This window comes from Flavobacterium foetidum, assembly GCF_004634245.1.
GTDB lineage: Bacteria > Bacteroidota > Bacteroidia > Flavobacteriales > Flavobacteriaceae > Flavobacterium > Flavobacterium foetidum.
The window spans coordinates 115,343-318,635 of record NZ_SJTF01000005.1 but is presented as its reverse complement, the minus strand read 5'-3'; the positions used below and the strand labels follow the sequence as shown (position 1 = coordinate 318,635).

Annotated in this window: 153 protein-coding genes, 1 tRNA gene, 1 other RNA gene and 1 pseudogene (1 of these 156 only partly in view); 66 read left to right on the top strand and 90 right to left on the bottom strand. The window is 36.2% G+C overall.

Going from position 1 to position 203,293, the window contains the following annotated elements; genetic code table 11:
- Window positions 1-236 precede the first annotated feature (236 nt).
- Window positions 237-1,856 (top strand): ABC-F family ATP-binding cassette domain-containing protein, encoded by a 1,620-nt coding sequence (locus E0W73_RS09215; RefSeq protein WP_135221788.1) that lies wholly within the window; start codon window positions 237-239, stop codon window positions 1,854-1,856.
- A 211-nt stretch (window positions 1,857-2,067) separates the two neighbouring features.
- On the opposite strand, the gene E0W73_RS21400 is transcribed toward E0W73_RS09215, so the two are convergent.
- Together E0W73_RS21400 and E0W73_RS09210 are read right to left on the bottom strand one after the other, a co-directional pair.
- Window positions 2,068-2,238: a hypothetical protein gene (locus E0W73_RS21400; RefSeq protein ID WP_162847683.1), complete on the bottom strand. Its 171-nt coding sequence runs from the start codon at window positions 2,236-2,238 to the stop codon at window positions 2,068-2,070.
- Between the two features lie 484 nt (window positions 2,239-2,722).
- Window positions 2,723-3,301 carry a hypothetical protein gene (locus E0W73_RS09210; protein WP_135221787.1) on the bottom strand — a complete coding sequence of 193 codons (579 nt, stop codon included), beginning with the start codon at window positions 3,299-3,301 and terminating at the stop codon, window positions 2,723-2,725.
- An 11-nt stretch (window positions 3,302-3,312) separates the two neighbouring features.
- On the opposite strand from E0W73_RS09210, the gene pyrR reads away from it, so the two are divergent.
- The 7 genes from pyrR (at window position 3,313) to E0W73_RS09175 (ending at window position 8,648) form a co-directional block, all read left to right on the top strand.
- Window positions 3,313-3,852: a bifunctional pyr operon transcriptional regulator/uracil phosphoribosyltransferase PyrR gene (gene pyrR / locus E0W73_RS09205; protein WP_135221786.1), complete on the top strand. Its 540-nt coding sequence runs from the start codon at window positions 3,313-3,315 to the stop codon at window positions 3,850-3,852.
- 32 nt (window positions 3,853-3,884) lie between these two features.
- On the top strand, window positions 3,885-4,526 hold the full coding sequence (locus tag E0W73_RS09200; protein ID WP_135221785.1) for a DUF6891 domain-containing protein: 642 nt from the start codon (window positions 3,885-3,887) through the stop codon (window positions 4,524-4,526).
- A gap of 77 nt (window positions 4,527-4,603) precedes the next feature.
- A complete protein-coding gene (locus E0W73_RS09195; protein ID WP_073408806.1) occupies window positions 4,604-5,533 on the top strand; it encodes an aspartate carbamoyltransferase catalytic subunit in 930 nt (309 codons plus the stop codon).
- 184 nt (window positions 5,534-5,717) lie between these two features.
- Entirely contained in the window at window positions 5,718-6,050 is a 333-nt protein-coding gene (locus E0W73_RS09190; protein ID WP_135221784.1) for a ribonuclease Z, read from the top strand.
- 104 nt (window positions 6,051-6,154) lie between these two features.
- Complete coding sequence (locus E0W73_RS09185) at window positions 6,155-7,060, top strand: ribonuclease Z (protein ID WP_135221783.1); 906 nt, start codon at window positions 6,155-6,157, stop codon at window positions 7,058-7,060.
- Window positions 7,061-7,319: 259 nt separating this feature from the next.
- The gene (gene pdxH, locus E0W73_RS09180) at window positions 7,320-7,964 is read left to right on the top strand and encodes a pyridoxamine 5'-phosphate oxidase (RefSeq protein ID WP_135221782.1); all 645 of its coding nucleotides are present in this window, start codon (window positions 7,320-7,322) and stop codon (window positions 7,962-7,964) included.
- A gap of 183 nt (window positions 7,965-8,147) precedes the next feature.
- Window positions 8,148-8,648, top strand: a complete 501-nt coding sequence (locus E0W73_RS09175) for a CAP domain-containing protein (protein ID WP_162847682.1) — start codon at window positions 8,148-8,150, stop codon at window positions 8,646-8,648.
- Between the two features lie 345 nt (window positions 8,649-8,993).
- Here the strand turns inward: E0W73_RS09175 and E0W73_RS09170 are convergent, their stop codons facing one another.
- The 3 genes from E0W73_RS09170 to E0W73_RS09160 all read right to left on the bottom strand — a co-directional run bounded on the left by E0W73_RS09170 (window position 8,994) and on the right by E0W73_RS09160 (window position 17,489).
- On the bottom strand, window positions 8,994-10,916 hold the full coding sequence (locus tag E0W73_RS09170; RefSeq protein ID WP_135221781.1) for an OmpA family protein: 1,923 nt from the start codon (window positions 10,914-10,916) through the stop codon (window positions 8,994-8,996).
- 12 nt (window positions 10,917-10,928) lie between these two features.
- Window positions 10,929-11,846: a PorP/SprF family type IX secretion system membrane protein gene (locus E0W73_RS09165; RefSeq protein WP_135221780.1), complete on the bottom strand. Its 918-nt coding sequence runs from the start codon at window positions 11,844-11,846 to the stop codon at window positions 10,929-10,931.
- 72 nt (window positions 11,847-11,918) lie between these two features.
- Window positions 11,919-17,489 (bottom strand): HYR-like domain-containing protein, encoded by a 5,571-nt coding sequence (locus E0W73_RS09160; protein WP_135221779.1) that lies wholly within the window; start codon window positions 17,487-17,489, stop codon window positions 11,919-11,921.
- A 775-nt stretch (window positions 17,490-18,264) separates the two neighbouring features.
- On the opposite strand from E0W73_RS09160, the gene E0W73_RS09155 reads away from it, so the two are divergent.
- The 4 genes from E0W73_RS09155 to E0W73_RS09140 all read left to right on the top strand — a co-directional run bounded on the left by E0W73_RS09155 (window position 18,265) and on the right by E0W73_RS09140 (window position 22,759).
- Entirely contained in the window at window positions 18,265-18,750 is a 486-nt protein-coding gene (locus E0W73_RS09155; protein ID WP_135221778.1) for a SixA phosphatase family protein, read from the top strand.
- Between the two features lie 5 nt (window positions 18,751-18,755).
- Window positions 18,756-20,849, top strand: a complete 2,094-nt coding sequence (ppk1, locus tag E0W73_RS09150; RefSeq protein ID WP_135221777.1) for a polyphosphate kinase 1 — start codon at window positions 18,756-18,758, stop codon at window positions 20,847-20,849.
- Between the two features lie 13 nt (window positions 20,850-20,862).
- Complete coding sequence (locus E0W73_RS09145) at window positions 20,863-21,753, top strand: Ppx/GppA phosphatase family protein (RefSeq protein ID WP_135221776.1); 891 nt, start codon at window positions 20,863-20,865, stop codon at window positions 21,751-21,753.
- 427 nt (window positions 21,754-22,180) lie between these two features.
- The gene (locus tag E0W73_RS09140) at window positions 22,181-22,759 is read left to right on the top strand and encodes an NAD(P)H-dependent oxidoreductase (protein ID WP_135221775.1); all 579 of its coding nucleotides are present in this window, start codon (window positions 22,181-22,183) and stop codon (window positions 22,757-22,759) included.
- Window positions 22,760-22,806: 47 nt separating this feature from the next.
- On the opposite strand, the gene E0W73_RS09135 is transcribed toward E0W73_RS09140, so the two are convergent.
- From E0W73_RS09135 to E0W73_RS09125, 3 genes are all read right to left on the bottom strand, one after another.
- Window positions 22,807-23,349 (bottom strand): DNA polymerase III subunit gamma/tau, encoded by a 543-nt coding sequence (locus tag E0W73_RS09135; RefSeq protein ID WP_244248459.1) that lies wholly within the window; start codon window positions 23,347-23,349, stop codon window positions 22,807-22,809.
- Between the two features lie 170 nt (window positions 23,350-23,519).
- Window positions 23,520-24,605, bottom strand: coding sequence for a DNA polymerase III subunit gamma/tau (dnaX, locus tag E0W73_RS09130; protein ID WP_135221774.1), 1,086 nt, complete (start codon window positions 24,603-24,605; stop codon window positions 23,520-23,522).
- A gap of 60 nt (window positions 24,606-24,665) precedes the next feature.
- The gene (locus E0W73_RS09125) at window positions 24,666-25,322 is read right to left on the bottom strand and encodes a hypothetical protein (RefSeq protein WP_135221773.1); all 657 of its coding nucleotides are present in this window, start codon (window positions 25,320-25,322) and stop codon (window positions 24,666-24,668) included.
- 153 nt (window positions 25,323-25,475) lie between these two features.
- Between E0W73_RS09125 and E0W73_RS09120 the strand changes: the two genes are divergently transcribed.
- Window positions 25,476-25,955 carry a BON domain-containing protein gene (locus E0W73_RS09120; RefSeq protein ID WP_135221772.1) on the top strand — a complete coding sequence of 160 codons (480 nt, stop codon included), beginning with the start codon at window positions 25,476-25,478 and terminating at the stop codon, window positions 25,953-25,955.
- 6 nt (window positions 25,956-25,961) lie between these two features.
- Window positions 25,962-26,336 (top strand): LysM peptidoglycan-binding domain-containing protein, encoded by a 375-nt coding sequence (locus tag E0W73_RS09115; protein WP_135221771.1) that lies wholly within the window; start codon window positions 25,962-25,964, stop codon window positions 26,334-26,336.
- Window positions 26,337-26,550: 214 nt separating this feature from the next.
- Here the strand turns inward: E0W73_RS09115 and E0W73_RS09110 are convergent, their stop codons facing one another.
- Window positions 26,551-26,844: an SH3 domain-containing protein gene (locus E0W73_RS09110; protein WP_135221770.1), complete on the bottom strand. Its 294-nt coding sequence runs from the start codon at window positions 26,842-26,844 to the stop codon at window positions 26,551-26,553.
- Between the two features lie 125 nt (window positions 26,845-26,969).
- Between E0W73_RS09110 and rnpB the strand changes: the two genes are divergently transcribed.
- An RNA gene (gene rnpB / locus E0W73_RS09105) (RNase P RNA component class A) lies at window positions 26,970-27,295 on the top strand.
- A gap of 177 nt (window positions 27,296-27,472) precedes the next feature.
- Window positions 27,473-28,576 carry a cation:dicarboxylate symporter family transporter gene (locus tag E0W73_RS09100; RefSeq protein WP_449404039.1) on the top strand — a complete coding sequence of 368 codons (1,104 nt, stop codon included), beginning with the start codon at window positions 27,473-27,475 and terminating at the stop codon, window positions 28,574-28,576.
- A gap of 125 nt (window positions 28,577-28,701) precedes the next feature.
- On the opposite strand, the gene E0W73_RS09095 is transcribed toward E0W73_RS09100, so the two are convergent.
- A complete protein-coding gene (locus tag E0W73_RS09095) occupies window positions 28,702-28,896 on the bottom strand; it encodes a hypothetical protein (protein WP_008467912.1) in 195 nt (64 codons plus the stop codon).
- Window positions 28,897-29,069: 173 nt separating this feature from the next.
- Between E0W73_RS09095 and E0W73_RS09090 the strand changes: the two genes are divergently transcribed.
- Entirely contained in the window at window positions 29,070-29,714 is a 645-nt protein-coding gene (locus E0W73_RS09090) for a hypothetical protein (RefSeq protein ID WP_135221769.1), read from the top strand.
- Here the strand turns inward: E0W73_RS09090 and E0W73_RS09085 are convergent.
- Window positions 29,707-30,396 carry a response regulator transcription factor gene (locus E0W73_RS09085; protein WP_135221768.1) on the bottom strand — a complete coding sequence of 230 codons (690 nt, stop codon included), beginning with the start codon at window positions 30,394-30,396 and terminating at the stop codon, window positions 29,707-29,709. The genes E0W73_RS09090 and E0W73_RS09085 overlap by 8 nt on opposite strands.
- A 10-nt stretch (window positions 30,397-30,406) precedes the next feature.
- The gene (locus E0W73_RS09080; RefSeq protein WP_135221767.1) at window positions 30,407-31,765 is read right to left on the bottom strand and encodes a sensor histidine kinase; all 1,359 of its coding nucleotides are present in this window, start codon (window positions 31,763-31,765) and stop codon (window positions 30,407-30,409) included.
- Between the two features lie 223 nt (window positions 31,766-31,988).
- Between E0W73_RS09080 and E0W73_RS09075 the strand changes: the two genes are divergently transcribed.
- On the top strand, window positions 31,989-34,097 hold the full coding sequence (locus tag E0W73_RS09075; protein ID WP_135221766.1) for an outer membrane beta-barrel protein: 2,109 nt from the start codon (window positions 31,989-31,991) through the stop codon (window positions 34,095-34,097).
- A 294-nt stretch (window positions 34,098-34,391) separates the two neighbouring features.
- Here the strand turns inward: E0W73_RS09075 and E0W73_RS09070 are convergent, their stop codons facing one another.
- A complete protein-coding gene (locus tag E0W73_RS09070) occupies window positions 34,392-34,997 on the bottom strand; it encodes an RsmD family RNA methyltransferase (protein WP_135221765.1) in 606 nt (201 codons plus the stop codon).
- A complete protein-coding gene (locus tag E0W73_RS09065) occupies window positions 34,994-35,815 on the bottom strand; it encodes a DUF3822 family protein (RefSeq protein ID WP_135221764.1) in 822 nt (273 codons plus the stop codon). Before E0W73_RS09065 ends, E0W73_RS09070 begins: the two co-directional genes overlap by 4 nt.
- A 298-nt stretch (window positions 35,816-36,113) precedes the next feature.
- Here E0W73_RS09065 and E0W73_RS09060 point away from each other — a divergent pair, with 298 nt between their 5' ends.
- From E0W73_RS09060 to kdsB, 4 genes are all read left to right on the top strand, one after another.
- On the top strand, window positions 36,114-37,523 hold the full coding sequence (locus E0W73_RS09060; RefSeq protein WP_135221763.1) for an ATP-dependent DNA helicase: 1,410 nt from the start codon (window positions 36,114-36,116) through the stop codon (window positions 37,521-37,523).
- A gap of 151 nt (window positions 37,524-37,674) precedes the next feature.
- On the top strand, window positions 37,675-38,505 hold the full coding sequence (gene ygiD, locus E0W73_RS09055) for a 4,5-DOPA-extradiol-dioxygenase (protein ID WP_135221762.1): 831 nt from the start codon (window positions 37,675-37,677) through the stop codon (window positions 38,503-38,505).
- 126 nt (window positions 38,506-38,631) lie between these two features.
- Window positions 38,632-39,195: a helix-turn-helix domain-containing protein gene (locus tag E0W73_RS09050; RefSeq protein ID WP_135221761.1), complete on the top strand. Its 564-nt coding sequence runs from the start codon at window positions 38,632-38,634 to the stop codon at window positions 39,193-39,195.
- Window positions 39,196-39,260: 65 nt separating this feature from the next.
- Complete coding sequence (gene kdsB, locus E0W73_RS09045) at window positions 39,261-39,995, top strand: 3-deoxy-manno-octulosonate cytidylyltransferase (RefSeq protein WP_135221760.1); 735 nt, start codon at window positions 39,261-39,263, stop codon at window positions 39,993-39,995.
- Between the two features lie 197 nt (window positions 39,996-40,192).
- Here kdsB and E0W73_RS09040 read toward each other — a convergent pair whose 3' ends face one another.
- From E0W73_RS09040 to E0W73_RS09005, 8 genes are all read right to left on the bottom strand, one after another.
- Entirely contained in the window at window positions 40,193-42,604 is a 2,412-nt protein-coding gene (locus E0W73_RS09040; protein WP_135221759.1) for an alpha-ketoacid dehydrogenase subunit alpha/beta, read from the bottom strand.
- Between the two features lie 189 nt (window positions 42,605-42,793).
- Window positions 42,794-45,541, bottom strand: a complete 2,748-nt coding sequence (locus E0W73_RS09035) for a gluzincin family metallopeptidase (RefSeq protein WP_135221794.1) — start codon at window positions 45,539-45,541, stop codon at window positions 42,794-42,796.
- 267 nt (window positions 45,542-45,808) lie between these two features.
- The gene (locus E0W73_RS09030; RefSeq protein WP_135221758.1) at window positions 45,809-46,537 is read right to left on the bottom strand and encodes an LOG family protein; all 729 of its coding nucleotides are present in this window, start codon (window positions 46,535-46,537) and stop codon (window positions 45,809-45,811) included.
- Between the two features lie 695 nt (window positions 46,538-47,232).
- Window positions 47,233-50,064, bottom strand: a complete 2,832-nt coding sequence (uvrA, locus tag E0W73_RS09025; RefSeq protein ID WP_135221757.1) for an excinuclease ABC subunit UvrA — start codon at window positions 50,062-50,064, stop codon at window positions 47,233-47,235.
- Window positions 50,065-50,164: 100 nt separating this feature from the next.
- A complete protein-coding gene (locus E0W73_RS09020; protein ID WP_135221756.1) occupies window positions 50,165-51,118 on the bottom strand; it encodes a Fic family protein in 954 nt (317 codons plus the stop codon).
- Window positions 51,119-51,181: 63 nt separating this feature from the next.
- The gene (locus E0W73_RS09015; RefSeq protein WP_135221755.1) at window positions 51,182-52,966 is read right to left on the bottom strand and encodes a chloride channel protein; all 1,785 of its coding nucleotides are present in this window, start codon (window positions 52,964-52,966) and stop codon (window positions 51,182-51,184) included.
- A gap of 71 nt (window positions 52,967-53,037) precedes the next feature.
- A complete protein-coding gene (gene ggt, locus E0W73_RS09010) occupies window positions 53,038-54,723 on the bottom strand; it encodes a gamma-glutamyltransferase (protein WP_135221754.1) in 1,686 nt (561 codons plus the stop codon).
- Between the two features lie 35 nt (window positions 54,724-54,758).
- Window positions 54,759-55,343: an acyl carrier protein phosphodiesterase gene (locus E0W73_RS09005; protein ID WP_135221753.1), complete on the bottom strand. Its 585-nt coding sequence runs from the start codon at window positions 55,341-55,343 to the stop codon at window positions 54,759-54,761.
- Between the two features lie 205 nt (window positions 55,344-55,548).
- On the opposite strand from E0W73_RS09005, the gene glmM reads away from it, so the two are divergent.
- Window positions 55,549-56,937: a phosphoglucosamine mutase gene (gene glmM / locus E0W73_RS09000; protein WP_135221752.1), complete on the top strand. Its 1,389-nt coding sequence runs from the start codon at window positions 55,549-55,551 to the stop codon at window positions 56,935-56,937.
- An 83-nt stretch (window positions 56,938-57,020) separates the two neighbouring features.
- Here the strand turns inward: glmM and E0W73_RS08995 are convergent, their stop codons facing one another.
- Window positions 57,021-57,893 carry a lysophospholipid acyltransferase family protein gene (locus E0W73_RS08995; RefSeq protein WP_135221751.1) on the bottom strand — a complete coding sequence of 291 codons (873 nt, stop codon included), beginning with the start codon at window positions 57,891-57,893 and terminating at the stop codon, window positions 57,021-57,023.
- Window positions 57,894-58,005: 112 nt separating this feature from the next.
- Between E0W73_RS08995 and E0W73_RS08990 the strand changes: the two genes are divergently transcribed.
- Together E0W73_RS08990 and E0W73_RS08985 are read left to right on the top strand one after the other, a co-directional pair.
- On the top strand, window positions 58,006-58,644 hold the full coding sequence (locus E0W73_RS08990) for a rhomboid family intramembrane serine protease (protein ID WP_135221750.1): 639 nt from the start codon (window positions 58,006-58,008) through the stop codon (window positions 58,642-58,644).
- A gap of 51 nt (window positions 58,645-58,695) precedes the next feature.
- Window positions 58,696-59,382 (top strand): SIMPL domain-containing protein, encoded by a 687-nt coding sequence (locus tag E0W73_RS08985; protein ID WP_135221749.1) that lies wholly within the window; start codon window positions 58,696-58,698, stop codon window positions 59,380-59,382.
- 85 nt (window positions 59,383-59,467) lie between these two features.
- Here E0W73_RS08985 and E0W73_RS08980 read toward each other — a convergent pair whose 3' ends face one another.
- Window positions 59,468-59,722, bottom strand: a complete 255-nt coding sequence (locus E0W73_RS08980; protein ID WP_135221748.1) for a hypothetical protein — start codon at window positions 59,720-59,722, stop codon at window positions 59,468-59,470.
- Between the two features lie 310 nt (window positions 59,723-60,032).
- Between E0W73_RS08980 and E0W73_RS08975 the strand changes: the two genes are divergently transcribed.
- The 3 genes from E0W73_RS08975 (at window position 60,033) to E0W73_RS08965 (ending at window position 65,814) form a co-directional block, all read left to right on the top strand.
- Window positions 60,033-63,212 (top strand): SusC/RagA family TonB-linked outer membrane protein, encoded by a 3,180-nt coding sequence (locus tag E0W73_RS08975; protein ID WP_135221747.1) that lies wholly within the window; start codon window positions 60,033-60,035, stop codon window positions 63,210-63,212.
- Between the two features lie 12 nt (window positions 63,213-63,224).
- On the top strand, window positions 63,225-64,649 hold the full coding sequence (locus tag E0W73_RS08970) for a SusD/RagB family nutrient-binding outer membrane lipoprotein (RefSeq protein ID WP_135221746.1): 1,425 nt from the start codon (window positions 63,225-63,227) through the stop codon (window positions 64,647-64,649).
- Between the two features lie 181 nt (window positions 64,650-64,830).
- Complete coding sequence (locus E0W73_RS08965) at window positions 64,831-65,814, top strand: YheT family hydrolase (protein ID WP_135221745.1); 984 nt, start codon at window positions 64,831-64,833, stop codon at window positions 65,812-65,814.
- Between the two features lie 75 nt (window positions 65,815-65,889).
- Here E0W73_RS08965 and E0W73_RS08960 read toward each other — a convergent pair whose 3' ends face one another.
- The 7 genes from E0W73_RS08960 to E0W73_RS08930 form a co-directional block, all read right to left on the bottom strand.
- Window positions 65,890-66,570, bottom strand: a complete 681-nt coding sequence (locus E0W73_RS08960; protein WP_135221744.1) for a fibronectin type III domain-containing protein — start codon at window positions 66,568-66,570, stop codon at window positions 65,890-65,892.
- 2 nt (window positions 66,571-66,572) lie between these two features.
- Window positions 66,573-70,772 carry a T9SS type A sorting domain-containing protein gene (locus tag E0W73_RS08955; RefSeq protein ID WP_135221743.1) on the bottom strand — a complete coding sequence of 1,400 codons (4,200 nt, stop codon included), beginning with the start codon at window positions 70,770-70,772 and terminating at the stop codon, window positions 66,573-66,575.
- A 129-nt stretch (window positions 70,773-70,901) separates the two neighbouring features.
- On the bottom strand, window positions 70,902-73,022 hold the full coding sequence (locus E0W73_RS08950; protein ID WP_135221742.1) for a cation:proton antiporter: 2,121 nt from the start codon (window positions 73,020-73,022) through the stop codon (window positions 70,902-70,904).
- Window positions 73,023-73,025: 3 nt separating this feature from the next.
- The gene (locus E0W73_RS08945; RefSeq protein ID WP_135221741.1) at window positions 73,026-73,601 is read right to left on the bottom strand and encodes a hypothetical protein; all 576 of its coding nucleotides are present in this window, start codon (window positions 73,599-73,601) and stop codon (window positions 73,026-73,028) included.
- Between the two features lie 219 nt (window positions 73,602-73,820).
- On the bottom strand, window positions 73,821-74,042 hold the full coding sequence (locus E0W73_RS08940; protein WP_135221740.1) for a hypothetical protein: 222 nt from the start codon (window positions 74,040-74,042) through the stop codon (window positions 73,821-73,823).
- A complete protein-coding gene (locus tag E0W73_RS08935) occupies window positions 74,029-74,235 on the bottom strand; it encodes a DUF2188 domain-containing protein (RefSeq protein WP_135221739.1) in 207 nt (68 codons plus the stop codon). Before E0W73_RS08935 ends, E0W73_RS08940 begins: the two co-directional genes overlap by 14 nt.
- Before the next feature lie 31 nt (window positions 74,236-74,266).
- Window positions 74,267-75,271, bottom strand: a complete 1,005-nt coding sequence (locus E0W73_RS08930; RefSeq protein WP_135221738.1) for an SDR family oxidoreductase — start codon at window positions 75,269-75,271, stop codon at window positions 74,267-74,269.
- Window positions 75,272-75,504: 233 nt separating this feature from the next.
- On the opposite strand from E0W73_RS08930, the gene E0W73_RS08925 reads away from it, so the two are divergent.
- The gene (locus E0W73_RS08925) at window positions 75,505-76,539 is read left to right on the top strand and encodes an SDR family NAD(P)-dependent oxidoreductase (RefSeq protein ID WP_135221737.1); all 1,035 of its coding nucleotides are present in this window, start codon (window positions 75,505-75,507) and stop codon (window positions 76,537-76,539) included.
- A 6-nt stretch (window positions 76,540-76,545) separates the two neighbouring features.
- Here the strand turns inward: E0W73_RS08925 and E0W73_RS08920 are convergent, their stop codons facing one another.
- The 4 genes from E0W73_RS08920 to E0W73_RS08905 all read right to left on the bottom strand — a co-directional run bounded on the left by E0W73_RS08920 (window position 76,546) and on the right by E0W73_RS08905 (window position 80,187).
- The gene (locus tag E0W73_RS08920) at window positions 76,546-77,496 is read right to left on the bottom strand and encodes a hypothetical protein (RefSeq protein ID WP_135221736.1); all 951 of its coding nucleotides are present in this window, start codon (window positions 77,494-77,496) and stop codon (window positions 76,546-76,548) included.
- A gap of 108 nt (window positions 77,497-77,604) precedes the next feature.
- Window positions 77,605-77,832 carry a hypothetical protein gene (locus E0W73_RS08915; protein ID WP_135221735.1) on the bottom strand — a complete coding sequence of 76 codons (228 nt, stop codon included), beginning with the start codon at window positions 77,830-77,832 and terminating at the stop codon, window positions 77,605-77,607.
- Window positions 77,833-77,889: 57 nt separating this feature from the next.
- A complete protein-coding gene (locus tag E0W73_RS08910) occupies window positions 77,890-78,351 on the bottom strand; it encodes a hypothetical protein (RefSeq protein ID WP_135221734.1) in 462 nt (153 codons plus the stop codon).
- 126 nt (window positions 78,352-78,477) lie between these two features.
- Window positions 78,478-80,187 (bottom strand): tetratricopeptide repeat protein, encoded by a 1,710-nt coding sequence (locus E0W73_RS08905; RefSeq protein ID WP_135221733.1) that lies wholly within the window; start codon window positions 80,185-80,187, stop codon window positions 78,478-78,480.
- Between the two features lie 673 nt (window positions 80,188-80,860).
- Between E0W73_RS08905 and E0W73_RS08900 the strand changes: the two genes are divergently transcribed.
- From E0W73_RS08900 to E0W73_RS08880, 5 genes are all read left to right on the top strand, one after another.
- Complete coding sequence (locus E0W73_RS08900) at window positions 80,861-81,721, top strand: phage tail protein (RefSeq protein WP_162847681.1); 861 nt, start codon at window positions 80,861-80,863, stop codon at window positions 81,719-81,721.
- Window positions 81,722-81,731: 10 nt separating this feature from the next.
- The gene (locus tag E0W73_RS08895) at window positions 81,732-90,290 is read left to right on the top strand and encodes a LamG-like jellyroll fold domain-containing protein (protein WP_135221731.1); all 8,559 of its coding nucleotides are present in this window, start codon (window positions 81,732-81,734) and stop codon (window positions 90,288-90,290) included.
- A 66-nt stretch (window positions 90,291-90,356) separates the two neighbouring features.
- On the top strand, window positions 90,357-91,265 hold the full coding sequence (locus tag E0W73_RS08890; protein WP_135221730.1) for a hypothetical protein: 909 nt from the start codon (window positions 90,357-90,359) through the stop codon (window positions 91,263-91,265).
- Window positions 91,265-91,645 (top strand): hypothetical protein, encoded by a 381-nt coding sequence (locus tag E0W73_RS08885; protein ID WP_135221729.1) that lies wholly within the window; start codon window positions 91,265-91,267, stop codon window positions 91,643-91,645. Before E0W73_RS08890 ends, E0W73_RS08885 begins: the two co-directional genes overlap by 1 nt.
- A gap of 536 nt (window positions 91,646-92,181) precedes the next feature.
- A complete protein-coding gene (locus tag E0W73_RS08880; protein WP_135221728.1) occupies window positions 92,182-92,421 on the top strand; it encodes a hypothetical protein in 240 nt (79 codons plus the stop codon).
- Window positions 92,422-92,581: 160 nt separating this feature from the next.
- Here E0W73_RS08880 and E0W73_RS08875 read toward each other — a convergent pair whose 3' ends face one another.
- The 6 genes from E0W73_RS08875 to E0W73_RS08850 form a co-directional block, all read right to left on the bottom strand.
- Window positions 92,582-93,202, bottom strand: coding sequence for a low molecular weight phosphatase family protein (locus E0W73_RS08875; protein WP_135221727.1), 621 nt, complete (start codon window positions 93,200-93,202; stop codon window positions 92,582-92,584).
- Window positions 93,203-93,222: 20 nt separating this feature from the next.
- A complete protein-coding gene (locus tag E0W73_RS08870; protein WP_135221726.1) occupies window positions 93,223-93,696 on the bottom strand; it encodes a DUF6428 family protein in 474 nt (157 codons plus the stop codon).
- Window positions 93,697-94,103: 407 nt separating this feature from the next.
- Window positions 94,104-94,436 (bottom strand): ArsR/SmtB family transcription factor, encoded by a 333-nt coding sequence (locus E0W73_RS08865; protein ID WP_135221725.1) that lies wholly within the window; start codon window positions 94,434-94,436, stop codon window positions 94,104-94,106.
- Between the two features lie 217 nt (window positions 94,437-94,653).
- Window positions 94,654-95,445 carry a glucose 1-dehydrogenase gene (locus E0W73_RS08860; RefSeq protein ID WP_135221724.1) on the bottom strand — a complete coding sequence of 264 codons (792 nt, stop codon included), beginning with the start codon at window positions 95,443-95,445 and terminating at the stop codon, window positions 94,654-94,656.
- Window positions 95,446-95,499: 54 nt separating this feature from the next.
- The gene (locus tag E0W73_RS08855) at window positions 95,500-96,078 is read right to left on the bottom strand and encodes a TetR/AcrR family transcriptional regulator (protein WP_135221723.1); all 579 of its coding nucleotides are present in this window, start codon (window positions 96,076-96,078) and stop codon (window positions 95,500-95,502) included.
- Window positions 96,079-96,251: 173 nt separating this feature from the next.
- Entirely contained in the window at window positions 96,252-98,879 is a 2,628-nt protein-coding gene (locus E0W73_RS08850; protein ID WP_135221722.1) for a glycoside hydrolase family 3 C-terminal domain-containing protein, read from the bottom strand.
- 273 nt (window positions 98,880-99,152) lie between these two features.
- Between E0W73_RS08850 and E0W73_RS08845 the strand changes: the two genes are divergently transcribed.
- The 13 genes from E0W73_RS08845 to E0W73_RS08785 all read left to right on the top strand — a co-directional run bounded on the left by E0W73_RS08845 (window position 99,153) and on the right by E0W73_RS08785 (window position 127,490).
- Window positions 99,153-100,184 carry a LacI family DNA-binding transcriptional regulator gene (locus E0W73_RS08845; RefSeq protein ID WP_135221721.1) on the top strand — a complete coding sequence of 344 codons (1,032 nt, stop codon included), beginning with the start codon at window positions 99,153-99,155 and terminating at the stop codon, window positions 100,182-100,184.
- A 735-nt stretch (window positions 100,185-100,919) separates the two neighbouring features.
- Window positions 100,920-104,009, top strand: coding sequence for a SusC/RagA family TonB-linked outer membrane protein (locus tag E0W73_RS08840; RefSeq protein WP_135221720.1), 3,090 nt, complete (start codon window positions 100,920-100,922; stop codon window positions 104,007-104,009).
- A 10-nt stretch (window positions 104,010-104,019) separates the two neighbouring features.
- Window positions 104,020-105,960 carry a RagB/SusD family nutrient uptake outer membrane protein gene (locus E0W73_RS08835; protein ID WP_135221719.1) on the top strand — a complete coding sequence of 647 codons (1,941 nt, stop codon included), beginning with the start codon at window positions 104,020-104,022 and terminating at the stop codon, window positions 105,958-105,960.
- Window positions 105,961-106,095: 135 nt separating this feature from the next.
- Window positions 106,096-107,826: a glycoside hydrolase family 43 protein gene (locus E0W73_RS08830; protein WP_135221718.1), complete on the top strand. Its 1,731-nt coding sequence runs from the start codon at window positions 106,096-106,098 to the stop codon at window positions 107,824-107,826.
- Window positions 107,827-107,913: 87 nt separating this feature from the next.
- Window positions 107,914-109,149, top strand: a complete 1,236-nt coding sequence (locus E0W73_RS08825) for an SGNH/GDSL hydrolase family protein (protein ID WP_135221717.1) — start codon at window positions 107,914-107,916, stop codon at window positions 109,147-109,149.
- Between the two features lie 39 nt (window positions 109,150-109,188).
- Window positions 109,189-111,906: an alpha/beta hydrolase-fold protein gene (locus E0W73_RS08820; RefSeq protein WP_135221716.1), complete on the top strand. Its 2,718-nt coding sequence runs from the start codon at window positions 109,189-109,191 to the stop codon at window positions 111,904-111,906.
- A 72-nt stretch (window positions 111,907-111,978) separates the two neighbouring features.
- A complete protein-coding gene (locus E0W73_RS08815; protein WP_135221715.1) occupies window positions 111,979-114,507 on the top strand; it encodes a glycosyl hydrolase 115 family protein in 2,529 nt (842 codons plus the stop codon).
- A 135-nt stretch (window positions 114,508-114,642) separates the two neighbouring features.
- A complete protein-coding gene (locus E0W73_RS08810) occupies window positions 114,643-116,220 on the top strand; it encodes a glycoside hydrolase family 43 protein (RefSeq protein ID WP_135221714.1) in 1,578 nt (525 codons plus the stop codon).
- 40 nt (window positions 116,221-116,260) lie between these two features.
- Entirely contained in the window at window positions 116,261-118,855 is a 2,595-nt protein-coding gene (xyl3A, locus tag E0W73_RS08805; RefSeq protein ID WP_135221713.1) for a xylan 1,4-beta-xylosidase, read from the top strand.
- Window positions 118,788-120,821: a glycoside hydrolase family 97 protein gene (locus E0W73_RS08800; RefSeq protein WP_244248458.1), complete on the top strand. Its 2,034-nt coding sequence runs from the start codon at window positions 118,788-118,790 to the stop codon at window positions 120,819-120,821. The genes xyl3A and E0W73_RS08800 overlap by 68 nt, the downstream gene beginning before the upstream one ends.
- Before the next feature lie 883 nt (window positions 120,822-121,704).
- On the top strand, window positions 121,705-124,860 hold the full coding sequence (locus E0W73_RS08795; RefSeq protein ID WP_135221711.1) for a SusC/RagA family TonB-linked outer membrane protein: 3,156 nt from the start codon (window positions 121,705-121,707) through the stop codon (window positions 124,858-124,860).
- A gap of 32 nt (window positions 124,861-124,892) precedes the next feature.
- Window positions 124,893-126,299 (top strand): RagB/SusD family nutrient uptake outer membrane protein, encoded by a 1,407-nt coding sequence (locus tag E0W73_RS08790; protein ID WP_135221710.1) that lies wholly within the window; start codon window positions 124,893-124,895, stop codon window positions 126,297-126,299.
- 267 nt (window positions 126,300-126,566) lie between these two features.
- The gene (locus E0W73_RS08785) at window positions 126,567-127,490 is read left to right on the top strand and encodes a hypothetical protein (protein ID WP_135221709.1); all 924 of its coding nucleotides are present in this window, start codon (window positions 126,567-126,569) and stop codon (window positions 127,488-127,490) included.
- A gap of 273 nt (window positions 127,491-127,763) precedes the next feature.
- Here the strand turns inward: E0W73_RS08785 and E0W73_RS08780 are convergent, their stop codons facing one another.
- The 16 genes and pseudogenes from E0W73_RS08780 to E0W73_RS08705 all read right to left on the bottom strand — a co-directional run bounded on the left by E0W73_RS08780 (window position 127,764) and on the right by E0W73_RS08705 (window position 143,708).
- Window positions 127,764-129,269, bottom strand: a complete 1,506-nt coding sequence (locus E0W73_RS08780; protein WP_135221708.1) for an FGGY family carbohydrate kinase — start codon at window positions 129,267-129,269, stop codon at window positions 127,764-127,766.
- Window positions 129,270-129,330: 61 nt separating this feature from the next.
- On the bottom strand, window positions 129,331-130,620 hold the full coding sequence (locus tag E0W73_RS08775) for a nucleoside hydrolase-like domain-containing protein (RefSeq protein WP_135221707.1): 1,290 nt from the start codon (window positions 130,618-130,620) through the stop codon (window positions 129,331-129,333).
- A 50-nt stretch (window positions 130,621-130,670) separates the two neighbouring features.
- Window positions 130,671-131,642: an ABC transporter permease gene (locus E0W73_RS08770; RefSeq protein WP_135221706.1), complete on the bottom strand. Its 972-nt coding sequence runs from the start codon at window positions 131,640-131,642 to the stop codon at window positions 130,671-130,673.
- Window positions 131,643-131,656: 14 nt separating this feature from the next.
- Window positions 131,657-133,147, bottom strand: a complete 1,491-nt coding sequence (locus tag E0W73_RS08765) for a sugar ABC transporter ATP-binding protein (protein ID WP_135221705.1) — start codon at window positions 133,145-133,147, stop codon at window positions 131,657-131,659.
- Window position 133,148: 1 nt separating this feature from the next.
- A complete protein-coding gene (locus E0W73_RS08760) occupies window positions 133,149-133,763 on the bottom strand; it encodes a DUF2291 domain-containing protein (protein ID WP_135221704.1) in 615 nt (204 codons plus the stop codon).
- A 1-nt stretch (window position 133,764) separates the two neighbouring features.
- Window positions 133,765-134,685 (bottom strand): D-ribose ABC transporter substrate-binding protein, encoded by a 921-nt coding sequence (locus E0W73_RS08755; protein ID WP_135221703.1) that lies wholly within the window; start codon window positions 134,683-134,685, stop codon window positions 133,765-133,767.
- Window positions 134,682-135,638 (bottom strand): transketolase family protein, encoded by a 957-nt coding sequence (locus E0W73_RS08750; RefSeq protein ID WP_135221702.1) that lies wholly within the window; start codon window positions 135,636-135,638, stop codon window positions 134,682-134,684. Before E0W73_RS08750 ends, E0W73_RS08755 begins: the two co-directional genes overlap by 4 nt.
- On the bottom strand, window positions 135,638-136,477 hold the full coding sequence (locus E0W73_RS08745; protein ID WP_135221701.1) for a transketolase: 840 nt from the start codon (window positions 136,475-136,477) through the stop codon (window positions 135,638-135,640). Before E0W73_RS08745 ends, E0W73_RS08750 begins: the two co-directional genes overlap by 1 nt.
- A gap of 10 nt (window positions 136,478-136,487) precedes the next feature.
- Window positions 136,488-137,891: an L-fucose/L-arabinose isomerase family protein gene (locus E0W73_RS08740; protein ID WP_135221700.1), complete on the bottom strand. Its 1,404-nt coding sequence runs from the start codon at window positions 137,889-137,891 to the stop codon at window positions 136,488-136,490.
- A gap of 20 nt (window positions 137,892-137,911) precedes the next feature.
- On the bottom strand, window positions 137,912-138,673 hold the full coding sequence (locus E0W73_RS08735; RefSeq protein WP_135221699.1) for a DeoR/GlpR family DNA-binding transcription regulator: 762 nt from the start codon (window positions 138,671-138,673) through the stop codon (window positions 137,912-137,914).
- A 407-nt stretch (window positions 138,674-139,080) separates the two neighbouring features.
- Window positions 139,081-140,337: an MFS transporter gene (locus E0W73_RS08730; RefSeq protein WP_135221698.1), complete on the bottom strand. Its 1,257-nt coding sequence runs from the start codon at window positions 140,335-140,337 to the stop codon at window positions 139,081-139,083.
- A gap of 207 nt (window positions 140,338-140,544) precedes the next feature.
- Window positions 140,545-140,625 (bottom strand) — tRNA-Tyr (locus E0W73_RS08725).
- 579 nt (window positions 140,626-141,204) lie between these two features.
- Window positions 141,205-141,591 (bottom strand): annotated as a pseudogene (locus tag E0W73_RS08720) (peroxiredoxin family protein); the annotation flags it as partial.
- Window positions 141,592-141,609: 18 nt separating this feature from the next.
- Window positions 141,610-142,371 carry a DUF4369 domain-containing protein gene (locus tag E0W73_RS08715; protein ID WP_135221697.1) on the bottom strand — a complete coding sequence of 254 codons (762 nt, stop codon included), beginning with the start codon at window positions 142,369-142,371 and terminating at the stop codon, window positions 141,610-141,612.
- A gap of 260 nt (window positions 142,372-142,631) precedes the next feature.
- On the bottom strand, window positions 142,632-143,072 hold the full coding sequence (locus tag E0W73_RS08710) for a KTSC domain-containing protein (RefSeq protein WP_135221696.1): 441 nt from the start codon (window positions 143,070-143,072) through the stop codon (window positions 142,632-142,634).
- Window positions 143,073-143,462: 390 nt separating this feature from the next.
- The gene (locus E0W73_RS08705) at window positions 143,463-143,708 is read right to left on the bottom strand and encodes a hypothetical protein (protein WP_135221695.1); all 246 of its coding nucleotides are present in this window, start codon (window positions 143,706-143,708) and stop codon (window positions 143,463-143,465) included.
- 85 nt (window positions 143,709-143,793) lie between these two features.
- Here E0W73_RS08705 and E0W73_RS08700 point away from each other — a divergent pair, with 85 nt between their 5' ends.
- The 9 genes from E0W73_RS08700 (at window position 143,794) to E0W73_RS08665 (ending at window position 152,198) form a co-directional block, all read left to right on the top strand.
- Window positions 143,794-144,336, top strand: a complete 543-nt coding sequence (locus tag E0W73_RS08700; RefSeq protein WP_135221694.1) for a hypothetical protein — start codon at window positions 143,794-143,796, stop codon at window positions 144,334-144,336.
- On the top strand, window positions 144,336-144,476 hold the full coding sequence (locus tag E0W73_RS21395; RefSeq protein WP_162847680.1) for a hypothetical protein: 141 nt from the start codon (window positions 144,336-144,338) through the stop codon (window positions 144,474-144,476). Before E0W73_RS08700 ends, E0W73_RS21395 begins: the two co-directional genes overlap by 1 nt.
- Window positions 144,477-144,593: 117 nt before the next feature.
- A complete protein-coding gene (locus E0W73_RS08695; RefSeq protein WP_135221693.1) occupies window positions 144,594-144,830 on the top strand; it encodes a hypothetical protein in 237 nt (78 codons plus the stop codon).
- Window positions 144,799-145,197 carry a YchJ family protein gene (locus tag E0W73_RS08690; RefSeq protein ID WP_244248457.1) on the top strand — a complete coding sequence of 133 codons (399 nt, stop codon included), beginning with the start codon at window positions 144,799-144,801 and terminating at the stop codon, window positions 145,195-145,197. Before E0W73_RS08695 ends, E0W73_RS08690 begins: the two co-directional genes overlap by 32 nt.
- Before the next feature lie 106 nt (window positions 145,198-145,303).
- The gene (locus E0W73_RS08685) at window positions 145,304-146,422 is read left to right on the top strand and encodes a vWA domain-containing protein (protein WP_135221692.1); all 1,119 of its coding nucleotides are present in this window, start codon (window positions 145,304-145,306) and stop codon (window positions 146,420-146,422) included.
- A 135-nt stretch (window positions 146,423-146,557) separates the two neighbouring features.
- On the top strand, window positions 146,558-148,021 hold the full coding sequence (locus E0W73_RS08680) for a magnesium chelatase (RefSeq protein WP_135221691.1): 1,464 nt from the start codon (window positions 146,558-146,560) through the stop codon (window positions 148,019-148,021).
- Between the two features lie 253 nt (window positions 148,022-148,274).
- On the top strand, window positions 148,275-149,129 hold the full coding sequence (locus E0W73_RS08675; protein WP_135221690.1) for a DMT family transporter: 855 nt from the start codon (window positions 148,275-148,277) through the stop codon (window positions 149,127-149,129).
- A gap of 425 nt (window positions 149,130-149,554) precedes the next feature.
- Window positions 149,555-150,841 carry a Glu/Leu/Phe/Val family dehydrogenase gene (locus E0W73_RS08670; RefSeq protein WP_244248456.1) on the top strand — a complete coding sequence of 429 codons (1,287 nt, stop codon included), beginning with the start codon at window positions 149,555-149,557 and terminating at the stop codon, window positions 150,839-150,841.
- Window positions 150,842-150,974: 133 nt separating this feature from the next.
- Window positions 150,975-152,198, top strand: coding sequence for a sterol desaturase family protein (locus E0W73_RS08665; RefSeq protein ID WP_135221689.1), 1,224 nt, complete (start codon window positions 150,975-150,977; stop codon window positions 152,196-152,198).
- 334 nt (window positions 152,199-152,532) lie between these two features.
- Here the strand turns inward: E0W73_RS08665 and E0W73_RS08660 are convergent, their stop codons facing one another.
- A complete protein-coding gene (locus E0W73_RS08660; RefSeq protein ID WP_135221688.1) occupies window positions 152,533-154,131 on the bottom strand; it encodes a DUF6377 domain-containing protein in 1,599 nt (532 codons plus the stop codon).
- Between the two features lie 480 nt (window positions 154,132-154,611).
- On the opposite strand from E0W73_RS08660, the gene E0W73_RS08655 reads away from it, so the two are divergent.
- From E0W73_RS08655 to E0W73_RS08630, 6 genes are all read left to right on the top strand, one after another.
- Complete coding sequence (locus tag E0W73_RS08655) at window positions 154,612-155,133, top strand: DUF5004 domain-containing protein (protein WP_135221687.1); 522 nt, start codon at window positions 154,612-154,614, stop codon at window positions 155,131-155,133.
- A gap of 8 nt (window positions 155,134-155,141) precedes the next feature.
- Entirely contained in the window at window positions 155,142-156,224 is a 1,083-nt protein-coding gene (locus E0W73_RS08650) for a hypothetical protein (RefSeq protein ID WP_135221686.1), read from the top strand.
- Window positions 156,225-156,252: 28 nt separating this feature from the next.
- The gene (locus tag E0W73_RS08645) at window positions 156,253-159,270 is read left to right on the top strand and encodes a SusC/RagA family TonB-linked outer membrane protein (RefSeq protein WP_244248455.1); all 3,018 of its coding nucleotides are present in this window, start codon (window positions 156,253-156,255) and stop codon (window positions 159,268-159,270) included.
- Between the two features lie 27 nt (window positions 159,271-159,297).
- Window positions 159,298-160,803: a RagB/SusD family nutrient uptake outer membrane protein gene (locus E0W73_RS08640; protein WP_135221685.1), complete on the top strand. Its 1,506-nt coding sequence runs from the start codon at window positions 159,298-159,300 to the stop codon at window positions 160,801-160,803.
- 291 nt (window positions 160,804-161,094) lie between these two features.
- Entirely contained in the window at window positions 161,095-162,339 is a 1,245-nt protein-coding gene (locus E0W73_RS08635) for a glycoside hydrolase family 71/99-like protein (RefSeq protein WP_135221684.1), read from the top strand.
- A 25-nt stretch (window positions 162,340-162,364) separates the two neighbouring features.
- Window positions 162,365-164,383 carry a glycoside hydrolase family 97 protein gene (locus E0W73_RS08630; RefSeq protein WP_135221683.1) on the top strand — a complete coding sequence of 673 codons (2,019 nt, stop codon included), beginning with the start codon at window positions 162,365-162,367 and terminating at the stop codon, window positions 164,381-164,383.
- Window positions 164,384-164,638: 255 nt separating this feature from the next.
- Here the strand turns inward: E0W73_RS08630 and E0W73_RS08625 are convergent, their stop codons facing one another.
- Window positions 164,639-165,547, bottom strand: coding sequence for a hypothetical protein (locus tag E0W73_RS08625; RefSeq protein WP_135221682.1), 909 nt, complete (start codon window positions 165,545-165,547; stop codon window positions 164,639-164,641).
- Between the two features lie 659 nt (window positions 165,548-166,206).
- On the opposite strand from E0W73_RS08625, the gene E0W73_RS08620 reads away from it, so the two are divergent.
- Window positions 166,207-167,115 (top strand): hypothetical protein, encoded by a 909-nt coding sequence (locus E0W73_RS08620; protein WP_244248454.1) that lies wholly within the window; start codon window positions 166,207-166,209, stop codon window positions 167,113-167,115.
- A gap of 4 nt (window positions 167,116-167,119) precedes the next feature.
- Here the strand turns inward: E0W73_RS08620 and E0W73_RS08615 are convergent, their stop codons facing one another.
- Together E0W73_RS08615 and E0W73_RS08610 are read right to left on the bottom strand one after the other, a co-directional pair.
- Window positions 167,120-167,554 carry a DUF6526 family protein gene (locus E0W73_RS08615; RefSeq protein WP_135221680.1) on the bottom strand — a complete coding sequence of 145 codons (435 nt, stop codon included), beginning with the start codon at window positions 167,552-167,554 and terminating at the stop codon, window positions 167,120-167,122.
- A 312-nt stretch (window positions 167,555-167,866) separates the two neighbouring features.
- Window positions 167,867-168,352, bottom strand: coding sequence for a DNA-deoxyinosine glycosylase (locus E0W73_RS08610; RefSeq protein WP_135221679.1), 486 nt, complete (start codon window positions 168,350-168,352; stop codon window positions 167,867-167,869).
- A 179-nt stretch (window positions 168,353-168,531) separates the two neighbouring features.
- Here E0W73_RS08610 and E0W73_RS08605 point away from each other — a divergent pair, with 179 nt between their 5' ends.
- Window positions 168,532-169,551, top strand: a complete 1,020-nt coding sequence (locus E0W73_RS08605) for a helix-turn-helix domain-containing protein (RefSeq protein WP_135221678.1) — start codon at window positions 168,532-168,534, stop codon at window positions 169,549-169,551.
- Between the two features lie 236 nt (window positions 169,552-169,787).
- On the opposite strand, the gene E0W73_RS08600 is transcribed toward E0W73_RS08605, so the two are convergent.
- The 21 genes from E0W73_RS08600 to E0W73_RS08500 form a co-directional block, all read right to left on the bottom strand.
- The gene (locus tag E0W73_RS08600) at window positions 169,788-170,987 is read right to left on the bottom strand and encodes an NAD(P)/FAD-dependent oxidoreductase (protein ID WP_135221677.1); all 1,200 of its coding nucleotides are present in this window, start codon (window positions 170,985-170,987) and stop codon (window positions 169,788-169,790) included.
- Window positions 170,984-171,493, bottom strand: coding sequence for a low affinity iron permease family protein (locus E0W73_RS08595; protein WP_135221676.1), 510 nt, complete (start codon window positions 171,491-171,493; stop codon window positions 170,984-170,986). Before E0W73_RS08595 ends, E0W73_RS08600 begins: the two co-directional genes overlap by 4 nt.
- Window positions 171,494-171,499: 6 nt before the next feature.
- On the bottom strand, window positions 171,500-174,316 hold the full coding sequence (locus tag E0W73_RS08590; protein WP_135221675.1) for an AsmA family protein: 2,817 nt from the start codon (window positions 174,314-174,316) through the stop codon (window positions 171,500-171,502).
- Window positions 174,317-174,425: 109 nt separating this feature from the next.
- Window positions 174,426-175,277, bottom strand: coding sequence for an MlaD family protein (locus E0W73_RS08585; protein ID WP_135221674.1), 852 nt, complete (start codon window positions 175,275-175,277; stop codon window positions 174,426-174,428).
- 23 nt (window positions 175,278-175,300) lie between these two features.
- Window positions 175,301-176,080, bottom strand: coding sequence for an ABC transporter ATP-binding protein (locus E0W73_RS08580; protein ID WP_135221673.1), 780 nt, complete (start codon window positions 176,078-176,080; stop codon window positions 175,301-175,303).
- A gap of 3 nt (window positions 176,081-176,083) precedes the next feature.
- Window positions 176,084-176,842 carry an MlaE family ABC transporter permease gene (locus E0W73_RS08575; RefSeq protein ID WP_135221672.1) on the bottom strand — a complete coding sequence of 253 codons (759 nt, stop codon included), beginning with the start codon at window positions 176,840-176,842 and terminating at the stop codon, window positions 176,084-176,086.
- A 269-nt stretch (window positions 176,843-177,111) separates the two neighbouring features.
- Window positions 177,112-179,382 (bottom strand): glycosyltransferase, encoded by a 2,271-nt coding sequence (locus E0W73_RS08570; RefSeq protein WP_135221671.1) that lies wholly within the window; start codon window positions 179,380-179,382, stop codon window positions 177,112-177,114.
- Window positions 179,363-180,421, bottom strand: coding sequence for a glycoside hydrolase family 130 protein (locus E0W73_RS08565; protein ID WP_135221670.1), 1,059 nt, complete (start codon window positions 180,419-180,421; stop codon window positions 179,363-179,365). The genes E0W73_RS08570 and E0W73_RS08565 overlap by 20 nt, the downstream gene beginning before the upstream one ends.
- 180 nt (window positions 180,422-180,601) lie before the next feature.
- A complete protein-coding gene (locus E0W73_RS08560) occupies window positions 180,602-181,069 on the bottom strand; it encodes a DUF1440 domain-containing protein (RefSeq protein ID WP_135221669.1) in 468 nt (155 codons plus the stop codon).
- A gap of 18 nt (window positions 181,070-181,087) precedes the next feature.
- Window positions 181,088-181,459 (bottom strand): VOC family protein, encoded by a 372-nt coding sequence (locus E0W73_RS08555; protein WP_135221668.1) that lies wholly within the window; start codon window positions 181,457-181,459, stop codon window positions 181,088-181,090.
- 83 nt (window positions 181,460-181,542) lie between these two features.
- Entirely contained in the window at window positions 181,543-181,752 is a 210-nt protein-coding gene (locus E0W73_RS08550; RefSeq protein WP_135221667.1) for a hypothetical protein, read from the bottom strand.
- Window positions 181,753-181,764: 12 nt separating this feature from the next.
- Complete coding sequence (locus tag E0W73_RS08545) at window positions 181,765-182,145, bottom strand: DoxX family protein (RefSeq protein ID WP_135221666.1); 381 nt, start codon at window positions 182,143-182,145, stop codon at window positions 181,765-181,767.
- Window positions 182,146-182,621: 476 nt separating this feature from the next.
- Window positions 182,622-183,353 carry a GNAT family N-acetyltransferase gene (locus E0W73_RS08540; protein WP_135221665.1) on the bottom strand — a complete coding sequence of 244 codons (732 nt, stop codon included), beginning with the start codon at window positions 183,351-183,353 and terminating at the stop codon, window positions 182,622-182,624.
- Between the two features lie 71 nt (window positions 183,354-183,424).
- Window positions 183,425-184,030 (bottom strand): Crp/Fnr family transcriptional regulator, encoded by a 606-nt coding sequence (locus E0W73_RS08535; RefSeq protein WP_135221664.1) that lies wholly within the window; start codon window positions 184,028-184,030, stop codon window positions 183,425-183,427.
- Between the two features lie 244 nt (window positions 184,031-184,274).
- A complete protein-coding gene (locus E0W73_RS08530; RefSeq protein ID WP_135221663.1) occupies window positions 184,275-184,739 on the bottom strand; it encodes a hypothetical protein in 465 nt (154 codons plus the stop codon).
- A 256-nt stretch (window positions 184,740-184,995) separates the two neighbouring features.
- Window positions 184,996-186,414 carry a TolC family protein gene (locus tag E0W73_RS08525; protein WP_135221662.1) on the bottom strand — a complete coding sequence of 473 codons (1,419 nt, stop codon included), beginning with the start codon at window positions 186,412-186,414 and terminating at the stop codon, window positions 184,996-184,998.
- Between the two features lie 328 nt (window positions 186,415-186,742).
- Window positions 186,743-189,907 carry an efflux RND transporter permease subunit gene (locus E0W73_RS08520; RefSeq protein WP_135221661.1) on the bottom strand — a complete coding sequence of 1,055 codons (3,165 nt, stop codon included), beginning with the start codon at window positions 189,905-189,907 and terminating at the stop codon, window positions 186,743-186,745.
- Window positions 189,908-189,919: 12 nt separating this feature from the next.
- Window positions 189,920-191,137 (bottom strand): efflux RND transporter periplasmic adaptor subunit, encoded by a 1,218-nt coding sequence (locus E0W73_RS08515; protein WP_135221660.1) that lies wholly within the window; start codon window positions 191,135-191,137, stop codon window positions 189,920-189,922.
- 248 nt (window positions 191,138-191,385) lie between these two features.
- The gene (locus tag E0W73_RS08510) at window positions 191,386-191,979 is read right to left on the bottom strand and encodes a TetR/AcrR family transcriptional regulator (RefSeq protein WP_135221659.1); all 594 of its coding nucleotides are present in this window, start codon (window positions 191,977-191,979) and stop codon (window positions 191,386-191,388) included.
- 311 nt (window positions 191,980-192,290) lie between these two features.
- Window positions 192,291-192,590 (bottom strand): type II toxin-antitoxin system RelE/ParE family toxin, encoded by a 300-nt coding sequence (locus E0W73_RS08505; RefSeq protein WP_135221658.1) that lies wholly within the window; start codon window positions 192,588-192,590, stop codon window positions 192,291-192,293.
- The gene (locus E0W73_RS08500; RefSeq protein ID WP_135221657.1) at window positions 192,580-192,807 is read right to left on the bottom strand and encodes a DUF2683 family protein; all 228 of its coding nucleotides are present in this window, start codon (window positions 192,805-192,807) and stop codon (window positions 192,580-192,582) included. Before E0W73_RS08500 ends, E0W73_RS08505 begins: the two co-directional genes overlap by 11 nt.
- Window positions 192,808-192,937: 130 nt before the next feature.
- On the opposite strand from E0W73_RS08500, the gene E0W73_RS08495 reads away from it, so the two are divergent.
- Complete coding sequence (locus tag E0W73_RS08495; protein WP_135221656.1) at window positions 192,938-193,375, top strand: cupin domain-containing protein; 438 nt, start codon at window positions 192,938-192,940, stop codon at window positions 193,373-193,375.
- 25 nt (window positions 193,376-193,400) lie between these two features.
- On the opposite strand, the gene E0W73_RS08490 is transcribed toward E0W73_RS08495, so the two are convergent.
- On the bottom strand, window positions 193,401-193,904 hold the full coding sequence (locus E0W73_RS08490) for a hypothetical protein (RefSeq protein WP_135221655.1): 504 nt from the start codon (window positions 193,902-193,904) through the stop codon (window positions 193,401-193,403).
- Between the two features lie 95 nt (window positions 193,905-193,999).
- A complete protein-coding gene (locus E0W73_RS08485; RefSeq protein WP_135221654.1) occupies window positions 194,000-194,269 on the bottom strand; it encodes a hypothetical protein in 270 nt (89 codons plus the stop codon).
- Between the two features lie 339 nt (window positions 194,270-194,608).
- On the opposite strand from E0W73_RS08485, the gene E0W73_RS08480 reads away from it, so the two are divergent.
- Complete coding sequence (locus tag E0W73_RS08480) at window positions 194,609-195,157, top strand: type 1 glutamine amidotransferase domain-containing protein (RefSeq protein WP_135221653.1); 549 nt, start codon at window positions 194,609-194,611, stop codon at window positions 195,155-195,157.
- 178 nt (window positions 195,158-195,335) lie between these two features.
- Here the strand turns inward: E0W73_RS08480 and E0W73_RS08475 are convergent, their stop codons facing one another.
- The 6 genes from E0W73_RS08475 to E0W73_RS08450 all read right to left on the bottom strand — a co-directional run.
- Window positions 195,336-196,205 carry a TolB family protein gene (locus E0W73_RS08475; RefSeq protein WP_135221652.1) on the bottom strand — a complete coding sequence of 290 codons (870 nt, stop codon included), beginning with the start codon at window positions 196,203-196,205 and terminating at the stop codon, window positions 195,336-195,338.
- Window positions 196,206-197,105: 900 nt separating this feature from the next.
- A complete protein-coding gene (locus E0W73_RS08470; RefSeq protein WP_135221651.1) occupies window positions 197,106-197,423 on the bottom strand; it encodes a GIY-YIG nuclease family protein in 318 nt (105 codons plus the stop codon).
- Between the two features lie 895 nt (window positions 197,424-198,318).
- A complete protein-coding gene (locus E0W73_RS08465) occupies window positions 198,319-198,588 on the bottom strand; it encodes a hypothetical protein (RefSeq protein ID WP_135221650.1) in 270 nt (89 codons plus the stop codon).
- A 202-nt stretch (window positions 198,589-198,790) separates the two neighbouring features.
- Window positions 198,791-200,530 carry a hypothetical protein gene (locus E0W73_RS08460; protein ID WP_135221649.1) on the bottom strand — a complete coding sequence of 580 codons (1,740 nt, stop codon included), beginning with the start codon at window positions 200,528-200,530 and terminating at the stop codon, window positions 198,791-198,793.
- A gap of 328 nt (window positions 200,531-200,858) precedes the next feature.
- Window positions 200,859-201,944, bottom strand: coding sequence for an efflux RND transporter periplasmic adaptor subunit (locus E0W73_RS08455; RefSeq protein WP_135221648.1), 1,086 nt, complete (start codon window positions 201,942-201,944; stop codon window positions 200,859-200,861).
- A gap of 238 nt (window positions 201,945-202,182) precedes the next feature.
- On the bottom strand, window positions 202,183-203,293 hold the 3' end of the coding sequence (locus tag E0W73_RS08450) for an efflux RND transporter permease subunit (RefSeq protein ID WP_135221647.1). The gene runs 2,180 nt beyond the window's last position; 1,111 of the gene's 3,291 nt are visible here — the last part of the coding sequence; its start codon lies beyond the right edge, outside the window; its stop codon occupies window positions 202,183-202,185.

Here is a 203,293-nt window from a genome sequence, read left to right as displayed (position 1 = left end):
TTTTAAGAGCATTCAAATTCTAAGTTCAGTTTTAAATGAACTTACATTACTTATATGGTTAATTCAAAAGTCTTCCAGATTTTTAAACCATATAAGTGCATATTCAAATTGTAAGTTTAGTTTTAAATGAACTTATATTACTTATATGGTTAAAATAAAAACCTTAGCACCTTAGCATCTTTGCAACTTAGAACCTTTTTCACTACTTTTGCACCAAATTAATTAAAAAGACATTCATGTTAACAGTCAATAATTTATCAGTTCAATTTGGTAAAAGGGTTTTATTTGATGAAGTAAATACAACTTTCACTCATGGAAACATTTACGGAGTTATTGGAGCAAATGGTGCGGGAAAATCTACTTTCTTAAAAGTTATTTCAGGTGACATTGATCCAACTTCTGGTCACATTCATTTAGAGCCAGGCAAGCGTATGTCGGTTTTAAACCAGAACCACAACATGTTTGATGAACATACCGTTTTGGAAACCGTTTTAATGGGAAATAAAGTGTTGTATGCTGTTAAAAAAGAAATGGATGAACTTTATTTAGATTACAATGATGCCAATGCAGACAGAATAGGGGAGCTTCAAGTTCAGTTTGAAGAAATGAACGGATGGAACGCCGATTCTGATGCTGCAGCCATGTTGTCTAACTTAGGAATCACAGAGGCAGATCATTATACTTTAATGAGCGACATGGAAGGAAAAATGAAAGTACGTGTGCTTTTGGCACAAGCACTTTTTGGAAATCCTGACTTGCTGATTATGGATGAGCCTACCAACGATTTGGATTTCGAGACAATCGCTTGGTTAGAAAATTTCTTGGCAAACTACGAGAACACTGTAATTGTGGTATCTCACGACCGTCACTTTTTAGATGCGGTTTGTACTCATATTTCTGATATTGATTTCGGAAAAATCAATCACTACTCAGGAAACTATACTTTCTGGTACGAGTCTAGCCAATTAGCGGCAAAACAGCGTGCACAGCAAAACAAAAAAGCAGAAGAGAAGAAACAAGAACTTGAAGAATTTATTCGTCGTTTTAGTGCAAACGTAGCGAAATCGAAACAAGCAACTTCTCGTAAAAAAATGATTTCGAAACTGAATATTGCCGAAATCAAACCTTCAAGCCGTCGTTATCCTGCGATTATCTTCGATCAGGATCGTGAAGCAGGAGATCAGATTTTGAATGTTGAAAACCTTTCTGCTTCTGTAGATGGTGAAGTTCTGTTTAAAGATGTTGATTTGAATATGGCAAAAGGCGATAAAATTGTTCTTTTCTCTAAAGATTCACGTGCTACAACTGCTTTCTACGAAATCTTAAACGGTGAACAAAAAGCAGATTCTGGAACTTTTGACTGGGGAATTACTACCAACCAAGCGTATTTACCAGCAGAAAACCACAAATATTTCGAAAACGATTTGACTTTAGTAGACTGGTTACGTCAGTACGCAAAAACTGAAGAAGAGCGTGATGAGGTATTTATTAGAGGTTTTTTAGGAAAAATGATTTTCTCTGGAGAAGAAGCTCTTAAAACGTCAAGAGTTTTATCTGGAGGAGAAAAAGTACGTTGTATGTTGTCTAGAATGATGATGGAGCGTGCAAACGTTTTAATGCTTGATGAGCCAACAAACCACTTAGATTTGGAGTCTATTACAGCTTTCAACAATTCATTGAAAAACTTTAAAGGTTCTGTAATCTTCACAACGCATGACCACGAGTTCGCGCAAACAGTTGGTAACAGAATCGTAGAATTGACACCAAACGGAGTTATCGACCGTTACATGACATTTGACGAATATCTTGATGACGAAAAGATTCAGGAGCAAAGAAAGAAGATGTACAATCTTTAATTTTTAAATTCCGATTTAAAAATTCCAAATTCCAAATTCTAAATTTTGAACTTGGAAGCTTTGATAAAAGATAAATCATAAAGCTGATTTGCGCATTTTTGTCATTTCGACGAAGGAGAAATCTTCGCAAGAAGCTCTACAAAGATTGGACTTTGTTCTAAATCGATAAAAAAAATCCCAATCGTAAATGAATTTGGGATTTTTTTATGTTTTATTTTCTAAAAAACCTTGCGAAAATCCAGATAACAATCGCAATTATAAAAATTACGATAAAGATTCCGAATCCCATTCCGGCTTTAAAAATGTCTCCAATAACTTCACAGCTTGTAAATGAAAACAGTATTACAAATACCATTAACAATCTTAGTATTTTATTTTGCATGATTCTGATATTTTAAATTGATACTTAAAATTACTTCAACAATCACGAAATTGTGTTATAGAATTTTTTGGAAATGTTTTAGGATTTGGAGATAATTAGATTTCGAACAAAGTGCAATATTGTTGAGTTTTATATTTACTCCTGTTTTGCGGAGAGATGCAGATAGAAAAGAGCCATCGGCTCGGCTAAATATTGTAGGGCCGGATTTTAATCCGGTTTATGAAATATGTGATAGAGAAGAAGAGCCGTAGGTTCGGCACATTTTATAGGTAATAATAGGAGTCGTTCCTGCGGAACTACTGGTTTGTGTGGCGCTTATTCAACGGATTGAAATCCGTTGCTACAAAATAATTCATTCCTACGGAATTCTGATGATTGAAAGTTTTTAAAATGAAAAAAAGCGATAAGTTATCAGTAAAAGCCCTAAGCTATCGGCCAAAAATATATTTTTGGTATTTTGATAAACTCTTTCATGAGTTTTTTTTTAATGATATTCTTTTCTTTCCAATAATAGAATTCTATTCGTTTCATCCTCAATTGATTCTAAATAATCGTTTTCATTAAAGCTGACATAATAATGCAAATCCCAAGGAGAGATTTTGTTTGCATTAGAGTCTAAATAGCATTTAATTCTGTTTAGCAAAATTTCTCTATTAGTAATTAAATCATTAAAATTTTCTATACGTACATTTTCTTCTCTATTAACTAATATGTTATGAAGTTTTAGAAGATTATTTTTAAAATTATTTTTACCCAGAACTTCTATGGTGTATTCAAGATCAGATAGTTTAGTATCAATTGATAAATCGAAAATAGGTGTTGCAACTTCGTATGGTTCTCCCCATTCAAATTTTTTCTCTTCTATATAGCAAAATGGAAATGTATTTTTGTTAATGTAAATCATTTTAAATCTCTTGTTAGTTTGAATGTAAGGATTCAAATCTTTTTTATTGTTAAAAATAGTATTTTTAAACAAAAGCCGTGTTTGAGTCAAAAAAAATATTTCCCCTCTCAACACCCCAACAAATAAAATCAGATTCCGTATATTTGCGCGACCAATCATTACAATTAATTATGAGCCAGAAAGTATTACTTAATTCAAAAGAAGTTACTATTATACTTCACCGTTTGGCTTGTCAGTTAATCGAAAAACATCTTGATTTTTCAGATACTATTTTAATCGGTATTCAGCCGAGAGGTGTTTTTTTGGCTGAACGTTTAAAGCAACTTTTAGAAAACGAATATAAAACTCCCGAGATTTCCTTGGGTTATCTGGATATCACTTTCTTTAGAGACGATTTCCGTAGAACCGAAAAACCGCTCGAAGCGAATAAAACTCAAATTAATTTTATCGTCGAAAACAAAAAAGTCATTTTTATAGATGATGTATTGTTTACCGGTCGCAGCATTCGTTCTGCATTAACCGCTGTTCAGTCTTTCGGAAGGCCTTCAGAAATCGAATTATTGGTTTTAATAGACAGACGTTTCAGTCGTCATTTGCCAATTCAGCCCGATTATCGCGGTCGTCAGGTAGATGCTATTAATGGCGAAAAAGTTATTGTAAGCTGGAAAGAAAACGACGGCGAAGATGTTGTTCATTTGGTTACCAATTAATTTATTAATCGTTAAAAATTGAAAAAACAATCATGACAGAGAACGAAGAGTTTATTTATGAATCAATTTTTAATCAGGTAAGAATGGGATTTCTTTCTATTGATGATATCAAAGAAAACATCATGGAAGAAATTGAAGACAACGAATTTGAAGATGAAATCTCAGAAGCTTGGGCTTTTGAAAAAATCGACCAAGAATACCAAAAGTTACTTGAGGAAAGTAAAAAATGGAAAAGCCCGACAGATACTGAAAAGCTAATAAAAGCGTTTGATGATTTATGTGATCAGAACATCATTGCGCTTCACAATGCAGGATATACTACAAGTGACGGCGAATACGAAGTGGTGGAGGTTGAAAGAGAGCTTCAGGAAAACGGAATCGTATCTGATGGTTACTGCTTTTATCACGAACAAGATTTGGCTAGAGCCGTAATTCCAGATAATCCGAGTTTGTATATTGCTTTTCAAAAAGTAGATAATTCAGATGAAGAAACAACTTTAAAAGTCGGAAATAAAGTAGCAGAAGTGCTAAAAAATAACGGACTTGAGGTAAATTGGGACGGATCGGCTAAAAAGAAAATCGAAATTCCGAATTTCAGATGGCAACACCTTTATGATGAAGAGGGAAGAGATTTGCAAGATTACGGCGAAGTTGCAGAAAGAATGATTCGATAGAGTGGCATCTCTTAAAAAGCATTGAATGCGAATATTTCGTCATTCAGAATTTGACCAATAATATTAAAGAAACAAAAATGAAAGAATTAAGCGTAGATCATTTATTAGGAATAAAATATATCAATGAGAATGATATTAACCTGATTTTTGAAACGGCAGATCATTTTAAAGAAGTCATTAACCGACCGATTAAAAAAGTTCCTTCATTGCGAGATATTACCATTGCCAATATTTTCTTCGAAAACAGTACCAGAACCAAACTTTCCTTTGAATTAGCGCAGAAACGTCTTTCTGCTGACGTGATCAGTTTTTCTGCAGCTCAATCATCGGTTAAAAAAGGAGAGACCCTAATTGATACTGTAAATAATATCCTTTCGATGAAAGTAGATATGGTTGTAATGCGCCACTCCAATCCCGGAGCGGCTTATTTTTTATCTAAAAATGTCAAAGCAAGCATCGTAAATGCTGGAGACGGCGCGCACGAACATCCAACTCAGGCTTTATTAGACAGTTATTCAATCAGAGAAAAACTAGGCGATGTTGCTGGAAAAAAAGTAGTTATCGTGGGTGATATTCTGCATTCGAGAGTTGCTTTATCCAACATATATGCCTTGCAGATGCAAGGTGCAGAAGTAAAAGTTTGCGGTCCAAAAACTTTGATTCCGAGATACATCGAATCACTTGGTGTTACGGTTGAACCGAATTTGCGTAAGGCTCTTGAATGGTGTGATGTTGCAAATATGCTTCGAGTGCAAAACGAACGTATGGATGTGAATTTCTTTCCATCAACACGCGAGTACGCACAGCAATACGGAGTAGACAAGCCGCTTTTGGATTCGCTCAACAAAGAAATCGTAATCATGCACCCAGGACCAATCAACAGAGGAGTAGAGATTACTTCTGAGGTTGCCGATTCTGATCATTCGGTAATCTTGAATCAGGTGGAGAATGGTGTTGCGATTAGAATGGCGGTTATTTATTTGCTGGCTTCTAAGATTCAGCAATAATTTAGTTTCAGGTTAAAATCTAACCGCAAAGTTCTCAAGGTTTTTTCTTGTTTACTTTGCGAAAAAACCTTGCGAACTTTGCGGTTCAGCCTACAAAGTTTTCTTAACTTGAAACCTGAAATCTGAAACAACAAAAAAACTTAGTAAATTAGCATCATAAAATATAAGCCCCACAAATTATAAAATGAAAGTAGATCAAAAAGGACATACCGTAACGATAAAAGACACACAAGGAGATTATAACAGCTTTGTGGAAAAAGTAACGCAGCAGTTTAAAACCTTTGAAAAGCACAATATTATAATCGATTTGTCTTCAGATTCTGAATTGACGGAAAACGATTTAAAAGCTTTTTTACCGCTTTCAAAGCTGCATAAAAAAGCAAAAAAGTCGTTTGTAATTGTGGCGACAGATCTTGATTTTAACGCTATTTCAGATAAATTAGTGGTTGTTCCGTCACTTTTGGAAGCGCATGATATTATCGAAATGGAAGAAATTGAAAGAGACTTAGGTTTTTAAATTTCGGATTTTAGACTTTAGATTTTAGATTATAACTAAATCTAAAATGTTTTTATCTATTCAAACTATTGTATCAATCTAAAATCTAAAATCAACAATCTAAAATGAGGATTACCATACTTGGCTGTTATGCCGCAACTCCTAGAACACTTACTAATCCAACTTCACAGGTTTTAGAAATTAGAAACAGATTATTTTTAATTGACTGCGGAGAAGGAACTCAGGTGCAGCTTCGAAAGAATAAAATTAAGTTCTCGAAGATCAACCATATTTTTATTTCACATCTTCATGGGGATCATCTTTACGGATTGATCGGAACGATTTCGACTTTTTCCCTTTTGGGAAGAACAACCGATTTGCATGTTTATGGTCCTAAGGGAATTAAGGAATTGATTCTGCTTCAATTAAAATTGACAGAATCATGGACGACTTATAATTTGTTTTTTCATGAATTGGAATCGAAGGAAAGCGAAGTGATTTTTGAAGATGCGAAAGTCATTGTCAAAACGATTCCATTAAAACATCGTGTGTACACAAATGGATATTTATTTCAAGAAAAACCTGCTGAGCGAAAACTGAATGTAGAGGCGGTTCAACATTATAATATCCATGTGGCCTATTATCAAAAAATAAAAAACGGCGGTAATGTTACTCTGGATGACGGAAGCGTTATCGAAAATGAAAAACTGACTTTTGATCCAGAACCTGCAAAAAGTTATGCGTTTTGTTCTGATACTGTTTATAATGAAGAAGTAATTCCGATTATCGCAAATACAGATGTTTTGTATCATGAGTCTACTTTTTTAGACTCAGAAGCAAGACTGGCAGAAAAAACGCTTCATTCAACTGCAAAAGAAGCAGCGACCATTGCTTTAAAAGCAAATGTCAAACATTTAATTTTAGGGCATTATTCTACACGTTATGATGGTTTGGAGTCATTTAGAAAAGAAGCAGAAGAAGTATTTCCAAATGTGCTTTTGGGAGATGATGGAGTATCGTTTGATTTTTAGAGCTTTTGAGCTTCTGAGCCTCTGAGGTGCTAAGCTTCTAAGCTGCTGAGGTACTAGGTTTCTGAGGTGTTAAGTGACAAAGATGCAGAGGATTTGTTCGACCTTTAAGTCTGAACCTGAAACTTGAAACCTGAAACTTGAAACTTGAAACCTGAAACTTGAAACTTGAAACCTCAAACTTGAAACCTTAAACTTGAAACTTGAAACCTGAAACAAAAAAAATCTAAAATCTAAAATCAACAATCTAAAATAATAAATCATGAGTGATTTAAGCAATTATAGAAAATCTTACGAGAAAAGTGAATTGCTGGAAGCGAATATTCCAGAAGATCCTATTAATCTTTTTAATCGATGGTTTCATGAAGTGGAAGATTTTGGCGGAAGCGGCGAAGTAAATGCCATGACGGTTTCTACTATCGGACTAGATGGTTTTCCGAAATCACGGTTGGTTTTACTGAAGAAATTCTCCGAGGAAGGATTTATCTTTTACACCAATTATAATTCTGAAAAAGGAAAGTCTATAGAAGCAAACCCAAATGTCTGTCTGTCTTTTTTTTGGCAAGAAATGGAACGTCAAGTAATTATAAAGGGAATTGCACAAAAAACTTCAGAAATTCTTTCAGATAATTATTTTGAATCAAGACCAGACGGAAGCAAGCTTGGTGCGATTGTTTCGGATCAAAGTGCAGTAATTCCGTCACGTGCTTTTTTGGAAGAAAAGCTCAAAGAATTGGAAGCTGCATACACAGGAAAACCTATCCTTAGACCTGAAAATTGGGGCGGCTATCTCGTTACGCCGTTACAGGTAGAATTTTGGCAGGGCAGACCAAACAGACTTCATGACAGGATTCGTTATACTAGCCAGTCAGATTTTTCTTGGAAGATAGAAAGGTTGTCTTCTTAAGCGTATTTATACGTAGGATTTTTATATCAAAAATTATAAAAAACATGCATTTCATCGATTATTTTTGCTGTTTAACGGTAAAATAAATATGTTTGACTCAGAAATAAAGAGAAAAAATTATTAAAAATAAATTTAAAGGATTTGCCCCAACATTTACTTTAAACCGCTAAAATGCTGTTGATTATGAAAAAGATAATGCGAGCCATGCTGTTCATTGCGATTCTCTTCGCAATGAACTCATGTTCTGCCGATACTGTCGAAGCGAGCGTAAATGCGCCGGGTAGCGAAACGCTTATTACCAATTATACATACAACGATACAGAACTTGAAACGATGAGGTTGATAAACGAATACCGTAAAAGTATTGGTTTAAAAGCTTTAGAGTCTGTAAGCCATATTTCTAACAAATGTGAAGAGCATAATAAGTATATGATTGCTAATAAGGCTCTTAATCACAATGGTTTTACAGAAAGATCGGCTAATATTCAAGAAGTTCTAGGAGCTAAAAAGGTAGGCGAAAATGTGGCTTACAATTATAAAACCCCAGAAGCTGCAGTAAAAGCGTGGCTCGAAAGTCCGGGACATAAGGCAAATATCGAAGGAGATTATACACACTTCGGATTGGCAGTTACTACCGATAGTGCGGGTAAAAAATATTATACAAACATATTTGCAAAAATATAAACGATTAATTGAACAGGTTGGTTTTTTAGAGGTCGTTGCAATTCTTTGAGTTGCGACGACTTTTTGCATTATAGAAGTTCGCAAAGTTTAGCAAAACTTTGCGAACGATACTTTTTATTTTAACCCGTTGGGTGAATTTTTTTTCAATTCTATTAAATCAGCTTAGATATAAATCTGTTTAAATCTGCTTTAATCTGTTTGAATCTGCGTGAAAAATTTATAAGCAAAAGGATTTCACGCTCGCAATAGCTATCTGAATTAAAGGATTTTAGCCAATCAAATTAGATTTTAATTATGAATGAAGCTATTTTATTCTATTTCGTCCAACGGGTTATTTTACTCGTTTTACAGTTTTGTAATTATAAATTCACTTCTCCTATTTGCTTGGTGTTCCTCTTCAGTACAATTCACTCCGTCTGAACAGCCATTCACGAGTTCCGTTTCGCCATATCCTCTTCCGGTCAAACGGTTTTTATCTACGCCATTTTTTATTAACCATTGTATGGTAGATTTAGCTCGTCTGTCAGATAAGGCTTCGTTGTATTGTTGGCTAGCCCTGCTGTCTGTATGCGAACGTATATCGAGTTTCATTTTCGGATAATCGTTCAGGACAACCAGTATTTTTTCGAGATCAATTGCGGCTTCAGTTCTGATATTCGATTTATCCAAATCAAAATAAATCATTTTAATTCCGAAGCATTTTCCTAAATCGTCTCCGACAGCAACCTTGCAAATCGATCTTTCGAGTGCGATTGGCAAATTTGTTTTTCCGGTTGTTTTCGGAATAGTAATGCTGACTTCTTTCGTTGAATATTCGGGTTTTTCAGCTCTCACATAATAGGTTTTGCCACATTCGACCGAAAAACTGTATTTTCCTTGAAAATCTGCGGTTACCGAATTTTTAATTTCCATGTTTTCATATAAAGTCACTTTAGAATCGGGAAGTGTCTCACCAGTCTGAGCGTCTGTAATAATGCCTTCTAGTTCTTGCAGACACTTTAATCTTCTAGTTTCCAAAAAACTGTAAATATCATCAGAGCCTAAACCGCCGTCTTTGTTGGAACTGAAATATCCTTTTCTGCTAATAGGATCAATGATGTAAGCAAAATCATCCTGGGGAGAATTGATGTCGTTTCCCAGATTTTGAATATCGCTAATAGCGCCATTATTGTCAATCTGCCCCACAAAAACGTCCAACCCTCCAAGTCCAGGATGACCATCTGATGAAAAATAGATTTCATTTTCATTTGTTACATACGGAAACGTTTCTTTACCTTCCGTATTAATTGCCTTTCCCAAATTTTGCGGCGGTCCAAAATTTTCACCGTTTACGCTTACTTTATAAATATCAGATTGCCCGACAGAACCCGGCATATCAGATGCAAAATACATTGTTTTGTCATCGGGGCTAAGTGCCGGATGAGCTGTACTGTAATTGTTGCTGGTAAAAGGAAGAGGAGTAATATGAGTCCATTTTCCGTTTTCTAGTGTTGCTTTGTAGATTTTTACCAGTGTGACTTGGTTGGCATCTTTTCCTTTTTTTCCATCAATAAAATTGTTTCTGGTAAAGTATACTGTTTTGCCGTCTTTGGTAAAAACAGGAGAAGATTCATGAAACCTACTGTTGAGGTCCGATTTAATTTTATTTACCTTAGAAGGCAAACCGTTTTTGTCTAAATCGGAATTGTAGATATTGGTGAAGTATTCTCCGGTCCATTTGTGCTTTCTTTTGCTGAAATTACCTGTATCTCTCGCCGATGCAAAATAGATTTTGTTGTCGTGCAGAAAACTCCCATAGTCTGAGTATTTTGAATTAATGCCGGCATCTTCGATTTTGTATCGTCCTGAATTGGCTTTTATCTGATCGAGATAATTTTGGTCTTTTTTATACAGAATGCCTCTTGAGTCGTTTTTGTTTTTGGCATTAAATTCATCTAAAATTTTATTGGCTTTGTCGATTTGTCCAATTGATTTCAACGATTGTGCGTAACGATAAAAATATTCAGCTTCTGGTGACGGATTCATAGCAAACAATTCTCCATACCATTTTGCGGCACCTTCAAATTCTGAATTGAAATAATAAGAGTCTCCTAGTTTTTTAAACAGGCTTTCCGATTTATAGCCTTTATTAGCAACTCTTTCATAGGTTTTAATGGCGTCTATATAAGCATAACCATCAAATTTTTTATCTCCTGAATTCATCTTTTTCTCCTGTGAGAAACAGAAAAAAAGATTAAAAGTGATTAAAAGAAGTGTAAAATTTTTCATGATACTTAGTTTTTAGAAGAAACGTGGAGTGGTCATTTTTCCATTGTTTTTGAAGAATTCATAACGCAGGAATATTTCATGCGAACCTGAGTTATAATTTTGGAGATTTGTAGTTTCATGATCGTATCCATAACCTATGTAAAGTCCGTCTGTAATTTGAAAACCTGCCATTGCACTCAATGAAGCGCTCCATCTGTAGGCAACTCCTAAAACGATCCGATCGATAAGCATAAAATTGGCTGATATGTCTACCTGAAGAGGCGCGCCTTCTACCATTTTGGCCAATATGGCAGGTTTAAATTTGTAATATTCATATTGGTCCAGATTAAATACATAACCTCCCATTAGGTAATAGTTCATTTTGCTTTTGTAAATCGCAATATCATTATCATTGTATTTGTTGGTTTCAATAAAATTAGGAACAGATAGGCCTATGTAAGCTTTGTCTGAATGATAATAGATTCCGGCTCCGACATTTGGAGAGAATTTGTTGTCGAAATCCTGAAACTGTGGATCATTCTGATTCGCTGGATTCAATTTGTTAATGTCAAGATTGAACAAATTGGCTGTTCCTTTGATACCGAATGACAGTTTAAAGTCTGCAGAAGTTTGAATTGTGTAAGAAATATCGGCAGATATGCTGGTTTCGTTTGTGGGACCAATTTTATCATTCACAATTGAGAGTCCAATGCCGACATTGCTGTTATTGATTGGAGAGTTAACCGATACTGTAGAGGTTTCGGGCGCTCCATCAAGACCTACCCATTGCGTTCTGTATAATCCAAAAATGCTTAAAGCTCCGCGTGATCCTGCATAAGCCGGATTTATATTGATAGTATTGTACATATACTGAGTATATTGTGCATCTTGCTGTGCGTAACCGCAAAAGGTTGCGAACATAATCACGAAAAAAAATAATTTTGTTCTCATAATAGATGTTGTTATTGATTAGTAGGTAATGCATTATAAATTGTGGTGTTTATAATGCATTACTTTTTTACTTTATCTGGACAGATATAAAAAACCATCTTTTTTATTGTTCTGAATCCTATTATTTCCATCTACTGACTGGTAGTTTAGGATATAGAAGTAGGTTCCGGTTGGTAATCCTTCAGATTGTTTAACCGTTGTTCTTCCTCTGGAATTGCCATCAAAGGCGTTGGTGGAATTATTATAATTGGTAGTTTCAAAAACCAATATTCCCCAGCGGTTATAAATTTCTACTGTATTTCCAGGATAACAAGTCAGATCATTAATGCCGTCGATTTCGAATACATCGTTTATTCCATCACCATTTGGAGAAAAAGCATTGTGCACCAAAATGTTTCCGCAAGCCAAGACTTTGCAATCATCATTTATCAGCATGTTTAAAACGATTTTTTTGGTGCAGTTTTCATTGGCTATCTGATATTCGAAAGTGTAATTTCCTAATGTCAGACCAAACGGATTTAAAATGTTTCCTTGTAAAGCATTAGAACCGCTTGTGTCTGTCCAGGTTCCTGTAGTAAGAGTGCCGCTAGGAAGTAGAGTTGAAAGATTAATCAAAGTCGAATCGTCAGTACATGCTTCACTTGTTATGTTGGTAACGCTTTCAACAGTGAAGGTCTGAACCAATACGGTTTTGTTTCCAGCACAATCAGATAAAGTGTAGCTTCTCGTCAGAATGTAAATGTTGCCAGCGCATCCAGTTCCCTCATTGCTGGTATCTGTAATAGAGATAGTAACATTCGGACTGCAATTATCTTTTGCATCTGTAATAGCCTGTGGATTTGGAGCTGGAATTTCAGCTCGGTCTCTTAAGCCCACTACATTTGCTGGTGCAGTTCCTGTTGGAGGAGTAGTGTCTCGAACAGTGACAATCTGAGTGTGAGAAACGATATTGCCGCTACAGTCACTTGTTTTCCAATTGCGGGTCAAAGTATAATTAGAAGCACATCCATTTTCGCTGATTGCTTTTGTTTCGGTAAAAACAACTGGTAAATTTTCATTACAACCGTCAAAGGCAATCATTTCTGCTGGCACTGGCACGGCATCACAGGAAACTGTAATATTTGCTGGAAGAGTACTAGTAAAAACAGGCGCTTTTGTATCTTGAATTGTAATCACTTGAGTGAAAGTACTAGATAAGTTGCCACAATTGTCTTTGGCAATCCATGTATTGGTGTACGTACCTGCATTAGAACAAGATTCGGATACTTTAAATATGCCAGTTGATTTAGTATAAATAATTTCCGAACTGCAAACATCGGTTGCGATTGGCGCTTGATTGAATGCTGTTGTCAAACCAGCAGCATCGCTGCATTCCAATGTCACATTCAGAGCTGTTGGTGCAGTCGTCCAAGTCGGCGCAGTCGTATCCTGAATCGTGATTATCTGAGTGAAGACATCAGAAATATTCCCGCAGTCGTCTTTCGCAGTCCAAGTGTTGGTATAGGTTCCGGAATTTCCGCAACCTGCAGCAGCCACAAACTGTCCGTTTGTTTTGGTGATGTCTGCAACATCAGCATCGCATAAGTCAGAAGCGGTCGGAGTCATCGCCTGAGCACTGGCAAGTCCTGAATCATCGCTGCATTCCAATGTCACATTCAGGGCTGTTGATGCAGTGGTCCAAACCGGAGCTGCCGTATCCTGAATCGTAATTATCTGAGTGAAGACATCAGAAATATTCCCGCAGTCGTCTTTTGCAGTCCAAGTGTTGGTATAGGTTCCCGCATTACCGCAATTTTGAGAAGCCACGAACTGTCCGCTTGTTTTGGTGATGTCTGCAACATCAGCATCGCACAAGTCAGAAGAGGCCGGAAACATCGCCTGAGCGTTCGCAAGTCCGGAAGCATCGCTGCATTCCAATGTCACATTCAGGGCTGTAGGTGCAGTCGTCCAAGTCGGCGCAGCCGTATCCTGAATCGTGATTACCTGAGTGAAGACATCAGAGATGTTGCCGCAGTCGTCTTTCACAGTCCAAGTGTTGGTATAAGTTCCAGAATTTCCGCATCCCTGAGTTGCTACGAACTGTCCGCTTGTTTTGGTGATGTCTGCAACATCAGCATCGCATAAGTCTGAAGCGGCCGGAAACATTGCCTGAGCGTTTGCAAGTCCTGAAGCATCGCTGCATTCCAAAGTCACATCCAAAGCTGTTGGGGCAGTCGTCCAAGTCGGAGCTGCCGTATCCTGAATCGTGATTACCTGAGTGAAGACATCGGAAATATTCCCGCAGTCGTCTTTCGCAGTCCAAGTGTTGGTATAGGTTCCGGAATTTCCGCAACCTGCAGCAGCCACGAACTGTCCGTTTGTTTTGGTGATGTCTGCAACATCAGCATCGCACAAGTCAGAAGCGGTCGGAGTCATCGCCTGAGCATCCGCAAGTCCTGAAGCATCGCTGCATTCCAATGTCACATTCAAGGCTGTTGGTGCAGTCTTCCAAGTCGGCGCAGCCGTATCCTGAATCGTGATTACCTGAGTGAAGACATCAGAGATGTTGCCGCAGTCGTCTTTCACAGTCCAAGTGTTGGTATAAGTTCCGGAATTTCCGCATCCCTGAGTTGCTACGAACTGTCCGCTTGTTTTGGTGATGTCTGCAACATCAGCATCGCACAAGTCAGAAGCGACCGGAATCATCGCTTGCGCATTTGCAAGTCCGGAAGCGTCGCTGCATTCCAGAGTCACATTCAGGGCTGTTGGGGTTGTCGTCCAAGTCGGCGCAGCCGTATCCTGAATCGTTATTACCTGAGTGAAAACATCAGAAATGTTGCCGCAGTCGTCTTTCACAGTCCAAGTGTTGGTATAAGTTCCGGAATTTCCGCATCCCTCAGTTACTACGAACTGTCCGCTTGTTTTTATGATGTCTGCAACATCAGCATCGCATAAGTCGGCAGCAGTCGGAATCATCGCCTGAGCGTTCGCAAGTCCTGAAGCATCGCTGCATTCCAATGTCACATTCAGGGCTGTAGGTGCAGTCGTCCAAGTCGGCGCAGCCGTATCCTGAATGGTGATTACCTGAGTGAAGACATCAGAAATGTTGCCGCAGTCGTCCTTCACGGTCCAAGAGTTGGTATAAGTTCCGGAATTTCCGCATCCCTGAGTTGCTACGAACTGTCCGCTTGTTTTTATGATGTCTGCAACATCGGCATCGCACATGTCAGAAGCGGTCGGAATCATCGCCTGAGCGTTTGCAAGTCCGGAAGCGTCGCTGCATTCCAAAGTCACATTCAGGGCTGTTGGTGCAGTCGTCCAAGTCGGCGCAGCCGTATCCTGAATCGTGATTACCTGAGTGAAAACGTCGGAAGTATTCCCGCAGTTGTCCTTTACAGTCCAAGTGTTGGTGTACGTTCCAGAATTTCCGCATCCCAGAGTTGCCACGAACTGTCCGCTTGTTTTTATGATGTCTGCAACATCGGCATCGCACATGTCAGAAGCGGTCGGAATCATCGCCTGAGCGTTTGCAAGTCCTGAAGCGTCGCTGCATTCCAATGTCACATTCAAGGCTGTAGGTGCAGTCGTCCAAGTCGGCGCTGCCGTATCCTGAATCGTGATTACCTGAGTGAAGACATCGGAAATATTCCCGCAGTCGTCCTTCACGGTCCAAGTGTTGGTATAAGTTCCGGAATTTCCGCAATTTTGAGAAGCAATGAACTGTCCGTTTGTTTTTATGATGTCTGCAACATCAGCATCGCATAAGTCAGAAGCGGTCGGAATCATCGCTTGCGCTGAAGCCAGACCAGCGGCATCGCTGCATTCCAGAGTCACATTCAGGGCTGTTGCTGCAGTCGTCCAAGTCGGAGCAGCCGTATCCTGAATCGTGATTACCTGAGTGAAGACATCAGAGATGTTGCCGCAGTCGTCTTTCACAGTCCAAGTGTTGGTATAAGTTCCAGAATTTCCGCATCCCTCAGTTACTACGAACTGTCCGTTTGTTTTTATGATGTCTGCAACATCAGCATCGCACAAGTCGGCAGCAGTCGGAATCATCGCTTGCGCTGAAGCCAGACCAGCGGCATCGCTGCATTCCAGAGTCACATTCAGGGCTGTTGCTGCAGTCGTCCAAGTCGGCGCAGCCGTATCCTGAATCGTTATTACCTGAGTGAAAACATCAGAAATGTTGCCGCAGTCGTCTTTAGCAGTCCAAGTGTTGGTATAAGTTCCGGAATTTCCGCATCCCTGAGTTGCTACGAACTGTCCGCTTGTTTTGGTGATGTCTGCAACATCGGCATCGCACATGTCAGAAGCGGTCGGAAACGTCGCCTGAGCATTTGCAAGTCCGGAAGCGTTGCTACATTCCAAAGTAACATTCAAAGAATTAGCTGCAGTCGTCCAAGTTGGAGCAGTAACATCTACCACATTTATGGTTTGACTTACAGGAAGTGAAGTGTTGTTGCAAGCATCTTTTGCAGTCCATGTTCTCGTTATCGAGTAGGTACCAGCACAAGATCCAGGAGTATTTTGGTCAACATAAGTCAAAGAAGTCACAGTTCCGCTATTGTCCGTTGCTGTAGCTTGAGCAAAAACTGGAAGAGATGGACAATCAATTGTACTTGTTGCAGGTAGAGGATCAATAATCGGTTTAATGGTATCTCCACCAGATATTACTACCGTCAATTGTTTAGAACAGTTGTTGCTGTCAGTTACGGTAACCGTGTAACTTCCAGGACCAACATTGGTTAGGTCTTTGGTGACTGCACCGTTGCTCCATGAATAAGTGTAGTTGGGAGTTCCACCAGTCACAGTCAATGTTATATTAGAAGTTCCACCATTGCAACTTACAGCCGAATGTGTTTCGCTTAACATTAATTCAGTTGGCTCGACTATGGGCAGAATATAAGTATTCGATATGTTTTGTGAATCGGTAACCGTTAATTTTGCTGTGTTGTTAGATGTGGTGTACGTATAAGTTGGATTGGGTAAAGTAGAATCTGGTGCTCCTCCATCATTTTTAAAATCCCAAGCATATGTATAAGGTGTTTTGCCTCCATTTGTTGTTGAGGTAAAACTCACTGTTGTACTGGTACCCACTTTACAGGCTTTGTAGGTAAACTGAACGGCCAAAGGCTTAGAAATTGTAAAACTATTGGTAAAATCACATTGCGAGTTGGTATAAGAACCGCAGTTGTAATTTGGGCCAGGATTGCTATTGCTGTTTGTTTTCCAAGCAATTATGGTATTGCTTAGGCTTAATTCATCTCCGCAAGTCCAGTTAAATGGCCCATAAATTAACTTTTTGTTGCTGCCAGGAGCAATATCTCCTAAAAGAACATTTAAGAATGTAGTAGTTCCATTTATTTTTAGGTCTGAATTCATTCTTGTATAATGAATAGACGAATTAGAGTTGGAAGTGTAATTAAGATAAATATAGACCTGCTGTACTTGCCCAATTGTACAAGTAGTATTAGTGATTGGAGTTCCGTTGACATTTGATAAACTTAGATATACATCTGTAAGTGTGTAGTTGTTTGACGTACAGCTGTAACCACAGGTTCTTAAATCTATTTGTGAAAACGATAAATGAATATTGAATATTAGAATAAATGTTGTAAATACGTATCTGAAACTAATATTTTTTAAAGAAGTAATGTTTTTCATAATCTCTACTTTTTAAACTTTAATAATTTTATTTTGAGATTCCTGAGTTTATAATCAGCTTGACTGATATAATTTTTTGCACTGATACTTGAATTAAGTATTGTAGTTAATTTTTGGTGCAAGCTTTTAAATTAGCTTGGAGTTTTTCTTTAGGATTTGTTTTTAAGTTACAGTGATAATCCTTTTTAAGATGTGTTTTAGTTGCACATCTGCGTTGCGTACAAAAGAAATTAATCTTACAATTTTCAAGTAGTTAGCAGCTTCCGGATTTGTTGCTATTTGATTGTTGTAATTTATTCCTCTGTTTGTGGTATCTTTAATATTTTAACATAATTAAAGGTATATACTTAATTTTCAGATTGTATTTTTTTATCTGTAACTAACATAAAAACTCGTTCAACGACATTTTTTTAGTAAAATGTTACCTCAATAAAACTTTTTTTTAACTCTTTTAATCCTAAAATTTAACTTCTAAAAAAATCGGATTTTCAAATTTATTTTAAATTAAATTACTGTAAATCATTATTTTATGTCGTGTTATAAATTTGTTTTACACTATCGACTAAATGTCTGATTTAATAGATGAAAAACTTTAACTTAAAAAAAAGGAAGAATTTATTTTCAAAATGTTAATATTTTAAGATTTCTTTATTCTTGTTAAATTTGTGACAATTGTTAACAGAAATAAAAAATCAGCAGGTATTAAAATAACTTTTGTAAATTAGAAACTTAATAAAATGTGAGCTTCGTCTTTGAGGTTCTAAACCTTCTGCTTATGAAAAATTTAATTTTGATACGTCACGCGAAATCAAGCTGGGAAGCACCTTTAAAAGATTTTGACAGACCATTAATGAAAAGAGGGATTCTCGATGCACATACTGTTTCTTTACATATTTCTAAATTTCTCCCAAAAACCTACATAATTTGGAGCAGTTCTGCGGCAAGAGCATCCGAAACCGCTTTAATTTTTGCACAAAACATTTCTTATCCTCTTGAAAGCATAGTTTTCAGAGACGATTTATATACTTTTGATGAGAGGCAACTCGAAAAGGTTATTAAATCGTGTGATAATAGTTTAGAAAGCGTTATTCTTTTCGGGCATAACGAGGCTATTACAAATTTTGTTAATAAATTTGGAGATGTTTTTATCGATAATGTACCAACTTCTGGCTTTGTATCATTGCAATTCGACTCGGACAGTTGGGACTCAATCGATAAAGGCAAAACCAATAAAACTATATTCCCCAAAGACTTAAAATAAATACAGTGTACGAACAGAAATATATCGATAGAGAAAAAAGCTGGTTAGCGTTTAATGCAAGAGTGCTTCAGGAAGCGGCAGATAATACCGTTCCTCTTTTGGACCGACTTCGTTTTGTTGGAATTTTTTCAAACAATTTAGATGAGTTTTTTAGAGTTCGATATGCTGCTATTCGAAGATTAAGTCTTTCTGGAATTTCGGGCGAAAAATATTTAGGTGGTATTTCTGCGCATCAATTAATTAAGGATATTACTGAAATCGTAATTCAGCAACAGTCCGAAAGCCTTCGAATTTTAGGAAATATCGAATCTGAACTGGAATCCGAAAATATCTTCATCATAAACGAAACTCAGATTACGCAAAAACAAGAATTGTTCCTGAAGGATTTTTATATGCAAAAGCTAAGTCCTGAGCTAGTGACAATTATCTTGAACGATTTGGCTGTTTTTCCTGTTCTAAAGGATACGCTTGGTTATTTAGCAGTTCGTTTGGAATTGGCTAATGAAGAGATACGTTACGCTTTAATCGAAATTCCGAAAAACATTAACCGATTTGTCGTTCTTCCGTCAGAAGATGAAAAACAATACGTGATCCTAATTGATGATGTAATACGATATAAATTAAAAAGCATCTTCAATATATTTGATTTTAAGAGCGTTTCGGCACACATGATTAAAATTACCCGCGACGCACAATTGGATATAGATAGCGATTTGAGTAAAAGTATGCTCGAAAAAATTGCTTCATCTGTAAAAGACCGCCGAATTGGAGAGCCCGTTCGTTTTATTTATGACAGTCAAATCGAAGACGATACACTGCATTTTTTCTTGGAGAAAATGAAAATCGTTGAAACGGATAGTATAATTCCAGGTGGAAGGTATCATAATCGACGTGATTACATGAGTTTTCCTAATCTAGGGCGCTACGATTTATTATACAAGCCAAATGAACCGCTGCCGGTTCCAGGCTTAAGTCTGGACGGGAGTATTCTAGAAAAAATCTCCAAAAAAGATTATCTTGTACACGCTCCATATCAGTCATTTTCTTATTTGACAAAATTTTTGCGTGAAGCAGCATTAGACCCAAAAGTAACCAGCATCAAGATTACGCTGTATCGTCTGGCTAAGAATTCGCAGATTATCAGTTCGTTGATCAATGCTGCAAAAAATGGGAAGAGAGTAGTAGTGCAAATCGAGCTTCAGGCGCGTTTTGACGAAGCTTCGAATATTTCGTATGCCGAACAAATGCAAACTGAAGGGATTGAGCTGATTTTTGGGATAAAAGGCCTTAAAGTTCATAGTAAAATTTGTGTCATCGAAAGGCTTGAAGACGGAAAAAATCGTCGTTACGGATTTATATCAACAGGAAACTTCAACGAATCTACGGCTAAGATTTATACAGATGTAACGCTTCTTACTTGTCATCAGGGTATTTTGAAAGATACATCCAAAATATTTGAATTTTTCGATATCAATTATAGAGTTCACCGATACAAGCATTTGATTGTGTCGCCACATTATACAAGAACAAAATTTATAAAATTAATTGATCGTGAAATTCTTCATGCTTTGGCAGGAAGAAAAACACATATCAAGTTAAAAATGAATAGTTTATCAGACTTTAAAATGATTGATAAGCTTTACGAAGCGAGTAATGCGGGAGTAAAAATCCAGCTTCAGGTTAGGGGAATTTGTTCGCTTATTCCCGGAATTCCGGGTATGAGTGAGAATATAGAAGCTATAAGTATTGTAGACAACTATCTGGAACATTCGCGCGTTTATATTTTTGGAAATGCTGGATTAACAGAAGTCTATATCTCGTCTGCTGATTTTATGACCAGAAATCTAGATGGAAGAGTAGAAGTAACATGTCCGATTTATGATTTGGAAATTAAAAAGGAACTGATTGATAATTTTAATATTGCTTGGAAAGGAAATGTTAAAGTCAGATATCATTCTTATAAATTAGATAATAAATACAAGCCTAGAAACCATCATGCACCTTTTAGGGCACAGCTAGAAACCTATAAATATTACGAAAAAAAGATTCAGCTGATCGAAGAAGTTGCTGAGCGCGCAAATTTAAAAACAGTAAAATAAATCATAAGTGAGCATGATTACGATTAAAAAATATGCAGCAATAGATATTGGTTCAAACGCCATGAGGCTTCTGATATCGAATGTTGTAGAACAGCCGGGCAAGGAACCTCAATTCAATAAAAGTTCCCTTGTGCGTGTGCCGATTCGTCTGGGTCAGGACGCTTTTACGGTAGGAGAAATATCAGAAGAAAATATAGATAGAATGGTTGATGCGATGAAAGCATTCAACCTTTTAATGAAAGTTCATAAAGTAGAACGATATATGGCTTTTGCGACTTCGGCAATGCGCGAAGCTTATAATGCAAAAGAAGTTGTTGCTTTAATTAAGAAAAAAGCCGATATAAAAATCGAAATAATCGATGGAAAAAAAGAAGCGGCCATTATTGCTTCTACCGATTTGCACCATTTGCTAAAAACAGACGAAACGTATCTATTTGTAGATGTTGGAGGGGGAAGCACAGAATTTACTTTATTCTCTGACGGAAAAATGATTACTTCCAGGTCTTTTAAGGCTGGAACTGTTCGTTTGCTGAATAATATGGTTCACGATGTGGTTTGGGATGAAATTGAAAAGTGGATAAAAACAAACACCAAAGATTTTGACGAAGTTACATTGATTGGTTCTGGAGGAAATATCAATAAATTGTTTAAAATGTCGGGCAAACAGCAGGAAAAACCGCTTTCGTACATTTATATCAATTCACAGTACGCATTCTTAAATTCATTGACTTACGAACAAAGAATTGCCGAATTAGGACTTAATTCCGACCGTGCCGACGTTATCATTCACGCAACACGCATATATCTGAACGCAATGAAATGGAGCGGCGCGCGCCAAATCTACGTTCCAAAAATCGGACTTTCAGATGGTATCGTAAAGGCAATGTATTACGGTAAGATTTAATTTTTTATCTTTTTAATCGCAAAAATTAACGGCAACAGCAGGCAAAATAATTCACCAATTGCCTAATGTCATTTCACGCAGATTTTAAGGATTTATGCTGGTTTGTGCAGATTTTTTATTCAAAATTTACTAAATTTAGAAATCTGCTTGATTTTATAGTATGACAAAATCTCCAGAATCTGCACAATCTGCGAGAGATAAAAATTCGTGAGAATTTAGACAGATAAGTATAGAGATTTTAAGTTAATTCAAAAAATCTGCCCAATCTGCAGCATCTGCGAGAGCTAAAAATCAACAAAGATTTAGACTGATTTGCGCAATGATTTTAAGTTAATTGAAGAAGCTTCGATAAAAAAAATCAACAATTTTCAGGACATTTGTCCAGTAAAAAAAATCAAAAGAAAGGTATTTTTGGATAAACATGAATATGAAAAAAATACTGATTATAAACGGACACCCAAATCCTCAAAGTTTCAATTTCGGACTTGCTGAAGCTTATAAAAACGGTGCAATTGCTTCTGGAACGCAAGTTGAAACAATCGCAATTGCTGATTTAAATTTTAATCCAAATCTCAAATTTGGTTATCAAAAAAGAACCGAATTGGAGCCAGACTTATTGGAATCGTGGGAAAAAATAAAAAGAGCAGACCATTTAGTTTGGATACATCCTGTTTGGTGGGGAGGATTGCCAGCAATTACAAAAGGATTTATAGATAGATTGTTTTTGCCGGGAATGGCTTTTCAGTACAGAGAAAATTCTGTTTGGTGGGATAAATTACTAAAAGGAAAATCAGCACACATTATCACGACTTTAGATCAACCAGGCTGGTATTATAGATTGTTTTTTGGAAGGCCAAGCGTCAATCAGCTCAAAAAATCAACTTTAGAATTTTGCGGAATAAAACCCGTAAAAGTAAGTTATATCGGAATTGTGAAAAACTCGACCGAAGAGCAAAGAAAAAAATGGCTTGAAAAAGTCCATAATTTTGGACTTAAAAACGAATAGTTTTTCACTGCATACGAAAATCTGCAAGACATAACGATGCTAAAAATCTATTCTTTTAATTCCAATCCAAATGTTGAGCGTAAAAGTTCAATGTTTGGATTTATTTCTAAGAAACGATTATAACGATCTTGATTGTTGTAACTTCTTTTGGTTTCGGCCTTTTCGTTTACGATTACTTCGATCGTAATGTCATGATTATGAAGATGTCCTTTTAAATGTCCTAGAAGACCATTCATCTGGCTTTCAAACTCCAGTTTAGAACCCTCATTTGGCAATTCATACGTAATTCGGGTTCCGTCCAAAACGGGGTCATTTATCAGTAGGATAGATTCCATGATCTTAAACCCTTTTTGCCCCAAACGTTCTGCATATTTATTCCAGTGAAGACGCATATCGGTTTCATTAAATTCCTCGGTCGGTAAAACAGAAGATGGCTTAACATACGATTTGCTGCTTTCAAGCATTTCCTTTTTCTTGCGTATACTTGCAAGCGAAAAAGCGGAAACTTTTGGTGTATTGTCTGAATTTTGAACCGCAGGCTGCTCGTTTTGAATTGCATTCGGTTTAGTTTCGGATGCTGTATTCTCCACACTGTTCTGTTCGGCAGTTACCTTATTTTCTGCAGCTGAAGTCGGGGTTTCTGAATTTGAATTTTCCTGTTCAGAATTTGGATTTCGGACTTCGGTATTCTGATTTTGAGATTTTAAATTTGGAACTTCGGTAATCGAAAAACTTCCATTTTTATAATAAGTCGGCGGAATTATGAATTGCTCAGCTTTTTTTTTTCTCCATCAAAGCTGATAGAGGCCAATTGCATCAAACATAATTCAACCAAAAGTCGCTGATTCTGACTTAGTTTATATTTTAAATCGCAGTCGTTCGCAATGTCGATTCCTTTTAGTAAAAATTCCTGAGAGCATTTTTGAGACTGAACAGCATACATTTGCTGTGCTTGTTCGCCCACCTCTAACAATGCGATTGTAGAAGGCGTTTTGCTTACCAACAAATCTCTAAAGTGAGAAGCGAGACCAGCAATAAAATGATGCCCGTCAAAACCCTTTGCGAGAATATCGTTGTATGCAATCAACAGTTCCGGAATTTTATTTTCCAGAATCAAATCCGTAACAGAAATATAGGTTTCGTAATCTAAAACATTGAGGTTTTCGGTTACAGCCTGACGAGTTAAATTCGTGCCGCAATACGAAACTACACGGTCAAAAATAGACAAAGCATCACGCATGGCTCCGTCTGCTTTCTGAGCAATAATGTGCAACGCATCATCCTCAAAATTGATTCCTTGGCTTTCGGCAACATCTGCCAAATGTTCTTTGGCATCTTTTACCGTAATTCTTTTGAAATCAAAAATCTGACAGCGAGACAAAATCGTTGGTAGTATTTTATGTTTTTCTGTTGTCGCTAAGATAAAAATAGCGTGTTTTGGTGGTTCTTCTAATGTTTTTAGGAAAGCATTAAAAGCAGCCGAAGACAACATATGAACCTCGTCAATAATATATACTTTGTATTGTCCGGTCTGTGGCGGGATTCGAACCTGATCGATAAGGTTACGGATATCATCGACCGAGTTGTTGGAAGCAGCATCTAGCTCAAAAACGTTAAATGCGAAATCTTCGGTAGGATCATCATATCCAGGCTGATTTATCTTTCTTGCCAAAATACGCGCGCAAGTAGTTTTTCCAACTCCACGTGGTCCTGTAAATAAAAGAGCAGAAGCCAAGTGATTGGTTTCTATGGCATTCAGCAAAGTGTTGGTAATGGCTTTCTGCCCCACAACATCCTTAAATGTCTGTGGACGATATTTACGAGCCGATACTACAAATTGTTCCATATTCTTTTAATTCGATAGCAAATATATGACTTTTGTTTCGTTGTTTAAAACCGATTTCAGTTATTTGGAGAATTTCTTTTTCTTTAACAGAACTAAGAGTAAACTTAGAAATAATACGATGTTGACTATCAAAGAAATGATGATGTATTGGCTGTAAGTTTCTAGTTTTGTTTCTGTTTTTTCTTTATCAGAATTTTCTTTTTGCGCTTTTTTATAGATTCTTAACTTCTCTAATTGGTAGATCCAATCCTGTAAATTTCGATTTTCAAGTTTGAGATCCCAAGCATAAAAAGACAATGTTCTTATTTGATCCTCTATCTTTTGAGAGTTTTTGATTTCTGGCGGAGGTGGTATGGAATTGCTCCCATAAAGTTTCAATCCAGCACTTGGAGAACAACCGCTCACTTCGATAGTTTTATCGTCATTAAATTTAGCATAAACAATCCATAGTTCTTTTAGAGATGGAGTAACAGAACAATTACCAGAATACTTTTGGGTAATAAAGCGAGAATTGTAATTTCCTTTAAAGAGTTCTATGATTCTAAATGTATATATTCTTTTAATTGAATCTACTTTTATGACTTCTCCGTAAAATGCAATTTCGTACTTTAATCCTACTTCCGCCATGTTTTCTCTCTCGATTGGCTTGCATTCACAAGAATAAGAGTAATTAAAGATTAAAAGAAATGTGAAAAGTAAAGCGTATCTGAATTTCATAGTATTTATAAAAAAGACTTACAATGATACTCTTTTTTTTCTATTCTTTTTTTAAATCTACTGGAAACCTTGTAAAACCGCATCAGGATCATATAATCTTTTGATACTTAATTGATTTAATTTTAGAATTGTTAATTATTAAAAAATAGTATTATGAAAATGAAATCAATTTTATTGAGCATGGCCCTTGCGATTTCGCTTGTTGCTTGTAGTCCTAAAGATGCAGATATACAGAAAGAAATCAATGAGAAATTAGCCGATACTCCAGAAGTGCAGGTTACTGTACACGATGGAGTTGCCACGATAACAGGAACTTGCGAAGACGAAGCCTTCAAAAAAAATATAGAAAAAAGTGTTAGAAGAACAAAAGGGGTAAAATCGGTTGTAAATACCTGTGAGCTAGCAAGAGCCAATCAAGAGCCAGCTGCTGCAGCAGTGGTTGTCAATCCGGATAATGAATTAGATAAAGCTGTTCACAAAGTTGTAGATGCGTATGATGGTGTTAGTGCGACTGTTGTTGGCGGCGTAGTAACGCTTTCGGGTGAAATTAAAAGGGAAAAACTACAGCCGTTAATGCAGAGCTTACAGGAACTGCGCCCTCAGAAAGTTGATAACAAATTAATTGTAAAATAAGGTGGTATGGGTTTACAGGATAAATATAGAGAAGTAACAGACTTGGCTGCAGAACTAGGGATAACAGATTTGCAGGTTCGTGAAGAAAATAGTGTACTGTATATTGACGGTACAGCAAAAGTGGCTGCTGACAAAGACAAACTTTGGGATTTGTACAATAAGATAGATCCAGATTATAGATCGGCAGATTTGGTTATGAATATCGAGGTTGGAAAAGGAGCAACAAGCGAATATACTGTTGAAGTTGGAGATTCTCTTTCAAAAATAGGAAAAGCTTATGGGGTTTCTTGGCAGGATATTTTTGAAGCCAATAAAGATATTATTTCCAATCCCGATTTGATTCAGCCGGGATGGAAGCTGAAAATACCCAGAACATTATAAGTTATTATTTCAAAGCCCTCTTAAAAGTAGGGCTTTTTTTATACAAAATTTGAAGATGTTATGGGAAGAAATACTTCAATATCGCTAGGAATTTTTAAAATTGTATTGAATTTAGCCTTTCAGAGGGAAGGTTTGAGGGATAAATTTTAGTTTTATCATTTCGACGAAAGCAATTTGTTTTTTCGTCGAAATGATAGAACTGAGGAGTACTAAACTATCTTCCTCTAATGCTTAAATCAAATAAAAATTTTGCGGTTTCCTGATCTGAATCGGCTGAAAAACCAGCGACATAAACCCCTTTTTTGCCATTGACTGACCTAATTCCGTAAACAACTGCCTCATCCGCCGGGTCCGATTCCCCCTCGTATCGATACACATGAACAATTTCAAATTTCTCAGGATTTTTTTTGATCATGTCTGCATTTCGATTGAAATCGCATGTAAATCCTTTTTCATTCAATTGATCTAAAGCCTTTGAAACAGTTGCGTAATGATACATTCTTTTCATGATAACTGAATTTAAAAATTATAGAATCTTAAAGATAACCAATTTAAAATTAAAATGTTAGAATAAATTCACTAAAAACAGAAATTTAAAACCAATATAGTTAAGCGATAAAATTGTACTTTTGCCGAGCAGACCGCCTTATCGTCGTTCCGATTCATCGGAAGGGAGGAAAGTCCGGACACCACAGAGAAGCATAGCGGGTAACGCCCGTCGGTCTCGATAACTTGTTATCGGGATTAGGACAAGTGCAGCAGAAAGTATGTACAGGTAAGGCTGTAGTGAAACCAGGTAAACTCTATGCGGTGAAATACCAAGTATATCGGCATTTAAGGGCTTCTCGTCCGTTGCCGAAGGGTAGGTAGATTGAGTCCCGAAGTAATTCGGGATCTAGATAAATGATAAGGCCCCGATTTATCGGGGACAGAATCCGGCTTATAGGTCTGCATTTTTTATATATTTGTGAAACTATCTTAACCCATTTTCATGAATATTTCCAATTCAAATTCTTCTCCAAAAGCCAATAAAAGCGTTTTTCATGCTATAGTGACCAATCTTACTTTTTGGGTTTTGGTGGCCATTATTGCGGGAGTTTTGCTTGGTCATTTTTCGCCTGCAAACGGTGTTAAAAATGGAATTTCTAGGAAAGAAATTTATTCAACTGATTTCACTTTTTATAGGCCCGATTATTTTCCTGACAATCGTTTTAGGGATTTCTGGAATGGGCAACCTAAAAAAAGTAGGACGAATTGGCGTAAAAGCATTAACCTATTTCGAAATAGTTTCGACCGTTGCTCTAGCAATAGGAGTTGCTGTGGCGTATTTATTTAAACCTGGAAAAATTGATAAATCGAGTCTGACTTTTGGCGATGCGAGCCAATATACAAAAGGAGCTTCAGAACATTTTTCGTGGTTGGAATTTTTCTTATCCAATTTTACGCTTCAGGTTTTGTTGGCAGCGATTGTCTGCGGAATTGCTTTGAACTTTTATAAGAAACGAGAACAGACTATTTTGGTTTTAGAGCGTTTTTCTAAGGTTGTTTTCTTTGGCTTAAAATACGTGATGTATCTAGCGCCAATTGGTGCATTTGGCGGCATGGCATATACAATTGGGAAATTTGGTTTGGCAACATTAATTCCGTTAGGAAAACTGATGTTGTGCGTTTATTTGACAATGGCTCTTTTTGTTTTCTTGATTTTAGGAAGTATCTTGAAATATTATAAAATCAGTATTTTATCTGTTTTAAAATACATCAAAGAAGAACTTTTGCTCGTTCTCGGGACTTCATCTTCTGAGGCTGCTCTGCCCAGTATCATGGTAAAATTGGAAAAAATGGGATGCAGTAAATCGGTTGTGGGATTGGTAATTCCGACCGGATATTCTTTTAATCTCGACGGAACTTCGATTTATCTTTCGATGTCGGTGCTTTTTATAGCCCAGTTGTATGATGTGCATTTGAGTTTTTTTGAAATACTCACCGTTATCGGAATCCTGATGATTACTTCTAAAGGCGCAGCGGGAGTAACCGGAAGCGGTTTTATTGTTTTGGCGTCGACTTTAACAGCCTTACATAAAATTCCGGTTGAAGGTCTAGCATTTTTATTGGGTGTCGACAAATTTATGAGCGAAGCTAGAGCGATAACTAATTTAATAGGAAATACAGTCGCAACCATCATAATATCCAAAACAGAAAGAGATTTTACAGAACTTGATTTAAATAATTCTGAAGAATAAATTTGATTGTATTTTAGTTTTTCCAGCAGATTTAGCAGATGTATTAGATTTCGTATCTGCCAAATCTGCTAAATCTGTGAGAGAAAAAACTTTATATCTTAGTGCCTTTGCAGTAGAAAGAAAAACTAAGATTCGTCTTTTGTAGTTCGAACCAGGCTGATTCCCGACATGAAAAAGACAATTCCTAATATTCCGTATATGATAAGTGATTTGATATCTCTGGTTTCTCCAGATGTGCCGGCAAAAATAACGGCGGTATAGATAAGGCCGACAATTCCGAGGATTGTCAATAAGCCTCCAAAAAAGCGTTTTAGATTCATGACTTTTAGTTTTAAAATTACTCAAATTTATAATCAATTTATTTCTAATGTATTATAGAATTGATTCCTAAAATTATATTTTTTGCACTCCTTTTTTTTAAAATTTTTTTTGCAAGAAATGTTTTGCGTATCGCTAAAACGCTATTTTTGCCACAAACAATTTGATTCTTACATTGCGAAAAATTATTTTACTTTTTGTTTTTCTATTTACTACAGTTAATAGTAACGCTCAAGAACGACGACCGTTTGTAGGATTAGGAGGTTTTTTGCATTTGTATTCTTTTGAAAAAGATTTGCAATCGTCGCCCGCAATGAGCTTTTCTGCAGGTGCAGAATATAAACTTTTCGATTTTTTGCTTCCAGAAGTAGAAGCCAATTATATGTTCGGAAAGTTTAAAAACAATGTTTATTCTAATACAGCAGATAATCCCGATAAAACTTTTTCTACCGTAAACTTTAGTTTTACGCCTAAAATTGCACTAGGCGAACAGAGTGAAAGTGCATACCTGCAGATTATGCCAAAATATACTTTTTCGTTAGTTAATGCGACAGAAAAAATAAATACAACTGGGCAATTGGGTTCTCGCACAACAGAAAGAAGCACATCAATGTCTCAGCATAATTTTGGAATCGGAATCGGAATTGTTCTTAATTTTAACACTTGGTATTCCAATGCGATGGCATTTAATCTATGTTATAATTCGATTCGGGTTTCTCAAGCTTTTGACAAATTAAATCCAAGCAGCGAACCAACTGACAATCTTGGTGTTTACGGAATAGAAATTAAATATTACTTTGGTGTAAAAAGACTTAAGTAGACTTTATTCTAAATTCTAAACCAATATTACGAGTAGTTTCGATACTGATTTTTGGATCAGAATTGAAATATTTTCTAAGTCTGCTGATAAAAACATCCATGCTTCGTCCCGAAAAATAATCGTCTTTTTTCCAGACAGACATAAGAATCTGATCTTTTTTTAATAACTGATTATGATTAAGATACAAATACTCAATAAGAGCAGCTTCTTTTTCTGTAAGCTGTTGTGTATGATTTTTATGATGGAGAGTCAAACGCTCATTGTCAAAAATATACGAACCGATTTCAATGATATTGTTTCCGTTTAAGATTCTCTTTTGTTCAATTCTTTTTAAGATATTCTGAAGTCTCAAAATCAGTTCGTCGGCTTCAAATGGTTTTATGATGTAATCGTCGGCGCCAAGTTTGAGACCGATGATTTTATCTTCTTTTAGTTTTCTTGCGGTGAGAAAAACAAATGGAATTTCGGGATTGATTTTGATTACTTTTTCTGCCAAAGAAAATCCGTCGAGTTTTGGCATCATTACATCAAAAACACAAATATCAAAAGTTTGATCTTTGAATAATTCCAAGGCTTTTTCTCCATTTTCCGCCCAGATTACCTCATACTGATGCAGTTCTAGATATTGTTTTAGTATCGTAGCAAAATCAAAATCGTCTTCGGCTAATAGTAATCTTTTCAAAATCTTCTAATTAAACGTTTAATACAATAGTAAATGCAGCGCCTTTTCCTAAATCGCTTATTACAGCAATAGAACCTTGATGTGCCTTAATAATTTGATTTACATAATACAACCCTAAACCAAGTCCTTTGGTATTGTGAAGATTGCCTTGTTCTACACGATAAAATTTTTCGAAAAGCAAAGCTTGTTTGTTTTTTGCAATTCCGATTCCGTTATCCTCTATGCTTACAGAAAACTGATTCTGATGCAGTCTGGTTTTAATGGTAATTTTATCTGAACCGTATTTCACAGCATTTTCCAATACATTTAAAAGCGCAGTGGTGAGATGAAACTGATCTAATGTCAAAGACGTATTTTGAGTTCCAAAATCTGTCTCAATTGCAATATTGGGATACGCGACCTTAAAATCTTCTATAATCTGCGACAAGAAAGTTGTGGCATTGACTTTTTCTTTGTGCAATTCGATTTGGTTTTCGGCAAGGGAGTTTGCCATAACCTGATCGATTAAACTCTGTAAACGACTGTTTTGGCGCGAAATAGTCTTGACAACAGCATTGAAATTCTCTTCGTTTTCACGAATGTCTTTTCGCTCTAGGATTTTAGTAGAAATCCCTAAAGTCGTCAAAGGTGTTTTGAGTTCGTGCGTAATATTGTTGATGAAATCGGTTTTGACTTCATTTACTTTTTTCTGTTTGATAAGCGCTTTGATTGCAATTACAAAAAGGCTAATTAAAGTCAGTATTGACAATAAGGACAGGATAAGAATAAATGTCATTCGCCTTAAAATAATCATCTCCCAATCGACAACCGAAACGTACATAGAATCTTCTGTCAATAATCTATAATCTTGTCCGGCCAGCTTTGCATTGGTTGTCCCGACATAATTGCGAACTAAAAATGCCTGGTTCAACGAAGAAAGATTGCCGTATAATTTGTTTTGAATAAAGGGTTTTTCAGAAAAAATAGTATCTGACTGCTGTGCGTTTTTATATAAAATGAATTTATTGAGCACAATCGCAAAATCGATTTTCAGGTTTGGGAGTTCGCGTTCAAATTTCAGTTTGATTTTTTGGGTAACGTCATTACGAAATTGATTCTCGACAATACTTTTTCGAATTTGAGATTTGTCCTTGTTTTCTTTTAAATAGGTTTCAGACAATTTTTTATAAAGCGCTTCTTTACGGGAAATAAAAACCGAATCGATATCGCTATAATTATTGGTGATTGAAGCAATTTCGTTTTTGATTTCGGTATGAAACTGTGCCACTTTGTATTCATAAGCCGTTTTTACCAAATAACATTGTACTGTCATCAACACAATTAGTGCGATTACAGAAAACGAGATTAATAAATTGATTCTTTGCTTCATTAATTATAGATGTTTTTTTCTCGCAAATTTAGCAGTCAAAAATTTGCTAAATCTATGCGAGATTCTAAGCCATTTTAATTCATAAAATTCTTGTGTAAATTTTGTACTTCAAAAATAAAGCTTTTCAAACACAAAAATCAGATTAACTCCCGATTAACCTTCAATTAACTTTCAAACAGCCGTTTCTGTTTCATTTTTGCGTACGCTATTAAAACATCTAAAAATGAAGATCTATCTGTTGAAAATTTTAATTATTGTTTACACATTTTTATTTTCCTTAATCGGAAATGCACAAAACGAAACTCCACGAGACAGTATTTCAAACAAACTGCAGGAAGTTGTGATTAAGCAGGACAAAAAAATATTTACTAATACTAACGGAAATATAAAGGTTGATGTTGCGAATTCTGTTTACAGCGCAATCCCGAATCCGTTAGATTTGCTGGCGAAACTGCCTTTAGTACAGATAAGTTCTGATCGCGAAAATATTACACTCGTAGGAAAAGGAAATCCGCTAATTTATATTGACAATCAAAAAGCAGAAATGAACGATTTGAATGCTTTATCAGTTGCAGACATTAAAACAATCGAAATCATTCAGAACCCCTCTTCAAAATATGAAGCGGCTGGTCGTGCAGTTATCTTGATTACAAGAAAATTGAGTAAAAAAGATAGTTTTAGAACCGAGATTTCCGAAGTGGCTTCGTTTAGAAAGAACTACAATAATTTTTTAGGTTTCAATTCGAACTTTAAAAAGAATAAATTAGAATTTAAAACCAATTTCAATTACAATCGCTTGAATCCTTGGGAAAGTCACGGCATTGATTATGAAATTCCACAAGCTTCTATTGTTTCCAATTATAATGTTTTTGCTGCTACCAAAAGGCATAAATATGTTTTCGGAGCGGGATTGTTTTATAAAATAAACGAAGACGATTATTTTTCATTCAATGTAAATGGTAGACTTCAAGACGATACTTTTCCGATTACGACATCTACCTATAATAAAACTAAGGAAGATGAAAACGATGTTTTGACATCAATTGACAATTCCAGTAAAAAGAATTTTGTGAATTCTTTTCTGAATTATTCAAAAAAAATAAAAGCTATAGACACAAAGTTGTTTGCTGGTTTTCAGTATTCTAATCTGAATCAGTATTTGTGGAGTTTGGTTGCAAACAATTTTAACCAAACCGAATTTCAATTAGCACAAAACCGTAATCAGAAATTTAATGTCGATGTTTTTTCAGGCAGAGCCGATTTAGAAAAGAAGTTTAAAAACGAAATGAATTGGGAATATGGAGGGTTGTTTTCGCAGGCGGTTTCTAAATCAGACGCTTCTATTTTTGATTATCATGAAAATCAAAACGGACTGATGCAGTATCATTTTAAAGAAAAAAACACAGCTTTTTACACGCAGCTTTCAGGAAAGATAAAAAAGATTGATTTTTCTGTTGGACTGCGACTAGAAAATACTTCTGTTATCGGCAGATTTCAGTACGATGCAACACCTTCTGTTGATCGAAATTATACCAACCTATTTCCGAAAGCACAGTTTACATTTCCTGTTGACAGTACCAAAAATGTTAGTTTAAATTATGCCAAGTATATTGTACGCCCAAATTACTCTTCTCTAAACAAAATTTCAACTTATATAAATCCTTATTTTGTGTACGGAAACAGCATAAACCTGGGGCCTGCTTTTGTAAACGAAATCTCGAGCACTTTTCAATATCATGACAAAACGGTTAAACTGAGTTGCTATCAGGTTAAAAATCCGATGTATTCTAGTTTTATCTTTGATGCAAAAACCAATATTTTGACTATTTCTGAAGTTAATTTTAATCGAGAAAGCGGAATTAGTCTTGATTTTGAACTTCCTTTCAAATATAAATTCTGGACTACAGCAAACTCATTGGTCTTTTTTGCAGAAAAAGTAGAAGATAAGGCAGCCGTTTTTATGGCTTCGAAACCATACATTTATTATTATTCCAACAACGAATTTGATTTAACCAATGGCTATCGTTTTGTATTAGGCTGGTGGGGAGCAACAAAACAATACAAGGGAATTTACCAACACGGCGCAAATTTTATAATGGATATGTCTTTGGCCAAGACATTTAAAAATTGGAATTGCACTTTGAGCTTTAACGATATTTTTAGAAGTACAATTTATAAGGAAGAATTGGCAATAAACGATGTCAATTCAAAGTCAGAATACTTGGTAGATGCGCGAGAATTTTCGATTGCCGTTCGTTATACGTTTGGAAAAATAAAAGAAAGTGAATTCAAAGAAAAGAAAGTCGATGAAAATGAAAACAGAATCAAATAAGATTTAAACTCTAACCCGTTGGGTTAATTAAAAAATAAAAGCATTTTAACACATAGAGGCATAGTTTTTTGTGCCGAAAAAAGAAAATGGAAGAAACAAGTTTCCACACATACCTAAACTATGTGCATTTAGACTAGTGAAACGCCTTTTTTAAGTTTAGTTAAACTATGTTTCTATGTGTTGAAAATAATTTCACCAACGAGTTTAAACTCTAAAACTTTAAAATCCCAAATTCCATCCCGAGCTTCGGGAAAATTGGAGTTTGGGATTTTAAAATTTGAGAATTAATATAGATTAACCTTCGTCTTCTTCAGAATCTTTCTTTGAAATATCATGCGGTAATTCTTCATCGTCATCGGTAGAGTTCAGTTCAAAGAAACTAAAATACGAACCGCCGTAACTTCTTTGAAAAGAAAAATTACTCATATGTTCAAGTTTGGTGTATTTAGAATGTTCGATAATCATCATCCCGTCGTCTTCTAGCAATTCTCTTTCAAAAACCGTTAAAACGATTTTTTCAAAAGTAGCTTGATCAAGTCCGTACGGAGGATCAGCAAAAATAATATCGTAAGTTGTTTTGCAGTTGTCTAGAAATTTAAAAACGTCGCTTTTAGTTGCCGCAATATCAAAATCAAATTCTGATGAAACCTGTTTGATGAATTTTACGCACCCGAAATCACCATCAACGCAAGTTATTGGCGCGCTGCCGCGAGAAGCAAATTCGTAGCTGATATTGCCGGTTCCAGAAAATAAATCCAAAACCTTTAAGCTGTCAAAGTTAAAATGGTTGTTCAAAACATTAAACAATGCTTCTTTGCTCATATCAGTCGTTGGTCTAACAGGCAAGTTTTTTGGCGGAAAAATGCGGCGCCCTTTGTATTTTCCTGAAATAATTCTCATGATTGAAATAAGATATAATGTTTTTGATTTTGAGCGGTTGTAAAACTGTTTCTTTCCTGCAATGCACTGACATCCATAAACGAAATATGACGGATGTATTTGTAAGCAATCGCATAGAATGGGTCATTTTCTGTAATTGTTCCTAATAATTCAAGCTGGAAACTTTCGGGATTCAGGCTCAATTGTTCTGCTGTAAACAAGATATAATAAATAAAATCTTCAGGATTATGGTATTCAAAAGAATTAAATAACAGCAACTTTTGATTCTGCACGACAATAATTTCAAAATTTCCGGGATTGAAATTAACAACCATTTTTTTATCATCATTATTTCGCGAATTGTCCAGAATTTTTTCGACCAAAATGCTATTGGCATGTTTATAGTCAAAAGATCCCACGTTGTCAATCAGGAAATTATTTATGTTGATATACGGAATATAAACCGAATTCATCTGATAATTTGCAATATAATCAAAGGTAAAAAAGTCGGTCTCGAATACTTTGGTGGTATATTGGAGATAACTTCCTAGATAATTTTCGTCAAATAATGCAGCAGGTACAAAAGTTGAAAGATTATTGCTGTGAATCACCATTACTTCGTCATAAGTGTCTTTTAATTGAGGATGATTTTTAAATGCCTGAGCATACAAATCTTCTATTTTTGTTGTTTTGTTTGAAGTGTCAAACAGAACTTCTCTAAAAGTGGTTATGATATTATTTAAAGTATCAAAACAGCAGAATGTAAATCCTGTCAGTGAAACCTGAATAGAAAGCTTTTTGTAATTTTTTGAAGTAATGTTAGTATTGTGTAATGACATAGTTGATTTACAATTCGTTACCTGTTTTAAATCAAGAAAGAATTTTAGGCGTCACAAACTTACAAATTAAAAAGGAACAATAATAATTGCAATTTCAAAAAACAATTCTGAAGTAAAGTTAGGAAGACGTTACATTACCAATAATTTTTATGAACCATATAAGGAATGTGAGTCAATTTAAGTTGTTTGTTTTTAAATGAACTTATATTACTTATATGGTTTGATTTTATTTTTGCTATTTACATTCTAATTGTTCTTCTCATTAAAAAAAGCGAACTTTGTATTTCAAATTTTCCTTATGAATTCAGCACTTTTTTACGGTATTTTACAAAAAAGATTTCCTTTTCCACCGACTTACAAACAGGATATCTTTTTTCAAAAAATCGCCATTTTTTTAACCGAACCACAAAATGACACTATTTTCGTTTTAAAGGGATATGCGGGAACAGGAAAAACTACCGTTATTTCGACCATTGTAAATAATTTAAGCGAAATCAATAAAAAGTATGTATTGCTGGCGCCAACAGGACGTGCGGCTAAGGTAATTGCCAATTATTCGAACAATCCCGCTTTTACTATTCATAAAAAAATATATTTTCCCAAAAAATCTTCTGGTGGCGGAATAGCTTTTACAAAACAAGCAAACAAACATAAAAACACCATTTTTATTGTCGATGAGGCTTCGATGATTTCAGACAGTACTTTAGACAGCGGTTCCCTTTTAGATGATTTGATTAATTATGTGTATTCTGGGCAAAACTGCAAAATGATTCTTTTGGGAGATACGGCTCAGCTTCCGCCTGTCAACTTAGATGTTAGTCCGGCTTTAGATATTGAAACTTTGGGTTTTCATTACAGCAAAGAAATTGAGCATATCGAACTCGACGAAGTTATGCGTCAGGAAGAAAGTTCAGGGATTTTATACAATGCTACTGAACTGCGTGAATTGCTGAAAGAGAGTTTTTTGACCGAATTCAGATTCAATGTCAAGAAGTTTAAGGATATTGTTCGTTTAACAGACGGTTATGATATTCAGGATGCAATCAATATGGCCTACAGTAATTACAGTATCGAAGATACGGCTTTTATCGTACGTTCAAACAAAAGAGCGAATCAGTACAACGAACAGATTAGAAGCCGAATTTTGTTTAAGGAAAGTGAACTTTCGGTAGGTGATTTTTTGATGGTAGTAAAGAATAATTATTTCTGGCTGAAAGAAACCGATGAGGCCGGATTTATTGCCAACGGAGATATTATTGAAGTCCTAGAGCTTTTCGGAATTAAAGAATTATACGGATTTACATTTGCCAAAGTAAAAATTAGAATGGTCGATTATCCTGATCAAAAACCTTTTGAAACGGTTTTGATTTTGGATACGCTGAAGAGTGAATCGCCTTCTTTGACATATGAAGAATCAAATCGTTTGTACGAAGAAGTGATGAAGGATTATGAAGACGAACCAACGAAATATAAAAGATTTCAAAAGGTAAAAGATAATGAATATTTCAACGGACTTCAGGTTAAATTTTCCTATGCCATAACGTGCCATAAATCGCAGGGAGGCCAGTGGAATACAGTTTTTATCGAACAACCGTATTTGCCAGACGGAATAGATCGAGACTACATCAGATGGCTTTATACCGCAATGACACGAGCCAAAAATAAGTTATATTTGATAGGCTTTAAAGACGATAGTTTCGAAGAGTAAACTTTAGTTACAGATTATAAGGATTTTCACAGATTTATTCATTTTTAAATTGATTAATCAGTTTAAGTCGCAAAATCTCCAAGAGAAATTTAAACGCAGCTAAAAAATCTTTTAATCCTTTTTAATCTGTGGCAAGAAAAACTTTTATAAAATGACAACACTAAACGACTTACATTCGATTTCTTCAACGTTTTCGAATACCGATAAAATGCCGGTTTTGTTTTTAGGACATGGAAGCCCGATGAATGCCATAGAAGAAAATCAGTTTGTGGCTGGCTTTCGTGATTTGGCGAAAACGCTACCGCAGCCAAATGCCATTTTGTGTATTTCGGCGCATTGGTTTACAAACGGAACAAAAGTGACATCAATGCAAATGCCGAGAACAATTCATGATTTTGGAGGTTTTCCGCAAGCGCTTTTTGATGTACAATATCCTGCAAAAGGAAGTCCGGAATTGGCTGTTGAAACGAAAAAGATTTTAGATCCTGTTGCGGTCGAACTAGACGAGCATTGGGGACTGGATCACGGAGCTTGGAGCGTAATCAAACATTTGTATCTAAATGCTGATGTTCCTGTAATTCAGCTCAGTATAGATTATACAAAATCGGGCCAATATCATTTTGAACTCGCTCAGAAACTGCAAGCACTTCGTTACAAAGGAGTTTTGATTATCGGAAGCGGAAATATTGTGCACAATTTGAGATTGGTCGATTTCAGAAATTTTGATAAAGACAATTACGGTTACGACTGGGCAATAGAGGCGCGACAAACGGTAAATGATTATTTGTTGAATGGTGATTTTCAGCCGTTGATTAATTTTGAAAAATTAAGTAAAGCGGTTCAATTGGCAGTGCCAACGCCAGAACATTATCTTCCGTTGTTGTATACTTTGGGCTTAAAAGATAAAACAGACGATTTAACTTTGTTTAATGATAAATTGCTCGCGGGTTCGTTGAGTATGACTTCGGTAAAAATTATGTAATTGTAAATCGTAAAATCAATAAAATCAAAGTATTGACAAGAATGTCGTAAAAATGCCGTAAATAAACCGTTATAAAATCGAACATTTCAAAAGTAGTTTTGCGCAAACAATAAATCAAAATTGATTATGAACGAAATTGGAAAAAAAATTAAAGAAGTAAGAAAGAAAAAAGGCATGTCTCAAGAAGAATTGGCTGAATTCTCTAAAGTGAATTTAAGAACAATTCAAAGAATTGAAAACGACGAAAGCGAACCACGCGGAAAAACTCTAAACCTCATTTGCGAAGTATTGGATCTAAATGCGGAGGATATTTTAGATTATGGAAAACAAGAAGATCAAAATTACTTAGTAATATTTCACCTTTCGGTGCTGGCGTTTTTAGTCATTCCGATTGGAAACATTGTTTTGCCTTTGATATTATGGTTGACAAAAAAAGATAAAATAATCGGCTTAAAAGAAACGGGAGCGAACCTTCTTAATTTTCAAATAATTTGGACATTCTTTGCTTTCATTTCGATAATAATTTATTCTTTATCTAAAATAATGCACTTCGATGAAAATCATATTTCGGTGTATGTTTTTATCGCGTTGTATATTCTGAATATAATTTTAGCGGTGGTCTCTGCAATAAAAACAAAGTACGACAAAACACAGCAATTCTATCCAAAACTCATAAAATTGATATCTTAAAAAATATATTTTAGAAAGCTCTTTCTGAATAGTATATTTGTTAGGATTTAAAATTGAACTATAAAATGAAAATAATAGCGGTTATTCCGGCACGATACGCATCAACAAGATTTCCTGCAAAATTGATGCAGGATCTGGGAGGCAAAACAATAATTTTAAGAACCTACGAAGCAGCGGTCTCGACAAAACTCTTCGATGATGTGTTTGTAGTAACCGATTCTGATTTGATTTTTGATGAAATCGTTTCAAATGGCGGAAAAGCAATTATGAGCATCAAAGAACATGAATCGGGCAGCGACCGAATTGCCGAAGCTGTTGCTGATCTGGATGTTGATATCGTGGTAAATGTGCAAGGAGACGAACCTTTTACAGAAGCTGGACCGCTAGAACAGGTTTTGTCGGTATTTAAAAATGACCCCGAAAAGAAAATTGATTTGGCTTCGCTCATGCGTGAAATCACAAATGAAGATGAAATCAATAATCCGAATAATGTGAAAGTTGTCGTAAATCAGTCGCAATTTGCGTTGTATTTTTCGCGTTCTGTAATTCCGTATCCAAGAGAGAAAAATGTCGGAGTGAGATATTTTCAGCACATCGGTATTTATGCCTTTAGAAAAGAAGCTTTGTTGGATTTTTACAGCCTTCCGATGAAAACTTTGGAAGCTTCTGAAAAGTTAGAGCAATTACGATATCTAGAGTTTGGAAAACGCATCAAAATGGTAGAAACAAACCATGTCGGAATTGGAATCGATACCGTTGAAGATTTAGAGCGAGCTAGAGCGATGTTGAAAGATCTTTAATTAATAATTGTTAATTGTGTAATCAATATTCACAATCTTGTCATTCCAACGAAGTAGAAATCTTCGTAAGTAGCTCGACAAAGATTGCGTAAAGAACTTTGTCAAAGTTTAAAACTTTGACAAAGTTGAAAGGTTAAATAACAAAAAAAGCTCCAAAAATCTTGGAGCTTTTTTACTATCTAAAACATGCTAAAATCTTAATATAAACTAGGGAACTTAGAAGGATTAACCTCATTCATCATACTGTGGACTTTCTCAAAAATATCTTCTGCAGAAGGTTTAGAGAAATAATCGCCGTCTGTTCCGTATGCGGGTCTGTGCGCTTTTGCAGTTAGCGTTTGCGGTTTGCTGTCTAAATATTTATAAGCGTCCTGTTCTTCTAAAATCTGCTGTAAAATGAAAGCAGAAGCACCGCCTGGCACATCTTCATCAATAACCAAAAGACGATTGGTCTTTGCAATACTTTTGACAATATCTTTGTTTACATCAAATGGCAGCAAAGACTGAATGTCGATAACTTCGCAATCAATTCCTAACTCAGAAAGCTCGTTTGCCGCTTGTTGCACTAGTCTTAATGTCGATCCGTAAGAAACCAAAGTAATATTGGTACCTTCTCTTAAAGTTTCGACAACTCCAATCGGCGTTTTGAATTCACCAAAATTAAGAGGTGTTTTTTCTTTTAAGCGATAACCGTTCAGACATTCGATAACCAAAGCAGGTTCGTCGCATTCTAAAAGAGTGTTGTAGAATCCTGCGGCCTGAGTCATGTCTCTCGGAACTAAAACGTGGATGCCGCGAATTGCATTGATGATCATACCCATCGGAGAACCAGAATGCCAGATGCCTTCTAAACGGTGGCCACGAGTTCTGATGATCAACGGAGCCTTTTGTTTTCCAACAGTTCTATATTGTAAAGTAGCTAAATCATCACTCATGATCTGAATAGCGTACAACAAATAATCGAGATACTGAATTTCGGCAATCGGTCTAAGGCCTCTCAATGCCATTCCGATTCCTTGACCAATAATGGTAGCTTCACGAATTCCGACATCGGCAACACGAAGTTCTCCATATTTTTCCTGCATTCCTTCAAGCCCTTGGTTAACATCGCCAATGTTTCCAACATCTTCACCAAAAATCAGGGTTTCTGGATATTTGCTGAATAAAGCGTCAAAGTTGTCGCGAAGAATCATGCGTCCGTCTAAATCCGGTTTTGCGTTCTCTGCATATTTAGGTAGTACTTTTTGTACGGAAAATACATTTTGAGCCGACTCAGAATGCTGATTACTACTGAACTTCTCTTGAGTTTCGTTCAGAAATCTTGTAATCCAATTCGATAAAAGCGTTCTGCTGTTCGGAACTTCTATAAAACGAAGTATTTTTCGAGCATATACTAAAATTTCCTTTTTTAAAGGAGCTTTAATAGCGCTCAGTTCCGAAATTAATTTTTTAATTCTTTCTTTATGGTTAATGCTCGCTTCGGCAATCTGCTCCAGCAATGCTAAAAGATTTTTTTGTTCTTCAATAATCGGATTGATAAATTCGTTCCAAGCTTCTTTTTTGGCTTCAAGAACTTCTTTTTTCAACTGAAAATCAAGTTCTGCCAATTCTTCAGGAGATGCGATATTGATGGCAATCATCCACAATCTCATTTGTCTGATACAGTCAAATTCTCTTTCCCACGCAAGTCTTTCAGCACTTTTGTAACGTTCGTGAGATCCAGATGTAGAATGTCCTTGAGGTTGTGTTAATTCGTTAACATGAATTAAGACCGGTACGTGTTCTTCGCGCGCGATAGCACCAGCTCTTTCGTAGGTTGAAACCAATTCTGCGTAATCCCAACCTTTTACACGCAAAATATCATAACCTTTAGAGTCTTCATCGCGCTGATATCCTTTTAGGATCTCAGAAATATTTTCTTTGGTTGTCTGATGTTTTGCATGAACAGAAATTCCGTACTCATCATCCCAAACACTCATAACCATTGGAACTTGCAAAACTCCCGCTGCATTTATAGTTTCAAAAAACAAACCTTCAGAGGTGCTTGCATTTCCTATAGTTCCCCAAGCCACTTCATCTCCGTTAACAGAAAATTTATCCTTAATAGTGATTCCGTCAACATTTCTATAAATCTTAGAAGCCTGTGCCAATCCCAATAATCTTGGCATCTGACCAGCAGTAGGCGATATGTCTGAGCTTGAGTTCTTTTGTTTTGTTAAATCCTTCCAAGAGCCGTCTTCATTTAAGCTGTGTGTTACAAAATGTCCACCCATCTGTCTGCCCGCAGACATGGGGTCAAATTCTAAATCGGTATGACCATAAAGACCTGCAAAAAATTGTTTGGCGGTAAGTTCTCCTATTGCCATCATAAATGTCTGATCGCGATAGTATCCCGAACGGAAATCCCCATCTTTAAAAGCTTTGGCCATTGCCAGCTGCGGTACTTCTTTTCCGTCGCCAAAAATTCCGAATTTAGCCTTTCCTGTCAATACTTCTTTACGACCTAAAAGACTACATTCACGGCTTATTACAGCTATTCTATAGTCATTCAGAACCTCCGTTCTGAAATCTTCAAAGGTTAATGTAGTATTGCTTTTTTCTGTTATCATAATAATGTAGGGGTCATGTTGAGACTGCGAAATTACTTAAAAACAATCAATAATCATAATTCTTTAAACTAAATATAATTTAATTATTTCTATTTAAAACGAAAAAACTACGTATTTTATTTATGTAGTATTTAATTTTTTTCTTGTTTTTATGATAATTATTTAATGTTTTGATTGATTTTTATTCAATTAAAACCATTTTCGGGTAAAAAGTGTAACTAATGTTTTAGGAGCAAAAGTGATTACAAATCTTATTTTTTCGTTGTATTTGTTTTGTGAAATTTCCCAGCCATTGTTAGAATAAACGGGAAAATATAGCTCAAAATAGTCTGGAACGAGATTTAAGCGAATGCCGCTATCATAAGCAAAATCAGCTTTTAAGTGCTTGCTTTTTAGAAATCCGACGTCGCCATAAACTTCTATCCAATTCCACAATGCATAACTCGCATTCAGTGTTGTCATCCATTGATTGGCATATCTGGGAGCAATTTCCGATTTAAAACCTCCTTCGGCAATTACATACTGCTGGCTGAAAAGACCACTACTTTCTGATCTTCCTAACAGATTATAATCAAATAAATAATCGGTCGGACGATCTAAACCAAAACTGAAATAATCTGAATTGGTTTTATTAGACAAAAAAGTTCCGGCATAAAAGCGCAGGTTTAATTTTCTGTTATTCTCAAACAATCTTCGATATTCTATTTCTCCGGATACTTTGCTAAATTGACTCGAAAACTGTACATCTGTCATCAGATTAAAATGGTCTACCAATTCTGTTTTGGTATTCATGTACCGGACATTGAAAACCGAATAATTTGGTTTTGAATTGTCTGTGATATAGGCGCTTTCTTCGCGATTTACGATTACTTGTCGAAGCAAAAACAGCTGTTTCCTGTTGTCTCTAAAGTTTTCTTCGCGAATGCGAAACTGAACCATCGGATTGAGTCGCAGATACGTGGCGTCTGGCGCATAATGGTAGTAATTCTGACTTATTGAATAACGTACATTATACAAAGTGCTATTTCTGTAATACTGGCTCCAAGAAAATGCAGAAGAACCCGATAATGTTGCCGCTTTAAGCGAATACGCCGGATTAATATCAAAATTAAAAGGTTTATCTAATATGGTTTTATTGTGAAGCCTGATACCGGGAGTAAATCCGTCGTAATAATTATAAGTAAGCGTCGGGATGTACAAAATCTGATTGTAAAAAGGATCTTCTAAATCTTTGGCAAAATTAAATTTTATCGGACGATTGGTAACTACGAGGCTTTTCAGTGATTTCCAATTATTTCTCTGGTTGAACTCAGGAACTTCATTATCGTAATTCAGTACGATTTTGTCGGCATTTTTTCGGTCAAAATGATAAACAGTATCAGATTTTTTAGGTTCAATCCATTCTTTAAAAACAACTTCATTTTTCTTAAGTCCGTAAACAGGAATAGGAGCATAGATTCCGGTTTTGTTTTTAATAGAAAATGAAACAGTTTCTTTAGTTTTAGAAACACCTGAAAATTTATAGTCGATTATATCTCGTGAGTCAATAATGGTTTTAAAAAACCAATCAATGTTCTTTGGGCTGTTTTTGGTTAGTATCTCCTCAAAATCAGATCGGTTTGTTTGCTCATATGTATTGAGAAGAAAAAACTGCTGAACACTTTTAGGCACAATATCATGATTGAGGTAATCATCTAAATAACTTAAGCTTAAGCCAGCGCGATATTTGCTTGCAATTTGTTCGTTAAATTTTATCAAGGTATTTTTCGGGTCTCCCAACGGCTGATCAAGATTTTTTCGCGCCATGAGCATATAATAATAGCTGTATTGTTCGTTGAAGGTCAGTCCTGTAATATTGTAACTTTTGAAAAGTTTCATATTCGAAAGCCTTCCGAGCATTTTTTGGTCTGGATGATGTTCTTCAATATATTGCATCATGGCATAAATCTGGATTCCGTCATAAATCCAATTGTCTTTGCGTGGATCCAGTTTTAGGCTGTTTTTGAGATAAGTGCTCAAATACGTTTTTAGGAATGTGATTTCGAAAATAAAATCGTCTGAAAACGGACTTATAAACGAAGGCAGCTGATTTAAGCCGTAAAACGGATTTCGGTCATAATCTACCTGCGAAACCGTAATTTTTTCATGCGGATATTTCCCGATAAAATTTTCAGCAAAAGAAGCCACGCGGCTGATGATTATTGCTTTTTGAAACTCATCAGTTTTCTTGTTTTTCAGGTCTGTCAGGATTTCTATCAATCCGTTGTTGTAACTTTTAAAGTGAGGCTGTTTTTCAATAAAAAAACTGAAATCGGTTCGGCTTTTTCCTGTAAAGGAATAAACGGTATAATCTGCATTGGTGAGATTCTTAGAAACCGAATTCAGGTCGGTAGTGATAGCATATTGATTCGGGATTTTGATTTCAATATCATAGTCGCTGCTGGCATTGGCAATATCATCTAGATTGAAATTGTTGTTTTTTACAAAAGCATGATTTTCGTAACGCGCCGGACTCAGAAACCAGTTTTTCAGTTTCATGCCATTTGAATCAAAACCGAAATGCGTAAATTTCTCGTTCGGAATTTTTGCGATATAAGTAAGGTGCAGATCGACTTTTTCGTTTGGAAGCAGTTTCTGATTTAAACGCACCACGATAAAATCCGGATTTTTTTCGGTTCTTTCCCATTCAAAGGCAGTTTGGCTTGCATCAGTCAAACTTAAAATGGTTGTATTTCCTCTATCTGTAGCTTTCGCTAAATGAAAACCTCGATAAAACTCATCAGAAAAACGTTTGGCTAGGGGTGTATTCTTATCAGAGAAAGCATTGTTCCAATCATTGAGAACAATACTGCTTAAGGTGTCATTTGAATTGTTGTAAAAGGTTATGTCTTGTCTTATATTGAGTGTTTTAAGTTCGAGATTTACCGACACTTCCATCTTTGACTGATGTTGTGCGCAAAGTTTTACTGAAAACAATAAAACTAGAATTGTGAGTTTGACTTTATAAAATGCTTTCAAGAATGGCTTCGACTTTCGGATTTTTGTAAAAATAGCATAAAAAAAGCTGTTTAAAAAAACAGCTTTCGATTTTTACAATATTTGATGAAATTTGTAACTATACAATTGATACAAGTACATTTGATTTAAGGTACTTCTACAGTAAAATTTACAATTTCTAATATGTCTTATGTGATTCAACAAAAATTAGAAATTCGGACTCAAATCGTATTTCTTGTAGAATTTATCTAAAACATCTACAACTTCATCCTCTGTATCTACAATCTTGAATAAATTCAAATCTTCTGGACTTACGGTATGCATTTTTTCAACCAAAACCGTTTTGACCCATTCAATCAAACCAGACCAGAATTCAACCCCAACCAGAATTATTGGGAATTTTCCAATCTTCTTGGTCTGAATTAAGGTGATTGCTTCAAACATTTCATCTAAAGTTCCAAAACCACCCGGCATTACCACAAAACCTTGAGAATATTTTACGAACATTACTTTTCTCACAAAGAAATAGTCGAAATTCAGGTTTTTATCGTGATCGATGTACGGATTAAAATGCTGTTCAAATGGCAACTCGATATTTAAACCAACCGAAGTTCCGCCGCCTAGATGCGCACCCTTGTTTCCGGCTTCCATAATTCCGGGACCGCCGCCTGTAATTACGCCATAACCTGCTTTGCTGATTTTATAAGCAATTTTTTCGGCCAATTCATAATATTTATCTTCTGGTTTAGTTCTTGCCGATCCAAATATAGAGACGCACGGACCAATTCTTCCCATGGCTTCGTAACCGTTTACAAACTCAGACATAATTTTAAAAATCGCCCAGCTGTCATTGGTTCTAATTTCATTCCACGTTTTTTGTTTCAAACGGTCCTGAATTACTTTATCTTCATCATTATCAAAATCTTCTAATCTCATTTTAGGTATTTTAATTTATTATGTTATTCTGTTTTATTCCTTCATGTCATCTAGTGTAGTCGAAGGAAGGAGCTTATTCCTGCTGTTCCTTCCAATCTTTTGTGCCGAACCCCGGCACAAAAGGATTTTCCCTCCCATCAGGGCTAGGGCAGTTGGTTTTAAATAAACAATTGGTTTAATCGAAACAATTTTCCTTTAAAAGCCTGAATTTTTCAAAAAAAGCGGATACTAAATTAACACTTTTTTCCAGAATTGTTACGGAAAACGAGAATTATAATCTAAATCTAATGTTGAGATAATGATTGATTTTTGGTTTTTATTTCATTATCAATGGATTATGAATTGTCTATGATTTAAAATGTACCGTTCCTACGGAACTCAATTACAAAGATCCTCAAAATCTTCAACGGATTAAAATCCGTTGCTACATTATGAATCGTTCCTTCGGAACTTAATTGAAAGTTTATTAAAAATTGTCAACGAATTAACTCACGGTAGGTATCGGGATTACACCAAGATGTTTAATTCCTAAGGAATTATCATTAAAAAAGCAATTTTGCTAAAAAGAGCCATCGGCTCGATTTATATTGTAGCGACGGATTTCAATCCGTTGGTAATAAATGCGAACCTAAAAGAGATCCATAGGATCGGCCTATGTTGTTGGGATGGAGTTTATCCATCCCAATATGATTCTTTTACTCCAATTCCTTCTTCAAAAACTTAGCCGTATAGCTTTTTTTATTCTCAGCGACTTGTTCAGGAGTTCCTTTAGCAACTAGCTGTCCGCCGCCTTTTCCGCCTTCCGGACCAATATCGATAATATAATCGGCAAGTTTGATAACATCCATGTTATGTTCGATTACCAAAATCGTATTTCCTTTGTCAACCAGTTTATTGATGACTTCCATTAGGACACGAATATCTTCAAAATGTAATCCTGTAGTTGGCTCATCGAGAATATAAAATGTGTTTCCTGTGTCTTTTTTAGACAATTCTCCTGCCAGTTTTATACGCTGTGCCTCACCACCAGAAAGTGTTGTACTTTGTTGACCAAGGGTAATATATCCTAATCCAACATCCTGAATGGTTTTGATTTTTCTGTGAATCTTAGGAATATTTTCAAAAAACGGAACTGCTTCGTCAACCGTCATATCCAAAACATCCGAAATAGATTTTCCTTTATAACGAATTTCCAGAGTTTCTCTATTAAAACGTTTTCCCTGACAGGTTTCGCATTCTACATAAACATCTGGTAAAAAGTTCATTTCGATTGTTCTTACTCCAGAACCTTCGCAGGTTTCGCATCGTCCGCCTTTTACGTTAAAACTGAAACGCCCCGCTTTGTAACCGCGAATCATGCTTTCGGAAGTCATCGTAAAAAGATTTCTGATTTCTGTAAAAACTTCGGTATAAGTGGCTGGATTCGAACGTGGCGTACGGCCAATCGGACTTTGATCGATATCAATAACTTTGTCTATATGTTCTAGACCTTCAATCTTTTTATAAGGTTGCGGTTTTTTTACACCGTTAAAATAATAAGCATTAAGAATAGGGTAGAGCGTTTCGTTTATTAAAGTCGATTTGCCGCTTCCAGAAACTCCTGTAACGCAGATCAGTTGGCCTAGTGGAATCTCAATAGACACATTTTTCAAGTTGTTTCCCGTTGCTCCAGTAAGTTTTAAGAATTTTCCATTTCCTTTTCGACGCTTTTTCGGAATATCAAATTTCATTTTGCCGTTCAGATATTGAGCGGTAATGGTGTTTGAAGCCAAAGTTTCTTTAGGAGTTCCAGTGCTGATTATTTGCCCACCGTATTTTCCGGCTTTCGGACCAATATCAATTACGTAATCAGCGGTTTCAATCATGTCTTTATCGTGTTCTACTACAATAACTGAGTTTCCAATATCACGTAACTGTTCTAAAGACTGAATCAGTTTTTCGTTGTCTCTTTGGTGTAAACCAATACTCGGCTCATCCAAAATGTATAAAACTCCAACTAACTGAGATCCAATTTGTGTTGCTAATCTGATACGTTGTGCCTCTCCACCAGAAAGTGATTTTGAACTTCGGCTTAAAGCCAAATAATTCAAACCAACATTCATTAAGAAATTCAAACGGTCTTTGATTTCTTTGACAACTTCAGAAGCAATCAGAAGCTGTTTGTCGGTCAAATGATTTTCTAAATCCAAAAACCAGGCTGTCAAATCTGAAATATCCATATCACACAATTCGGTGATATTTTTTTCATTCACTCTAAAAAATAAAGCTTCTTTTTTAAGACGAGAACCTTCGCAAACCGGGCATGGAATTTCGTCCATAAAATCTTTTGCCCAACGCTTTATACTTGTTGTGGCACTTTCGTCATATTGATTTTTGATGAAATTAGAAATTCCTTCAAAATCAATTTTATATTCTCTGGTTACGCCAAGATCTTTAGAATTGATGGCAAATTTATCTTTTCCGCCATACAAAATCATCGTCATGGCTTCTTCCGGAATCTTTTCGATTGGATCAGTAATTTTAAATCCGAATTTTTCTCCAATGGTTTCTAATTGTTTGAAAATCCAAGACGATTTGTATTCTCCAAGCGGAGCAAAACCACCGCTTTTAATAGACAATTTCGGATTTGGGATAATTTTCTTAACATTGATTTCATGTACAGTTCCCAATCCGTTGCAATGCGGACAAGCTCCCTTTGGAGAGTTGAAAGAAAACAAATTCGGTTCCGGATTTTGATACGAAATCCCGGTTGAAGGACACATTAAATTTCTACTGAAATAGCGTACTTCATTAGAATCTTGATCTAAAATCATCAAAACATCTTCACCATGATGCATTGCTGTATTGATGCTTTCAGAAAGCCTTTTTTGAGTGTCAGGATTATCTTCGATCACCATTCTGTCAACCACAATTTCAATATCGTGCGTTTTGTAGCGATCCAGTTTCATGCCTGAGACCAAATCCTGAACTTCACCATTTACGCGGACTTTTAAAAAGCCTTGTTTGGTGATTTGCTGAAATAATTCGGCATAATGTCCTTTTCTAGCCTTAATGACTGGAGCCAAAATGTTGATTCGTTTTCCGTTATAATCCTGAATAATCAAATCTTTGATTTGTTCATCAGAATATGAAACCATTTTTTCGCCTGTGTTGTAACTGTAGGCATCGGCGCCACGAGCATATAAAAGCCTGAGGAAATCGTAAATTTCTGTAATGGTTCCCACAGTAGAACGCGGACTTTTGCTGGTTGTTTTTTGTTCAATAGCAATAACTGGTGAAAGTCCGTCAATTTTATCGACATCAGGACGTTCCAGTCCGCCAAGGAATTGCCTTGCATAGGCAGAGAAAGTTTCAACATAACGACGCTGACCTTCAGCATAAATAGTATCAAATGCCAAAGATGATTTTCCAGAGCCTGATAAACCGGTAATGACAACCAGTTTTTCACGCGGAATAGAAATGTCTATATTTTTAAGATTATGAACTCTTGCACCAAGAACTTCAATAGTATTGTCTTTTTCTAACATAATTTTGAGCAAAACGCAAAGTTACCACTTTGATTTGTTCTTTTAGTACTCAATAGCAAAACTTTATGTTACAAATAGTAACAAAAAACGCTAGTTTGAGCTAGCGTTTTCTCTTTCGGGTTGCCATATATTCTTCGATGGCTTCTTTGGTTGTGTACCAGTTTCGGCCTTCTTTATAAGCATCTATTTTTCCTGTTCTGGCAAGTAAACTAACATATTCCTGTCCGTAAGGAGTTTCAGGTTCACTCACAATGTCTGATATTGGCTGATAATCATAAGTACTTCCCGGCATTGCGTTCAGATAAATATTTAAGGTTCTTTCTAATGCCTGACACATCAAGAGTGTTAGCTTTTGATAATTACCATTGTTGGCTTGATTTAGTGCCTCGTAATATTTTTTTCTATCATTCTTAAGAATGATTGCAGGAGGAAAACCACGACGCATCAAGAGCAGATTCATACTCAAACGAACAGTTCGGCCGTTGCCATCAAAAAAAGGATGAATCCATACTAGTTTATGATGGTAAATAGTAGCAAGCTCAATATCATTTAGACCCAATGGATTTGTATTGATAAAGTCGATTAATTCATCAAGATAATCGGAGACTTTATTAGCATTTGGAGGTAAAAAATTAGCTCCTGAAATTCTAACACCGCCATTTCGAATACGTCCTGCAAAATCATCTTCAATAGAACGTAAGACTAAGCCATGAATAGAGAGTATATCAATACTTCTAAGTTTGTAATTTTCATCAACAATCGAATATAAATAATCAATTGCTTTATCATGATTATGTGTCTCAAAATGTTCACGAAGCGATTTTCCCTTAATGGTAATACCTTCTTGAATTACCATTTGGGTTTCACGTAAACTCATTGTATTTCCTTCAATACTATTTGAATTGTATGTCCATTCCAGAGATAAGCTTTCACGAATTTTATTCAAAGCAATATTAGGCAATGGTCTGCTGGTTTGCAGTTCCTGCCTTTTTTGGTACAATCTGTCAAAGGTTGATTGAAATTCTTCTCTGTATGTTAGGTCTATATTCCACATAATCCTACAAAAATACTTCTTAATATCGGATAATAAAAATTTTTAACTTATCCGATAGTAAGGCTATTCAATTGTCATAGAGCGAAGTTTTGTTCGGTAAGCTTCAAGAGCGATAGATTTGGAAATGAATCCGTAGTATTTTTCATTTCGGATCACAGGAAGAAAAGCCGATTTCGTAGTTTCAAATTTTTTCATGACGATTTCCATGCTATCGTAAGACGAAATTGTAGCAGCAGGAATTTTCATTACATCTTTGATCTGCGTGTATTTAACCCTATATGCATTAAAGATAATTTCACGGATATCATTAAAATGCACTACGCCCAACAAATCTTTTTCATTATCTACAACCGCAAAAACAACTTGATTGGAATGAGAAATCAAATCTACCAATTTGCTTAAATTTTCATCAGGATGAACAGTTAAGTAATCGCATTGAATAATGCTGTCAATATCCAGAGTAGATAAAATATTAGAATCTTTGTTGCTCGTAAAAGCGTGTCCTTTTTTGGCTAATCCTTTTACGTCAAGCGAATATTTTTCATAACGTTTAGAAATAGCAAAGCTAATGGATGAAACCATCATAAGCGGAATCATTAATCCGTAACCTCCTGTTATTTCTGCGATTAAGAATATTGCAGTTAATGGTGCGTGAAATAGACCGCTCAGAATTCCGGCCATTCCGACCATTGTAAAGTTGCTGATAGGTAGTTTAGACAGGCCAATAAGAGTTACCAATTTTGAAAAAAAGTACCCTAAGTAAGAACCTAGAAATAAAGAAGGAGCAAAGTTTCCGCCATTTCCACCGCTTCCAATAGTCAATCCAGAAGCAAATACTTTGACCATCATGGTTGCGCCAACAAACAAGAGCAAAACCCAATTATTGTTTCTAAAGTCGGCAAAAAGAGTATTGTCTAGAAGTTTTCCAGGATCAGTTTCAGATAAAGTTTTGATGCTTTCGTAACCTTCACCAAACAAAGTTGGAAATATAAAAATGAGCAACGCCAGCATCGAAGAACCGATTAAAGCTTTTTTGTAGGGACCAATCTGCTGTTTGGCAAAATAATGTTCAACTCTTTGAAAATTACGAGAATAATAAATTGCCACAAGTCCAGTGAGAACGCCTAAAATTACATAAAAAGGAATATTATGGTAATCAAAAGTTTCTTGTTTTTTGAAGCTTAAAAGAATGCTTTCATCCAGAACAATGGCAGAAACCAAAGCTCCGGTTGCTGCAGAAATCATAATTGGCGTAAAGGCCGAAATGCTTACATCTACTAATAAAACCTCAATTGCAAACAAAACTCCGGCGATGGGAGCATTAAAGGCAGCGGCAATTCCGGCAGCGACTCCGCAACCAATCATTAAAGTCCTGTCCTTATAAGACATTTTGTAATTTTGAGCAAAATTAGAACCAAAAGCTGCACCAGTTATTACAATCGGACTTTCTAAACCTGCAGAACCTCCCAAGCCAACCGTAAGAGAGCTTGTTACGATTTGTGCATACATTTGTTTTCGAGGTATGATACTGGCTTTTTTAGCAACAGCATAAAGTATTTGAGAAGTTCCTTTCTGAATTGTTCCGTTTAGGACTTTTTTTACCACAAAAACCGTCAACAGAATTCCGACAATCGGCAGAATACTGTTGATAAAACTCAATTTTAAAATTCCGTTGATATAGGTGGCAAACGAAAAGACGCTGTGTGCGAATGTTTTTAAAACAATAACGGCAAGCGAACAAGATATTCCGATTAAGACACTTGATAAAAAAATGAACTGCTTTGGAGTCATTAAAGATTGTGCCAAAGCAATTATGCTTTCTAGTCGTCGAAAATATTTTTTCAGCATTCTGTTTTAAAATTTTATGGATTTACAAAATTAGCTTATAACTGTAGTATAAAAAAATAAAAGTAGCACTATTAAAACCCAATTGCTGTATCATCGCCTCTAAAATCGGCTCCTCCTTCTAATTTATTGTCTGGTAAGACCAAAATGGCGTCGACCTTTCCGATTATCGGAGTGGTTTTTTCGTTTATGAGATATTTTTTTGCTTTCAGGTTGTTGATGGTTTTAGCTTCAAAGGCATTGGGTTCGAAAGTTATTAAATCGGGCAGCCACTGATGATGAAAACGCGGTGCATTTACAGCTTGCTGCATGCTTAGATTGTATTCGTAAACATTCAAAATAGTCTGCAAAACAGAAGTTATAATGGTAGAACCGCCGGGAGTTCCGACCACCATAAACAATTTTCCGTTTTTTTCTACAATTGTCGGAGTCATGGAGCTCAGCATTCGTTTTTGTGGCGCGATACTGTTGGCTTCATTTCCAACCAGTCCAAACATATTGGGAGAGCCTGGTTTTGCACTGAAATCATCCATTTCGTTGTTTAAAAAGAAACCTAACTCATCACAATAATATTTTGATCCGTAGCCATCGTTTAAAGTTGTCGTGGCCGCAATTGCATTTCCAAACTGATCAACTATTGAATAATGAGTAGTTTCAGTACTTTCATTATACGTTACTTTTCCCTCTTTTATTTCAGAAGAAAGACTTGCTTTTTCAGGATTAAAAGAAGACATTCTTTCCCGTAAATAATCGGTATCAAGTAGTTCTTTTAGCGGAATTTTGACAAAATCAGGGTCTCCTAAATAGTAACTTCTGTCGGCATAGGCTCTTCTTTCGGCTTCTACAATAAGTTGGATGGATTGTTCTGAATTATGTCCCATTTTAGCCAAATCGTAGGGCTCAAGCATTTTTAAAATCTGCGCCAAACAAATACCGCCACTGCTTGGCGGTGACATTGACGTTATTTTTAAATCTTTATAGGTAAATTCTAGAGGTTTTCTCCATTTGGCTTCGTACTTAGCCAAATCTTCCATGGTGATAATGCCGCCTTTTTGTTTAAGATAGTTTACCAATATTTTGGCCGTTTCGCCTTTATAAAACTCATTTCTGCCTTTTTTCTGGATTCTTTTAAGAGTTTTGGCTAAAGCAGGATATTTTATAGTGTCATTTTCTTTGAAATTTCCAGACAGCAGTGAGTTTTCGCCATTTATTTTTAGAATGCTTTCGTGGTAATCTTTTAGGCTTTTTTCTTGTTTTTTGGTTACTCTAACACCTCGTTCAGCCAATGCAATTACTGGTTTTAGTATTTCTTCCATTTTCATGCTGCCGTATTTTTTATGAACGGCAAAAACACCAGCAATAGTTCCCGGAACACCAATTGCCAGAGCTGTTTCGGTGCTTTTTCCCTTAATGACGTTGCCGTCTTTATCCAAAAACATATCTTTTGTGGCGGCTAAAGGCGCTTTTTCTCGATAATCAAGAGAACCGGTTTCACCATTCGCTTTTCGATACACCATAAAACCGCCGCCACCGATATTTCCGGCAAACGGAAAGGCGACAGCCAGCGCTAATTCGGTGCCGACCATTGCGTCAAACGCATTGCCGCCTCTTTTCATGATGTCTGCTCCAATTTTTGAAGCTTCTTCGCGAGCCGAAACAACCATAGCTTTTGTTGTAACGAGACCAGTAGAATTAGTCGTATTTTGTTGCGCATTGGTGCCTAAGTAAAACAGAAATGCTAAAAAAGTTATTTTTTTCATCGCTGGACAATTTTAAAACAATAAGGTTTTGAATACTAAAGAGAAATCAATTTGTTTTGCGCTTGTTTTCTGATTTCTTCAAAAAACAGCGTAAATTCCTGTTCAAACTCCGTATAATATTCTTTTAGTTCTGCAACTGCAAACTGCATTCTTGAAGTATTTTTAGACCTTCGGTCCATTTGGGTTAAAATCTGATGAATGCCTTCAACCGTCCTATAGCTCAAAAGCCAGTTTCTTTCAATCATATAAGGCATTAAGCCTTGCGTTTTTTCGGTTAAAATGTCATAATTCTGATGCAAAGAATTGTAAAATCTAGAAATGAAATCCTCTAGTTTTTCATCAGAGTAAATACTCCAGTTTTTGGCTAAAAAATGGTCGTAGACAATATCGACGATCACGCCAGAATAATGATGGTATTTTTCGTGTAAGCGTTTTGTGCTTTGTCTGAATATGTCGTGCGAATCGGTATAAGTGTCAATAAACCGGTGCAGCAAAATTCCTTTCTGTACATCTTCGGGAAAATGTTCAAATTGTTTTCCTCGAATTCCGTCGGCCATAAAGTTTCCGATTTTAATCAAATCGTTATCGCCAGAAAGGTATATATGGGCTAAGAAATTCATTTTTTTGTAAGTTTCTGAGATACTTAGAGACTAAGTTTCTAAGTTGTTTTAGTAAATGTATAAAAACTTTTTTAAATCATTTTGTTATAAAAAAAGCTTATCTTGGGTAGTTTCTTACAGATTAGTGTTGAAATCTTAGAAACTTAACACCTTAGTAACTCAGTAACTTTTTTATATTTGTAAAAAATAACCCTAACTCACAAAGATGACATTAATAAAATCGATCTCAGGTATCCGTGGAACTATCGGAGGAAAAGTAGGAGATAACCTAACTCCGGTTGATGCTGTGAAATTTGCATCGGCTTACGGAACATTCTTAAAAAACAATATTTCTAAAGATAAATTAACCGTAGTTATTGGTCGTGATGCCAGAATTTCGGGTCCGATGATTCACAATTTAGTCGTAAATACTTTAATTGGTTTAGGAATCAATGTGATTGACCTTGGCCTTTCTACGACGCCAACCGTCGAAGTGGCTGTTCCTTTGGAAAAAGCCGATGGAGGAATCATTCTGACAGCTTCTCATAATCCGAAACAATGGAATGCCTTAAAATTGCTGAATGCTAAAGGCGAATTTTTAAGCGGTGCAGAAGGAGCAAAAATCCTAGAAATTGCTGAAGCAGAAGCTTTCGATTTTTCTGATGTGGATAGCTTGGGCGAAATTATTTCGAATGATGCATACATGGATATTCATATAGACGAAGTTTTAAATTTGCCTTTGGTTGATATTGAGGCTGTAAAAGCTGCCAAATTTAAAGTGGTTGTTGATGGTGTAAATTCATCAGGAGGAATCATCATTCCGAAACTGCTTAAGCAAATGGGAGTGGAAGTAGTAGAATTATACTGTGAACCAAACGGGCATTTCCCTCATAATCCTGAACCTTTAAAAGAGCATTTGACTGATATTTCGGAACTGGTTGTAAAAGAAAAAGCAGATTTCGGAATCGTAGTTGATCCCGATGTTGACCGTCTTGCTTTTATCTCTGATGATGGAGAGATGTTTGGAGAAGAATATACTTTGGTTGCTGTTGCAGATTATGTTTTAAGCAAAACTCCAGGAAATACCGTTTCTAATATGTCTTCTTCGCGAGCTTTACGAGATGTGACCAATTCGCATGGCGGAAATTACGAAGCAAGTGCAGTAGGAGAGGTAAATGTAGTGGAGTTGATGAAGAAAAACAATGCTGTTATCGGTGGAGAAGGAAATGGTGGAATTATCTATCCTGAACTTCATTACGGTCGTGACAGTCTGGTTGGAGTTGCTTTGTTCTTGACACATTTGGCCAATAAAAAGATGACGGTGGCTGCATTGCGAGCTTCTTATCCGGAATATTATATGAGTAAAAACAAAATTGAATTGACACCACTGATTGATGTTGATGCCATTTTGACTCAGATGACAGAAAAGTATAAAAACGAAGATATTTCGACAATTGACGGTGTAAAAATTGATTTGGCTACAGAATGGGTTCACCTCAGAAAATCAAATACAGAACCAATTATCCGTATTTATACCGAAGCTCCTTCGCAAGAAGCTGCAGATAAATTGGCGCTTCGTATTATAGACGAGATTAAAGTAATCGCAGGCATCTAAGATTTTAGAATTTTAAATGATAAAAAAAGCCTCTTTTGAAATTTCAAAAGAGGCTTTTTAGGTTTTGGCATTTTAAAAATACTTTACTGAACTCGATGTTTCCATCTTTTATGTGTCCATAAGTAAAATTCGGGAGCTTCATAAATTTGTTTTTCAACATCTTTTAGATACTTAGCTGTTATTTCAAAATCTGGATAATCTTTCGGATTATCTGCAATCGGGACAAAAGTAGCTTCATAAAAACCTCTTTTTACTTTACGTACTTCTACAGAAATTACGCTTAAATCGTATTTTTTGGCCAGCATTTCAGCACCCGTATGAACAGGAACTTCGATTCCCATAAACTTCATTGTATGAAAAATTCGATCAACTTTTGGCGACTGATCACTTGCTAAACCGTAAAGACATAATTTTCCGTCGCGTTGGTTTTGTGCCATTGTTGGAATTGCTTTTCTGGTCTCAATCATTTCTGTATTGTACTTGGTTCTGATTTTTCTAATAAGTTCATCAAAATAACGATTGGCAAGTCTTTTATAAACAGCAACCCCCTGAAAACCTAGTTTCGGATTTATAGTCAATAGCCATTCATAACTCGCATAATGCGAAGCTACAAGAATAATGCTTTTGCCTTTTTTCGCATAATCCTGCACTAGTTCGATGTTGGTTACATGAAATCTTTTTTCCATTTCTTCTGGAGAAATGCTCATAGTTTTAATCATTTCCAGAAACATATCACACATATGTTTGTAGAATTTTTTTTCTATTTCTTTTCTTTCTGAATCGGTTAAATGGGGTAAGGTAAGAGCCAAATTTTCGCGCACTACTTTTTTACGGTAGCCGATAATCCTGTAAACCAAAAAATAAACAAAATCTGAAAACCAGTAAAATATTCGGAAAGGTAGAATAGAAATAAGCCACAAAAAAGGATAGGCTAGTATATAAACAAGAAACTGCATTTACATTTTTTTTACAAAGATAACAGAAAATAAATGTAAGCTTTAAATTTTAGTAATTCTCTAACCATTCTGTCAGAATGCTTATCTTTACCATTCACATTAAATATAATTTATGAATAGCATTTTAATTGGAATTATAATTGCCAACGTTCTTATTAGTTATAAAGGTTTTAATGACCTGTCTTTTTTCAGGAGATATGAATTTCATATAGGGAGCATACGTTCGGGTGAACAAATCAGAATGCTTTCTTCTGGATTTCTGCATGTAGATATGATGCATTTATTGTTTAATATGCTCACATTGTATTTTTTTGCACCAGTAGTTTTAGGGTATCTAGGAAATTTTTCATTTATCCTTATTTATTTTGGAAGCTTGATTTTTGGAAGTCTGCTTACCATGATTTTTCATAAAAATGATTACAGTTATCGTGCAGTTGGAGCATCGGGTGCAGTAACCGGAGTTTTATACGCCGCTATTTTGCTCCAGCCAGAACAAAACATTTATTTGTACTTCTTTATCGGCATACCGGGTTACATTTTTGCAATTTTATATCTACTGTATTCGATTTACGGAATGAAGGCAAAAAATGACAATATTGGACACACAGCGCACTTTGGCGGTGCCATAGGCGGTTATTTAATCACATTGATCAAACAGCCTTCGCTGATTGCAGACCATACTTTTATTGTTGTATTGCTTTTAGTACCTATTATTATTCTTTTTGGAATGGCAAAAACCGGAAAATTATAATGCTGGCATAACTTTTGAAAAGCCTTTAGTAGTAATTAAAATTTAACAAAAATGAAAAAACTAGTATTATTTTTAACAATCACGTTTATGACTATGTCTTATGGCCAGGAAATCAAACAAATTCCTTTGATCAATGTTAACGGTGAAGGAAAAGTAAAAGTAACACCAGATCAAGTCAGCATTTCAGCTACGGTTGAAACAAAAGGAAATAATGCTAAAGACGTCAAAAAACAAAACGACGAAAAAATGGACGCTGTTTTAAAATTCATCAAAAAAATGAATATACCGACAGCAGATTTTAGAACAAAACAAGTAGCATTAAATCCGCAGTACGATTATGAGAAAAAGAAAACGAGTTATAATGCAGTGCAGTCTGTAGAAATTCTAGTAAAAGATTTATCGAAGTACGACGAATTGATGGAAGGTTTAGTACAACAAGGAATCAACAGAATCGATAATGTTTCTTTCGAATCTTCTAAACTAGCGCAACATCAGTCAGAAGCTCGCAAATTGGCAATGAAAGATGCTAAAGTAAAAGCAGAAGAGTATGTGTCTGTTCTAGGACAAAAAGTGGGTAAGGCTTTTACAATTTCAGACAACTCGCAAGTGTATCATCCAAGACCGATGTATGCCGCCATGAAAACTGAAATGATGGACGCTGGAGCTTCGAACCAGACACTTGCCATCGGTGAAATCGAAATTGTTGCCAATGTAAGCGTAAGTTTTGTTTTAGACTAAAAACTCAAAATAACAACTATTTAAATCCAAATTCCGAATAAGGAATTTGGATTTTTTTTTGCTTCAAACTTTAATTACTCTGCAATTACATGCCTCTAAAAATACTTTCTTTTGCTTTTGTTTCAATTTGGCTTAATAAAAATCTTACACGTCTTGAAACAGATGTGTGTACTATAAGTTTTTGAAATTCAGATATTTGATTGTTATTGTGAATATCAGTTAACATTTTTTTATCAAAAAAAACAATTAAAATTTTCACATTAAAATTTTTAATATACTTTTGTTCTATCAAATTAGTAGAATTTAAAAATAATGCAACAGAAATTTCACCTCTTCCCATACACTTCAAATTTGTATACACAAGCAGCATTAGGCAATTTTTGTCTGATGTGCAGCTGTTGCTAAAATTCTTCACCTCTGATTTATCCCAGTTTTAATAAAATCTTGTGTCAAGGATAATGTTCCTTGCAACGACAATTCAAATAGTAATAATCAAAAAAATATAAAATGAAAAAACGAATGTGCTGCAGATAAAAGCATTTCTGCAAGAACAGAAATGTAGGAGCTTAATAAAATTGAACATCATTGTAAGGAAAGCAAAAACGATAAATGCGTTTGCGGTTCGCCTTATCCATAAACTAAAACAAGTAATGAAAAGAAAATTAAGTATATATATTGGGTTATGTATTTTGTTGATTTCTAATGCAGTAAAAGCACAGGAGACAAAACCATTAATTCAGAGCAAACTGGAAGGTACGGTTGTAGATGCCGTTACAAAAGAGCCTGTAATTGGAGCTTCGGTAAATATTAAAGGCACCACGCACGGTGTTGTAACCGATTTAGACGGAAAGTTTTTTTTCCAGACAGGACAAAAATTTCCGTACACCCTTGTAGTTAGCTATTTAGGATATAAAAAAGCAGAAGTTGTAGTAGATAAAAATGCTGTGGTTATCGATCTTACTCAGGAACAAAATGCTTTATCAGAAGTTGTTGTAACGGCACTTGGAATTTCGAAAGAGAAAAAATCGTTGGGTTACACTACTCAGGCGCTTAAAGGAAATCAGCTGGCAGAAACTAAGGAAACTAACTTCTTAAACAGCCTTAGCGGGAAATTAGCCGGTGTTCGAATTACAAATTCTCAAGGAGACATGGGGTCTTCTCGTATCATCATTCGTGGTGAAACCTCTATCGCTGGAAACAATCAGCCTTTATTTGTGGTTGACGGAGTTCCGGTAGATAACTCACAATTAGGAAGCGTTGGCGGGGCAACCCGTGATTTCAAAAATGCGATTGCCGATTTAAATCCGCAAGATATTGAGACATTAACGGTATTAAAAGGTCCGAATGCGGCAGCACTTTACGGATCTCGTGCGGCACACGGAGTTGTTTTGATTACGACAAAATCTGGAAAAGGACAGAAAGGACTTGGGATAACAATAAATTCAGGTTTAACAATTTCTGAAGTAAACATTTTACCATCTTTCCAAAATTCGTTCGGACAAGGATCAAACGGAAGATTCAGTTATGTCGATGGTAAAGGAGGCGGTATCAATGATGGGGTTGATGAAAGCTGGGGACCAAAACTAGACGGCCGTCTAATTCCGCAATTTTACTCAAATGGTGTTGCGGTTCCTTTTGTGGCGCATCCAAATAATGTAAAAGACTACTTTAATACTGGTGTTACTTATGACAACAGTATTTCTATTGCCAAAGCAAACGAAAAATCAGATTTTCGTTTAGGAGTAAACAACCAAAAACAACTGGGAATTGTGCCTAATAGTGAAGTAAACAAAACAAATTTTTCGCTTAACACTAACTATCAGGTTTCTGAAAACATAAAAGTAGGGGTAAACGCAAACTATATCGTGACTGATGCTCCTGCTTTGCCAGGCGGACCTTCGGGAGGTCGTGCTGCGGGCGTAATGTTGCAGTTTCTTTGGTTCGGACGTCAGGTAGACATCAATGAACTTAAAAACAATAGAAATGTAAACTGGAACAACAGTTATTACAGCAATCCGTACTGGACAGCTTATTACAATACTACAAGTCAGCAACGTAATCGTTTAATCGGAGACATTCATTTGGATGCAAAACTTGCCGAAGGACTTAATTTTAAATTCCGCACAGGGGTTGATTATTACAATGATAGAAGAAAATACACCATTAAATACGGTACAAACGGAACACCATTTGGATCGTATGCTGAAGATGCTTATACTGTAAATGAGAGAAATACAGAAGGGATTTTTCAGTATACTAAAAAACTTAGCGATGATTTTAGTTTAGATGCTCTTGCAGGATTCAACGTTAGAAGCCGAAATGATGCAAACAATTATCAGAAAGCACCTCGTTTGGCTGTGCCAGATTTATACACACTGACCAATTCGAGAGATCCTTTGACTTCATCAAATTCGCTTTCAAGACTAAAAGTGTATAGTGCTTATGCTTCAGCGCAGTTTGGATTTAGAAATTATGCTTTCTTAAACGTGACAGCACGTAATGATTGGTCATCTACATTGCCAAGCAGCAACCGTTCTTATTTTTATCCTTCTGTGAATGGTAGTGTAGTGTTGACAGATGCGTTGAATATCAAAAGCAGCACTTTGGATTTCCTAAAAATACGTGGAGGATGGTCTGAAGTCGGGAATGATGCCGATCCTTACCAATTGTCTACAGTTTACAATTTCCAGACTGCATTTGACGGAAATCCGATTCAGACTTCTTCTAAGAAGAAATTAAATGAGAATCTAAAACCAGAAACAACACGTTCTACTGAGTTTGGTATTGAATCTTCTTTCTGGAAAAACAGACTTCATTTTGATGTAGCATATTATAACACCAATAGTTTTGATCAGATTTTAGAAATTAAAACAAGTACTTCTAGCGGTTATGATTCTCAATTGATCAATGCAGGAAAAATAAATAATAGAGGTTTTGAAGTCCAATTGGATGGAACTCCAGTACAGACCGAAAACTTCAAATGGAATATTGGTGTGAACTACTCTAAGAATATCAGTAAAGTAGAAGTTCTGGATTATGACGGATTGATTAAGAATTATACAATCGGTTCTTCTGGAGGTGTAGAGGTATTGGCATCTGTAGGACAGGCCTATGGAGCACTTTATGGGACAGCTTATGAGCGCGATGCAGACGGAAATATCGTTGTGGGAACTAACGGATTGCCAAAAGCCGATCCAACAAAAAGAGTTCTAGGGCATTATACTCCCGATTTTTTAGCAGGTGTTACCAACACCTTGTCGTACAAAAATTTAGAATTATCGTTTCTTGTTGATGCAAGCGTAGGTGGAGAAATTTTCTCAGGAACCAACAGAACAGGTACTTATACAGGAGTTTTGGCTCAAACAATGCCAGGTCGTGATGCGGCGCACGGAGGATTGAATTACTATTATGTTGGCGATGTAAAAACACAGTTAACAGGAACAACTGCACCAGGAGGCGCTACGGTTTATGATGACGGAATGATTTTTAACGGCGTCTTAGCAGACGGAACTCCTAATACCAAAATAGTGAGCGCACAAGAATATTACAAAGGATCATACAATATCAGCGAGGCTTATATCTACAGTTCGACTTTTGTGAAACTTAGAGAAATAAAGCTTGCCTACAATTTCAATAAAAAATTGGTTAAGAAATTCGGACTAGAAGGAGCGAGTTTAACTGCTGTTGGGCGTAACTTATTGTTTATCTACAAAGATGCACCAAACATTGATCCAGAAACGGCTTTTAACACCGGGAATGCACAAGGATTGGAAAGTTTAGCGCTGCCAACAACGAGAAGCTACAGCCTTAATCTTAATCTTAAATTTTAAAAACTCGAAATCATGCTCAAAAAACTATTATATACGTCACTATTTGCATTGACACTCAGCTCTTGCAGCGACAGCTTGGATGATGTTAACAAAAATCCAAATGCAACAGAAACTCCATTGGCACCTTATCTGTTAACAGGAACACTAAAACAGGGTGCCGATTTATATTGGGGAGACGCAAGCAATTTTAACTCGTCTCTGTTATTTGTTCAACATTGGGCGAAAATTCAGTATACAGAACCAGACCGATACGATGTTTCTAATACTTCTTTTACCTCATTATGGAATACAGGCTATTCGACTCTTATTACAGATTTGAACACAATTCTTAATTTTCCAGAATCACAGGCAAATTCAAATTACAAAGGAATTGCATTGACTTTGCGTTCTTGGACCTTTTTACTGCTGACAGATGCTTATGGCAGCATTCCTTATAAAGAAGCAGGTCAGAAAATAACGCCAGCGTACGATACGCAAAAGGAAGTTTATACAGGATTATTAGAAGATTTGGCACGCGCGCAGTCTCTATTAAATACTGCAAGCGGAAGTGTAACAGGCGATTTGGCTTATAAGGGTGATATTTCTAAATGGAAAAAACTCGTTAATTCACTTCGTTTGCGAATCGCACTAAGAATCTCAGACAGAGAGCCAGTATTGGCTAAACAAGCTGCAATCGATGCGACAAGCGATGCTGCTGGTGTTCTAGCTAGCAATAATGATACATTCAAATTTACGTATATCAGTTCACCACAGCAAAATCCGGCTTCTGCTTGGTTTGAAACTCGTGACGATTTTCGTATTTCAAAAACTTTGGTAGATAAGCTTTATGAGTTTTCAGATCCGCGCTTGCCGGTGTATGCACAATTGCCATCAGATGCAAGTGTGGGTAAATATGTTGGCGGAGGAAACGGATTGTCTAATAGTAATGCTAACAGCCAAGGTTTTGCAAAGACATCAAAACCAGGAACTTATTTTCTAACATCAACATCGCCAGCGGTTATTGTTTCTTATTCAGAAACCTTGTTTAATCTTGCTGAAGCTGCCGCGAGAGGTTATATTTCTGGAGATCCAGAACAGTATTATAAAAATGCGATAACAGCTTCTTTTAATCAATTTGGAATTACCGATGCAACAGTTATTTCTAATTACTTGAATCAAGCAGTTGTAAAATACGATGCGTCTAATTATGCAAAATCTATTGGTACGCAAAAATGGATTGCTTTCTTCGGACAAGGGCTAGATGCTTTTACAGAGTGGAGAAGACTTGATTATCCAGTATTGAAGGCTGGAGCCGATGCCGTTTTAGACGGACAGATTCCGTCACGTTTCTTCTATCCAGGGACAGAACAGTCTTTAAACGGCAATAGCTACCAAGCAGCAGTAGCAGTACAGGGAAGAGACCTCTTGACTACCAAATTATGGTTTGATGTGAAGTAAGCAATATTCGTTAAGACTGTAATATAAGTTATTTTTTTTTTTGTTTGAATGACGCTGGCAACCTTTGCTGGCGTCATTTTTTGTTTAAAATATGCAAAAAAGCAAAAATAAAAATGACAGTATTAAGTTACATATTGATTGATTTCTTAGATTTGTAGTAAGCACCATAAAATTTTTTATTATGCCAATAATTGAACAATCAGAATATAATTTTCCTTCTATTATTCATCGAAACAGGCACATTTCTACAATCTATGCTGCTTTGATAAAGAAATTTGATGTTCCGGAATATACTAGAGAAAAGCATGAGTTAAGTGACGGAGATTTTATCAATATCGATTTTATCATCAACGATTCTAAAAAAGCCGTCATTTTATGTCATGGTTTGGAGGGTGATTCGCGAAGGACTTATAACAACAGTTGTGCGTCTTATTTTGAACAGAAAGGATTTTCGGTTTTTGCTTGGAACAATCGTACCTGTGGGGGCGAGATGAATCGCCTTCCGAGACTTTACCATCATGGCGCAGTAGATGATCTAGATGAGGTGGTTCAATTTGTTTTGCGAAAAGGATTTGAGGATGTTTACCTTATCGGATATTCAATGGGCGGTGTGCAGTTGCTGAATTATTTAGGGTGGACAAAAGTCGATGAACGCATAAAAGCTGCTGTTTCGATTTCGGTTCCTACGCATATCGCTACAAGTGCAGAAGTGCTCAAAAAAGGTTTTAATAGAGTATATCTAAAGAATTTTACAATTGACATTAAAAGAAAACTGAAGCACAAAGCGGCCCAGTTTCCTGATTTTGTAAATCGTGATCAGATCGACAAAATTTCTTCTTTTGATGAAGTCGACCAATATTTTACAGCACCGCTGCATGGTTTTGCAAGCCGAGACGATTACTATCAGCAGGTTTCTCCAGAATTCTCACTAAAAAATATTGCAATACCAGTTCTAATCATTAATTCGCTCGACGATCCTTTTTTAGGCGAGAGATGTTATCCTAGAGCTATTGCCAAGGACAGCGCATATGTTTATCTTGAAACGCCAAAATACGGCGGACATTGTGCTTTCCCGCTCCGAAATTCAACCTATTCCTATGCCGAGAAAAGAGCTTACACTTTTTTTGAGTCGTTTAAATCGGAGACAGTTACGCTTAGTTTATAAATGCTAACGCATAAAAAAAGTAAAAACCATTTTTAAAGAGATTAAAAATGGTTTTTTTTATGATTTACACTTTCTTTAGTTGGTTTTAAATCTCCAAACTTGCCCAACGGTTTCACCGCCATTGTTATCTTTTGCTACAACTCTCCAAAAGTATTCTTTTGCAGGTTCTACCATTACAGAGGTGCTTCTTGATATTGTGTTTGCTCTCAATTTTGTTACCGGCGGATTTACAGTTCCGAAATATACGTCATAGCTTACATAATCAGAAGGGTCGGAATCTTCGGCATTCCATCTTAAAGATACCGACGTAGTATTCTGCAAAGAGTTTAATGCAGGCGCGACTAATTCGGGTAAAAACGGCAAATGATTAATAACCGCTTCTCCTGTTGTGTAGAATTTATAAATTTTTGAGTATTCGCTTGATAGTCCACCTGTATCTGTAGCTTTAATTCTCCAGTAGTAAGCTGTGTTTTTATCCAATTCTATACTTTCAGAATTTAAGGCACTTTCGATAGACTGAACGATTTCTGTAAATTGATTGTCGGTTGCTATTTCAATCAAATAAACAATTTCATCATTATTTTTGTCGGTAGATTTTTTCCATTCAAAAACAACATTATTGTCGTTGCATAGCTTGTTGTCTGCAGGCGATGTTAATTGCGGAATCGATGGTGCTTCATTTTTAACTTCTGAATCAGAATCATCTCCACAAGAAACCAACAGAGCAATGATGGATAGATATATAATTTTTTTCATTTTTATTTTTTTATGATTTTGACATTTTTAACAGAGCCTAGATGAATTTTCGCAACGTAAATACCGCTTGGCTGATTTTCTAGCGTTAACTGAACTGTTCCGTTTTCTAAACTGTATTTTTGGTTTGAAACCGCTCGACCGTCTAAAGCAATTATTTCTATCACCACCTCTTTTTTAGAAGAAGGCAAGTCTATTTCGAAAGCTCCAGATGTTGGATTCGGATAAGCTGCCACAACCAAATCCAAACCATAAATATCTTCTGTGTAACTTCCTTCACAAGCTTTTGCAGTTTTTACTTCCAATAGACTGCCATTTTTTGCTGTGAGCGAAAAGCTCGAATCATCGGTTTGGAATTGTTCGACGCCGTCTACAAAAACCGTATAGGGAGCTGTTCCGTCTGTAATTTCGACATTTACTTTTTTTGATGAAATACTAGACTTTCCGGTGATGGTGATTCCTTTAGGGATAACCAAATTAAAGCTTTGTTCAAAAATTTCTCCAGGAATGGTAATCGTTACGGTGTAATTACCAGGTGTTAATCCTGCAACATTTAATGTATTGTTGGTAAAAGATTTCGTTTGTCCGTTTATGCTTGCCGTGTAGGCCAATGTTTCTAGAGCTTTTATGTTTATTTCACCATTGTTTTGTCCGAGGCACGATTCTCCTTTTGTCTGAACTGTAAAATTATTTGGCGGAAGACTTAATCCGCAACTAGTGTTGTAAGCAGCCGATGCATCTTTTGCAGCAAGCCAGTTAGTGTCTGAATATGCTTTATCATCAACTCTGATGCAACTCAAACTTGGATTGCCTGTAAAATTTATGGCAGCTACTGTAAAGTTCTTATTGTTTCCGTTTTTTAAATTCAGGCTTTCTAATACATTAGAAGAACAATTTAAAGCCGTCAGGGTTTTGTTTTCGCTAACGTTAAGCGATGTCAATTGGTTTGCATTGCAGATTACCTGAATCAAGGCTTTGTTCTTTGTCAAATCTATAGCTTTTACTTTATTGGTACTGAAATCTAAATGCGTTAATGCGGTATTCTTGCTTACATCTAAACTAGTCAGCTGATTAGAAGATGTCTTAAGGTTGGTTAAAGACACATTGTTACTAATATCTAGCTGCGTTAATTGGTTTTCGTTGCAGTTTAGAGAAGTCAGTGCCGTATTCTTGCTAACATCTAATGTTTTTAATTTGTTTTTACCGCATTCTAAAGTTGTTAGTGTTGTAAAACCTTGTATTCCTGACAGATTTGTAATTGAGGTATTAGAAACATCTAAAGTGGTGATTTTTTGAATGCTGGAATTTAGAACAGTCCCGTTTTTGCCATCGGTATCGATACCAAGCGCAATTAGTTTGTCCTCAAACAAAGAATCGTATATTCCAGTTACATCTGAGCATCCTAAATTTGTAAAAAAAGCATTAGCATCCTTAGAACTTCTCCATCTATTATAAGAATAAACAGGGTCATCGACAATAATACAAGAAAGGTCTGGATTATTGGTAAAATTATGAAACGAGAGCAGATTGTTTTTGCCGTTTTTCAAATTCAAACTCGTAAGTTTATTATTGCTGCAGTAAATGCTGTTTAGTTGCGTGGTTTTACTTAGATCCAGACTTGTTATTTGATTGTTCTGACATCTTATTTCTTTTATTTCTGGATTAACCTCCAGTTTAGTCAGAGCGTTGCTGTTGATGTATAATGTTTCTAGTAATGAGTTTTTGCTGGAATCAAAAGAAGTAATTTGATTGTTCGGACAGTAGAGATAATTTAGGTTCTTATTTTGGCTTACATCTAATTTAGTGATTTCATTATCATTACATGTAAGGCTAACCAGAGCCGCAAAATCTTGAATACCGGTTAAGTCCTTGATGGAGCTAGAGTAGATTGTTAAATATTTTACAGCATTAATGTTCGAAGTCAATACTTTTCCATCTTTTACATCATCTAATTCTAGAGAGATTAATTTTGCCTCGAAATTTTCGTCTGGGATAAGTGTATAATTTCTGCAATCTAGACTAAAATCGGCCTTGGCATCTTTGGTTGTTGCCCACTTTTTAGCAGCAGCAATATCAGCAACCATAATACAGGTTAGTGTTGCGTTGTTTGCACAATTTAATGTAGTTAATGCATTATTTTTTGAAAGATCAATAGTAGCCAGTGCATTGTTTGAAACATTTAAAGTTTTTAATGCTGTAAATCCTTCTAAACCTCGAACATCGGTAAGCGAACTATTGGAGATATCTAATGTTGAAATGGTATTAATGCTGGAATTTAAAACAAATCCGTTTTTGCCATCGGTATCGATACCAAGTGCAATAAGTTTGTCCTCAAAAGCATTGTTCGGAATTTGGGTTGTCATCGAGCATTCAGTAGCAGTGAAATAATTATGAGTCTGCTTTTTTTCTGACCAGTTGGCGTTGGCATAGGTCACATCATCGACACTGACACAGCCAAGGAAAGGATTTTCAGAAAAATCTAAGGCGTTTAACTTGCTATTATTACCGTTTTTTAGGTTTAGAGTTGTCAATTTATTGTTCGTAAAAAAAAGTGAACGCAACTTTGTATTTTTACTTAAATCTAAACTTTCGAGTCTATTGCCAGTACCATCAAAGAAGTAAACTTCGATGTTTTTGCTAAGATCTAAATTTTTCAATTTATTACCGTTGCAATTAAGGTAACTTAAATTCGCATTTTTGCTTACGTCAAAACTGCTAAGCTGATTGTAAGCGAGATCCAAAAACGATATATTTGGGTTTTTGCTTATATCGAGTATCGTTAGCTGATTTGATCTACAGCTCAGCGTGTTCAATTTAGTATTATTACTTAAATCCAAGCTCTTAAGTGAATTATTATCGCATCTCAAAACTGTGAGCTCTTTATTTTTGCTTAAATCTAAACTGCTCAATCGATTAAAGCCGCATTCGAGACTTGTTAGTGCTGTGAAGTCTTGAATTCCAGTTAAATCTTGAACGCTGTTGCTAGAAATATAAATAGACTTTATTTTATTTATTTTTGAAGTCAGTACTTTTCCATCTACAACATCGTCAAATTTTTGTTGTACTAATTCGTCTTCAAATTTAGGATCAGGAATTAAGGTATATGCATTACAATCTAAGCTGAAATTGGCTGCGGCATCTTTTTTTACGCTCCAATTAGTCGATGACTGAGCGATATTAGCAACCTGAATACAAGTAAGAGAGGCATTTCCTGTACAGTCTAAAGTAGTAAAAGATTTTGCATTAGAAAGATTGATGCTTTTCAGTGAATTATTGGAACAGTCTAAGGAAACTAGACCAGTAAATCCTTCAAGACCAGTAAGGTCCGCAATTGCACTGTTAGAAACATTTAATGCTGTTATAGAGGTAATACTAGAATTTAATACCACACCGTTTTTACCATCGGTATCGATTCCAAGAGCGATCAGCTTGTCTTCAAATGCAGCATCGGGAATGGGAGTGATAAGCGAACAATCATAAGGTGTAAACAAAGCATATACATCATCCTGATTGCCCCATTTAGATTGTGCATAAGCTACATCGTCAACAATGATGCAAGAAAGATCTCTATTGTAAGCGAAATTTACGGAGGTTAAAAGCGTGTTTTTACCATTTTTGAGATTTAGTTTAGTCAACGGATTATAATCACATCTGATATTCCGTAGAGCAACATTTTTGCTGACGTCAAGATTAGTTAGTTTATTATTCCAGCAACTCAAATATGTCAAAGCCGTATTATTACTGAGGTCTAATGCGGCAAGCGGATTGTTATAAACTGTTATACTAGTTAAGGCCGTATTTTTGCTTAAATCTATTGAGGTAATTTTATTAACGGAAAAACTAAGATCTTTTAAAGCCGTGTTTTTGGTCAAATCCAAAGCCGTCAATTGGTTGTTGTCGCAATTCAGACTGGTCAAAGCTGTATTTTTACTGAAATCTACAGTGGTTAGAATGTTAGAATCACAACGCAGATCAGTCAAAGCAATGAAATCTTGAATTCCAGTTAAATTTTTAATAGAACTGCTTCGAAGATTTAATATTTTAAGCGTATTGATTTTTGAGGTCAATACTCTTCCATCGGCAACATCATCAATTCCCAAACTGATCAGCTTTTCTTCAAATTTGGTATCGGGAATACTGGTATATTGCGCAAAAGCATTCAATCCTAGCGAAAGGAATATGAGTAATAGCAATTTAGTTTTCATAAATGATTGATTTTTAAAGCACCGCAATTTTACAATTTATCGGATTTTTAAAAATCATCATTTATAGTGATTTTTATACGGGAAAATAATTTAGAATTTTATTCTAAAAAGCTGTTTTAATGTTTTAAATCATTTGAAAACACGGCTGATCATTTTTCCGATTTCAACAAAATCATCATGATTGCTGACTGAGCGTTTTTCTATTTCGGTTTCATTTACAGCTGTATAAGGATAAATCAACAAATAATTATTGGAGCTGAAATTAGCGTTAAGCAGTTCCGGAACTTCTCTCATTTGGTCAAAATACGATTTCATTCCTCTGTCGGCCATTACGATAATAAGTCCTTCATTACTGCTGATAGACATTGCGGCTTTTTCTGCTTCTCTCCAATAATTAATAATATTGAAATGCGCTTCGATAGGATCCTTTTTAACAATGCGCTCCAAAATCTTTATTGTATTAGCAGTTGCGTAAAAAAACATTTCGGCGCCCGAATTCTTACTGATATTCCATACTCTAAGCAACGAATGAAAGAAACCCGGTTCTTTTTCGGCATCAGATGGTATCAGGACAGTATAACTTTTTACAGTTGCTATTGGTTGTGCAGCATGATAAATGATGACATTGCTTTTCTTGTTTTGCAGATAACCTTTATGAAGATTGTAAATAAAAGAAGCAGAAAAGCCTTTTTCGTTTTCTAGTCCAATGACAAGGTCTGAGATGTTTTGTTCTTTTATAACATTGCTGATCCCTTTTACCACATCGTTATCATGCCTTATAATCGGAATAATTTTGCTGTCTGCGGCGGCTCCCATTTTGACTGCCGAATCCAATAGCATTTCTGCATTTTTAGAAGAAGACTCGTTTATTTCCTCATTAATAACATTGACCGCCGCAATATCAGATTTACTGGTTTTTGTTTTGATGAGAAGTCCGAGGTTTATCATTTTTTCGACAGTATTTTCGTTGCTGAGTGTCAATAAAATGCGATTATTTTCTTCACTTTCTCCCGATACTGTACTTTCCTTTTCCTTTTCTGCTATCTTTTGGGCAGAAGCCATAGATATAAATGAGGATATCGTACACGAAATGAGAATCAGTAAGATGCTCCCGTTAAGAACATGTTCATTCAATAATCTAACTGGTTCTCCCGCTTCGTTTTCACTCAGAATGATGTTGTACCCGACCATCACAGAGGCAAGAGTTGCCGCTGCCGATGCCGCGCTCATGCCGAATATTATTCGTCCCTCGTCTTTAGTAAATTTAAAGGTCTTTTGTGTCGCTATTGCGGCCAGATATTTACCGCCAATAGAAGCAATCAGCATAATAGAGGCAACACCGAGTGTTTCATAGCTTTTAAAGAATGCCTTAAAGTCAATAAGCATACCAACACTGATCAGGAAGAAAGGTATAAAAATGGCATTACCAACAAACTCGACCCTGTTCATTAGTGAAGAGGTATGAGGAATCAGCTTGTTGAGCGCCAAACCGGCAAAAAAGGCTCCAATAATAGCTTCAACTCCTGCGAGTTCAGCAAGTAGAGAGGCCATGTAAATCATTACCAACACAAAAATATATTGCGAAATCTTGTCCTGCACATTTTTAAAAAACCATCGTCCGATGATTGGAAAAACAAGCAGCACAATCAATACAAAAAGAATCATTGACATAGAAAGTTTTACCCAAAAAGCGGTTCCGACATCTCCTTGCGACATACCAACGACAACAGCCAAAACCACAAGCGAAAGTACATCTGTAATCATGGTTCCACCAACTGTTATATTTACAGCCAGATTACGTGATATTCCGAGCGCACTTATCATAGGGTAGACAATTAGCGTATGGGATGAAAAAAGGCTGGCAAAAAGCACCGAACTCAGCATGCTGAATCCTAAGATATAATAACCTCCGACCAATCCTAAAATAAATGGTACTGCAAAGGTGTATAATGAAAAAGTGATGCTTTTCCATTTATTCTTTTTAAAGTCGCCCATATTAATTTCTAGCCCAGCCAGAAACATGATATAAAGCAGTCCTGTAGTTCCGGTTACTACAATACTGCTGTCTCGTGCTAAAATGTTAAAACCATTTGGCCCCACTGCGGCGCCTGCAATCAAAAGCCCCAAGAGATGCGGTACTTTGATTTTATTGAGAAGCAAAGGTATGCAGAGGATGATGATAAGCTCAAGAAGAAACTTTAATAAAGGATCTTCGAGAGGAAATGAAATATGCTGTATGCTAAGAAACATGATTTATTTTTTTGAAGCAGAAGAAAGTTCGATTGAAAATTTTACGAGACAGCCGTCTCGTCCAGTAAGAGTTTGGGTGCCTTTGATCACTTTGCTGCTGAAGTTGTCCAGAACCGCATTGATTTTAACGTTGCCCGAAGCCATACTGTCTGGCGTAAAGCTTAATTCTGCCTTGTCCGAAATATATTCGGCACGAAGAATTCGTTTCAGTTTGTTGTTGTCCAAAATTTTTACGAGGGGGCCGAGGCTGTCATTTTCAAAAATCCATTTTTCGGTGCGCTGATCGCCAATTACGTAGGTGCTGCAAGAAGATTCTCTGCAAATTAATCTTCCGTTCCAGCTTCCCTTAAGGCTGTCTGGCCAAACTCTAGAGTAAGCGGTATCCGATTTTATAGAGTCTTCTAAAAGCACGCTGTCGCGGAATTTAAGCAGATTTTTGTAATCTTCTTCTTTGGCAGAAAATTCCTTTTCTCGTGAAAGAAGCTGTTGTTCTCGGGCTTCAAGGTCTTTTTCTTTTCTGCCGGTGCAGGAGGCTATCAGTAATATTGTTAATAGTAGTATAGTTCTTGTAATAGACATAGTATTTGGATTTATACTTCAAGTTATTAAAATATCACGAGGCTTCAAAGTATTGAAATCTTTTTAGACACTTTTTTAACATTTCTTTACAGAATAATCTGCATTACGCTTCAGAAACCTACTGTACGATTCATTTAAAATAAAAGCATAAAAAAAGGCCTAATCTTAGATTAGGACCTTTGTAAAGTTTAAATTTCGCTTGAAATCAGCTCAGCAAATTCAGAGTTTATCCAATTTTGATGGATCTGTTGCCTCTTCAATACTTTTTCCTTCTGGATTTTTTGTTTCGTCAGTTGCTTCCTCTTCCGGATAATCGTTCAGGCGACCGGCTTCTCCTTGGCCTCCTCCGGGTTGCATACTGCCAGAACCGCTGTAGGCACTGTTTGCATTTTGATTGGTGTCGTCTTGCTGATTTTCGTTTTTATCTTTATTCGTTTCCATAATTATCAGTTTTATGATTTTGTTCTTTATGATTTTTCAAAAGTTCACGTGCTTGTTTTAGTCCTGTTGCAATTGCGACTCCTTCTTCAGCACCATCAAGAAGCAAGGCATTGGCTATTTCCACAGCTTTTTCCCTTGTTTCTTTGGGCTGGTTTTTATAGGATGGAGGATAATCTCCGTTATACCAAGGCATACTTTGAGTTGTTTAGTTAGTGTTTATAAATTTACGGGTTTCCTTCTCCACCGCTTGAGCCATAGATTTGTCCAGTCGCATAACTTGCATCCTCTGCAGCAAGCTGTACATAGATTGAGGCTAATTCTACAGGCTGGCCGGGTCTTCCCATCGGAGTCTGAGATCCGAAATTTTTGAGTTTTTCCATAGTAGCACCACCGCTTACCTGTAGAGCCGTCCAAACTGGTCCCGGCGCAACGCCATTTACCCTGATGCCTTTGGGGGCAAGTTGCTTAGCAAGAGATTTAATATAATTTGTTGTTGCCGCTTTTGTTTGTGCATAATCGTATAAATCTTCTGTGGGCGCATATGCCTGCACAGAACTTGTTCCTATTATAGAAGAGCCTGGCTTTAAATGAGGAAGCGCTGCTTTTATAATCCAAAATGGAGCATAAATGTTTGTTTTCATGGTCGCATCAAAATCTTCGGTCGAAATATCGAGAATCGATTCGTGGGTCTGTTGTCTAGCCGCATTATTTATCACAATATCAAGACCTCCAAGAGCCTTTACCGCTTGATCAACCAAAGATTTGCAGAAGCTTTCATCTCTTAGATCTCCGGGAATCGCAACGGCTTTTCTTCCTTCGGCCTTTATCAGCTGGATAACTTCTTTTGCATCTTCTTCTTCTGTTGGGTAATAGTTGATGGCTACATCGGCACCTTCTCTGGCATAAGCAATTGCCGCTGCTCTTCCCATACCAGAGTCTCCGCCAGTTATAAGTGCTTTTCGTCCTTTAAGCCTGCCAGAACCTTTGTAGCTTTTTTCTCCATGATCAGGACGCGGGTCCATTTTGCTGACCAAGCCTGGCCAAGGCTGTTTTTGTTCTTTAAAAGGAGGACGCGGATATTTTGTTTTTGGATCTTCTGGATATGAAGCTGTTGAGGTCTCATCGATATTAAAATCGGCTCCTAGTACTGGAGTAAATGCAGTAGTAAGACAGATGGCTCCCATACCGGTAATTGCCGAGCGTCGGGAAATGCTATTTTTATTATCCATAGTAATAATATTTGAAATTTGTTGCTGTATTTCAGTGTATTAATCATCAATAAAAGTAAGGAGCCACATTGATGCAGTTTTATATTATTACGCACAGTATTTATAAGGTATTCATTATCAGAGGATAATAATTAGCTTTTCAAAAATTGAAATTTTGAAATCGAACTTCAAAATGATATAAGCTGAAAAATCAGATTACTCGTATTTTCAGTATCAGATAACACTTTAACCTCATGGGAATAAAATATATTTTAGGGATTTTTAAATCATTTGCCGTTTTATTGTTCTTTTCTATTCTAACGTCAAGCTGTTCAACATGGAAAGTTGGCTCGGCCGGACAAAAGAAAATTTCGTCTAAAACCTACGTAATTATTGGAGCATCAAGCGGTATGGGACGCGGCATTGCAGAACAGCTTGGAAAATATAAGGCCAATGTGGTATTGGCGGCGCGCAGGACCGATTTATTAGAAGAAGTAGCCAACATAATTCGTAAATCTGGCGGTAATGCTGTTGTGGTTACAATGGATATCAGCAAGCAAGAAGATGTGCAGCGAGTTAGAGATGCCGCATTAAGAGAATATTCTAAAATAGATGTATGGATTAATATGGCTGGAGTGACTGCCATGGGACGCTTTTGGGAAATTCCGATGGAAGATCAGATGCGTATAATAGACGTTAATCTAAAAGGTTTTTTCTATGGAAGCAGGACTGCCGTAGAACAATTTATACTGCAAGGAGAAGGAGTGCTGATTAATGTCGGGTCTGTAATGAGCGAAGTTCCTCTAGCATATCAAACCAGTTATGCAGCGACCAAAGCGGGTGTTCGCAGTTTGAGTCTTTCATTGTCTCAGGAATTACGTCTAAACGGCTATGATAAAATAAAAGTGGTTACCATCGAGCCTTGGGCAGTAGATACGCCTATCTGGCGCCATGCCGCAAATTATACCGGTGTCGAGCCAAAAATGGGCATGATGGACGAGCCCGAAAAAGTGGTAAATGCTGTTCTGCGAAAATCTTTACGACCAAAGAAAATTGTGCCAGTGGGAGGAAAAGCGCAGGTTGCTTCTTTTAGCGCTAATGTGTTTCCTCGATTTTCAGAATGGTTTGGAGGCAATATGTCTCATAAATACCAAATTGAAATGGGACCTGAAGCTCCCAATACGCAAGGTTCGCTTTACGAGCCAACTGCAGAGGGCAGAGGTATAGATGATGGGGCAGATGAGAGAATGAAAGAATATAAGAAAAGAAAGAAAAAAGGAAACAAATAATATTGCTTACTCAATTTCTGTCCTTGAAGCAATAAGGCGAAATAAAGGTTCGTATTTTTTAATCTGAAATCCGAGGTCTTCTTCTGGTTCGGCAGGGCCAATACTTCCTTGAAGACAATACAGTTTCTGATCTTGTATAAACATGAACTGCAGCATTCTGATTTTCATATTTTCATTTCGATGTTTTATCGATTCCTCAACTTCGATCATGAATCCTGGCACATCGTCTATACGAAGTGGTTCGGTGCGTATCACATTAGTTTCTGGAGGTAGGAGTGACGAGATTGATTTTTCAGTGAGTTTCATGTCTTGCAGTTCTTTTGGCAAGTCATAGACCAAAATGAGTATTTTTTCTATTCCGTTTCCATAAAAACTGGTAAACTGCTGAATCGTTTCTGGCATCTCGGCTTCTTCGGCAAGCCAGCTTTTGGGTACCGGAATTCTTAAGGAAACTTGTTCTGCTTTGGGATGGTTTTTAGTCGTAAAAAAATCTACGTGACCATCTGTAATTTCTTCATGCGGTGCATCGTCATATTTAAAAGACAAAATTCCTTTAGATACCGATTCATTATTGATATAATTGGATCGCTCTTTTAGCGTCAAAAGCAAATCATGAGCGTATTTTTCTTTCTCAATCGGATTTGAGAATTGTTGCTCTAAGAGTAAATTAATATGATTATGAAGAGCATCTAGCTGCATGTTATTGAGTTCTTCCTGCAAAAACTCCTGAATGTTGTTTTCTGCCTCTCCAAATGCAGATTTTAAGTTTTTTTCTGTAGCAACAACGTTGGGTTTTAGTTGCGGAAATTGCACCGCTACCTTTTCTAGAGCGGCATTTTGCCCTTTTAAGAAAGCATAGGTCTCAATCGCAAATGCAACTTTTGGATCATTAATTTGTTCCTGCGAGAAGCTGAGCGTTGGAAAAATGAAATATAAGATTAGGGCAATTCTTTTCATTTTTAATGATGTAAAAAATTTCTTCAAAATTGTTAATTAAGAAAATTTGTGTTTTACAAGATTTCATCAAATCGTTACACAATTCCCACCTTGTTTTCTACCCGATAATTATTTGATTTTCGAATCTATAAACTCATTAATAATATTTTGGGTAGAGCGTTCTACATCTGCCGCAATCAGATCTGGGGAATTCAGCAGATAGTTGTCTACAAATTCGAAGACTGCTTTTTCGGTTTCGTTAAATCTTTTTACGGTATCCTGTTCGCCTGAAGCATTGTAACGAAACTCCATAAAGGCTCTTAGTTCAGATTCAAATTGAAGTAATAAATCGTTCATTTGGAAGATATTTAAGTTGAATATAATTTTACTAACCGTTGCCCAAAATGGAGTCGATTAATCGATTTTTGAACTTTCTAGTTGTACTTGAAATTTTCCCCAATATGGATTTTCGGCCATCTGCGAAGGTCCGACTACTAAAACATAACTGCCTTTTTGTGTAGCATCTATGTTGAGGTCTTTTCCAAAGGGGCCGTCTGAAGTTTTATCCGGAAAAATAATCTGGTTAAAACGAATATTGGCTTTTTCTTCAGGAGTGATAATCTTTCCAATTAAATGACTGGAATATTCATTTTGAAATTTGATATATATCCTAGTTTGAAGGGAATCAATAAAACCTTCTGTTATGGATTTATTTTTCTGATTTTTAAAATCTAAAAAGAGTGTATCGCCTATCTGCTTGTCTTTCTTGATTTCCGCAGAATGGGGAGTTGAGATTCTATTGTTGCTGCTCTCATTTTTCTTCTGTTGGCAAGAGCACGAAAGAATAAGTATTAAAAGTGTAAAAAAGAATTTCATAGCTGTATGTTTAGTGACACTCAAAATTATGTTACACTACAGCAAATGTGTTACATAATATAAGCAGAATGTTACAGCTTTCGCTAGAATCTCGACGTTTTTCTTGGTCAGATGCTTGCAAATGAATTATTTATCTATAATTTCAAACAATAAATCATATCGCTCTCCTAATTTTTTCTTTAGCCTTTGCTTGTTTTTTTTGATGGCGTCGACTGTAACTCCCAATAAGTTAGACATTTCGTAATTGCTAAGGTCTAGCTTTTGAAGCATTATTATCTTGAGATTCGATTCTTTTAATTCGGGGAAATTTTCGATTAAGGTTGTATAAAAATAGCCGTGCTGTCTTATGAATTCTCGCTTAAACGCATTCCAGTTTTCGTCTGTCATCAAGTGCGAGTTCAGTAGTTCCCGAAGCCTTGTTTTTTCTTCTTCAGATGGTGTCGAAGCAGCATTTTTTATTTCTTCAAGCTTATTTTCTAAAATTGAGATTTGCCTGTTTTTGTTTTTGAGATTTTCAGCATAGTGATTTAGATCAGAGCTAGCATCGTTAAGCTTTTGCTCAAATAACATTCGGTCATTTTGAATTTTTATTCTTTTGTGCTTCAGTTTTTTATTTAAAATATAATAAAGAATAAAGCTGACTGAGATAGTAAAAACAACTATTAGAATATAAATTTTCTCCGTTCTTTCTTGTTCCTCGAGTTTTAGACGAATTTTTTCAGTATCATTTTCATATTTCTTTTTCTGGATAAGCCAATGGGATTTTTGTAGTACAGTATTCCCGTTGGTGTTGAGAAGATATTCTTCAATTTGTTTGAGCTGGCGTCTCAAAAGCAACTCTTTCGTCGGATTTTTGCCATTTAAAACACTAAGTTTTAGTTCAATTACTTCTTTTAATGAACTTCTGTAATAAGATTTTGAACTCGCAATTTGTCCAGCTCTTTCTAAAACTTTTTCAGTTTGAATGGTGTATTTTAACTTTAAAAGAATTTTAGCCAGCAAAATAGATGCGTACATTTCATTCTTCTCAATCTTAAATTTTTGAGAATACAAAATATCTTGTTTTAAAAAGCGTACGGCATCTTTTAAGTTTCCTCTCTTTTCGTAAACCAATGCCTTGTCTCCCAGTATTTTTGCATATCGTACAGTGTCGCCTATTTTTAGCGCGATGGCTTCAGATTGATTAAAATAATGAAGGGCATTTGGTAAATTGTCATTTCTGAAATAACAGTTTCCGATCGCATTTAAAACACCAGCAGATTCAGAAGAGGTTTTTTCCATGTACTGCATCGATTTTTTATAATAACTGATAGCAGAATCGTCTTCGACCGTAGACATAATCCATCCGAAGAACTTAAAAGTTTCGTCGGGTAGAATCATTTCTAATGCATTTATCTGATTGCTTTGGTCCATTGTTTTGAGCACAATCGGAATAAGTCTATCAATCTGGCAATAGAAATATAAGTATTTGCAATAATTGAGTTGAGTCCAGATAATGAGAGCGGTATCGTTTAGTTTTTTGGCTTCTTCAATAGATTTAAGATAATAATACTCACTTTGGCTATTTATTTTGTCAAAGAATGCAGCGTAGCCATTTGCAAGCAATGCAGCGTATAAAATTTGTGATTTCTTGGAGGACGATTTTTCTAAATACGACAAACGTTTTTTGAGTTCGACTGTATCTTTTTTAGCGCCGCTCTCTTTGATGATTAGAGATTCGATATCTTTAATCGTAGCAGTCGAAGCGACGGATACATTTTGAGCACGCAACGGAACAAAAAAAACAATGGCAGATAAAACAAAAAAGAATCTAATTTTTTTTGCGCAAGAAATCATTTGAATTTGGGGCTTTTGAGGCAGCTAAACTAACAAAAAATAATTTTTTTATTTAGAAAAATCAGCTGGCACTTTAAATTATTTTAATTGATAAACATAAAGTTTTTTTAAAGTAGAAGATTTCTCACGCTAAATAAAGCTTGTTCTCATGAATTTCTAACTCGTTGGGTGAAAATTATTTTCAACACATAGAAACATAGTTTAACTAAACTTAAAAAAGGCGTTTCACTAGTCTAAATGCACATAGTTTAGCTATGTGTGGAAACTTGTTTCTTCCATTTTCTTTTTTCGGTACAAAAAACTATGCTTCTATGTGTTAAAATGCTTTTATTTTTTAATTACACCCAACGGATGAATTTCTAAATAAATAGTATTGGCATCAATTTACTTTCGTAGAAAAGATTTCGATGTCTTCGAATTTGAAGAAAATAATGTTGTGGACTGTCTTCAAAACTATAAAATTCGCATTCCTGCGAGGTTTGAATAATAGTCCTTGATAGATTGTTTTTATAAGTGCTTATAAATTAGCGTATTGTGTTTTTTATGCGTTTTAATTTGTCCTTCTTTTGTCCCTGCTTATTATTTAGTTAATCATTTTTTTTAAGATAATTTCGGCGTTTAGTAAGATGCAGAAGATCTTAATTACTCTGAATTATAAATTTAAATGATATCTATGAAAACAAAATTACTCTTAATGTTATGTCTTTTTTTTGCAGCAATTTCCAATTATGCTCAAAGTTCAGCTACCCAATCGGGAATAGCAGTGCAGGGTATTGCTAGGGATGCAAACAATACGGCTTTAACGAATCAGACAATTAATCTTACGTTTACGCTTTATTATTTGGATGCTTCAAGCATTGAGCAGACAATTTATAAAGTAAGCAGAAACTTAACAACAGATGCGTTTGGTGTTTTTTCAGATGTAATAGATCCAACAGCGGTTAATAATAGTTTGTTTGCTAATAATGCAGCTTACCTTAGAATTGAAAAAGGTTCGGAGGTGATTTCTGATGAGAAACTGCGCCACGTACCTTACGCTATTGCTGCTAATAATGGTGTTCCGACAGGTTCAATTATGCCTTTTGTAGGTACTGTTGCTCCAGAAGGCTGGGTACTTTGTAATGGAGCGGCTCTTCCGACAACTGCAAAAGCTTTGATTGCTATGGTTGGCAACAATGCACCAGATTTACGCGGAATGTTTTTGAGAGGTGCGGGACAAAACTCGAATACTGCTAATGCCGCAGAAATAGCACCTAATACTTTAAATGGTACTCAGTTGTCTGCCAATAAGAGCCATACGCATACAGGAACTACAAGCACAAATGGCGAACATACCCATTCAGAGTCAGCTACTTTTATTTATGATCAGGGTAATGCAGATGGAGGTTTTGATGGAGGAGGCCATGCCATAGGCAGAAGAACTGTACAAACTGCTTTAAGCGGTAATCATAGCCATACCTTTACAACTGATGCTACAGGCGCAACAGAATCACGCCCAATAAACTACGGTGTAAACTACATCATCAAATTATAAAACTGTAATTATGAAGAAAATAATTGCAGTTCTCGGAATGTTTGTTCTGGGAGCGGGACTTTATGCTCAAAATAATAATGGAGCTAAAGTGGTGCCCGTTTCGCAGGCAATTCAAAAAAATGGCTTCAACATACAGGTCGGATTACCATTTTTAGGACAAAATAAAACGGTGCCAAGACGTACAAATCCAGCTGATATCCGCTTTCCGTGGAATATCCTTTATTTGTATGAGACATTTGCAGAAGAATCTTTTAGTGTTTCAAAAGGTTTCTACGGAGATAAGGTCTTAATTGCTTGGAATTTAAGAGCCAATGAAAATCTGGTAAAAAGCATCAAAATCTACAGAAGAGTCTATACAGAGGGTGGAAATCTTCCTTACAGCTTAGTAGTTGGTCTTTCGCCTACAGAAACTACTTATGAAGATAAATATGTAGAAGGAGGAGTTTTATACGAATACAAGGTAGAAGCACAAGGAATTGCTGCAACTCCAATTCTTTACCAAACCTATATTACTGGAATAGGATATAGAAATCCAACCGCCGTAGTTACAGGAAACATTAGCTACAAAGGAGGAAATCCTGTTAAGGATGTTGTGGTTACAGCAACTCCAAGTGGCAGCGCTATTGCCAAAGGAAGCGCGCTAAATGTTCCTGCAGCGGGTTTTGTAGATTTAAGCGAGTTAAGTACGACCATTTCAAATGCAGCAACTTTTGAAGCTTGGCTAAAACCAAATGGTGCTTATGCCAGCGATTCAGAAGCGTCGATTCGATTGTTTACCATTTCAAGTTCAAAAAGTACAGATAATCTTGATGTTATTGTAAAATTGAATCCCGTTGCGAAGTCACTAGATGTTGCTATCGGTGGCAATAAATATACATTAAGAAATTATTTCCCTTCGGGTAATTTAAACTCAAGAGGAAATGATTTACTGGTACCTGTTTCGGAATTCAATAAATCATTTGTTCACTTTTCTGTGGTAATCAATGATAACCAGGTGCCGCTTTTATACATTAACGGAAGACAGATTACGCAAGCGTATGTAACTGAAGCCGACAGTAAATTAAAGGGTGTAGATGCGTCTTATACCGCTCCTTATTTCAGCGCAGTAATTCCAACTGGCACCGTAAAACTTTCTGGTGTGACTTGGGATAATGCTAAAGTGGGTGGAGGAAAATCAAGTTATATCGACGAAATCAGAATTTGGAAAGCGGCATTAGAATCATCTGTCATCAGAACAGATTATTCAAGATTTATAAGCGGAAACGATTCTCGACTGGTAACTTACCTTAGAGCCAATGAAAAAGCAGGAAGATTTGCTTATGATTTGTCTCGAAACGGTTTTAACTACAATGAAAATCACGGTAAACTCTGGGATGCTAATACAGCTACAGGGGGTAAAGTATTGTGGGCAACAGAAGCCGATAATTATCCGACTACCTCTCAATTAGGAGTTCTTGGGGTAACTGATGCGAAAGGAAATTATCAAATCAGTGCTATTCAGTATTCGGGTACAGGAGAATCTTATAACATTACTCCAATGTACGGCCAGCACAAGTTTGAGCCTAACCAGCAATTGGTTTATTTAGGTTTGGGTTCAGAAGTGGTTAATAAAATCGATTTTGTCGATCAGTCTTCATTTAGCTTTAAGGGTGTAGTTGCTTACGATACTCGAGGTGTTTTTCCGTCTTATGTATCAGTAGATGGCAAAAAAGCCGACAATAAAAATGATGTCTGGATTGACGGAGGAGCCAATATTCTTGACGAGGGATACAACTACTATGAAATCAACGGTGAAAAATTCCCAAAAGGGAAGTATTGGAAAAATGACAACGGAACTCCAACAGATAAGTCAGATGATTATTTAGATCGTTATGCTTCAATCTATTTAGCGGGTGCAAATGTATATATTGACGGAAATATAGTATTAGATGCCAATAATCTTCCTGTAGTTACAGATGATAACGGTTATTTTGATGTTAGTGTTCCTATTGGAAAACATTACATCACAATCAAAAAAGACGGACACCAGTTTGTGTATAATGGACGTTTTCCTGCCTCTACAACTGAGTTTAAAGAGTTTTTCGAAGATGCTAATGAACCCGTTTATTTTGTAGATAATACTAAAGTTACTGTTGTTGGTAAAGTTGTCGGAGGTTCTGTCGAAGCTGAAAAATCAATTGGTTTTGGAGGTCAAGGCATGGTAACCAAAACGATTGTCGATTCTGGAATTACCAAAAATCTGGAAGTCAGTGCTAAAAACAACATTGGTAAAGCCGATTTTACTTTAGGATATGCACCCGTTGGAGCCAACGTAACCAACTATACCAAATTTAGTTATACGACCAATACAGCTTCTGGAGAATATAGAGTTGCGGTAATGCCTCTAAAATATAATTTGGAAGCAAATGATTTGGTGGTAAGAAGCAATTCGGCTATTTCTTTATTGAAAGCAGGAACCACCGAAACATTCGATTTTTCTGAAATTCCGGTTACTAAAACACCTGAATTTAAGTATAAAGAAAACAATGTAGAGAAAACAGTAACTGGAACACCGTATCATTACGAGAAAAGTTTTACGTACAGATCAACTCCTGTACTGCAGGTTACAGAACAGACCTCTGATAAAACCATTGATGTTGCTGGAACAAAGGTGTCTACAGAAAACTTTGCAAAACCAGTTTATACACAATTTATGGCGTATAAAATTGTCATGAATCGTTTTGAACGTTATACCAATAATGATTCTGGAACTCCAGTAGAAGTAAAGGTTCCTGTAACAGATGGTGAGCTGGTAAAAACAAACAATTTGGCCTTGCCAGATTCTGAAACGATTACAGCAGATGGCAGTACATTGATCTATGCCTTTAAAGGAGGTATTCCTTCAATCACGCCGCCGTTTGAAGTAAAAAGCACATTAAAATACCGCTTAAACGAAGTAGATTATCCGGTTGAGAATTTTAATGATACCGGAATTATTTTAGGTGGAAAAGCAGACGGAAGCCAGACTTTTGTAACTGCAGCACCAGATATTCCTGCAATTATTTTAAGAGATCCACCAGGTTCTAATAGTTTTGCTTCGATTGAAGCAGGAGAAAGTATTTCGTTTACATCTGAAGCTTCTTTTGCACATCAAGAAGGAGTAGAGGAAGAACTTACGATTGCAGGAGGTATGTATTTTGAACTTCAGGGTGGACTGGTTCCTACGCCAAGAGTAACAATAGAACAGCAAAACTCGGCAGTTACAGGTATGTCGCTTTCTAATACTTCTCAAGATGGTAAGTCGGTTACGAGTACTTATACTTTTAGTAAAGCGATTTCAACCAGCGATGCAACAGATTATGTAGGTTCAGATGGAGATTTATATATCGGAAACTCGAAAAACATATTTTACGGTTCGTATGATAATGTTGAGACCTCTAAAACAATCCCTCAAAAGTTTGTAAACGGTCAGTCTATGCCTTTAGATCCAAGCGAATATATCAACTTAGGAACTGCAAGTGCTCCAGTTTACATAAGCAAACAAAAAGCGCTTAGTTTTGTAGATAAACCAACTGAGACTTTCTTTATCTATTCTCAAAAACACATCTTAACGACTTTGATTCCAGAGTATGAATCGTTTATTACGAATATTTTGAATGGACCAGATCCTAATAATGCAGCCAACAAGCAAAAAAGAGAAGAATACGAGGAGAAGATTCGCTTATGGAGAAAAGTTATTTTGGATAACGAAAAAGTGAAATACGCCGCTAAAAATGATCGTGCGGCTTATAAAACTGGTTTAACAGCTGTCGTAACAAACTTTAATAACGAAGTAAAAGGAGCTTATGACGGTATTAGTGATCCTGCAGCAAAAGCAAGATTGAATAATCAGCTTACATCTTCTAATGAAATTAAAAATATGCTTGGATCAGAATTCGAGAAAAACGTTTCATTTGATGCAGGTTTAGGATCGTATTCTCGTAGTGTAGAGACCAGCGTGGTAACTGCGAATACTACTTCATACAATTTGGTTATAGATCAGTCGGTGGCCGCAATAATTGGTTTTGAAGTGAACAAGGTAGGGATGGAAGCAAACACAAAAGCTTTCTTTCAGCAGGATATCAATTCATCATTGTCTAAAGAAAACGCCACAACGACCAACATAAGCTATACTTTTAAAGATAATGATAAAGCCAACTTTTTAAGCGTAGATGTTGTCAACTCTTTTGACGGAAACGGTCCAGTTTTCATTACCCAAGGAGGAAGAACTTCTTGCCCTTACGAAGATGCAGAACAGACTCATTTTTATAACAAAAGCGAGTACAGCGATACTGCGACCGTAATTAATGAACTGCCAGAAAACAAACGTGAAAAGTTAAGTTTTGCTACCCAAAAAGTAGAAGTTCCGGTGCTGACAGTGACAGACAGTGATGTTACGAATGTGGTGGAAACCAAAAATGCGGAGTTTGAATTAAAACTTCAAAATAACAGCGTTTCGGGTTCTGATGCCGATTTCTTATTAGTGGTAGACAATACTACTAATCCGAATAATGCCTTGATCAACATTGAACCAAACGGTACAATCGTTCACGTGCCTTACGGAAGAGAAGTAATTTATAAACTGACATTAGGAAAATCTATTTCAGATATTTATGAATATAAGGATATAAAGGTCAGATTGCAGTCATTATGCGATGGCTCTGATGTGAGCTCAGAAGTATTGATTTCAGCAAGTTTTGTTCCGTCATGTTCAACTGTATCGGTAAATGCTCCGTTGAATAACTGGGTATACAACCGAGAAAAAGCTTTTAATACAGATGGAACAACCAAACCCTTGGCAATAAACTTGAATGGATACAACACCAAGTTTAAAAGCTTCAAGAAAATTGATTTGGAGTATAAACTAGCTACAAGTCCAAATTGGATTCGCCTTCATACCTATTACGGTAGTACTGAATTTTACGATGAAGCGGTTAAAAACAATGAAACAGAGATTTCGTCTATTGGCGCGGCAACTAGCCTAACATACAATTTTGATATAGCTGCTTTAAAATTAGCAGACGGGAAATATCAAATCAGAGCGAGAAGCACTTGCAGCAATGGTACAGAGTTCATTGCAGATGTTGTATCTGGATCAGTCGATTTAAGTGCGCCTCAGTTATTTGGTACACCGCTGCCGACAAACGGTATTTTAAGCGCTGGCGAAGATTTGAAAATAAGTTTTAACGAAAATATTTTCTACAATTCTGCAGTTAGTACAATCGAAATTAAAGGACAAACAAATCAGTTAAAAATCGATCATAACGTAAGTCTGCGTTTTGAAGGAAACAACAATACTGCCGTGATCAACAGTCCTAGAATCAGTTCGGGCAATTTAAGTCTTGAATTCTGGCTTAACAATGAAACCAAAACGTCTAGTGCTTCAATAGTTTCGCAAGACGGCGGTTTGAACATCGGATTGAATAATGGAAATATTTCTTTCACATTAGGCGATATTACGGTTCAGGGAGGATTAAAAAATGATAATCTATTCCACCATTATGCCTTTACATACAACAGCAGTAATGGTGATTACAGAATTTTTGAAGATGATGTCGAAATCGGTTCAAAAAGTGGCAAAGCCAACACGCAGTTTGCCAACAACAACGCCTTAGTAGTTGGAGGCAACACTTTTGTCGGAAACCTACATGATCTTCGTTTATGGAATAAAACATTAAGCAGAGAAGATGCTTATGCTAAAATGTATTCTAAAATGATAGGCAATGAAGCTAATCTGGTTGGCTACTGGCCGATGAACGAAGGTAGAGATGCCTTAGCCAAAGATTTAGCTAGATTTAAGCATGCGACCGTAAATACATCTTGGGATATCAAACCTAAAGGTACTTCATACGATTTTAACAACGGTCAGTATTTGGTTATGGACAATGTGAATTTTGTTCAGGTAACTAAAGAGATGGATGCGACCATGGAGTTTTGGGTCAAAACCGGCACTTCGCAGGAAGCTACTATTTTCTCAAACGGAAAAGGTGACGGTTCAGATGTAATTCAAAGCAACGGATTATCGAATAAATGGTCGGTTGATATGAATAATTCAGGTAATCTTTTATTGAAAAGTGAAGGACAATCTTATGTTTTAACCACAAAAGGACTTTCAGACAACGCTTGGCATCATGTAACGTTATTGTTTAGTAGAGCGGGATCGCTGAGAACTTATGTAGATGCCAAATTAGTATCTTCAAATCAGATGACTTCTATTGGAGGTTTCTCTGGAAATAAAATTTGGCTGGGAGCTAGAGGTTCTCGTGACCTTGCCGGCAAAGAAACTGTCGACCGAGTTTTTACAGGTAAGATTGATGAATTCCGTTTGTGGAATACACTTCGTAATGTGGAGCAGATAACAAGAGACAGTTATAATGAAGTTGATGTAGAAAGCATTGGTTTGTTGTTATACTCTAGGATGAATGTTCCGGATCCGGTTACAGCAAACGGTCCGAGATATTATCATGCAGACGCTAATCAGACTGTGGTGGTAAACAACGCAGTTTTAAGTGGCGGAACCGTGAATTATTCTAATGATACACCGGCAATAAAACCAGAACGTCAGTTGGTCAAATTTGTAACTACGAATGTTATTAAAGATGGCGAAATGATTATTGCGCCAGTTATTACAGATTGGGCATCATTAGAAGGACAGATCCTTGATATTACGGTTCACAGAATGTTTGACAGCGCCAACAATATGCAAGAATCTCCAGTGACTTGGACGGCTTATGTTAACCGTAACGAAGTAAGCTGGTTCGCCGAAGGTTACAACGAAATCGTAGACCTTACTAAGAATAGCAGCGAAACTAAAACTTTCGAAATTACATTGGTGAACAAAGGCGGAAAACAACAGCCTTACAACATAAGCAATGCGCCAAGCTGGTTAACTTTAAGCAGAACATCGGGAACTTTAGATCCAAACAGCAGGACCACGATTAAGGCTACTATCGATGAAAATGTAGCAGTAGGAGAGTATCTGGAGAATTTATACTTGCAGACCGATTTTGGCTACGACCAAAAATTGCAGGTAAAATTAAGAGTTTTAGCTCCAGAACCAGACTGGAATATTGATCCAACTCGTTTTGATTACAGTATGAACATCATCGGAAAAGTAAAAGTAGACGGTGTACTGTCTGCTGATTCTTACGATAAGATCGCTGCTTTTTATAATGACGAAGTACGAGGATCTGCCAAATTGGTTTACAATGAGGCTTATAAGGAATATTTCGCCTTTTTAACGGTTTATAGCAACGCAAATTCAGGAGAAAATCTGAAGTTTAAAATCTGGGATGCCTCTCAGGGCAAAATCTTAGAAGCTTCTGTAGAAACAAATGCATCTATTGTGTTCAGGAATAATGAGGTGTTAGGAACTTTGAGCAAGCCTTATATTTTTGTGAACTCAGGTTTAGTCGAGCAAGAAATTAAACTGAACAAAGGATGGACATGGATTTCTTTAAATACTAATGACGCCAATTTCTCAGATTTGAATGCATTGACTAAGGGATTGAATTTAGAAACTTCAAACCGTATTTTGAGTCATTCTCCTGCATTGCTGGATACGTATTTTAAAGACAAATCAAATCCTGCAAACAGCGGATGGTCTGGTACGATAAGTGTAAACGGCGGACTTTCTTCTGCTAAAATGTACAAAGTAAATGTCACAGAAGAACAGATCTTAAAAATTAAAGGAAAAAATGTAGATGTTGCAACTTGGAGCTTCCCAATAAAAGAAGAGTGGAACTGGCTTGCTTATCCTTTGGCTTCAAACCAAACCACAAATGAAGCTTTGGCTTATTTTGATGCGGCTGATGGCGATGTCATTAAATCTCAAAATTTGTTTGCGATTTATGATCCAATCATCGGATGGAACGGAACTTTAAAGTATTTAGAAGCCGGTAAAGGTTACATGATTAAGTCAAGTAAGCAGCAGACTTTCAAATATCCTGATAATTTGGAGAGAAGCAAAACCGGAAAATCGGCCTCTAATAATAACCAGGATGAAATCGACTCTGAGTTTACAACGTATTCACAAAACATGAATGCAGTAGTTTTACTTCCACAAGGATTTGACGAGTTATTTGTCTACGATTCAAAAGGTGTACTGAAAGGTAAAGCAAGAAATCAAATGATTAACGGAAAAGAATTGAGTTTTATCACCATTTTTGGAGATGAGGCAGAAAATCTTTCATTTGCTTTAGGAGACGGATTCGCTACAAAAACGACTTCAAAATCATTCACTTTTAAAGGAAATGAGGTGCTAGGAACAATTGCTGATCCGGTTATTTTAGAAGAAGTTTCAAAAACCGAAAACAGTATTTATCCAAACCCGTTTGCATCAATTTTAAACATAGAACTGAATGCCACCAAAAAGCAGGAAGTAAACGTTCAGCTTTATTCGGTAAACGGTCAGTTGGTATTCAGCCAAAAAACTATTGTTGAAAGCGGCTACAACGTGATTTCAATTTCTCCAAATATAGCAGAAGGTGTCTATATTGTTGAGGTTGCAGTTGACGGAAAATTGGTAAGAACTAAAGTTATCAAAAACTAAAAATAAATAATTGAGCTCCTAAGACAGCTGTACAAGCTTGTTTTAGGAGTTTCTAATCAATTAAAAATGAGAAATTATATCCATATAACACTATTGCTATTTATAATCAGCAATAGGGTATTTGGCCAATCGCCAGACTGGTCAGTAAATGAAAATAAATTTCAATATACGATGTCATTCGAAGGCTTCCTCAATGTTGATGGAAAAGATTTAATAGATTCTAAAGACAAGGTAGCGGCTTTTGTAAACGGAGAATGCCGCGGAATCGCAAGCCCCATTTATGTGCAGACAGAAAAAAAATACATGGTTTATTTGACTGTTTTTTCTAATACAGACAATGAAGTGGTGAGTTTCAAAATCTATGATTCGGCAAACAATGTTATTAAAAATGTAGAAAAGACAAAAGTATTCGAAAACAACAAGCACTATGGAGATTTGTTCCAATCGTATAGTTTTGCAAGTCCTGCTCTAAAAAGCGAAGCCGAAATTGTAGATTTTAGATTTAAGGATTTGAACATAGCCAAAGTGGTTCAAGGATCGCAAATAACACTTTATGCAGGCAAAGGGACAAATGTTACGACATTAAATGCTTTGTTCGAATTAAGTCCGGGTGCCAAATTGTTTATCGGAACATCAAACAAAGTTTCTGGCTCAAACAGTATCGATTTTACAAGTCCGGTTCAGTTCCAAGTCCTTTCACAAGACCAATCAGTCGTAAAACAATGGACGGTAACCGTAAAATTGGGCAACGCCTTATTTTATAAAAAAGACGCAGTATGTTATGCTGGCGGTGTTATCAAAGTTTTATACGATGAGAACGAAGTAGCCGCAGACCTTACTAAAGACGGAGTTAAGATTCTAACTCAGAACATTCAGAATGGCCAGGCAATTTTTAACAATTTGGAAGCCGGAAAATATAATGTTAGTGTAGGCGGCACTAGTAAAGAAATAGTTATAAATCTAAAACAACAATAATGAAAAGTAAGCCATACTATATTTTGATTTTAGTCCTGTTCATTTTCTTTGGTTGTTCAGAACATGAGGAAACGGAAATTTATCCCCAAAAGATTTCTTTTGTTCATGCTGACGGTTCAAAAATAGCCGAAAACGAATGCATCAATCCGAATTTGAAATACGGGATAAAAGTCGAAACTAATTTTGTCGATGTAAACAGGCCTTTTAGAGTAGATTATTCTGTAAATGGAGTTGTGTACACGATGACTTTTACGATTAATACTTCGCAAGTCAATCCGATTACCTTGATCAACGGCGAAAATGCCGCACAAATAATAGGAACCAATTATACAGCAACCCTCAAATATATAGACCAGGGAGATTTTGAATTGGTAGAATAAACTAAAAACGTTTGCATTTGTTGAGATTGAGTCGTCAGATTATTGGCGGCTCTTTCTGTTTTATGCTTAACTATATAAATCTGTCTAAATCTGCTTTAATCTGTTTTAATCTGCGTGAAAAATTTATAAGCAAAAGGATTTCCACATAGATTTTAGCAAATCAAATTAGATTTTAATCCTTGAATAAAGCTATTTTATTCTATTTCATCAAAAGGATTATACTTAAGAAGATTTTTCACAACGATAAAAGGACCAGATTCTTGTAAATGATTGAATTTCCGTATTCAATAAAAACTTCGTTGCATTTTATAAGATGCAACCTGTTTGAGAAGACAGTATCAGTGAAAAATTATTTGCTGTTAATACATTTGATATCGTTTTAGAGTTAAACCTTAAAAACAGCATTCAATGAAAAAGATTATAGTAAAGTTTTTTTCTGTTTTGAAAGTCTTCGACTGTAAAATAATAAAAACAACTTGCAATTTTGTTGATTTAAAAGAATCTAACTAATATGAAATTATCTAAACTTTAAAAAGATGTCTTTACCGGATAGATTATACAATATGAAATTTGCCGAATATTTTGATTCGATGCGAAAGATGTATTTGCAAGATGACAAATTCAAAGAGATTTGCGACAATTACTGCAGTAATATTGCCGATGTGGAAAAGTATAGAAAGAAAAGAGAAAAGAATTTTTCTAAAGAGCAGCAATGCGAAAACTTATCTAAAGAGCTGGAAGAAGAAATACTTTTTTATTTAGTTCGTAAAAGTTAGTCCATATCAGGAAAATCCCTGTAGGTATTTAGGATACGCCCCAAATGTTATATACTATTTTGAGGCAATTCAACTTACAAGGATTTTTTTGTTTTAAAAGATTTCAATAAAAATGTTTGTTATTCTTGGTAAAAGGCATTTTCTAAATGTTGTTTTCTGGTTAATGTTTGTTTTTTATTTGGGAGAAGACATAAAACATTTCAGTGCCGATCTGCAGGCTTCTTTCTCGATATATTTCTTTCTGTTGTGCTGTGCCGTCAGCAATTTTGGGGTCTTCAAAAGTAATCGGAATTCTTTTCTCTGCGCCAGCAATAAGCGGGCATCCGCTGTCGGCTTGCGAGCAGGTCATTATTGAGGCAAATCTATTTTTTGGGTTGAAATCATTATCATAGGTTTTTGAAAAACCAATTACAGGATGTTCATTTTCGGCATATTTTATGGCATAAACAGGGTTTGTGTTTTGGGATAGAGCTGTAATCATAAATCCTGAATCTTCTAAGGTCTGGACGACCATCGGAAATAGTGCAGTTGCTTCGGTTCCGCCTGAGTAGCAGAAAACATTTTTTAAATCATAGTAAAATGCCGCTGTCTGTGCCCAAACCTGTGATAAATGACTTCTTCTAGAATTGTGGGTGCAGATTAAGTTTAATCTGATTTCCAGTTTACAATCCACTTTAGTCTGAATGTAGTCGATTAAAGGTTGCAGCACATTTTTGCGCTCTAGAGTTATCTTTGTAAAATCAAATGTTTTAACCGTATTCTCGATTTCTTGATATAACATTTTGTGTAATCATTTATTAATCAACAACAACTTCCGCCTGGCGTGCAAGAGTTCGCATTGTCAGATTGAAATTGAGACAATTTTATTTTAGGCTTATCCGACGGAACCCCACATTGGTCTTGCGCTAAACAGGCTGTCTGTTTGTTCAATAAAATAAAATTCTTGCCATTAAAATCTAAAGCATATTTGCCGATAGTAGTGTTCTGATATTCTACTTCAATGTCATGGTTTTCAATTCCGAGCACTTTTTCAGAAAGTTCGATAATTTGAATCAGCTTCTGAGGTTTGAGCCTGTGATCATAATCGTTGGCATTCCACAGCTGAAAATTTACAACCGTTTCTTTTCTGACTGTTCCGCCACAGTCAATAAAGGTTTTGGTTACTAAACCTACTTCTGTTACGTGAAAATATTCTGGTACCAATGCGCCGTCTGGAAGCTCAAAATTTACAGCTTCTACTGTTTTAAGTATTTCCTTAATTTCTGAAAGTTTCATGTTTTTTATTTTTTTTCAATTCTACTAAATCAGCTTAGATGTACATCTGTCTAAATCTGCTGTAATCTGTTTGCATCTGCGTGAAAAATTTGTAAGCAAAAGGATTTCAAGCAGATTAAATTAGATTTTAATTCTTGAATGAAGCTATTTTAACTCGTTGGGTGAAATTATTTTCAACACATAGAAACATAGTTTAACTAAACTTAAAAAAGGCGTTTCACTAGTTTAAATGCACATAGTTTAGCTATGTGTGGAAACTTGTTTCTTCCATTTTCTTTTTTCGGCACAAAAAACTATGCTTCTATGTGTTAAAATGCTTTTTTTTTTAATTACACCCAACAGGTTATTTTATTCTATTTCACCGAACGGGTTTATTTGGTTACTTAACGACATTACGATTTGTTGGATTAACAGCATTCATTTCTTTTTTTCGCAAGATGACTGCTTATATGATCAAAAAAGACTTTGATTTTTTCAAATCCAGCTTCGTTGATACAGTAGCAGATAGAGTTTCCTTCAATGCTTCCTTTGATTAGTCCGGCATTTTTTAGCTCTTTCAAATGTTGTGAAACTGTAGGTTGTGATAAAGGAAGTTCATTTACGATATCTCCACAGATGCAGGCATTTACCTTTAATAAATGCTCCATAATGGCAATTCGTGCAGGATGCCCTAAAGCCTTGGCTAAAACTGCCAGTTCGTTCTGGGTTTCTGAAAAATGATCTGTTTTTGTTGCTCCCATTTATTTATTTTTATATTGCAATATTACGATATAGTTTTCATTAGAAAAATAAAATTAACATTTAGATTTAGCATTAAGTTTTGAACTTAGGATGCAAACATATTCCTAGTCAATGCGAATACTGATAAGGAGTCGTCTTTGCGCCACATGCAAAAACAAAAAAAACGGATAATAGAATGCACTATAAATCCGTTTCTAAGCAAAGTTTTTTTTGGAATTATGAATTACCATATAGGTTAGATTCACCACCGTCAATTGCAATGGTCTGTCCGTTTACATACTGGCATTCGTCACTGAGCAGAAAGGCCACTAGACTGCCGACATCTTCGGGCTTGCCTAATTTTCTTGTAGGGTTTCTTTGCGCATATGTGGTTTCTGCCGCTTTAGGATCTTCCGGATTTACCTGTTTAAAAGCTTCAGCGACCATTGGCGTCAGGATTGCTCCGGGCGCAATTGCATTGGTAAATATGCCGTCTTTCCCATATTCTATTGCAGCATTTTTTGTCATACCCGAAACAGCATGTTTACTTGCCACATAAGGCATTTGGTTAATAACGCCTCTTATTCCGCCCACAGAAGCTACGTTTACGATTTTTCCGCCTCCTTGTTTCTGCATTACTGGTATCACGTATTTCAAACCGTAATATACCCCCATTAGATTAATGTCAATTACTTTTTTAAATATATTGATGTCATAATCAACTATTGAGGCTTGCTTTCCCTCAATACCTGCATTGTTGTAGAATCCATCGATGCGGCCAAATTCGGAAACCGTTTTGTCTACATAATTTTTGACGGCTTGTTCATCTGAAACGTCGGCAACTATGGTTATGATATTTGCATTCGGCACAGCAGACTGAATTTCTGCTTTTGCTTTTTCAAGAGCTTCTTGATTGTAATCAACCAAAGAAAGATTGGCTCCTTTTTGCGCTACGGCTTTACTTGCTGCTAGTCCGAGCCCCATAGCGGCTCCAGTAATTATAATTGTTTTGTCTTTAAAAATGCTCATAATTTATAGTATTAAATATATTAATTGAAAATTTATTCATTTAATCTTAACCTATTAGATGATACCTCTCCAAGCCATATCGAAACAGTCATCAATGAGCTTCTGGCTTAAAGGGAACAGCTTTTGGATAATACCTGTAGAGCAAGAGCGTACTGCGCCGTCAAAAAAGCTGATGAGTATAATTGCATCCACTGTTTTTATGATGCCTTCCTGTTGCCCTTTTTCTATTAAATCATACAGAGGTTTGTTCTGTACTTCGTACTCTGCTAGCTGTTTTGAGAAATTTATCTGTATATAACCCGATTGCACATATTGGTCTATAAAGACCGTTTCATCATAATGCTCCAGCCTGTAATTAAGCATATTGACATAAATCTGCTTAAGAGACTGGCGGATAGGTGCGTTAATGTCAAATCCGCTATACATGGCTTGCGTCATTTTATCCTCCACTGCAGCATAAGCAAGCTGCACAACCTCTTCCTTGTTTTTGAAGTAGATATACAGAGTTCCCGCCGCAATTCCCGCTGTTTTGCAAAGGTCTGAAATGTTAACGCTTGCCAACCCGCGTTTTCCTGTTAGGGTATATACAGACTTTAAAATTTTCTCTCTTTTTTCAGGATCTATAGGTCTCATATAGTAAAGTTAAATGAAAAAATATTCAGTTAAGTGTTTTTACGCAAATTATAACTTTTATTTAAGGATTTTTATTTTGCACTAAAACACAACGTAGCCTCGTATAAACCAGTTTGAAAATCCCTTCAGAAATTATGGCGGTACTATTAACTTTTAATGGTCGCTGAGATTAATTATTTTTCGATTTCTAGAATTTGCGTTAGTATATTATTTTTGACAGGATTTTGTTCATCCGGCTGACAGCCACCAACCGTGATTTGAATTTTCCCCTCATATTGCTGTAGGTTTCCGTTTTCTGTTACATACGAGAGGTCTTCAGGAGAAAGATTAAAGTTGATGATTGTGCTTTCACCGGGTTTCAAGTTGAATCGTTCAAATCCTTTCAGACTTTTTAAAGGTGCTTTTATTGATGGATTTTGATTAACTAAATAGAGTTGAGAAACTTCTTCTCCTTCCATTTTTCCTGAGTTGGTTACTTTTACCGAAATCGTGATTTTTTGTCCCTTTTTAATTTTAGACGGAGCACTAAGAGCGCTGTATTTGAAATCGGTATAACTTAATCCATAACCAAATCCATATAAAGGTGTTCCTCTAAAATAGCGATAGGTTTTATTATCCATTTTGTAATCAATAAAAGAAGATAAATCTGAGTCGTTTTTATAAAAAGTTACAGGAAGCCTTCCTGCTGGATTATAGTCTCCAAAAAGAACGTCGGCCGCTGCCTTTCCTGCTGCTTGTCCGCCATACCAGATGTTCAGTATTGCCGGAATGTTTTCTTTTTCCCGCGGAACGGCTATTGCGCTGCCGGTCATCATTAGAAAAATGACTGGTTTGCCAGATGATTGAAGCGTCTGTAGTAGTTTTGTCTGCACCTCAGGAAGTAGGATAGAAGTACGATCGCCACCTTTAAAGCCAGGAATGTTCACCGGCATTTCTTCTCCTTCAAGCTGTGGAGAAATGCCGCCTGCGAAAATGAAGACGTCCGCATCTTTATGACGCTCGATAAGGTTGTTAAAATCGGTTTTTATGAAATTTCCCGTTTGCAGAGACACTTCGGCTTTTCCTTCACCTTGCCAGTACTCCAGCACTAGTTTATACACTTTGTCTTTCTGGGTTTGCAATTTATAGGTTTTTGCTCCCCATCTATTTTTCTCCCATGCATTTATAACTTCCTTTCCATCAATACTAAATCTGTAACCGTCATCTGCAGCAACTTCAAAAGTGACAGAGCCATTTTCTTCTGCTTTAAAATTGGTCTTGTAGCGTGCCGAGAAATGATTTGCTTTAATGTTTTTGGTAACCATTTCTCCTTCTTGCCAAAAATTATTTATTTCAGATTCTGTTCTCGTAGTTTCAGGTTTGCCGGATAATTTACTGTTGCTAAAGTACTCTGCTTTAAAGCCCAGTTTTCCTTCATAGGAATAACGTTTTTTGAGATTTTTATAAACCAGCAGCGTATCATTTGTAAAGTTGACCGCTTTTTCATAAACTACTTCGGTTGCTGGACTTGTCTTTTCTTTGATTCCTTGTAGCACCGTGGTCAGTTTAGATGGAGTTCCGTTATAATTTCCGAGAATAGAGATTGAATTCTCAGCATTTGGTCCTAGGACTACAATTTTTTTCAGGCTTTTATTTAGAGGAAGAATGTTTTTTTCGTTTTTAAGCAAAACAATAGATTGTCTGGCCATTTTTAGCGCATGCAATTGGTGCTCTGGACTTTCTAGGACAGAGGCAGGAGTTTGGGCGTATTTCACCATGTTTATGGGGTCAAACATTCCCAATCTAAAGCGGATCATAAATAAGCGCTTTACAGAAACATCGATTTGTTTTTCGGTGATTTGTCCATTTTTAACGGCTTGTACAAGTGACTTGTAAGCGTCTGTGCCGCAGTCAATATCTGTTCCATGAAGTACAGCATCGGCTGCAGCAGCTGCAGCGTCAGGATGTGTCTTGTGATTTTTGAAAAAATCATCTATCGCCCAACAGTCAGATGTTACATAACCGTCAAATTTCCATTCTTTCCTCAAGATATCGTTCATTAGAATGTCGCTGGCGCAACATGGCTGGGTTCTAAAGGCGTTGTACGCACACATAACCCCAGCGACATTTGATTCTGTTACAAGTTTTCGGAATGCAGGAAGATAAGTGTCCCAAAGATCATAAGAGGTTACGTCGACATCAAAAGTATGCCTTAATGACTCGGGACCACTGTGTACGGCATAGTGTTTCGCACAGGCTGCTGCTTTTAGATATTTAGGGTCGTCGCCCTGAAGTCCTTTTACGAAAGCATCTCCTAGCACAGCTGTAAGATAAGGATCTTCGCCGTAAGTTTCCTGTCCGCGTCCCCATCTTGGGTCTCTGAAAATATTAATATTAGGAGTCCAGTAGGTTAATCCAAGATAGCGCTCATTTGTTCTATTAAGCTCAATCGCTTTGTTGTATACAGCTCTGCCTTCTAGAGCCGAATAATCGGCCATTTTAAAAAGCGAATTTTTGTCGAAAGTAGCGGCCATTGCAATAGCCTGCGGAAAAACGGTTGTTTTGAATGGCGTTCGTGCCACACCGTGCAGGGTCTCATTCCACCAGTCATAGGCCGGAATTCCTAGCCGCGGTATTGCTGGAGCAGCATTCAACATCTGGGCTACTTTCTCTTCTAATGTAAGTTGACCCACTAAGTTTTCTACTCGTTCTTCAAAAGTCAAATCGGTGTTCTGAAACGGATACTCTGATTTTTTTTGCTGGGCAGAACACCAAAGTGAAACAATGAGCAATAACTGGTGTATTATATTTTTTGTTTTCATAAAAAAGATATTTTAGTAAGTAATGTCAGCAATTTGGATTAATAGAAATTTTAATTACAACCGATTGCGTAAAGTAAGGGAAAATAAAGATAATTTTGAAGCATTACGCTGTAAAAAATGCTTCAGTATTATTTTATTCCTATTTTTTTGTGATAAATATTATCTTTTGCATTATTTATGAGTAAATTTGAGATATAAAATGGAAAAGCAGGTGTTGTTTGTTTATACTATTTCTTTTTTGGGTTGAATATATTTACTGCTAATTATGAAGTAATGGAAGAGCACAGACATGTAACGATTTACGATATCGCCGAAAGGCTTAATTTGGCCACATCTACAATTTCACGAGCTTTAAAAGATCATCATACGATAAGTGATAAGACTATTAAAAAAGTCAAAAAAACTGCCGAAGAAATGGGATTTGTTCCAAATACTTTGGCAGCCGGATTAAGAGGCAACAAAACCAAAACGATAGGGGTTTTGATTCCGACCATCACACAGCCCTTTTTGTCGTCATTAATTAGTGGTATTGAAGTAACTGCGCGGAAATCAGATTACTCGGTTATCATTATGCAGTCGCATGATTCGTATGAGGAAGAAGTTAATATGACTAAATCGCTATACAGCAGCAGAGTAAGCGGTGTGATTTGTTCGCTTGCAATGGAGACAAAAGACACTTCACACTTTCAGCAGTTTTCGAGTAATAATATTCCTTTGGTCTTTGTCGATCGTGTTCCTAAAGGCTATAATACTTTCAGGGTTGTAATTGATAATTATACAGCAGGTTATAAGGCCACAAAACATCTGATTGATCAAGGTTGCAAAAGAATTGCGCATTTGACTGCTGGTGCAGAATTCGGCAATCTTTATAATGAAAGAAAAAGAGGTTATGTCGACGCGCTAGCTGATCATGGTATTCCATTGAAAGAAGAATTAATCGTAAATCTTAAAACAATGACCTACGACGCTGGCGTAAAAGCTTGTGATAAGCTTCTGGGATTAAAAACACCGCCTGACGGACTTTTTGCTCCAGGTGATATTCTTGCCGTAAGTGCCGTGCAAACCGCTAAAAAAAGAGGTGTTAGAGTGCCTCAGGACTTTGCTGTGATTGGTTTTAATAATGACCCTATTTCTGAAATCATTGAGCCAAATATATCTACAATTACGCATCCAGCAGAGAAAATGGGAAAGGCAGCGGCAAATATTATAATTGATACTATTGAATCTCACAAAGAAGAGGAAGCCAAGGAGATAACTTTTCTGAATACAGAAGTGCTTATCAGGGAGTCATCGAAAAAGAAATAATCTTTTGTGCCAAATTAAGAACTGCGATTGCATATCTGTGATAGCAGCTTTTGTATCTAATTTCTAGATTCCCATTTAATGGCATTAAAAATTAAGGATTGATAGCCGTAAAACGTTTGTGAAGTTTTTTGTTTGAAGTTAAACAATGATGAACTTAAAATGACTTTAAAAATGATGCTCAGATTATTTTAGTAATACTATAATTAAAGAGATTTGTTAAAAGAATCAATTTACCAGATAAAGCCTTTCGTTTGTGTGCGAAAGGTTTTTTTATGGCAATCGATTGTTTTAGATTGCTTTTTTTGTTTTATAATGTATACAATATCAGTTATTTGCTTGCTGCAAACGGTTTGTTGTATTGTTTAGAAGTAGTAATTACCTTATTTAAATTGTTTTTGGCACTACTACATATTATGAAAAAAGATCGTTTTGAGTCTTTTTGTGTTTTATTTAAGAATATTGTTTAAACGCAATATTTTTGTCAAATTAAACTATAACGATGTAGTTTATTTTGTGTAATTGCCATTATTTTTGGAGTATTAATAAGATAATAGTTTTTTATAAGGCTATTTTTTTTGTACTTTCTAAAAATATTTTACACAACCGATTGTGTTTGTAATTTATTTTTCTACATTTGTGAAAGATACACTTATAAAAAACACACATTTAAACTTTATAGTGTGTTAAGAAAAACCTAACTAACAAAAACAAATTTTAATAATTAAATCAATTTTTATGAATAATTTTTTTATTACAAGCAAATTGGGGCATCTAAAGAGTCTCGGTTTTTTGATCCTATTGTTTTTGCTCTCAACTCAAATGAAGGCGCAAACAGCAGTTACGGGAACAGTTTCAGATGCAAGTGGTCCGATTCCGGGAGTTAATGTAACTCTAAAGGGAACAAAAACAGGCGTAAGTACTGGTTTTGACGGTAATTATGTCATAAATGCGCCGTCAAATGGTGTGCTTGTTTTTAGTTTTATAGGATTTAAAAGCCAGGAAATCAATGTTAGTGGTCAGACTAAAATTAATGTTCTCTTAGTTGAAGACTCAAATAACTTAAAAGAAGTAGTGGTAATTGGGTACGGTACTCAAATTAAGGAGGCTGTAACAGGTTCGGTTGCTTCATTAGGAGGAAAAGAATTGAATGAAGTGCCTGCTGCAAATATAACACAGGCTTTACAAGGAAGGCTTGCGGGGGTTGAGATGACACAGACTTCGTCTAAGCCTGGTGCGGCCATGCAGATAAGAATAAGAGGAACCAGATCTTTAACAGGTAGTAATGATCCTTTGGTGGTATTGGATGGAGTTCCGTTTGCAGGTTCGATAGGAGATATTAATCCGGCAGATATCAAGTCGGTTGATATTTTGAAAGATGCTTCGGCTACTGCAATCTATGGTTCTCGTGGAGCCAACGGGGTAATTTTGGTAACTACTTTGAAGGGTAAAAAAAATCAAAAAGCTACATTTTCGTATAATGGCTTTAGCGGCGTTAAGCAGGTTTTTTCAAAATATCCAATGATGGATGCTGCTCGATTTGGAGCATTGCGTGATTATACTGGCCTGTATGTGGATGGAGTCGGTGAGTCAAGAAATGTAAATACAGATTGGCAGGATTTATTATATGGCTCAGGTGAAATGATCAGCCATGATGTAGGAGTTTCTGGCGGAAGCGAAAATGGAGCTTACAATGCTGGTTTGGGCTATTACAAAGAAGAGTCGGTTTTGCCAGGACAAAGATTCGAGCGTTTTAGTCTTAGAGCAGGATTAGACCAACAGGTTAGTAAATCGATACGTCTTGGGTTTAATACAAACAGCAACTACAGCATAACCAATGGAGATAATATTGGTACAGGGAATATTTTAGCGACTTCACCACTGGCTAATCCTTATAATGCAGATGGTTCTCTAAAAAGAACAGTTAGTATGGCGGCAGATGATCAATGGGTTTATACTAGACAATCTATCAGAAATCTTGGAGATTCGTATGTTAATTTGAGCAGAGCATTTAGTTCTTATAATAACATTTTTGCCGAGGTTAAGATACCAGGAATCGACGGATTAAAGTACAGACTCAATACAGGTTTGAATTTCCGTACCTCTAATGCAGGATATTACGAAGGACAGGGAGTTTTTGATGTTAATCCGGCAACACTATCAAATGCGGCAATCACCAATGGATGGTCTACTCAGTGGCTTCTAGAAAACTTATTGACTTACGATAAAACTTTTGCACAGAAACATACAGTCAATTTCGTAGGATTGTATTCAAACGAACAATATACGGGACAGAGTTCTAGAGTGACTCGAAATGGAATTACGTCTGATGCCTTCCAATTTTATAATCTAGGACAAAGCGAGGAGGAAGCTGTAATTAACCCTGCGGACCAGGATTACACGCAATGGGGACTTACATCTTACATGGCTAGGCTAATGTATTCATACGACAATCGCTATTTTATCTCGGGCACAATACGTTCCGACGGTTCATCAAGGCTTTCGCCGGGTAATAAATGGGTGACTTATCCTGCGGTTTCAGCTGGATGGACGATTTCGAATGAATCATTCCTAAAAGACAAGACACAGATCAACCTTTTAAAACTGAGAGCAGGTTATGGAGAAACTTCAAATCAAGCGGTATCTCCTTATGCAACTCTTGGAGCTCTAAGCACAAGGCCTTATAATTTTGGAAGTACAAATTCAACAGGGGTTTATGTAACAGAACTGCCGAACCCAAACTTAGGATGGGAGTTTTCTACTACATGGAATTATGGTCTGGATTTCGGATTCTTTAATAACCGCTTATCAGGTACAATTGAGTATTATAAAACAAATACAAAAAATCTATTACAGCGTGTAGGATTACCTGCAACTTCTGGGGTAAGCAGCTATGTGGCTAATGTGGGTGAAACCGAAAACAAAGGTTATGAAATTTCTCTAAACGGAGTTATTCTTGATAACCCTAAAGGAGTGACATGGACAGTAGGAGTTAACTTCTACAAAAATGAGAACAAGTTAGTAGCATTGGCTTCTGGTGCTAGCCGTGATGAAGCAAATAACTGGTTTGTGGGTTATAACATCAATTCGATTTATGATTATCAGAAGGTTGGAATCTGGCAGGAAGGAGATCCTTATATGTCAATTCTAGAACCAGGACCAACAGGAATCAATCAGCAAGGAACAGTAGTGGGTTCGATTAAAGTAAAATATACAGGAGAATATAATCCTGACGGTTCACCTACTCGTGCTATTAATGCAAGTGACCGCCAGATTATAGAGACGGATCCCGATTTTCAAGGAGGTTTTAATACGAATGTAACTTACAAAGGATTTGATTTTACTGCAGTGGGCGCATTTAAAAGTGGTGGAGTACTGATCAGCACGCTTTACGGAGGTGCAAGTTATATGAACTTATTAAATGGCCGTAGAAGTAATGTGGATGTTGATTACTGGACTCCAGATAACAGAGATGCTGAATTCCCTAATCCACGTGGTATTAGAAGTGGAGATAATCCTAAATACATGTCAACAATGGGGTATTTTGATGCATCTTACGTAAAAATTAGAGCATTGACTTTAGGATATACTATCGATCAAGACTTTACAAGAAGGTTAGGAATTGATAAACTGAGACTATATTTTACGGCACAGAATCCATTTGTTTTGTTTTCTCCATATCATGATAAATCTGGAATGGATCCTGAGACCAACTCGCTGGGAGATGAGAATCAGGCAGTGGCATCTTATCAAAGAAGATTCTCTGTTATTGGTACCAATACACCGACAACCAGAAATTATTTATTTGGACTTAATTTAACATTCTAATCATATAGATATGAAACGATATATATTTAAAAATTTGATTATAGGGTCTGCTATTTTACTTTTATCAAGCAGCTGTACAGATATATTAGAGGAAAAACCTCATGATTTTTATGAGCCTGGGTATTTTAAAACTGAGCAAGGAGTTAAGCAAGGATTAACGTCTCATTATGCGCATTTACGATGGATCTACGGTCAGGCTTATTTTTACAATGCCTGTCAGACCGGAACAGACGAAGCTACTTATGCACAAAGTGCCGATGGAAACTTTAAAGACCATGACCTATCTGGTGTCGGCATCATTAATCCTAATTCAAGCCGTTCAGATGTTTTATGGAATAACTCTTATTACGATATCAACACTGCAAGCGGTATTATAGAAAACGGAGCAGCAGTAGGCGTTGCCAGCAGTTTAATTGCAGAGTCTAAATTTTTTAGAGGGTTTGATTACTTTTTGTTAGTGCAGACATTTGGTGGAATTCCGCTAGATTTGGGTGCTGGAGAGTTAAGATTTAACAGTAAGCCTTCGAGATACTCTAAGCGTAACACAGTTCCTGAAGTCTATACAAAAGCAATTTTTCCCGATTTGATTGCGGCTGTTAACGATCTTCCAGATACACCTAGATTGACGGGAACGGCTACTAAAACGGTGGCGAGATTATTCTTAGCGAAAGCTTATCTTACTTATGCATGGTGGCTAGAGAATCCTAACAATATTCCGACCTATCCAGATGCTCCAAGAACAGATCCTGATGGGCATAATGCACAATGGTACTTTCAAAAAGCTTACGATATAGCTGTAGAAGGAATTAATAATCCAGGAGCTTACGGGTTACTTGATTCTTATTATGATGTTAATTTGGGATCAAATGACAGAAATAAGGAAGTAATGCTTTATGCAGATCATACGCAAGAAAGTGAATATTACAATGGTGGTAGCCTTACATTTGGTAGTGGTGGGGCTCCAGATAATTTTGCAGGCTGGATGGTGACTTGGAACTACACTGCTGTTAGAAGTAAAAACGGGACCGCATCAGTTTCATCAGTTCAAAGAGAGGCGAATCAGTTTTTGGGACGTCCATGGACAAGGATGGCTCCGCCTATTGAAGTTTTTACCAACACATTTGCAGATAAAATAAATGATTCTAGATACGACGGAACGTTTACGACATCTTTTAGAGGTAACTGGAACCTTCAAGGGACAGGTCTTACCGGAGTGGCAACCCTAACCAATGCAAATGGTCTTACCATTAGACCGGGAGATGCTGTTTTAACGTTTCTTAATGACGAACCGTTAACTCCGATTACTTACCCTTCAGGACAAGGTGACAGCGGTGTTGGAGCGGGAACCCTGCCAGGAAGAGCCGATTATGTAATTTCTCCAAGAGGTATTAGCAGAATTGTATACCCAGGTTTTTGGAAACTAGGACCTTACAGAACTGATAATGCTGGAGGACTAGGGCAACCTAATGCAGGAAGCACCAGACCGTTTCCTGTAGCAAAATTTTCAGAATTGTACCTAGTTGCGGCAGAAGCAGCGGTCAAAGGGGCTACAGGATCTTTAACTGCAAGATCGCTTGTAAACGTTCTAAGAGCCAGAGCAGGAAAATGGAGATGGGACAATAATGGAAATACAGCCAAAATACAAGACAATAGTGTGGCAATGACAAGTGCAACTCCGGCTATAATCGATATTAATTATATATTGGCAGAGCGTTCTAGAGAATTTTTTGGTGAAGGCTATCGCTGGTATGACTTGGTGAGAACGCAAAAATGGAATGAAATTGCTGGTAAATATTCTATCGGAGGGTCTAACTATGGACAACACACTCCTGAAGTAATAACCAGAACAATTGATGCGCATCATTACCTAAGACCGATTCCGCAAGGACAGATTGATGGAATGGAAATGTCGGCCGCCGAAAAAGCTGCATACCAAAACCCTGGTTACTAATTTAGAACTAGGTTGTTTTTATAGTTTGATTTTATAATCTTATCTAAGTGTTTGGTTCTTAGGTTTGTGTTAGTTAAGCCGAGAGTGATTCTCTCGGCTTTTTAATAATTCTTCTATCAATTTAAATAATAAACAATGATTACAAGAAAGGTATTTTTTTTATGCACAGTTGGATTTTTATATTTTTTTTCAGTGACAGCTCAGGAGAAAAATGCAAAGAAAAAAGTAAGCAAAGAGGCTCCAGTGTTTTCGAATGTTGTCTATCAGGGAGACGATGAAATCTATAAAAAAAATCCCTTAAAAGAAGATGAATTTTATTCCCCTATTCTTCAGGGATGTTATCCTGATCCTGCCATAACAAGAAAGGGCGACGATTATTATATGGTATGCTCCTCATTTGCGATGTTTCCGGGAGTGCCGATTTTTCATTCAAAAGATTTAGTCAACTGGACAGATTTGGGAGGAGTATTAAATAATGTTTCAGAATTTAATCCTCACGATACAGGCATCAGTGCCGGGGTTTATGCGCCAGGAATTACTTATAACCCTCATAATGATACTTTTTATATGATTGTTACCGCATTTACAGGCGGTCTAGGAAATATAATTGTAAAAACAAAAGATCCTAAAAAAGAATGGGGAAGTCCGATCAAACTAGCTTTTAACGGAATAGATCCTTCTATTTTTTTTGATGATGATGGAAAAGGTTATGTAGTACATAATGATGCTCCAGATAATGGAAAAGAATTGTACAATGGACATCGTGTAATTAAAGTATGGGAATACGATTTAGAAAAAGATCAGGTAATTCCAGGTACGGATAAAATTATAGTTGATGGCGGAGTCGATCTTTCGAAGAAGCCAATATGGATAGAAGCTCCTCATTTATATAAAAAGGATAATCATTATTATCTGATGTGCGCCGAAGGTGGTACAGGAGGAAATCACAGTGAGGTGGTTTTTATTAGTGATAATCCAAAAGGACCTTTCAAGCCTGCCTCTAATAATCCGATTCTTACTCAAAGATATTTTCCTCAAAACAGAGCCAATAAAGTAGATTGGACAGGGCATGCCGATTTAGTCCTCGGACCAGACAACAAATACTATGGCGTATTTTTAGGAATTCGTCCAAATGAAAAAGACAGAGTAAATACTGGTCGAGAAACATTTATGCTTCCGGTAGACTGGTCAGGTACTTTTCCGGTTTTTGAGAACGGGTTAGTCCCAATGGGGTCTAAATTAAAAATGCCAAACGGCGTCTTAAACAAAACGGGCAAGGATGGTTTTCTTCCTAATGGTAATTTTACATTTACGGAGAACTTTACCTCACCAAAGTTAGATTACAGATGGATTGGATTGCGAGGACCTCGAGAACATTTTGTTTCTATCGTTAAAAAAGGATTACAGATAGAGCCATTTCCAGTAAATATCAAGGAATTAAAACCAACTTCTACACTATTTTATAGACAGCAACACAATACTTTTTCTTTTGCAACAACTATGGAATACAAACCGAAATCTGAAAAAGATTTGGCAGGAATTGTATGTCTGCAGAATGAGCGTTTTAATTATGTTTTTGGTGTAACTAAGAAAGGAAAAGATGCTTACATTGTACTGGAAAAAACTACAGAAGGCAAATCAGAAATTATCTCAAGCGCAAAAATCGATAGTAAGGGAGTATTGCGTCTGCAAGTCAAAGCTGATGGAGACAATTATCAGTTTAGTTATGCCTTGAGCGGTGGTGATTTTCAAAATCTGGGAAGTCCAGTTTCAGGAGATATTCTTTCAACAAATGTCGCTGGCGGATTTACAGGAGCTTTGGTAGGATTATATGCCACTTCATCGAATAATTCACATCCGAAATAAAAGTTAAAACTCCCATTTATTTTAATTTAAAAAATGATTTATGGGAGTTGTTTTTTTAATTACAGCCACCATCAAATTTTAGTAGAAATGATAAAAAGATATTTAAAAAATATATTGCTTTTACAGCTTTTCACTTTAATAATTGGATGTAAAACCAATCAGCCTTTAGCACATTCTTCTGAAAAGACGAAAGCTGAAAATTGGGTAGGATCGTGGGCTTGCGCACCAATGCTTGTAGAACCAAACAACATGCCACCAGCCCCAGGTTTGGCCGAAAATACACTTCGTCAGATTATAAAAGTTTCGATTGGAGGAGAACGTCTTAGGCTTCGTTTTTCAAATTTATTTAGCGACCAAGCAACTGTTTTAAAAAAGGTCAGTATAGCCAATGTGCTGGAAGCTCCGTCAATCGACAAAGACACTCAGAAAACTCTCAGCTTTAACGGGAATCAAGAGGTGACGTTAAATCCGGGACAGGAAGTGTTTTCAGATCAGCTTAACTTTTCATTAAAACCAGGTCAGTTGCTTGCAATAACTATTTTTTATGGCACAACATCAGAAAAAACGACAGGACATCCTGGGTCAAGAACAACTTCCTACATTTTGCAAGGTGACAATTTAAGCAACGCCATTTTCTCCGATGCAGTAAAAACAGATCATTGGTATTCTATTGTTGGCGTCGATGTTATGGCATCAAAAAACACATCGAATATTGTTTGCCTAGGAAACTCTATTACAGATGGTCGCGGATCAGGAACAAACAAACAGAATCGCTGGACAGATATTCTGGCAGCTAGACTGGCAGCAAATAAAGCAACTCAAAATATTGGAGTTTTAAATTTAGGAATAGGAGGGAATTGCGTGGTAAAAGGAGGGCTGGGGCCAACAGCTCTAGATCGCTTTGACCGTGATGTACTTTCTCAATCGGGTACGAAATGGCTCGTGATATTAGAAGGAATAAATGATATAGGAGGAATTAAACGCGCAGAAGATGCTCCTGTAAAAGCACAGGAAATTATTGATTCCTACAAAATTATGATAGAAAAGGCACACGTCAGAGGAATAAAAGTGTATGGGTGTACAATTCTGCCTTTTCAGAAATCATTTTATGATGCACCTTTTAAACAAGAAGCACGAGATATCGTAAATGCATGGATTCGAAATAACCATTTTGATGCTGTAATAGATTTTGATAAAGAAATGTCCTCGGAAACGGATCCAAAAACTATTTTGTCAAATATGCATGATGGCGATTTTTTGCATCCTAATGAATTAGGATATCAGAGAATGGGAGAAGTAATAGACTTGAATTTATTTAAGTGAAATTCCATTTAGTACAAAAAACAATTTTAACAAGATATCATGAAATCAGTAGTCAGATTTTTCGCAATAGCAATTCTTTTTTTTGCAGGGCAGAATGGGTATTCTCAGGACCCAAATTTTCATGTGTATTTAAGTTTTGGACAGTCCAATATGGAAGGCGCTGCCCCGATAGAAGCTGAAGACAGAATAAATGTCGACCCGCGATTTCAGGTTCTGGAAGCAGTAAACTGTCCAGATTTGAATCGAGAAATGGGAAAATGGTATACCGCAATACCGCCATTATGCCGATGTAAAACAGGATTGACATTAACAGACAATTTTGGAAGAACCATGGTGGCAAATCTTCCTAAGAACATAAAAGTAGGAGTAGTAAATGTAGCTGTCGGAGGATGTAAAATAGAACTTTTTGATAAAGATAACTTTGAGAATTACATGAAAACAGCGCCGGATTGGATGCTGGGTATGATCAAAGAATATAACGGCAGTCCGTATACAAGACTCGTTGAAATGGCAAAGATTGCACAAAAGTCAGGAGTTATAAAAGGTATTCTGTTGCATCAGGGAGAATCTAATACAGGCGATACGCTATGGCCGAAAAAGGTTAAAATAGTATACGATAACTTAATGAAAGATCTTAACCTAGATCCTAAAAAAGTGCCGTTACTTTCGGGAGAAACCGTTCATGAAGAACAAAAAGGAAAATGCGCGAGCATGAATAAAATCATCGCAACGCTGCCTCAGACCATTCCAACCTCTTATATAATTTCATCAAAAGGCTGCGCAGTAGCTCCAGATTTCCTTCACTTTAGTGCGGCAGGATATAGAGATTTAGGAAAGCGTTACGCAGAAAAAATGCTTTCATTATTAGAGTATAAAACAAATAATACAAATGAGCCTTTTATAGTTCAAGCGCCAGTCGGTTTTGACCAGTTAAATCCAGCAATTCCAGCAGGAAAAGTAGAAACGGTAAGTTATGATTCGAAAACAGTCGGGACAGTCAGAAAAGCGACTATTTATACACCACCCGGATTTAGCAAAAACAAAAAATATCCAGTTTTATACCTTTTACACGGAATTGGCGGAGATGAAAAAGAATGGCTTAATGGTGGAAGTCCTCAGATTATATTGGACAATCTGTATGCAGAAGGAAAATTAGAACCAATGATCGTGGTAATGCCAAACGGAAGGGCCATGAAAGATGACAGCGCTACCGGAAATATAATGGCGCCAGACAAAGTGCAGGCATTTGCAGATTTTGAAAAAGATTTATTGAAGGATTTGATTCCTTTTATTGAAAAAAAATATAATGTTTATAAAGATAGAGAGCATCGTGCCATTGCAGGATTATCTATGGGAGGCGGACAGTCTCTGAATTTCGGATTAACAAACTTAGATAAATTTGCCTGGATAGGAGGTTTTTCTTCGGCTCCAAATACCAAGAAAACAGAAGAATTGGTGCCAAATCCTGAAGAAGCCAAAAAGAAACTGAAACTGCTGTGGATTTCTTGCGGAGATAACGATTGGCTACTGGAAAACAGCAAACGAACACACGATTATTTATTTAAAAACAATGTTCCCCACATCTATTATCTGGAACCTGGAGTTCATGATTTCAAAGTATGGAAAAACAGCCTGTACATGTTCTCGCAATTATTGTTCAAACCCGTTGACGAATCAAGATTTCCAAATTATACTGTTATAGGAACCGTGGCTCAAACCAACATACGAAATGCTAAATATCCCCAAATTCTGCCTGATAATAGAGTGATTTTTAAAGTCAACGCTCCTGAGGCATCGAAAGTGCAGATAGATCTTGGACGAAAGTACGATATGCAGAAAGACGGTCAGGGAGTTTGGAATCTTACGACCGATGTGATAAACGGAGGATTTAATTATTACTCCCTTTTGATTGATGGTGTGTCAGTTGCAGATCCTTCAAGTGAGACTTTTTATGGAATGGGGCGTATGGCCAGCGGAATAGAAATTCCGAAAAGAGATGGTGATTTTTATGAATTGAAAAATGTTCCGCACGGCGAGGTTAGAATAATGAAATATTTTTCGAAAGGAACTAATTCATGGCGTGAAATGTATGTATATACACCGCCGGGATATGAGACTTCGACTGAAAAATTCCCAGTTTTATATCTACTGCATGGCGGTGGTGAAGACCAAAGAGGATGGAGCGCGCAGGGAAAAGCAAATTTGATTTTAGATAATTTAATCGCCGAAAACAAAGCGAAAAAAATGATTATTGCGATGCTTGACGGAAATATGGGAAACACTGGTGGCATTGCAGGTTTTGGAGAAGAAACGTTAAAAGCTTTTGAAAACGAATTGAAAAACGGAGCAATGCCTTTTGTCGAAAGTAATTTTAAAGTTGCAACTGACAGTAAAAATAGAGCTTTAGCAGGCTTGTCTATGGGCGGATTGCAGACACTTTATGCAGGAATAAAAAACTCGGCTATGTTTTCGAGTCTGGGTGTTTTTAGTTCAGGCTGGTGGGCAAACAATCCGAAATTATCAGATCCTCAATATGAGTTTATGAAAAATAATGTACAGACTATTAATTCCAATTTAAAAGATTTATGGATTTCTATGGGAGGAAAAGAAGATATCGCCTACGAGAATTGTAAAATCATGATGCAGAAATTGGATCAATTTGGAACTAAATACAAATACAGTGAATATCCGGGAGGTCATACGTGGCCAGTATGGAGGCACGATTTGTTTTTGTACTCGCAATTATTATTCAAATAACAAAAAGCAACATTGAGAGATTTTGATTTAAAATAAGCTGAATCTGGAATGAATTGATAAAAATAACACCTGATGAAAAACTATTTGAAATTTATAAGCACGCTAGTTATGGCTTTTCTATGCACTATAACAAAAGCCTCTCAGCCTTTTATAACAGAAGATAGAAGCGAGAATGTTATGATACTGAAAGAAAAGTCACTGTCACTTTCTTTTTTTGTAAATTCAACTTTGGATGCAGGAATTTTGCGCGCAGTTACCAATCTTCAGTCCGATTTTGAAAAAGTTACGGGACAGCGTCCTACTATTTTAAATCAGAATCCAAACACTTCTTCTCCTCTCATTATTATCGGAATGGTGGGGTCTAATTCGGTTATCGATGATTTGATCAAACAAAAAAAAATAGACGGAAAAGAACTCAAAGGCAAAAATGAGAAGTTTATCATCCAACAGATTAAAAATCCTTTTAAAGGTGTAGATGAAGCGCTTGTAATTGCAGGAAGCGACATACGGGGCACGATTTACGGCGTTTACGAGTTGTCTAGGCAGATTGGTGTTTCTCCGTGGTATTACTGGGCAGATGTACCGGTAAAACACAAAGAAAATATATATTTTGTTAAAGGAATCTATACAGATGGAGAACCAGCGGTAAAATACCGAGGGATTTTTCTTAACGATGAAGCCCCGGCTTTGAGCGGTTGGTCAAAGGCTACTTTTGGTGGTTTTAACAGTCGTTTTTACGACAAAGTTTTTGAATTAGTGCTGCGATTAAAAGGCAATTATATGTGGCCAGCCATGTGGGGAAATGCTTTTTATGATGATGATGCGGCCAGCGGTCCTTTGGCAAATGAAATGGGAATCGTTATGGGAACTTCACACCATGAGCCAATGGCTTTGGCGCAGACAGATTGGCGTCGCTATATTAAAAAAAATAATCTGCCGAATATCTGGGATTACTCCAAAAACAAGACGGTTTTGGACGAATTCTGGAAAACGGGAATTCAGCGAAGCAAAAATTGGGAAAAACTGGTAACTATTGGAATGCGAGGCGATGGTGACGAAGCAATGAGCGAAAGCACGAATATAAGCTTGCTAGAAAATATCGTGAAAGAGCAGCGTCGAATTATTGAGAAAGAAACGGGTCAAAAAGCCAATAAAACTCCTCAAGTCTGGGCTTTGTACAAAGAGGTTCAAGAGTATTACGATCAAGGAATGCGTGTTCCCGATGATGTCATTCTTTTGTTTTGTGATGATAATTGGGGAAATGTCCGCAAACTTCCTGATCTTTCCAAGCCTTTGCATAAAGGTGGTTACGGAATGTATTATCATTTTGATTATGTAGGAGGTCCAAGAAACTCAAAATGGATTAATATTAGTCCGATACAAAGGGTTTGGGAACAAATGAGCCTTAGTTATGAAAACGGTGTAGATAAGGTTTGGATTGTTAATGTGGGAGACTTAAAACCAATGGAATTTCCAATCAGTTTCTTTTTAGACATGGCTTGGAATCCTAAAAATTTCAATTCTCAGAATTTATTTGAATATACAGAAAACTGGTCAACAGCGCAGTTTGGAAAAAAATATGCTAAAGAAATAGCTAGACTCTTAAATACTTATCCAAAATTTAATCGCCGTGTTACTCCAGAAATGCTGGACAGCAAAACCTATTCTTTAGAAAATTATAATGAATTTGAAAATGTCGTAAATGACTATAAAAATTTGGCACTGGATGCTTACAGAGTTTACAATGAACTTCCTAATGAATATAAAGACGCCTATTTTCAGCTGGTTTTATATCCTATAGATGCCTGCTGCAATCTTTATGAAATGTATTTTGCACAAGCAAAAAATAAAAAACTGGCAGCAGAAAAAAACGGTCTTGCGAATTATTATGCAGATGAGGTTAAAGCAAAATTTGAGCGCGATTCTATTCTTCAAAATAAATACAATAATGAAATCGCAAACGGCAAATGGCCTCATATGATGGATCAGATGCGTATTGGTTATAAAGCTTGGCACGATGGCCCAAAAAATATTCTTCCAGAGGTAAAATATCTTTCTGAGAGCGAAATTGTTGTACCGAACGTTTTTGTAGAAAAAGACGGTTATGTATCAATTCATGCAGCTCATTTTTCTAAAATGAATAATTCGAAAAAAACACATTGGGAAATAATTCCGGATTTCGGAAAAACACTGAGTGGCATTACAACATTTCCGCAAAATATTTATCCAACAGCAGAAGAAAATGTCTTTGTAGAGTATGAAATTAATTTTGCTTCAACGGGAGAATTTAAGGTAGAACTTTTATTGGCGCCAACACTGAATTTTAACAGCAACAAAGGCCTTCGCTACGAAATATCTTTCGATGGAGAAAAACGACAGCTTGTAAATTTTAATGGTCATTATAAAGGAGAATTAGGTAAATGGCAGGCAGAACACATGATTCATTCTGTAACAAAGCATAATATTCAGAAATCAGGAAAACATACACTTCGTTTCAGGGTTTTAGATCCAGGGATTGTACTTCAGAAAATATTAATTGATACCGGTGGTTTGAAGCCTTCGTATTTGGGAGCCCCAGAAAGTGATAGAATAGTCGAATAAATTTCAAAAGTCTCTTTTGTTGGATATTAAAATTTTAGCAAAATCAGTCCAAAGTTCAATCAGCTTCAATTGTAGCGAATTAAGGCATAATTAGTTCTCTAAGATAGTATTAGAAATTCCTAAATAGAAAATTTGATGAAAACAAAAGCTATTATATACACTGTTTTTGCGATTGTATTGAGTGTTTTTACAAGTCAGGCGCAGAAAGTTCAGGCTCAGAATCCCATTATTTTCGCAGACGTTCCTGATTTATCTCTAATAAGGGTAAACGATGTTTATTATATGAGCAGCACTACAATGCATATGAATCCGGGTGTGCCGATTATGAAATCTAAAGATTTGGTGAATTGGCATCTGGTTAACTATGCCTATGATATTTTAGAAGATAAGGATGACCGACTCAATTTAGACCATGGCAAAAATGACTACGGTAGAGGTTCGTGGGCGAGCAGTCTGCGTTATCATCATGGCGTGTATTATGTGAGCACTTTTTCAGGAGCAACAGGCAAAACTTATATTTTTTCTACAAAAGATATTGAAAAAGGCCCTTGGAAGCGAATTGTTTTGAACAACTCCTATCATGACCATTCGCTTTTTTTTGATGATGATGGAAAAGTTTATCTGGTTTGGGGAGGCGGAAAACTTCAGATTGTGGAATTAAAAGAAAATCTGTCAGAAGTTAAAGAAGAGACAAAAAGAGTTTTGATAGAAAATGCGAATGCTCCTGCCAAGAGCGACATCATGTTGCCAGCAGAAGGATCACAGCTTTTTAAGATTAACGGAAAATATTATTTGTTTAATATCTGCTGGCCCAAAAATGGTATGCGCACTGTGATCATACACAGAGCAAATACTATTTCTGGTCCATGGGAAGGAAAAATCGGGCTACAGAATTTAGGCGTGGCACAAGGCGGACTTGTAGACACTCCAGACGGCAGATGGTTTTCGTATCTATTTAGAGATGCAGGTGGCGTAGGACGTATTCCGTACCTAGTTCCTGTTAAGTGGGAAAACGGCTGGCCAATATTGGGAGAAAATGATAAAGTACCTCAAAGTCTTAATCTTCCGGCCAATAGAAGCCTTATTCCTGGAATTGTAAACTCAGACGAATTTAATCGTAAAAACGGAGAAAATGACCTGCCTTTGGTTTGGCAATGGAATCATAATCCGGATAATACGAGTTGGTCAGTAAAAGAGAGAAAAGGTTATTTGAGATTAAAGACATCACGAATAGACAGCAGTTTTACGCAGGCAAAAAATACTTTGACACAGAGAACTTTTGGCCCGATATGTTCGGCCACGACGGTGCTGGAGCTTTCCAACATGAAAGATGGAGATTTTGCTGGTCTTTCGCTCTTGCAAAAAGATTTTGGTCTTGTTGGCGTAAAAGTAAATAGTGGAACAAAAAGCATTGTCATGATAGAGACTGAAAAGGGAAATCCGAAAGAAGCAGATAGCGTTTTATTACATCAGGACAAAATATATTTTAAAGCCGAATGCGATTTTAGGAACCAAGCAGATCAGGGAAGGTTTTATTACAGTCTCGATGGGAAAAAATGGATCAGTATAGGAAACCCCATCAAGATGCCCTATACCATTCCGCATTTTATGGGCTACCGATTCGGATTGTTTAATTATGCTACCAAAATTACGGGAGGTTTCGCTGATTTTGATTATTTCCGTATCGAAGAAAAGATTTCAGAAACGAAGTAATTTCTAGAAAATCTCGAATGCAATTTAAAAGACAGAAACAATGAAAGTACGACATTGGTTTATTATAAATTTATTTGCAGCAGTTGGCACCTATGCACAATTGTTGCCCTATAAAAATCCTGCTTTAAGTGCTGCTGATAGAGCAAAAGACTTAATTTCAAGATTAACGCTTGAAGAGAAAGCGGCATTAATGTGCGATCAGTCGGATGCGGTTCCAAGACTTGGAATTAAAAAATTTAATTGGTGGAGCGAAGCTTTGCATGGTTATGCAAACAATGACAATGTGACTGTTTTTCCTGAGCCTATCGGAATGGCTGCCTCATTTGATGACCAATTGCTTTATCGAGTCTTTAATGCTGTATCTGACGAAGCCAGAGCCAAATACAACCAGTGGATTAAGGACGGAAATGAAAATAAACGCTTTTTAAGTCTATCAGTATGGACACCAAATGTCAATATTTTCAGGGATCCAAGATGGGGACGCGGACAGGAAACTTATGGAGAAGACCCTTATCTGACTTCTAGAATGGGAGTTTCGGTTGTAAAAGGATTGCAAGGCCCGGCAGATGCTAAATACCGTAAACTTTTAGCATGTGCCAAACATTTTGCTGTGCATTCTGGTCCTGAATGGAGCAGGCACGAACTGAATTTAAATAATGTAAATCCACGTGAACTTTACGAAACGTATCTGCCTGCTTTTAAGGCATTGGTACAGGAATCAGACGTTCGCCAAGTCATGTGCGCCTACCAACGTCTGGATGATGAACCTTGTTGCAGCAACACTAGATTATTGCAACGCATTCTTAGAGATGAATGGGGATACAAATATATGGTAGTATCAGACTGTGGCGCCATAACCGATTTTTACACCACTCACAAAGTGTCATCAGATGCGGTTCGTGCTGCTTCTAGAGCAGTACTTGCAGGAACAGATGTAGAGTGTGTCTGGGAAAATTATCCTTTTAAAAATCTGCCAGAAGCGGTTGAAAAAGATTTAATCAAAGAAGCTGCTATCAATAAAAGTTTGCAGCGTGTGTTAGAAGGCCGTTTTGAGTTGGGAGAAATGGATGATGATGCTATCGTACCATGGGCACAGATTCCGCCATCAGTTCTTAACAGTCCAGAACATCAGCAGCTGGCATTAGAAATGGCACAGAAATCAATGACATTATTGCAAAATAAAAACAACATTCTTCCATTAGCTAAAACAGCGAAAAAAATTGCTGTTATTGGACCAAATGCAGCAAACGAACCTATGTTATGGGGAAATTATAACGGAATTCCAGTTAGAACAATTACAATCAAACAAGGAATAGAGTCTAAAACAGAAGCTGATAAAATCTTTTATGATAAAGCTTGTGACTTGGTAGAAGATAAAGTCAATCAAACGTATTTTGATCAGATTTCTTTTGAAGGAAAAAAAGGAATGAAAGCCACTTATTGGAACAATCCAAACAGAGAAGGAAACAGCGTTATCCCGACTCAGATTACCAATCCGATAAAAATGACAACCGCCGGACAACAAGAGTTTGCATCTGGAGTTAAACTGGAAGGCTTTTCTGCAAAATACGAAACAGATTTTACAGCCAAAGAAACAGATACGCTCGTTTTTAAAACAGGTGCCACAGGATTTTTTGAGTTATTGGTTGATGGAAAATCTATCGCAAAATATACAAATTGGAGAACAGTTCCTGCCAATATTCCGTTTCCTGTAGAAGCTGGTAAAACGTATAAAATTGAGATTCATTTTGCGCAATCAAACAACTGGCAGGCGAATCTTGAATTTGATTTCGGAAAAGAATTTGATGTCAATTTCAACTCATTAATCCAAAAACTAAAAGGAATTGAGACAGTAGTTTTTGTAGGAGGTCTTTCTACTTTGCTGGAAGGAGAAGAAATGCCAGTTTCTTATCCCGGTTTTAAAGGAGGCGACAGAACCCATATAGAATTGCCAGCCGTACAGAGAAAATGTCTAAAAGAATTAAAAGAAGCAGGAAAAAAAGTAGTTTTTGTAAACTGTTCTGGCTCTGCTATTGCCTTAACGCCAGAAACGTCAAGCTGCGATGCTATTTTGCAGGCGTGGTATCCGGGAGAGTCTGGAGGTAAGGCTGTTGCCGACGTGCTTTTTGGAGATTACAATCCTGCCGGGAAATTGCCAGTTTCTTTCTACAAGAACTCCGAAATATTGGGCGATTTCGAAGATTATTCCATGAAAGGACGCACTTACCGATATACTACAGACGTATTGTTTCCTTTTGGTTTTGGATTAAGCTATTCTAAATTTATTGTCGGTGTTGGTAAATTGAACAAGAATAGCATAAAACCAAATGAAAACATTCAATTGAATATTTCGTTGCAAAATGTAAGTAAACGTGACGGAACCGAGATTATTCAGGTATATGTAAAAAAAATAGATGATATTGACGGTCCTTTAAAAACATTAAAAGCCTTTAAACGCGTGGCTGTAAAAGCTGGAAATAAAGAAAATGTAGTTATAGATTTGCCAGCTTCTTCATTTGAATTTTATGACGCTGCATCTAGGACAGTCAAAGTAACAGCTGGAGAATATGAAATTTACTACGGGACCAGTTCAGCCGTCAAAGATCTTAAAAAACTTAAGATATTTGTACAATAAAAAACGCTATAAACATTTCGGTATGCAATCTAAACTGACTTTTATTCTTGTTCTTATTTATTCCTGTGCGGTGAGCGCGCAGTCTGTAGTAAAAAGCCCAGACGGCAAACTGGCGGTATCGGTTTTTAGTAACAACGGAAAACCTCAGTATAGTGTAAAATACAACGAAAAGACGTTTATCGAAAAATCTCCTCTCGGTTTAAAAACAAATGCAGGAGATTTCAGTTCAGGATTAACATTAGAACAAAATAGCGGCCACAGTAAAATAGACGAATCCTATCAGTTGCGTAATATAAAAACGAGCAGTGTACATTATCGTGCAAACGAAGCTGTTTTTTCATTTACAAAAGATGGAAAACCAGCATTAGACGTCATTTTCAGAGTAAGCAACAACAATCTAGCATTCAAATATAAATTACATCCGCAGAAAGAAACTCTTTCTTGTGTGGTACAAGAAGAAGCTTCGGGATTTTTACTGCCGCAAGGAACCACTACATTCCTTTGTCCACAAAGTAATCCGATGACAGGTTTTGCGAGAACGGCTCCTAGTTATGAAACCTCATATACATGGGATGATGTTGTCGGGAAAAATGGTTTGGGAAATGGATATACATTTCCATGTTTATTTAAAGCAGGCAGCAACGGTTGGATTTTAATTTCGGAAACTGGAGTAGATAGTGGTTATTGTGCAAGCAGATTAATGGGGAATGAAAACGGATTGTATACAATTGGTTTTCCGATGCCGGGAGAAAATAACGGAAACGGAACAACTGCACCAGGAATCGCACTTACGGGCGAAACACCATGGCGCACGATTACAATTGGAGAAACGCTCGCTCCAATAGTTGAGACCACTATTCCTTTTGATTTGGTTAAACCAAAATACGAAGCTTCCACAGAATACCAATATACAAAAGGAACGTGGAGCTGGATTATAAAAATGGATGATAACACGACTTTTCCTGTACAAAAGCAGTACATCGATTTTAGCGCCACACTGGGATATGAAACCGTACTAGTTGATGCGCTTTGGGATACACAAATAGGAAGGGATAAGATAGCAGAGTTGGCTGCTTATGGTGCCAAAAAAGGTGTTGGACTGTATTTATGGTACAATTCTAATGGATACTGGAATGATGCGCCCCAAAGTCCAAAAGGATTGATGCATAATGCAACTATACGACGCAAAGAAATGGCGTGGATGAAGAGCATTGGAATCAAAGGAATTAAAGTTGACTTTTTTGGAGGCGATAAACAGGTAACCATGAAATTGTATGAAGATATTTTAACCGATGCCAATGAATATGGAATTATGGTTATTTTTCATGGTTGTACTTTACCACGCGGCTGGGAACGTATGTATCCCAATTTCGCATCCAGCGAAGCTGTTTTAGCAAGTGAAAATTTGCATTTTGGGCAAAAAAGCTGTGATAACGAAGCCATGAATGCGGCAACACATGTTTTTATCAGAAACACGGTCGGCAGCATGGATTTTGGAGGAAGCGCATTAAACAAATTCTATAATAGCGATAATATCACAAACAAAGGTTCGAAAAGAATGACTTCTGATGTGTTTGCTTTAGCCACTTCAGTGCTTTTTCAAAGTGGCGTACAGCATTTTGCATTAGCACCAAATAATTTGTCAGATGCTCCAGATTGGGCCATAAAATTTATGAAGGATGTGCCAACAACATGGGATGAGGTTCGTTTTCTGGAAGGATATCCAGGAAAATATGTAGTACTAGCCAGAAGAAAAGGAACAAAATGGTTTATCGCAGGAATTAATGCTGAAAATAAAACATTGAAGACAAAATTAAGATTGGATATGCTCAATGCTGATGTAGCATTAAATTACTATAGTGACGATGATCAATTAAAAGGAAGACTTACTACATTGAAAATCAGTAAAACAAAAGAAGTCGAAATAAAAATACCAAAAAACGGAGGAGTGTTGCTCGTAAATTAAAACGTTTATTGAATCAATTAAAAAAAGTCAGCTTACTAAAATATGCTGACTTTTTTTATGAAAGAATATTACAATGGTTTATAGAATTAAAATCCGGTCTTTTCAAAAAATAGATTCACATAGTATCACTCAATTTTTCAAGTTTTGAAGAAATTCCATCATTTTTTAAAACCTATTCTTGACAATATCGTTTTTCCTAAGGACCAAAAAAAAACAAAATTTTGGTGCAATTTTGTTTTTAGTGGTTTCGTCATTTAAAATTTTAACACAATCTGTAAAATTTCCACTTTTCTCAAAATTTTTCTTACGAATTAGCTTTTTTTAGCATTATAGCAAAATATTTTTTGTATATGCGATTTTTCTTATTGTTTTTTAACGTTTTTATTTTGCTTTTTTATTTCTTTTATTTTCTTTTGCTTTCTTTTTATTATTCTTTTTAGCGTTTTTTTGTAGTTGTTTATTTATATTTGGATAAAATATCTTTTAATTTATGGGAAACGATGATGCCAAGTATATAAAAAATATAAATAACTAAAAGATGATTATATGGAAAAAATTAGAGAATAGACCTTCAAAATTCTGAATAGACTACTCTGATCTTTTGTTCGACCTTCAGAACAAAATCGTTTTACACGGAAGATTTATGATGTGAAAGTAAAGCAAAAGCAATCAAAATAGATAGACTAATTCTACACAGCTATTCATTTGGTGGAGAATATTGGCGTCAAAACAGGCAATTGTTTTGAAAGCGATGAATTTCTACAGTAACGAACCTGTTTAGTTTGAGATTCTTAATCTAAAACGGTCTATTGAAATTAAATGCAATTCGATTTCACTAAATGTGAAAGAAAAAATTTTATAACAGCCAATAAACCAAAAAACGATGAAAGTAAAATATTATATATTTTTTCTAGGACTTTTATTATTCGTGCCAATTTACGGGCAACAACAAAAAGATATTAAAGGAAAAATTACAGATGGCTTGGGATTACCTGTGCCAGGAGTAAACATTATTGAAAAGGGAACCACAAACGGAGTTCAAAGTGATTTAGATGGAAAATTTTCACTTAAGGTAAAAAGTGAAAAAGCAGTGTTAGTGGCTACTTATGTTGGTTTCAAAACAAAAGAGGTTTCGTTAAACGGGCAAACCAATATTTCGATTAAATTAGAAGAGGAATCTTCTAAATTAGATGAAGTTGTTGTTGTCGGTTACGGTTCTGTAAAGAAAAAAGATTTAACCGGATCTGTGATTTCTGTAGGGGCAGACAAATTGGAAGGCAGGTCAAATTTTAATGCGCTTCAATCACTTGGAGGACAAGCTTCGGGTGTCCAAATTATACAGTCTCAAGGTGCGCCAGGTCTTGCTCCAACCGTAAAAATTCGTGGAGCTTCTTCTATAAATGCAGGAACGACACCGCTGTATGTTATAGATGGTATTCCGCTTGAAGATAATACGACTAATTCAACCGATGCAGGAATTAGCGGCGGTAGTAATTTGAGTTACAATCGAAATCCGTTAAATTCAATTAATCCCAACGATATTGAGTCAATTGATGTGTTGAAAGATGCATCTTCGGCAGCCATTTATGGTTCTAGGGGTGCTAATGGTGTGGTGATCATTACGACCAAGCAAGGAAAAGCAGGTAAAACAAAGATTGACGCAATTTTTGAGTCTGGAATTTCTAAAGTCAACCGTAAAGTTGATATGATGAATGCATCAGAATTTATTGCCTACAATACGGCCGCAAGAAATAATACATGGGCGACAACTGTTGCTGCAAATCCATCAGCTACAAGAGGGCTTGGTGTAACTGTTCCTGTAGAATTCTCTGATCCAGAGTGGATTGCCCGCATCGGAAACGGAACTGACTGGCAGGATGTGGCATTGAGAACTGCAACTAACATGAATTTTCAGTTGTCGGCTTCTGGTGGAACCGAGAAGACACAATTTATGACATCATTAGGATATATAAATTCAGAGGGTGTTGTAGATAGTAATACCTTCGAAAGAATCAATGTTAGGTCAAACCTCAAACATAAGTTTAATGATAAAGTTCGTATGGGCATGAATATCGGTCTTAGCCAGATAAAAGAAGCTCCATACGGTACAGGGGGAAAGAGTGATGTAGTGGGCTTGGCTTTGCAAAGTGATCCATTTTTCCCGCTTTATGTTGAAACGGGAAGCCTTGGTTTTAAGGATCCTGCGTCGATTTGGAACACATTTGCTAAATACGGTTTCCAATTATGGCATCCTTATTCGTTAACAAGAGAGGCTATTGCCAAAAAAAGAACAAATGTATCCATAATCACTTCTTTTCTGGAATGGGATGTTATAAAAGATTTGACTTTTAAAACTTCAGTAAGTTCAAATATTGAAAACACAGTTCATAATTTTTATTGGAATGCAGGCCAGAACTGGGGATACTCAGGATGGGTTCCAGCTCAGGCTGATTTCAAAACGTTGCAATCCAATAATTGGATTTCAGAAAGTACGCTGAATTACAACAAGAAGTTTAACGAAAATCATAATTTGAATGTTTTGGCTGGTTTTTCTGCTCAAGAACAACGTACAGATATGAGTAGTATGTCGGCTGGCAGTTTCCCGAATGACTTAGTGCATACTTTGAATGCCGGTGTTGTTAATGCGGGTTATACTACTTCAGAAGAGTGGTCGCTACTATCTTATTTGGCTCGCGCTAATTATTCATATAAAGGCAAATATCTCTTAACAGGAGCAATTCGAGCTGATGGGTCTTCTCGTTTTGGAGCAAACAATAAGTGGGGCTATTTCCCATCAGGATCAGTTGCTTGGCGTATTTCAGAAGAACCTTTTCTAAAGGAATCTTCCTGGTTAACTAATTTGAAAGTTAGGTTGAGTTATGGAGAAACGGGTAACAATTCGATTCCGAACTATGGATCGATTGGTGTTTTAGGTTATAGTCCTTATGTAAGTTCAGGTACGGTAAATCAAGGTATTTATACAACAAATTTTGCTGATAAAAATCTGAAATGGGAAAAAACAGGCCAAACCAATTTTGGACTTGATGTAAGTGTTTTTAATGGACGTGTGAAATTTACGGGCGACATTTATTATTCAAAAACTAAGGATTTGCTGCTGAATGTTCCGATTCCGATTATTTCTGGTTTCTCTTCTACCTTGACCAATATAGGTGAGCTAGAAAACAAAGGATTTGAAGTAAGTCTTAGTACAATCAATATAGACAGCAAATTCAAGTGGAGTACTGATTTCAATATTTTCGCCAACCGAAATAAAGTACTGAAACTTGGTGCAAACAATGCTCCAATAGATATTAATGTGAGCAGTATGACATCACGCACAGCTGTGGGACAGCCTATAGGAATGTATTATGGTTATATTATTGATGGCGTAATTATGTCGCAAGCGGAGTTAGATAGCAAAGCATATCCTGTATGGCCAGGTAGTGAAGCAGGGGATCCAAGAGTAAGAGACGTCAACAACGATGGTAAAATTAATTCTGACGACAGAACTTATTTAGGAAACTACCAACCTGATTTTCAATGGGGATTAACTAATAATTTTTCTTACTCAGGATTTGAGCTTTCTGTTTTATTGCGCGGTTCACAAGGAGGTGAAATCCTTAACCATAGTGCTCGATATTTAAAATCTGGTGTAGGAGGAGGAAACCGTAACATGTATTCTGTTGTCAATAATTACTGGAAATCTGATGCTGATCCAGGAAACGGAATGATTCCGAAACCTCGCATGACACCAAATACTGTGCAGGATTTTGGATCAAGCTACTGGGTAGAAGATGGGTCTTTTGTTCGTATCCAAAATATTCGTCTTGGGTATAATTTACCAAAAAGCTTAATTGAAAAAGTTAAGTTAACCAACATAAAGTTATATGTAAATATGGAAAATGTGCATGTGTTCTCAAAATATTTAGGTTATGATCCAGAGGGCAGTACGTATCAATCTGGCTCAATGGTGGGCTTTGATTATGGAGCATATCCAAATCCGTTTACGGCTACTATGGGACTGAATGTTAGTTTTTAAAAATCGAAAAAAATCATTTAATACTTAAAAAGATGAAAAAAATAATAACAATGCTTTTTTGTGGCTTATTCCTGTTAGGATGTAGTTCAGATTTTTTAGATAAGGCCCCTATTTCAAATGCTAATGAAGAGAATTTCTATAAATCTCAAAAAGATATTGAAACAGCTCTTTGGTCAGCCTATAATTCGCTTTATCTATTGTATGGTCCTGAAAGTCTCCCATCTTTTTATGGAGAGTTAATGTCTGATAATGCTTATAGCGATAATGCTGCGGGAAGAGTACAAGACTATGAAAGCTTCGAATTGCACACCATGAAGATTGATAATGAGTTAGTGTATAATTTCTGGAACAATTACTATAAGTCAATCTACATTGTAAACAATATCATTACCAGTGCCGAAAAACTTGATTTTCCAAATCGTGATGCCTTGATTGGAGAAGCAAAGTTTTTACGTTCGTTGTATTATTTTGATATGGTTCGTGCTTGGGGAGATGTTCCATTGGTTACAACTCCAATCAGTATTGCTCAAGCTTATGAGCAAGGACGCACGCCAAAAGATCAAGTTTATGAGCAAATCATTAAAGATCTTGATTTTGCAGCAGCTAAATTACCAATAAAAACAAGTCAGCGTTTCGTAGGAGCTGCGAGTCAAGAAGCGGCTAATACTTTGCTGGGCAAGGTTTATCTCACTTTGGGCAATAAGGCAAAAGCGACCGAAGCTTTATTGAAAGTTTATGGCAAGTTTAGTCTGGTACCGTATGCCGATTTATGGGATTTAACCAAGAAGAACGGTGCATCATCTATTTTTGAGATTCAATATAAAGGAGGTATATCCAATCCATACAGTTTATATTGGGCTATGTTCACACCAGTTGACAATCGTATTGTTACTGCTTGGGGAGGCGGATTTAATCAGGTTACAAATGATTTATGGAATGCCTATGAGGCCAATGACCCAAGGAGAGATATTTCTATTCAAAATGGATATAAAACGGCTAACGGTTCAACGGTTAATGTGAAGTTTACAATCAAATGGAAAGATGCTAAAGCTCCACTTAACGGCTTAAGGGAAGCTTCGGATAATAACTTTATTATTCTTCGTTATGCAGATGTTCTTCTTATGCTGACTGAAGCGACTTCAGATCCAAAATATATGAACGAAGTTCGTGCCCGTGTTGGTTTGCCAGCTTATGGAACTGCAGGTTATCCGACTCAGTACAATACGGTAGCTCTAGCTTTAGAGCATGAAGCCCAAGTAGAATTTGCATGCGAATTCCATCGCTGGTTTGATTTAATAAGAACAGGAAGAGCTATTCCGGTAATTAAAAACAGCAGTAAAAACATTACCATTACAGAAAAGGATTTATTATTGCCTATTCCGTTTTTGGTAATTAATCAAAATCCGGGTGTTATTACCCAAAATGAAGCTTATAAATAAAATGAGCGTTTGAGTTTAATGCTCGCTTGATAGAATTGTGGAGTATTTCAGGACACTGGTAGGCCACGAGTTCAAAAAGTTGCATTAGGTTTATAATTAGTTTGATAGAATGAGTCCTATATATAGGGCTCATTTTGTTTAAATGGAATGTTTTTTTAATTTTAAAATTTTAAAAGTAACCTGATTTTGGAGAAACTGCTCAGATAAAAAGTTCTTATCAAGGATACGAGATAATGCTAACCAATTAAAATAAAATAAATAATCATAATGAATATGCCTAATTCACAATTTACAAGATACGAAGAGAATAATAATGTGTGGTTGTCTCAAAAGAGCGGCGAGGAATTTAATTTTACTGATTATGGCATAGTTCCTACTGTTCTTGGAAGTGAAGCAGAGGTAGGTCAGGCAATGTTAAAGGAACTTTACAATACTGCAGCCTCAAAAGAGGGTGATATTAATATTGCTCTTCTTGGTGGTAGAGGAGCTCAGGAATTGCATCGTTTGCTTGGAGACTTAGCTAAATCGACAGAGCAAGACCGTTTACTTGCAAGACTGAATGTATTTACTCAGGATGCACTTGCTCCATTGAGTATGAATAATGGTTTAAGTTTTGTTAGAGATTTTGAGCGTATTTTAGGTGATGCCTTTTTTACAAAGATCAAAAGTTTTACACCAATTCAAACAGATACAGAAGATTTAGAGTCCGCACTTGTACAGTATTTGACAAAATTGGAAGAATTAGGGGGTTTAGACATCTTTTTTATAGGTCATGGTCCTGAAGAAGACCATGCATCACATTTGGCTTACATTAAACCTTTTTCTGGGGCAAAAAGTGAACATATTGCAGGGATAATTCCAATATCTAATAGCATTCTGGAGCATCATATTAGTAAGTTTAAAGCTGGCGGAAGCCTTATAAATGAAAATGATGAAAAAGAATGCCGATCTGCGAAATATATTCTCACTTTAGGTCCAGCAGCCATATTACAAGCCAAGAAGGTCGTTCAGTCTGTAGTAGATGCTGATTCAGCCCCTGCTAAAGTTCAAACTTACGCAAACGTAATTAATACACAGCTGAGTTCAGATACAGATCAATTAGTACAACAATTAAACGCAAATCCAGGGTTATGGATAAGATTGCATCCAAATACTAAATCTTTTGTGCTGCCTAATTTAGGTCTTTTATAATTTATGTAATAATAAACCCGTTGGGTGTAATAAAAAAATAAAAGCATTTTAACACATAGAAGCATAGTTTTTTGTGCCGAAAAAAGAAAATGGAAGAAACAAGTTTCCACACATAGCTAAACTATGTGCATTTAGACTAGTGAAACGCCTTTTTTAAATTTAGTTAAACTATGTTTATATGTGTTGAAAATAATTTCACCCAACGAGTTAATAAAAAACTAAAAAAGCTTCATATATCCCTGAAGCTTTTTTAGTTTTTAACAGATTTTAATTTTAAACTATTTCCTTATTTATTTTTTCCTTCCAGCCAAGATATCCATTTGCAGGCAGCTCATTATTAGAATCACTTAAAACCTGTTCTGTTTGACTTTTAACAAGACCAGAGAGCTGTTCAATATCTTTATAAACACCACTTTTCAGTCCGGATAAATAAGCGGCTCCTAAAGCAGAAACATCGGAATTTTGCTGTTTGTTCAGCGGAATTCCTAATAAATCAGCTAAAAAATGAATCACAAATTTATTCTGAGTCATGCCTCCGTTTACAGAAATAGATTTCAAAGGCGCTTTCATATCTTTCGCCATGGCTTCAACCACATCTTTGATTTGATAAGGAATGCTTTCTAGAGCTGCTCTTACAATGTGATTTTTAGTTGTTCCAAAGGTCATGCCTTCAATAGAAGCTTTTCGGCTCATCTGCCAATGCGGAGCGCCTAATCCGCTAAAAGCAGGAATTAAATACACACCTGCATTGTCGGCAATTGCTGTTGCCATTGCTGCAGTTTCACGTACATCAGAGAATAATTGCAATTCATTTTTCAGCCATTCAATCGTAGAACCGCAAGAAACGATTGCGCCTTCTAGAGCATAATCAACGCGGTCTTTGGTACTCCAACAAATAGTAGTAAGCATTCCTGAATCTGATAAAACGGCTTCACCGCCAATATTCATCATGATAGAGCTTCCTGTTCCCAAAGTGACTTTTGCGGTACCTTTTTCAAAACAGCCTTCTCCAAAAGTAGCCGCATGAGAATCTCCAATTAAAGCTGTAATCGGAATTGAAGTAACGCTATTGTCGTTTAAAATCTGTTTTAAATCAAATTCTCCGAAGTCATACGAAGAAGGGCAGGCAAGAGGCAGTTTTAGGTTGCTCAATCCCCATTTTCCAAGAATTTCGGCATCCCATTCTAATGAATGAATATTAAAAAGCAAGGTTCTGGAAGCATTGGTATAATCGGTTTTGAAATGTTTTCCGTTGCTTAATTTATATAAAAGCCAGCAATCTACTGTTCCGAAGTAAACTTCTCCCTTTTCGACCTTTTCTTTTAATGCAGCATCATTTTGCAGCAGCCAAAGCAATTTAGTACCCGAAAAATAAGGATCTAATAACAATCCTGTTTTTTGTTTGATAAAATCATTCTGCCCTTTTTCAATTAAGTCAGTACAAATAGCAATGGAACGTTTACAAGCCCAGACTACTGCGGGAGCAAGCGTTTTTCCATCTTTGTCCCAAAGAACAAATGTCTCCCTTTGATTGCTGATGCCGCAGGAAGCTATATCATCAAGTTTAAACCCCTGATTGCTGAAATTGTTCAGGCAAAGACGGACAGAATCAAGAACATTCTGGTAAATATCTTCGGGATTTTGTTCTACAAAACCATTGTCGAAATAATTTGTTTTTAGGTCTACGCTTCCTTTGCAAACAGCTTGTCCTAATTCGTCAAAAATTATGGTTTTAGTACTGCTTGTACCTTGGTCAATAGCTAGAATATATTTTTTCATTATTGTAATACTAAAAATGATTTGGCAATAATTAATAATTTTGGTTAAGGAACATAGTGAATTATTGCAGCCATTCCCAACGTTTAGCCCAATCCAGCAAAACATCGCTTCTCCATTTTAGAACCGTTTTGCCGCCTTGCCAAATACCGTCAAAAAGCTCAGGATTCTGTCTATCGGTATACCAATTTTTGCCCAAATTATAATCAGTTGGATTGTGTTTCCCTGGCCAAAGATTGCTTACGAAAAAAGTGCCGTCTTGTGTTTCGAATCCGGGAATGCTCGAAGTTATTTTATAAGTTAGTTTTTCAGTACGTTTAGGAGAATATCGCACCACATAATTTCCGTTACCTTGATAAAATCCGTCCCATTTTTGTTCTCCAATTTCTGCCTGAACCGTCATTGTAAGACAGACAGAATCTTTCGGCATACTCACTACTGGACCTTTAAAACGGAATTCCATTACAGAGAAAACCGGTACAGTATCCTGAATTGACGTATTTCTTTCAAATACAATTCTCGGACTGTGCTGAAACTTTACGTAACTTCCTCCCCAGCTTTCTTTAGTTGGATCGTTAGGGTCTCCGTCCATCATGTATAATAATGACGGCGTATCGCCCATTTTCAGTCTTCCTTTGTAACGGTTATTTTCGTAGTCCTTGCCTAAAAAGCCGGCTTGTTTGATATAGTTTTTATAATAATTTTTCCCATTTAAATTTTCGGCTACATCATCTGAGAAAAATCCGTAATAAGACGAATTGGATTCTATGAACCAAAGATTTGGGAAATTCTCCGCTATATAAGCGTAACTGTTTGCACTCCATTTTTTGTTGGGTCCGCCTATAAAGAATACTTTGATATTTTTTTGTATTTCTGGCTTATCGTGCAATGCCTGTGCTAAATCGTCAAGACCTCCCCAAACCAATATCCAAAGTGGTTGTTTGCTTTTTTTTTGTGCACATTTTATAATCCAGTCAGAACCTTCTGTTGAAGTTTTAAATCCGTCATAGGGTGCAGGACCTTTTCTCCCTTGTTTTGTTATGGAACGAAGGTATTTTGGCGTAGCTAAACCTTTAACGTGCTTTTGTAGTTTTGGAAGATCCTTTTCATACAAATCGATAGTTCGCAGTATTTCTTCCTTATTACCTTCGCCATACGAAGGAGAAGAAACCAATCCTTCCAAATCAAATTTCTCACTGTACATCAGCAGATGGATCATAGATTGATTGTCGTCTGGGTCGGTACCGCCAATATCGGTGCTTACTAAGACTCTTGGCTTAACAGGCACGGGCTTTTGGGCTATAGTAGCTGTAGAAATAGCACAAAATAGAATTGAGAAAATAAGCTTTTTCATTTTTTGTTTTTTATTTGGTCAGTTGTTTAAGAGAGGAGTGGTCTGATAGGTTATTTTTTCTGATTCATTTTATCAATGATAACCGCTAGTAGAATTACGAAGCCTTTTACGACCTGTTGCCAAAAAGGAGAAACATCCAGTAAAACCAAACCGTTGTTTAAAACTCCGATAATTACGGCACCGATTACTGTACCTGCCACCGTACCAATACCGCCAGAAAGAGATGTTCCGCCAATAACTACGGCTGCAATTGAATCCAGTTCGTAACTTATACCGGCATTTGGCTGCGCTGAGTTGAGCCTCGAAGTTACCAGAACACCACCAACAGCGGCCATCATTCCGGCGATTCCGTAAACTGCCAATTTTATTTTATTGATGTTGATTCCGGATAAAAATGCAGCTCGCTCATTACCGCCAATGGCATAAATATATCTTCCAAAAGTTGTTTTTTTGGTTAAAAAGAGCACAATCAGCACCATAAGTATAGAAATCCACACAGGAGCGGGAATCCCTAAAATCCAACCAGAACCTATGAATTCAAATTCGGCACCTAAATTAGAAATAGGAATACCTTCTGTGTAAAGCATGGTCAATCCTCGCGCAATGGTGAGCATGGCAAGCGTGGCTACAAAGGGCGGAATGGAGAATTTGGTGATCACCCAGCCGTTGAAAAGCCCCAAGGCCAAACCAATAAGAATGGAAACCAAAATGGCTCCTAAAACGGAAAAGCCGACAAATAAATCCAGAGACTCAAAGGCGAGTCCGTTTTTCAATAAACCTGCACAAACTGCTGCGGTAAAACCTAGTACAGAACCTACGGAAAGATCAATTCCTGCCATCAAGACTACTAAAGTCATTCCGACAGAAATACATACATTTACAGATATTTGCCTTAATACATTCCAAAGATTGGCGCTGGTCATGAATTTGTCCGATAATAGGCTGAAAAGCAGACACAAGAGAAAGAGTGCAATCAACGACTGCGATTTTTTGATAAGTGGGTGGTTTAAGGAGATAGTCATAGTAGTAGTAAGTGTTAGTCTGGTAAAGCCGATTTCAATAGTTTATCTTCATTAGCTTCGGCTGCTAAATAGCAAGCTTTTATTTTTCCTTCCGCCATTACCAAAATCCTATCCGAAAGAGCAAGTATTTCGGGAATTTCAGACGAAACTAATAAAATACTCATGTGGTCAGCAGCAAGTTCTTTTATTAGGTTGTAAATTTCGCTTTTGGCGTTAATATCAATTCCACGTGTTGGCTCATCCATCATTAAAATCTGAGGATTGGTCGCGAGCCATTTTGCCAGAACTACTTTTTGTTGATTGCCGCCGCTTAGATTTTGGCACAATTGCATTTCTGACGGGGTTTTGATGCGTAACTTTTCAATATAGTTTTTGGAAGCGTTTTTTTCTTTTGAGGGTTCTAAAAAACCAGAGACAGGTAAGTTTGTTAAACTGATATTAGACGAAATGTCCATTCCTAAAACGAGTCCTTCTGTTTTACGGTCTTCGGTTACAAATGCTAATCCATTTTCAATGGCTTCTTTTGGTTTTTTGTGAAGAACATTTTTTTGATTGATTTCTAAGCTATAGGTGCTGTTTGCGGGATGCATGCCAAACAAGGTTTCCAAAAGTTCAGTCCTTCCGGCACCCATCAGACCGAATATCCCCAAAATTTCTCCTTTTTTCAGTTCAAAAGAAATATCATGAAGAAGCTTTCTTTTTTTATCATTTGGATGAATTAAGTTCAGGTTTCCTACTTTTAAAATGGTATTTTCAAATTGGCTCTGAGTGCATTTTTTGTCAATAAGAACATCACGTCCAACCATTTTTCGAATCAAATCGTTTTCGGTCGTATCCTTCATTTCTCCCTCATCGATGCTGTTTCCGTCTCTTAAAACAGTATAATTTTCGGCGATTTTAAACAATTCATCCATTTTGTGCGAAATGTAGACAATCGTTTTTCCTTCTTTTTTTAATTCAAAAATTATACGATGAAGATTGTCTATTTCCTTGTCGCTTAAGGCAGAGGTCGGTTCGTCCATTAAAATGACATTGGCATTGCAGAGAAGTGCTTTTGCAATTTCAACTAATTGCTGTTCTCCTACTTTTAGCTGCTGTACCAACGTTTTTGGAGAAACGTTTAATTGGATTTTTTCAAAAATGCGTTTGGCTTCTATTTCCATTTTTGTGGCATCTAAAATTCCAAGCGGCGTTAAAATTTCTCGTCCTAAAAATAAATTTTGGGTTACGCTGAGTTCCGGAATCAAATTTAATTCCTGATGAATAATGGCGATGCCTGCATTCTGGGCTTCTTTTATATTCGAAAACGAGACAGTTTCCCCGTTTAGTTTAATTTCGCCATCATATTCAGTGTAAACGCCCGTCAAAATTTTTAATAACGTAGATTTTCCTGCGCCATTTTCTCCGAGTATGGCATTGACTCTTCCAGGATAAAATGTGAAATTAACCTGATTGAGTGCTTTTACCCCTGGAAATTCTTTCGATATGTTTATTGCCTGTAACAATTTACTGAAGTTTAATTTGTGAAGGAATAATTAAAAGGTCCGTAAACAAGGTCTGTTTTTTGCTTAATTTGACAGCTCCCGAAAATGAAATGCTGTCCCCTAATTTTACAGTTTTGATTTCTTTCGGAATCACTTCATTTCGAACAATATCATTTAAGCTTTCAGATACTTTGTTGAATTGTGCGTTGGTCTTAAAATCGGTTAGTTTTACCAGTCCCGAAGCATCTCTTAAATCATTTCCGAAAATGTATTTTGTATCAATAAATACAACACCATTATGTTCGTCTGCAACGGTATAGATGCCATCTTTTATATCAATGATTTTTCCCGTGCTTTTAATCATAAAATAGGCCGAATTTCCGATGCCTAACCTGTTTCCGAATTTTTCAAAAGCCGCACTTGGGTCGGATTTCAGGGAAGAAATCAAGTTGGTAAGATCAACAGTCTTTTTGCTTTTTAAAATACCTTTATAATAAAGAGAATCGGCATAGGCTTTAAAGTCAAAAGATTCCTTTTGTGCTTTTTTGACATCGCTCAGCTTTTTGAAATAAACCGAGTTATATCCTAAAAGAGCTATTGCGAGAAGGGCTAAAATATACAAATACTTTCTTTTCATCTTAATAGTCTTTTATGTTCGATGCATTGATCAGTTCAACTTCTACGGGAACTCTTTGAGGAAATGTTTTTCTTCCCTTGAAATATTCGTCAGCAAACTGCGCTGCGGTCTGGGCCATTACTTTCGGAAACTGCATGCCTGTAGCCACAATTTTTTTTTCTCTGATTTTTTCGATTACATCTGAGGCTCCGTCAAATCCAAAAATCTTGACATTGTATTCTTTTCCTGCTGCTTGTAAGGCCTGAAAAGCGCCCATCGCCATGGCATCGTTACCGCAAAAAACAGCGTCAATATCCGGATTTGCCTGCATAATGGTTTCTAAAACTTCCATAGCTTTGGTACGGTCGAAATTACCGCTTTGCTGTGCCACCATTTTCAGATTAGGAAAATGATCTACAACAGAATGGAATCCCTTTGATCGTGCCCACGTATTATTGTCGCCGACAAGTCCTAAAATTTCGACATACTTTCCTTTTTCTTTTAGTTCCTTTACAAATTCAATTCCGATAGAAACACAGCCAGAATAGTTGTCTGATAGGATCTGGCTTGTAGCCGCATCATCAGTATTGACTTCCCTGTCCATACAAAACACAGGAATTCCGGCAGTTTTTGCTTTCAATATGCTCGAAATAGAACCGTCAGAATCGGTTGGGTTCAAAAGGATAGCGTCGTAACCCGAAGAAATAAGATTCTCAAAGTTATCCGATTCAATGGCCGGATTATTCTGTGAATCAAATATTTTGGCTTCGTATCCTAATTTTCGGGAATTCTCGGCTGCTGATTCCGCCAGCATTACGAACCATGGATTGTTTAATGTCGAAACCACAACTGCAATTTTTGGTTTTTCAGCCTTTTCTTTTGAAGAGCAGCCCAAAATTAAAACCATCATTGCAAGTACCAAGGAAAGATGTCTTATTTTCATAAGCTTAAAAGATTTAAGGCAGTATTTTTTAGTCCGTCGGCCGATATGCCATAATGATTGAAAATTTCGGTCTGCGAACCAGAAACGGTATGGTCATCCGGCAATCCTACAATTTTGAATTTGTTCGTATTTCCGTTTTGAAATAATAAAGACGCAACAGCTTCACCTAGTCCACCATTGATGGAATGTTCTTCAACGGTAATAATCGGTTTTTTATTTTCGGCAACAGCCAATAATAATTCAGAATCCAAAGGTTTGATAGTATGAATACTGATGATTTTACAACTGATATTATGTTCTTTTTCTAGAAGTTTTGCCGCTTCTACACAAGGAAGCACAGCCTCGCCAGTAGCAATAAAAGTCAAATCGCTTCCTTCCTGAACAACACGACCTTTTCCAATCTTGAAATCTGAACCAGTTGCATTCAGGTTTGCCGGCATCGTTTTTTTGCCGAAGCGGAGGTAAACAGGGCTATGCATTTCAGCCACCTGCTTAATGGCTTCTGCTGTCTCGTAATTGTCTGCAGGGGCTACAATCGTGATGTTGTTAATTGCCCTCAGCACTGCAAAATCATGCAAACTGTGGTGTGTTGTTCCTAAAGCACCATAACTTACGCCAGCACTAATACCGATTAATTTTACAGGATTGTCAGAATAAGCGACATCATTTTTAATCTGTTCTAATGCTCTTGCCGTAAGGAAACAGGCAGGGGAGACGGCAAATGCTTTCTTGCCCATGCTCGCCAGTCCGGTGGCAACGCCAACAAGATTCTGTTCGGCAATACCAACTTCGACAATCTGGTCTGGATATTTCTGTCCAAACGGCACTAACTTTCCTGATCCGCGAGAGTCGCTCGTAACCACCGTAATGTCTCTATCTGTAGCGGCCAACGATTGAAGGACTTCAGAAAAGACTTCTAGATTAGCGGCGTCAATTGTTTTTATTTCTACCATTATTTTAAGACAGTTTCAAGTTCTTGTAATTGCAGGTCTAATTCTGCTATAGCCAAATTGTATTGTTCTTCTGTAGGAACGCCATGATGCCATTTCAGGACATTTTCCATATAGCTGACACCTTTTCCTTTAGTTGTGTGGGCAATGATAAAGGAAGGCTTGCCGTTTTCTAATGGTAAACTATTTAGCGTTTTAGAAAGTTCATCCAAATCATGCCCGTCCACATGGGTTACCGCCCAGCCAAAAGCCTCCAGTTTTTTATCTATAGGTTCTAGTCCCATAACGTCAGCGTTTGAGGCCGTAATTTGGAGTTTGTTATAGTCTAAGATAGCACACAGATTATCTAGTTTGTAATGCGAGGCAAACATCATAGCCTCCCAGTTTGAGCCTTCTGCCATTTCGCCGTCACCAAGAATTGTAAACACTTTTGCATCCGAGTTGTCTTTTTTCGCCGCCAAAGCCGCTCCGGCGCAAATCGGCAATCCGTGCCCTAGGCCGCCTGTATTTTGTTCGATTCCAGGAATGCTTTTAGTAGGATGCCCAATGTACGGAGAGTTGTATTGGCAAAGCGATAATAAATCTTCTTCGGGAAAAAAGCCCTTGTCTGCTAAAACTACATACAAAGCTTCAACAGAGTGTCCTTTGCTCTGAATAAAGACATCCTTGTTCTTAGAATTGAAGTTTTCCGGAGAAATGTTCATGACATCATTGTACAATACATTCAGAATATCCACAATAGAGAGGCTTCCTCCAGTATGTCCTGCTTTGGCATTGTAGATATATTTGAGTATTTTTTTCCTACTCTCTATTGATTTTCGTTTTAATTCTGCAATGTGCATCTTGATTCATTTAGTGTTTATAAACTTCCCAGCCCATATAATTTCCTAGAGCTTCTTCTAAGATTGCGGCTGTTTTTGAGGCGTTCATTACAACGTGGTGCTCAAATCCGTTTTTGCAGATGTACTGCATCAACCCTTGAAGGTCAGGTATTTGAGCGACAGCTCTATTGCCAAATGTATTTAATGCGTCATCTGTAAGTTCGCCTTCACCAATGTAGACTTTAATGATCCCTTTTGGATCATCGGTACTGATTCTGCCGTAAGTAAGCGGCATGGCAGGTGTTCTTCCGTCTAATGCGCCATACGTATTTTCAACTCCTACGGTAGTTCCTAAAATAGGAGCAGTGCTTAACTGAATGTCTGGAATAAATGATTTAGCCCAGTTCCCGCAGTGAAATAAAACACATTTTTCAGGATCATCGGCATAGTTGTTATTCCAATCAACCAACGCACTTGGAGAACCCGAAGCCAGCTGCATGGCGTACATACTCAACGTTCCGGTAACGTCTACTTCGCAGGCGCTCGGAAGCATGTTTTCACTCATGATACTCATGCTTGTGCACACATTGCAACCGTAATTTTGCTGTAATGAAGTCCAGCATTGAATGGCAGTAGCATCGAGAGCGTGTTCTTCCATAAACTCTTTTAGGACAACATCTAATTTTGCTATTTGGAGCATGGCCTCGTTAGGTGTTTTACCTTGAGCAACATAAGCGTTTATGGACTGTAGATGTTGTTTTACTGATTCGTCTTCTGCGGTTAACTTATTTGCTTTTCCTAAAATTTCAGACAAATCTGCTGTAGTTACCGTAATGCCGTTTCTTTGCAGAATCTTTTCAGAATAACGAACAGTATTAAATGCTCCAGGTCTAGCTCCGATAGCTCCAATACGTACATTGCGCATACCTTTGACTACTCGGCAGACAGCAATGAAGTCTAACAAGTCTTTTTGGAAAACAGGGTCAGACGGACTCATAACGTGCTGGCTTGTCAAAGAATATTTTATGCCATACTGATATAGATTATTGCAGACTGAAATTTTGCCGCACCAAGAATCACGTCTATTAGCCACGTTTAATTTGGTTAGTTCGTCAGGATAGGCCTGTATGAGAACCGGAACATTTAGGTTAGCAAGTTTTAAAGTGTCGGCCACGCCTTTTTCATCACCAAAATTGGGCAGCAACACCAGTACTCCCATAATCTCATCCTGGTGTCTTTTGAATAATTCAGCACACTTCTGCGCTTCTTTATACGTTTCTACGCCGCCAAGTTTTGTATCGGTGTTGTCTAATAGAATAGGTTTGATGTTTAATTGGGCAAAAACGTCAATAATTTCAAGTCTAGCTTTTTCAACCAAACTGTCCGGAAAAAAATCTCTATTTCCAATTATTACCCCTAGTGTTGATATTACCATGTATTATTAATTAAGTTTTTTTATGCTACTATTACTTCGATTTCGTTGTCTCTAAATACTTGTTTGTGTTTTTCTTCAATATTGTCATCAGTAATTATATAATCTATTAACGACAAAGCCCCTAGGCTGGCTAATGCGCTTTTGCCCATTTTAGTGCTGTCCGCTACAAGATAGGTGACATCTGCGGCCTCGATCATCGCTTTTTTTACGACCAAGTCACTAATGCTAGGATAGGTAAGGCCGGCTTTTAATGAGATTCCAGCTGTCGCTAAAAATAATTTCTGCACATTCAGTCCTTTAAAAAAGTCAGCAGCCTTTTGTCCTGTCAATGACAATGTCGGCGGTTTGAATTCGCCTCCCGTCATAATGACCTCTATGTCAGGATCAGCTCCCAACAATAATGCTATGTTTAAGGCATTAGTAATTACTGTTAATTGTTTTAAACCCTTTAGTTTTTTTGCAATTTCTGTTGTTGTCGACCCCGAATCGAGAATAATCGTGTCTCCATTTTCTATGAATTCAAGGCATTTTTGTGCAATAGCCGATTTCTGTTCAAGATTTTCCTGACGTTGTAGAGAAAAACTCTTAACTTGATCTTCTACGTTTTTAATGCTTGCGCCGCCATGTTCTTTGAGGATCAATCCTTCACTTTCTAGTTTCTCAAGGTCTTGACGTATAGTTACTTCTGTAACTTTAAATAATCGCGCTAGATCATTTACTTTGGCAAAGCCATCCTCTTTTAAAAGATCTAGAATTTTTTCTCTTCTTTGATTTGCTAACATATTTATTTGTTTCAGTTATGAATAACAAATATAAAATAAATTAAAAGGCTAAAAAACAATATAAAAACAAACTTAAATAAAAATAAAAGAAAAACAAAGATAAATAAAAGAAAATAAAAGAAAATTTAAAATTATTGTGTTTCAGTTTTACACTTTATATAGGAATAATGTTCAACATTTTAGTTTATGTGTTGTTTACATTGCGTACTACTCTTAAAAAGTGCCAAAAAAAACCTGCAAATTCGATTTGCAGGTTTCATGGGTGGGGCTGAATTTAAACTTAAGGCTTCACTGCAGCATATTATATTTCGCTTCATGAGAGAGAAAGCAATTGTAATCGGCTACAGCTGCATTAATTTAAATAATGTTGTCATTGGAAGTTTTTCAGAAAGAAGTACACCTTAACCTCATTTCTCCTCGGTCATATCTATAGTTTTTGGATTCAGCGTCATCAGTTGTAAGACAATGGCAGTAATCACGACAAATAAGAGTAGTACAAATACTTGTCTCATTCCTCCATTATCGGCTGCTTTTCCTAAAAACTCGGTGATAACGGCGCCAGCTGAAATACCTACAAAATTCATGATTCCATATCCTGTAGCCCTATAGCGAGGTGCAACAAACTGGCAGAGAATCGGCATGTTGTTGGTGTCGTACATTCCAAATCCAAGTCCAAAAAGAATCGCGCCAAAAATAATAGCTTCAATATTGCAGCAGTATCCAAATAGGAACAATGCAGGAATGGTAAGAAACAATCCGATAGTGCTTGTATAAATACGTCCTTTAAGATGTTTCATCACCCATTTATCAGAAATCGCGCCGCCAATTAAAACACCAAAAAAAGAAGCCATCGAAATGGTTACTGTTGCCATTGGTCCTGCGAGAGACATATCTAAATGTAAAGTTTCGGTAAACAAGGTAGGCAACCAGTTTTTGGCAGCCCAGCCTGGTAAACTTGGGGCAGCGAAATAGAAAAGTAACACCCAAAAGGAGATATTGCCGAATAATATTCCTAATCCTTTGAACATTTGCCTAAACTCAAACGTGACAGATGATATTTTTGAAGAATCAAAAAAGTATGCTTTCTTTTCTCGTAATAAAAATATAAGTACTAAACTATAAACTACACCAAGTAAACCTACGGAGTGAAAGCTGAAATGCCAGGAAAAATGCTTAGAAATAGTAGCTCCAAACCCCCCCAGCGCCTGACCTAAATAAATTCCGGTGGTATGAATCGCAATTGCAAATGAACGTGTTTTTTCCTGATGGTAATCTGCAATTAAGGATAATGCGGCTGGAATATAAAAAGCTTCACTAAAACCCATAATGCCTCGCAAAATATAAATCTGATTGAAAGTTGTGGCATAGCCCATCGCCATAGTCACCCCTGACCAGATAAAAAGACTACCTATAATAATTCTTTTTCGGTTAAACCGATCAGCGATAATTCCGGACACAGGGCTCATAAGTGCATAAATCCAAAGAAAGATAGCCATCAAAAAGCCAAAATTTTCAGCTTTAGCCAATTCAGGAATGTCATCCATCATCGCTGATTTCATTGTAGAGAGCATTTGTCGGTCTAAATAATTCAATAAAGCAACAAACCAAAGCAGGCCAACAACAATCCACGGATAGGATTTTTTTTCATTCAATTTAGCAATCATTCTCTTTTTTCAAAATAAAGGCCGAATATACGAATTCAAATGCAACGGGAAAGAATTGTTTTGCATGTTGCTTGTTTATGTATGCTTAATTTTTTCCAACTTCTGAATTTTTGCGATTGATCCACTTTTGCGATTGATTAGTTTTAAAAAATCTGAAAAACAGGGTAAAATTAAAAAACCTGTAAATCAAAAGATTTACAGGTTTTGTGGGGAGAGCAGGATTCGAACCTGCGAAGTTTTCACAGCAGATTTACAGTCTGCCCTCGTTGGCCGCTTGAGTATCTCCCCGAATCTCTAGCGTTGTGCTTTGTTGTTCTAAGCGGTTGCAAAGATAGGAACTCTTTCTACATTTCCAAACAAAAAAACGACTTAATTTTAAGTTATTTTAAAGATATTTTTTAATCGCTTGGAATTGAACAGAATAAAAAACGCTTGTCCCGAATTTTTTTTTTGTTTATTTTTAAAAGTAAGATTATTCTTTTGGTTTTTTATAGAATTTGTCAAATCGTTTTTAAGCCTCAAAAGTCGTTAGGCTCTGCTATTGCTGCTTTTTTTGTAAATAAATATTGAATTGATAACCCGTTGGGTGTAATTAAAAAATAAAAGCATTTTAACACATAGAAGGATGGTTTTTTGTGCCGAAAAAAGAAAATGGAACAAACAAGTTTCCACACATAGCTAAACTATGTGCATTTAGACTAGTGAAACGCCTTTTTTAAGTTTAGTTAAACTATGTTTCTATGTGTTGAAAATAATTTCACCCAACGAGTTGAATTGATAATATTCTTTTTTAATACTTTCCAATGATGAATTATTAAAATAAAAAAATCTCCACTAAGGGAGATTTCTTTGTTTTGATATTTAGTGCTATTTAGCTAAAAGCTCTAAAACTTTAGCCTTCAATTCTGGCCCTCTTAAATCTTGAGCTACCACTTTTCCTGATGCATCAAGAATAAAAGTCGCTGGAATTGCTTCAACTTGATATTGTTTTGCAATTGGTTCGTCCCAAAATTTTAGATTCGAAACATGCGTCCAGGTTAAACCATCTTTTGCAATCGCTTCTTTCCATTTTGCAGCATCCTTATCCAAGGAAACACCAATGATGTTTAGACCTTTTGAATGAAGTTCTTTATAAAGGGCTACGATATTCGGATTTTCTTTTCGGCATGGTCCGCACCATGAAGCCCAGAAATCAACGATAGTAACTTTTCCTAGGCTTTCCTTAAGCGAAACTACTTTTCCGTCTGGATTTGGAGCCGAAAAATCTGCTCTTCATTTAGCGCTACCAACAGGAGCTGCGGATGCACCTACTGCAGGTAATTTTGCTTGTCCAAGTCTAGTTTTGATTTCTTTACCTGGTGTTGTGTTTTTAACAGATTCGTCTAAAGAATTGTATAAGCTTTCTGCTTTTTTAATGTCTGCGCTTGGGTCATTAATCATGCTTTGGATGATCAATGCAGAGATGTAAGATTTTGGATGACCTTCAGCATAAGCTAAATACTTCTTTTTGCTGTTTTCCTGAACTTCTGTCTGGATAGTCATATATTGTTTCATCAAGCTGTTGATAGTAGCTGTATCTTGTGCTTGTTGCGCTTGCTTCATTTTCTCATTGTTGTTTTTTTGAAAATCAATTAAGCTTTTTTGAGTTTTTCTTAAATCTTCGTCAAATTTCACATACTCATCATTGTTGTATGTTCCAGAAACTTTAGTTCTTTGGATGCTATCCTTGTCGATGTCAATTTTGATTTCTCCTGTTTCTAAGATAAAAGGAATCGGAGCGTTTGCATCCTGAAGAATTAATGTATGAAAAGCAGGCTCAGTAACTTTACCTTTTATTTCAAATTTTCCGTCTGCAACTTTTACTGTGTCAAGAGCAACTGTCATTCTTGTAGCCGGATCCATTCCTTGTAAGATGATTGTTTTTCCGTTTTCAATTCCTTTTGCAGTACCCGTAATTAGATATTCTCCGTCTTTAACTTTGCTGCATGAAATGATAGCTGCAGATGCCGTAAGTAAAAAAAGTATTTTTTTCATTATAAAAAATTAATTAGTTAAATGATTTGTGCAACAAAAGTATCTAAAAATATAAAACATACAGAATTTTGCAACCTAAAATTTTGTTATAGTTTTTTTGAGTCTAATATTCAATAAATCAGTGTGTTTGCCTGTTCGATTTGATTTAAAACTCACGGTTTTGAATTTATTTGAAAACTTAGTAGTTCAAATTTGTAATTTTTACACATAAAAAAAGCACCCTTTAATAAGAGTGCTTCTATTGATGTTTTAACGTAAAACTATTCTTGGTTTGTTTTCTTTCTCCAAGTAAAAGCATTTAAAATATGTCTTTTTGCAAATCTTGCAGGAGAATCAGCATTTACCATTTTCACGTAAGTTGCTTTTGGAACACTGATGTATTCGTAAACACTTCCGTTAGAAAAATCAATGATTAAACGACCTTCAACAAATTTGAAATCTGTGATAGAGCAAGTTGAAATCGTTTCGGTGTACTCTGGTAAATTAAGTTTGATAGTATCAGGGTGAATGCTTACTAAAAAGTGGTAAGCTTCGATAATCGTTTTACTTTTTTCTTCTGCAGCTTTTAATCCGGCCTCATCTCCAACAAATTTATCAGGATGAGATTCTTTCATCGCATTACGATAAATTGTTTTTAAATCTTTTAATTCTGCAGTTTTGTCTACGTTTAGTAACTTGCGGTATTCAACTATTTTTTTCATAAATAAAAGGTAACTACTTGTCTATTAGTTTGAAATCGTTTTGTTTTAGTTCAAATCGACAAATTTTTTGCAAAGGTACACTTTTTTTTAACTTTTTAGTTTTGAAGGAAAAAATATTAAAAAAAGTTAACCGTAAGTTTAATTTAACTGCAAAGTACGCTAAGATTTTTTTCTACCGCAAAGTACACAAAGATTTACGCAAAGTACGCTAAGATTTTTTCTGAGTAATGTTTATAAACATAAAGTTCGCAAAGCTATGTCAACACAAAGCTTTGCGAACTTAATATCTCAATCTATAAGCCTACTATAAATAACCTTTGCGAACTTTGCGGTAAAATTCTACGTTCCAACAAAACTTAAAACTTAGAACCTGAAACCTGAAACAAAAAACTATTCCGGCTTATGATTAGCCTTATCGAAGTTACGAGATTTCTTTGGGTATTTGTCGTAGCTCATGTCGCTTGGGTTTTCTATAACCGATTTTATAGTAATCCAATCACCAACATTAAATTTCGACTGAACCATTTTATAGTCTAAAAGATATTCACCGCAGAAATAATTGTTATTTTCATCTTTTTCGATAATGCCGGTAAAAACTCCTTTTTGCGGCATTTTTTGTTCTGAATCCTTAGACATGATTTTTATATTTAAATTAAAAAGCAAAGGTAAGCAATTAAGGATTGTTTTTCGGAGTTCGCTGCAAACTGAGTATATTTGCAACATGCAAAAAAACTTTAAGCCACATCCAAATTCTTTTAAAAATACCTTTTGCGCATTTCACGAAGTCCTTCCGGAAGCGATTCAGGGATTAAAGAAACAATTTGAAAGCAAAGCAGGAAGCGCTTATTATTACACTGAAGAAGGAATGTACCGGGTTTCAAATCATTGGGGAAGACTTGCAAACAGTAAATGGCGATTAGTTGCCCGTGATCCAGAAACAGAATCGAAAACCAAAATTGGTTTTGCTAAATGGAGTGAATTTTACCCAGACAATGCAACAGATAAACTGTATTACATAGAAGCAGACTTTGAAAAGAATTTAGCCAGCTATCAGCATAAAAATAATCCAGAATACGATGGGAAAGCGGTTTTAAGAACAAGTTCGGAAACTACTAAAAGATTGAAACAAATAAGAAACCTGCAACAGCTGACCAATTGGGCGAAACATTTTGATTATGAGGATATCGATGATTTAAGAAAACAAATTATCACCGAATTGATTTTTACAGAAAAAACGTTAGAACAAATAAAAAGAGAAGTATAATGGGACGCAATAACGAAAAAAACATCAAAAAACATAACGATAAATTGCACAAAGCCCAGGCAAAAGCCAAACAAGCCGAAATTGCAAGAAAAGAAAAATTAAAAGAAATCGTTAAAAAATATAACGAAACTAAAGAGTAAATATAAGTTGCCACAAATTCAAGAATTAGCACGAATTTTATTTGAAATTTGTATTCAATCCAGATTAAAAATTAGTGAAAATTGGTGTAATTCGTGGCGAAAAAAAAACAAAACCATATGAATTCAAAATTCGAAACCCTAAAAGCAAGCGTACAAGAAATCATTGATTTAATTGCTGCGAAGAATGATAGAGAAGCCAATAATAAATTATTAGAAGTAAGCGAAACATTAGACGAGATGATTGATTTTGCTGAAGAAGATGAAGAAGTGAGAGAAATTACCCGTTATCAGGTTTTATTGAACCAGCTTCATGTAAAGATTAATGGAGAAGAGCCAGTTGATGGAGAGTCATAAATGTTTCTGCGACACGGGACTGCTTTTTGAGAACTGCTGTGGATTGTATCTGAATAATGATAAAAAAGCCCCATCGGCCTTAGCCTTAATGCGTTCCAGATATTCTGCTTATGCAACTCATAATGCCGATTATCTAATGGAAACCACTTATGTTTCAGAAAGGAAATATTATTCAAAACCCGAAATTTTAAGATGGGCGGTCTCCAATAAATGGCAGAAACTCGAAATTTTGAGTTTTACTGAAAATACTGTCGAATTCAAAGCATACTTTTTAGATTCAAATAATAAACCTCAAGTACATTACGAATTTTCAACTTTTAAATTTGAAAATAATGCGTGGTATTATTTGGATGGAAAGTTTGAATAATTATTACATCTAACACTGTTAGTTGAGATTTTTGATTGAATATTTTAACTAAAAATTAATAAACGATTCGTTTTTCATAAATCTAAAAAGGTGTAATTTTAGATTTATGAAAAACGAATTTAAAAAAGGCTTTTATTTTAAGACTTACGAAGCTCCTTTTCAGTCTCCGTTTGACAAACTTTTTACGATTTTTAAAGAGTTGATTACCCATACTTCGGGCGATTTTGATGAAGCCATCAGCTGGCTTCGGGAACTGGATCAAGAATACAAACTTACCGACGAGAACTACACCATAGACGATTTTATCGAAGACCTAAAAAAGAAAGGCTACATTAAAGATGAAGTAAAAGACGATGGCTCTTCTGGTTTCGGAATTACAGCAAAAACCGAAAGGGCGATCAGACAACAGGCTTTAGATCAGATTTTTGGAAACCTCAAACGCTCTGGAAACGGAAATCATAAAACAAAATATGCAGGAAGCGGTGATGAACATACTGGCGAGTTCCGTGAATATAATTTTGGTGACAGCTTAGAAAGAATTTCGCTAACCGAAAGTCTGCGCAACGCTCAGGTTAATAACGGCGTAGAAAGTTTTATGCTAACCGAAAACGATTTGGTTGTTGAAGATGCACAATACAAAGCGCAAATGAGTACTGTTCTCATGATTGACATCAGTCACAGTATGATTTTGTATGGAGAAGACCGAATTACGCCGGCTAAAAAAGTTGCAATGGCTTTGGCTGAATTAATAACGACAAGATATCCTAAAGATACGTTAGATATTTTGGTTTTTGGTAATGATGCCTGGACTATTCCAATTAAAGATTTGCCTTATTTGCAAGTTGGGCCGTATCATACCAATACAGTTGCCGGTTTGCAATTGGCCATGGATATTCTACGCAGAAAACGAAATACCAACAAACAGATTTTCATGATTACCGACGGAAAACCAAGCTGCGTTCGCGAACGCGATGGTTCTTATTATATGAACAGCAACGGTCTGGACGAATATATTGTAGACAAATGCTACACACAGGCACAACAGGCAAGAAAACTTCATATTCCGATTACGACATTTATGATTGCTAGGGATCCGTACTTGCAACGTTTCGTAAATCAGTTTACAGAAGCCAATCAGGGAAAAGCATTTTATACTGGAATTAAAGGTTTGGGCGAAATGATTTTTGAAGATTATGAAGCGAATAGGAAGAAACGGATTAAATAGAGTTGCTAAGATTCTGAGGTTCTAAGATGCTAAGGTTTCTTTGCAGATGAAAATATAACGCATACTGTAGAGACGCACCGCAGTGCGTCTAACACAATCCAAATCAACAAATAAAACAATCTATATTTCAATACAATGGAAATAAATACTATAAAGACATTAGGTCAATTAAAAGCCGCTGGATATAAGAGTACAAGCATAAAAGATGAATTGCGAAATAATCTTCGTGAAAAAATAAAATCTGGAAAACCTGTTTTTGAAGGTGTGCATGGTTTCGAAAATACAGTAATTCCAGAATTAGAAAGAGCTATTTTGTCTCGTCATAATATCAATTTATTGGGACTTCGCGGGCAGGCTAAAACACGTTTGGCTCGTAAAATGATAGAACTGTTAGATGAGTACATTCCGTTTGTGGAAGGTTCAGAAATTAATGATGATCCGCTAAATCCAATTTCGCGTTTTGCTAAAGATTTAATTGCAGAAAAAGGAGAGGAGACACCAATTTCGTGGTTGCATAGAAGTGAACGTTTCTTCGAAAAACTGGCAACTCCAGATGTAACCGTCGCGGATTTGATTGGAGATGTTGACCCGATTAAAGCAGCAAACTTGAAATTGTCTTATGCAGACGATCGAGTAATTCATTTCGGAATGATTCCGAGAGCCAATCGTTGCATTTTTGTAATTAACGAATTACCCGATTTACAAGCTAGAATTCAAGTAGCATTGTTTAATATTCTGCAAGAAGGTGATATTCAAATTAGAGGATTTAAATTGAGAATGCCTTTGGATATGCAGTTTGTTTTTACGGCAAATCCGGAAGATTACACGAATCGAGGAAGTATTGTTACGCCTTTAAAAGATAGAATTGGATCTCAGATTCTAACACATTATCCTGAAAGTATTGCTATTGCGAGAACTATTACGGAACAAGAATCTAAATTAGATAAAAATCAGACCGATATTGTTTATGTGCCAAGTTTGGCAAGAGATATCTTGGAGCAGATTAGTTTTGAAGCTCGTGAAAGCGAATATATTGACAATAAAAGTGGTGTAAGCGCCAGAATGAGTATTACTGCCTTTGAAAATTTAATCAGTACGGCAGAACGTCGTGCTTTAATTTCAGGAGCGGAGAAAACAACGTTACGTTTGTCTGACTTTATCGGAATTATTCCAGCTATTACAGGAAAAGTCGAATTGGTTTATGAAGGGGAGCAGGAGGGAGCCGATGTTGTGGCTGAAACTCTGATTGGTGCCGCGATTCGAACTTTGTTTCCCCTTTATTTTCCGAAAATCGAAAAATTAGAAAAACCAGACGAAAAAACACCATATTCAGATGTAGTAGAATGGTTTTTTGCTGAAAGTGGTTTCGAATTATTAGACGATGCTTCTGATGAAGAATATAAAACTATTTTAGACGAAGTTGCGCCTTTGGATAATTTGCTTAAAAAATACCAACCAGAAACCCCTAAAGATGATGTTTACTTTTTAAAAGAGTTTATTTTGTGGGGATTGGTCGAATATAAAAAACTGAGCAAAGACCGATTTGAAAAAGGAAATCAGTTTAGAGATATTTACGGAAGTTATATCAGTAAATTTTAAGACTGTTAAAGGAATTTTTTACACATAAAACATTGCCGATAACCATACGATGTCGGGGAAATTACTTGAAGTAAAGCACAAATTACATGAATTGATTGTAATCAAACTAATTGCACAAACTATTTAGCAATATCAATTTGTGAAAATTTGTGTAATTTGTGGCAAAAAATAAACATGGTCTAGCCGGTTTTTTTAAACCGGTTAGACCATTTTCTTTTACAATATTTTACTTTTGCAGTCTTAATATAAATCTATGTTATTTCTTATTCTAAGCATTTTATGCAGTGTAACAGTTGGCGTTATTTTCAAAATAAGCAGAAAATATAATAGCAATGCCACACAAATTATTTCTTTTAATTATGTGGTTGCAATTGCACTTTGTTATTTTACTTTTAATCCAGATTTGCGTACGTTGGATGAATCGGCGCCATGGAATATTTATACAGCTGTTGGAGTCTTGCTGCCTATTGTTTTCTTGTTTTTAGCCTTTTCTATAAAATTCATGGGAATTGCCAAAACTGATGTCGCGCAGCGTTTGTCTCTTTTTATTCCCATCTTGGCGGCTTGGCTGTTATTCAATGAAAATTTCAATACATATAAAATAATCGGGGTTTTAATTGGTTTTACAGCGCTTTTGTTCATATTGAGAAAGCGGCCCGACAATAAGGAAAACAAATGGATTTATCCAGCTTTGGTTTTGTTTGGTTTCGGAATTATCGACATTCTTTTCAAAAAAATTGCCTTGTATACTGTAGTTCCGTATACGACTTCTTTGTTTTTTGTTTTCATAATTGCATTAGCAGTTTCGGTTTTAATTGTTTTCTATAAATTATTTGTTGCCAAGGAAAAATTCAATCTTCGAAATCTTCTTTTTGGAGCATTAGTGGGTGTGTTTAATTTCGGCAATATTTTGTTTTATCTAAAGGCTCATAAAGCTTTCGCTGAAAATCCTTCTACGGTTTTTGCCGGAATGAATATGGGAGTCATTATCCTAGGGACACTTATTGGAGCCTTTTTCTTCAAAGAAAAACTTTCTAAAACCAATGTTTTAGGACTGGTTTTGGCATTAATAGCGATTATTTTCATCTTTTTTTCGCAATTGCAGTAAATTTTTAAAAGTCTAATGCTTTTGTTTACAGTGTTTTAAATGGTAAGAATTTAATTATTTAAAATAAACTCTACTAATTCTATAGAATTTATAAATTTATTTTGTAGATTTGCTTCAACAATGAAAAACTATAGCCGAAATATCATGACGTCTTTTACATGCAGCTTTGCGATGTGCTGTATGATGGATCGTGCTCTGAAATGGCGTTAATAGAGAAAGTACTTGTTAGTTATTTTTTTTTTTAGCCTTTCATTGCACCGTGAAAGGCTTTTTTTTGAATTCATTAAAAATTAAAAAATGAGAACCAATAGAAATGTCAATATTTTGATGCGCTGCTGTCTTAGAAAAATTCCGTGTTGCACTTTGAAGTAAATGCAAGAATTATTCGATGATAAAAAAATAACCCAAACCTAAAACTATATAATATGAGTTCAGAAATTATAAAACATAATCCTTTTCAGTCTATGATTGATAGGTTTAATATTGCAGCAGATATTCTAAATTTAGACGATTCGATCAGACAGAAACTGCAGCGTCCTGAAAAACAAATCACAGTAAATTTTTCTATTGTTTTAGACAACGGAAATGTACAGAATTTTGAAGGCTACCGTGTTATTCATAATACTGCATTAGGGCCATCAAAAGGAGGCATTCGTTATGATACAGCGGTAAATATTGATGAAGTAAAAGCACTTGCCGCCTGGATGACTTGGAAATCTGCTGTAACCGGAATTCCGTTTGGAGGCGCAAAAGGCGGCATTATCTGTGACCCTAGAAAGCATTCTAAAACCGAATTGGAAAAGATTACAAGAGCTTATACAAAAGCGCTATCTGATATTTTCGGACCAGAAAAAGATGTTCCTGCACCCGACATGGGCACGGGTCCTGACGAAATGGGCTGGCTGATGGATGAGTTTTCTTTATTGCACGGAAAACCGATTCATGCTGTAGTAACCGGAAAACATTTGCATTCTGGCGGCTCTCTCGGAAGAGTAGAAGCGACCGGAAGAGGGGTGAGCATTATTAGCCTTTTGGCGCTTGAGAAACTAAAGATAAGGCCGGCAAAAGCAACAGCCGCAATCCAGGGTTTTGGAAATGTAGGACTTCATTCTGCATTATTTCTTTACGGAAAAGGAGTAAAAATTGTTGCTGTAAGCGACGTCTCAGAAGCGTTTTACAATCCTGATGGTCTCAACATTCCTGAATTGATTTTGTATTACAATCTTAATAACAAAACCATAAAGGGATATCCAAATTCGGTTGCCATAAAACACGAAGACCTACTCTTGCTAGAAGTCGATTTATTGATTCCCGCAGCAAAAGAAGATGTGATTACGCAGAAAAATGCAGGTCAAATTCAGGCAAAAATTATTGTCGAAGGAGCCAATGGTCCAGTTTCTTCAGATGCCGACCAGATTCTGCACGAAAAAAACATATTAGTTGTTCCTGATATTTTAGCCAATGCAGGAGGTGTTACAGTTTCTTATTTCGAATGGCTTCAAAATTCGCTTTTGGAGTCTTGGAGGATCCACCAGATCAATACCCGTCTGGAGGATATTCTCGAAAAAGGTTTTGATACTGTTTTTAGAGTTGCAGTAAAATACAATGTAACGCCTCGTATAGCTGCTTATATTATTGCTTTGAAAAAAGTGGCCGAAACGCAGTCTGTAAAAGAGTTTGCACTAGAGGCACCACAATATAAACAGAATTAGAATCAGGTTTATTTGTAAAAGATCATTTTCATTGATTGTATTTTTTTCTCTCCAAAAACAATGCAATTAATGGAAATGTCTTTTTCGTTTTATTTAATGAATACAAAATTTAGAATCGTAAAGTATTGAAAAGATGAAAAATATAAATTTTCTGGCGTTTGCCATGCCGGCCTTTTTCCTTTTTTTATTTATAGAATATAAACTTGCAAAACGCAAAAAAAGACCTGAAATTTTTAATTATGAAAGTTCTGTCTCGAATATCAGTATTGGAATTGCGGAACGTTTGATTAATTTGTTCGTTGCGGCAAGTTTTTATCAGTTGTATTACTTTATTTACGATGATTACAGAATTTTTGATATTCCGGCCAATGCTTTGGTTTGGTTTGCTCTTATTCTTGCAACCGATTTTGTTTGGTATTGGTACCACAGATTAGGGCACGAGGTCAACTTTTTCTGGGCCGCGCATATTGTGCATCATCATAGTGAGGAATTTAATTTTACCGCCGCAGCCAGAATTACGACTTTTCAAGCCATTATCAGAACCGGATTTTGGTGCATTCTGCCCTTAATTGGTTTTCACCCTACAATGGTTATTACAATGCTTATTGTGCACGGCGCTTATTCCTTTTTTACCCATACACAGCTTATTGGCAAAATAAAGTGGTTAGAATATGTTTTTGTTACGCCTTCTGTCCATGGCGTTCATCATGCTTCTGACGAAAAATACCTTGACAAGAATTACGGCGATATGTTTACTTTTTGGGATCGTCTTTTCGGCACTTTTCAAACCGAAGAAGAAAAACCAAAATACGGATTAACACATCCGCTGAAAAGCTATAGTTTTTTATGGCAGCACTTTCATTATTATTTTGAAATCTACGAATTATGGAAACGCTCGAGCGGATTTAAAGCGAAATGGAAAGCCATTTTTGGAAGCCCAGCCGATATGGACCAAGATATTCGACCGATTCTCGAAAAACGTTTTCTGCAAGACAAAAGCAATCCGCATCAACGGCTTCGTTTTAAAAATTACCTTTATATACAATTAGGAATCTGCACTTTGATTCTAACAATTTTTACCTATTATTTTGAGTATTTAGAATTGTACGATAAAGTGTTTGTACTTTCTTTAGTGATTATCACTTTAATAAATTGCGGCGCTTTATTAGAACAGCGAAAATGGATTTATTATTTAGAATATACCCGCCTTGGCATGATTTCAACTTACTTTTTGTATGAAGAAGATTTACTGGCATTTTTCTTTGTGCCAATTGCAATAATGATTTTTGCAGAACAATTATTTTCATTAAGCAAAATCTACCAGAATACGATTTTACAGTTGGAACCTGCTGAGTAGTTTTTTTTCAGCCACGAATTCACGAATTTTTATTTAAAATGATATGGAAATTTGTGTTCGATAATTATGCGAATTTATTGGAAAAAGAAAATTTGTGAATTCGTGGCGGAAAAACTTAAGTCCCAGAGGGACGAAATATTTATAGAAAAGATATTTGTTGTACAAAAGAGCTCCAGCGGAGCGAAATATTTTTTCAGCCACGAATTCACGAATTTTTATTTAAAATCATACGGGAAATTTGTGCTGGATAATTACACGAATTGATTGAAAAAAAAATTCGTGAATTCGTGGCTAAAGAAAACTTAGAACCTTAGCATCTCAGTACCTCAGTACCTTAGATAGTCTTTATCTCCATAATTTTTTGTTCAAAAGTATCCTTAAAATCAGATTTGCTTTTGATTCTGGTTTTGTAGGTATAAATGGTAGCTACCGAAAGTTCCAGAAATTCGGCCATCTGGCCACTGTCTTGAATGCCTAAACGATAGAGCGCAAAAATTCGAAGTTCTGTATTGAGCAATTCCCCTTTTTTTACAATGCTTTTATGATCGTTTGGAAACAATTTATTGAATTCGGTAACAAAAGTCGGAAACAGTTTCAGGAAAATCTCATCGAACTGATGAAAGAGGCTTTCTCGTTCTTCTTTCACATTATAACGCTTCAGGCTTGCGATAACTTCATCTGTCTTTTTGGTTATGATTTTATGAAGTGTACTTTTCTGGATATGATCAATTTTATTAATGAAAGCAGAAGTGGCCTTGATAAAATAAGTAATATATTCTTCCTTAATTGCATTGGCTTCGCTTAGGCTCACGTTCATTTCCTGTAATTTCAGATACGAGTCTGCCATTATTTTTCGGGCTTTGTTTTTTTCTTTTAATTGTTTGAAAATTATTCCGAGGAAAATAAAAATGATTATTGTGAGTATCGTCAGTAAAATGATGATTTTTTCGAGTTTATCGTTTTTGTCTTTTACATTATTCAGTTGCGCTTTTTCGATAATCGGGAGAATAGACGAAATTTCGATTTTTCGGTGTCTGGCATTATAAAAAGTGGCATCATCCATTGCGATATTAATGTATTCATTGGCTTTGTCCAGATTTCCCATTTTAAAAAGCTCGTTGGCGAGATTTCGCAATGCAACAGTTTCCTTGGTCGCATTTTTAACATCCGAAATAGCAGCCAAGGCAAGATACTGAATCGCTTTTTTGGTGTAACCCCGTTCCGAATAAATATAGCCAAGACTTGAAGCCGCAATTCCGTAATAATCTGGTGGCAAATTATAATTGTTGATCCAATAACTGAAAGCAAATTCAGCTCCACGCCAGTCTTGTTGTTTTAAACGTTTTAAACTTTCTGCTGACCAGTATTCATTGGTATTGGGTCCAATTATTTCTAAAGCTTTTTTTAGAAAATGATTTCCCTTTTGCACATAATGAATCTTAAACCGCATATCACTGTTATAATCGGCCAAATCATAGTAAGCACGGGCTTTTATGTTGTAATATTCAATTTTGTTTTTAAGATCAAGTTTTGCGTCATCAATAACATTTAATGTATCGATAGCTTCTTTAAATAATCCAGACGAAAGCAGTACAAAACCTTCCTTAATACGACTTTGCGATAGAAGTTTCGGATTTTTTAAGGCTAGTGCTTTAATTTTTGCTTCTTCTAAATAATAATAAGCCGAGTCGTACTTAAATGATTTGTATTCATCAAAAAGCGACATATAACAATTGTACAACGCTTCGTTATTCTGATTGAGTTTAAACTTCGATATGTTTTTCTTTAAAGCTTCTATTTTTCGATATTTATTTTTCAGGTACACTTCTTTTTTCTGAAGTGCCTGATCTAATTCTTCCAGCACCGGATTTGCCTCTTTTGCCTTCAAAGAGAGTCCGATTATGAAGAAAAATAACATCAATATTTTTTGCATGATTTGGTTTGGTTTAGGATAAAGTGGTTTTTTGATAGAGTTAGGTTAGTGTTATTTTGAAATTGAAATCGGTTCAAATCAATTAAAAATGTGATTCTGATATTTGGGTGAAATTGGTTAGTTAACATCGTTCTAAAACCTCGATTTCAAATGAAAACAAGCATTAAATGTTAAAAACAAGAAAATTATTTGCAATTATACAATAAAAAGAACTGATATATATGCATGCTCAAAAAAATACCCTTAATATTTTTCATATTGTCATTTTTACCATTTAAAAACCATCATTTTTGGTCTAAACAGCATCTTGATTTTTTTGTTATAAAAATAAAACTAATAAACTGATTATTAGTGGTTTGGTTTTAATATTCTCTGAATTTAATCTTGATTTTTCTCAGATATTTTTTTTTGGAATTATTAAACGTCTAGCTTCGCTCTAACCTTTTGAAGGGGTAACAAACTAACGAAAACCAAAAATTTATGAGATGTAAAAGTATTTACTGGCTAGCTTTTATGTTGTGTTTTTCTGCCATAGGCTGTGATAACACAGAAGACGGAAGCTACGTAGATCCAATTACTATTTATGAGAAAGTAAATGGCAATTGGGGCTTAACAAACTTAAAAATGGTTGATGAGGCTGCGAAAGCAAACAAGATCGAACCAAGCGAAGAAAACCTGAGTATTTATTTTAACTACGAAGATTTTAAGATCAACTTCAGCGTAGACGAAAAAAACAAACCCACAAGTTATCAGGTAACAGGAAATGTACCTCCTTTATTTGCTCCAAAAGGCTATTGGGAACTGAGTTCAGATTTTCAGCCGACCAATGCCGGAGCAACCAAAATCTATTTGTACAGCGACGAGCAGAAAACCCAGAAAACAGATGAACTACGATTAATTTCTGTTCCGGGAAAAAATGAAGAAATGCAGCTGCAATTAGTGCGTTCTTCTGGAGGAACACCATTTGTGTCTTATATATTCAAATTAAATGCTATTAACTAAAGAGTAATATGAAAAAGTTTATCTATACCATTCTGCTTGCCTTTTTAATGGCGCCAAATTTTGTTAAGGCACAAGAAAACGCTGGAGCCGTTGGACCGATGTCTTCGTTTCCGGTGGTGTACAAATACGACGAAAAAGTAACCTGGTATTTTGATTTATCAGGAACTACATTTGCCGAAACAGAAGATTTATACCTCTGGATATGGTCTCCATCTGAACCAGATGCTGGAAACTGGGAAAATTCTTCTGATTTTGCCAAACTCAAATATGAAGGAAATAAAATCTGGAGCTTCACTCTAACTCCAACGCTTTATTTTTCTAAAACACCCGACGAAATTGCAGCAAGCGCTGGGTTCTGGTTTCGTTTGAAAAACAAAAATGGATCTAAACAAAGCGATGTCGCCAATATGGCTTATACTGATTTTTCATCTTTTTATACTGCAAATGAAGTGATTAGGTCTTATCCTTCAAAACCATTGGTGGATAAGCCGGTCAGTATTTTGTTCAATGCTAATCTAAAAGATGGTTTTGCAGGTGTGCCTAGTGTTCATTTTCATAGCGGTCTAAACGATTGGGCTGTATTGCAAGAATATCAGGCTTGGATTCCAGAAGTTTCTGAAAAGACAAAGCTAAAAGATCTTGGAAATGGTTTTTACAGAATGGACCTTATTCCGCAGCAATATTACAATACCGAACCGGGATTTGTAATGCAAAATATTACTTTTTTGATGGTTGCAAAAGATTGGACAACCAATTCGGGCGACCAGATTATTTATGCTGGTGAATTTATACCGCCTCCGCCACCAGTTTTTGCTTTTTTTCCTTTGCAGATCAGCCAAAAAGATTTTTTAGGAATGTCGAGAAAAAATAATGAAGCTGGCGTAAACAAACTGCTTTATACAATTACGGCAGGAAGCAAGACAATTTCTGGTGAGTTTTCGGGAGGAACAGCAGAAATTAAGGGATTTGTCAATTTGGTTTCGGAGCTCAACGGGCTTCCAAATTTAAGCGAAATTCATGTTTTAGTTAAAGACAACAAAGACAAGACCATTTCAGACACGACTATTCCGCTTAAGACTTTAGATAAATAATCACTATTAAATTAAAACACCAATTCTAATGCATAGTAAAAATAAAACAAGCGTTCTGCATCAAATGTGGAATGCCAAGGAGGCGGTATTGCTAATATTGATGCTTTTTCTTTCTGCCGGTGTATGGGCCCAGGGAAAAAAGCAGATATCGGGTACCGTTTACGATAATACGGGCAGTGTCTTGCCAGGAGCTTCTATAATCGAAGTGGGTACAAAAAACGGAACTACAACAGATTTTGACGGTAAATTCAGTCTTCAGGTAGCCGTAGGAGGTACTATAGAAGTGTCTTTTATCGGTTCGACTACACAAAAGATTCAAATTACGGCAAACAGCAATACTATCGAAGTCCGTCTGCAGAATGACGGTTATGCTTTGGCAGAAGTTCAGGTTGTTTCTGTAGGTTACGGAAAAGTAAAAAAATCAGATTTGACGGGAGCTATTTCCACCGTTGGAGCAAATGATTTAGTAAAAGGAACGATTTCGTCTACAGAACAAGTTTTGCAAGGAAAAGTTGCAGGATTAAATATTATCCGTCCTTCGGGAGATCCTTCGGCGGGTTCTACTATTCGTTTACGTGGAGGAACTTCGCTGACCGCAAGCAACAGTCCGTTAATTGTGGTTGACGGTATTGCAGGAGTCGATATCAATGTGGTACAGCCGTCAGATATTAAATCGGTAGACGTGCTAAAAGATGCTTCGGCAACTGCAATTTATGGTTCAAGAGGAGCAAATGGGGTAATTATGATTACTACTAAATCAGGAACCAAAGGAGTTTCTGTAACTTATAGTGGGTTATCAAGCGTTGGCTATGTGGCCGACAATTTAGATCTTTTGTCTGCCAATCAGTGGAGAGCTTATGTTCGCCAAACCAGTAACCTTGACGCTGTTGACTACGGCGGAAATACAAATTGGCAGAAAGCTATTGAGCAGACAGCCATTTCGCAGTCGCATACTTTGAGCATCAACTCTGGAAAAGCAGACAGTGGTTTCAGAACTTCGATTTCTTATTTGAAAAATGAAGGAGTTATAAAAAGATCCGGTTTAGAAAGATTGAGTGGTAATGTAAGTGGTTATCAGTTTCTGGGCGATAATAAAGATGTAAAATTCGACATGGGATTATTTGCAAACATCGACAAATGGCACCCGATTGATTACAGAATTTTTGAAAGAGCTTATAACTTAAATCCAACAATTCCGGTTTACGATTCAAATGGAGAGTTTAGTGTGGTAACCGGAAATATCTATCAGAATCCTGTAGAGATTTTAACCAATAGAACTATTGATAATGAAAGACACAGGCTTTTGGGTTATTTTAAAACCGAAGTTAAGTTCTTGCGCGATTTTATGGCAACAGCCAATATTTCGCTGGAGCATAATGCTGTCAAAGGAGGATCTTACAAGCCGTCTTATGCTGTTATGGAAGGTCAGAATGAAGGAGGATATGCCCAAAGAAACTACGGCGAATTTACAAACGCTCAAGGCGAATTGTATATAAACTATAATAAAACAATTGATAAGCACAGTATTAGCGCTTTGGCTGGATATTCTTATCTGGAAAATATCTACGAAGGTTTTGGCGCACAAAGAGGCGGTTTTGTAACAGATGCTTTTAGTTATAATAATCTCGGGGCAGGTTACAATTATCGTTTAGGAGATGTGTATTCCTATAAGGGAAAATCAAATCTTGTGTCATTTTATGCTCGTGCAAACTATGGTTATGATGGGAAATATTTATTGACAGCAACCGTAAGACGCGACGGATCAAGCCGTTTTGGTGAAAATAACAAATGGGGAACTTTCCCGTCTGCTTCTGCGGCTTGGAGAGTGTCTAACGAAGAATTTATGTCATCTACAAAAGGATGGCTAGATAATTTGAAATTGAGAGTAGGTTACGGAGTTACGGGAAACCAAGACGGAATTGGAGAATACAAATCGCTTTCAATCCTCGGAGTTGGAAATGACAGTTATTACGATCCCGTTACTAAAACATGGAGTTTGGCTTATTCACCAAAACAAAATCCGAATCCTGATTTAAAATGGGAGTCGACAGAACAAATCAACGTTGGTTTTGATTTTGGTCTTTTCAACAGAATTACGGGCTCTTTCGAATATTATTCTAAAACCACAAAAGATTTATTATACACTTATGAAGTGCCTCAGCCTCCGTATTTGGTTGGAACAATGTTGGCAAACGTTGGCGAAATGTCTAATAAAGGAGTCGAATTGACGCTGAATGCAGAAATTGTGAAGGGAGATAAATTTACGTGGGATGCTAATTTGACACTGGGACACAACGTTCAGAAAATCGAAAAACTTTCAAATCCGACTTACAAAACAGATGTTATTTATAGTGGTTCGCTGCACGGATTGGCGGGTATGTCTGGACAATATTCGCAGATTATTGCAGAAGGTTATCCTGTTGGAACTTTCTGGGGATTCAAAAATGCAGGTTTAGATGCTGATGGAAAAATTCAGTACTATAATGCCGCCAATGAAGTAGTAGCTGAAAGTGCTTTAGTCGACGCAGACAAAAGAGCTTTAGGAAATATTCAGCCGGAACTGACTTTGGGAATCGGAATGAATTTCGCCTACAAAAATTTTGATTTAGGAATTTCTGGATATGGAATGTTTGGACAAAAAGCGCTTAATGCAACCAACATGATGTTGAACGACCCCAACAGATTACCTGCATTTAATGTTCCCGATGATTTCTTGAACAGTGGTATCACATCAGCTCCGAAATATTCTGATTACTGGATTGAAGATGCTTCTTTCTTTAGATTGCAGACAGTATCGCTTGGTTATACTTTACCATTAAAATACAAAAACTCTAAAGTGAGAATGTATGTAATGGGCGAAAACCTGTTTGTATTTACGAGTTATAAAGGTGTAGATCCAGAAATCGGCTTAAATGCTCAGGACGGAATAAACCAAACTGGAGTAATGGATCAAACCGGTCTTGCTGCTCCTGGAATTGATAGATACAATAATTATCCAAGACCAACTACAATTTCTGTTGGACTAAATTTTACGCTGAATAATTAAGCGAATTGATAACATAAAATAGTAACAATGAAAATCAAAATAACAGCACTTTTTTTAAGCATGCTTTTTACGGTATCCTGTACTGATTTGGACGAACAGCTTTATGATCAGGTAGAAGACGGAAATTTTGGAAACACCACTAAAGAAGTCGATGCGCTAGTCGGAGGAGCTTATTCTTCGCTAAGAGGATTCTCTGATGCCATATCAAACAATTTTCCAACCTGCGAATATGTTTTCTTTTTGAATGAAGTAGTTTCAGATGAAGCGACAATTCCGACAAGAGGAACCAACTGGTACGACGGCGGACAATATCAAGACGCTCAGAGACATACCTGGAAGGCAGATAATAGAATGATTCTTTCGGCTTGGCGTTATAACTATACGGGGATTGCAAAAATCAACGCAATTATTTACCAGATAAACAAATCGTCTTTGTCTGAAACTGCAAAAGCTCCGATTTTTGCCGAGTTAAAAGCGCTAAGAGCTTATTATTACTACAATCTTTTAGATTTGTTCGGAAATGTACCTATCGTAACAAATTTTGAAGATACGGATCTTCCGTCTAATTCCACCAGAAAACAGGTATATGATTTTGTCGAAAAAGAACTGACAGACGCAATTCCGTATCTGAATCCAAATGTGGTGTATTCTAAGTTAACAAGAAATGTTGCTTATTCCATTTTAGCTAGACTGTACTTAAACTCACAAGTTTATATCGGAACAGCGCGTTGGGAAGACTGCATCAATATGTGCCAGAAAGTTACAGGTTATACCTTAACGCCTGATTTCTTTACCAACTTTGCGACCGAAAATCAGACGTCAAGCGAAATTATATTTGCCATTCCTTACGATTCAAAAGCAGGAACGGTGGGGAATTATATGAATTCAATGTCGGCGCACTACAATCAAAAACTGGCTATTTCTCCGATCGGAAATTATCCTTGGAGCGCAAACGGAATGTGTGCACAGCCTGGAGTTTATTCTGCTTTTGCAGATACCGATAAAAGAAAAAAATGCATGCTTCAGGGAGATCAGATCAATCTGGCAACAGGTTCTGTAATTATTATGGACAACGGAGAACCACTTACTTATACTGAGAATTTAACAAGCTTGACAGATGCAAAAGAAAATGAAGGTGTTCGTTTGGCAAAATATGAAATGAAAGCAGGAGAAAACTGGGAACGTGATCATGATTTTGTGCTAATACGTTATTCAGAAATTTTGATGATGCAGGCAGAATGTTATGTGCGTTTGGGTTCGCCAGACTTGGCTAGACCATTTTTGCAGCAGGTTACTGCACGCGCTGGAGAAGAAATGCCAGCAGTTATAGATTTGGCTTTTATAGACCAAGAACTTCTGAAAGAGTTTACGTTTGAGGGAAGAAGAAGAACAGACAACATACGTTTTGGAACATTCTTTCAGCCTTGGTGGGAAAAAGGAGCGACAGAAGCTTACAGAGGAATTTTCCCTATTCCGAGTACCGTTTTGACTACCAATAAAAACCTAAAACAAAATCCGGGCTATCCAAATTAGGTTACTGGAATGTCAGTCTTCCATGTTGGTTAGTCGTGGAAGGCTGATATGTTTTTAATTTTTTTAGTAAAAAGATTCTAAAGATTAGAAACTGAATTAGGGGATTAAAAAAGATTTTGTTTCACGCAGATTCTGCAGATTAAAGCAGATTTGGTTTTAAATGTAAAAGAAATAATCTGCGTATATCTGCTTAAATCTTTTTAAATCTGCGTGAAATAAATGAATCAGAATAAAATCCTTTTTAATCTTTTAATCTGTGGCAAAAAATAAAATATTAAACAGTACATCAGTATGAAAAGATATATCAAATTATTGGTTTTTGGTTTAATGAATATTGTCACAGTTGCCGGATGCAGCAACGATGACAAAGGTTCAGACAATTCAATAGTACCAGAAAAAACAGAACCTGTTTCGGTCGAGAAAACCAACAGCACCAAAATTTATATGCACTACATGCCTTGGTTTGAAACCAAAGAAAGCAGTGCCGATAAAAAATGGGGATATCATTGGACAATGGCAAATAAAAACCCAGACAATGTAGGGGCAAATGGACGAAGAGAAATCGCATCCTATTATTATCCGCTGATTGGACCGTACCATTCAGGAGATAAAAATGTAATCGAAAATCATTTATTGCTCATGAAATATGCAGGTATAGACGGTGTTTTAATTGACTGGTACGGCACTTATGATGTCAACGATTATAGAATGGTCAAGGAAAATACCGAACAGCTTATTGATATGCTTGATGAGGTTGGTTTAGAATATGCGATTGTTTACGAAGATCGGTTTTTGACCAATATCGTAAATGCCGGAAAAGCAATCTCGGTAACCAGCGCCGCCAAAACAGATTTGGCTTATGTACAGAAAAACTATTTTTCGGATGCCAATTATATCAAAATTAACGGAAAGCCTTTGTTAATGAATTTCGGGCCAATTGTATTGCAGACACCTGCAGAATGGACAAGTGTCTTTAATACGCTGACAGAAAAACCAACTTTTTTGACGTTATGGGATCAGTCTGTAGAAGCTGGAGCAAATGCTTCTGGCGAATATGCGTGGGTGTACAAAAACAGCACTTACTTAACTAATTTCTACACCAATACCAAACCCAAATTAAGCGTAGCTATGGGAGCAGCATATCCTGGTTTTAAGGATTTTTATGCCGAAGGCGGAGGTGGTGCGGCAATTGGATGGACTATAGAACACAATAATGGAGAAACTTTAGACGAGACGCTTTCTTTGGCTAAAAATGCAGCTGTAAACTATCTTCAATTGATTACATGGAACGATTTCGGTGAAGGGACAATGTTTGAGCCAACTGTTGAATTTGGTTATTCGTATATCGAAAAAGTAAAAACTTTTGCAGGTGTAAAAAATACGGAAAATACTTTTCCAGACATCAGCAGATTGTATGAGTTACGTATACAGAAAAAAGGAAATATAGAAATCCAGAAAAAACTGGATCAGGCTTTTAATTATTTTGTTTCAATGCAACCTGCAAAAGCAAAACAATTAATGAGCGAAATTAAATAGGAGACGTAATTAATACAATTAAATAATGAGAAACAAAAACTATAGATACTGTCTACTGGCACTAGCTTCTACGCTTATTTTTGCCTGCAGTACAAAAAAAACGTACAAAATCAGCTCGCCTGACAAAGCTTCTGAACTTACTTTTGAATTAACGCCTTCTGGGCAACCTCAATACAGCTTTTCGTCTAACGGAAAATCGGTTATTGAACCTTCTTTGATGGGATTTGAATTTCAGGGTGCCGCAAAAATGACCGATGGTTTTGAAGTCGTTTCCACCGAAGAAAAATCGGCAGATGAAACTTGGGAACAGCCTTGGGGCGAATTCAAAAAAGTGCGCGATCATCATAAAGAACTGATTGTGCATTTAAAAGAAGCAAAAGGAGAAGAGCGTTTGGTCGATATTATTTTTCGAGTTTTTGATGATGGAATCGGTTTTAGGTATTCTTTTCCAAAACAGCCTCATTTGAAGAAGGTGAAAATTTCGAATGAAATCACACAGTTTACTTTCAAAGACAATAATGAAGTCTGGTGGATTCCTGTACACCGCGAAAACAGTTATTACGAAAGTGAATACCGTAAAACGCTGATGAGCAAAACGGATACTATCAACACGCCAGCGACTTTTGAAACAAAAGACAAATTGTATGTCGCCATTCACGAAGCCAATTTAACCGATTTTGCCTCAATGACGTTATTAAAAACTACTGATAAACAATACAAAAGTGATCTTGTTCCGTGGGCAGATGGTGTAAAGGTTTACGCCGAAACGCCTTTTGTAACACCTTGGAGAACCATTATTGTGGGAAAAAATCCAGGAGAAGTGGCAACATCTACCATTATGCTGAATTTAAACGAGCCTTCTAAGATTGAAGATCTTTCTTGGATCACGCCATCAAAATACATCGGAATTTGGTGGGGAATGCATTTAGAGAAATTCACTTGGGGACAAGGTCCAAAACACGGTGCAACCACAAAAAACACCAAAGAGTACATTGATTTTGCGGCAAAGAATAATTTTGATGGAGTTTTGGTAGAAGGCTGGAACGAAGGCTGGGACGGCGACTGGACAGCAGACGGTTCTGCGTTTAGCTTTACAAAAGCTTATCCTGATTTTAATCTGGAAGAAATAACCAAATATGCAGCCATGAAAAACGTTCGCTTGATTGGACATCATGAAACTGCCGGAGCAACAAAAAGTTATGAAAAACAGTTAGAAGATGCTTTTAAATTGTATCAGAAAATGGGAGTTAACTCGGTTAAAACGGGTTATGTAAACAAGTATCTGGATAAAAAAGAATGGCACGACAGTCAGTATGGTGCGCGCCATTACCGAAAAGTAATCGAAACGGCTGCGAAATATCATATCATGATCGACAATCATGAACCGATGAAAGGAACTGGTTTACAGCGTACTTATCCTAATTTGATGACTCAGGAAGGCGGACGAGGGCAGGAATACAATGCATGGTCTGTCGACGGAGGCAATACACCAGAGCATTTAACGACACTTCCTTTTACCAGAATGCTTTCAGGTCCATTTGACTATACGCCTGGAAATTTCAATTTTGATTATAAAACACCTTCTGGAGCAAGGGTGAAGACTACTTTGGCAAATCAATTGGCCTTGTATCTGATTATCTTCAGTCCGTTGCAAATGGCTTCGGATCTTCCTGAAAATTACGAGGGAAAACCAGAGTTTCAATTCATCAAAGATGTTCCGTGCAATTGGTCAGATACCAAAGTATTGGATTCAAAAATCGGAGAATACACTACAATCGTGCGTAAAGATTGGAGCGAAAAAAACTGGTATCTAGGGTCGATTACCAACAGAAATGCACGTGATTTAAAGATTGCACTTTCTTTTTTGGATTCTGGAAAAGATTATGAAGCCGAAATCTATGCCGATGGAGCAGGAGCAAATTACAAAACCAATCCGTATCCGGTTACCATCTCTAAACAAAAGGTCAATAGCAAAACGATACTAAATCTAAAATTGGCAGCTGGAGGAGGAACAGCAATAAAATTCACTCCAATCGAAAAATAATTTATTTGAGCCATTAAGTTTAAGTTTGGAGCCAAACCCGATAGCTGAAAAGTTATCGGGTTTGCTTTTTTAGGTTTCAAGTTTCAAGTTTCAAGTTTCAGGTTTCTTAGCTTTGAGCATATGTTTAACCGCATTTTATTTTTTTTAGGACTTCCTGGTAAAAATCAAAGTATAAAAAAACTCAGCGTCTTAGCCTCTTAGAACCTTAGCCCCTTAGAAACTTAGCCTCTCAGAACCTTAGCAACTTAAAAAAAACTAATGTTTATAAAGTTTCACATGATTTCCGAAAGTGTAGGTTGCGCCAATTGTCGGGCCGTTGTAGCCCCATTTCAGGTCGCCGTTTAAACGTTTTTCTACAGCGTTTAATTTAAAATTCAAGCCGGTATAACCTGCGGTGAGGCTAAAATTCTGATGTACATTGTATAAAACAGAAAGTCCGTAGCTTATTATTCGGCCGTCTATGTTGTCAATTTTTGCTGCGAAATAATTGGCATTTGCGTAGAGACCGAAACGTTTTCCTAAAACAAACTCTCCCCAAATACCTAAATCTGGAAGTGGTGCCGTAAAATTGAAATTTTCTCTGCGTTCTCCGCCGACTTGATTGACATCTAGCCGAATGCCCAATTCTCCAAAAAGAATATGTGTACCAATCAATAAGCCAACTTCATATTTTGGTTTTGATATAATAGAATAACCGTAAGCAATTCTGGCAATCTGAATATCAAAAAAGGCAGCAATACGTGCATTTACATCATAAGTTTCCTCTCCAAAATTAATAGTTCGTTCAAGTGTTTTGACCGAATTTCTATTCAACAGGAAGTATTCGAAACCTAGTCGCGATCTTCTTGAAATTCGCCAATCAAAAGTTCCCATAAAAGAAGAACTAGATTTGTTAAAACCTAAATCGTCTTCTAGATCTATGTTGGTGCCTATGTTTCCGTTGTTGCCGTCTACTCGTATTTCGGTATTGTTTACAGGGAAAAACGCCCCGGCAGTAACTTTGAATCTTCGTGCGTGCCAAGGAAATTCTACTTCGTCCTGAAGATCAAATTGTTCTGTTTGAATGTTGATTATGCTTTCCTCGGAAATGTTTTCAGCTGTAGTTTGCGCCTTTAACGGAATCCAATAAAGGGTGATTATCAAAAAGTATAGTGATTTTTTCATGAGCTTGGATTTTAGCTTGTCTGGATTTTTTTCTAATTAAAGTTAGTAAAAATTATCTTTCATTTTATGTTTTTAATCTAATTTGTGGGATTTAAGATGTTGCTAATCAATAATGTATGTTTGATGTGCTCAACTAAAAATAGTTTTGACCCTTTTCAAATTATTTTGAAAACAGAAATCACAGAAAAGAAGTTTTGGATACGAGTTTGCGTGAAGGATGGGAGGAAGCTGCCGAAGCAGCCCGGACAGCCTGACAGCATCCTGATAAGAGGGCGTATAAGCGTAAAGTAATTTGGCCCTCTTATCGGGATGGTGGCACGCCCAAATTATTTTTTGCATTTTTTAGAATTGAAATGCCCAACAATTAAAGCTGTTTATTTATATTTGGAAGTAAATTCTTAAATATGAATAAAAATTTAAAACGTTTTTTTGTAAAGTCTTTTGTTGTTTTAGTACTAGTGCACCTTTGCTATTTTCTGTACGGTTTTTTTACTTTTAAGGGGATTAAAGCAATAAATAGCTATACTGAATTTTACCGTTTTAAGTTTTATGATGATGTTTCGATTTCGCACTTTTTTGTGAGTGGTTTGTTTTTGTTTTTCTTCCTTATTTTTTTGATTCGAAATCACTCTAAAGAAAGATATAAAATCGGTAATCTTTTGAAAATAGGGTTATTGCTCCTTCTGGTTTCTTTTTTAAGCTTTTCGTTTTTTATCAGTTACAGTTTTGGAATGAATGCGAAAATGCGTTCTGAGCTGCCTGAAAAAAAATTAAATGAGGATAAAAAACTGCTCAATGTTCTTAATCCGTTTTTGTATGGCTTCACTTCTTACAGTTCTCAAAAGCTGTTTAATTATGAGAATATTTTGTATCCAAAACCCTATCCGGTAATTAAGCAGGAAGATACGATTTCTGGGGGCGAATACCCGATAACCGAAACGAGCTATTACAGTATTGATACCCTTAAGATTCTGGCAAGTACATTTGAAAAAAACTCTAGTAAAGCCGATAGTATTCTGAATCTGCTGGGTTTTGATAAAAAAGAGTTGCAGAAAAGAATTATTTCTAAAAAAACGATAAAAGACAGTATAGAAATTGTTTTTAAAAGTGTTCCCGTACATCCCGAACACGATCAAGATATTTGTATTTTTTTGCAGAATAAATCATTGTTTAAACCTGTTAAGGGCGATTCTGTCGCTAAACAGCAATACCAATCGGCAGTAGAGAGATATAAATTATTATACAAGGCCAAAAAAGATTCTTTGACATATGCGTTTCAGAAGCTCAATACTATGCTAAAAAAGTATAATATTGAAACTGATTTGATTCCGAAAGAATTAACGCAAGATGTTTATCATTACAGAGACAATAATGGAGAGCCTTTAAACGGAATCAGAAATAATTTTGACAGAAAGGCTTTGACTGAAAAATTTGCAGTTTTAGAACGGTTGTTTTATGAACCTAAATTCCTGCATCCGAATATTATTGAAATTTTCTTTGCCGTTATTATCTCGGTTTGGCTCTTTCTGTTTTTGATTTACATTGCCTTTAATTTTAAAAAGAGATAGCGTCTTACACTCTGTGATAATCGGCTTTCCAGTGTACGATTGCTTTTTTTATGGCGTTTGCGCTGAGGTTGTTTTTCAGAACATCTTGAACAAGAGGCTCCAATTCGTTGTCTGGCGCAAATCGCAATGCAAATATTTGATCGTCTGTGAGTTTGTATTCAAATTCTTCTAATCTTTTGCCTGTGAGCGAGAAATAACGATAACGCATTTCGAGACGTACGATTCTGTTTTGCAGCGTTAGCGCGTAATGCTGGCGCAACATGAAAGCAAGACAAAATAAAAAAATGAAAACCACGCTGATAAAAGACCAGATTAAGCAATCGTCTGTCGTGGCGGCAAAATAAATACTGCTCCCTAAAAAAAGAGTCAGGATAGGATAATAAACAAAATGATGTGGGGTATAAAATCGTATATGATTATTGTAGGTTTGAATCTTCATATTTTTTTCTTTATTGCGGTTTTGCTATGGTATAAAAAACAAAGCTGCCCTAAAAAGATAGAGCAGCTTTTTCCCAAAAATAAACTAACATAACCAATGTTCTCTTTATAATCTAAACCTGTTACGGTTTGTCTTAGTAATATCTATAGTTCAAGAAAGCCGTTCTGTTTCATTTAAAAATCAATTTCTATTGGCTTAATTTCGTTGATGTAAAATTACCTCGGTTGTCAGAATTTTTTGTTATATTTTAATTCGAAAAAGTTACATGATTCCAATATTTGGTATTTTTTTTCGATTTTATTTGTGCCTTTTCTACAGATACGTTTTTATAATTTTCCATTCCTCTAACTTAGATTCGTACGTTTTTCCAGCATTGGCGGGGCTTGTAGAAGGTAGTGTGTACATTTTGTACTCTTTTTTGAGTTTTACATATTTTTTGAAGAAGGCGGCAGCTTTTTGTCCGTTAAAAAAAAGAGCCTCAATATTAGGATGCGATTCGAGAAAGTCTTCAAAATCATTTGCTATTTCGTTTTTAATGGCGCTGTCGAGGCTTCCTACCCGGTCGCAGAACTGCAATACATCCCAAAGTGCTATTTTGTTTTTATCGAGGAGTTTTTTTCGTGTTTCATAATTTGTAGAAAATTCTTCATTTAATAAGGTAAACATAAATTTCCAGAAATTGTTTTGGCTATGGCCGTAGTATTGGTTGATTTCGAGAGACTTGGTTCCAGGCATGGTTCCTAGTATGAGGATTTTTGAGTTTGAATTGGAAATGGGAGGGAATGAAAAACTTTTCATGTTATTTGAATTAAGAAATAATTTTATTGAGTTAAAATAATCTGATAAGTAATTATAAAACAAAACCAGAAAATTATATAACATTTCTGACGAACGATTAAGGAACTTTGAACTTCAGATTTAAAGATACAATAACAATAAATCTGATTTGCAATTTTTGAATTTTAAATCGATTTCCAATGAAAATAGTTACCATAAACACAGAGAAAACTCAAAACATATTTGATGAGTTGAATGCAAATTTCGGAGGCAAAGTAACTTTTGATCTTGACGAATATATGCTAGAAGTAGAAAATAGTTTTGCTTCTGGCTCTATAATCGGTGCTTCATTTAATGATAATATTTCGTATGTACAGTTCGACATGACTTTTAAGGCCGATGTACGAATGGATATTTTAAATCTTAAATCTTCTCCTATTTATTTTGCATATTGCTCAAAAGGAAGTTTATCACATAGTTTCGGATTAAGTGGCGAAGAAAGAAAACTAAAAACCTTTCAGACCGCTATTGTAAGTTCTACGCAAAAACAAGACAATGTTTTGTCTTTTGAAAAAGGAAAAAACACAAAATTTACCCTTATCATTGTCGGAACACAAAATGAAACACAAAGCAACTCTTTAAATCAAAAAGTTAAAGATACTTTTTTTGAGAACAACCTTGTACGCGATTTCTTCTATGTTGGTTCTTACAATCTTAAAATTGCCGAAAAAATCGAGCAGTTAAACTCAGTTACACAAACAGGAATCGTTAGAAATCTTCTGAAAGAAGGCATTTTAAGAATCATCCTGGCTATGGAAATTCAACAACATTCTGATGATCTTCATGCTTTTGCAAACGAATCCAACGGACTGACATTGAAAGAAATGGAAGAAATCAAAGAACTTTCAGAATTTATCAAATCTTGCCCAGAAGAAAATTTCACTATCAAATCATTGAGCAAAAAATCTGGATTGTCGCCAAATAAGTTACAGGAAGGCTTTAAAATGATTCACAACCGAACTGTAAACGACTACATTACCCATATGCGAGTCTTAAAAGCCGAAACCCTGATTCGAACATCAGATTTAAATATTTCAGAAATCGTTTACTGCATTGGTTTCACCAGTAGAAGTTATTTCTCTAAAATCTTCAAACAGAAATTCAACTGCAGTCCAAAAGAATATAAATTCAACTTGAGCCCAATGGCTATTACTGCATAAATGAGATGTAAAGTAAAGTTGCAAAGGTTTATCAATTAATGTCGCTAGCTTTAAGCAAGATATATACTAAAATGCTAAGATTCTAATTTGATTTAAGTTTAAATGAAAACTTAAAATACAAGTTAGAATCTTAGTTTTTTTATGCTAAAAATCTACTTGCAACTTTCCATCACATAGATTGAGTTGCGCTTCACTAAAACAAATACACGTTTCTCAGTAACTTAACAACTAAAAAATTACCTTCCAAACCTGTAATATTCTAAGTCAGTATTCTTTTTGTTATTAATGGAATCCATTATAGAATTCATTCCGATTACGCTGAAAGTGATTCCGTTTCCTCCGAAGCCCATTACATAATGTTCATTTTTTTTAGGATTTGGTTTTCCAAAATAAGGAAGCCCGTCTTTTGTTTCTCCAAAAGTTCCCGCCCAAGAATAGTCAATTTTTACATTTAGGTCTGGAAATCTTCGTTGAAATTGCTTCATAAGATAAACCTCTTTTTTAGAAATGAGCTTATCTCTTTTTTTCGGGTCTTTAAAATCTTCATCGCCTCCGCCAAAAATAATTCGGTTATCTGCTGTAGCTCTAAAATAATTGTATGGAGAAGCAGTATCCCACAAAACAGCATTTTTTAAGACCTGAGGAACTTCTACCACGCTTTCTGTAGCCACCGCATAAGTGCTTTTTAAATTGACTACTTTTTCGCTTAGTGTCTCAGTGCTCTCGTAACCCGTGCAATGAATTACATGGTCGGCGGTAATGGTAAACTTTTCGTCGGTTACAGCAATGCATTTTCCTTTTTGATGCTGAATTGAAGCAATGTTCGTACGATCAAAAATCTGCATTCCGTTCTGCTGGCAGTGGTACAAAAGGTCGCTTGCAAGTCGGTACGGATCTAGAACAGCCGCGGTTTTAGATTCGAGTGCTGCCATTGCATTGAGTCCCATTTTGTTGAGTTCGTATTTATTAAGCCAGCTGATATCAAAACCATGCTGTTTTCTGGTTTTGAATTCATTCTTCAAATACGGAATATCCTTTTTGAATGAAGTGAAATAAATACTTTTTTTGAATTCAAAGTCGCAGTCAGATCCGATTTCGTCAATAATCTGCCTAAGGTCAAAAATTGCTTTTTTTCCGTTGTTGTAGCTATCGACAGCGCATTTTGTTCCTCTTAGCTTGATCAGCTGGTGCAACGGAACATCGATTTCGTACTGCAGCAAGGCGGTGCTTCCTGCCGTGCTTCCGCCACAGACATCCCGCCGGTCGACTAATATAATTTTTTTTCCTTCACTGATCAGTTTGTAAGCAATTAAGGCGCCTGTTATGCCGCCGCCAATAATTAGGATCGATGTGCTTAAATCAGAATCCAGAGAAGGGTAACTTGTTTTCATGGCATTTCGTATAGGCCATAAAGTCTCAATTGAGCGTAGTTTCATGTTTTGGTTTTGTTTTTAGAGGTATTTTCGGTAGTGTTCTTGGGAGTTTGTTTGGTCTTTTTTTGGTGTTTACGTTTGTGTAATTCGTGCGCTTCTGCAATAGAATGAGACGTTCTGATGCCTTGCTCTTTTTTTGACAGCTCGCTCAGACGGTGGTAGTATTTTTGCACAATTAGCATTTCTTCTTCGGTCATGCTTTCTATATCTACCAGACTGTTGCTCGCAGATTCGTTAGAAGCTACCAATTCGTTCAATTTGAGTTGTATAGCAAGAGAATCTTTATTTTGTGCCTTCTGAATCAGGAAAACCATCAGAAAAGTGATTATCGTAGTTCCGGTATTAATTACCAGTTGCCAGGTTTCTGAATAGCCAAAAACCGGTCCCGATGCCGCCCATAAAATTACAAGGGCAAACGCACTTATGAAAGCAGTTGTGCTGCCGGCTGCTTTTGAAACTTTTGAAGCAAATTTTTCAAAAGCACTACTGTTTTGTTTTTCATTTTTCATTTGAGTTTATTTAGATTTACTCACCTTCTCTTTTCGGATTACTTTGTTGTTTTTTTCATCATAAACGGCATCTTCTATCTTTTGGCCGGTTTTGCTAAAGATTTTTATCTTCGGATCTTCGTGCGTACCCGTAATTACAATCGGAAAGCCGATTATGCCAAACAGCGGAAGCCCTAAACGCATTCTTAAATCCAAAAGACCGTCAAAACTGGTTGTTCCTTTTATAGTAGGTTTAAAACTGGCAACGGTAAATGTAAAAGGCTCAATATGAATAAGATTATTATCAATATTTGACTTGATCTCGATTCCTTTCATATCAGGATTATTCAAACCGTTTTGTCCGGTTTTAGAACTGATTCCGTCAAACAGCTTTAATCCTTTAATTTTTACATCGCGCAGATTTATCGTTCCTCCACCTTCAAGAGAAGGATAAATCGGACTCATGTTTCCGTCCAAATCTCCTTTAATAGCATAATCTACAGAGATTATTCCGTGGGCTTTTTCTGCAGCCGTCACCATATCATGAAACATCGGTATTTCTTTATAAGCTCGTTGAACATCAAAATCCTTGGCGCGGAAATGTGCATCAAAATGTGCAGACGTTGGGGATTCGTCTCTATAAGCAGCATCAATTCCTAAAATACAGTCGATGATACTAAAGGTAGTGTTTTCTAAATAAAATCCACCTTTTTTTATTCCAGTTTTTCCAGAAAGTTTATTGAATATCAATCCGTTATATTCTACTTTGTCTGCATTTGCATTTAAGCTTACATTTAGATTTTTCGGAATTATGACTACACCACTCATTTTTGGATGATCTTCCTTGGCATATTCTACGGCCACGCTTCGCTCTTTATTTTCGCCTTGTTCGAGCGCCATAAATTCGTCTACATTAATTAATTTCGATTTCAAATTAAAATTACCGCTTAATGTTCCGTGAGATTCCAAGAAATAATTTATGGTATTGAGCAGATAACCATTGATATCAAAATCTGATTTGCCATAAAAAGCATTAAATTTCTCAAACCACATTTTTTCGTTTTGAAAGCGGAAATTTCCCTGTTTGATAAAAAAGGCTTTTGGGAAAAGTTCAGAAGTGGCTTTTATGTTTTTAAGAACAACCGTTCCTTTATTGTCTAATTTATCATATTGTCCGTTTGTCGCATAACTTTGCTTTCCTTTCAGCGAAAGGTCAGCTTTTGCGTAGCCCGTCAAGTCAAGGCCTTTTTGAGAAAACACCTGATAAATTCTACCCACATTTAATTCTCCCTTAATTTTAGCATTATAAGACAAATCGCTAAAATCTGATAGCGCGGCATTTACATACATCGGATTTCGTTCGAAAACAAAAGAGGCAGGTGCTATCGCAACAATCAAATCTTTAAACGTTCCGGCTTTGTTCAAAACATTGGCGACAAAAGTGATGTTGGTAATCGGATTCGGGTAATATTCTGTTTTCAGCCATCCGTTTCGCAGTGATATACCTCCGATAGTTTTTGGAAACAATTTTTTGGATGTACTGAAATCACCTTTTGCCTTGATATCGGTCTTTAAAATTCCTTTTAAATCGATGCTGTTTAATCCCAATGCCGCATCGACAACAGCAAGGTCTAGTGCGCCTTTAACACTTGCGTCAATCTTCATTTCGCTTAGGCCTTTGCTGTGCAGATACGCATTGAAATAATCTTTTTCGCCGACTTTAAAACTTAATTTTCTTAGGTTTACCAGTAACTGTTCGGTATCAAGCGACGGAAGAATCGCATTTAGATCCATTTGAAAATCGGTTAGCGGCACTGGAGCGCTTTGATAATTTACGGCACCTTTATCTATTTTTAGGTTGAAAGCTAAATTGGGTTTCTGCTTTTTAGAAACATTATAATCTCCCTTAAAAGTAAGCAGCAAATCGCTTCTGCCAGATATTTCTGTTTTCTCAAGCCAGGTTAAATATTCTGGAGGCATTACAGACAATAAATCCTTAACCGTAGTATCTTCTGAAGCGGCTTTGATATTTATTTTGTATCCGTCTCTTAAAATGGTAAACAGACCTGTAAATTTTAAAGGCAGTTTATTGATATGGAGTTCGTTTTTCTGTAAAATAAACGAAAGGGCATGCGTGTTGATTCGAGTAATCAAGTCCGCAGAAACTTCTTTTTTTCTTAAATAGCCAGTTCTGTCGTAATAGAAATCCAGATTGTCGATTTTTGCGTTGGTGGCTAAGTCAAAAATATCTTCGCTAAGATTTCCTTTTCCAACGTAGTTAAATCCTTTTGCATCTACCAGAATTTTGGCAGAACGATCGTTGTATTTTACATGACAGTTTTTCAAATCAATTCGTTCTAAACGAATCGCAGTTCCTTCTTCTGGAGCATCTTTATCTTTTTTATCCTCTTTTCGGTCTTCTGGCGCTACATAGATATTATAATTAGCCTGACCTTTCTCATTAACCATTACATTGATCAAGGCATCAGAAACATAGAGTTTGTTGATTTTTACTTCATTATCAAACAAAAGCCTTTTTAAGTTTATTCCGAAAGCTACTTCCTCTGCTTTTAGTAATGTATCATTGCTGAAAGGAGCGGAGCCGGTAAGCGACAAATCATCGAGTGAAACAGTTAGCGAGGGAAAATGAGTAAAAAAGGACAGTTTTGATTTTGAAAAATCTAATTTGGTGTCTAAACGTTCGTTGGCAATCTTTTTTACTTCTGAAGCAATTTTTCCAGGAAACAGCAGCGGAATAATAAATAACAAAAACAAAATCACTGCGATTGAAATTCCAGTGATTTTTAAAACTTTTAAGGCGGTATGTTTGATTGTGAAAGGCATATAAATAAGTATTTTGCTGTTTCGTGGCAGCGGTTAAAAATAGATGTAAAAATGCGGGCAGACGGTGTTTAAAAGTTATAAATTATGATTAAGAGTTATAAATGATAAATTACTTTTGACCGGATTTTTTCTTTTCAGCTTCAGCTTTTTTTGCCTCTTCCTGTTTTTGTTTTTCCTTTTCCTCTTTCTCTTTTTGTTCTTTTAATTCTTTCTCTTTCTGCTCTTTTTCTTTAGCTGCTTTTTCTTGCTGTTCTTCCTTTTTTTCTTTCAGCTCTTCTTTTTTCTTTTCTTTTTCCTTCTCTTTTTTCTTGAAGTAGCCTCTAAAAAGGAAATTGCTTTTGGCGGCTTCCATATTATCGCTAAATCCTTTTGTTCCTGATTCTAGGTTCGAAAGTGTGTTCGAAACGCTGTTTGCCATTTTATCATCGCGCACCAATCTGGCCAGAGCTCCATTTCCGTTGTTCATGCTATGGCTGAAAATGGCTAATTCCTCAGAGATGACGCCGACATTATCAACACTTTTCTTAACGCTTTTCATAAGATCGGCCATTTCGATTCCGTCTATAGAGGCCAATTGTCCGTTATCTTCAATAATTTTCTGTGACTTAAGGCCAGGAGAAATGGTAAGCACTTTGTCTCCCATCAATCCGTCTGAACCGATACTAGCGCGTGCATCAGTTTTGATAAATTTTCGGACGTCTTCTTTCATCACCAGAACCACCACGACAGAAGAGTCATTAATCAATTTGATTTCTTCGACAGTTCCTACGTTTATTCCAGAAAAACGTACATTATTGCCGACTTCTAGTCCGCTCACATTTTTAAATTGTGAAGTGATGTGAAAGGTTGAACCAAATAAATTCTGTTGTTTTCCTATAAAATATACAGCCATTATAAAAAGCAGTAAACCTATTGTTACAAACATTCCTAATTTCCAAGTATATCCCGATTGCTTTTCCATGATTTCTAGTATTTTATTTTGCTTTATTCAAAAAATGAGCGTACCCATTCGTCTTCGTCTTTTTCAAGTTCTTCGTATGTTCCTTCAGCATGTATTACACCATCTTTTAAAACTACGATTCGGTCTGCCGTCAGTTTCGCGCAGGCCATATCGTGCGTAATGATTATAGAAGATGTTTTTTGCTTGTGTTTAATGTCTAAAATCAATTCACTGATTTCTCTTGATGTTATGGTATCCAGTCCTGTGGTTGGTTCATCGTACAAGATGATTTCAGGCTTCAAGATTAAGGTTCGCGCAAGTCCGATTCTTTTTCTCATACCACCCGAAAGTTCTGACGGCATCTTATCAATAGCATCTGCTAGGCCAACATTTTCTAGCGCTTCCATAACTTCATTTTCTATTTCTTCGGCGCTTAGATCTCGCTTGTGTTTGGTAAGCGTAAAAGCAAGGTTTTCGCGAACAGACATCGAGTCGTACAAGGCACCACTCTGAAATAAAAAGCCTATTCTGACTCTGATTTCGTTGAGTTCGCTTTTTTTCAGGTTTAGTACATTCTCGCCAAAGACTTTTATTTCGCCTTGATCGGGTTCTATCAATCCAACTACGCACTTTATAGTGACTGATTTTCCAGAACCAGAACGTCCTAAAACCACTAGATCTTCGCCTTTGTTGAGATCTAGGTTTACGCCTTTCAGAACCGTATTGTCTTTTCCGAAAGTTTTATGCAAATTCCTAATCTCGATGATAGGCTTTTTATCTTCTGATTTTGCTTTTGGCTCTTTATGTAATTTTTCTTTAATCATTTTTTAAAAGAATAAATCGGTTATTTGAACTGCTACCATATCAATTATAAAAATGCTTAGTGATGCCGTTACAACAGCAGAGTTTGCTGCTTGACCAACACTTTCGGTTCCGTTAGAGGCATTAAAACCTTTAAAACATCCTATGATTCCAATGCAAAAACCAAAAAAGAACGTTTTGATTGTTGCAGGAAAGAGGTCTAAGAATTCTAAAGATTGAATGATTTGTGTGAGGTACCTATAAAAGTTTACATCTCCGTGGATGTTTATTCCGACATATCCTCCTATGATTCCGATAGCATCGGCAAAAAATACCAAAATTGGCACCATGAGCGTGCAAGCCAGGACTCTAGTTACCACTAAATAATTGTACGGATTGATTGCTGCGACTTCCATGGCGTCTATCTGTTCGGTTACTTTCATAGAACCCAATTCGGCACCAATTCCCGAAGAAATTTTCCCTGCACATATCAACGCTGTGATGACAGGTGCGATTTCTCGTATCAAGGATAAAGCTACCATGCCAGGAAGCCACGATTCTGCTCCAAACTTAACCAACGTAGGTCGCGACTGCAGCGTAAGAACCAATCCCATAATAAAACCTGTAATCGCTACAAGTGGCAACGATTTATAACCGATAACATAACATTGTCTTAGAAACTCTTTGGTCTCGTAAGGCGGAACAAAAACCTCCTTAAAAAACTTCTTAGCAAACAAAGAGGTTTCTCCAATTTCTGTAAATATATTTTTTAGGCTGAGAATCAAAATGTTAATGTTTTAATGGTGAATGATATAAAAAACAGCCAATCAGATTCTAAAATGCTGATTTTGCTATATTAAATTTACTTTCATTATAGGTAAAAAACCTTACACAACTTTTTTACAACTTTATATAATTTTCATCGTAGGCACACAATAAAGATTAGAAAGCTGCGTTTGCAAGAACTTCTATAAACAAAAAATCCCTCTTGCGGAGAGGGATTTTCTGGGTCAAAATGAAGTATTTGGTTAGCTTCATCTATGTGATTGATTCCTTATGAATTCATAGCAATTCCTGCTCTGTTTTTCATTAAGGGAATTACTTTCGTATCAGACATTTTAAGATTTTCCATAATCAGTCTTGCAGTTAAATAACATACAGTCGATTCGGCACCTTGGTTTAGATTGACATTTTCTTTTTCAAGACCGTCGTAACCGCCACCGCTTACCGGATTGTACATAATCTGCCCTAAATGATTTTTTCCTAAAAACCAGTCAAAGGCTTTTTTCATTTTATGTTTGTACTCCGGATTTCCAAAAGCTTTGTAGAATGAATTCAAAGTCTGGATAGTGTACGACACGTCAATCGGCTGTTCTCCGTATGGATGCGGTTCAGAATCCTTATGCAGCCATCCGTTATTTGAAATAACTCTGAAAGTTTTGTTTACAAATGTTTTAGACATTAGGAAATCCAAAGAGTCCATTGCTACTTTTTTATAAACCGGCTTATTGGTAACCAAATAAGCATACAACATAGACTCTGGTAAAACACCATTTCCGTATGTTAAATAGTTTTCGAACCATTGCCAATCGTCTGATGCATAATGTTCGTAGTTAGCCAGCAATTTAGCATTCAATTTGTTTATGATTGCAGCAACGTATAAATTCGGAACGGCTGTATGGTACAGATAAAGTCCTTTTGTTGCGAATCCGATTGAACGTGGTGACTGAATGTTTTCTGCCCATTTAAGAGAGTGCAATAAACATTTCGCAGCTTTTTTGGTAATAGCTTCCGGAAGAATGTCGCCTATAGAAACAACTGTTCCCAATGCCCATATGGCTCTTGCATTAGAGTCTTCTAGATTGACTTCGGCATTTTGCTCTATATGTTCTCTGTTTTCTTGGTCTACGTAATTAATGAAGTCTCCTTTTGGTTTTTGACAACGTAGAATGAAATCTAGGTAAATCAGAATGTAAGCCAAATCTTCTTTGTCTTGCGTAAGTTTGTAATGCATACAGAAAGCAATCAGCGCTCTAGCATTATCGTCTAACGTATATCCAGAGTCTAAATCTGGAATTGATATTTTGCTGAATTGGATTATTCCTAGATCTGTAGTAAGTTTTTTGACATGCTTAAGTTGGATGTCAGGATAGCTAAACTTAATTTCAGACGGATTTTCGATTAGTTTTTTATAGGTATTCATATGCTTGATTGCAGCATTTTCCCATGATGAGGCACGCATTTTTGTAAAAGCGTTGATGCCCATTTCGTTTCGAAGGTTGTCATCGGCAATTAACTTGATAGCAGCTTCTGCGAACTGATCTACATTTCCGATATCGACCAATATTCCTGAATCAGCAGTTAAGACCTCTCTTGTGTGCGGAATTTTAGAAGCCACAATCGGGCAAGCACAGCTCATAGCATAAGCAAAAGTGCCGCTTACCGCCTGATTAGGGTCTTTCGATGTAAATAAATAAACGTCGGTTGCTTTTAAATATTCTAAAAGTTCCTCAGTTTCAAGATATTGATTTATAAAGCGAACATTATTTTTCAAATTAAGTTCTTCAACCATCGCTTCCAGTTTGTCGCGATAAGTGTCTACACCGTCTTTAATTAAATTTGGATGTGTTTTGCCAATAATTAAGTATAGTGCGTTAGGAGCTTTTTCGATAATTTTTGGAAGCGCCTGCAGTCCGGTTTCGATATTTTTTCCTTCGCCCAAAAGACCGAAAGTAGATAAGACAAATCTATCCTGGATATTGAATTTTTCTTTAGCGTTTTCTGGAGTTTCGTATACTACGATATGAGTTCCGTGTGGAACGCAGCTGATGATTTTTTCGTCGACATCATAATCTTTGATCAGAATTTCTTTCGACTGATTGGTCATGACAAAAACAGAATTGCTATAGCTCAATAAAAGCTTTACAAATGTTTTAAGCTCATTGTTAGGGTTCGGAATTACACTGTGAAAAGTATAGGTTACAGGTTTTTTTATGGTATTCAAAAAATCTAAAAGATGATCTCCGTAGTTTCCTTCAAACAAACCAAATTCATGTTGTATATGTACCAGTTTTACTGCTTTATCATTATTGATTTCTTCGGCAACTTTGGCGTATTCTTCTCTATTTTTTGTGTTTAAAGTAAATGCCTGAGTTGGTTCTGCCTTTGGTTCTTTTACCAATTCACAGATTTCGCAAGTAATTGATTTTCCATAAACATCTGTTATTCCTTTGATAGTGTCTTGTGTATATGTTGCAATGCCGCATTGTGTCGGCGGGAAAGTGGATAAAAAAACTATTTTCGATTTATTTGCTATCGTCTTCATGGGGATTCATTTTTAGTTCGGTTAATAACTCGTTAAGGCTCAAAGATGCAACAGCAATTTTATTGTCGGCTGCACCATAATAAATATATAATTGGTCGTCAAAGAGGGCTGTACCTGTCGGGAAAACCACGTAGTTGACATAACCATGTCTTTCATAATATTCTGCAGGAGTCAGAATAGGCTCTGGCAGTCGTGCAATAATTTTTGTCGGATCCTCCAAATCCAATAGCACTGCAGATGCGTGATAAACCAATCCTTTTTCTCTGTGTTCTGCTGAGTGATAAATCAACAGCCAACCGTCTGGGGTTTCAATCGGTGGAGCGCCCGGTCCGATATGACTTGTCTCGTGATCATATTTTGGCTCCAGAATAATATAGTCTGGAAGGTTTTTCATATAATCTTTCCAAAAATCCGTGGTCAAATCCGCCTTTTTTTCAAAAGAAAAAATTTGGATCGAAGGAAACAATCGGTGCAGCGCTACAAATTTTCCGTTTATTTTTTTTGGAAAAAGCACCACATTTTTGTCCCAAACAAACAAATTGTCCTTAATTGTCTCCGTTAGCGGATAATTTCTGTGTGTATTAAAAGCCAAAATTCTGGCTACACTAGGATTATGCAAATGTTTTCTAATCAGGTTTGTAAACTCGTTGAGGATAAATTTAGGGGTCATAATCCCTTTTTTCTTAAAACTCAGCAAGTCTTTTGATGTTGCCAGTGCGCCGCAGGCATTTATACCGTCGTAGGTAACATATGTCATATAAAATTTATCGTCGATTTTAGTAATTCTCGGGTCTTCAACACCATGAATCTCATAAATATATTCCGGAATAAATATAGGCTCATTGTGTCTTTCGACTAATGTTAAAGGACCTTCAAATCGACAATATCCAATAGTTGAAAAATTACCTTTTTTGGCTGCTCTGTAAAACATATGAACGTTATTTCCATCCTGATAAATGGCAGGATTCAGAACTCCCAATTCTTCAAAAGCTCGTTCTGTTTTTTCTAAAATAACACCATGTTTTACGGCTTTAAGCATCCTTCGGTTTAATTTTTATCTAAAATTACTTTAGGACTGGAGCGATAATTGATCCAATCAATCAAAAAATTAACTCAAAAGCATAAACATGGGAATTGTGTAAGGCGTAAAAATGAATTGTAAAAGGTTTAACAGGTGACGGTTAGCGAGTAGGATTAATTTTAAGATTTATGTTATGAGTTAATACCACTTTGCGTAGTATTTCTTCGTTATAAAAGCGATCGGCATTCCGACACAACAAATAATAATAAGTATAGATAGTAGAAGTGGGAAATCTAATTTTTTTTCTGGCAATACCGGGAAAGCAAGCGGAAGTACGATAAGGTTCATAATAGACCATACAAAAATGCCATAAGATACTCCAGAAAGAACAGTATTTATTTTAAAAAATGGAATGTAGGGAAATATCTTAAAATAAAACCACGCAAAAACAAATGCAATTAAGAAATGAAGTAAGAGGCCGTAAACCGCCATTTCTGGACCGCCTGTGTAAGCTTCTTTTTTGAAAATACCACTAGCAATAGACTGTAGAATTTTTTCGGCTGTTGTTTTGTGAAGGATTACTGCATACACCAAAATTGCGGCTGTAATATCCAGTATACCTGCAGTTAGGCCAGATGAAACAACAGTTTTTACTTTTGATTTCATAAATTGAATTGTATTAAGTTACACTGATGTAATCCACCATACGTTTCCAAAAGGATCGGTTATGCCGCAGGTTCTTCCGTAATCCTTATCTACAAGTTCCATAAGGCTTGAAGCTCCGTTCTCAATGGCTTTTTGATAAGTTTCATCTGCATTTGGGACATAAACAAACAAATTAGCCGTTTGTTTTCCCCAATCGGTTATCTCATCAGTTACCATTATAGTGCTGCCGTTTAGATTGATTTCGGCGTGCATGATGCTGCCGTCTGTACGAAGCGATTTGGTGTTGATTTCTGTTGCGTCAAATACATTTTTCGTAAAGTCGATAAATTTTGCAGCCCCTTGTAAAATGAGATACGGCATAATGCTCTGATGTCCTGATGGTAAGTTCATACATTTGATTTTTTGGATGATAGGTACTCAAATGTACAATATTTTTTTTAAAACTTTATAAATCAAAAGGTTAAAGCTTTGTTTTATTCTAAAACTTCACAGGAATAACCAAAAGCGCTAAGAAGCTCGATAATTTTTTGGTTAGAAATCGAAGCTGCATGTATGCGAAGGATTTTGTCGCAATCTTCTAAATCAAAATTAATTGAACTGTTCGGGAAATGTTCAAGAAGTTTCTCAATGATAATTTTGCATTGAGATTCTTCTTGGACATTGGTTTTAAAAACTTCAATCATAAAGTTTGAGTTTTAAAGAGCGATATTTTTATAACGCTCTATTTTATGATAGGTAACATAAGATACAATCAGGATTCCTAAGACAATCAAAGGAAATATAGTCTGAAAATCAAATCCGTCTACGGCAAAGTGGCTTATAGAAGCAAAAATAAAATCAAATGCAAATCCTGCATAGGCCCATTCTTTTACTCTCGCTGGAACCTGCGGAATGATTAGGGCCAAAACACCGAGGATTTTAAAAACAACTAAGGCATTTCCGAAATATTCAGGATAACCAAGGTGTCTGATTCCTTCTTTTGCCAATTCGGTCTGAGAAGTTAATGCTGGCATAACGCCTTCAAATAAAAAGATAAGGATAGTAGTCGTCCAGAAAATGATTTTGGTTGTTTTCATTGGGTATTTGTTTAAATGATTATTAGTTAATGTATTACAAATCTACTAATGTTCTCTTGGTTACAAATACTTATTTACGACTATTTTAGGGGCATTTTGGACAAGATTGTTTTTTGAGAGGTTCAAAGATGCAAAGTGACGAAGGTTCAGGGGGGGTATTTTTTTTAGCCACAGATTAAGAAGATTAAAGGATTTTTTTCTCGCAGATTTTGCAGATTAAGCAGATTATTTAATTTATTACTTAGAAATTTTTTTAGGTTCAAAGTGGCAAAGTTACAAAGTGACATAGGCTTGAAGGATTTATTTTTAAGCCACAGATTAATAGGTGAAGGGATTTTTTCCCTAATTAATTATTTAGAAATCTTATCTGCTCAATCTGCAAAATCTGCGAGGGGAAAAAAACTTTGCGACTTCGCGTCTTTGCGAGAGATTTAAACACTTTATTAATTGGGATTTGAGACTTTTAAATTTAGATTTTATGCTAGCTGGTAATTCGTAATCGTAAACAAATCTTCAAAACCTAATCTTGTATAAATGCCTTTGCCCCAAGGCGAAGCCTGTAATTGCGCATATTCGCAACCAGTATCAATAGCTTCGTTAATGGCGAACTTCATGATTTCTTCTGCAAAACCTCTTTTTCGCATTTCTGGAATAACACCGACACCGTGAATTCCCATAGTTTTTCCAGTTTGAAAGAGCGTAAGCGTTCCTATTGGTTTGCCATCAAAATGAACCAGATAAAACTTGACATTTTTGTAATTGTGAACTACAATTTCTTTGCTGATTACATAACTAAAAGACAACGGATAAATATTTGACCAGATTGTAGCATCTTCATCGTTTAAAACTCTCTTTATGATAAGATTGTTTTGACGAGGGAATTTTTTTCCCAATTTTAAAGCCATTGCCACGAGTTCGATTCGGATTTTAAATTCGTTTTTCTCAAAAATTTCTTTTGAATTGCTTCCAAAAATATCCCAATACGGAATTATTAGATTGGGATTTTTTTCTAAGATTTCACGAATCTGTGGTAGATTTTCTGCTGTAATATCTTTTCGAAACCATAATCTGTTTGGCCAGCCAGAATTATTTATCTGAATGTATTCAAATGGATTATTTTCATAGTTAGCCAAAAGGGGAGTGGCAACGGTTTTCCAAAGGGCTGTAAGGTTGTCAATATTGTCTTTGATGAGGTTGCTGTTTTTCATTTTTGATATCGATTTTAAATCTACAGCAAAGATAAAATTGGATCTGCTAGAAAACCTTTACATATGTTGATTTACAAATCTTTTTCCAGACTTTTTCGGATTCGGCTTAATTGGGTTGGCGTAATTCCCAAATGTGAGGCAATATGCAATAACGGAACACGCTCTGCAATAGTGGGATGTTTTTCTAGAAGGCTCAGATATCTTTCTGTTGCATTCTGCATTACCAAAGCCACCTCTCTTTGTTCTTTTTCGATAATCCAATTTTTCTCCAAATGAGCAATATAAAAGTTTTTGAGGTCGTCGTTTTGATAAATCAACTCCATATATTTTTTATAATTGATGTTGATTACAATAGAATCTTCTAAAGCTTCGATAGTAAAACTGGAAGGGGTTTGGAGCATCAACGAAACTTTAGAACCCGCAAAATAATTTTCAAGAAAAAGATTTTTGTTGTAGAAATTTCCTTCTTCGTCTGCGATAAAAGCCCTTAAGACGCCTTTTGCAATAAAATGTAGATTTTTGGCTATTTCTCCGTTTTGTAAAAGCGTTTCTCCTTTTTTAAGCGTTTGAAAATGCGTAGTGCTTTCAATCTGTTTCCAAGATTGCTCAGAAAGCGGGTAGTAACTTTCTATGGTTTGTTTTAGATTGTTGAGGTATATTTCTGGATTGAAATTCATAGATTGTTTTGGTTTTGCCACGAAGGCACTAAGACACAAAGTTCACTACCACGAATTTCACGAATTTTCGCGAATTATTTTTATAATTGGAGAGAAAAGAAATTAGTGAAAATTCGTGAAATTGCTTCGCCTGTTCGCTATCGCTCGGGTTGTGGCAAACAAAAAAGTCTTTGGGGCAAATAAAAACCGCCAAAAACTCAGAGCTTTTAGCGGTTTGATTCAAAGTATAGTATACTTTTTTAGTTTAATCAGCATAATGATAAATGCTTTTTTTAACGGTATTGTTTATTTTTTCGAGAGTTACTTCTGTAACGCCGCCGGCATAATTCATAGAAATCGCTACTTTATCTTTTGTAATTAGATAATCAATTGTCATTAATCCTTTTTGATTAACTTCAACAGATTTATCTTCGTTTGGAATAACACTTAAAAAATACTCCGATTCTTCAACCTCTTTATTCTTAATGATATTTTGATAAACTTTAGCAAGATCCTTCTCTTGTACTATACATTCTCTTCCAGAACCCATTTCTACTTCGATATCTTTACAGTCTTCTTTTAGTTCTGCTTCTTTTTCTTTTAGTTCTGTTTTTACAGCCGTAATTGTGTCTGTATTTTTTTCTATTGGTTTTAATTCTTCATTTGAGTTGTTTTGTTTGCAGTTTGTAAGTAGTAAAGCTAAAAACGCAATGGTTGCAATTTTTTTCATGAATTTTGATTTATACGTAATGATGGTTTTACCGCGAAGGTATAAAGTTTATTGCCACGAATTGCGCTAATTTTCACGAATTATTTTACAATTAGGGAGAAAAAGAAATTAGTGGAAATTAGTGCAATTCGTGGCAAAAAAAAAAAACTTTGCGCCCTAGCGCCTTCGTGGCAAAAACTAAAAAACGCCATGAAACCTAAGTCTCACAGCGTTTTCCTCTCAAAAAATAAATAATTAACGGGTATTGTATTAGCTATTATTTCCAGCCTCCGCCGAGAGCGCGGTACAAATCGGTATTGGCTGTAAGTTGTTGTCTTTTTAAATCGGCAAGTTCCAATTCGCTTTGCAATAGATTTGCCTGTGCAGTAAGAACTTCAAGATATTCTGCTAATCCGTTTTTGAACAGCAGATTCGAATTTTTGATTGCCAGCTGTAATGTCTTCACTTTTTCTTTTAAGAAAGTTTCCTGTTGCTGTAGTTTTTCCACTTTTACCAAGGCATCAGAAACTTCGCTTACCGCAACCAAGACAGATTGTCTAAAAGCTAAAACCGCTTTTTCTCTTTCTGCGACAGCGATATTGTATTGTGTTCTAACTCTTTTATTGTTTAAGATCGGCTGTGTTAAACCTCCTGCAACAGTTCCGAAAAGAGAAGCCGGAATATTGAACCAGCTGCTCGTTTCGAAAGAGTTCAAACCGCCTTGAGCCGTAATTCTGAGAGCTGGGTATAAATCCGCTTTCGTGATACCGACATTGGCGTTGGCTGCTTTAAGTGCCAATTCAGCGCTTTTTACATCTGGTCTTCTGCTCACTAATGTAGACGGAATTCCAACCGCTGGATTGCTTTTAATTTCAATTGAATTTAAAAGAATGGTTCTCTGTTTTGAATTCGGGAATGAACCGGTCAAAACACTTAAAGCATTTTCCTGAATAGCAATATTTTGTTCCAATAACGGAATCAGTTGCTCCGAGTTTAATTTTTGTGCCTCAGATTGCTGAATTGCCAAAGTAGTGACCTGACCTGCATCATATTTTAACTTGATGATGTTGGTCGTACTGTCATTTAATTTGAGGTTTTGCTGTGCAATTTTCAACTGAGCATCAAGCATCAAAAGGTTGTAATACCCTCTAGAAACATTAGCCACAATATTGGTCTGCAAAGCTTTTTTTACTTCTTCAGATTGAAGATATCCTGCGTAAGCTCCTTTCTTTTGGTTTCTAATCTTTCCCCAAATATCAGCCTCCCAAGAAAGTGAAGCTCCGGCAGAATAATCATCAATATGTTTAGCACCTAAAGCCTGATTCAGGTTCATTCCTGTAAAACTATTGTCTGAAGGATTGCTGGTGCTGGCGTTTACAAATAAATTGACTTGAGGAATATTTCCCCATTTCGATTGTGTAAATCTGTATTGCGCAATCTCAATATTTTTTTGTGCAATTAACAGATCGTTATTTCTGGCAACCGCGCTGTCAATCAACTGAACAATATCCTTTTCTGTAAAGAAATTTTTCCACTCGATATCGGCAATACTAGTTGTATCACTCGAAACCGATGCATTCCTGAAATTTTCAGGAAATGCATCTTTTGGAGTTTCAATATCCTTAGAGACTTTACAGGATATTATAGTCGTGATCAGAATGGCGAAGGTCACGATTTTGGTTATATAATTTTTCATTAGTCTTTTTATTAAAATTCCTTTAACCCTTTTGGGTGTAATTTTTTTTGAAACACATAGAGACATAGTTTGTAGAGGCTTTAGAAAATGCGTTTCACTTGCATAAATACACATAGTGCTATGTTTGGAAACTAGTTTCTTCTAATCTCTTTTTTTCAGTATAAAAAATTCTATGTACCTATGTGTTAAAATATTTTTTCATCTCAGAGGCTTAAATTTCTGTGCAAGTATCTTTTCTGTTTTCAAGATCTCTTGAGATTCTGTATGATATATATCCGATGCCAAATAAAATGGCTCCGAGAATAGTCGTTATATAGTTTTCCATTTATTATTTTTCTTCGTTGTGAATTACGGCAATTGGTTTACCGCTGAATTTTTCTTGTAAGTGCTGGAATACAATAAATAAAACTGGGATGATAAATAATCCTAGAATTACTCCAGAAAGCATTCCGCCTGCTGCTCCGATACTGATCGAGTGGTTACCTTGGGCCGATGGTCCTTTGGCGCTCATCATTGGTACCAATCCAACCACAAAAGCAAGAGACGTCATGATAATTGGTCGCAGACGTAATTTTGCTGCACTAATTGAAGCTGCAATCAGCCCTTGCCCTGATCTTCTTCTTTGCGCGGCAAATTCTACAATCAAGATGGCATTTTTAGCGAGAAGACCAATCAGCATGACCAGTGCAACTTGTACATAGATATTGTTTTCAATTCCAGTTAAACCAATAGCTACAAATACTCCAAAAATACCTGCAGGAATTGACAAGATTACTGCCAAAGGCAAAATGTAACTTTCGTACTGTGCGGCAAGTAGGAAATAAATGAATATCAGACACAGTAAAAATATAGTTGCAGATTGTCCTCCTGACGAAATCTCCTCACGCGTTTGGCCCGAGAATTCAAACCCGTAACCTGCAGGCAATTGTTGTGCTGCTACTTCTTCAATGGCTTTAATGGCATCTCCCGAACTAAATCCAGGTTTTGGAATCGCATTAATAGAAATTGAGTTAAACAAATTGTATCGTGAAGCCGTTTCAGAACCGTAAATACGAGTCAGTTTTACTAAAGTATTGATTGGCACCATTTCGCCAGTTTTGTTTTTAACAAAAACTCTGTCAATGGCAGTTGGATCGGCTCTGTCTTCAATATCAGCCTGAACCACTACACGGTAATATTTACCAAATCGGTTAAAGTCTGATGCCTGTGCGCTACCAAAATAAGCCTGCATCGTTTGTAAAATGTCTTTTACGTTTACGCCTAATTGATTTGCTTTTTCGTCGTTAACCTCCAATTGCAATTGCGGATAATCGGCTTTAAAAGAAGTAAAGGCAACTGCAATTTCTGGGCGTTTCATTAATTCGCCAATAAAATTCTGAGAAATTCCACTGAACTTATCCAGTTTTCCTCCTGTTTTATCTTGAAGAACCAAATCCAAAGCCTCAACGTTACTAAATCCAGGAACCGTTGGGAAACTGAATACGAAGAAACTTCCTCCAGAAATCTCGCCCAGTTTACCGCGAACCTGATTCATGATTTCGTCAATGTTTTTAACAGAACCACGTTCTTCATTTGGTTTCAGCAATACGAAAACTACGGCAGCAGACGGGCTAGTAGAATTTGTCAATAAGTTGAAACCGGAAACCGCAGTTACAAAACGAGAAGCTTCTAAACCTCTTAAAGTGTTTTCGGCATCTGTCATTACTTTTTGAGTTCCGTCCAAAGATGTTCCCGAAGGCGTATTTACTGAAATCGCTATAAATCCTTGATCTTCTGTCGGAATAAATCCAGATGGCGTTGTTTTAACCATCAAAATAGTTGCGGCAGTAATTAAAGCCAAACCTCCTAAACTCAACCATTTTCTTCTGATTAAGAATTTAAGTCCGCCCACATAACGATTTGTAAGCGATTCAAAACTGCTGTTAAAAGCGGTAAAGAACTTTTCTTTAAATCCTTTTTTCTCATAAGGCGCATCGTGATCGTGAGCACTGTGATTGTCTTTTAAGAATAAAGCAGCAAGAGCTGGACTTAAAGTCAAGGCATTAACAGCCGAAATTACAATTGCAATTGCCATAGTAAAGGCAAACTGACGATAGAAAACTCCCGTAGAGCCTTCCATAAAACCAACCGGCAGGAATACAGCAGCCATTACCAGCGTAATCGAGATAATAGCACCCGTTATTTCGTGCATTGCTTCATGGGTTGCGATTTTTGGAGACAAACGTTTGTGCTCCATTTTCGCGTGCACCGCTTCGACTACCACAATGGCATCATCGACCACAATACCAATCGCCAGAATTAAGGCAAAAAGCGTTAAAAGGTTGATTGAAAATCCGAATAACTGCATGAAGAAGAACGTTCCTAAGATTGCTACAGGTACAGCAATAGCCGGAATTAATGTTGATCTAAAATCTTGAAGGAAGATGAATACCACGATGAAAACTAAAATAAAAGCTTCAATCAAAGTATGTTCAACCTGTTCGATAGATTGGTCTAGAGATACTTTTGTACTATAAAAAATATTGTGTTTAATGCCTGTCGGAAAATCTTTAGAAGCCTTTTCCATCATTTTGTTAATGGCAATCTGAATATCATTCGAGTTAGAACCCGCTAATTGGATAACCCCGATCACGATTCCTTTTTTTCCATTTAAGCGAGTTAAACTGGTATACGAATAAGCACCTAATTCTACTCGGGCAACGTCTTTCAGACGAAGAACCGAACCATCAGGATTAGAACGAATTGCAATATTTTGGTAATCTTCAGGTTTGGTTAGTTTTCCTTTGTATTTAATTACGTATTCAAAAACTTCGGTACTTCTTTCTCCAAATTTACCCGGCGCAGCTTCCAAACTTTTGTCCTGAATCGCTGCCATAACTTCATTTGGCGTTACTTTGTAAGCAGACATCTGTGTCGGATTCAACCAAACACGCATAGAATAGTCTTTTACACCTCCAAAAATACTAGCAGAACCCACACCAGGAATACGTTTTAATTCCGGAATAATATTAATCTGCGCATAGTTGGCAATAAAAGTTTGGTCGTATTTTGCTTCATCTTCGGTGTACATACCAATCGCCATGATGAAACTGTTTTGCTGTTTAGCAGTAATAATACCTTGTTGCACAACCTCGGCAGGAAGCTGGCTTGTTGCCTGCGCTACACGATTCTGTACGTTTACCGCTGCTTGGTCGGCATTTGTTCCTAACTTAAAGAAAACGGTAATGGCTAAGCTACCATCATTACTAGCAGTAGAACTCATATAGGTCATGTTTTCTACTCCATTTATCGACTCTTCTAGAGAAGGCGCCACAGAACGCAAAACCGTTTCTGCGTTGGCTCCTGGATATACCGCCGTTACCAAAACCGATGGAGGTGCAATATCAGGAAACTGTTGTAAAGGCAGTTTGGTTAAACCCAATACCCCCAGAATTACCAATAAGATGGAAATTACAGTTGCCAGTACTGGTCTTTGTATAAATATTTTGAACATTGTGTTTTAGAATTATTTTTTGTTAGTTACTTGGGCAACTTTGGTAGATTTCTCTGGCTGTATAGCCTGTCCGTCCTGCAATTTATCAATACCGCTTAATACGATTTGGTCGCCTGTTTTTACGCCGTCTTTAATTAAATAATTGGTACCGCTTTTACCAACGATAGTAATAGGCATTTTGGTTACTTTGTTGTCTTTGCCAACTGTGAAAACAAATACTTTATCCTGCATTTCGACAGTAGCGGCTTGCGGAACCAAAATAGCATCGTCGTGCTGTAGTCCTAAACGGATTCTTCCTGTATTTCCAGAACGTAATACACCTCCTTTATTAGGGAAAGTTGCTCTAATGGTGATTGCACCTGTCGTTTTATCAAACTGACCGTCGACCATGTCGATTTTTCCAGTTTGCGGATAAGCATTATTATCTGCCAAAATCAAAGTAACTGGAGGTAGCTTTTTGATTTTATCGCCTAAAGAATTTCCAGCATATTGCTCTTTAAAGTGAATGAAGTCTGTTTCGCCCAAAGAGAAATAAGCAAATACTTCGTGAACGTCTGATAAAGTAGTTAAAGGCTCAACATCTGTAGCAGAAACTAAACTTCCTTGTTTTTTTGGTAATCTTCCAATATAGCCGCTTACGGGAGCTGTTACATTGGTATAGCCTAAATTGATTTTAGCAGAACCAACCATAGCCTTTGCTTGTTCGATATTTGCGGCTGCAATTTTTTGAGTTGCTTTAGCCGTTTTTAATTGATAATCAGAAACTACTTTGTTCTGCACTAACGGCGTCAATTTATCAACTTCTAAGTTGGCGTTGATTAAGGCCGCTTCTGCTGCATGAAGGCTTGCCAAAGCATTGTTTAACTGCTCACGAAACGGACGCTCATTAATTTTGAATAAAGTTTGTCCTTTGTTTACATAAGCACCTTCGTCTACATAAATTCTGTCAAGGTTGCCGCTTACCTGTGGGCGAATTTCAACATCGACAGTTCCTTGTATAGCAGCAGGATATTCTGAGTCAGTGATGGTGTTTGCACTTGTGATAGCCAATACTGGTAAAACCGGTGGAGGCGGAGCTGTAGGAGCCTGATTCTTGTCAGCACAGCTGCTTAAAACTAAGGCCAGAATAAAACTGGTTATAATTACATTTTTCATTTTCAGTGTGGTTTTAATTGGTTGAACATTTTCTCGGGTAAAATTCTTTGGTATTCTGGCATTCTCGGGATTCATATTTAATTGAATTAAATTATCTAACGTTGTTAAGTAAATGTGCGCAAATTTCTATACAGCAAGCTATTCCAATTCTATTTTAAAAATCGGTATTAAATTATCTAACGATGTTAAGTAATTGAGTAAAAAAAACTCGTTATTACCTTTATTAAATTTTCTAACAGTGTTAAGTGAAAGTTGCAAAAAAAAGGATTTTATGTTATCCCGTTTAAATCATTTTACACCGTTAAGTAAAATTGAAAATTTTTTTATTGTATAGATTTGATGATACCAGTAATGGCATCCTTCAAAATCTGAGCATTTATGGTTTCTAAAATATCACTTTTGTTAATGATGTTGATGGCGATTAAGCCATGAATAACAGAAAAGAAAGTAAAATATTTTTGTTTTATGATATCTTCACTAGGGTTGCTGTCCTTCATAATTGCAGCAATAACACCAGTAAATAATTTGTAAGGCGCCTCTTGAGCCGAACATCGCTGTGCGCAGCAAGTCATTTGAACACCAAACATCAGTTGATACATTTCAGTATTAGTAAAAGCAAAATCCCAATAGGTCATCCACATGGCTTCTAACTGTTCTTCTGGTTTTTCAAACTTGTCTTTTGCAGTCTGTAATTCCTTTGCCAGTTTTATAAAGCCTTTGCCAGTCAGTTCTTCAAGTATTGCTTCTTTATTCGAGAAATATTCATAAATAATAGGAGCAGTATATTCGATTCTGTCGGCAATTTTACGCATACTCAAACCATTCCAGCCTTCATCTTTTACGATATCATAAGCAGCGCCAAGAATATTATTTCTTGTCTCTTCTTTTTGTCTTAAAATTCGATCTTTGCTAGCCATTGTATTCAAGTATTAAATCGTTTAACACTGTTAGGCAAATGTATGGTGGATTTTCGAATTTCAAAATATTTTTATCATAATATTTTCTTATCGTGCCATAGATTGATTGAAAAGGCTTGATTTTATTGAAGTTTTGATTTTTAAATAATTTCAGGAGCAGCACATTTTTGGTTTTTTAAGAACGTTTTGTCCTGCTCTTCACTGTATTTTTTGTGCCGAACCCCGTCACAAAAAGATGCCGTTTCGATCAGGGCTAGGAGAGAAGGTATCTTTTTCTAAAGAACTTTGTCAGTTTTAAATTTTGATAATGTTTATTTCTCTGGATATTTTTCGGGATTCTGTGAAGTATGAAAAACAGCATTTAAAAACACTGTCTTCGATAATTCATCAACGATGAAAAATGCGATATATGGAAACTTTTTAAAAGGAAGATAGCGGTAGTTGTTATCGTGAAATTGATAAAATGGATTTATTTGCAGCGCTTTATACACTTTTTTATAATCGTTAAGAAAGTCTAAGGCTACTTTTTTACTGACCTTCAAGATGTAATATTCAATTGCCTCTTCGATGTTTTTTAATGCAATTGGCGAAACAATAATCTTATAATTCATACTTCTTTTTTAATTCAGTATAAATCGCTTCTGCATCTTTGTAATTGCTTTTGTCCGAATTAAGCTGACAGTCTAGAATTTCTTGTTGTTCAGAAGTTAATTCGTAAGGTTTTACATTTGCAATTTCAAATTTTATCTTTAGTGCTTTCATAAAAGCTTTTACAGCTTCAATTTGCGAAGCATCTTCTGTATACGCTGTGATATTAATTGCTTTCATGGTGTCTAAAGTTTACTAAATTTGATAAACAAAGTTAAGACAAAAGTCTAATCTTCATGTTAATGATTATAATTATTTTATAAAACCTAATTTATGAACTTCAATTTTTCGTAACATTACAAGAAAAAAAATGAACGCACTAACTACCATCAAAACCACATTTGCCATTTTGTTTTTTCAACAAATTGCTTTTGCACAAGAAACCAAAAAAGAAACTGCAGCGCCACAATACACAATCGAAAACTGTGTCAATCATTTCGAAATAGATAAAGCCACCAAAACCAAAGTCGGGTATCAATATTGGTTTGGCGACAAAAACTTCACTCAGGAAAATACCTTGAAGATGAGTATTGTCGAGCCTGGGAAATCGACTCATGCGCCACACCGACACGTGGAAGAGGAATTTTTCTATATTCTGGAGGGCACAGCCGAATTCTATCTAGACGGAAAAACCAAAATCGCCGGTCCAAACACCAGTTTTTACTGCCCGTCTAACATGGAGCACGGAATCAAAAATGTGGGAAACACCGATTTGAAGTACTTAGTGATTAAAAAGTATTTGAGGTAAAATAATTTTTTTTTAATAGATTTTCTTATTGAATATTTATCGAATAAGTTAAGAAATCTCCAGTTGGCTGTAGAAGTTTTATGATATGAGTTCCGGCTTTCGAAGGAATAAAATTATAGGTTGTTTCAATATTTTCGATACTTTGGTTGCAATAGCATCCTTCATATTTAGCCTTGATTTCAATGGTTTTTGTGTTCCCAGAATTTACTTCGGATAGAGTGCCAAAACCACCACATCCATTTAAAACTTCAAACTTAATTTTAATTGGAATTGATTGATTGATATTCCCTTTGTCTGGAACATTGGCAGAAATTATCCTTGGTTGTTCATATCGTATACAGACCTGATCAAATGTTTCAATCCATTCAACAAAGGAGTACTTTTTCATTTCTGTTTTCCAATAAGTTTGTGTTCCTTCGGGAATACTTAATACGAGATTACCTTTTTTCTTTTGGTTTAATTTTAAGGACGAAATTAAATCTAACAAATCTTTTTGATTGCTTTCATTCATTTCAAAAAAACTGTTCACAATATAGGTTTTGTTTTCTGGTTCATAGTAAAAAACACTGCCGGGTGTTGCCTTCCAAGCGCCTGTGTTTATGTATGATTTCGTATTTAGTAAATCTATAAATCAGGGATATCACTCTTAGGAGTGTTAGAAAGATAAACAAAACCGTTCATTTGTCTTATGTCAAAATTCAGCTCATTAATGGTTTTAAAAACAAAGCTTAAGTCAGCGTTGTTTTTAATTCCAATAGCGAAATTTATTTTCGAAGAATTAGGACCTTTAGAAAGTTCAATATCTAATTTCTCATCTTTTTGAATCTCTGAATTGTCAGATGAACAGCTAAATAGCAGAAATGCTATAAGGCTTAAGCTTAAAATTTTGCTCATATCTTACGGTTTTTACTAAATAGATAAGTTTTTTGCTAAAAGGTTGCGTCTGGCATTGCATTTCTCCTAGAAGCTTTATGCCGAATGGTGCCAATCATTGCCATACAACTAAATCTCTATATTCAATAAATATTCTCTCAGCTTTTCGTCCGTTATAAAATAACAAACTGGACTTACGTGTATTTTATATAATTTTAGTTTAATTTTTTAATAAAAAACTATGTTTCAATTAATTAACTTTTATTAAAGAAAGCTTTAACATCGACTGTTTTCTCTGGCTATTTGAAATAACTAATTTTAGGTAAATCAAATTTAATAACGTTTTAAAAAATTAAAATCATGAAAAAGAATATAGCCATATTAGCCACAAACGGTTTTGAAGAATCAGAGTTAGCCTCTCCTAAAGCTTACTTAGAAGAGCAGGGATGGAATGCAGATATCATTAGTTTGAAATCTGGAACGATTAAAGCTTGGAAAGACGGAAATTGGAGCAACGAATATAACGTTGACGTAGTATTGGATCAGGCAAATGAAGCCGATTATGATGCATTGGTTCTGCCGGGAGGAGTTTTAAATCCAGATTCGTTAAGAAGAGAAGAGGCCGCAGTAGATTTTGTGCGTTCCTTTTTTGAAAGTAAAAAACCAGTTGCCGCTATTTGTCACGGTCCTCAGATTCTGGTAGATGCGGATGTTTTAGAAGGTCGAAAAGTAACTTCATTTTTCTCTGTTAAAAACGATTTGAAAAACGCTGGAGCACAATGGGAAGACTCAGAAGTAGTGGTAGACAACGGATTAGTAACCAGCAGAAAACCAGATGATTTACCAGCTTTTAATAAAAAAATGGTAGAAGAAATCAAAGAAGGAATACATGAGCGTCAGAGAGCGTAAATTGTTTTCTTTTTAGATTTATCAAATTATAAAAATGCAAGATCAATTTTGGTCTTGCATTTTTTGTTTTGTGAATAGTTTAATTGCTCGTAATTTAAAAAATCCGGAGGAATGAAATATTTATAGATTTATAAACATGCCGGACGTTCGCGCCGAGGCAGGAATCCTTCGTATCTTATTATTTATATTTGTTGATATCGAAATCAATGAAATATAGATTTTCCTTAAATCGGTCGCCATCTTTTTCTTGTCTCGAAAAATAAAGTCTTTTCTCTTTTTCGTGAACAAACGGGCAAAATTCTGAAAGATTTGAGTTAATTGGACTTCCTAAGTTTTTTGGAGCAGTCCATTTATTTTTTCTTTTAAAAGTAATGTACAAGTCAACTTCTCCCAATCCGGATTTATCTGATGAGAAATAGATCATATATTTTCCGTTTGGAGAAATATACGGGTTTGATTCTCTTTCGTTTGTATTAATAGGTAACCCAATATTTTGAGGTTCCTGATATTTTCCATCCTTTAATATTGAATAATAGATATCAGACAATCCTGTCTTGTTCTCGTTCTCTTTCATAAAATAAATAGTGCCCTCATTCGTAATTGAGGCATATGACTCAGAAGCTTCTGAATTTATACTGCCTTCGAGTCTATAAGGTTTTGCCCAGCCTGTTTCGGTAAGGTTCACCGCCCAAATATCAAAATCTTTCCTGTCGGACGACCTGTTTGTATTTCTGTTTGATTGAAAAAGAACCGTTTTACCATCGGGAGAAAACATAGGGTCGATATCTTTCCATTCACCTTTTGATGACGAAAAAGAAGCAATAATCGGTTTAGTCCATTTTCCATTTTGTTTTCTAGATTCCATTATTTTCAATGTATCTCTTTTTCCTTTAGACAAGACCCATAACGCTATTTTAGAGTCAGGTGAAATTGTTAAACCAAATTCGCCATCATTAGAAATAGTATTCGGTTCAAATAGTGTGGGAGTTTGCTGTCCATTTATGTAAAGCGTCAAAAATAGTAGCATAAAAGAAAAAGTAATTTTCATGTTGTTTGCTATTTATTAAACATTGCTAATTCTTAAAATAACTTATTAATAGTATGATTAAAGGTTGAGACAAGAGTACCAAGCGCTGCGCAAATGTCTGATTTGCGACATTTTAAAACAAATATAATTGAAAAATCGCACATTCATAATGTCTATGACTTTAAAACCATTTTTATTGTAATGTTTTTCTGGTTTCAATAAATCAAGTTAATACAAGACTAATAATAAAAAGACGGTAAGACTTTCATATTTACAATTTCTAAGACGCAAAAAAAGCGCAAAGTAAAAGACATTGCGCGACGTTTCGTGGGAACATTTGACGGAGAAAGAGTATCTTGAGTTTGTCATTTCAAGCAAGAAATCCGATTGATAGTGAAAAGACAAAGTAAATCGTCATCAGTAGCTCGACAAAGCTTGGCAATGAATAGCCCTTAGTTTTAGCTAGGGGATTAAAGATGTTCATAAAAACAAGGCTTTAGCCAAAATGCGCATTTTGGCTAAAGCCATTTTTATATAAATCAAGCGGATCTCCAGCTAAAGCTGGAGGCAATTGAATTTTTTAAACTAAAATGAGGATACATCTTGCGTTTCTCTGGTTGAAACCAGAGGCTATGTTTTAAAGATCATTGTCGAGCAGTTTTTCATGTTTTTCCGCGCAGTTTGTCATTTCGACCGAAGGGAGACCCGAGCGATAGCGAATAGGCGAAGCAAATCACATGCGTATATCGACAAAGATTGGCGATATACTTTGCGGAATTTCTAGTGTGATTTCTCCTTACGTCGAAATGACAAAACTCCGTCAGTTCGCCCAGTCTGTCATTTCGGAGGAACTAAACTCGAGCGATAGCGAATAGGCGAAGCAAATCACACTCGGGAATCGACAAAGATTTGACAAAAAACTCATTCAAAATGAAAGTTTAGAAACTCAAAATTTTCATTAAAACTTCTGATCAATTCAATTTTTTTATCTCTTCGCCATTTTTTCAATTCTTTTTCTCGTGCAATCGCTTCCTGTATCCATGTGAATTTTTCGTAATAAACTAAAAACCGAATATTATATTTTGCAGCAAAACTGCTAATATTTAAGTCGATGTTTTCCTGATGTTTTGCAAGTCTTTTTTTTAAATTATTAGTAACTCCAATATAAAAGGAAGAGCGATGTTCATTTGTTATAATGTAAACATAATAGCTATGAAAGCCAATTTGTGGATTTAGCATTTTCTTTTTTTTGTACGAATATACATATTTCTTTATAGTTTGTCATTTCGACCGAAGGGAGAAATCGCACGCGCATATCGACAAAGATTGGCGACATGCTTTGCGGAATTTCTAGTGTGATTTCTCCTTACGTCGAATTGACAAAATTCCATCAGTTCGTCCAGTATGTCATTTCGAGGAACGAGACTCGAGCGATAGCGAATAGGCGAAGCAAATCACACTCGTAACCAAAAAGATTGGCGACGTACTTTGTGGAGTTTCTAGTGTGATTTCTCCCTTCGGTCGAAACTACGTCAGTTCGTGCAATATGTCATTTCGACGTAAGGAGAAATCGCACTCGAGAATCGCCAAAGATTGGCGATATACTTTGCGGAGTTTCTAGTGTGATTTCTCCCTTCGGTAGAAGTTACGTAAGTTTGTGCAATATGTCATTTCGACGTAAGGAGAAATCACACTCGAGAATCGCCAAAGATTGGTAACATACTTTGCGGAGTTTCTAGTGTGATTTCTCCCTTCGGTCGAAATGACAAAATTCCGTCAGTTCGTCCAGTATGTCATTTCGAGGAACGAGACTCGAGCGATAGCGAATAGGCGAAGCAAATCACACTCGTAACCACAAAGATTGGCGATATACTTTGCGGAATTTCTAGTGCGATTTCTCCCTTCGGTCGAAATGACAAACTGCGCCTTATACTGTAAACTCAAGTAAATTGCATTTTAGCGCTCGGCGTAATGCGACAACACGAAACCCTCCAAATCGGACTAACCAATTTTGAAGACAATTATTATTGGCTCAATGAATTGGCGGAGATTTTGAATCCTTATTTGAGTGAGGAGTAAGGTTTATGAAATGGGAAAACCTCGATTTTTTTAGTATCGAGGTTTTTTAATTTAATTAAAGTCCAACAAATTCAGAGGCATTAACTGTAACAGCTTTTTCAAGCTTAACTTGCAAGTTTCTACAAACAGCTTTTAGGTCATCCATAGCTTGATTTGAAGATTTTTTTGGATGCCACATTGTTGTATTTGGTAGTAAATAAGTTTTTGGGTCATTAGGATTTTTAAAGCGATCCAAATAACCTATTTTTTCTAATTCAGCCTTAACTGATGAATGTAATTTGTCAATATCATAAGATATTAAGACGTTTGCAACTGTTGTTCCCATAATATTTAATATTTAAAATTTATGGAAATTTAATATCTTCTACTGTTTGCCTATTATGGTTTTCCGTAACTATACATTTTAATTTATTTCTGACAATAAATAATGTAATCGATTTTCCCTTTGCTGGCGCGAGCGTCTCGCTCGTGCCCTTTAGCTTTGCGTTCACGAGCGAGACGCTCGCGCTAGCGTTTTTTTTCAGTAGTTATACAAAAATATCTTTTATTAATTTTTTAATTACTAGGTTCTCTAATTTAGATGCTATCGGAGAAACATTATCTTGGTTTTCTTTCCAATGCATTCCCTCATTGTAAATAATTCCAAGTAAAAAATGGCTTTCTTGCGATATAACTCCAAACTCTTCTGCTTTTTCTAATTTTGGTCGAGTCATTTTTGTTGTTAAAAATATATTTTGATTCATTGGATCTTGCAGTTTATCATATGCAACCTTTTCAATTTTTACTCTTACTCCACCACAAACAGCAAACGGACAGAATGCACGTCCATTCAAGTAGTTGTCAACTTCATCAAATAAAAATTGATAGAAGTTTTCTGCTTCTCCCCACAATTGAGGTATATTTAAATTTCTAAACTCATTACGTCTGTTTATATGTGTAGGTTCATAGTGAACTAAATGTTTTGATATATCATTTCTTAATAATTCATCTACCGTTTTATCTGCCCTAACTCTTAACATTCTTGCTATGTGTGGATTTACTTGTATATTGGACTTATCCAGATAATAAACCTTTTGATTGTTAAAGGCAAAATTTTTGAAATAATTAGGATTTAAGTGTGTCAGAATAAGCGGGTATATTCTTTTGTTGTTCTCCTTAAATTCATCAATCAAAGTGGTTATGTAAAACTGAGCAGCAGTCAAATTTGCATCATCTAAATAGTCAAAAACTTCATCGATTATTAATATATTTGCACTCTTTTTTAAATGACGTTTTGCTCGAAATAATAGAGAAATAAATGATAAGATATCCCTTTGTCCATTTGAAATAGAAATTGCTTTTGGAAATTTTACAACTAATTTACCGTGGGTCTCACTTGAACGAATACTTTTCCAAGTGCAGTTGAATGTTGCAAGATTATCGTCAAATTTTTGTTTGTCTAAACGATAATTACTAAAAACACAAGCATTTTTAAAAGCATTCATGTCTTGATTGTATAACCAAATTAGCTGAATTGCTGCTAAAAAGCTTTGTGTCTCTGTAAAATTAGTATCGAACTCATTGATGAGATTTCCTATTGTGTTTAAATATTCAATTTGTTTAAAACTATTTAATTCATTTGCTTCTATCCAAGTAAGCAAAATTTCTGCTGTACCATTTTGTGTATTTATATTGGAAATAATAGTATTAATTCGTCTTTGAATCGTTGTTCCATTTGCTCTTTGTAATGTTTGATAATTTTCACTTAGTTTTTCAACTAATTTTAAATTGGATAGAATTGTATTTATGTTTGGAATAACTTTTGAATTTTGTCCAAATTTACTTCTTGCATTTGTATTTGAATAAGCAAAAGCAACATTTGTAGGTATTCTGTCTACTAACACAACATCCTTTATTTCTAATGTTGCCGTTGCTGTACCATACTGTGAGCCAATTCCTTTTGGTGTGGTTTGGTTGTTTATTACGAAATAATCTATTTCCCCACTTATTGTATTTGTGGAGTTTGTAGCTTCAAAATTTGCAGTTGTTCCATCTGTCTTTTCGTATTCGATAGATATTTTAGGAAGATTAGCTGCGTTTTCTGAATATAAGTCGTCATCATGTAATTTAATTCTATTATTGTTCATAGATTTAAAAGCCGTAGCAAATGAACTTTTGCCAAAACCGTTTGGTGCTACCAAAATACTTGGTTTGTTGGGAGTTATGTTTAGTTCGAATTTTCGATGTCTAATTCCTTTGATATTTTCAATTTCTATTACTTTTAGCATTTATGTTCAGTGTGTAATTTTAGTTTATTACTCTTTTATCTGCCTTTTTTAGAATTAATAGTTGCGACTAATTTTTTATACTTGCTACAAAGTAGCAATGATTTATAAAAATTAAGTTTTGTCAAGAATGTTTGTTTGGTATTATTCTTTATCAAAAATATCAATTTACAAATCTTATCAACCAAGTATTTTTACCTGTTTTATCAATCAAAAAAAAGGACAGTCCCTCCAGTTAAAGAAGAACTGCCCTTTCAAGCAAATTTAAAAATTTGCACTCCTAAGAATGCGTACAGTAATTGGTAATCACTAAAATGAAGACAAACGCAGGTTATTCGTTTATGATATCGCCTTCCTTAGTTTCTTCGCTGGCAATTTTAACTAGTTTATCTTGTGGGTTTAAATCACCAAATATTTCGATTTTGTCGTCGATTTCTCTTCCTTTTTTAATTTCTACTCTTGTGGCTTTATGGTTTACTACTTTCACCACATATAAACCTTCTGCAGAATTCACCACCGCCGATTTTGGTACTACAAACGTGCTGTCTTTTGCGTTAAGCGGTAACAAAACTTCGGCAACCATTCCAGGCAATAGATTTCCTTTGGTGTTGTGAACGTCCATTTCGACTCTTTCAGAGCGCAATTTTAAATCTAGAGCGCCAGACATTCTGGTAATTTTAGCGGTAAATGTTTCGGGCAACGATTTTACATTAAAACTCATTTCGTCGCCTACATGTAAATATCCTGTGTACAATTCTGGTACAGAAACCGCCAAACGCAGTTTGCTTTGCTCCTGAATCGTCAACAACGGCAAGTCTGAGCCTTTTCCTGCTGGGCCAACAAAGGTTCCTAAATTGACGTTTCTGGCGGCTACAACACCGTCAAAAGGAGCACGAATTTCAAGATAACCTCTCATGATAGAGATTTCTTTGTGCGCTGCAATCGCCGCCTGATATTGAGCGTAATCAGAATTCTTTTTGCCGCTTGCCATTTCTAAGTCGTTTTTAGAAATCGTTCCTTCCACCTTGCTGGTTTCGTACAAACGGTTGTACGTGCTTTTGCTGGTTGCGTAAATCGCTTCCATCGATTTTAATCTCGACTCGGCCGCCGCCAATTGCGAACTGATTTCTGGTGCTTCTAAAACAATCAAAAGTTGTCCTTTTTTTACTTTAGAACCAATATCTACTTTTAATGTTTTTACGAAACTGCTCACTTTGGCATACAAATCAACTTGTTGAAAACCGGTTAATTCGGCAGGCAAGCGCAATTCGGTAGTCAGTTTTTCTTTCGCTAAAAGGAAAGTTTCTACTTTTGGTTCGATTTCTGGTTTCGCAGTTTCTTCTTTTTTCTTTTCACAGCTTAGTACAGCTAAGGCCGTAAATAATATTGCTGTAGATTTTATAATGTTACTTTTCATTTTTTGGTTTTATATAATGAATATGTTTTTAACTCTTTGCGAGTAATTATTTTAACACATAGAAACATAGCTTTTCTTTGTGCATAAAAGGCGTTTCACTTGTTTCAATGCATCCCGATAGCTATCGGGACTATGTGTGAAAACTAGTTTTTTCTTTTACCTTTTTTATTTAAAACTAAAATCTATGTTTCTATGTGTTTAAAAAATAATTACACTCAACGCGTTATGACTTTCGATTTTATGACTTTCCAACTTTCGACTTACTTATTGATGAAATATAATGGATACTTTCTTCGTCTTCAGGGTCTAAAGAAACCGATTGTGTCGTTGTTTTTTCTTGTGCCCAGGCAAATATCTGCGGAAGGATCAATAATACGGCAAAAGTAGAAAATAATAATCCTCCGATAACCGCTCTTCCTAACGGAGAAACCTGATCGCCTCCTTCGCCGTGCCCGATTGCCATTGGCAACATACCTGCAATCATCGCAACCGAAGTCATGATAATTGGACGAAGACGTAGCGCAGCCGCTTCACGAGCCGATTCTAAGGCATTTCCGTTTATTTTGCGCAATTGCTCGGCATTGGTCACCAAAAGTACCGCATTGGCGATAGAAACCCCAACCGACATGATGATTCCCATATACGATTGCAGATTCAGCGTTGAACCCGTAATCGTCAGCATTAATAAAGCGCCTAAAACTACCGCAGGAACTGTCGTTAAAATCACCAACGAAACTTTGAACGATTGGAAATTAGCGGCCAACATTAAGAAGATTACGAAGACGGCAACCAATAACCCCGTTTGTAAACTGCTTAATGTTTCTGTCAGTACAGTACTTAGTCCGATTGGCGTGATAAACAAACCACGAGGCAATTCGCCAAGAGAACTAATTGTTTTGCTCACATCTTTTGAAGCCGTTCCTAAATCGGTCTGGTTGATGTTGGCAGTAACGGTAATGTACGGCATGGCCCCTAAATTGTCATTTTCACCGCTTACAAAACCTGGTGTAATTTTGGCAACGTCGCTCAATACAGGACGAAGGGAGTTTTTTAATACCGGAATTTCTCCGATATCGGTTTTGCTTTTCATTTTGTTCAACGGCACTTGAACTTGAACGGAATACGATAATCCTGCTTTTTCATCAACCCAGTTATTTTTTTCGGTATAACGAGAAGATGAGGTTGAAGCTACAAGCGAACGCGAAATATCATTCATATCAACTCCCAATTCGGCCGCTCGTGTTCTGTCGATATCAATGTTCATAGCCGGATAATGAATTGGCTGCCCAATCTGCACATCTCTGAAATACGAAATCGCTTTTAGTTTTTCTACGATTTGAGTTGCGTAC

Bases quoted from the DNA above. Each gene is read 5' to 3' on its own strand.
- E0W73_RS09215 (WP_135221788.1), top strand. From the start codon at position 237: ATGTTAACAGTCAATAATTTATCAGTTCAATTTGGTAAAAGGGTTTTA.
- E0W73_RS21400 (WP_162847683.1), bottom strand. From the start codon at position 2,238: ATGCAAAATAAAATACTAAGATTGTTAATGGTATTTGTAATACTGTTT.
- E0W73_RS09210 (WP_135221787.1), bottom strand. From the start codon at position 3,301: ATGATTGGTCGCGCAAATATACGGAATCTGATTTTATTTGTTGGGGTG.
- pyrR (WP_135221786.1), top strand. From the start codon at position 3,313: ATGAGCCAGAAAGTATTACTTAATTCAAAAGAAGTTACTATTATACTT.
- E0W73_RS09200 (WP_135221785.1), top strand. From the start codon at position 3,885: ATGACAGAGAACGAAGAGTTTATTTATGAATCAATTTTTAATCAGGTA.
- E0W73_RS09195 (WP_073408806.1), top strand. From the start codon at position 4,604: ATGAAAGAATTAAGCGTAGATCATTTATTAGGAATAAAATATATCAAT.
- E0W73_RS09190 (WP_135221784.1), top strand. From the start codon at position 5,718: ATGAAAGTAGATCAAAAAGGACATACCGTAACGATAAAAGACACACAA.
- E0W73_RS09185 (WP_135221783.1), top strand. From the start codon at position 6,155: ATGAGGATTACCATACTTGGCTGTTATGCCGCAACTCCTAGAACACTT.
- pdxH (WP_135221782.1), top strand. From the start codon at position 7,320: ATGAGTGATTTAAGCAATTATAGAAAATCTTACGAGAAAAGTGAATTG.
- E0W73_RS09175 (WP_162847682.1), top strand. From the start codon at position 8,148: ATGAAAAAGATAATGCGAGCCATGCTGTTCATTGCGATTCTCTTCGCA.
- E0W73_RS09170 (WP_135221781.1), bottom strand. From the start codon at position 10,916: ATGAAAAATTTTACACTTCTTTTAATCACTTTTAATCTTTTTTTCTGT.
- E0W73_RS09165 (WP_135221780.1), bottom strand. From the start codon at position 11,846: ATGAGAACAAAATTATTTTTTTTCGTGATTATGTTCGCAACCTTTTGC.
- E0W73_RS09160 (WP_135221779.1), bottom strand. From the start codon at position 17,489: ATGAAAAACATTACTTCTTTAAAAAATATTAGTTTCAGATACGTATTT.
- E0W73_RS09155 (WP_135221778.1), top strand. From the start codon at position 18,265: ATGAAAAATTTAATTTTGATACGTCACGCGAAATCAAGCTGGGAAGCA.
- E0W73_RS09145 (WP_135221776.1), top strand. From the start codon at position 20,863: ATGATTACGATTAAAAAATATGCAGCAATAGATATTGGTTCAAACGCC.
- E0W73_RS09140 (WP_135221775.1), top strand. From the start codon at position 22,181: ATGAAAAAAATACTGATTATAAACGGACACCCAAATCCTCAAAGTTTC.
- dnaX (WP_135221774.1), bottom strand. From the start codon at position 24,605: ATGGAACAATTTGTAGTATCGGCTCGTAAATATCGTCCACAGACATTT.
- E0W73_RS09125 (WP_135221773.1), bottom strand. From the start codon at position 25,322: ATGAAATTCAGATACGCTTTACTTTTCACATTTCTTTTAATCTTTAAT.
- E0W73_RS09120 (WP_135221772.1), top strand. From the start codon at position 25,476: ATGAAAATGAAATCAATTTTATTGAGCATGGCCCTTGCGATTTCGCTT.
- E0W73_RS09115 (WP_135221771.1), top strand. From the start codon at position 25,962: ATGGGTTTACAGGATAAATATAGAGAAGTAACAGACTTGGCTGCAGAA.
- E0W73_RS09110 (WP_135221770.1), bottom strand. From the start codon at position 26,844: ATGAAAAGAATGTATCATTACGCAACTGTTTCAAAGGCTTTAGATCAA.
- E0W73_RS09100 (WP_449404039.1), top strand. From the start codon at position 27,473: ATGGAATTTCTAGGAAAGAAATTTATTCAACTGATTTCACTTTTTATA.
- E0W73_RS09095 (WP_008467912.1), bottom strand. From the start codon at position 28,896: ATGAATCTAAAACGCTTTTTTGGAGGCTTATTGACAATCCTCGGAATT.
- E0W73_RS09080 (WP_135221767.1), bottom strand. From the start codon at position 31,765: ATGAAGCAAAGAATCAATTTATTAATCTCGTTTTCTGTAATCGCACTA.
- E0W73_RS09075 (WP_135221766.1), top strand. From the start codon at position 31,989: ATGAAGATCTATCTGTTGAAAATTTTAATTATTGTTTACACATTTTTA.
- E0W73_RS09070 (WP_135221765.1), bottom strand. From the start codon at position 34,997: ATGAGAATTATTTCAGGAAAATACAAAGGGCGCCGCATTTTTCCGCCA.
- E0W73_RS09065 (WP_135221764.1), bottom strand. From the start codon at position 35,815: ATGTCATTACACAATACTAACATTACTTCAAAAAATTACAAAAAGCTT.
- E0W73_RS09060 (WP_135221763.1), top strand. From the start codon at position 36,114: ATGAATTCAGCACTTTTTTACGGTATTTTACAAAAAAGATTTCCTTTT.
- ygiD (WP_135221762.1), top strand. From the start codon at position 37,675: ATGACAACACTAAACGACTTACATTCGATTTCTTCAACGTTTTCGAAT.
- E0W73_RS09050 (WP_135221761.1), top strand. From the start codon at position 38,632: ATGAACGAAATTGGAAAAAAAATTAAAGAAGTAAGAAAGAAAAAAGGC.
- kdsB (WP_135221760.1), top strand. From the start codon at position 39,261: ATGAAAATAATAGCGGTTATTCCGGCACGATACGCATCAACAAGATTT.
- E0W73_RS09040 (WP_135221759.1), bottom strand. From the start codon at position 42,604: ATGATAACAGAAAAAAGCAATACTACATTAACCTTTGAAGATTTCAGA.
- E0W73_RS09035 (WP_135221794.1), bottom strand. From the start codon at position 45,541: ATGGAAGTGTCGGTAAATCTCGAACTTAAAACACTCAATATAAGACAA.
- E0W73_RS09030 (WP_135221758.1), bottom strand. From the start codon at position 46,537: ATGAGATTAGAAGATTTTGATAATGATGAAGATAAAGTAATTCAGGAC.
- uvrA (WP_135221757.1), bottom strand. From the start codon at position 50,064: ATGTTAGAAAAAGACAATACTATTGAAGTTCTTGGTGCAAGAGTTCAT.
- E0W73_RS09020 (WP_135221756.1), bottom strand. From the start codon at position 51,118: ATGTGGAATATAGACCTAACATACAGAGAAGAATTTCAATCAACCTTT.
- E0W73_RS09015 (WP_135221755.1), bottom strand. From the start codon at position 52,966: ATGCTGAAAAAATATTTTCGACGACTAGAAAGCATAATTGCTTTGGCA.
- ggt (WP_135221754.1), bottom strand. From the start codon at position 54,723: ATGAAAAAAATAACTTTTTTAGCATTTCTGTTTTACTTAGGCACCAAT.
- E0W73_RS09005 (WP_135221753.1), bottom strand. From the start codon at position 55,343: ATGAATTTCTTAGCCCATATATACCTTTCTGGCGATAACGATTTGATT.
- glmM (WP_135221752.1), top strand. From the start codon at position 55,549: ATGACATTAATAAAATCGATCTCAGGTATCCGTGGAACTATCGGAGGA.
- E0W73_RS08995 (WP_135221751.1), bottom strand. From the start codon at position 57,893: ATGCAGTTTCTTGTTTATATACTAGCCTATCCTTTTTTGTGGCTTATT.
- E0W73_RS08990 (WP_135221750.1), top strand. From the start codon at position 58,006: ATGAATAGCATTTTAATTGGAATTATAATTGCCAACGTTCTTATTAGT.
- E0W73_RS08985 (WP_135221749.1), top strand. From the start codon at position 58,696: ATGAAAAAACTAGTATTATTTTTAACAATCACGTTTATGACTATGTCT.
- E0W73_RS08980 (WP_135221748.1), bottom strand. From the start codon at position 59,722: ATGGGAAGAGGTGAAATTTCTGTTGCATTATTTTTAAATTCTACTAAT.
- E0W73_RS08975 (WP_135221747.1), top strand. From the start codon at position 60,033: ATGAAAAGAAAATTAAGTATATATATTGGGTTATGTATTTTGTTGATT.
- E0W73_RS08970 (WP_135221746.1), top strand. From the start codon at position 63,225: ATGCTCAAAAAACTATTATATACGTCACTATTTGCATTGACACTCAGC.
- E0W73_RS08965 (WP_135221745.1), top strand. From the start codon at position 64,831: ATGCCAATAATTGAACAATCAGAATATAATTTTCCTTCTATTATTCAT.
- E0W73_RS08960 (WP_135221744.1), bottom strand. From the start codon at position 66,570: ATGAAAAAAATTATATATCTATCCATCATTGCTCTGTTGGTTTCTTGT.
- E0W73_RS08955 (WP_135221743.1), bottom strand. From the start codon at position 70,772: ATGAAAACTAAATTGCTATTACTCATATTCCTTTCGCTAGGATTGAAT.
- E0W73_RS08950 (WP_135221742.1), bottom strand. From the start codon at position 73,022: ATGTTTCTTAGCATACAGCATATTTCATTTCCTCTCGAAGATCCTTTA.
- E0W73_RS08945 (WP_135221741.1), bottom strand. From the start codon at position 73,601: ATGTCTATTACAAGAACTATACTACTATTAACAATATTACTGATAGCC.
- E0W73_RS08940 (WP_135221740.1), bottom strand. From the start codon at position 74,042: ATGGAAACGAATAAAGATAAAAACGAAAATCAGCAAGACGACACCAAT.
- E0W73_RS08935 (WP_135221739.1), bottom strand. From the start codon at position 74,235: ATGCCTTGGTATAACGGAGATTATCCTCCATCCTATAAAAACCAGCCC.
- E0W73_RS08930 (WP_135221738.1), bottom strand. From the start codon at position 75,271: ATGGATAATAAAAATAGCATTTCCCGACGCTCGGCAATTACCGGTATG.
- E0W73_RS08925 (WP_135221737.1), top strand. From the start codon at position 75,505: ATGGGAATAAAATATATTTTAGGGATTTTTAAATCATTTGCCGTTTTA.
- E0W73_RS08920 (WP_135221736.1), bottom strand. From the start codon at position 77,496: ATGAAAAGAATTGCCCTAATCTTATATTTCATTTTTCCAACGCTCAGC.
- E0W73_RS08915 (WP_135221735.1), bottom strand. From the start codon at position 77,832: ATGAACGATTTATTACTTCAATTTGAATCTGAACTAAGAGCCTTTATG.
- E0W73_RS08910 (WP_135221734.1), bottom strand. From the start codon at position 78,351: ATGAAATTCTTTTTTACACTTTTAATACTTATTCTTTCGTGCTCTTGC.
- E0W73_RS08905 (WP_135221733.1), bottom strand. From the start codon at position 80,187: ATGATTTCTTGCGCAAAAAAAATTAGATTCTTTTTTGTTTTATCTGCC.
- E0W73_RS08900 (WP_162847681.1), top strand. From the start codon at position 80,861: ATGAAAACAAAATTACTCTTAATGTTATGTCTTTTTTTTGCAGCAATT.
- E0W73_RS08895 (WP_135221731.1), top strand. From the start codon at position 81,732: ATGAAGAAAATAATTGCAGTTCTCGGAATGTTTGTTCTGGGAGCGGGA.
- E0W73_RS08890 (WP_135221730.1), top strand. From the start codon at position 90,357: ATGAGAAATTATATCCATATAACACTATTGCTATTTATAATCAGCAAT.
- E0W73_RS08885 (WP_135221729.1), top strand. From the start codon at position 91,265: ATGAAAAGTAAGCCATACTATATTTTGATTTTAGTCCTGTTCATTTTC.
- E0W73_RS08880 (WP_135221728.1), top strand. From the start codon at position 92,182: ATGTCTTTACCGGATAGATTATACAATATGAAATTTGCCGAATATTTT.
- E0W73_RS08875 (WP_135221727.1), bottom strand. From the start codon at position 93,202: ATGTTATATCAAGAAATCGAGAATACGGTTAAAACATTTGATTTTACA.
- E0W73_RS08870 (WP_135221726.1), bottom strand. From the start codon at position 93,696: ATGAAACTTTCAGAAATTAAGGAAATACTTAAAACAGTAGAAGCTGTA.
- E0W73_RS08865 (WP_135221725.1), bottom strand. From the start codon at position 94,436: ATGGGAGCAACAAAAACAGATCATTTTTCAGAAACCCAGAACGAACTG.
- E0W73_RS08860 (WP_135221724.1), bottom strand. From the start codon at position 95,445: ATGAGCATTTTTAAAGACAAAACAATTATAATTACTGGAGCCGCTATG.
- E0W73_RS08855 (WP_135221723.1), bottom strand. From the start codon at position 96,078: ATGAGACCTATAGATCCTGAAAAAAGAGAGAAAATTTTAAAGTCTGTA.
- E0W73_RS08850 (WP_135221722.1), bottom strand. From the start codon at position 98,879: ATGAAAACAAAAAATATAATACACCAGTTATTGCTCATTGTTTCACTT.
- E0W73_RS08845 (WP_135221721.1), top strand. From the start codon at position 99,153: ATGGAAGAGCACAGACATGTAACGATTTACGATATCGCCGAAAGGCTT.
- E0W73_RS08840 (WP_135221720.1), top strand. From the start codon at position 100,920: ATGAATAATTTTTTTATTACAAGCAAATTGGGGCATCTAAAGAGTCTC.
- E0W73_RS08835 (WP_135221719.1), top strand. From the start codon at position 104,020: ATGAAACGATATATATTTAAAAATTTGATTATAGGGTCTGCTATTTTA.
- E0W73_RS08830 (WP_135221718.1), top strand. From the start codon at position 106,096: ATGATTACAAGAAAGGTATTTTTTTTATGCACAGTTGGATTTTTATAT.
- E0W73_RS08825 (WP_135221717.1), top strand. From the start codon at position 107,914: ATGATAAAAAGATATTTAAAAAATATATTGCTTTTACAGCTTTTCACT.
- E0W73_RS08820 (WP_135221716.1), top strand. From the start codon at position 109,189: ATGAAATCAGTAGTCAGATTTTTCGCAATAGCAATTCTTTTTTTTGCA.
- E0W73_RS08815 (WP_135221715.1), top strand. From the start codon at position 111,979: ATGAAAAACTATTTGAAATTTATAAGCACGCTAGTTATGGCTTTTCTA.
- E0W73_RS08810 (WP_135221714.1), top strand. From the start codon at position 114,643: ATGAAAACAAAAGCTATTATATACACTGTTTTTGCGATTGTATTGAGT.
- xyl3A (WP_135221713.1), top strand. From the start codon at position 116,261: ATGAAAGTACGACATTGGTTTATTATAAATTTATTTGCAGCAGTTGGC.
- E0W73_RS08800 (WP_244248458.1), top strand. From the start codon at position 118,788: ATGAAATTTACTACGGGACCAGTTCAGCCGTCAAAGATCTTAAAAAAC.
- E0W73_RS08795 (WP_135221711.1), top strand. From the start codon at position 121,705: ATGAAAGTAAAATATTATATATTTTTTCTAGGACTTTTATTATTCGTG.
- E0W73_RS08790 (WP_135221710.1), top strand. From the start codon at position 124,893: ATGAAAAAAATAATAACAATGCTTTTTTGTGGCTTATTCCTGTTAGGA.
- E0W73_RS08785 (WP_135221709.1), top strand. From the start codon at position 126,567: ATGAATATGCCTAATTCACAATTTACAAGATACGAAGAGAATAATAAT.
- E0W73_RS08780 (WP_135221708.1), bottom strand. From the start codon at position 129,269: ATGAAAAAATATATTCTAGCTATTGACCAAGGTACAAGCAGTACTAAA.
- E0W73_RS08775 (WP_135221707.1), bottom strand. From the start codon at position 130,620: ATGAAAAAGCTTATTTTCTCAATTCTATTTTGTGCTATTTCTACAGCT.
- E0W73_RS08770 (WP_135221706.1), bottom strand. From the start codon at position 131,642: ATGACTATCTCCTTAAACCACCCACTTATCAAAAAATCGCAGTCGTTG.
- E0W73_RS08760 (WP_135221704.1), bottom strand. From the start codon at position 133,763: ATGAAAAGAAAGTATTTGTATATTTTAGCCCTTCTCGCAATAGCTCTT.
- E0W73_RS08755 (WP_135221703.1), bottom strand. From the start codon at position 134,685: ATGAAAATAAGACATCTTTCCTTGGTACTTGCAATGATGGTTTTAATT.
- E0W73_RS08750 (WP_135221702.1), bottom strand. From the start codon at position 135,638: ATGGTAGAAATAAAAACAATTGACGCCGCTAATCTAGAAGTCTTTTCT.
- E0W73_RS08745 (WP_135221701.1), bottom strand. From the start codon at position 136,477: ATGCACATTGCAGAATTAAAACGAAAATCAATAGAGAGTAGGAAAAAA.
- E0W73_RS08740 (WP_135221700.1), bottom strand. From the start codon at position 137,891: ATGGTAATATCAACACTAGGGGTAATAATTGGAAATAGAGATTTTTTT.
- E0W73_RS08735 (WP_135221699.1), bottom strand. From the start codon at position 138,673: ATGTTAGCAAATCAAAGAAGAGAAAAAATTCTAGATCTTTTAAAAGAG.
- E0W73_RS08730 (WP_135221698.1), bottom strand. From the start codon at position 140,337: ATGATTGCTAAATTGAATGAAAAAAAATCCTATCCGTGGATTGTTGTT.
- E0W73_RS08715 (WP_135221697.1), bottom strand. From the start codon at position 142,371: ATGAAAAAAATACTTTTTTTACTTACGGCATCTGCAGCTATCATTTCA.
- E0W73_RS08710 (WP_135221696.1), bottom strand. From the start codon at position 143,072: ATGAAAAAAATAGTTGAATACCGCAAGTTACTAAACGTAGACAAAACT.
- E0W73_RS08705 (WP_135221695.1), bottom strand. From the start codon at position 143,708: ATGTCTAAGGATTCAGAACAAAAAATGCCGCAAAAAGGAGTTTTTACC.
- E0W73_RS08700 (WP_135221694.1), top strand. From the start codon at position 143,794: ATGCAAAAAAACTTTAAGCCACATCCAAATTCTTTTAAAAATACCTTT.
- E0W73_RS21395 (WP_162847680.1), top strand. From the start codon at position 144,336: ATGGGACGCAATAACGAAAAAAACATCAAAAAACATAACGATAAATTG.
- E0W73_RS08695 (WP_135221693.1), top strand. From the start codon at position 144,594: ATGAATTCAAAATTCGAAACCCTAAAAGCAAGCGTACAAGAAATCATT.
- E0W73_RS08690 (WP_244248457.1), top strand. From the start codon at position 144,799: ATGGAGAAGAGCCAGTTGATGGAGAGTCATAAATGTTTCTGCGACACG.
- E0W73_RS08685 (WP_135221692.1), top strand. From the start codon at position 145,304: ATGAAAAACGAATTTAAAAAAGGCTTTTATTTTAAGACTTACGAAGCT.
- E0W73_RS08680 (WP_135221691.1), top strand. From the start codon at position 146,558: ATGGAAATAAATACTATAAAGACATTAGGTCAATTAAAAGCCGCTGGA.
- E0W73_RS08675 (WP_135221690.1), top strand. From the start codon at position 148,275: ATGTTATTTCTTATTCTAAGCATTTTATGCAGTGTAACAGTTGGCGTT.
- E0W73_RS08670 (WP_244248456.1), top strand. From the start codon at position 149,555: ATGAGTTCAGAAATTATAAAACATAATCCTTTTCAGTCTATGATTGAT.
- E0W73_RS08665 (WP_135221689.1), top strand. From the start codon at position 150,975: ATGAAAAATATAAATTTTCTGGCGTTTGCCATGCCGGCCTTTTTCCTT.
- E0W73_RS08660 (WP_135221688.1), bottom strand. From the start codon at position 154,131: ATGCAAAAAATATTGATGTTATTTTTCTTCATAATCGGACTCTCTTTG.
- E0W73_RS08655 (WP_135221687.1), top strand. From the start codon at position 154,612: ATGAGATGTAAAAGTATTTACTGGCTAGCTTTTATGTTGTGTTTTTCT.
- E0W73_RS08650 (WP_135221686.1), top strand. From the start codon at position 155,142: ATGAAAAAGTTTATCTATACCATTCTGCTTGCCTTTTTAATGGCGCCA.
- E0W73_RS08645 (WP_244248455.1), top strand. From the start codon at position 156,253: ATGCATAGTAAAAATAAAACAAGCGTTCTGCATCAAATGTGGAATGCC.
- E0W73_RS08640 (WP_135221685.1), top strand. From the start codon at position 159,298: ATGAAAATCAAAATAACAGCACTTTTTTTAAGCATGCTTTTTACGGTA.
- E0W73_RS08635 (WP_135221684.1), top strand. From the start codon at position 161,095: ATGAAAAGATATATCAAATTATTGGTTTTTGGTTTAATGAATATTGTC.
- E0W73_RS08630 (WP_135221683.1), top strand. From the start codon at position 162,365: ATGAGAAACAAAAACTATAGATACTGTCTACTGGCACTAGCTTCTACG.
- E0W73_RS08625 (WP_135221682.1), bottom strand. From the start codon at position 165,547: ATGAAAAAATCACTATACTTTTTGATAATCACCCTTTATTGGATTCCG.
- E0W73_RS08615 (WP_135221680.1), bottom strand. From the start codon at position 167,554: ATGAAGATTCAAACCTACAATAATCATATACGATTTTATACCCCACAT.
- E0W73_RS08610 (WP_135221679.1), bottom strand. From the start codon at position 168,352: ATGAAAAGTTTTTCATTCCCTCCCATTTCCAATTCAAACTCAAAAATC.
- E0W73_RS08605 (WP_135221678.1), top strand. From the start codon at position 168,532: ATGAAAATAGTTACCATAAACACAGAGAAAACTCAAAACATATTTGAT.
- E0W73_RS08600 (WP_135221677.1), bottom strand. From the start codon at position 170,987: ATGAAACTACGCTCAATTGAGACTTTATGGCCTATACGAAATGCCATG.
- E0W73_RS08595 (WP_135221676.1), bottom strand. From the start codon at position 171,493: ATGAAAAATGAAAAACAAAACAGTAGTGCTTTTGAAAAATTTGCTTCA.
- E0W73_RS08590 (WP_135221675.1), bottom strand. From the start codon at position 174,316: ATGCCTTTCACAATCAAACATACCGCCTTAAAAGTTTTAAAAATCACT.
- E0W73_RS08585 (WP_135221674.1), bottom strand. From the start codon at position 175,277: ATGGAAAAGCAATCGGGATATACTTGGAAATTAGGAATGTTTGTAACA.
- E0W73_RS08580 (WP_135221673.1), bottom strand. From the start codon at position 176,080: ATGATTAAAGAAAAATTACATAAAGAGCCAAAAGCAAAATCAGAAGAT.
- E0W73_RS08570 (WP_135221671.1), bottom strand. From the start codon at position 179,382: ATGAAGACGATAGCAAATAAATCGAAAATAGTTTTTTTATCCACTTTC.
- E0W73_RS08565 (WP_135221670.1), bottom strand. From the start codon at position 180,421: ATGCTTAAAGCCGTAAAACATGGTGTTATTTTAGAAAAAACAGAACGA.
- E0W73_RS08560 (WP_135221669.1), bottom strand. From the start codon at position 181,069: ATGAAATCAAAAGTAAAAACTGTTGTTTCATCTGGCCTAACTGCAGGT.
- E0W73_RS08555 (WP_135221668.1), bottom strand. From the start codon at position 181,459: ATGAACTTACCATCAGGACATCAGAGCATTATGCCGTATCTCATTTTA.
- E0W73_RS08550 (WP_135221667.1), bottom strand. From the start codon at position 181,752: ATGATTGAAGTTTTTAAAACCAATGTCCAAGAAGAATCTCAATGCAAA.
- E0W73_RS08545 (WP_135221666.1), bottom strand. From the start codon at position 182,145: ATGAAAACAACCAAAATCATTTTCTGGACGACTACTATCCTTATCTTT.
- E0W73_RS08540 (WP_135221665.1), bottom strand. From the start codon at position 183,353: ATGAAAAACAGCAACCTCATCAAAGACAATATTGACAACCTTACAGCC.
- E0W73_RS08535 (WP_135221664.1), bottom strand. From the start codon at position 184,030: ATGAATTTCAATCCAGAAATATACCTCAACAATCTAAAACAAACCATA.
- E0W73_RS08530 (WP_135221663.1), bottom strand. From the start codon at position 184,739: ATGAAAAAAATTGCAACCATTGCGTTTTTAGCTTTACTACTTACAAAC.
- E0W73_RS08525 (WP_135221662.1), bottom strand. From the start codon at position 186,414: ATGAAAAATTATATAACCAAAATCGTGACCTTCGCCATTCTGATCACG.
- E0W73_RS08520 (WP_135221661.1), bottom strand. From the start codon at position 189,907: ATGTTCAAAATATTTATACAAAGACCAGTACTGGCAACTGTAATTTCC.
- E0W73_RS08515 (WP_135221660.1), bottom strand. From the start codon at position 191,137: ATGAATCCCGAGAATGCCAGAATACCAAAGAATTTTACCCGAGAAAAT.
- E0W73_RS08510 (WP_135221659.1), bottom strand. From the start codon at position 191,979: ATGGCTAGCAAAGATCGAATTTTAAGACAAAAAGAAGAGACAAGAAAT.
- E0W73_RS08505 (WP_135221658.1), bottom strand. From the start codon at position 192,590: ATGAATTATAAGATTATTGTTTCGCCAATTGCATTAAAAAACATCGAA.
- E0W73_RS08500 (WP_135221657.1), bottom strand. From the start codon at position 192,807: ATGAAAGCAATTAATATCACAGCGTATACAGAAGATGCTTCGCAAATT.
- E0W73_RS08495 (WP_135221656.1), top strand. From the start codon at position 192,938: ATGAACGCACTAACTACCATCAAAACCACATTTGCCATTTTGTTTTTT.
- E0W73_RS08485 (WP_135221654.1), bottom strand. From the start codon at position 194,269: ATGAGCAAAATTTTAAGCTTAAGCCTTATAGCATTTCTGCTATTTAGC.
- E0W73_RS08480 (WP_135221653.1), top strand. From the start codon at position 194,609: ATGAAAAAGAATATAGCCATATTAGCCACAAACGGTTTTGAAGAATCA.
- E0W73_RS08475 (WP_135221652.1), bottom strand. From the start codon at position 196,205: ATGAAAATTACTTTTTCTTTTATGCTACTATTTTTGACGCTTTACATA.
- E0W73_RS08470 (WP_135221651.1), bottom strand. From the start codon at position 197,423: ATGCTAAATCCACAAATTGGCTTTCATAGCTATTATGTTTACATTATA.
- E0W73_RS08465 (WP_135221650.1), bottom strand. From the start codon at position 198,588: ATGGGAACAACAGTTGCAAACGTCTTAATATCTTATGATATTGACAAA.
- E0W73_RS08460 (WP_135221649.1), bottom strand. From the start codon at position 200,530: ATGCTAAAAGTAATAGAAATTGAAAATATCAAAGGAATTAGACATCGA.
- E0W73_RS08455 (WP_135221648.1), bottom strand. From the start codon at position 201,944: ATGAAAAGTAACATTATAAAATCTACAGCAATATTATTTACGGCCTTA.